Below are 222,767 nucleotides of genomic sequence, written 5' to 3'. Positions count from 1 at the left end.
CTCGGCCGCAGCGCCCAGGAGATCCTGGGGCGGCGCGGCATCGAGGTGTCGCTGGGCGTGTCGATCGAGAAGGCCGGGGCGGAGGAGGTCACCTTCACCGACGGCCGGGTGGTACCGACGCACACGCTGATCTGGACGGCCGGGGTGGTCGCCAGCCCGCTGATGGCCACGCTCGGCGCGGAGACGGTCCGTGGCCGGCTGGCGGTCACGCCGGAGATGTGTCTGCCGGGCCACGACGGGGTGTTCTCGCTCGGCGACTCGGCCGCCGTGCCGGACCTGGCGAAGGGCGACGGCGCGGTCTGCCCGCCCACCGCGCAGCACGCGATGCGCCAGGGCAAGAAGGTCGCCGACAATGTCATCGCGACGCTGCGGGGTCAGCCGATGCAGCCGTACGTGCACCATGACCTGGGCCTCGTTGTCGACCTCGGCGGCAAGGACGCGGTGTCCAAGCCGCTGGGCATCGAACTGCGCGGCGTGCCGGCGCAGGCGGTGGCGCGCGGCTACCACTGGTCGGCGCTGCGCACCAATGTCGCCAAGACCCGGGTGATGACCAACTGGCTGCTGAACGCCGTCGCCGGCGACGATTTCGTCCGCACCGGCTTCCAGGCCCGCAAGGCCGCCCGCCTGAAGGACTTCGAGTTCACCGACGCGTATCTGACGCCGGAACAGGTACGGGCCCGGGTGGAGGGGACGCCTGTCGAGGGCCCGTGATGCCCTGACGTGACCCACGTTCCGGTGGCCGGGGCACCGGCCACCGGAACGCGAGCGGTTTCGGTCCGTCGTGCGATGCTGGACCGGAGATCATGTGCGGGCACGGGAGAGAGCGCGGCGGCGTGGGCACAGCGGGACGGTCGGGGCGGGTACGGATGTGGGACCGGCTCGCGGCGTCCGATCCCGGGCTGCTCAGACTCACCGCCGGGCTGCGCACGGTCGCCGCGATCGCGCTCACCCTCGCCGTCCTGGCCGCCCTGCGGGTGCCGGTGCCGCAGCTGGTCGCGGGTGCCATGGCCGCGATGGTGGCGACCTTCGCCATCCGGGAGAAGCAGCGCGCCCAGCAGGCCCTCACGCTCGCGCTCGGACTGCCGGTGGCGCTGGCCTCGGTGTCACTGGGGACGTTGCTGCACCAACGGGTCGTCGTCGGGGACCTGTTCTTCGTCCTCCTCATCTTCTGCGCGGTCTACGGCCGCCGGTTCGGCGACCGCGGCACCGCGCTGGGCCTCATCGGCTTCCAGGTGTATTTCCTGTCCCTGTTCGTGCGGGCGACCACCGCCGCGCTGCCCGCGCTGTACGGGATCATCTGTGTGGCGTTCGCGTGCAGCGCCGCCGCGCGGTTCGTGCTGCTGCCGCAGACCCCGGCGGGCACCCTGGACCGGCTGCGGCGGGCGTTCCGCGCCCGCCTCGCGCAGCTGATCTCCGTGCAGGCCGAGTTGCTGGACGCCGGCCCCGACGACGTGGACAAGGTCCTGGACGACCTGCGCACGGCCACCGCGCGGCTGCACGAGACGGCGCTGATGATCCAGGGGCGGCTGGAGGACGGCACCTCCGACCCGGCGGTGGCCCGGCTGCTGCAGCGCCGGGTCGCCGACGCCGAGATCGCCGCCGAGCGGCTCGGCCTGCTGCTGCTCACCGCGCGCAGCGCCGAGCGCACCGACACCCTCACCCTGCATCTGCCGGGTGCCGCGCTGCCCTCCGGCGGTGAGCTGCCGGTGCGGGACGAGGCGACGGCGGCGCTGCGCCGGGACCTGCAGGCCCTGCGGCTGCTGATGCTGCGGCCGCTCGGCGAGGCCCGGGGCACCGCGCTCGCCCAGGTGCGCAACCGTCTGCTCGGCTACCGCGACGAGGAGAACCTGCCCAAGGCCGCCCCCGCGGTGCAGGACGTCTTCCGCGGGCTCGGCGAGGCAGCCCGTGCCGCGCTGGGCCTCAGGCTGGCGCTGGACGGGCCGCAGGACGACTCCGACGACAGCCCGGCGACGACGCGCTCGCGCGAGGAGCTGGACGCGGAGGACGCCGCGATCGAGGCGGGCGAGGAGCGGGAGGCGGAGGAGCCGGAGCCGACCGGCCTCGGGCGGCCCACGACGCGGGCCGCGGTCCAGGTGGCCGTCGGCTCCGCGCTGGCCATCGCGGGTGGTGAGCTGCTGTCCAGTCAGCGCTGGTACTGGGCGGTGCTGACCTGCTGGATCGTGTTCATCAACACGGCCTCCACCGGCGAGATCCTGGTGAAGGGCTACCGTCGGCTGCTGGGCACGGTGCTCGGCGTGGTGGCCGGTATCGGCCTGGCCGGGCTGGTCGGCCATCACACGTGGACGGCGTTCGCGCTGGTGCTGGTCCTCATCTTCGCGATGTTCTACACGGCTCCGCTGTCGTACACGCTGATGTCGTTCTTCGTGACGGCGATGCTGGGGCTGCTGTACACGCTGCTGAACACCTACAGCATGGCGGTGCTGGTGCTGCGGGTGGAGGAGACGGCGCTCGGTGCGGCCTGCGGGGTGATCGCGGCGGCGGTGGTGCTGCCGATCCACACCGACCGCCGTACCAACGAGCTTCTCGTCACGGTCCTGAACCGGCTGGCGGAGGTCACGCGGGCCGCCGTCGAGCAGTTGAGCGGCGGGGCCGGCGCCGATCTGGTGGAGCAGGCGCGGGATCTGGACCAGGCGCTGGCCGATCTGCGCGCGGCCACCCAGCCGCTGACCCATCCCATCACCCCGCTGCGCTCACGCCGTGACACCGCCCGCTATGTGGTGGCGCTGCTGGAGACGTGCGCCTACCACGGGCGCTCGCTCGCGGCCACGGCCGAGCTGCTGCCGACGCATCCGTCGATCGCGGCGGATCCGAGGCTGCGCGGGGCGTGCGGGCGGATCGTGCACAACATCGAGGCGATCGCCGCGCATGTGGCCGACCCACGCGCCATGGCGGAGATGGAGACCGGCTCCAGCATCGCCTCGATGCTGGAGCCGGGAACGCTGCGGACCCCGCGCTACGGCCGGGTGACCGACCGGGTGTTGCGCCATCTGCAGCGGCTGGACGAGGCGGTCTCGGGCCTGGCCCGGCCGCTGGGCCTCGCCGCGGGGGCAGTCCGGCCGGTGAGGTGACGCCGCGTCGTCCGCCTGCTCATCCCCGGTCGCTCCCGCCGGCCCGGCGGCCCAGGGCTTCCTCGCGGACGCGGGCGCAGCTGCGGCTGATCAGCCGGGAGACGTGCATCTGGGAGATGCCCAGCCGGTCGGCGATGCGGCTTTGCGTCATGTCCTCGAAGAAGCGCATGTAGAGGATGGCCCGCTCCCGCTCGGGCAGCCGGCGCAGCCCTTCCCTGGCCGCCTCGCGGTCGACCACGACGTCGTACGAGGCGTCGGCCGCGCCGAGGGTGTCGGCGAGGCTGTAGCCGTCCTCACCGGTGGCCAGTTCGGCGTCCAGGGACAGGGTGCTGAAGCTCTCCAGCGCCTCCATCCCCGCGGTGACGTCCTCTTCGCTGAGGCCGGTGTGCGCTGCGATCGCGGCGACGGTCGGTTCGGGGCTGCCGGGGTTCTGGGTGAGTTCCCGGCGGGCCACCCGCACCCGGTTGCGCAGTTCCTGCACCCGGCGGGGCACCCTGAGGGCCCACATCCGGTCCCGGAAGTGCCGCTTGACCTCGCCGGTGATGGTCGGCACCGCGTAGCTCTCGAAGGCCCCGCGGGACGGGTCGAACCGGTCGATGGCCTTCACCAGCCCGAGCGCGGCCACCTGCCGCAGGTCCTCGACGGACTCACCCCGGTCGCGGAAGCGCCCGGCGATCCGGTGGGCCATGGGCAGCCAGGCGGTGACGAGTTCGTCGCGGATGGCGTCCCGCTCGGGGCCGTCGTCCAGTTCCGCCAGCCGGGCGAACAGCTCCGCGGTCTCGGGGGCGTCGTCATGGGGCCGCCGTGCGGGTGCCGCTGCGGCCGCGGTCGTGGTCGGTGCGCCGGGACGGCTTGTCGACATGTCTGTCAGCATGCGGAATCGCTCCTGAACGTGGTTTCAGGGCGCACGGCCGGAACGAGGGTTCGTGGCCTGGCCCGAACGGGGGTTTCAGGGTTCGCCGCGGGTGGTCCGCCCGGTCCGCCAGGAGGGGACCCAGGACGGTCGTACAAGTCCCGCTGGGCGCGCGCCTCCGGTCCGAAGCACGAAATTCCGCCTGCCCGCGGCTCCGGGGAGCAAACACCGCGGGGGCGGAACTTCCCGCACGGGTTCAGTGCAGCGGCACGACGGCAGTGATGCGCTTGCCCCCGCAGGGCAGCTCCGCCACCCGCACCTCCCGGGCCAGCCGGCACACGATGGGCCAGCCGCGACCGCCGGGCCGGGTGTGCCCGCGCTTGTCGACGGGCGCGGTGGCCACCGGCAGCTCGTCGCTGCGGTCGCTCACGGAGACCCGTACGCCGGCGGAGTCGACGTCCACGTCGAAGCCGGTGATGCCGCCGCCGTGCAGGATGGCGTTGGTGGTGAGTTCCGAGGTGACCAGCAGGGCGTCCTCCATGACCTCCGCACCGCAGGACAGCGCGCGGGCCCGGCAGCCCTCGGCCACCACTCGCTGGACCGTTCTGCGGGCGTCGGCGGGTCGGCACGGAAGCCGGTGGCACGGTTCCCGCAACGCCGCGGAGGAGCTGGTCCGGTGCTTGTCGAGCATCCCTTCCTCCCTGAACGGTGCCCGGAATGCAGGTCTCTCTCCCCTTTCGGCTGACCCGCTGCGGCGCTGTCAAACACGATGCGTGCCGGTGCCATCACCGCGCAGCGGGCGGGTACCCGAGCGGCATGACCGATGTCGTGGACGCGGACGAGCTGTTGCGGCGCATCCGGCGCGGCCGGGAGCGGGCGGCCGAGGAGGAGCGGGCCTGGCGGGAACGCGCCCGGAGCCTGACGGCGACGGATCCGGACGGCGCCCGGGAGGCGGCGGTGCGGGCGCGGGCGTTCGAGGCGGTGCTCAGGGTGCTGGAGGAGATCGTCAGCCCGGGCCGGCCGCCGACTGTGACAGAGGGCGTGAAACAGGTCACTTGACCCGCTTCCGGTTTCCGGACCGCCCGCAAGGTGGTTTATCGTTCATACATACGTGATGCCGGAGCGGACCGGAACCGTCCTTCCTCCCTCCTGGCGTCACCGCATACGGCCCTGGCTGGCCTCCCCCGTCCAGCCAGGGCTTTTTCTTGCCCGGAAACCGGCGGCGGGCGGGGAGGGCGGCAAGGAAATCCGCGTCCTTCGAGGTGCTCGCGGCGGCGGCAGCGGCTGAAATGGGCTGAGAGGAAAGCACCCGAACCGCCTCCGGCGAGGAGTCCCGCGCCATGACCAAAGCGATAAAACTGCTGACCGCCCTGCCCCAGGCGCAGCGCGAGCGCCTCATGGAACTGGCCAAGGAGGTCGCGTTCCCGGAGGACACCCGCATCTTCGAGGCGGGCGGCACCGCCGACCGGTTCTGGGTGATCCGCTCGGGCGCGGTCCATCTGGACACCCACGTCACCTCCCGGCAGCGGGTGACGGTGGCCACGCTCGGCGCGGGCGACCTGCTCGGCTGGTCCTGGCTGTTCCCGCCGTACCAGTGGGACTTCGGGGCGGTGGCCTTCAGCAACGTACGGGCCTACGAGTTCGACGGGCCCTCGGTGCTCGCGCTGTCCGTGGAGGATCCGCTGCTCGGGCTGTCCCTGGTGCGGACGGTGGCCGAGATCCTCGCCCACCGCCTGGAGACGACCCGGGGCAAGCTGATGGACCAGTACGCCATCCAGCGCCGCACCGGGCTGCTGTAGCTCAGACCCGGTAACGGCGCAGCGCCGGGACGGCGGCGGTCAGGGCCAGCATCACCACGACGACCAGGGCGCCACCGCCCGCCACGGCGGCGCGCGGGCCGAACGCGGAGCCGGCCGTGCCGTGCAGCACGTCGGCCAGGCGCGGGCCGCCCGCGACGACCACCGTGAACACGCCCTGCATACGGCCGCGCATCTCGTCGGTCGCCGCCGACAGCAGGATCGCGCCGCGGAACACCATCGAGACCATGTCGGCGACACCGGCCGCGGCGAGGAAGGCCAGGGCCACCCACAGGTTGCCGCTCAGCCCGAACCCGGCCACGGCCACCCCCCAGCCGACGACCGCCCCGATGACCATCCAGCCGTGCCGGCGGGCCCGCGAGAACACCCCGGAGAACAGGCCGCCGAGCACCGCGCCGACCGGGATGCCGGCGAACAGCACACCGAGCGCGAGCCCTTCGCCCCAGGAGTGGTACGTCTGCGCGGCGAGCTGCGGGAACAGGGCGCGGGGCATGCCGAACACCATCGCGACGATGTCGGCGAGGAAGGACAGCAGCAGCACCTTGTGCCGGGATATGTACTGGAACCCGGCGGCTATCGCGCGCACTCCGGCCCGGCGGGCGGCGGACTCGCCGAGCGGCGGCAGCGCGGGCAGCCGGAAGACGGCCCACACGGTCACGCACAGCGCCAGCGCGTCGATCAGGTACAGCTCGGGCAGCCCGATGACCGGGATGAGCACACCGGCGAGCAGCGGACCCGCCACCAGGCCGGTCTGCATCACCGTGGAGCCGAGCGCATTGGCGGCCGGCAGCTCCTCGACCGGGACGAGCCGGGCGATGGAGGCGTTGCGGGCCGGGGAATTGAGCCCGAAGAACGCCTGCTGCAGGGCGAGCAGCACCATCAGTACGACGACCGAGCCCAGCCCGGTGACGGCCTGCACCCAGAACAGCAGCGAGGTCACGGCGATGCCGGAGTTGGTGAGCAGCAGCAGTTTGCGGCGGTCCACGGTGTCGGCGACCGCTCCGCCCCACAGCGCGAACGCCACCATGGGCGCGAGGCCGGCCAGGCTTGCGTAGCCGACCCATGCCGAGGAGTGGGTGATGTCGTAGATCTGCTTGGGCACGGCGACGGCGGTGAGCTGGCTGCCGACGGCGGTGACGATGGTCGACGTCCACAGGCGCCGGTAGGCGGGGATGCGCAGGGGGCGGGTGTCCATCGCCCAGCGGCGCCAGCCGCGCCGGGGCGGGGCCGCCGCGTCCTTCGCGTCCGTGTCGGGGGCGGGTTCGGTGGTGCTGCTCTCGCTCGTGTCCACGGGTGTCCTGTTGGGGTGCGCTGGTGCCGACAGAGGTTGCTCGTTACATCTTTTCGGTTCGAGAGCCTAACTATCTCGGCAACCATGTGCACACCGGTTTGTTCAGGACCCGGCGATCAGCGCGGCCCCCAGCGCCAGCATGGTGACGGCGACCAGGCCGTCCAGGACCCGCCAGGCCGTCGGCCGGGCCAGGAAGCGGCCGAGCGCACGGGCGCCGAAGCCGAGCGCTGCGAACCAGCACAGGCTGGCGAGCGCCGCGCCGAGTCCGAAGGTCCAGCGCAGGGCGCCCCGGTCGGCGGCGAGGGAACCGAGCAGGAACACGGTGTCCAGGTAGACATGCGGGTTGAGCCAGGTCATCGCCAGACAGGTGAGCACCGCCCGGCGCCGGGAACCGGCCGCCTCCCCCTCGGTGCTCAGTCCGGCCGCGCCCGGCCTGAGCACCCGGCGGGCGGCAAGGACTCCGTAGCAGAGCAGGAAGGCACCGCCGACGATGCCGACCACCCGGACGGCGCCCGGCCACGCCACCACCACCGCCCCGACCCCGCCCACGCCGAGCGCGATCAGCACCGCGTCGGACAGGGCGCAGATGCCCACCACGGCGAGCACCGCGTCCCGGCGCACCCCCTGCCGCAGGACGAAGGCGTTCTGGGCGCCGATGGCGACGATCAGGGACAGGCCGGTGCCGAATCCGGCGACCGCGGCGGTCAGGGTGTGGTTCATGCCGTCGAACGTAAGAAGCCGTTCGTGGCAAGTCCAGCTAAAGATTCTTAACTATCCTTAGCCCCTGTGATGACAGATCTTCCCCTCGACCAGGTGCGGACGCTGCTGGCCGTGGTGGACGAGGGCACCTTCGACGCCGCCGCGGCGGCCCTGCACGTGACCCCGTCGGCGGTCAGCCAGCGGGTCAAGGCACTGGAACAGCGCACCGGCCGGGTGCTGCTGCAACGCACCAAACCGGTGCGGCCCACGGAGTCGGGCGCGGTGCTGGTGCGGTATGCGCGGCAGCTCGCCCGGCTGGAACAGGACGCCTGGGGCGAGCTGGGGCTCAGCGGTGCCGGAGAGCCGACGCGGGTGTCCGTGGCGGTGAACGCGGACTCGCTGGCGACCTGGTTCCTGCCCGCGCTCACCCGGGTGGCGGGACTCTGCTTCGAACTGCACCGGGAGGACGAGGACCACACGGCGGCCCTGCTGCGCGAGGGCCTGGTGATGGCGGCGGTGACCACCGCGCGCGATCCGGTACCGGGCTGCACCGTGCGTGTGCTCGGGCGGATGCGCTATCTGCCGGTCGCCGCACCGGAGTTGCACCGCACCCGGCTCGGCGGACGGCCCCTCGAAGACGCCCTGCCCGAGGCGCCCGTCGTGGTCTTCGACCGCAAGGACGACTTCCAGGACGCCTTCGTACGGCGGCTCGGCCGCGGGTCCGCGAGCCGGCTGAGGCACCATGTGCCCACCTCCGAGGGCTTCCTGGACGCGGTGGCCGCGGGGCTCGGCTGGGGCATGGTGCCGGAGGTCCAGGCGGAACCGCTGCTGGCCGAGGGGCGGCTGGTGCTGCTCGCACCCGGCACCTGGATGGACGTCACGCTGTACTGGCAGCAGTGGAAGCTCGACTCCCCGGCGTTGGCGGCACTGGCCGAGGCGGTGACGGCGACGGCGGCCGAGGCGCTGCGCCGCTGACCGGAGCAACTCGTTCCAGCCGTTTCGCAGCGCCGCAAGCGCCCCGCGCAGTACGGTGGTCGCGCGGTGGCGCGGCGCACGGCGGTCCCCCCGGGGGTCCTCGCCCCGTCTGCGCCGCCGGTGCCCGGTCGGGCACGGGTGTCCTCGGTGCGGCCGGTGGCCCATCCGCCCCGCTGCCCCGGCCTGTTGAGCGCGTACGGCTCGTCCCGGGCCGTACGCGCGCCCGTGACCGGATCGCGGCCGTCACGCGAACCCCTGCCGGATACGCCGTTTCACACCGTCCCGTCCGGTCACCCGAGTCCGACGTACGCATTCGACAGGCACGGACGACTTCGATCCGATCCGGGAGACTTCGATGGACAACTGGCGCGACCATGCCGCGTGCCGTCACGAGGACCCAGACCTGTTCTTCCCCGTCGGCACCACCGGGCCGGCGCAGGTGCAGACGCAGTACGCCAAGGCGGTCTGCGGGGACTGCTCCGTCCGGGAGCACTGTCTGGACTGGGCGCTGGAGACGGGCCAGGGCATCGGCATCTGGGGCGGGACGACCGAGCTCGAACGCCGGGCACTGCGCCGCCGCGCCCGCTCCCATCCGCGCTCCGGCTGACCGGAACCCCTGAGCCCCGTGGGCTCGGCCGCCCGCACTGCGAGAGGGCCTGCTCTCAGCGGCCACCGCGGCGCAGGGTCCCCCACTCCCGCTCCTGCCGGGTCACCTCGGTCCTCGCCGCGTCGATCACCTCGTCGGCGATCCAGCACAACGGCTCGGCATCGGTCACGAGCGGCTCGTTGTCCGGACCCCGGCCCGTCTCCCTGCCCCGCAGGACCCAGGGACGTACGCCGGGACCCTTGTCGTGCGGCAGGTGCGCGTAGTCGTACAGCCGGCGCGCGACCCACAGTTCCACCGAGCGGTCCTCCCACCAGTCCTCGACGTCGAGCGGACTGGCGGACAGGCCCGGCATGGGCACGCCGGTGAGGTCGTCGGTGCTGGAGGCGTCGGTGAGGTCGGGGCCGGGTCCCCGGGACCAGCGCACGTACAGGCCCTGGTGCGTGTCCACCAGGCGGGCCACCTCGCCCAGCGTGGACAGGACCGGCAGGTCCTCCTCTGCGCTCATGGCACGACCTCCCTCTCACTGCGCCGCGGGACCGGAGTACCCCTGGTGGGCGCCGGGAACCGGAGACGGGCAGGTGGCGTCGGCGGGCGGGCCGGCCGCGGGCAGCCGCAGCGTGAGGACCGCGCCCCCGCCGGGCCGGCTCCCGGCCTCCGCCGTACCGCCGTGGCCGGCGACCAGGTGCCGCACGATCGGCAGACCGAGGCCGCTGCCGCCGGTGCGGCGGCTGCGGGACTTCTCGGCGCGCCAGAACCGGTCGAAGACGTGCGGCAGATCCTCGGGTGCGATGCCCGTGCCGGTGTCGGTGACGGTGAGGACGACATCGGGGCCGTCCCGGCGGGCGGCGAGCGTGACCGTGCCGTCGGCCGGGGTGTGCCGCAGCGCGTTGGAGACCAGGTTGCCGAGGGCCTGCCGCATCCGTACCGGGTCGGCGTCCAGCCAGGCGGTGGCGTCGGCCTCGGTACGCAGGGCGACCCCGGCGGCCTTGGCGGCGACCCGGTGGGCGTCGGCGACCTGGTCCAGCAGATCGCCGGCGCGCAGCCGCTCGCGGTGCAGCCGCAGGGTGCCGGCGTCGGCGGCGGCGAGGTCCTGCAGGTCGTCGATGATCCGCTGCAGGACGAGCGCCTCCTCGTGCAGCGAGTCCAGCAGGGGCGGGTCGGGCTCGACGACCCCGTCCCGGACGACCTCCAGCCAGCCGCGGATGTTGGTGAGCGGGCTCCGCAGCTCGTGCGCGATGTCGCTGACCATCGCCTTGCGCTGGGCCTCCAGGCGTTCCCGGCGCTCGGCCAGGCCGTTGAAGGCCTCGGCGAGGATGCCGGTCTCGTCCCGGGTGGTCACCGGCACCCGTACATGACGTTCGGGTGGCTGCTGCGCGGCCTCGGTCAGTGCGCGCAGCGGCCGTACCAGCCGGATCGCGACGACGGCGGTCACGGCGACGGTGACGGCGAGGACCAGGCCGGCCGCGCCGATCACCTTGGCCTTGTTCGCCGGGGACATGTCGAAGCGTGAGGGATTCCGGTCACCGATGCCGAGGAACAGCTCGGCCACCGGGGCGACATAGGGCTCCAGCTGGGTGCGCCGGGCGCCGAGCACACAGGTCTGGACGGTCCGGCCGGCCGCGGTGCTGCCCAGCTTGGCGTACTGGGCGATCGGATACCCGCCGCCCAGGGGGGTGTTGCCGGTGGGGTCGAAGGTGAGGAACACGGGGGCGCCGCGGTCCAGGCCGGCCCGTCTCAGACAGGGACGGGCCCCCGCGCTCAGCGTGTCCAGGGCCTTCTGCTCGGTCGGTGTGGGGGTGTTCAGCCGTCCGTCCTCGCACTGCGCAGCGACATGGCCGGAGGCCTCCGCGCCGTCCGGGCGGGGAACCACGGGCCGTCCGCTCGGGGCCCGCACGATCGTGGCCTGGAGGCCGAAGCGCGCGTAGCACTGTTTGCGTGTGCGGGCGAGCTTGTCCAGCTCGGCGCGTTCGCGCGCGGTGATCCGGTACGGGCCGACCGCCCGCGGGTCGATGCCGCTGAGCTGAGCGCCGCTCTCGGTGTAGGTGTCGGTGCGCAGCGGATCGACGGTGGCGGCGGACCGGGGCGGCAACGGGGTGCCGCGCGGTGCGGAGTCGGCGACCAGCGTGCGGTCGGCGGTGGTGAGGGCGATGCGCCGGCCGGTCTTCGCGGCCAGCGCGCGGACGGTGTGCCCGACGTCCGACCAGTCGGCGTGAGTGGCGGCGTAGCCGCTGAGCCGGGCGAGGATGCTGTTGTCCGCGGCGAGGTCCTGGCCCTGCTCCTCCTTGAGCGCGCTGGTGGTGGTCGTCACCGCGAGCCAGGCGGTGGCCGCCACCGAGCAGCTGGCGATGAGCACCGAGACGAACAGCAGCCGGACGAGGAGGCGTTTGCGCAGCGGGATCCGGCGTTTCGTGCGGACCGCCGGTGTCCGGCGCCTCACGGCCGCGCGCCGCTCAGCTTGTAGCCGACCCCGAACACGGTCAGCAGCCGTGCCGGGCGGCGCGGGTCGGTCTCGATCTTGCGGCGCAGGTTCATGATGTGCACGTCGACGGCCCGCTCGGTGGAGGCCCGGTCGAAGCCACGGGTGCACTGCAGCAACTGCCGCCGGGTGAACACCCGTTCCGGTTCCCCGGCCATGGCCAGCAGGATCTGGAACTCGGCGGGCGTGCACTCGACCGGGACGCCGTCGCAGCGCACCTCGTGCCGCACGGGATCGACGCTGATCCCGGCGGCCCGTACGACGGGGTCGTCGTCCCGGGTGCCGACGCCGCGCCCGCTGCGTCTGAGGACCGTGCGGATGCGGGCCATCAGCTCGCGCGGGCTGTACGGCTTGGTCATGTAGTCGTCGGCGCCGAGTTCGAGGCCGAGCAGGACGTCGTCCTCGGCGGAGCGGGCGGTGAGCATGACCACGGGGATCTCCGGGTCCTGCGCGCCGCCGCGCAGCGCCCGGCACACGCCGAAACCGTCGACGACCGGCAGCATCAGGTCCAGGACGACGAGGTCGGGCCGGAGCCGGCGGGCGGCAGCGAGCGCGGCGGCGCCGTCATGCACGACCGTGGCGGTGTGTCCTTCGGCCAGCAGGGAGCGGCGGATCAGTTCGGCCTGCTTCTCGTCGTCCTCGGCGACCAGCACGTGTGCGCACACGAGTTCGGATCCTAGGCGGTTCAGCCGGCCAGCCAGTCGGCGTACCCCATGACGACGACCGGATGCCGGTCCGGGCCGAGGGTGCGCAGCAGTTCCTTCACAGGGGCCTTGGCGACGCCGGCACAGCCGGTGAGCAGCAGCGGGGAGGCGAGGAGCGCGACGGCGGTTCTGCGTTGGACCATGGTGTCGACCTTGGCCGGCACTTGTTTGGAACTGGTGAGTACTCAGGTGTTCTTGGGCTTGCCCTGTGTGAACAGCCAGGTGTGGAACAGCCCGTCCAGTCGCTTGCCCGAGATCTGCTCGGCCAGCCGCACGAACTGGTCCGTCGTCCCGTGGCCGCCCCGGTGCTCCGTCGCCCAGGCGCGCAGGATCCGGAAGAAGTCCCGGTCGCCGACGGCCTTGCGCAGTTCGTGCAGCGTCATCGCGCCGCGGGCGTAGACGGGTGTGTCGAAGATGTTCTCGCCGCCGCCCGGGTCGCCGGGCGGGAAGTCCCACAGGTGGTCGCTCGCGGGGTGGGCGTAGAGGGCGTCGAAGGACTCCTGGGCGCTGTCGCCGCCGTGCTGCTCGTCGTACAGCCACTCGGCGTAGGTGGCGAAGCCCTCGTTGAGCCAGATGTCCTTCCAGGCGGTCAGCGAGACGGAGTCGCCGAACCACTGGTGGGCGGTCTCGTGGACGAGGGTGTCGGTGTCGGGCGCGGAGTCGTAGAGCGGCCTGGTCTGGGTCTCCAGGGCGTAGCCCACGTCCGGGGCGTGGTCGACGATCGCCCCGGCGGAGCGGAAGGGGTACGGCCCGAACAGTGTGCTCTCCCACTCCAGGACGGACGGCAGCTTCTTCAGCACCGGCGCGGCCCGGCTCGCCTCACGCGGGTCGACGGCGTTGTACACGTGGATGCCGTCGTGGGTGGTGTACTGCTCGGCCTTGAACGTTCCGACGGTGGCGGTGGCCAGGTAGGCGGCCATGGGCTGGGTTTCGCGCCAGTGGAAGGTCGTGTTCCCGTGCGCGGTGCGCTGTCCGAGCAGGACGCCGTTGGCGACGGCCGTGCGCCCTTGCGGGACGGTGATCGTGATGTCGTACGACGACTTGTCCCTGGGGTGGCTGTTCGCCGGGAACCAGGTCATCGCGCCCTGCGGCTCGCCCGCGACGAAGGCGCCGTCGTCGGTGGGGATCCAGCCGTCTGCGGAGCCGTCGGGGTCGGTGACCGGCTTCGGGGTGCCGTGGTAGGCGACGGTGACCCGGAAGTCACGTCCCGCGCGCAGCGTGTGGCGCGGGGTGACGACGAGTTCCTGCCCGTGGCGCCGGAGGGCCGCGGGCAGGCCGTCGACGGTGACGCCGGTGACCTCCAGTCCGGTGAGGTCGAGGTCGAAGCGGCTGAGGTTCTGGGTGGCGCGGGCGGCGAGCACGGCCTTGCCGTCGAGTTCACGAGCGTCGCTGTGGTAACGGAGCGTCAGGTCGTAGTGCCGGACGTGGTAGCCGCCGTTGCCGCTGAGCGGGAAGTAGGGGTCGCCCGCCCCGGCCGCGCCGGCCGTCCCCGCCGCGGGCCCGGTGGCGCCGAGCAGGGCCGCCACGGCGACGGGAACGGTGGCGAGGACCGCCTCGCGGCGCAGGACGGCGGTACGGCGCCGGGCGGGCTGTCTGCAAGGTGGCGTCACGAGCGCTCCTCGGGAGGTGGCGGGTGATCGGCTGACAGACTAGGGGCGCCGGTGCCCGGAGTCGCTCTTGTCGCGGTCAAGTCTCCTCGCGTCGCCGCCCGGCGGGCGCCGCGCCACCGGGTTACGCTCGCATCACCGTCCGCCGTCCCGGGAGGGAGTGAGACCGTGAGCGTGCGTGTGCGCCGGATCTATGATGCCCCCGAGTCCGACGACGGGCTGCGCGTGCTGGTCGACCGGTTGTGGCCGCGCGGCCTCGCCAAGGACGAGGCGCACGTCGACGAGTGGCCCAAGGGGCTCACGCCCTCCGCCGAACTGCGCAAGTGGTACCACGGCGGCGGTTCGTACGAGGAGTTCCGCCACCGTTACGAGACGGAACTCGGCGGTCCCGAGGCCGCCGAACTCCTCGACGGCCTGCGCAAGGCGGCCCGCACGAAGCGCGTGACCCTGCTGACCGCGTCCAAGAGGCCGGAGCAGAGCCACGCGCAGGTGCTGCTGGAGCTGCTGAAGGGCTGAGCCTCAGCCCGTGTGCCGGGCCGCGTGCCGTCCCGCGGCCCGCCCCGAGAACAGGCAGCCGCCGAGGAACGTGCCCTCCAGCGCGTTGTAGCCGTGCACCCCGCCGCCGCCGAAGCCGGCCACCTCGCCCGCCGCGTACAGCCCCTCGATCGGTGTGCCGTCGGTACCGAGGGCGCGGGAGTCGAGGTCGGTCTGGATGCCGCCGAGGGTCTTGCGGGTCAGCACGTGCAGCCGGACACCGATGAGGGGGCCCGCGGCCGGGTCGAGGATGCGGTGCGGCGCGGCCACCCGGCCGAGCCGGTCACCGATGTAGCGGCGGGCGTTGTGGATGCCCTGGACCTGGGAGTCCTTGCTGTAGGGGTTGGCGATCTGCAGGTCGCGGGCCTCGATCTGGCGGCGCACCTCGGCCGCGTCCAGCAGCGGCTTGCCGGTGAGGGCGTTCATCTTCCCGACCAGTTGCTCCAGATTGCCCGCGGTCACGAAGTCCGCGCCCCTGTCGAGGAAGGCCTGCACCGGTGCCGGCGCGCCCTTGCCGAGCAGCCGGTCGCGCAGCACGGCGCCCCGGTCCCTGGCGGTGATGTCGGGGTTCTGCTCGGAGCCGGAGAGCGCGAACTCCTTCTCGATGATCTTCCGGGTGAGGATGAACCAGGAGTGGTCGTATCCGGCTATGTCCTCGGTGGTGCGCAGGTACCTGAGGGTGTTGAGGGTGTCGTAGCCCGGCAGGCAGGGGTCGGGCAGGCGGCGGCCGAGGGCGTCCAGCCATATGGAGGAGGGGCCGGGCAGGATGCGGATGCCGTGGCCGGGCCAGATCGGGTCCCAGTTCTGCAGGCCCTCGGTGTAGTGCCACATGCGGTCCCGGTTGACCAGCCGGACACCGGCCGCGGCGCTGATGTCGAGCATGCGGCCGTCGACATAGGCGGGGACGCCGGTGACCATCTCGGCCGGCGGGGTGCCGAGCCGGGCGGGCCAGTGGCGGCGCACGATGTCGTGGTCGGCGCCGATACCGCCGGTGGTGACGACGACCGCCTGGGCCGTGAGTTCGAAATCGCCCACACGGTCCCGGTTGGAGGCGACACCGCGCGGCGAGCGGTCCTCGGCCAGCACGCTGCCGCGCACTCCGCGTGCCGTGCCGTTCTCGACGACCAGCTCGTCGACCCGATGGCGGTGGTGGAAGGTCAGCAGTCCCTCCCGGGCGGCCCGGCGGGCGTAGCGGACGAACGGTTCGACCACACCGGTGCCGGTGCCCCAGGCTATGTGGAAGCGGGGTACGGAGTTGCCGTGCCCGCCCGCCCTGAGGTCACCGCGCTCGGCCCAGCCGACGGTCGGCAGCAGATCGATGCCGTGACCGCGCAGCCAGGAGCGCTTCTCGCCGGCCGCGAACTCGACGTAGGCGCGGGCCCAGCGCACCGCCCAGGAGTCCTCGTCGTCGAGCCGGTCGAACCCCGCGCTGCCCTGCCAGTCGTTCCAGGCGAGGTCGAAGGAGTCCTTGATGCCGAGACGGCGCTGCTCCGGGGAGCCCACGAGGAAGAGCCCGCCGAAGGACCAGAACGCCTGTCCGCCGAGGTCGGCGGCGTTCTCCTGGTCGACCAGGGCCACTCGGCGGCCCCGGCTGGTGAGCTCGTGCGCCGCGACCAGGCCGGCGAGGCCCGCTCCGACGACGATGACGTCCGCGTCCATGGCGACTGTGTCCTTCCTCAGATCCTCGACGGGGAGCTGCTGCCGTCGGTGAGAAGTGCGGTGAGCAGCTGTTTCAGCCAGGCCCGGGCCGCTTCGACGTCCTTGTCCAGCAGCAGCTGGGTGGTGACGCCGTCGTACGCGGCGACCACGGCGTGCGCGGCGCCGTTCACGTCACCGAGCACGGCGGGCAGTTCGGTGTGGCCGCGCGCCCGGAACAGCCGGTCGGCGATCGCCTCCCGGAGCCGGCCGCGATGGTCCAGCAGGGCCCGGGCGACCTCCGGGTCACGGGCGGCGTGCACCAGGAAGTCGGTCTTGACCAGCAGCCAGTCCACGTCGAGCAGCAGCACCTCGGTGACCCGGTCCACGGCGGCCGGCACGTCGAGTCCGGGCCCGTCCTGGGCGAGCGCCTCGGCCACCTGGGCAGCGATGAGGTCGGCGCGCTCCTGGTAGAGGGCGAAGAACAGCTCGTCCAGCGTGGCGAAGTTCGAGTAGAAGGCGCCGCGGCTGAAGCCGGCCGTTTCGCAGACCTCCTCGATGGACACACGCCCGAAGCCCTTGGCCGCGAAGACCTGGAACGCGGCGTCGAGCAGCCGGGCGCGGGTCTGTACCCGGCGCCGGGTGACGCGCTTGGGGGTGTCTTCCATGGGCTGGCTGCCGCCTTCCGTTCGATACGCCAATGTATCCGATACACCGATGTATCGAAAGGGCTCCGCATACACATGATCGTGGGAACATATTTTCGATTAAGGAGTACGCTGGGCTCATGTCCACGCACCTCCAGGGCTCCCTCTTCGACCAGACCGACGAGCTGCGGCTCGGCTCCCTCGAAGGGCTGCGCCGGACCGAGCTGGGCGCCGGCGCCTGGATCGACGTGCTGCCGGGCTGGCTGAGCGGCGCCGCCGCCCTGTTCGAGAGCCTGGCGGCGGACGTGCCGTGGCGCGCCGAGCGCCGGAAGATGTACGACAACGTCGTGGCCGTCCCGCGTCTGCTGGCCTTCTACGGCGCGTGCGACCCCCTCCCCCACCCCGTGCTCACCGAGGCACGCGACGCCCTGTCCCGGCACTACGCCGAGGAGCTGGGCGAGCCGTTCACCACCGCCGGGCTGTGCTTCTACCGCGACGGCCGGGACAGCGTGGCCTGGCACGGGGACCGGATCGGGCGGGGTGCCCGCGAGGACACCATGGTGGCGATCCTGTCCGTCGGCACACCCCGGGACCTGCTGCTGCGCCCGGCGGGCGGCGGTGGTACGACACTGCGGCGGCCGCTCGGCCACGGCGACCTGATCGTGATGGGCGGCTCCTGCCAGCGGACCTGGGAGCACTGCGTACCGAAGACGACCAGGGCGGTGGGGCCGCGGATCAGCATCCAGTTCCGGCCACACGGCGTGCACTGACGCAACCCGCCGGTGCGGGGGACCGGCACATCTGGTTGGCTGTCCCCCGACGATCGGCCGCACAGGGCTCGGGGAGATCATGCGGGCAGAGGTACACCAAGTCGCCGACGGCACCTATCTGGTGCACGGCAACAACGTCAACTGGGTCATCCTCAAGGACGGCGACGCCGTCACACTGGTGGACACCGGGTACCCCGGGGACCGGCAGGGGCTGCTGCAGTCCCTTGCGGAGGTGGGCAGTTCACCGGAGGCGGTCACCGCCGTGCTGATCACCCATGCGCACAACGACCATCTGGGCTCGGCCGAATACCTGCGGGCCACCCACGGCACGCCCGTCCTTCTGCACCCGGCCGAGGTACCGCACGCGCGCCGGGACTTCCTCCAGCAGGCCACCATCGGCGACGTGGTGCGCAACGCCTGGCGGCCGGGTGTCCTGCCCTGGGCGGTGCACGTGATCCGCGCGGGCGGCACCGACCACAACCCCGTCACCGCGCCCGAGCCGTTCCCGGGCGAGGGCGCGCTGGACCTGCCCGGCCGCCCCGTGCCCGTGCACACCCCCGGCCACACCGACGGCCACTGCGTCTACCACCTGCCGGAGGCGGGGATCGTCATCTCCGGGGACGCACTGGTCAGCGGGCACGCGACCTCGCGGGTCAAGGGCCCTCAGATCCTGCACGACTTCTTCCACCACGAGCGTCCCGGGGTCGTGGCCTCCCTGGAGCTGATCGGCGCGCTCGACGGCGACACCCTGCTTCCGGGACACGGGCCGGTGCACCGGGGCTCTGTGCGCGCGGCGGCCGAGCTGGCCCGGGACCGGGCCGCCTAGAACGCCCCGGGACTGGCGCGCCCCGGGTCTCCTGGAAGCCCCGGGCGGGGCCTTAGGGTGCGTGCCATGGCCTTGCAGATCAACGCCACGAACCCGGAGCATCCCGCGCTCCTGCTCGCCCTGCCCTGGGACGTGCCCCTGGAGGAGTGGCCCGAGGAGTACCTGGTGCCGCTGCCGCGGGGCATCTCCCGGCACGTGGTGCGGTACGCGCACGCCGGGGACGAGGTGATCGCCGTCAAGGAGCTGGCCGAGCGGCCGGCGCTGCGCGAGTACGGGCTGCTGCGCGACCTCGACCGGCTCGGCATCCCGGCCGTCGATCCGCTCGCGGTGGTCACCGGCCGCACCGACGGCTCGGGCTCTCCGCTGGAGCCGGTCCTGATCACCCGGCATCTGCGCGGCTCGATGCCGTACCGCTCGATGTTCGAGACGACCATGCGCCCTGCGACCATGCACCGCCTGATGGACGCCCTCGCCGTGCTGCTGGTCCGGCTGCATCTGGCCGGGTTCGCGTGGGGGGACTGCTCGCTGTCCAACACCCTCTTCCGGCGGGACGCGGGCGCCTACGCCGCCTATCTGGTCGACGCCGAGACCGGCGACCTGCACCCCCGGCTGAGCCCCGGGCAGCGGGAGTACGACCTGGATCTGGCCCGGGTGAACATCAGCGGCGAACTGCTCGACCTGGAGGCGTCCGGGGCGCTGCACCCGTCCGTGGACCCGGTGGAGTTCGGGCACGAGATCTGCATCCGGTACCAGGGCCTGTGGCAGGAGCTGACCCGCACCTCGGTGTATCCGGCGGGCGAGTACCACTACATCGAACGCCGGATCCGCCGCCTGAACGACCTGGGCTTCGACGTGGCCGAGATGCAGATCGAGCACTCCTCGAACGGCGACACGGTCACCTTTGTGCCGAAGGTCGTCGACGCCGGCCACCACCAGCGTCAGCTGCTGCGGCTGACCGGCCTGGACGCCGAGGAGAACCAGGCGCGGCGGCTGCTGAACGACCTGGAGAGCTGGATGGCCACCCAGGACGACTACGCGCCCGGCGACCCGCTCGCCGCTCGCCCCGAGGTGCTCGCCCACCGCTGGGTGCGGGAGGTGTTCCGGCCCACCGTGCGGGCCGTGCCCCCTCAGCTGCGCGGCTCCATGGACCCGGCCGAGATCTACCACGAACTCCTCGAACACCGCTGGTACCTGTCCGAGCACGCCCAGCACGACATAGGCCTCGGCACCGCCGTCGAGGACTACATCGAGAACGTCCTGCCGAAGGCGCGGGCCGCCCTGGAGTAGCTCAGCCGTGCGGGACGACCGCCACCGGGCAGCCGGCGTGGTGCAGCATCCCGTGCGCGACCGAGCCGATCCGGGCGCCCACGGCCGTACGGTGCGACCGGCGCCCGACGACCATCAGCTGGGCCCGGCCGGCCACCGACAGCAGCACCTGGCCCGCGCTGCCCATCTCGACGTGCTCGGCCACGGGGACGTCCGGGAACCGCTGCCGCCACGGCCGGAGCGCCTCGGCCAGCGCCTCCTTCTCGTAGGGCTCCAGACCGCCCGTGTCGTCGAGAAGTTTGAGTGAGCCGGGGCTGTAGGCGAAGACCGGGGGCAGGGTCCACGCCCGTACGGCTCGTACGGTGGCGCCGCGGGCGGCCGCCGTCTCGAACGCGAATTGCAGCGTGGCCGCGCTGTCCTCGGGGTCGCCGTGCTGGCCGACGACGACGTCCCGCCCGGCGGCCTCGGCCGTCGGCTGGTCCCCGGCGCGCACCAGGACCACCGGACGGGTCGCCTCGGCGATCACCTGCCGGCCCACCGAGCCCAGCAGGAACCCGAGCACAGGCCCGTGCCCGCGCGAGCCCAGCACCAGCATCTCGGCCTCCGCCGCCGCGCCGGCCAGTGCGCGCACGGGCTCGCCCTCGACGACGTCCACGCTCACGTCGAGCTTCGGATGCCGCTCGGAAACCGCGCGCACGGCCTGGGTCACGCCCTCCGAGACCCATCCGTGCTGGGTGTCCCGGTCGGCGGTGGCGAGGCCCTCGGCGTAGCGCCAGGCGTGCACCACGCGCAGGGGCAGCCCGCGGCGCACGGCCTCCCGGCCGGCCCAGTCCAGCGCGGCCAGGCTCTCCTCCGTACCGTCCACCCCTGCCGTGATCGGGCGTGTCATGCGGGGCCTCCTCGTCCTCGACGCTCTGTCGTGGTGCTGCTGCCCACAGTCGGGCACCGTCGTGCACCGGCACGGTGGTCTCTTCGGCGATCTTTCCACGAGCCGCCGTCTGTTCCCCGGAGCCGAGTTGTGCGTGCTCGGGGAGCGGCGCCCGGGGTGATCGCGGTGCCTGCCGTATCCCGGGGCGAAGCGGGGCGAGCACACATACGATGGCTGGGGAACCGGTGCGGTGGTCTCCACGACACCGGCCCGTGGAACCAACGCTCGGGGTGGGAGACGTATGGCACAGGCCGCCGACGCAGCGCGGACCGTCATCCTGACCGTGGACGACGACCCGGGAGTCTCCCGCGCCGTCGCCCGCGATCTGCGGCGGCGCTACGGCGAGTCGTACCGGATCGTGCGCGCGGAGTCCGGGGAGTCCGCGCTCGACGCGCTGCGTGAGCTGAAGCTGCGCGGTGACCTGGTCGCCGTGATCCTGGCCGACTACCGCATGCCGCAGATGAACGGCATCGAGTTCCTGGAGCAGGCGCTCGATGTCTATCCGGGGGCACGGCGGGTGCTGCTGACCGCGTACGCGGACACCGACGCGGCGATCGACGCGATCAACGTGGTCGACCTGGACCACTATCTGCTCAAGCCCTGGGACCCGCCGGAGGAGAAGCTCTACCCGGTCCTGGACGACCTGCTCCAGGCCTGGCGCTCCAGCGCCTACAAGCCGGTGCCCAGCACCAAGGTCGTCGGGCACCGCTGGTCGGCCCGGTCCTCGGACGTGCGCGAGTTCCTGGCCCGCAACCAGGTGCCCTACCGCTGGTACTCGGTGGAGGAGCCGGAGGGGCAGCGGCTGCTGGCCGCCGCCGGGCAGGACGGGCAGCGGCTGCCGCTGGTGATCACCCCGGACGGCACCACGCTGGTCGAGCCGGAGGCGCCCGAGCTGGCGGCGCGGGTCGGCCTGGCGACGACGCCTGCGGGCGACTTCTACGACCTCATCGTCATCGGCGGCGGGCCGGCCGGGCTCGGCGCGGCCGTCTACGGGGCGTCCGAGGGGCTGCGGACCGTGCTGGTGGAGCGCTCGGCGACCGGCGGGCAGGCCGGGCAGAGCTCCCGGATCGAGAACTATCTGGGCTTCCCCGACGGGGTCTCCGGCGCCCAGCTCACCGACCGGGCACGGCGGCAGGCGGCCAAGTTCGGCGCCGAGATCCTGACCGCACGTGAGGTGACGGGACTGGAGGTGAACGGCGCCGCCCGGCTCGTACGGTTCGCGGACGGCTCGGCGATCGCCGCGCACAGCGTGATCCTCGCGACCGGCGTGCAGTACCGGCAGCTGGAGGCCGCCGGCTGCACCGACCTGACCGGCTGCGGGGTGTTCTACGGCTCGGCGCTGACCGAGGCCGCCGCCTGCCAGGGGCAGGACATCTACATCGTCGGCGGCGCCAACTCGGCGGGACAGGCGGCGATGTATCTGTCCCGCGGCGCGAAGTCGGTGACATTGCTGGTGCGCGGCCCCGACCTGTCGGCCTCCATGTCGCACTACCTGATCCAGCAGATCAACGAGGCGCCGAACATCTCGGTGCGCCCCCACACGGTGGTGGACGCGGCGCACGGCTCGGACCACCTGGAGCAGCTGACACTGCGTCATACGGTGACCGGGGAGAGCGAACGGGTCGACGCGCAGTGGATGTTCGTGTTCATCGGTGCCGCGCCGCTGACGGACTGGCTCGGGGATGCGGTGCTGCGTGACGAGCGCGGGTTCATCCTGGCCGGGCCCGATCTGACCGCCGACGGGCGGGCGCCGGCCGGCTGGGAACTGGACCGGGCGCCGTACCACCTGGAGACCAGCGTCCCCGGGGTGTTCGTGGCGGGCGACGCGCGCGCCGAGTCCGCCAAGCGGGTCGCGTCCGCCGTAGGAGAGGGAGCCATGGCCGTGATGCTCGTCCACCGGTATCTGGAGCAGTCATGAACGGGGAGCAGTCATGAGCGGTCGGATCATGCCGTGCAGCCCCCGGGAGATCAGCTCGCTCTTCCTGTTCGAGAAACTGAGCCCCGAGCAGCTGGGGCGGTTGTGCAGCGAAGGACGGGTGGAACTGTTCGAGCCGGGCCCGGTGTACACCGAGGGCGATCCCGCCACCTGCTTCTTCGTGATGATCGAGGGCACGGTGGTGCTGTCCCGCCGGGTCGCCGGCGACGACGTGGAGGTCACCCGCACCTCGCAGCGCGGCGTGTACGCGGGCGCGATGCAGGCCTACCTCGGTGACCGGGTGCGGCAGGTCTACAACAACTCCATGCGGGTGACGGAGCCGACGCGGTTCTTCGTGCTGCCGGCGGACATCTTCGCGGAGGTCATGAGCGAGTGGTTCCCGATGGCCACGCACCTGCTGGAGGGTCTGTTCTTCGGCTCGAAGAACACCCAGGCGGCGATCGGGCAGCGGGAGCGGCTGCTGGCGCTCGGCTCGTTGTCGGCGGGGCTCACACACGAGCTGAACAACCCGGCGGCGGCAGCGGTCCGGGCCACTGCCACCCTGCGCGAGCGGGTCGCGAAGATGCGGCACAAGCTCGGGGTGATCGCCGAAGGGCCCTTCTCCCGTGACGCGCTGGCCGGCCTGATCGAGATCCAGGAGCGCACCGCGGAGCGGGTGGCGAAGGCGCCGGTGCTCAGCCCGCTGGAGGCCAGCGACCGGGAGGACACGCTCACCGACTGGCTGGAGGACCACGGGATCGACTACGGCTGGCAGCTGGCGCCCACCTTCGTGCAGGCCGGGCTCGACATCGACTGGCTGGAGCAGGTCGCGGCGGCGGTGGACGAGGAGATCCTGCCGGGCGCGGTGGGCTGGCTCAACTACACCATCGAGACCGAGCTGCTGATGAACGAGATCGAGGACTCCACCACTCGTATCTCGCATCTCGTCGACGCGGCCAAGCAGTACTCGCAGCTGGACCGTGCCCCCTACCGTGTGGTGGACGTGCACGAGCTCCTCGACAGCACCCTGCTGATGCTGTCGGGCAAGAGGGGACCCGGCATCAAGGTCGTCAAGGAGTACGACCGCACCGTTCCGCCGGTGCCCGCGTATCCGGCGGAGCTGAACCAGGTCTGGACGAACCTGATCGACAACGCGGTGTCCGCCATGAACAGCGTCGGCGGCACGGGCACGTTGACCGTGCGGACCGGGCTCGACCACGAGCGGCTGCTGGTGGAGTTCCGGGACACCGGGCCCGGTGTCCCGCCCGAGATCAAGGACCGCATCTTCGACCCGTTCTTCACCACGAAACCGGTCGGCCAGGGCACCGGGCTCGGCCTGGACATCTCCTGGCGGATCGTCGTCAACAAGCACCACGGCACCCTGCGCGTGGAGTCGGTGCCCGGCGACACCCGCTTCCAGGTGCTGCTGCCGCTGACCGCCGGGACTCCGGCGGAGGAAGTGGAGGAACCGGTATGAGCACTGTCGAAGGAGTCGACCCGGGCGTTCCGCCGAGCGGTCCGGGATGTGTGGAGTGCGAGGAGGCCGGGGGCTGGTGGTTCCATCTGCGGCGGTGCGCGCAGTGCGGGCACGTCGGGTGCTGCGACGACTCCCCCGCGAAGCACGCCACCGCGCACTATCGCGCCACCGGGCATCCGGTGATCCGGAGTTTCGAGCCGGGTGAGGAGTGGTTCTGGAACTACACCACGGACGAGTTGTACGCCGGGGGCCCCGAGCTGGCCCCGCCCGCCAGTCATCCCGCCGATCAGCCCGTGCCCGGCCCGGCGGGACGCGTTCCGGTGAACTGGGCAGAGACACTGCGGGGCTGATCGCGCCGGAGCCGACCGGGTCGCGCCGGCCCGGCCGCAGCTCCGGTCAGCGGGCGCAGCGAAGCCTGGCGAGGTCGACGGTGTCGGCCAGCGCGTGCATGCCCTTGTCGTTGGGGTGGAGGTGGTCGCCGCCGTCGAGGGACGGCAGCAGCCGCGCGGAGTCGTAGGGGCTGCGCAGGGTGCGGTCGAAGTCGGTGACCGCGTCGAAGTCGCCGCCGGTGCGGATGTACCGGTTCACTTCCCGGCGCACGGCCTCGGCGCCGGGGTCCCATTCGGGCCAGCCCTCGAACGGGCCGACCGTGGCGGCGACCACGCACTTCCCCGCCGCGTGCACGCGCCGGGCGATCTGCCGGTACCCGGCGATCAGGTCGTGCGCGGTGACGCCGGTGTGCGCCTTGAGGTCGTTGACCCCCTCGAAGAGGAAGACGGTGCGGACGCCGGGCAGGGACAGCACGTCCCGGTCCAGCCGGTTCAGGGCGCTCGGCCCGGCGCCGTCCGCGAGCACCTTGTTGCCCGAGAAGCCTTCGTCGGCGACGCCCTGGACGGGGGCGTGGGCGGTGTGCAGGCGCCGGGCGAGGTAGTCGGGCCAGCGGTGGTTCTCGTCGGTGGTGGACGCCCAGCCGTCGGTGATGGAGTCGCCGAGCGCGACGACGGCCCCGGTGGCCGCGCGGGACGGCCGTACGGACACGGCGTCGAGGTACCACCAGGAGCCGGTGGTCTGCCTCCAGGTGCGGGCGCTCTCCTCGGCGGTGTGGTCGCCCTGGCCGGTGTACGAGGTCTGCATCGCCATCCAGTGGCCGGTCGCCGGCCCGGCCGCGTCCGGGCTGTGCAGGCTGACGGCCAGGTCGCTGCCGGCCGGCCAGCTGCCGGGCAGCGGATCGCTCCAGACGACGGCGCCCGCGGGCACGGTGACCGTGCGGTCGCCGCCGAAGGTGAGCCGCCGGTTGCTGCCGGGGCGCAGGGCGGCGCCCCTGCCGCGCAGGCCGGCGTAGGCGCTGTCCAGGGTCAGCGGCCGGTCGCCGAAGGCGTTGCTGACGCGGACGCGCAGACCGGTGCCGCCGACGCTGGTGTGCACGATCAGCCGGTAGCCCCGATCGGCGGTGCCCTCGCCCATGCGATCGGCGCTCGCCGCCCAGGTGACGGCCCCGAAGACCCGTGCGGCGGGCGGCGCCGGTGCGGCCGCCCGGGCGGGTCCGGACTGGCAGGAGACGGCCGTGAGCAGCGCGGCGACGACGCGGCAGACGCGTCCGAGCCGCCCGGTCACCGGGCGAAGTCCCGCAGCGTGACGGACCCGCCGGGTGGCATGCGGACCGTCCGGGACGTTCCTGCGTACCCCACGGAGGTCATGGTCCCGCCGAGGCTGCGGGTGCGCACCCCGGTGGGTTTCCCGTCCCGCCCGTGCGGTCCGGCGCCCGGTCGGCGGGAAGAGGTGACGGTGGGTGGTCTCGCCGAGGTCGTCCGGGTGCATCCACTCCTCCAGCCGGCTGGTCTTCGCACTCACCACGGGCAGGTAGAGCCGTTCCCCTACCAGTTCCCCAGCCGCACCTTCCGGAACTCCGAGGCCCGCTTCCGGAACGGGTAGATCTTTTCCACACGGGTGCGCGAGCCGGTGAACGGGTCATGGTCACACAGCGGGTTGCACGGGTGGGAGCGGACATGCGGATGCCCCGCGCGAAGGCGGGGCATCCGGTGGTGCGGCTGTCCGTCAGTGGTGCGACGGCGTGTTGGCGGCGGTGACGTTGACCGCGGCCCACGCCTTGTCCACCGTCTTGTACTCGGTGCTGTTCGCGCCGTACAGGTCCTTGGCCGCCTTCAGCGTCGCGACGCGCGCGTCGTGGAAGTCGGTCGTGGAGACCATGTAGCGGGTGAGCGCCCGGTAGAAGATGGCGGTGGCCTTGGTGCGGCCGATGCCCTTGACCGTGGCGTGGTTGTAGGTCGGCGAGTCGTAGTTGACGCCATTGATCGTCTTCTTGCCGCTGCCCTCGGCGAGGAGGTAGTAGGCGTGCGAGGAGACACCGGAACCGGCGTGCACCTCGGCGTCGTGCACCCGCGGCGCCCAGTAGTCGATCGTGCCCTCGAGCTTGTCCAGCGAGGGGTGGTCGAGGCGGCGCAGGAACTTCTGCGCGAGGCCCAGCTTCTCGCCGATCAGGTAGTCCGGCGTGTCCTTGGCGTTCTTGGCGTAGAACTCGACGTTGGAGCCGAAGATGTCCGCGAGCGACTCGTTCAGCGCGCCGGGCTCACCGAACTGGTTGCCGTCGGGGTCGACGTAGGTCGGCTCCAGCTTGGCGGTGGCGTCCACCACACCGTGGGTCAGCTCGTGACCGGTGACGTCCAGGACGACGAGCGGCTTCTTGAACATCTGGCCGTCGCCGTCACCGTAGAGCATGCAGTTGCAGGTCGGGTCCCAGAAGGCGTTCGCGACCTTCTTGCCCCAGTGGACCATGCCCTGGGCGGCCTTGCTGTTGTTGGCTATGCCCTTGCGCCCGAAGGTGGCCTTGTAGAAGTCCAGCGTCTTGGTGATGCCGTACTGGGCGTCCGCGGCGGCGCTGGCGCGGTTGGCGGTCGTGCCGTTGCCCCACACGTTGGTGGTGCTGGTGAACTTCGCGCCCGAGCCGAACCTCTCGGTGGTCGAGCCCTTGGCGTCGCGCGTCTCGGTGCCGTACCGGCTCGGGTCCTTGAGCTGGTAGTGGCCGCGCGAGGTCTGCGTGGTGGTCAGACCGACGCTGCCCACGAAGAGGGTCTTGCCGGTGCCCTTGGCGGCCGACGGGTAGCTCGTCGTGGCGCCGGAGACGCCGGAGCCGAGCAGGCCGGACTCGCCGGAGGCGGAGCCGATGCCGGTGGCCGGGTCGGCGGTCTCACCGTGCTTGCGCAGGCTTTCGAGCAGCTTGGGCGACAGGAACTCGTCGCTGTCGGGCGTGTTGCTGCGCACCTTGCCGGTGACGGCGTCGACGACGACGGTGTGGGAGCCGTCCTGGCCGGTCACGGTCACCTGGTAGGCGAGGGCGGAGGAACCGTCGCGCGCGTCGACGACGAGCTGGGCGGTGCCCGCGTCGCCCTTCGCGGCCTGGGCGGCCTTGTCGGCGGCCTGGTCCGCGGTCAGCTTGGCCTGCGTGGTGGCCGGCTTGACGGCGTGTCCGGCGGCGCGGGTCACGCCGGTGTAGGACAGCTTGTGGTCGAGGTGGACGATGAGGTCACCGCCGAGCACGGGCATGCCGTCGTGCGTACGGACGAACCGGACGTGCCGGGCGCCCTCGGGGTCGAGCATCACGTCCTGGGCGTGCAGTTCGTCGCCCTGGGACACAGCGGTCGCCGAGGCGTGGGCGAAGGCCGCGGTGCGCGCCGCCTCCACCACTGCCGTGGCGTTCGTGGTGGCGGCGGCCGTGGACCGCTCCGCACCCGTGGAGGAGCCCGCGAAGGCCGTGCCGGCCAGGCCCGTGGCAGCGGTGGTCACCGCGATGGCGACGGCGACGCTGCGTATGTGCGGTCTACGCACTGATCAGGGTTCCTTCGTTCGAAGGCAGCCGGGATCCCCAACCGCCTTGGCGCGTGACGCGGTTGGGCGTCACGGGGGCTGGTCGGGCCCCGAGGCGCAACCCTTGCTGACCAGTCATGTGCACGTAAAGGCGGAATGATCGATTTCTCGACCTTCTAGGGCAATCCTTTACAAATGCGCGCCACAGAGTGATCAGGAGCTGACCAACTGTGTGTCGGCTGTGGAGACGTCGTCCCCATCCCTTAGGTTCCAGGGCCGGAATGTGACCGAAGTCGCATCACGCGCCGTGCGGGTTCGTATCGCTGAAAGAGGGTGCCGGATGGTCTCAGCAACGGTGGGGCGGGGCGTGCTCCTCGGGGCGGTCGCACTGTCGCTCCTGGCGGTCCCGGCGCGGGCCGCGACGACAGAGGCGGACACGCCGGCGGCAGCCACGGCGCTCCCGGCTCCCGACCCCGCGGGCCTCGCCGCGGCCCTGCGCTCCGCGGTGGACCAGGGCGCGCCGGGCGCGATGGCCAGGATCGACGAACCGGGCCGGACGTACACGGCGGCGCGCGGAGTTGCCGACCGGAGCACCCGGCGGGCCCTGACCGCCGACGACCGGTTCCGGGTCGGCAGCGTCACCAAGACCTTCTCGGCCGTCGTCCTGCTGCAGCTCGCCGACGAGGACCGGCTGGTGCTCGACGCACCGGTCAACCGCTACCTGCCGGGGCTGCTGCCGGACGACCGGATCACGGTCCGCGACGTGCTGAGCCACCGCAGTGGCCTGTACGACTACACCAACGACCTGTTCGCCGACAGCGTGTCCGGCTTCGAGGCGGTGCGGAACAAGGTCTTCACCCATCGCCAACTGGTCGACCTCTCCTTGAGGAAGCCGCTCACCAACGAACCCGGCACCGCGTACTCCTACTCCAACACCAACTTCGTCGTGGCGGGCATGCTCATCGAGAAGCTCACCGGGCACTCCGTGGGGACCGAGTACGAGGAGCGCGTCTTCAAGCCGCTGAAGCTGCGGGACACGTTCTACGTCCATCCCTCGACCGTCATTCCGGGGCGGTACGCCCGTGGGTACCTCACCCCGGACCAGGGCGGTGAGCCGTTGGTCGACGCCACCGACCAGACCGTGTCGTGGGCGCAGAGCGCGGGGGCGATCATCTCCAGCGCGCGGGATCTCGGCATCTTCTACCGTGCGCTGCTCGGGGGCGAGCTGCTGTCCGCTGCGCGGCTCGGCGAGATGGAGCGGTTCACGCCGGTCGACGGTACGACGGCGTACGGGCTGGGGTTGCGCCGTCGCGATCTGTCGTGCGGGGTGTCGGTGTACGGGCACACGGGGGTGGTGCAGGGGTACTACACGTATGCCTTCGCCTCGGAGGATGGTTCGCGCAGTTTTACGGCTGTCGCCAACACGTCCAACAACGGGAAGGTGTCGGATGCGCTGGCGGGGGCCTTGGAAGCCGGGTTCTGTGGTCAGGGGGCGGCCAAGGGGTAGGGGCGTCCACCGTTGCCGGTTGCGGGCGCCCGCGGTCCGGTCGCGCAGTTCCTCGCGCCCCCGCACAGCTGGAACCTTCTGTGGAGTGCGGGGCGTTGTCCTGTGCGTGACGAGCGAGCTGGTGCCCGGCGGCAATCTGGCGCTGCCCGGTGGTGCGGTGCGGCTGCGGGTGGCCGGAGACTTCGACGTGTCCGCACTCGTCACCGGGGCGGACGGCAAAGTCGGGTCCGACGCCGACTTCGTGTTCTACAACCAGGCTCAGGCACCCGGAGTCCTGCTCGGCGGTGACGCCCTGGCCGTCGATCCGGGCCGGCTGCGCTCCGGTGCGTGCCGGGTGACGGTGGTGGTGAGCGCGGCCGTACCCGGTACGCCGCTCGGGCGGCTGCCCGCTCCCCGGCTGGAGGTCACGGACGGCGCGGGGCGTACGGTGGCCCGGTTCGCGCCGCCGCCCCCCGGTCCGGAGACCGTGCTGCTGCTCGCCGAGCTGTATGTGCGGCCGGGCACGGGCTGGAAGCTGCGGGCGATCGGGCAGGGCTACGCGGACGGGCTGGCCGGGCTCGCACGGGACTTCGGGGTGCAGGTCACGGACGACGGCGGGCAGACGGCGCCGGCCGTACCCGGGGCGCGCAGCCACCCCGCCCGGCCGGCCATGACCGGCACCCGCGCGTCGCGGCTCGCGGAAGACGCCGCGGACGGCTTCCTCCGCCTGGTCAACTCGGCCCGCACACAGGCCGGTTCCCCGGCCGTCGCCCTCGATCCGCGCCTCGCCTCCGCCGCGCGGTCGCACGCCCGCGCCATGGCGGACGCCGGGCGGCTCGGCGGCGAGGGGCGGGACGGCGTCTCGGTGCACCAGCGCATCACCGCCGCCGGATACGCGTACGTCACGGTTGGCGAGCACCTCGTCTCCGGCCCGCGCACCCCGGCCGGGTTCGTGGACCACTGTCTGCAGTCGGCGCGTTCCCGGCGCACCCTGCTCGACCCGGCCTTCCGGCACGCCGCCCTGGCGCACGCCGACGGCGGCGACCGGTACTGGACCGCACTGTGGGCCGCTCCGCTCACCCCGGAGGCGCTGACCGGCGCGGCCGCCGAGGTCGTCGTGCTCACCAACGCCGCACGCGGCCGGGCCGGCCTGCCCCCACTGGCGGTGGACCCGCTGCTCACGGCCGCCGCCCAGGCGCACTGCGCGGACATGGTGGCCCGCGACTTCTACGACCACACCTGCCCCGACGGCTCCCAGCCCTGGGACCGGGCCCGCGCCGCGGGGTCCCGCAGGCACACGATCGGCGAGAACATCGCCTGCGGTCAGCGCTCCCCCGCCGAGGTCGTGGACGGCTGGATGAACAGCCCCGGTCATCGCGCCAACATCCTCAAGCGGGAGTTCGGCCACATCGGCGTCGGCTTCGCGGGCGGCGGCCGGGCCGGCACCTACTGGGCCCAGCTGTTCGGTGGCTGACCGGACACGTTCCGCGATCTTGGCGGAATGGCATCCTCCGGGACACCATGCCCCGCATGAAGGGTGATCTCTTTTCCAGTGAGCACATGGTGCAGCCGGCCGTGGAGCCGGGCATGTCCGTCCAGAACGCCAAGTGCATCAAGTACGCGGTGAGCGGCGAGATGTACGCCCGCCAGGGCGCGATGGTCGCCTATCGCGGGGACCTGAAGTTCGAGCGGAAGGGGCAGGGCGTCGGCGGCATGCTGAAGCGTGCGGTCACCGGCGAGGGGCTGCCCCTCATGGCGGTGCGCGGGCAGGGCGAGGCCTGGTTCGCGCACGAGGCGCAGAACTGTTTCATCGTCGAGGTGGAGGCCGGCGACCGGTTCACGGTCAACGGCCGCAACGTGCTGTGTTTCGACGCCTCGCTGGCGTACGAGATCAAGACGGTCAAGGGGTCGGGCATCGCCGGCGGCGGTCTGTTCAACAGCGTGTTCAGCGGGCAGGGCCGGCTCGGCCTGGTCTGCGAGGGCAATCCGCTGGTGATCCCGGTCTCCGCGCAGTCCCCGGTGTACGTCGACACGGACGCGGTGGTCGGCTGGACCGCGCATCTGCAGACCTCGCTGCACCGCTCCCAGTCCATCGGCTCCATGCTGCGCGGCGGTTCCGGCGAGGCCGTGCAGCTGATGCTCCAGGGCGAGGGCTTCGTCGTGGTGCGTCCGAGTGAGCTGACCCCGCAGAAGACCCAGCAACACTGAAACTTCACAGGGTGACCCGGTCGCACGGGCAACCCCCTGCGCTGTGCCTGCGTCTTGATCGGCAACAGACCGAACCGCCCCGGTCCTACGGCCGGGGCGCAATTCCGACTCACTATGCACGTGATGTATACACTGCGTGTATAGAAAGGTACGCATGTACGGCAAGGCTTTCGCCCCCGAGTACCAGGGCGCACTGACCACCCTGTCCGTGAACTCCTCGCTGGTCGATGTGCTGGCTGAGGGCACCGAGAAGCTGCGCGAGGCCGAGCGGTCGGGGCGCCCGGCCGAGGCGGCCCGCTGCGGGCTCGCCGTCGCCGAGGCGCACCGGCGACTCGGTCACGTGGAGGACGCGGACCGGGCCTGGAAGGCGAGTTACCGCGCCGCCCGGGAGGCCGACGACACGGCCGCGATGGCGTGGGCGCTGTGGAGCGGCGGCACCCTCGCCCGGCAGCGCGGAGCCTTCCCGCTGGCCTGGCGGCTGCTCGGACTCGCGGCCGAACTCGGGGAGCGGGGCGGCGACATCGTCTGCCGGGGGTACTCGCTGGCCGGTCTCGCCGAGACCGGCCGCATCCAGGGCGACTACGAGGCGGTCGGCCGGCTGCACGAGCAGCTGCTGGCCGAGGCCCGCAGGCGCGGTGAGGCCCGGCACACGGTGTGGGCGCTGGAGGGCATCGCGCAGATGCACCGCAACACCGGCGACTACGACCGGGCGTACGCGCTGTTCGAGGAGGCGGCGGAGATAGCCGAGCGGGCGGAGGACCGGCGCGGGCACGCCTGGGCGCTGCGCGGACTCGCCGACATCCTCTCGGTGCGCGACAAGGACACCGACCGGGCGCTGGAGCTGTTGTCGCAGGCGGAGGCGGGCTGCCGGGCGATGAACCTGTCCAGCGCGCTCGCCTACAACCACAAGATGCGCGGCAACGTCCTGTACCGGGCGGAACGTTACGCCGAGGCGCGGGAGCTGTACGAGCTGGCGCTGGAGGAGTTCCGGGCGATGAGTGAGCCGCGCGGGGCCGCGCTGGCCCGGCTGGGGCTGGCCAAGTCGCTGGCGCAGCTGGGCCGCGACCGCGCCGAGACGGCCGCCGAACTCGCCGATCTGGCCCGGACGTTGGAGCGCAGCGGGCTGAAGCACGCCCGGGAGATGGTGGCCCGGGCCCAGGAGGAGTTCGGTGTCGAGGCGGAGGTCGCCCGGTGAGCGCCGTTCAGGCTCCGCCCTCCGCTGCCGAAGTCCTCGCCCGCTGCCGGAACCTGGTGCAGCCGGCACTGCGGGAGGCGGTGGGGCGGCTGCATCCCTGGGTGGCCGAGATGGCCGCGTACTCCTTCGGCTGGTGCGAGGTCGGCGGGGCGCCCGCCGCCGCGCCGGGCGGCAAGGGGGTGCGGCAGGCGCTGGCGGTGCTCGGCGCCGAGGCGGCGGGCGCCGACGGACGGGCCGGCATCCCGGCCGCGGTCGCGGTGGAGCTGGTGCACGCCTTCTCGCTGCTGCACGACGACATCATGGACGGCGACGCGACCCGGCGCCGCCGCCCCGCCGTGTGGAAGGCGTACGGCACCGGTCCCGCGGTGCTCGCCGGGGACGCCCTGTTCGCACTGGCGGTGGAGACCCTCGCCGCCGCTCCGCAGGGGGCGGGGGCGGTACGGCTGCTCTCCGGAGCACTCGCCGACCTGGTGCGCGGGCAGGCCGACGACCTGCTGTTCGCCGCACGGCCCTGCACCGGCCCGGAGCGGGTGACGCCCGAGGAGTACCGGACCATGGCGGAGGGCAAGACCGGTGCGCTGCTGGGCTGCGCCGCCGCGCTGGGCGCGGCGCTCGGCGGGGCACCCGAGACCACGGTGGCCGCGCTGGAGCGGGCCGGACGGCATCTCGGCGTCGCCTTCCAGCTGGTCGACGACGTGCTCGGCATCTGGGGCGATCCGGCCGTCACGGGCAAGCCCGTGGGCGGCGATCTGCGCGAGCGCAAGAAGACGTATCCGGTGCTGGCCGCGCTCGGCTCCCCCGCGGCCGAGGGACTCCCCGAGCTGCTCGACGCCCCGGGGCGGACCGCGGAGGCCGCCGCGCTGATCGAGGCGGCGGGCGGCCGTACGGCGGCGCTGGCCGGGGCCCGTGCGCACACGGACGCGGCGCGGGCGCTGCTGACGGGCGTGCCACTGGCGGCCGAGGCCGCCGGTGAGCTGTTCCGGCTGCTGGACTTCCTGGTGGACCGCGAGCTGTGAGGCCCCGGTGATCACGGACTGAAACCGTGTTGACCTCGGCGGTCGCCGCGGGTCAGGGTGCGAGGGGCGCGGCCCCGTCCCCGCGCAGGAAGGGTGAAGCACCTTGATCGGCATCACGGAGATCGAAGCCGCGGCGCAGCGGATCGCCGGGCATGTCGTGCGGACACCGACCGTACCGAGCCCGGGCCTGACCGCGCTGCTCGGCGTCCCGGTCACCGCCAAGCTCGAACTGCTCCAGCGCACCGGTTCGTTCAAGGCACGCGGGGCGACGGCGAAGCTGCTCTCGCTGAGCGAGGACGAGCGGGCGGCGGGCGTGGTCGCGGTCAGCGGCGGCAATCACGGAGTCGCCCTCGCGGTGATGGCCGCGGCCCTCGACATGAAGGCGACCGTGGTGATGCCCCGTAGCGCGCCCGCGCGCTCCGTCGGGATCGTGCAGGAGGCGGGGGCCTCGGTGCGGCTGACCGACGGCATGGACAGCGCCTTCGAGCTGGTGACGCGGCTGCGGGACGAGGGGCTGACCCTGGTCCACCCGTTCGACGACCCGGTGGTGATCGCCGGGCAGGGCACGGTCGGGCTGGAGCTGGCCGAAGACGCCGAGGACGCCGGCGGACCGACGGACGTCGTGGTCAGCATCGGCGGCGGCGGACTGATCGCCGGGATCGCGGCCGCGCTCGCCGCCCGACGCCCCGGGGTGCGGGTGTGGGGCGTGGAGACCGAGGGCGCCGAGGCCATGTCCGCCGCGCTGAAGGCGGGCGGACCGGTGCCGGTGCCCCTGTCCTCCCTGGTCACCACGCTCAGCGCGCCCGCCGTCTCGCAGCTGACCTACGACCATGTGTCCGCGCTCGTCCACGAGGTTCTGGTGGTCTCCGACCGGGACGCCGTGCAGGGCTCGCTGGACTTCGCCGACCACGCCAAGGTGTGGGCCGAGCCGGCCGCGGGCTGTCTGCTGCCTGCGGCCTGCGAGGTGGCGGCACGGGTCGGCGACGGCGCCCGGATCGGACTCGTGGTGTGCGGCGGCAACACGACACCGCGCGAACTCACCGACCGGGCGGAGCGGTTCGGACTGCTGTGAGGCCGGGCCGCACCGGACATTTACCGTCGGTTACCCGCAGGTCGAACGGCCACGGCGGACGACCATCGCAAACTCGCAAGCCCTTTCGAAGAGTTGAATAAAAGGCAGGAACGCGGCCTGGTCACGGATTCTTTGAACGCACCCCGGCGCATCCCGCGTACCTCTGTGAGACACACAACAGGGGTTCCAGCGAGGGATGACCATGGTCAAGGCGCACGTCTCCGCACACGAGTTGGTCGCCGGACGCTACCGGCTCCTGGAGGTCTTCACCCGGGAGACGAACCGCCTGTGGTGGTACGCCGAGGACGTGGCGGCGGAGCAGCCCCGGCTGGTGGCCCAGACCGCCCTGCCGGAGGCCTCCGCCGACGACAGCGTGCGCCGGATCACGGCCCGTGTCGTCCGGACGTCCGAGACCATGCGGCTGCTGTGCCCCGGTCAGGTCGCTTCCGTGGTCGACGCCGTGGTGGAGGCCGGCGCGCTGTGGACCGTCACCGAGTGGATCGACGGCACGCCGCTCACCGAACTCCTGGACCACGAGGGCGCGTTCCACACGGTGCGGGCGGCCCGGATCGGTCTGGAGCTGCTCGATGTGCTCCAGGCCGCGCACGACGAGGGGATCACCCACGGCGAGCTGAGCCCCGGCCAGGTCTTCGTACGGGACAGCGGCCCCGTCGTCGTCACCGGGTTCGGGCTGGCGGGCGCCACGCTGGTGCCGCGGCTGACGGCACCGTCGTACGCCTCGCCGGAACAGGCCCGTGACGAGCGCATCGGGCCGGCCGCCGACCTGTGGGCGCTGGGGGCGCTGCTGTACACGATGGTGGAGGGCCGGCCGCCGTTCCGGGACCGCGGCCGGCCCGACGCCACCCTGAAGGCCGTGGACCGGCTGCCGCTGCGCACTCCCCTGCGCGCAGGCCCGCTCACCCAGGCCGTGCAGGGGCTGCTGCGGAAGAACTCGCGGGAGCGGCTGACCCGGCCGGTGGTCCGCGAGGCCCTGGTCCGTACCCTCGACGAGGACACCGACGCCGACCGGCAGCCGGTTCCCCGGCCCCGGCTGCGCGGCGCGTACGCGGGTGTGCGCCTCGCCGGGCGGGAGCACGGCCGACGCGCCCTGGCGGCCGGTACCGCGCTGGCCGCGCTCACCGTCACCGCCGCCGTCCTCGCCGCGGCCCACCAGCTCCCGGGCACCGGTACGACGCAGACCGCGCACCGCCCCTCTGCCGCGGCCACCCCCACCGGCGGGCACACCGGCGGCGGCACCGCGACGCCCTCGGCGAGCCGCACTCCGGGCACCCCGTCCGCCTCCCCGGCCGGTTACCACCCCTACACCGCCCCGGAGGGCTTCTCGGTGGCCCTGCCCGACGGCTGGACACGGCTGGCCACCAAGCGCGCCACCGGCGCCTACCGCATCACCTTCGGCCCGGACGGCGCCTCCCCCACGCTGGCCGTCACCCACAGCGAGCGCGTGGGTCCCGACCCGGTCGCCGTCTGGCGGGACGACGTCGAACCGGATCTGCGGCAGCTGCCCGGCTACCACCGCGTCGGCGCCGTCCGGGCCGTCACCTACCAGGGCCACAAGGCCGCCGACCTGGAGTGGCTGGCCGGTACGGGGGACGCGCGCGTCCACACCTTCGGGCGCGGCATTCTGACGGGCGGCGGCGACGGCTTCTCGCTGCGCTTCACCACCCCGGCCGCGACCTGGGACGACACCACCAACCGGCTGGCGCTGAAGACGTTCCTGCAGACGTTCCGTACGCCGGCGGGCTGACCGACGCCGGTGGTCCGTTTTCGGGCCGCCGACCCGGGGACACACCTCTTATGGTGCAAATCGGATACACGATGATGACCGAGCAGGCCGGCCCACGGGACCTGGTGGACCACGTGGTCCGAGCCGAGGAGACCGGGTTCGACTTCTCGGTGATCTCCGACCACTACTTTCCGTGGCTGCGCTCGCAGGGCCACTCCTCGTACGCGTGGAGCGTGCTGGGCGCCGCCGCCCAGGCCACCTCACGGATTCCGCTGATGACCTATGTGACCTGCCCGATCCTGCGCTACCACCCGGCGATCGTGGCGCAGAAGGCGGCCACGGTGCAGCTGCTGTCCGAGGGCAGGTTCCGGCTCGGGCTGGGCGCGGGCGAGAACCTCAACGAACATGTGGTGGGCGGTGGCTGGCCCCCGGTGGACGTGCGCCACGAGATGCTCGAGGAGGCCGTGGGGATCATCCGCGCGCTGTTCGAGGGCGGCCACGTCACCCACCACGGACCGCACTACGACGTCGAGTCGGCCCGGCTGTGGGATCTGCCGGACCCACCGCCGCCGATCGGCATCGCCGTCTCCGGCGAGCAGTCCTGCAAGCTCGCCGGGCACCTCGCCGACCTGGTCATCGCGACCGAACCGAAGCAGGGGCTGCTGGAGGCCTTCGACCGGCACGGCGGCAGCGGCAAGCCCCGGGTCGGGCAGTTGCCCGTGTGCTACGACCCCGACCGGGACACGGCGGTCAAGCGCGCCCACTCCCAGTTCCGCTGGTTCGGGCTCGGTTGGAAGGTGAACGCCGAACTGCCGCACCCCGACTCCTTCGAGGCAGCGACCCAGTTCGTGGACGAGGACGACGTCGCCTCCTCGATCCCGTGCGGCGACGACCCGGACGCCTTCGTGGAGGCCGTACGGCCCTACGCCGAGGCCGGGTTCGGGGAGATCGCGCTCGTGCAGATCGGCGGCGACACGCAGCCGGAGTTCCTGGACTGGTCGGCGAAGACCCTGCTGCCCGCGCTGCGGGAGGCCTTCGGCTGACCACCGGCCCGACGGGCCCCTACAGGCTCTCCTGTCCGCGCCCGCTCCCGGGTACGGTCCCTTGAGCGTCCTCGCAGGAGAGTCATCCGTGATCCTGGTCGTCGACGCGTCCGAGACGTCCGCCGCGGCCGCGCTGATGGTGGCCCGCAGCGTGCCCCCGGAGCGGGTCAGCTACTACAAGGCCTGGGACCGGGCCGCCGACGACGGGCTGGTCCCGCATTTCGAGGCCCTCCAGCCGGGCCAGGAGGCAGACCTGCCGGACGCGGAAGTGTGGCGGAGCTGCTACGTCTCCCGCACCAGCGCGAACTCCGAGCGCGGCACCGCGATCGCCGAGGCAGCCGAGGACGAGGGCATCCGCCCGACCAGGCGCTGGAGGTCGCCGAGAACCCGACCGCGCTGCGCGCGGCGATACTCGCCGACCCCTCGACCGCCCGTGCGGCCCGCGCCGCCCTGCTGGACCGGCTGCGGGAGGATCCCGAGCTGCAGGCGGAGCCGGCGCGTGACGTCGTACGCACCGACGACCTGAAGAAGGCCGTCGCGACCGGGAGCCGGGCCGCCGACCGGATCGGGTATTTCCGGCCGAGCTGCGCGAGGAGGCCGAGCGGCATCTGTCACTGATCGACGAGCTGGAGGACGGCGAGGACACCGGCGAGTGGGCCACCGAGGCTTACGACACCATGAAGTCGCTGGTCGCCGAGGCCGTCGAGGCCGACCACGAACTGCGCGTCCAGTCCGGCGGGAATCCGCGGAATCAGTCACACGGGTGAGCATCCCGGGCGGCACCGGGGTACTAGAGGGCTCTACGCCGATTGTTGCCGGAGGCCCTCGCATGAACTCGTTCGTGCACACGACGCTGGTGGTGCAGCTGCGCGCGGAAGGCACCAGCCGGTGTCCCGTGCTGGCCCATCTCAGTTACGACACCGACGACCCGTTCGCGGTCACCGCCGTCTTCGGCCACGACGGCCGGGTACTGGCCTGCTGGCGGCTGGACCGGGAGATGCTCTGCGACGGTCTGGTCCGGCCGGTCGGCGCCGGGGACGTGCGGCTGCGGCCGGCCGCGACCGGTGCGTGGCACGAACTGCGCATGGAGTTCCTCGGGGACGTCCGGCCGGACGGCAGTCGGCACCGCGCGGTGGTGTTCGCCTGGGCGCCCGCGGTCGCCGCGTTCCTGCGGGAGACCCACCGGATCGTCCCGCCGGGCCGGGAACGCGTCCCGGTCGACGAGCTGGTGGCCGAGATCCTCTCCGCGGGCTGAGCGGCCGTGGTCAGGCCCGCGGGTCCGGCCGCCGGTGCTATGCCGGGCCCCGGCCGGGCGCGCCGCCGTCCGGCCGCCCGCGCGCGGCGCCGTCGGACGAACGGGCCGTGTGCCGGTGGCGGGCCCACAGCGGCAGGCCGTACCAGCAGACCAGGTACCAGACGACCACGGCCGTCACCAGATACGGCACATAGCCGTCGTGGGTGGCCACGCGCAGGATCAGCAGCAGCGAGGACGCCATCGTCACCAGGAGCATGACCAGGCCGACGAACGTCATCCGGGACGCCAGCCGTACCGCCTGCGGTTTCACGCGGCGGCCGGATACCAGGCGGTGCAGGGACACCGGTCCGATGAGGGCGCCGGTCGCGCAGGCGCCGAGGACGACGGTCACGATGTAGATGACCTGGTCGGCGTGGGGCAGCGTGGCGTACTTCGGCTGGAAGACGACGGTCAGCAGAAAGCCGAACAGGATCTGCACGCCCGTCTGGGCGACCCGGACCTCCTGGATGAGTTCGACCCACATCCGGTCGGCCCGCTCCTCCTCGGTCTCGTTCCGCCCTCTGCGCCGTCCTTCCTGCGTCATGCGGTGCGGGTAACCGCTCGGCCGTTCGTTCAAACGACGCGTGCCCCGACGACTACCAGCGGTGTTCGACCTGGTCCTTGATCCGCCGCTCGTACAGGTCACGGATCGCGGTGAACGTCTCCTCGGGCAGCGGGGGCAGCTTGGCGGCGGCCGCGTTGGCGCGGGCCTGCCCCGGGTTGCGGGCGCCGGGGATCACCGTGGTCACGCCGTCCTGCTCGATGATCCAGCGCAGGGCCAGCTGGGCCGGGGTGTACCCCTCGGGGGCCAGCGCGGCGAACTCGGCGGCGGCGTCGACGCCGGTGTCGTAGTCGACGCCGGAGAAGGTCTCGCCCTGGTCGAACTGCTCGCCGTGCCGGTTGAAGGTGCGGTGGTCGTTGGCCGCGAACACCGTGTCCTTGGTGTACTTGCCGGACAGCAGGCCGGAAGCGAGCGGCACCCGCGCGATGATGCCGACGCCGGCCTCGCGGGCCGCGGGCAGCACCTCGTACAGGGGCTTCATGCGGAAGGGGTTGAGGATGATCTGCACACTGGCCACATGCGGCCGCCTGATGGCGGTGAGCGCCTCGGCGCAGGTCTCCACGCTCACCCCGTAGGCCGCGATGCGCTCCTCTTCGACCAGGGTGTCCAGGGCGTCGAACACCGCGTCGGAGGAGTAGACGGGCGTCGGCGGGCAGTGCAGCTGGACCAGGTCGATGCGGTCGACGCCGAGGTTGCGGCGCGAGCGGTCGTTCCAGGCGCGGAAATTGTCCAGGACGTAGTTCTCGGGGATCTGTTCGACCCGGCGGCCCATCTTGGTGGCCACCAGCACATGCAGGTCGGGCCGGCCGCGCAGGAAGGAGGCGATGGTCTCCTCGCTGCGTCCGTCGCCGTACACGTCGGCCGTGTCGAAGAAGGTGACCCCGGCCTCGGCCGCCGCCTCCAGGACGGACAGGGCCTGCTTGTCGTCCACGTCGCCCCAGTCGGCGCCCAGCTGCCATGTGCCGAGACCGACCACCGATGCCCACTGCCCCGACCTGCGGATTGCGCGTTCGTCCATGGCGCCAGTCTGTCATCCGGCGCGGGAGCAGGCGGAACGGTCCTCTCCGGCGGGCAGGCCGTGTCTCCATCACCCACTTGGGTGAGATGGGCCGGCGTCACGCCGAGAACCCCACAGTGGAACCTAGCGTGGCCGTGTGATCGATCGTTCGATGGACAACCATCCTTACCCCGACGGCGGTTCGGGCCCGCTCAGCCGGCGCGGTCTGCTGCGCAGCGCCGCCGCGCTGGCCGCCGTACCGGTGCTGATCGCGGCCGACCCGGCGGTGGCCGCTGCCGAACTCCCCGGGTTTCCGGCGCCGGTGGCGCTGTACCGCTCGGCGTACCGCAACTGGGTGGGCGAGATCACCGCCGACGGGTTGTGGGCCTGTGCACCGGCCGGGCCGGAGCAGGTGCGGGACGTCGTCAACTGGGCCTGGCGCAGCGGCTGGCGGGTGCGGGCGCGGGGCTGTGCGCACGGCTGGTCCCCACTCACGATCACCGAGGGGACGCCGGCCGGCTCCCGGGTCCTGCTGGTCGACACGGCCCCGCATCTGACCGGACTGGTGCTGGAGCCGGACTCGGCAGTCCGCGCCGGCGCCGGAGTCACCCTGGAGGCCCTGCTCGCCTTCCTGGAGGGGCACGGGCTGGGCCTCACCGCCACACCGGCGCCGGGCGACCTGACGCTGGGCGGTGCCCTGGCGATCGACGCGCACGGCACCGCCGTACCGGCCGACGGCGAAAGCCCGCTGCCGGGGAGCACGTACGGCTCGCTCAGCAACCGGGTGCTGGAGCTGACGGCCGTGGTGTGGGACGCGGACCGCGGGGCGTACGTACTGCGCACGTTCCGCCGGGACGAGGCGGACTGTGCGGCGCTGCTCACGCATCTCGGCCGGGCCCTGGTGACCGAGGTGGTGCTGCGGGTCGGTCCGGACACCCCGCTGCGCTGTGTCAGCCGCACCGACGTCCCGGCCCGCGAACTGTTCGCGGCGCCCGGCTCCGGCGGCCGGACCCTGGAGAGCTTTCTGCGGCGCTCGGGCCGTGTCGAGGCGATCTGGTTCGCCTTCACCGAGTTCCCGTGGCTCAAGGAGTGGAGTGTCGCGCCGGTGCGGCCGGCCGGCTCACGGCACGTCACCGCGCCGTACAACTACCCGTTCTCCGACAGCCTGCCGACGCCCGTGGCCGATCTGGTGGGGCGGCTGGTGGCGGGCGCCGCCTGGTACCTGGCGCCGGAGCTGGGCGCCGCGCAGCTCACCGTGGCCTCCCTGGGGCTTGCGGCCACGGACTCCGCCGACCTGTGGGGCCCGTCGAAGAACACGCTGCTGTACCTCCGGCCGACCACGCTGCGGGTGACCGCGAACGGGTACGCGGTGCTCACCGGCCGGGCCGGAGTCCAGCGCGTGGTGCACGAGTTCACGCGTGTCTACAGGGAGCGACTGGCGGCGTACGCGGCACAGGGGCGTTTCCCGGTCAACGGCTCGGTGGAGATCCGGGTGACCGGTCTCGACGACCCGGCCGACTCCGGCGTGTCCGGCGCGCAGGCCCCGCTGCTGTCCGCGCTGCGCCCGCGCCCGGACCACCCCGAGTGGGACACCGCGGTGTGGCTGGACGTGCTCACCCTGCCGGGCACGCCGTACGCGGAGGCGTTCCTGCGCGAGCTGGAGCGGTTCCTGCTGACGACGTACGACGGCGGGGCCGCGCTCGCCCGCGTGGAGTGGTCCAAGGGCTGGGCGTACACGGCGGACGCCGCCTGGAGCGACGCCGGGGTGCTGGGCACGGCCGTGCCCGGCACCTTCGGGCCACAGGAGTGGGCGGAGGCGGTCGCGAACCTCGACCGCCTGGACCCGCACCGGGTGTTCGGGAACGCCTTCCTGGACCGGCTCCTGCGCTGACCGCGCCTTCTGCACCGCGCCTGCGGGCGGTGTGCGGGACAGCGGGCCGCCCGGGTGTCCGATCGCGTCAGTCTGACGTGGTGAGCCGGGCCACTCGGGCGGACGGCGGACGGCAAGTAACAGCGTGAACGCGGTCGTCGCGGCAAGGAATTCCCCGTTCCGGAGCGGATCCCGACCCGTACACGACAAGATCATCTTTGTTCAACCCTGTACGACATGTGGGTAATTGTCCGAATCGCAGCCAACCGGTTCCGGGCGATTTCTTCCCGTCACCGAGCCCCCGATAGGCATGCGTGGTCACCACCGGAACACTCCAGGAGGACCCGCATGCCCGACCTCACCCGGCGCCGCGCGCTCACCGCGACGGCCGCCCTCGCCGCGACGGCCACCGTCACCGCCCTCGCGGCGCCCACGGCCTCGGCCGCCGGACACGACCACTCCATGCCGATGCCGGACACCTTCAGCGAGGTCTACAAGGGCCGCCGGATACAGGGCCGGCCGATGACGACGGGCTCCGGCGGCCACCACCACGAACACGGCGGCGGCTACGAGGTGTTGATCGACGGCGTGCAACTGCATGTGATGCGCAACGCCGACGGCAGCTGGATCAGCGTCGTCAGCCACTACGACCCGGTGCCCACCCCACGCGCCGCCGCCCGCGCCGCGGTCGACGAGCTGCAGGGCGCCCCGCTGCTGCCGTTCCCCGCCAACTGACCGCCCCCGCCAAGGACTTCCGGAGCACCGCGCACCATGACCGTACGCAAGAACCAGGCCACCCTGACCGCCGACGAGAAGCGCCGGTTCGTAGGCGCCGTCCTCGAACTCAAGCGCAACGGACGCTACGACGAGTTCGTCCGCACGCACAACGCCTTCATCATGTCGGACACCGACACCAGTGAGCGGACCGGCCACCGCTCGCCGTCCTTCCTGCCCTGGCACCGCAGATTCCTGCTCGACTTCGAACAAGCGCTGCAGTCGGTGGACCCCTCGGTCGCGCTGCCCTACTGGGACTGGAGCACCGACCGCACGGTGCGGGCCGCGCTGTGGGCGCCGGACTTCCTCGGCGGCACCGGGCGCAGCAGCGACGGCCGGGTGATGGAGGGCCCGTTCGCCGACTCCGGCAAGTGGCCGCTGAACATACGCGTCGACGGCCGTACGTTCCTGCGCCGCTCGCTCGGCACCGCCGTACGCGAGCTGCCGACGCGCGCGGAGGTGGAGTCGGTGCTGTCCATACCGACGTACGACATGGCGCCGTACAACAGCGCCTCGGACGGGTTCCGCAACCACCTGGAGGGGTGGCGCGGGGTCAATCTGCACAACCGGGTCCACGTCTGGGTCGGCGGCCAGATGGCCACCGGGGTCTCCCCCAACGATCCGGTGTTCTGGCTGCACCACGCCTTCGTCGACAAGCTGTGGGCGGAGTGGCAGCGGCGGCATCCGGGCGCGGCCTACGTGCCGGCCGGCGGCACGCCGGACGTCGTGGACCTGAACGAGACGATGAAGCCGTGGAACGACGTGCGCCCGGCGGATCTGCTGGACCACACGAAGTTCTACACCTTCGACAGCTGACCACGGCCGACGGCGACCGAGACGGCCGAGGCGGGCTGATCAGGCCTCGGCGGTCCGGCACTCCGGGTGGCCCCAGCCCTGCGCGTTCTTGGCGATGGACTCGCCGGCCGCGTAGGAGCGGCCGCACAGGCAGCGGCCGGGGAACTTCGCCTTGATCGTGCGGGAGGACGCCCCGCCGCCGGCGCGGCGGGGCGCCTTCTTGCGCGGGGCGGCCGCCTTCGGGGTGTCGGGCGACGGCGGCGGCTCGGGCGAGCCGAGCGCGCTGCCGGCCGCCTCCTGGACGGTGGCGGCCTGGCTGGCGGCACGGTCGGCGAAGTCGTTCAGCGGGTCGCCGTCGACCTGGTGGGCCGGGACATAACGGAAGTCGACCGACCGGCCGTCGAGCAGCGCGTCGATGCGGACGACGAGATCCTGGTTGGCGACGGGCTTGCCGGCCGCGGTCTTCCAGCCGTTGCGCTTCCAGCCGGGCAGCCAGGTGGTGACCGCCTTCATCGCGTACTGGGAGTCCATCCGGATCTCCAGCGGCACGTCCGGCGCGACGGCCGTGAGCAGCCGCTCCAGGGCGGTGAGTTCGGCGACGTTGTTGGTGGCCCGGCCGAGCGGGCCGGCCTCCCAGCGGGCGGCGGTCCGCTCGTCGTCGGAGATCACCCACGCCCATCCGGCCGGTCCGGGGTTTCCCTTCGAAGCCCCGTCGCACGCGGCCACCACACGTTCACGCATATGCCCGATCATGCCATGGTCACGCGGGTGACCGTGCCGCGTCGTGCCGCGGGCCGCCTGGCCGGGGGCGCAGGTCAGACGTCCGTGACGGTCGGCATCTCCCCTTCCCTGGTCGTGATGTCGATCACGGAGAAGTTCGCACCCTGCGGATCACCGAGGGCCGCGAACCGGCCGAAGGGGCTGCCCATCGGCCCGAAGCGGAGGACACCGCCGAGCTTGGTGGCGCGGGCCACGGCCTCGTCGCAGTCGTCGACGGTGAAGTAGACGTTGATGTACGACGGCACCTCGGGCGGGAAGTCGTCGGTCATCCGCATCCGGCCGAGGACCGTGTTCTCGCCCACGTCGAACATCCGGAAGTCGACGGCGTGGTCGTCGATCTGCTTCATCCGGTACGGGAAGACGCCGGAGAAGAAGGTGTCGGCCTTCTCCGGCTCACGGGTGAAGACCTCGGCCCAGCAGTAGGCGCCCGGGACCGCGGTCGCCTCGAAGCCCTCGTGGGTGCCGCCCTGCCAGACGCCGAACACGGCTCCGCTGGGCTCGCGGGCCAGGCACATCGTGCCGAAGTCGCCGACCTGCATCGGCTCCATCAGCACCTCGCCGCCGTTCTCGCGGATCTTCTCCGCGGTGGCGGCGGCGTCCGGCGAGGCGAAGTACAGGCACCACTGCGACTGACCTTCCTGGCCGGGCATGGGCGGGACGACGGCGGCCACCGCCTTGCCGTCCGCGTAGGCCTGCGTGTAGTTCCCGTACTCCGACGACGACTCGCCGAAGGTCCAGCCGAGGACGTCGGCGTAGAACCGCTTGGCTCCCTCGACGTCGCTGAACATCGCATCGGCCCAACAGGGCGTTCCCTCGGGTTGCACGGCCATGCTCGCGGCCCTCCTGGTCTGTGTCGCGTACGGCTGGTCCCCCGCTGCAGTCGGTGTGTCCCGAAGCTCACGCTAGCCATCCGGTCTTCGGGCCGCGCGCCGGACGAGGGGATCGCCGGGCCGCCGAGGCCGTCCGGTGCCGCTCGTCACGGAGGGTGACCCACCCTGCACCGGGCCGGCGGGAGGTGCGCACCACGGGCGCGGGGGCGAAAGCCCGGCGCGCATCCACCCACGCGCCCCCCTTGCTGCCACCATCGACAGGTTTGCACCACCAGGTGATGAAAGAGCCCCTTTTCGCGCCTTTCCCAGCGATCATGCGGCCTGTTTGGCTGTCCGTGCACACCACCACCTGGCACACCACCGCTCGATCCCGTCACCCCTGTTCATCGCTCTGCTGGAGGCAATGTGACCACACCGGACAGCGCCACCGGTCCCGCCGTCGACGAACCCGCTCCCGATCCCGGGGCCGACGGGCAGCTCACCAGTCTGAGCACCCGGGCTGCCCGTCAGCTCACCACGACCACCAAGTCCGAACCGCAGATGCAGGCCATCACCTCGCGATGGCTGCTGAAGACGCTGCCGTGGGTGGACGTCAAGGGGGGCACCTACCGGGTCAACCGCCGACTGACGCTGCGCACGGGGCGCGGCCGGGTGCACTTCGAGCAGAACGGCGCCGACGACATCCGGGTCATCCCGGAGACGCTGACCGAGCTGCCGATCCTGCGCGGCTACCCCGACATCGACGTGCTGCGGGAGATCGCCGGCCGCTTCCAGCCCCGTGAGGTGCGCGCCGGGCAGGTGCTGTTCGAGGCCGGCCAGCCGGTGACGGAGGCCTACCTGGTCGTGCACGGCCGGTTCACCCGCTACACCGCCGGCAAGTACGGCGACGAGGAGATCACCGGGGTCGTCACCGACGGCGACCAGATGGGCGACGAGGCCGTCGGCCAGTCCGACCCGCTGTGGCTGGCCTCGGTGCGGGCCGAGACCGCGGGCGTGGTGCTCGCGCTGCCCTGGGCCGTCGTGCAGGAGTTCACCGAGCGGGTGCCCTCGCTCGCCGCGCACCTCCAGGCATACGTCGAGCGGCAGAACCGGCCCATGAACCGCAAGGGCGAGGCCGAGGTGCCGGTGCAGGCCGGCCATGTCGGCGAGCCCACGCTGCCCGGTGGCTTCGTGGACTACGAACTCGCCCCGCGCGAGTACGAGTTGTCCCTCACCCAGACCGTGCTGCGGGTGCACACCCGGGTCGCCGATCTCTACAACCACCCCATGGACCAGACCGCGCAGCAGCTGCGGCTGACGGTCGAGGAGATCCGCGAGCGCCAGGAGTGGGAGCTGGTCAACAACCGGGAGTTCGGGCTGCTGCACAACGTCGACTACGGCCAGCGGATCAGCACCTTCACCGGCCCGCCGGTGCCCGACGACCTGGACGAGCTGCTGTCGATGCGGCGCAAGACCAAGGTGTTCCTGGCCCATCCCAAGGCGATCGCGGCGTTCTTCCGGCAGTGCAACCGGCGCGGACTGGTGCCGGGCACCGCAAGCGTCGACGGCCATGAGGTGCCGGCGTGGCGGGGGGTGCCGATCTTCCCGTGCAGCAAGATCCCGATCAGCGACGACCACACCACGAGCATCATCGCGCTGCGCACCGGCGAAGCCGACCAGGGTGTGATCGGGCTGTACCCGACCGGCATCCCGGAGGAGTACCAGCCGGGACTGAACGTCCGGTTCATGGGCATCGACTCGGCCGCGATCGTCAACTACCTCGTGACCGCCTACTACTCCCTGGCGATCCTCGTGCCCGACGCGGCCGGGATCCTGGAGAACGTCCAGATCGGCCGGTTCCCCGAATGACGTCCGAGCACTCCATGAGCACACCCGCCCCCTCCTACACGCTGCCCGGGCCGCCCAACATCGCCCAGAGCCTGCGCAGGCCCCGCCGCACCGGCGCGATCCCCGGACTGCACTACCAGCCGGCCGTCCCCGCCGACCCGGAGAAGGCGGCCGAGATCGACCGCCGGCTGGAGACCTGGGCCCGGGAGCTGGACCTGTTTCCCACGGCCTGGAACTGGGACTTCTCCGGCTTCCAGTTCGGCCGGGCCGTCGTACTCCAGCACCCGGGCGGCCTCGACCTGGACCGGCTCACCGCCGCCGGGAAACTGCTGCTCGCCGAGAACATCGTCGACTCGTGCTACTGCGAGGAGGACGAGGGCAGGGGCGGATCGCGGCGCGGTCTGGCCGGCCCGCTGATCATCGCCCAGTCGGCGCTCGACCCCTTCCACGGTGTCCCGGAGCTGGAGGAGGAGTGGCGCCACGGCATCCAGGCCGACGGCCCGCTGCGCTCGTACCACTTCGCGCTCGCGGACTACGCCACCTTCGCCACGCCCAGCCAGACCGACCGGTTCGTGCACGACGTCGCCCGGCTGCACCTGGGTTATCTGGGCGAGGCCGCCTGGATGGAGACGAAGTACGTGCCGCGGGTCTGGGAGTACCTGGTGATGCGGCAGTTCAACAACTTCCGCCCGTGTCTGTCACTCGTCGACGCCGTGGACGGCTACGAGCTGCCCGAGCAGGTCTACGCCCGCCCCGAGATCCAGCGGATCACCGCCCTGGCCGCCAACGCCACCACGATCGTCAACGACCTGTACTCCTTCACCAAGGAGCTGGCCAGCGACCCCACGCACCTGAACCTGCCGCAGGTCGTCGCCGCCAACGAGCGGCGCGGTCTGAAGGCCGCCTATCTGAAGTCCGTCCAGATCCACAACCGGATCATGGAGGCCTTCGAGGAGGAGGCGGCCCTGCTGTCCGCCACCTCGCCGCTGGTGGAGCGCTACGCCCGGGGGCTCGCCGCCTGGGTGTCGGGCAACCACGAGTGGCACGCCACCAACACCCACCGCTACCACCTGCCCGACTACTGGTAACAGCCACTTGCGAAACACCGTCACATGCGCTCAGAGGAGTCCTCGTTGACCACTGCCCCCGCCACCCGGACCACGCCCGCTCCGGTCCCGGCCCAGTCCATCTACCAGAGCCGGGTCGCGGACTACTGGAACGCCGAGGAGAACCCGGTCAACCTCGAACTCGGCAAGATCGACGACCTGTACCACCACCACTACGGCATCGGAGAGGCCGACCGCTCGGTGCTCGACGAACCCGATCCGGAGCGGCGCCGGGCACGCGTCACCGCGGAACTGCACCGCCTGGAACACGCCCAGGCCGAACTGCTCGCCGCCCACCTCGGGCCGCTGGCCCCAGCCGACCGGGTCTTCGACGCCGGCTGCGGCCGGGGCGGCGGAAGCGTCGTGGCGCACCTGCGCTACGGCTGCCACGCCGACGGCGTCACGATCTCCGCCAAGCAGGCCGAGTTCGCGAACGAGCAGGCCCGCGCCCGGGGCATCGACGACAAGGTGCGCTACCACCACCGCAACATGCTCGACACCGGCTTCGCGTCGGGAGCGTACGCGGCGTCGTGGAACAACGAGTCCACCATGTACGTCGAGCTGGACCTGCTGTTCGCCGAGCACGCCCGGCTGCTGCGCCGCGGCGGACGCTATGTGGTGATCACCGGCTGCTACAACGACACCTACGGACGGGCCTCGCGCGAGGTGTCCCTGATCAACGCGCACTACATCTGCGACATCCACCCGCGCTCGGAGTACTTCAGGGCGATGGCCCGCAACCGGCTGGTACCGGTGCACGTCCAGGACCTGACCGAGGCCACGATGCCCTACTGGGAACTGCGCAAGCAGGCCGACCATCTGGTCACGGGCATCGAGGACACGTTCCTCGACGCCTACCGCAACGGCAGCTTCCAGTACCTGCTGATCGCGGCCGACCGGGTCTGAGCCGAGAAAACCGTGTGGACAGCGAGGGCTTCGAGACGCTGTCATGGGCCGCGATGACTGCCCATGACAGCCGGACTCCACCGAAGATGCACGCGGACGAGGCCGACCTCGACGCCCCGCTGGTCAGGCGGCTGATCGCCCGCCGGTTCCCGCACTGGGCCGCGCTGCCCGTACGGCGGCTGGCGTCCTCCGGGACCGAGAACGCCATGTTCCGCCTCGGCAGCGACCTGCTGGTACGGCTGCCCCGGCGGCCCGGCGCCGTACCGGATCTGACGCACGAGCAGCGCTGGCTGCCCCGGCTCGGGCCGCTGCTGCCGGTCGCCGTGCCCGAACCGGTGGGCGCCGGCGAACCGGACGAGGGCTATCCATGGCCCTGGTCCGTCTACCGCTGGCTCCAGGGATGCAATCCGGTGGCCGGCACCGTCAGCGAGCCGGAGCGGCTCGCCGAGGACCTCGGGGCGTTCGTGCGCGCGCTGCGCCGGATCGCGCCGCAGGACGGGCCGCCCGGATACCGGGGCGGCCCCTTGCGGGACCGGGACGAGCCCACCCGGGCAGCCATCGCCGAGCTGGGCGGGCGGGTCGACGGCGGCGCGGTCACGGCCCTGTGGGAGCAGTCCCTGCAGGTGCCGGCCCACACCGGGCCGCCGGTGTGGGCCCATGGAGATCTCTCCCCCGGGAACGTGCTGGTCGACGAGGGCCGGCTCAGCGCGGTCATCGACTTCGGCTGCGCGGGAACGGGCGACCCGGCCGTGGATCTGATCGTGGCCTGGAACCTCCTGCCCGCCTCCGTCCGGGACACCTTCCGCGAGGCCGTCGGCGCCGACGACGCGGAATGGGCGCGCGGGCGGGGCTGGGCGCTGTCGATCTCGCTGATCCAGCTGCCGTACTACTGGGACACCAACCCCGTCCTGGCGGAGAACTCCCGGCATGTGATCACGGAGATCCTCGCCGAGGCGGGGTGACGGCCGGGGAGCCCCCGGAGGTCCACTACTCCCCCGCGTACGCCTTCTCCAGCGCGGCGACGTCCAGCTTGCCCATGCTCATCATGGCCTTCATGGTGCGGGCCGCCTTCTCCTGGTCGGGGTCGCCGAGCAGGTCGGGCATCCGGTCGTAGACGACCTGCCAGGAAACCCCGTACCTGTCCTTGAGCCAGCCGCAGGGGCCGCCCTCGCCGCCGTTCTCGGTGAGCCTGGTCCAGTAGTAGTCGATCTCGCTCTGGTCGGCGCAGAGGATCTGGAAGGAGATGGCCTCGTTGAAGGTGAACTGGGGGCCGCCGTTGAGCGCGATGAACTTCTGGCCGTTGGCCGTGAACTCGACCACCAGCACGGAGCCTGCCGGGCCGGGACCGGCCTCGGTGTGGCGGCCGATGCGGCCGATGCTCGAGTTCTTGAAGACCGAGACGTAGAACTCGGCGGCCTCCTCGGCCTGGCCGTCGAACCACAGACACGTGACGAATCCGTCGGTGGTCATGAGTACCTCCTGGGCGGGGAACGCGGTCATCGGTGTGGACCGGTCCTCGCGGCGAAACTCATCGGCGGGAGCGCCGATTACTCCGTGCGGGTGAACGGGGTCCCCGCCTAGCATCCCGATCATGCCCTCCACACCTGCCGAACGCATCGAACCCTTCCGGCTGTCCGTCCCACAGAGTGACCTCGACGACCTGTACGACCGACTCGACCGCACCCGCTGGCCGGCCGAACTGCCCGGAGCCGGCTGGGAGTACGGAGTCCCGGCCGGCTATCTGCGGGAGCTGGTCCGGTACTGGCGGCACGAGTACGACTGGCGCGCCGCCGAGGCCGAGCTGAACCGGTGGCCGCAGTTCACCACCACCATCGACGGCGCCACGGTCCACTTCGCGCACGTCCGCTCCCCGGAGCCGGACGCCACACCTCTGCTGCTCACCCATGGCTGGCCGGGCTCGATCGTGGAGTTCCTGGATGTGGTCGGCCCGCTGACCGACCCCGTGGCGCACGGCGGGGACGCGGCCGACGCCTTCCACGTCGTGGTGCCGAGCATCCCCGGCTTCGGGCTGTCCGGGCCCACCACCGAGCAGGGCTGGGAGGCGCGCCGGGTGGCCGACGCCTGGGCGGAGCTGATGCGGCGGCTCGGCTACGAGCGGTTCGGGCTGCAGGGCGGCGACTGGGGCGCGGGTATCTCGCGCGAGCTGGGCCGCGTCCATCCGGACCGGGTGATCGGCGTCCACCTCAATCTGCTGCCGGGCGCGCAGGCGCTCAGCGAGCCGACCGAGGAGGAGCTCGCCGCGCTCGGCCCCGAGGAGCGGGAGCGGACGCTGCTGTCCTGGCGCCGGTGGGACGCATGGTTCCGCGACGGCGCAGGGTACGCCGCCCTGCAGTCCACCCGTCCGCACACCCTCGGCTACGCCCTGACGGACTCACCCGTCGGCCAACTCGCCTGGATCGTCGAGAAGTTCCGGGAGTGGGCGGACTGCGAGGACCTGCCGGAGGATGCGGTGGACCGGGACCGGCTGCTGACCAATGTGATGCTGTACTGGCTGACCGGTACGGCGGGTTCGTCCGCCCGCATCTACTACGAGCGGGCCCACGTCACCGGCGCCCGGGCCGCCCGACCGGCCGCGCCGTCGACCGCGCCGACCGCGCTGGCCGTGTTCCCGGCCGACCCCCAGATTCCACTGCGGCACAAGGCGGAGCGCACCGAGAACCTCGTCCGCTGGACCGAGTTCGACCGCGGCGGCCACTTCGCAGCGATGGAGGAGCCGGACCTCCTGATTCCCGACATCCGGGCCTTCTTCCGCCGGCTCCGCGAGAAGTGACACGCCCGCCGGGTGGCGCGGCCGGGGCATCTCGGGTGGTCGCCGGGCCGCCGGTGATCCGCCCTGGCGGGTCGGGCCAGGTGATCCCAGGGCCGCCGGGTAAGTGCCCCGGCGGGTCGGACCAGGTGATCGGGAGGGCGCGGGGTCGCGGGGCGAGTGGCCGGGCCGAAGGCGGACGGCCCGGGCACGGCCCGTCGCGGGACCCGGCCGGCCAGGGAGGCCGCTCGGCTGCGGTGCACCGCCCCCACGGCCGGGACCGGGTCCGCTGAGACGGTCGCTCCATTGCCGTCACCCGGTTGCCGTACACGGGCGCAGGACCTCCGCAGCGTCGATACGCCCTCGGGCGGCCGGGGAGCCCCTCGCCCCCGCGCGCCGCTCGGGCCACCAGAGACGGAGCCTGCCGTAACGCCGGGGCGGCTCAGGCTGCCAGGCAGAGGGTGTTGCAGGGGCGGGCGGTGGAGGGGCGGGGGTGCGGGGTCGTGCGGCGGGTCAGGTCGGCGTGGGCCAGGGACAGCAGGTCGGCGAGGCCCAGGCCGAGTGCGTGCGCTGCGGCGGCGAGGACCTCCGAGGACGCCTCCTTGCGCCCGCGCTCGATCTCGGAGAGATAGGGCAGCGAAATCCTGGCCGCGTCGGCCACGTCCTTGAGGGTGCGGTCCTGCGCCCGCCGCTCGCGGCGCAGCACCTCACCGACCAGATCGCGCCACAACGGCTCCTTGGTCTCTGTGCTCTGTGTGCTCTCTGCATGACGCGTGGGCGCGGACTCGCCTTCCGCCGGACGGGCGGGCGCCGGTCGCAGGGGGATCACTCGGGCTTCGTTGCTCACCTGGTTGGTCACCCACGTCAGCGTAGGGGCGGTGGGCCATCGGACAAGGGCTCGGCATTGCGCCCTGAGGGAAATCCGAGAGGCCTGTTTCCCGCCACTGAGCAACTCCGTGTGCATGCGAGACGTGACCGGGGGTACCCGCCCCGTGAGCGGCACCACCGGCGCGCATGAAAACAGAGCGCTCCGGGTATCCAGAACAAACGGTAAGAAACGGGCAAAGTAGCCGCCGAGGCAGACGGAGAACCGTGACTTTCGTGGGAGAGGTAATGAACACCGCCGGGATCCGGTCGGAAGCAGAGGTCACCATGAGGACCGAGCAGGACAGGACGGGCGAGGGGTCACTGCCTGGCATCGCGGACCCGGCGTCCGTCGCGCCCCGTGACGCGCGGGAGCTGTCCCGCCAGTTCTTCCGCCGGCTGACCGAGCTGGAGGAAGGCACGCACGAGTACCAGTACGCGCGCAACACGCTCATCGAGATGAACATGTCGCTGGTCCGCTTCGCAGCCGGACGGTTCCGGGGCCGCGGCGACGACATGGAGGACATCGTCCAGACCGGCATGATCGGCCTGATCAAGGCCATCGACCGGTTCGAGCTGGCACGCGAGGTGGAGTTCACGTCCTTCGCCCTGCCGTACATCGTGGGCGAGATCAAGCGTTTCTTCCGGGACACCACCTGGGCCGTGCATGTGCCGCGCCGGCTCCAGGAGGCCCGGGTGGAGCTGGCCAAGGCGCGCGAGGAGCTGTCCAGCCGGCTCGACCGGGATCCGACGGTGAGCGAGCTGGCCACACTGATGAACATCTCCGAGGACGAGGTGGTCGAGGCCCAGCTCGCCTCCAACGGATACAACTCCGCGTCCCTGGACGCCGCGCTCACCGGCGACGGCCCCGAGGACGGCGAGGCGGTGCTCGCGGACTTCATCGGCGTCGAGGAGGAGGGGCTGCGGCTCGTCGAGGACTACCACGCGCTCGCCCCGCTGATGGCGCAACTCAGCGAGCGGGACCGGCAGATCATCCATATGCGGTTCGTCGAGGAGGCCACCCAGGCGGAGATCGGGGAACGACTCGGCTGCTCCCAGATGCACGTGTCCCGGCTGATCAAGCGGATCATCACCCGGCTGCGCGCGGGGATGCTCGGCGAGCTGGGCTGCGCCTGAGCCGGCTGCGAGTGCGGCACGCCCCTGAGGCGGCGGTGCGTCCGCCGCCTCAGCGCTGCAGTTCGAAGCGGGCCCGCACCCGCTTGCCGACCGGAACGCGCTCCGCGGTGACCTCCGAGGCCAGGGCGCACACGATCTCCAGACCGTGGCGCCCCACGCGTTCGGGGTTCTTGGGGTAGCGGCGGGGCAGGGCGGTGCTGCTGTCGTACACGCACACGGTGACGGCGCTGTCCGTGCCCTCCAGTTCCAGGATGAACGGGCCATTGCTGTGCTGGTCGGCGTTGGTGACCAGTTCGCTCACGACCAGCAGCAGCTCGCCGTCGGCGCGCCGGTCAAGGGTGGCGCACCACTCGGTTCGCAACTGCTCCAGGAACTGGGCCGCGAAGACGCGCGCCTCGGCGATGCATCCGGGTTCGCCGGTGTAATGCGCCGCGCGCCGTAGCGGTTCCACGGGTACGTCGAAACCAGTCGGTATCACTGTCCCGCCCAGATGCTTGGTCATGCCGTCTCTCTCGAAAACCCGGTCCGGCCGGTCACTGTTGCACCTGTCCTCGTACCCCGAGCCGGGCTCGGCAGTCCCCCGGGGCGTTCGCCCACCGCGCACAGTGGCGACGGTCACGCGCCCAGCAGACTCCCCCTGCTCACTCCGACGGCGAGCCCTGCGGCTGCGGCTGTGCGGCCTGACCGCCGACTCGCCGGGAGCGGAGTCCCCCGGCGACGGCGCGGATCCTGTCGTCTGCCGCTCCGAGGACGACGTGGACGATCCGCCGCCGACCGCACAGGTGACGTGGCCGGGCGGCGGTCCTGTCGGGCGGCCAGGAGACGGAAACTCGGCGCTCACGTGCCCTTCTTCCCGTCGCGTTCCGGTCGCGATCGCAGCGATCGTTCGTGATACGCCGCTTGATGTGTCGCAGGGTGCCGAGGCTCGCAAGCCGACGCGGACGGCCCACCCGGCGGGCGCCGTGCCGGGCCGCTGCTTAGCGTGGCAAGCGTGAGCGCTCCGACCGTCTCCGCGCGGCCCGCCGCCCACCACGGCTGGGCGCGGGCCGTGGCGACGGTGCTGACCGGGCTGGCCGTCATGGTGCTGGTTTCAGCGCTCGGACTGTGGGCGGCCGGAGCAGCGGGCCTGCCGGACGGCGCGTTCCCGCGGGTGGTGGCCGCGACCCTGGTCACGGCGGTGGGCGGCAGTGTGGAACTCTCCGGCAACGCGGGGGTACTGGCGCAGACCCGGGCCGGGATCACCGTGATCCCCCTTTCGGTGACCCTGGCCGGTGCCCTGGTGATCGGCGCGGGCTTCCTGCGCCCGCTGCGGCACCGGGCGGTGGCCTCGGCGGGTGAACTGGCCGGCTGGGCCGCCCGGATCGCGGTGCTGTGGCTGCTCGTGCTGATCGGCCTGGCCTTCGGCGCCCGGCAGACGTTCGCCGTCGACGTGGGCAGCGGCGCCCTCAGCGACCTGACAGGGCTGTTCGACGTGGCGCCGAAGGTGGGGTTCACCACGGACGTGCCGCTGACGGTGCTGTTCGGGTTGCTGTGGCTGGCCGGAGTGCTGCTGCTGGCGCTGCTGGTCGCGTACGGGGCGCCGCTGCCGGCTCGGCTGCTGCGTTTCCAGGAGTCGGTGCGCCCGGCCGCGCACGCGGTGGTGGTCCTGCTCCTCGCCTACGTCGTGATCGGCCTCGTCGTCGCGCTGATCACGGCGGCCACCCGTGGGCACGTCCCGGAGACCTTCGCGCTGATTCTGCTCGGCCTGCCCAATCTGGCCTGGCTGGCCCTGACCCTCGGCATGGGGGCGTCCTGGAACGGCCGCGTGGACGGGCCGTTCGGCCTGCCGATGCCGCACGTCCTGGACGCGATCCTGCGCACCCCGGACGTCTCCGCGCTGAACATGGGCTCGCTCACCGACCACGACGGCCGGTGGTGGTGGCTGGTGGCCGTGGACGCGATCCTGCTGCTGGTCGTGGCCTTCCGCATGGCGGTCCGCTCACCGGCCCGGATCCGCCTGTGGCAGCACGCCGTTCACCTGGCCGTGGCGCTGGCGCTGGCGGTGCTGATGATCTGTCTGGCGGGCCGCAGTTCGGCGCACTACGGACTCTCCCTGCTCGGCATCGGGGATCTGGGCGGCGGGCTGTCCGGAGAGTTGTTCCTCAAGCCACGGTTGTGGCAGGCGGTGGGCCTGGGCGCAGTGTGGGGACTGGTCGCGGGCTTCCTGGGCGGCCTGCTGGCGCGCCCGCTGCGAAGGCAGGGCGAGGTGAACCGGCCTTGAAGTCCCGGACACCGGCCACCCCATCCGTCCGGGCACGCCGCTCGTCACGGGGGGCGTCCTCGGGAAAGCCCGGTTCGGCGGCACAGGACAGGGGCGTGCGCGGTGAGCCGGGGTGCAGGACGTCGTCCTGCGGCAGGGTCGGCGTCATGGACACGTGTCAGGCGACGGGCACCACGAGCACCGGCAGGGTGCGCTGCATGCGCAGCGCGTCCACGGACTCGGCGAGCAGTTCGTACTCGGTGGTGTCGTCGCTGGCGGCGATCCGCACCAGCCGTCCGCCCGCCAGCTCGTCGGCCACCAGCTCCTGCCGGACGTCATCGGCACACCAGGCACGCAACAGGGCGGGCACGTCGGCGACCGTGTCCGCGACCGGCACCAGCGCGCCCGCCGGGAAGGCCAGGTCCTCCGGGCTCGGGTCGAGGCGCTCGGCGATCCAGGACGCCCGGTCCCGCAGCCACCACAGGGCCAGGGCCAGCGTCGGCGCGCGATAGGTGCCGAGCGGTACGCCGATGCGCCGGCCGTCGCACATGCCGTACGCCGTGACATGGCACAGGAATTCGTCGTGCATGTCTCACTCCCCCGTCGCCTCGCTGGTGTGCCGGCCTGGACCTCGCTCTGCGTGCGGCTCCTGTGCGGTGAAGTGCCCCTGGCGTTCGAGTATCGCCACTCCTGAAACGGTGTCACCATGACTTTCCGGCCAGTCTGTTGGCATATTCACCGGGTGTTCTGGCCGGAATTCACCGGCAGGTGCGCGCCCGGGCATGACCCGGCAGGTAATCGACCCGCCCCTCGGACCTCCGGCATGGTGGTCACACCGGATCGGCGAAGCCCCGGATCCGGCTCCGACCAGCAGCTACGACCTCGATGGAGGCTGATTCACCATGTCCGTGAACACCGACCGCTACGAGACCGCCGCCGCCCGCTACTTCGAGGCCTGGAACGCCACCGAGCCGGAGGCGCTGAAGAAGGCGGTCGCCGCCGCATGGACGGCGGACGGCGGCTACACCGACCCCCTCGCCGAGGTCCGCGGCCACGAGGGCATCGCGGCGGTGATCGCGGCGGTGCACGAGCAGTTCCCGGGGTTCGTCTTCCGTCCGCTCGGCGCGGTGGACGGGCACCACGACACCGCGCGCTTCGGCTGGGAGCTGGTGAACGCGGCCGACGGCTCGGCGCCGGTGGCGGGGTTCGACGTCGTCACACTGGACGAGGAGGGCCGGATCCGGCAGGTCCTGGGCTTTCTGGACCGCGTCCCGGCGGATGTCTGACACCGCCCGGCCGGCGACGGGTTCGACCGCGGGGGAGGGTCTGCCCCGGCGGACGGTTCCCTGACGGAGCCGAGTTCTCCGGCACCCCCGGCCGGTCGAGGTCCGCAGCACGGTCGACGGGGCGGAGGGGGTGCGGGCCTTCTCCGTGCATCCCGGCAGCCTCGTCGACCCCGGCCTCGCCCGGCACCTCGCCCGGAAGACCCGGGGGCCGGGCCACGGGCACCCGCGGCACCCGGACCCGCCCGGTTCATGGCTCCGCCCGCCGGCTGAAGACGATCCCGGAGGTGACGGGGACCGGTTGTCCCGCCGCCCCGTCCGGCGAGACGACGGGCCGCCGGGCGGACGGCGTCCACTGCGGGGCGGCCGCTGTCGGCCCCTGATCCGGGCGGACGACGAGGCATCCCGACCGACCGGCCCCGTCACGCCACCCGGCGTCCACGGCCCCCCAAGGCAGCGCCGGGTGCGTTCGGTTTCCCCAGGCGGCACCCGGATGCCCTCGGCAGCCGCCCTCACCGCCCCGGTGGCCGGTGTCCGTGCACGGAGTGCTCAGTGCTTCACGATCGCGTCGATCCGGGCCAGTTCCCCGGCGTCGAAGTCCAGGTTGCGGATGGTGCCGACGCTGTCCTCGATCTGCCGGGGGCTGCTCGCGCCGACCAGTGCCGAGGTGACCCGGCCACCGCGCAGCACCCAGGCCAGGGCCAGCTGGGCCAGGGTCTGGCCGCGGGACTTGGCGATCTCGTCGAGGGCGCGCAGCCGGGCGACCAGGTCCTCGGTGACCGCGTCCGAGTTCAGGAAGGGGCTGTCGCTCGCCGCGCGGGAGTCCTCCGGGATGCCGTCGAGATAGCGCCCGGTGAGCAGGCCCTGCTCCAGCGGGGAGTAGACGATGGAGCCGACCTGCAGTTCGTCCAGGGCGTCGAGCAGTCCCTCGTCCTCGGGCCGCCGGTCGAGCATCGAGTAGCGCGGCTGGTGGATGAGGAGCGGGGTGCCGAGGTCGGCGAGGATGCGCGCGGCCTCGCGGGTCTGCTCCGCAGAGTAGTTGGAGACGCCGACGTAGAGGGCCTTGCCCTGCTGCACCGCGGTGTGCAGCGCGCCCATCGTCTCCTCCAGCGGAGTGTCCGGGTCGGGGCGGTGCGAGTAGAAGATGTCGACGTAGTCCAGGCCCATCCGGGTCAGGCTCTGGTCGAGCGAGGACAGCAGGTACTTGCGCGAGCCCCATTCGCCGTAGGGGCCGGGCCACATGAGGTAGCCGGCCTTGGTGGAGATCACCAGCTCGTCGCGGTACGGCGCGAAGTCGGCCCTGAGTGCCTCGCCGAGCGCGGACTCGGCGGCGCCGGGGGGCGGGCCGTAGTTGTTGGCGAGGTCGAAGTGGGTGACGCCCAGGTCGAAGGCGCGCCGCAGGATGGCCCGCTGCGTCTCGACGGGCCGGTCCGGGCCGAAGTTGTGCCACAGGCCGAGGGACAGCGCGGGCAGTTTCAGCCCGCTGCGTCCGGTGCGCCGGTGGGGCATGTCGGCGTAACGGTCGGGGTGTGCGGTGTACAACGCGACTCCAGAGGGGTTGGCACACGGTCACGGTCGTCGCGGCTCCCGGGAGCCTGCGCTCCGGGCAACCGCTTCCCACTCTTCCCCGCCCGCCGGGCAGCGGTCCAACAGAAGAATCCGATGGTATTCAGCGATTAGGCTTCTCAATCATGGAACTGCGCCATCTCCAGCACTTCGCCGCCGTCGCCGAGGACCGGCATTTCACCCGGGCCGCCGAACGCCTGATGGTGTCCCAGTCGGGGCTGTCGGCGTCCATCAGGGCGCTGGAACGGGAGCTGCGGGCGCCGCTGTTCGTGCGGACCACCCGCCGGGTGACGCTCACCGAGGCGGGGCGGGCGCTGCTGGTGGAGGCCGAGCGGATCCTGGCGCAGGTGCGCGCGGCGCACGAAGCGGTCGCGGCGGTACAGGGTGTGCTGCGCGGCACCCTGGCCCTGGGCACCGAGCAGTGCATCGCCGGGGTGCAGGTGGCCCGGCTGCTGGCCGCGTTCCGGGGCCGTCATCCGGACGTGGAGATCCGGCTGCGGCAGGCCGGTTCGGGCGCGCTGGCCGAGGAGGTCGGGGCCGGCCGGCTCGACCTCGCCTTCGCCTACCGCACCCAGGCCGACAGCGACCAGCTGCGGTCTGTGTCGCTGACCAGCGAGCCGATGACCGTGCTGTGCCATCCCGGCCACCGGCTGGCTTCGGCGGGCGCGGTGCTGACTCCGGACGACCTGGCGGGCGAGGTCTTCGTGGACTTCCACCCGGACTGGGGGCCGCGCCGCACCACCGACGCCGCGTTCACCGCGGCCGGTGTGCGGCGCACAGTCGCGCTGGAGGTCAACGACGTGCACAGCCTGCTGGACCTGGTGGACGAGAACCTGGGGATCGCGGTCGTACCCCGGCACTTCCGGCACAAGCGGCCGTCTCTCACGGCGCTGCCGCTGAAGGGCACGGGCGAGGCGGAGTACGAGACCGTGGCCCTGCTGCCGCCGGAACGGGCCACCAGCCCGGCGGCCCGCGCGCTGGTCACGCTCCTCGAAACAGGGGACCTGGCGCCCTCCCGGGAAGGCTCCCAGGCCTCCTGATTCCGGCCGTCCTCCGCCATGCCGGCCGTCCTCCGCCATGCCGGCCGTCCTCCGCCATCCGGCCGTTCTCCGCCGCGGACGCAAAACGGCCGGGCGCACAGCGGGTGTCGGACGACCGGCCGCAGGAATTCCCGCGAGTGAACGCGTTGTCCATGTCGCGGCGCCACCGGCGCGCACCCGCTGAGCAGGTGCGCCGCGGCGGGCGGGGGCGGCGTTCGTATCCTCGCGGCGCAGGACTTCACCGGGGAGGCCGGTGGCGCGGGTGCAGCTGCCGGAGCGGGTGCCGCCCGCTTTCCACGGGAGCCGGATTCCGGACGCGTGAGCGCCCGGGGTTTGGGATGGTGGACGGTATGCATGCAAAGGACATCCTCATCGACGGCTACGGCCGCATCCAGGAAGAAGTCCATGCCGCCCTCGACGGCCTCGGACCGGAGGAGCTGCACCACCGCCCCGCCCCCGACGCCAACTCGATCACCTGGCTCGTCTGGCATCTCACCCGGGTCCAGGACGACCACATCGCCGACGCCTTCGACCTCGACCAGGTGTGGCTGTCCCAGGGCTGGGAGAAACGCTTCGGCCTCGGCCTGCCCCGCCACGACACCGGATACGGGCACAGTCCCGCGAAGGTCACGAAGGTGCGGGTCGAGTCGGCCGACCAGCTGACCGGGTACTACGACGCCGTCCACGAGCAGACGCTCGGCGCGCTGCGCTCGCTCGCCGCCAAGGATCTGGAGCGGATCGTGGACGAGCGCTGGGATCCCCCGGTCAGTCTGGGGGTGCGCCTGGTGAGCGTCCTGTCCGACGACCTTCAGCACGTCGGACAGGCCGCCTACCTCAGGGGGCTCGTTCAGAGCGCTGCCGCGTAACCCGGCAGGATCACGTCCTCGATGAGGGCCTTGCGCTCGTCGAACGGGATGAACGCGCTCTTGAGGGCGTTCACCGTGACCGTACGCAGGTCCTCGACGGTCCAGCCGGCCTCCTCGACCAGCAGGGACATCTCGCGGGTCATCGTCGTACCCGACACCAGACGGTTGTCGGTGTTGAGGGTGACCCGGAAGCCCAGGTCCTTCAGGGCCGTGATCGGGTGCTCGGCGATCGAGGTGGCACAGCCCGTCTGCAGGTTCGAGGTGGGGCACATCTCCAGGGCGATACGGCGGTCGCGCACCCAGGAGGCGAGCCGGCCGAGCTTGCCGGCCGCGAGGTCGGGGATGTCCTCGGTGAGGCGCACGCCGTGGCCGATGCGCTGGGCGCCGCACACCTGCAGGGCCTGGTGGATGCTGGGCAGGCCGTGCGCCTCACCGGCGTGGATGGTGAAGGGCACGTTCTCGCGGCGCAGGTGCTCGAAGGCGGCCAGGTGGTCGGCGGGCGGGAAGCCGTCCTCGGCGCCGGCGATGTCGAAGCCGACGACCCCGGCGTCCCGGTAGGCGACGGCCAGGTCGGCGGCCTCGCGGACCCGGTCGAACATCCGCATGCCGCACAGCAGGGTGCCGACCCGGACGGGGGTGCCCGCCGCGGCGGCCTTGGCCATACCGGCGGCCAGGCCCTCCTGCACGGTCTCCACGACCTCGCTCATCGTCAGCCCGCCCCTGGTGTTCAGCTCGGGGGCGTAGCGCACCTCGGCGTAGACGACACCGTCGGCGGCGAGGTCGAGGACGTACTCCTCGGCGGTGCGCAGCAGGCCCTCACGGGTCTGCATCACGGCGAGGGTGTGCTCGAAGGTGGCTATGTAGCGGACCAGGTCGCCCGAGTTCGCGGCCTCGAAGTACCAGGCGGCCAGTTCGTCGGGGTCGGTGGTGGGCAGGGTGTGACCGATCTCCGCCGCGAGTTCGACGACGGTGGCGGGGCGCAGGCCGCCGTCGAGGTGGTCGTGCAGCACGGCCTTGGGGAGCCGGCGGAGGGTCTCGATGTCGATGCGGGGCGCGGTCATGGCAGGGCTTTCCTCAGGAGTGGGTCGCGGGTGGTTCTCAAGGTCAGGGGGCGGGCTGGAGCAGGTCCCAGCGGTTGCCGTAGAGGTCCTGGAAGACGGCGACGATGCCGTACGGCTCGTGGCGGGGCTCCTCCAGGAAGGTCACGCCGGCCGTGGTCATCCGGGCGTGGTCGCGGGCGAAGTCGTCGGTGTGCAGGAAGAACCCGACGCGTCCGCCGGTCTGGTCGCCGATCCGGGCCCGCTGGTCCTCGCCCTTGGCGCGGGCCAGGAGCAGACCCGTTCCGGCTCCGTCGCTTCCCGGCTCCACCACGACCCAGCGGGAGCCGTCGGGGCGCGGGACGTCCTCGGCCAGCCGGAAGCCGAGGGCCTCGGTGTAGAAGCGGATGGCCTCGTCGTAGTCGTCGACGACGAGGGTGACCAGGGCGACGCGTCGCATCGGGACCTTCCGGTGGGGGTGGTTAGCGGGTGAGGTTATACGTAAAACCCGACGGATGCCAGTCCCTGTTCTACGCGCGTTGCGACGGGCGTGTTCCCGCGTCGTCGGCGGCAGGCCGGGCCGACGGTCCGGTGATCGGAAATTTTCCTAGACGCCGTCCGGGACGGACGCCCGGGCCGGGCGGCGGAAGGCGGCCCGGTACGCGCTCGGGCGGTGGCCGGTGTGGCGGGCGAAGAGGGCGGCGAAGGTGCCGGGGTCCTGGTAGCCGACGGCCGCGGCGACGGCGGCGACGGTGCGGTCGGTTGTCTCCAGAAGATGGCGGGCGCGCCGGACCCGGGAGGCCTGCAGATGGGCCAGCGGGCTGCGTCCGGTCTCTTCGGCGAAGCGGCGCAGCAGCGTACGGGGGCTGACCCGGAAGGCGTCCGCGAGCGCGGCGAGGTCGTACCGCTCGGCGAGGTTCTGGTCGAGCCGCCGCATCACCCGCTGGGAGAACTCCCGGCCGGGCTGCGGGAGGAGCCGCGGGTCGACGTACGGGGTCTGGGAGGTCCGCGCGTCGTCGACCAGCGCCAGCCGTGCGGTGGTACGGGCCACGCGGTCGCCGTTGTTGCGGCGGATCAGGTCCAGCGCGAAGTCGTACATGGCGCTGAAGGCGGCCGTGGTCGTCACTCCCGTGTCGGTGACGACGAGGTGCTCGGGCCGCACGTCGGCGTCCGGGCAGCGCCTGGCCAGCTCGCCCGCGTGCAGCCAGGAGGTGGTGACCCTGCGCCGGTCGAGGAGCCCCGCCTCGGCGAGCAGGAACGCGCCGACGCAGAGGGAGACGACGGCGGTGCCGGCCGCGGCCTGCGCGCGGATCGCGGCGATCTCGGGGGCGAGCCGGGCGAGCCGCGCGTCGAGATCCGCGTCCGGGCGCAGTTCGAAGCCGGGGACCACGAGGACGTCGACCTCGCGCAGGGGACGCACGTCCAGGCTCGCGCCGCCCGAGGCGGTGACCCGGCGGCGGGGCGAGACGACCGACACCCGGTAGCCGGGCGCGTCGGCTCCGGCGACATGCCCGGCCATCGTCAACAGGTCGGGGACACCGAACACTTCGGACGCGAAGCAGTCCGGGTACGCCAGGACCCCGACCCGCAGCGCACCCGGTCCGGCGCCCGGACACGCACCGTCCTCCGCCTGCCGCGCCGCTTCAGCCATCGCTCCCCCACCCCCTGGTGTCCCCGTGCGCCGGGCTGCCGACCGCGTGCCGCTCGCATCCCTCGTGTGGCGAGATTACCCCCGGCCTTGGCGATCCCGCCCCTCACCCGGCGCCCGGCCCAGGGGCCAGGCTGGCCCCATGAGCGACGACGATCCGATGACCGACTTCACCCGCCGGAGCGTGACCGTGGAGGGGGTGGAGAAAACGGTGTACGTGGCCGGGGCCGGTCCCGCGGTCGTGGTGCTGCCCGAGATGCCGGGCATCAGTCCCGACGTCCTGCGGCTCGCGCGCTGGGTGCGGGACGCGGGCTTCACCGTGCATGTGCCCTCCCTGTTCGGGACGGACGGCGCCTTTCCCACGGTCGAGGGCGGCCGGGAGGTCGTCCGCCGCGCCTGTGTCAGCGCGGAGTTCCGCGCCTTCGCCGGGGGCGGCACCAGCCCGGTGACGGTCTGGCTGCGCGGCCTGGCGCGCCAGGCCCACACCGCGTGCGGTGGGCCGGGGGTGGGCGCGATCGGCCTGTGCTTCACCGGCAACTTCGCCCTCACCATGGCCCTGGAGCCGGCGGTGATCGCCCCGGTGGTCAACCACCCGTCGCTGCCGCTCGACGACCCCGGCGGACTCGAACTCGACGCGGCGGACGCGCGAGCGGTGCGCGACCGGCTCGACCGCGACGGACTCACCGTCCTCGCCTACCGCTTCGAGGGCGACCGCTGGTGCACGGGGCAGCGCTTCGCCGCCTACCGCGCGCTGCTCGGCGACGCCTTCGACGGGCGTGTCCTCCCGGACAGCGCCGCCAACCCCTCCCCGCCGCCCTTCTTCGCCGACCTGGTCGGCACCCCGCACAGCGTCGTCACCGCCCATCTCGTCGACGAGGGCGGCCACCCCACGGTCCGGGCCCGCGACGAGATCCTGGCCTTCCTCACCGACCGCCTGCACCCGCACGGAAACCGACCGCTGCCCGCCACCTGACCGGGCCCTGGTCCGCCGGACACCGCCACCTCGCCGCCATCGGCCCACGTGGCTCCCCCGTCCGGCCCGGACCGTGACCGACAGGACGCTCCCCGGCGCGGGGGCGGCGGCGTCAGGGCGTCTCGTCCCCCTGGGCGACCTCGACCCGGTGGTGGACGTCGGCCATTCCGGCGGCCGATGCCACACACGAGACGGCGGTGCAGGCGATGAGGAGGCCGGCGATCGTCCGGCCGGCCCGGGGCACGAGCGGAGCGGCGAGCAGGGCCTGGACGCGCTGCGGGACGGGGCCGGTGGTGGCGGCGGCGGCGAAGCCGGGGCGCGGGGAGCGGGCGGCCTCCCCGGCGAGTGCCGCGCGGGCGATGGCCCGGGCGATCAGGCGCCGGTCGCCGACCCGGGCGGCGGCGGCCTCGTCGGCGGCGCGCTCGGCGGCGAGGCGGATGGTCTCGCGGACCGGGCGCAGCGCCGGATGGCAGTGCGCGGCGAGTTCGGCGGCGGCGAGGAAATAGTGGTGGCCGCCGTCGTTGTGGGCCCGCTCGTGTGCGAACAGCGCCTCCCGCTCGGGGCCGTCCAGGCTGCGGAGCATCGCGGTGGTGACGACGATGCGGTGCGGGCGGCCGGGCAGCGCGTAGGCATCCGGGCGGGGCGAGTCCACCACGCACAGGTCGCCGGCCGCGGGTCCGCGCCCGGCCTCCGTCCGGGCCGCGCGGAAGGCACGGCCCTGGTGCAGCACCGAGCGGACGAGGGTCCAGCCGCAGACGGCGAGCGCCCCGACGGACGTCGCGGCGGCCGGCAGCACGACGAGGTCCGAGGCGGTGTGCAGCGGATGGATCAGCTCGCCGAGCGCGGCGAAGAGCGGGATCTTGAGGAGTCCGGTCAGCACGAATGCGCCGAGGGCGGCCAGTGAGCAGCCGGCGAGGAGGACCGCACAGGTGGTGACGGCCCACAGCGCGGCCACCGGGACGAGCCGGTCCAGCGCCCGGCGGGCCAGGGCCGGCAGGGCGAACGGCAGCAGCAGGGGCAGCAGGAGCAGTGCGGTCATCGTTCGCCGGATTCGAGCAGGTCCCGCAGAATGCGTTCGTCGTCGGGGCTGAGCTGGGCGACGAAGCGGGCGAGGACCGTCTCGCGGTCGCTGTCCCGGTCCAGTTCGCTGTGCATCCGGCGGGCGGTGAGGCCGTGGGCGTCCTGGACGTCACGGACGGGGACATAGGCGTAGCCCCGGCCCTGGCGGTGCCGCTCGACGACTCCCTTGTCGTACAGGCGGGTGAGGATCGTGGTCACCGTCGTACGGGCCAGGTCCGTGCCGAGGCTCCGCTGGACCTCGCCGGGCGTCCGGGGGCTGCCCGCGGCCCAGAGCGCGGCCATGACGCTCGCTTCGAGCTCGCCCGCCGGCCGGCGCTCGTCCTTCGCCTCGGTCATGGAACGTTCCTCACCCCGTCCTCGTCTGCGGCCCGTACGACCGTCTACACGATGGTAGTCAATCGGACCTTCGTACGGCCGTGCCCGGGCCCCATTCAAAAACCAGTCAGCCGGCGGCGCTGTCCAGCGCGTCCAGCCGTTTCGGTTCGTCCGCCGTGAGGCGCACGGCGCCCGCGGCGACGTTCTCCACGAGGTGTCCGGGTTGCCGGTGCCGGGGATGGCGAGGACGTGCGGGCCCTGGTGCAGGGTCCAGGCGATGCGGATCCGCGCGGGGCTCACGCCGTGGGCGCGGGCGATGTCGCGTCCGGTGACGTCTTGGGTGTCGGCCTCGCCGGCGACGGGGTCGCGGCGGTCCAGGGCGTACCGGTCCTGCACGGACACCACCGGGGCGATCTCCAGTGTCTCGGCGAGGTGGCGTGGTTCGACCGCGGAGATGCCGAGGTGCCGGATCAGGGCGGCCTCGCGCAGTTCGGCGAGCGCGCCGAAGTGCTCGGCGACGGAGTCCTGGCGCATCCGCCGCAGGTGGACCACGTCGAGGTGGTCGCGGCCCAGCCGGCACAGGTTCTCCTCGACGTGGCCGCGCAGCTGGTCGGGGCGGGCCGAGGTGCCCCACTCGCCGGAGTGGTCGCGGAAGGGGCCGACCTTGGTGGCGATGACCAGGTCGTCGGCGTACGGGGCGAGGGCGGTGTTGATCAGTTCATTTGGCGGAGCGCGTGGCGGAGAAGCAGAAGGCGGCGGTGTCGATGTGGTTCACGCCCGGTTCGACGGCCCGCCGCAGCACGGCCATGGAGCGTGCGCGGCCACTGGGCGTGCCGAGGTGGAACGCGGCGCTGCCCGTCGGCCGCATGGCTCCGAAGCCGATGCGGTGGACGGGCAGGTCGCGCACTGCGAAGGCGCCGGAGGCGTCCGCAGTGATCATTTCAGCGCTCACTCGGCGGAGTGCCGCACAGCTGCCGTGCCACGCACGGCAGTTCAGCTCAGCGGCTTCTCCAGGACCGCCTTGCGGTGGCTGAAGGTCTCGATGGAGTAGCGGCCGTGGTAGCTGCCCATGCCGCTCTCCCCCACGCCGCCGAACGGCAGGTCGGAGACGGTGAGATGGGCGAGGGGCAGGCCGTGGCCCAGTCCGCCGGAGGAGGTCTCGGCGGCGAAGCGCGCACGGGTCTGCTCGGACTCGGTGAAGACGTACAGCGCGAGCGGCTTGTCGCGGTCGTTGATGAAGTCGATCGCCTCGTCCAGGCCGGACACGGTGACGACGGGCAGGATCGGGCCGAAGATCTCCTCCTGCATGACGGGCGACTTGGGGTCGACGTCCACGAGGACGGTCGGCGCGATGTATTTGGCCGTACGGTCGCTGGTGCCGCCGACCGCGATCCGACCGGAGTCGAGCAGGCCGGAGAGCCGGTCGAAGTGCCGCTCGTTGACGATCCGGCCGTACTCGGGCGAGGCCGCCGGGTCCGTGCCGTACAGCGCCTCCACGGCCCGGACGAGTGCCGCCTCCAGGACGGGGGCGGTCTCCGGGTCGGTCAGCACGTAGTCGGGGGCCACACAGGTCTGGCCGGCGTTGAGGAACTTGCCGCGCGCAAGCCGGTCCGCGACCACGTCGAGGTCGGCGTCGCGGTCCACGAACGCCGGGGACTTCCCGCCGAGTTCGAGGGTGACCGGGGTGAGGTGCTCGGCGGCGGCGCGCATGACGATCCGGCCGACGGCGCCGTTGCCGGTGTAGAAGATGTGGTCGAAGCGCTCGGCCAGCAGGGCGGTGGTCTCCGGGACGCCGCCCTCGACGACGGCGACCGCGTCGGTGTCGAGATAGGCCGGGATCAGCTCGGCCAGCGCGGCCGAGGTGGCCGGGGCCAGCTCGCTGGGCTTGGCGACGACCGCGTTGCCGGAGGCCAGGGCGCCGACCATCGGGGCGAGCAGCAGCTGCGCCGGGTAGTTCCAGGGCGCGATGACGAGGACGACGCCGAGCGGGTCGTACTGCGTCCAGGCCCTGGCGTCGGCGCCGAGGTGGGCCGGGACCGGCGCGGGCTCGGGGCGCAGCCAGTCCGCGAGGTGGTCGAGGGTGTGGTCGATCTCACGGACGGTGAAGTCGATCTCGGTGCGGTGGGCCTCGGTGCTGCTCTTGCCGAGGTCGGCGTGGAGGGCGGCGGCGAGGTCGGCGCCGCGCTCGGTGAGCATCGCGCGCAGGCGGCGCAGCTGGCCGGTGCGCCACTCGACGGGCCTGGTGCGGCCGGTGGCGAAGGTGGCGCGCAGCCGGGACACGATGTCGGCGGGCTGCTCGGTGGCGGAGTGGTTCACGGGTGCCTCGCAGGTGTGCTCGGGCTGATTCGGCCCGAGCCTAGGCGGCATGGATGTATTTGCCAACCTTTCACGTTCTCAAGTTCATTCCGGCGCCCCGGGGTGACGCGGGTCACGTCTGAGTGGGGCCGGTCTCGTGTCGGCGTCGCCGCAAGTGAGGCCGCCCGGCCTCGCTTCCGGCCAGTTCGGCGGCGAGGCCGCACTCGGTCGCCGCCTCGGCGGTGCGGCCCAGGCAGCGCAGCAGCTCGGCGCGGACGGCGTGCAGCACGTGATGGCGGCCCGGGTCGAGCGCCGTGGCCGGGCCCTTGGCCTCGGCTCTGGACGCGTCGCTCGATGGGCAGGGTGGTGGCGAGGGCGGCCCTGCGGCCCCACTCCGGGGCCTCGTCCAGGTCGGCGGCCCTGATCAGGTGGAGTCCGCCGAGGTACGCCTCCTTGCCCTCGGCATACGGGCCGTCGGTGATGAGCACGTCGCCGTCCTTCGGGCGGAGCACGGTGGCGGTCTCCGGGCCGTGCAGACCGCCGGCGAACACCCACGTTCCGGCCGCGCGCAACTCGTCGTTGAAGGCCTCGACGTCCCGCTGAGCAGGTAGTGCTTCATGCTGTCCTCCTCGGTGACTTCGGGGTCTCTCGCATGCCTGTCACGTCCTGCCCGAACGACCGGCCCCGGGATCGACAAGGCGCCGGGGAAATGTTCGACAGAATCCTCCGTATGACAGCCACCACGCCGCATCCGCTCCTCGACCGCGCCCACCGGCTCGCCACGGACCTGCTGCTCCCCGAGGCCGAGCGGGTCGACCAGGAGGGCGTTCCGGTGAGCCACATCGAGGCGGTGAAGAGGTCGGGGCTGCTCGGGGTGGGCGCTCCGGTCGCGTCCGGCGGCTCGGGCGCCCCGCCGGACGTGGTCCGCCGGACCGCGGAGATCCTGGCCGGGGCGTGCTGTTCGACATGGTTCGTGCAGACCCAGCACCACACGCCCGTACAGATTCTGGCGCAGAGCGAACTCCCCGTCCGGGAGCGGCTGTTGGGTCCGCTGTCGCGGGGCGAGCTGATGTCCGGGGTGGCGTACGCGCATCTGCGCTCGTATCCGCGTGTCCCGGTGCGCGTGCGCCGGGAGGGCGGCGGTTGGCGGTTCGACGGGACCGTGCCCTGGTACACCGGGTGGGGCCTGAACGACGTGATGCTGCTCGCCGGGATGACCGATGCGGGCGAGGCGGTGCTCGCCTTCGCCGAGGCGCGCGTCCAGCCGGGGCTGCGGGCCTCGGAACCGATGCGCCTCGCCGCACTCACCGCCGCGCGCACGGTCTCGCTGGAACTGACCGGACTGTGGCTGCCGGAGGAGTCGGTCGCCCTGCGGATGCCGTACGAGCGGTTGGCGCCCCTGGACCGGGCCAGGACGCTCAACGCCAACCCGGCGGTCTTCGGCCTCACGGAGGCCGCCCTGTCCCTGCTGGACGCGGAGACGGCCGCCCCGCTCACGGCCCGGCTCGCCGACGTCCGCCGCCGCGCCTACGCCCTGGCCGACCATCCGGCACCGCTGGAGCGGGTCGCGGAGCGGCTGGCGGTGCGCGCGGAGTCGTACGAGGTGCTGCGGACGGCCACCACCGCGGCGGTGGTGGCCGGCGGCGGCCGGTCGATGGCCCTGACCAGCCGCGCCCAGCGCCTGGCCCGGGAAGCGCTGTTCCTGCTGGTCCAGGGACAGACGACCGAGTCCCGGGCGGCACATCTGCGGGCCCTGGGGGCCACCGGGCCGGGAGCCGCCGACAGCACCGACACGGGTGCTGCGGGCTGAGGACCACCGGTGCCAGGGGCCCTGCGCCGCCGCCGGCGCAGCTGAGCCCATGGGGGCGCTGCAGCCGGGGCCGCCCTGACCGGCGACGCGGCTGCGGGCCGGCCGAGCCTTGGCCAGGGGCCTTCCCCGTCACCCTCGGGGCGGCTACCGGCGGCGCTGCCGCCGGAGCCGGGGCGCCCGCCTCACCGCCGGTGCTGGTACGGGCGCCGGGGCGCTGCAGCGGGGGCCGCTGTCAGCAGCAGCGCGGCCGTGGGCGTTCTTGACGGGTGAGTCGGGGCGCCCTGCGTCACCGTCGGCGCAGCAGGCGCTGGGCCAGTGCGTGGGTGCCGACCGCGGCCGTGGCGGCAAAGGCGAGGCCCTCGGCCAGTTGCCGCGGCCGGGTGGGGCGCAGGGCGCCGGAGCGGCGGAGCCGGCCACGGGCCCACACGGTGAAGGGAAGGACCACCAGGGGGGTGGTCGCGGAGCCCGGGGTGTAACCGCGCATCGCGGCCGCCTGGGCCAGGTGGACCAGGCCGTGCAGGCCGAAGGCGTTCAGCGCCGTCTGGTAGACGGCCGAGCGGCCCCCGGTCCGGTGGCCGTCGGCCGCCGCGGCGGCCAGCACCACAGCCATCGCGGCGACAGCGGTGTTGAACTCCCGCGCGTCCACGGCCTCCAGCCGCCGCCACACCGTCTCCGGCACCCGGGGATACTTCTTGCGCAGCTGAGGCACATGGGTGCGCACCCAGCGCGGCACCATCACCACTTCCTCGGTGTCGTGCACGGCCCACGCGGCCAGCAGGCCCCAAGTGACGGCAGGCGAGACGTCGTTCGGTTCTTGTGTCATGAACCCACAGTCTGCCAAGGCCGGTTGGTCAGCTCACGAACGGCACCTGGGCGAAGGCGGCGGACACGGTGTCGTCGGGGTGCGCCCACAGCCCCTGCGCGGCGAGCCGGGGCAGCACACCCTCGCCGAACCAGTACGCCTCCTCCAGGTGGGGGTGGCCGGAGAGCACGAACTCGTCGATGCCGAGGGCGTGGTACTCCTTGATCCGCTCGGCGACCTGCTCATGGCTGCCGACCAGGGCGGTGCCCGCGCCACCACGCACCAGGCCGATCCCGGCCCCCAGGTGGGGGTGGATCTCCAGATTCTCCCGGCTGCCGCCGTGCAGGGCGAGCATGCGCTGCTGTCCCTCCGACTCGCTGCGGGCCAGGCCCGCCTGGACGGCCCGTACGGTCACCGCGTCGAAGCCGTCGAGCAGCCGGTCCGCCTCCGCCCAGGCCTGTTCGGAGGTGTCCCGGGTGATGACGTGCAGCCGGATACCGAAGCGCAGGGTACGGCCGTGCCCGGCGGCGAGCTTCCGGATCCGGGCGATCTTCTCAGCGACCTGCGCGGGCGGCTCACCCCAGGTGAGGTACACGTCCGCGTACCGGGCCGCGACCTCGCCGGCGGCGGGCGAGGAGCCGCCGAAGTACACCTCGGGCACCGGGTCGGGCACCCGGCTGAGCTGCGCCTCCTCGACCCGCAGGTGCTCGCCGTGCAGGTCGACGCTCTTGCCGTCCCACAACTCCCGGCCGGAGGCGGTGGCCTCGTGGCAGCCGCCGGGGAGACGGTCAAGGAAAACCCGACCGGTCTCGTGTCGCGGACCGTTGGAGTTCACGAAGGTGTGACACCGGTACGTGCACCGGCTGCTGTCCATGTCGTCAGCGATCCGCGGGAACGGTCCGGCACGATCACCTGTCGGCCGCTCGCCGACGACACTGCGCCGCCGAGCGGAGTCGGTACCGCGGGCGCCCGGGGCCCGGCTCAGGGCCGGCTGTCGTCCTGCGCGTCGGCGACCTCGGCCACGACGAGGAAGGCGTCGGAGTTCAGGTCCATCACCACGGTCACCCGCTCGCCGGCGGCGCGGCGCGCTGCCGCGTACTCCTCCGCGGGCAACGATCCGCGCGGGGCCCCGGCGGGGAACCGCTCCAGCACCTTCGCATCCATGACGGACGGTCACCTCCCAGGTCGCCAGCCGAACGCATCGTACGTCCCGTACTCCTTCGGCTGCCCTGTGTCGGTACCGGCATGTCACCCGATGTGGGTCTACACATAAAGAATAAATAAGAGCAGACTGGGAACATGCGGATATATCCGCACACCGCACCAGACGCGGTCTGGCCTGCAAAGTCAAAGGAGACGAGTCATGGCCAACCTGCACAGGGGTGATATGACGACCCACCCCGATGTCTCCGAAATGCGGGCACGCTACGCCCGCATGCTCGGCGGTCGTGATGTGGCGCTCGTGGACGGGCCGGTCTTCCTGCTCGGGCTCTACTGCGCGGCATCTCCGTGGATAGTGCACTACACGGCGAGCCAGCCCGCCCTCATGACGCACAACCTGATCATGGGTATCGCGATAGGGCTGCTCGCCCTGGGATTCACCCGGGCCCCCGAGCGGATGTACGGCCTCAGCTGGGCCATGTGCGCCATCGGCATCTGGATGATCATCGCCCCCTGGGTCGTGGGCAGGGGCCCGGACGCGGGCGTGATCATCAACAACGTGATCATCGGCGCACTCGCGCTCGTACTCGGACTCGTCTGTGCCGGTACGGCGGCGAGGAGCACGCCCAGGCCGTAGCCGGAGATGCGAGGAAAGGAAGACACGCAGGATGGGAGGCCGGTCCGCCCGGGCGGACCGGCCTTTCCCGTGCCCGCTCAGCGTCCCGGCACCAGCCACGGCTCCTGCGGCAGCGTGCGGCCGGTCTCCAGCAGCGACTTGAGGTTGGACAGCACGGCCGGCCAGCCGTACGCGACCTCCGAGCGCTCGCCCTCGTCGTTGAGGTCCTCGTGGACGACGGTCAGCCGGACGATGTCCTCGTGGGGGCGGATCTCGAAGGTGACGCGGGAGTGCCGGTCCTCCTGATCCTCCTGATCGGGCGCGGCCCAGGTGGTGACCAGCCGGGTCGGCGGTTCGCTCTCCACCACCCGGCCGACCACGTCGGCGGTTCCGGAACCGTCGGTGCGCACGTGCGCCCAGCGGGAGCCCGGTCGCCAGTCGGACTCGTTGCGGTGGCCCCAGTAGGCGGCCGTCAGGTCGGCGTCGGTGAGCGCCTCCCAGACCTTCTCGGGCGTGCTCGCGATGTAGGTGACGTACACAAAACTCGGCTTGTCGGCCATGGCTTCCTCGGCTCGTCGCTTCAGGGCACCGAGCGCGCTCAGGCGCGGGCGCTCGAACTTGTCGATCCACCGCTCCTGGATCTCGTGGAGCGGTACGGGGTTGAGGTAGTGCAGCTTTTCCCGCCCCCGCCGCACCGTGCTGATCAGGTTGGCGGCCTCCAGGACGGCCAGATGCTGGGTGACGGACTGGCGCGTCATGGCGATCCGCTCGCACAGCTCGCCCAGCGTCTGACCGTTGTTCTCGTGGAGCCGGTCCAGCAGACGCCTGCGCGTGTCGTCGGCCAGCGCCTTGAAGACCTTGTCCATCCCGGTGTCGTCCTCTGATCGCACACTCAACGTTATGCAGGCAATTACTTGCATGTCAAGGAGGGCACGTAGGGGCGATCTTGATGGGCGTCCGTAAGGCCGGTCGAGGACGCGCCGCGGACGGACCCCGGCTCCGCTCAGCCGGTCACGGTGAACGAGATCCACACGTCCGCGCGCAGCTCCGGCCGGTCCGGTACCGGGCGGAGCTCGCGCGTCCAGGCGCGCCCGATGCCGGCGCAGCACGTCCCGTACGAGGTGCGTGCCGGCACCGCGCCGTCGTGCCCCGCGCACCACGAAGAAGCTGTTCAGCACCCGCACCGGCCCGTCCAGGCCGCGCACGAAAGCGAAGCCGGCCGGACGCTCGTCCTTCAGGAACAGGTACGGCGCCCAGCCCGGCCGGGTGAAGGCGTACTCGACGCACTCGCTGCGGAAGGTGCCGTCCGGGCCGGGCAGGGCGCCCTCGAACTCGGACAGGTCGGGGTCGCGAGGCGGACGGTCACGTCCGCCGGGAGTGTCGGGGTCATCAACGCAGCCTCCCCGGCGGACATGGTGTCCGGCCCGGGGAGGCTGGCGAAGACTGCCGTAGCTCTAGCTCATCTCAAGGGCCTTGTACTCCTCGGCGATCTCCCTCTCGCCGAACGGCCACACCTTCTCCCGTCGCGCCCAGACGGCGAAGGCCGCACAGCCGAGGGCCAGCCAGGCCAGCGACCACTCGATGGGGCGGCGGCCCGGGGAGTTCTTGTCGGCGTAGCCGTAGATCACGCACCAGCCGGCGAACGCGATCACGCTCGGCAGGGGGTAGAGCCACATCCGGTACGGGCGGCGCAGGTCCGGCCGCCGCCGGCGCAGCACGGTCAGGGCCACGATCTGGGCGAGCGCCTGGACGATCACCATCACCGTGGTCAGCAGCTGGATGAGCGTGGCCAGGTCGGTATGACGGCCGATCAGGAAACCGACTGCGGTGATCAGGCCCATGGTCGCCAGGCCCAGCGTCGGGAAGCGGTGTCTGGGGTGCAGCTTCTCGTACGGCCGGAAGAAGACGCGGTCGCGGGCGGCGTCGTAGGGCACCCTCGAACCGCCGAGCAGGCCGGTGAAGACCGAGGCGAAGGCCGTGATCAGGATCAGTACCGTGACCGTGTCGGCGGCGCCCTTGCCCCAGGTCTCCTCCAGCACCGCCGAGGCGACCGAGGTGGAGGCGATGTCGTGCGGGTCGGTCATCCGCTGCCAGTCGACGACGCCGAGGGTGCCGATCTGCAGGAGCAGGTAGATCGCCATGATGCCGAGGATCGAGAACAGGATCGAGCGCGGCAGCGTACGGCCGGGGTCCTTGATCTCGGCACCCATGTACGCGGTGGTGTTGTAGCCGAGGTAGTCGTAGATGCCGATGGTCAGGCCCGCGGCGAAGCCCAGCCAGAAGTGGTCGCCGGTCAGGTCGAAGGCGCCCGACGGGTAGCTGAAGGCCAGGTGCGGGCTGAAGTCGGTGGCCGCCGCGGTGATCACCAGCACCACCGAGGCGATCATCACGGTCCACATCACGGTGGTGATCCGGGCGATGTGCTCGATGCCGCGCCAGAGCAGGAGCACGACCAGGGCGATGATGCCGAGGCCGATCAGGTCGCCCGCCGTCCGCCCGAGACCGGGGGCCAGATAGCCCAGGTACTGCACGAAGCCGACCACGCCCGTGGACATGATCAGCGGAATGAAGAGCATCGCCGTCCACACGAACAGGAACGGCATCAGCCGGCCCGTGCGGTACTGGAAGGCCTGGCGCAGATAGACGTAACTGCCGCCGGAGCCGGGCATCGAGGCGCCCAGCTCGGCCCAGACCAGTCCGTCGCACAGCGCGAGGACGGCGCCCGCGACGAAGCCGATGACCGCCTGGGGACCGCCGAAGGCGGTGACCATCAGCGGGATCGTGACGAACGGGCCGATGCCGCACATCTGGCTCATGTTGATGGCCGTGGCCTGGAACAGGCCGACACGGCGGAGGAAACCACCCGCGGGTGGCGGACTACCGGACATGGGGACTCCTGACGCCACGGGCGGCCTCGACGGCACCCGGCGGGCTGACTGGCCGATAAAGTTAAGGAGCCTTACTAGAGGCGTCAAGTATGCGCCGGGAATACCTGAGAATGGTCCGATGACCGCCAGTGACGTCGATGAGCAGCAGGAGCAGCCCTGGAGCCGCCGACGGCTGCGCAGCACCAACGAGCGGCTGCTGCTCGACCGGCTGCGCACCCTCGGCACCGCCTCGCGCGCCCAACTCGCCCGCGAAACCGGCCTGTCGAAGCCCACGGTCTCCAGCGCCCTGGCATCGCTGGAGACGGCCGGCCTGGTGCACGAGGTCGGCACCCACGCCCCGGAGCGCGGACGCACCGCCGTGCTCTACGCCCCCGACCCGGCCGCCGGGTACGCGCTCGGCGTGGACATCGGCCGGGGCTGGCTGCGGGTGGCGGTGGCCGACCTGGACGGCACGGTCGTCGCCCGGTCCGACGTACGCAACCGGGCCCGCACCTCCGCGGCGCTGGCCGACCTGGTCGTGGGCACCGCCCGCCAGGTGACCGCCCATTCGGGCGTGGACCCGGCCGAGGTGGTGCACGCAGTGGTCGGCACGCCCGGCGTCTACGACCCGAAGCAGCGGCGGGTGCGGTACGCGATGCATCTGCCCGGCTGGGGGCGGGCGGGGCTGGTCGACCGGATGCGCGAGGAGCTGGGCGTGCCGCTGGAGGTGCACAACGACGCCAATCTGGCCGCGCTCGGCGAGTACACGTACGGCGTGGGCAGGGGCAGCCGGCTGTTCGCGTACATCCTGATCGGCACCGGACTCGGGATGGGCGTCGTCAGTGAGGGACGGCTGTTCACGGGGGCGCACGGGCTGGCCGGCGAGATCGGCTTCCTGCCCTGGCCGGGCCGGCAGAAGCCGGAGCGGCTGGAGGACGCGGTGTCCGGGGTGGCCGTGGTGGAGGCCGCCCGGGAGTTCGGGATGAGCGGGCAGCTCACGGCGAAGGCGGTCTTCGACGCGGCCCGGCAGGGCCATCCGGCCGCCGCGCGGGCGGTGGAGCTGGAGGGCGAGCGGATCGCGCACACCGTGGCGGCGGCCGCCGCCGTGCTCGACCCGGACCTGGTGGTGCTCGGCGGCGGCGTCGGCCACAGCGTCGACCTGCTGCTGCGCCCGGTCCAGGAGCACGTGCGCACCCTCACCCCGCTGCGCCCGCGGATCGCGCCGAGCCGGCTCGGCGAGGACGCGGTCCTGCTCGGCGCGGTGGCCACGGCGCTGGACACGGCCCGGGACCTGGTGTTCGAGCGCAGGGCGGCCGGAAGCCGACCCTGCAAGGCCCGCCACGGCCACGGTCGTTGACACGGCCCGCGCGGCACCCTAGCTTGAGGCAGGTTAGTAAAGTTTCCTAACTTTACGAGGCCGGTGCTGCTGCCATGTTCCCTCGCCCCGCCCCCGCCCGCCGGTACGCCGTCACCGCGCTGGTGCTCGGCCTGCTCGGCTCCCTGACCAGCGGTGCCTGGGCCGGCGCCCGGCCTTCGGCGGTGCCGCACGGGCCCGTCCCGGCCACCCGCGTCTCCTCGGCGGCCGGCACCGGCACCCCGCTCGGCGGATACGCCATCCAGTCCTCGGCGAAGGTGAGCGACTCACCGGCGGCCGTATCCTCGCCCGGCTATCCGGCCAGGGGCTGGTTTCCGGCGGGCCCCCGGTCGACGGTCCTGGCCGCGCTGCTCGCCGACGGCGTGTACGCCGATCCGTTCTACTCCACCAACCAGCAGAAGATCCCGAAGGCGGACTTCCAGGTCCCCTGGTGGTACCGCTCCGACTTCACGGTCGAGGACACCACCCGGCGAACCTTCCTCGACTTCAGCGGGGTGATCTCGGCGGCCGACGTCCATGTCAACGGCCACCAGGTGGCGAAGGCCGCGGAGGTCACCGGCGTCTACCCGCACCACGAGCTGGACATCACCTCGCTGGTCCGGCCCGGCACCAACGCGGTCGCCTTCCGTGTCCAGCCCAACGAACCGAGCAAGCACCTCACCATGGGCTGGCTGGACTGGCTCCAGCCGCCGGCCGACCGGAACATGGGCATCGTCCGGGACGTCGTGGTGCGCCGGGGCGGCCCGGTGGCGCTGCGCGACGCCCATGTCGTCACCGAACTGGCCGTGCCGTCGCTCTCCTCCGCCGACCTCACCGTGAAGGTGCAGGCCCGCAATGACACCGGCACCGCGGTCACGGCCGAGGTCACCGGACGCATCGGCGCGACGACGTTCACCCGGCAGGTCCCGCTCGCCGCCCACGAGACCAAGACCGTCACCTTCTCCCCCGCCGACACCCCGGGCCTGCGCGTCACCTCGCCGAAGGTGTGGTGGCCGGCCGGGATGGGCGGGCAGCCGCTGTACGACCTCGCCCTCACCGCGTCCGTCGCCGGTACGACGTCCGACACCGCGCACGAGACCTTCGGCATCCGTGACGTCCGGGCCCCCCTGAACGCCGACGGGGCTAGGGAGTACCGGATCAACGGCCGCAGGCTGCTGATCAAGGGCGGCGGCTGGTCGCCGGACGAGTTCCTGCGCTGGGACCGCACCTATGTCGAGGACCGGCTGAAGTACGCCCTCGACCTGGGCCTGAACACGATCCGCCTGGAAGGACACCTGGAGCCGGACGAGTTCTTCGACCTGGCCGACCGTTACGGCGTGCTCACCCTGCCCGGCTGGGAGTGCTGCGACAAGTGGGAGGGCCAGGTCAACGGCAGCGAGACCGGCGACCAGTGGACCGAGGCCGACTACCCGGTGGCGAAGGCGTCCATGGCCGCAGAGGCCGCCCGGCTGCGCGGCCACCCCAGCGTGATCTCCTTCCTGATCGGCAGCGACTTCGCACCCGACGCGAGGATCGAGAAGACCTACCTGGACGCCCTGAAGGCCGCCGACTGGACCGCTCCTGTCGTCCCCGCCGCCTCCGAGAAGTCCTCGCCGCAGCTCGGCGGTTCGGGCATGAAGATGACCGGGCCGTACGACTGGGTGCCGCCCGGCTACTGGTACGCCAAACGCGAGGGCGGGGCCACCGGCTTCAACTCCGAGACCAGCGCGGGGCCGAGCATCCCCACCCTCGACACGCTGCGCCGCATGATGACCCCCGCCGAACTGGACACCCTCTGGAAGGACCCGGACGCCAGGCAGTACCACCGCTCGCCGTCCCCGACCTTCGGCACGCTCAAGATCTACGACGCCGCCCTCACCGGCCGCTACGGCGCCCCCACGAGCCTCGCCGACTATGTCCGCAAGGCCCAGCTGGCCCAGTACGAGAACGTCCGCGCCCAGTTCGAGGCGTACGACCGCAACGCCACGGACTCCTCGGCCCCCTCCACCGGCGTCATCCACTGGATGTTCAACAGCGGCTGGACCTCACTGCACTGGCAGCTGATGGACCGCTACCTGGACCAGGGCGGGGCCTACTTCGGCGCGAAGAAGGCGAACGAACCGCTGCACATCCAGTACTCCTACGACGACCGCTCGGTCGTCGTCGTCAACCACCGGCACGCCTCCGCGACCGGGCTCAGCGCACACGCCACCCTCTACGACCCCGACGGCACACAGAGGTACGACAAGACCGTCACCGGGCTGACGGTGAGCGGCGACGGGGCGCACGGCACCGTCCTCGCCCTGCCGTCCTCGGTGAGCGGACTGTCGTCGACGTATCTGCTCCGGCTGGTCCTGACGGACGCGGACGGCAAGGAGGTGAGCCGGAACGTGTACTGGCTCTCCACCCGGCCCGACACCCTCGACTGGAACGGCACCACCTGGTACTACACGCCGACGACGAGCTACGCCGACCTCAAGGGGCTCGCCTCGATGGCGCGGGTTCCGGTCTCGGCGACGGCGGCCACCGAGTCGTCGGAGGGCACGTCGACCACGACGGTCACCCTGCGGAACACGGGCGGCGGGGCGACCCCGGCGCTGCTGACGGACGTCCACCTCGTGGACGGGCAGGGCAAGCCGGTGCTGCCGGTGCGCTGGTCGGACAACGAGGTGAGCCTGTGGCCGGGCGAGTCGGTGACGCTGACCGCCACCTGCCGGACGGCCGATCTGCACGGTTCGGCGCCGGGCGTGCGGGTCTCCGGCTGGAACACACCCCAGATCACGGTACCGGCGGCCTGACCGGGCGGGGGCGGGCCCGGACGGCCCGCCCCCGCATGGTTCAGCTCACGTTGAGCGCGGTGTCGTCGATCACGAACGACGTCTGGAGGGTGGACCCCTCCGTGCCGGTGAACTTGATCGTGACCGTCTGGCCCGCGTAGCCCGCGAGGTTGAAGCTGCGCTGGGTGTATCCGCTCGCCGCGTTCAGGTTCGAGTAGGTCGCGAGCGTGGACAGCACCGTTCCGCTGCTGTTGACCACCTGCGCCTTGAGCGTGTCGTACGCCGTCGAGGTGGTCGTCTCCGCCGTGTCGACGTGCAGGTAGAACGACAGGGTGGCGCTGGTGCAGCCGGCCGGGACGGTCACCGACTGGGAGAGCGTGTCCGTGTGGGCGGAACCGTAGCCGTTCAGCCAGGCCTTGTAGGACCCGGTGCGGGCGGCCTCACCGGTGTCGCTGTCGATGACACCGCTGGAGGCGCTCCAGGACGTGGCACCGGACTCGAAGCCCGGGTTGGCCAGCAGCTGGCCGGCGGTGCAGCTGCCGGTGCCGCCGCCTCCACCGCCGCTGCTGGTGCCCGAACCGGCGAGCCAGGCGGTGGCGTTGAGGGCGAGGGCCGCGTTGGTGGCGCCGGAGTCGTTCCAGCCGTCGTACAGGGTGTTGCCGGACTGGCCGGTGCCGTCGTCGATCGGGGAGCTGTCGCCCCAGAAGGCGACCCGGCCGCTGCCGAAGGTGCTGGTGAGGAAGAAGGCTCCGGTGTTACCGGAGTAACCGCTGCGGTAGAGCAGGCCCTTGACGGAGGAGTTGTCGGCGGGCTTGAGGGTGGCCGTGGTGCCGTTCGCGATCAGGCTCTTGGTGACGGTGCCGAAGGAGCCGTGCAGGACCGGGTCGGTGCTGTCGCTGATCGCCGCCGGGTAGCCGGACGTGATGTTCAGCGAGTCGATGGAGAAGCCGAACGGGTCGGTGGAGTCGACGCTGTTGTTCGTCATCAGGTCGTTGAGGATCTCGACCGCGTCCTGGCCGTCGTTGTTGCGGTCGGCGCCGGTGTGGTCGGAGATCATGAACAGACCGCCGCCGTTCTTCACGAAGTTCATGATCGCCGTCTTCTCGGCGCTGGTGAACGACGTGTTCGGTTCCGGCAGGACCAGGGTGTCGAAGTTCGACAGGTCCGTCGAGGACGAGCCGCCGTAGCTGAGGCTGGAGCCCGAGGGCAGCGTCTTCAGGCTGTAGTCGCCGGTCTTCTGCAGCGCCACGCCCCAGGAGGACAGGGCGCCGGTCCAGTCCGTCTCGGCCGACGGGGAGGAGTCCTGGCCGAGCGGGTCGGGCTGGCTGGTGGAGATGATCCAGTCGGCGTTGCCGGCCGTCTCGGCGTGGGCGTTGTCGAACAGGATGCGGTGCGTGGTCGCCGCGTGGGCGGCGGTGCCGCTGCCGACCTGGACCGCGGCTCCGGTGAGCAGCAGCCCGAATCCGGCCAGGGCGGTGGTGAGTCTGGGACGGGATCTCCTGGATCCAAGCATCCGGCGAACCTCCATGAGGGGTGGGGAGAGGCGGTGCGGGCGCCAAGTCTGCGCGCGTAGAGCCCGCTTGAGGGTTCTACACGCGTGGAATGGTTGAAAGGTACATGGCATGAAGGTCGGATGAACAGAAAGTCCCGGCAACGAGCCGAGCGGACTGGCTTCGCTCACAGCGGGCAGACGATGAGCGGGAGGCACCACGAAAAGGGGTGGACATGGAGATATCAGGCATCATCAGTGCCCTTGTCATCGGCATCATCATCGGTGTCCTGGGACGCCTGGTCGTCCCCGGACGCCAGCACATCGGCATTCTGTGGACCATCGTGGTCGGCATCGTGGCCGCACTGCTGGGCTCGGCCATCGCCGCCGGGTTCGGGGTCGCGCAGACCAAGGGGCCGGACTGGATCGAGTGGTTCATCCAGATTGCCCTGGCCGCACTCGGTGTCGCCGCGCTGGACCGGGCCCGCGTGCGTCGCTGACGTGCGGCGGTCAGCTGCCGTACACGTACGGCGTCGTGGTGCTCAGCGCCTGGAAGCCGAGGCGCTCGAGGATCGGGCGGCTCATGGATGAGGCGTCGACCTGGAGGTAACGGTAGCCGTGGGCGGCGGCGACGCGGGCGCGGTGGGTGACCAGGGCACGGTAGATGCCCCGGCCCCGGAAGGCCTCGACGGTGCCGCCGCCCCACAGCCCGGCGAACGGGGTGCCGGGCACCAGCTCCATCCGGGCGGCGCTGACGGGCTCGTCCCCGGCGAGGGCGACCACGGCGACGACCGTGCCGGGGTCGGCGGCCAGACGGGCGAGCAGCCGGTGCCGCAGCCGGGTGGCGTCGTCGCCGAACGCCTTCTCGTGGACGCCCACGACGAGGTCGACGCCGGCCGGGTCGGTGACCGGCAGGAGACGGATGCCCGCGGGCGGTTCGGCGTCCAGGGCGAGCCGGTCGGCCTCGCCGATCAGCAGCGTCTCCGCGGGCTCGGCCCGGAACCCGGCGGCGGTGAGCCGGGCACCGAGATCCTCCGGCCGGTCGTGGCTGTAGAGCTTCCACTCGAAGTCGCGGCCGAGGCCGGTGAAATGGACGATCTGGTCCCTGATCACCTGCTCCGCACTCGTCCGGTCCAGGTCGGACCAGAGCACGCCGTTCCAGCCGTACGCGTCCGCGACCTGACGCACGACCGCACCGGACCGCTCGATCCGGGCACCGGGGCCGTCGGGAACCGCGTTCTCGCGCATGTCACGGTCGTAGCGGGCGAGCACTGCCGAGTGATCCATGGGCCCAGCTCACCAGGAACGTCCCGGCCCGGGCAACGGGATTACCGCATGTACCCCTGGAGCGGTTGCCCGGCCCGCCGCCCACGGGTGGAGCCGCAGCGCGAACACAGCCCCGGGCCTGCGTGTCAGCCCAGTTCGAGCGTGGTGACGCCGAACACGCGGTCCTGGGCGTAAGGGCGCACCGGCCCGGTGTACATGCGGGCGGTCTCGAACGACGCCCGGAGTCCGGCTTGTTCGGCGAGCGCGACGCCGGCCGTGTTGGGCTCGGGCACGTCGATGGCGATCTCGCGTCCGGCGGCGTCGGCCGTGAGGGCGGCGAACAGGACACGGGCGTCGTCGGCGGTGTCCGCGAAGAGGGGTCCGATGCGCAGGGTGTCCCGGCCGGGGCGGAGCACGCCGTACCCGGTGAGGCGTGCGCCGTCCTGGCGGACGAAGACCCGGTGGCCGGGGCCGGTGAGCCACTCGGCGAGGAAGCGCGGACGGTCCGCCGGGTAGCAGGCGCTGTCGTAGGCGGTGATCGCCGCGAGGTCGGCGAGGCCGGCCGGACGGACTCCGGCCGGTGTCTCGCTCTGCGGGGCGGTGCCGGTGAACCGGATGGTGCGGTAGGCGAGTTCGAACCCGGACTGGCGGTAGTTGTCCTGCTGGGCGACGACGCCGTCCAGGCCGACGGTACGGTCGCCGGCGTGGGCGAGGGCGGTCTTCCAGGTGGTGAGGCCGTGGCCGTGGCCGCGCAGATCCGGGCGGACGAGGTAGCAGCCCAGGAAGGCGTAGTCCGCGCCGTAGTTGACGACGGAGATGGCCGAGACCGGCTCCCCGTCGATACGGCCGAGGAAGAACCCCTCGGGGTCCTGTGCGAAGAACGCGGGTCCGTCGGACAGTCCGGGATTCCAGCCCTCCGCCGCCGCCCACCCGGCGATCACCGGCCAGTCGGTGAGGGTGGCCTGCGTGACGACGAGGTCGTGGGGGGTCGCAGAGGTCATCAATGCGCTCCATTTTCCGTCGGGACCGGACTGCCGTACCGCATCCTTGCGGATCAACGGGGGCCGCGCCACGGCAGGATCAGCCGTTGGACGCGCCCGGCTCGACTTCGAGAGCACTCGCATCGTGGGCGGCGACCTCGCCACAGCCGGACGGGCTCGGTGGCGTCCCTCTGGAGGACTGCGACATCGCCGAACTCACCCAGGGGGCCACTGCCGTACCGTGCCGCCCGCCGCCTCGCGATCGGCGCGGGCCTGGCTGTCACCTGGCGCGGCATGCGCCGGACTGACCGAACAGGGTGATCGGCAACAGCCCGGCCGGCTGCAGCAGTTGCCCCGGGTCCGTCTTCGGGGCCCCACCGGGCCTGCGTCCGGTGGGGCCCTTTCAGGGGCGGCGGGTCAACTGGTGCGACCGGAGCGGAAGCGGCGGTAGAGGGCCGTACCCGCGAGGAGGAGCGTGGCGCTGCCGGCGATGGCCGGGGCCGTCACGTCCATTCCGGTGTGGGCCAGCGCCGCCGACTGCGCGACGGGATGTGCGCGCGGGCTGGGCCGGTGCTTCGTGGGGGCCGGTGGCCTGGGGGCCGGGGTGCGCGGACGGCGGGGGGTGCCGGGCGCCTCGCCGTTGACGGACTGGTTGCCCTGGGCCGGGTTGCCCACTCCGACCACGTTGACGCTGTTGCCGCTGACGTTGACCGGAAGGTCGACGGGGAGCTGGACGTCGTTGCCGGACAGCACGCCGGGCGAGTCCTGCGCGCCGCCGTGGGCGGACGCCCCGCGGGACGTGGAGGACCCCCCCTTGCCGGCGCCGCGGTTCGCGCAGGCGTTGCCGGCCGCCGGATTGAGCAGCCCCAGCACGTTCACGGTGTTGCCGCACACATTGACCGGCACATGCACCGGGAGCTGGATGCCGTTGCCGGAGATCAGCCCGGGCGAGCCGGCCGCGGAGCCGTCGGCGCCCGCGCCGTCGGCCGCGAAGGCGGCGGACACCGGCATCGCAAGGGCCATCGCCCCGGAGGCGGCGGCGACGGCGATCACACCGTTTCGGGTAGCCCGTCTCATTGGTTCCCTGCCTTCCAGACGTCGTCGCGGGCACTCACCCGCACCACATAGAACGCAGGCGAACCATCCGAGTTATGGCTTATCGGTCTTTCACCCCGTCGAGCGACACTGTTATCGAACTGCATGTAAAGCCGCTCAATGATCGCCAACGGGCATGGAGGGCGCGAAGGGTACGGCACCGGGCGCCGTCCCGCTCGCCCGGAGGCGGGTCCCCCGGGGCCCGCTTATGGTGAGTCCAGGGCGCCGTCCCCCGGTCCGCGACAGGCGTCCCGGGAGGCGATCGATGCTGGCCAAGCTGTCCAGACGGCCCACCGTGCGGCGCTGCGCGGGCGCCGGAGCCCTCGCCCTGGCCCTGCTCGGAGCCGGGCTCCCCCGCGCCGACCGGCCGCAGCCGCAACCCGACCTGTCCCGCTTCTACCGGCAGAAGGTGACGTGGGCGGCCTGCAAGGGCCCGGACATGCCGGAAGACCTCCAGTGCGCGAAGGTCACCGTCCCGCTCGACTACGCCCGGCCCCGCGCGGGCACCCTCGACCTGGCCCTGGCCCGCTATCGGGCGACCGGCACACCGCAGGGCTCGGTGCTGCTGAACTTCGGCGGCCCGGGCGGCGCGGGCATACCCGAACTCGCCTCCGGCAGCAAGGAGTTCATGGACCTGACCAACGGCTACGACGTGGTCACCTTCGACCCGCGCGGCGTCGGCCGGTCCTCCCCCGTCAGCTGCGGCGAGGGCGGCGACGACGCCGCGGTCGCGACGGGCGCCCACGCCGACCTCGCCCATCCACGGGCACTGCTCACGAAGTTGCGGAAGGCCGCCGACGACTGCGCCCGGCATTCCGGCCCGGTGCTGCAGCACATCGGCACCGTGAACGCGTCCCGCGACCTGGACGTCATCCGGCAGGCCCTCGGCGACAAGAAGCTCAACTACCTCGGTTTCTCCTACGGAACGCGGCTCGGCGCGGTGTACGCGGCGCAGTTCCCGGACAAGGTCGGCCGGCTCGTCCTGGACGGCGTGGACACCCTGACCGAGCCGTTGTCCGAGCAGGGGGTGGCCGGTGCCCAGGGCGAGCAGACCGCGCTGGACGATTTCCTGGACTGGTGTACGACGGACGTCGCCTGTCCGTTCGGCCGGGACCGGCGTGCGGCAGGGGACCAGGTCACCGGGCTGGTGCACTCGCTCGACGAGAACCCGCTCCCGATGGACTTCGGTGGCACGTTCTCAGGACAGGACCTGGTGGGGGCCATCGGCCAGGCCCTGTACAGCAGGGACCTGTGGCCCGCCCTGGAGCGCGCCCTGGCCTCGCTGACGGAGGACGGCGACACGCGGGGCGTGCTGAACTTCGCCGACGGCGGCGCCGCTCCGCCCCGCGAGGGGCACCCGAAGAACGGCGGCCTCGTCGATCCGCAGAACGTCCCGTCGGACAACCTGGCCTCCGCGCTGATGGCGGTCAACTGCGCCGACGACCCCGACCGGCCCGACGCGGACCGGATCACCAAGGACCTCCGGAGCCTGCGGTCGGCGTACGAGAAGGCATCGCCGGTCTTCGGCCGGTACCGGCTCACCCAGCTGCTCATGTGCTACGGCTGGCCCAAGGGCACCGACTTCATCCGCGACCGGGTGAAGGACGTCCACTCGGCGAAGATGCTGCTCGTGGGCACGCGCGGCGACCCGGCGACGCCCTACCGGTGGACCGTGGAGACGGCGGCACGGCTCGGCCCGTCGGCCGTGGTGCTCGACAACAAGGGCGACGGCCACACCGCGTACGGCTCCTCCAAGTGCGTCCACCGGAAGGTCGACGACTTCCTCCTCTACGGCACCCTGCCCCCGAGCGGCAGCTCCTGCCCGGCGGACGGAGACGACTGGAGCAGCTCCGCGAACACCGCCGACTGATGACAGCGGCGACGCAACCGGGTATCAGGTGCGAATCCGGCACAACCTTGCGCGCATCACGGCCGTCTCCCTGGGCAGGCGCACTTCGGCCGCCGCATCCCGTACGTGACCACCACAGGGGAGCCCATCATGCGCATCCGCGCCGCCATCGCCGTACCCGCCGCCTCCGCCGCCTCCGCCGCCACGGCGGTGCTGCTGCTGACCGCGCCGCAGAGCCAGGCCGCCACCGACCACGCCCGGCCCGTCCGCTGTGCCGAGAAGGCGCTGACGGTCCGGGCGAAGGCCGTGGCCGGTGACCCGACCGTGGTGCGCATGAGCGTCACCAACCGCGGCACCCGCGCGTGCGTCGTCGACCGTGTGCCCACGGTGACCTTCGGGGACCTGGACGGTGCGGCCCTGCCGACACCGCAGGGCGGCACCGGCGACCACCGGCTCGCGGCGGGCCGTACCGCCTACGCCGACGTACGGACCATCGGTGACCCGGCGGACCCCGAGGCCCGCCGGGTGGAGACCGTGACCGTGGCCGCCTCGGCCGCGCACTGGGGCCGCTCCTTCACCGCCGCGCGGCTCGGCACCGGCAAGCAGGTTCTGGTGTGGGAGCCGGTGACGACGTGGTGGCAGCCCACGGCGGCGGCCGCGGACCGGGCCATCGGCCTCAGCTGAGCGTCACCTCGGGAGTGTAGAGCTCCAGCCACTGTGCGAGGTCCAGGGTGCGTTCCAGGCCTCGCCGGGCCGCCTGGGTGCTGACCGGCTCCTCGCGTTCGGCGGCCCGGCGCAGCCGGTCGCGGTCGACGAGGTCGAACACCCGGTGGGAGGGCCGGGACAGCAGCTCCTTGGCCTGTTCCTGGAGGGCTCGGGCGTACCGCGGGTCCTGCGTGGACGGGTACGGGCTCTTGACCCGCTCGTACACCGAGCGCGGTAGGACGTCCGCGGCCGCTTCCCGGAGCAGGCTCTTCTCCCGGCCGTCGAAGGATTTCAGTGCCCAGGGGGCGTTGTAGACGTACTCGACCAGCCGGTGGTCGCAGAACGGCACCCGGACCTCCAGACCGACGGCCATGCTCATCCGGTCCTTGCGGTCGAGCAGCGCGCGGACGAAGCGGGTGAGGTGCAGATGGCTCATCCGCCGCATCCGGTACTCGAAGTCGCTCTCGCCGTCGAGCCGTTCGACGGCGGCGGCGGCGGTGTGGTAGCCCTCGGCGACATACCCCTCCAGGTCCAGACACTTGCCGAGGTCGGCGCGCAGCACCTCGGCGTCGTCGCCCATGAGCCGGCCCATGCTGGTCAGCCAGGGGAAGGTGTCGGCGTGGCGCGCCTCCTCGTCGAAGAACTGCAGGTAGCCGCCGAAGACCTCGTCGGCGGACTCACCGGACAGGGCCACCGTGGACTTCTCGCGGATGGCGCGGAACAGCAGCAGCAGCGAGGCGTCCATGTCACCGAAGCCGGTCGGCAGATCGCGGGCGCGGATCACCTGCTCGCGCACGGCGGGGTCGGCGAGGGACTGCGCGTCGAGGACGATGTCCTGGTGGTCGGTGCCCGCCAGTTCGGCGACGTCGTGCACGAAGGGCGTGTCGGGGGTACCGCGCAGTTCGTCGGCGACGAAGTTGTCGGTCTGGCCGACGAAGTCGACGGCGAAGCTGCGCACCTTCTCGCCCTGCTCGCCGAGTTGCCGGGCGGCGATCGCGGTCATCGCGGAGGAGTCGAGGCCGCCGGAGAGCAGGGTGCAGCGCGGGACGTCGGCGACCAGCTGGCGGCGCACGATGTCGTCGAGCAGCGAGCGCACGGTGGCGATGGTGGTGTCGCGGTCGTCGGTGTGCGGACGGGTCTCAAGACGCCAGTAGACGCGGGTGGCGAGGCCGGAGCGGCCGACGGTGACGACCGTTCCGGGTTCCACCTCGCGCATGCCGTCCCAGATCGCGTGTCCGGGCGTCTTGATGAGGACGAACAGTTCCCGCAGCCCGTTCAGCGCGACCCTCCGGCGGGCGAGCGGGTTGGCGAGGATCGCCTTGGGCTCGGAGCCGAACAGGACGCCGTCGGGGGTGGGGTGGTAGTAGAACGGCTTGATGCCCATGCGGTCGCGGATCATCACGAGCTTGTCGTGACGGCCGTCCCAGATGGCGAACGCGTACATCCCGTTGAGCCGTTCGGCGACCGCGTCTCCCCATTCGACATAGCCGCGCAGCACGACCTCGGTGTCGGAGTCGGTGGTGAACCGGTGGCCTCGGCCCTCCAGTTCCCGGCGCAGCTCGGTGAAGTTGTACGCCTCTCCGGAATACACCAGGGCCACGGTCCCCTCGGCGGTGTCGAGGGACATCGGCTGCCGGCCGCCGGGGAGGTCGATGATCGCGAGCCGGCGGTGTCCGAGGGCGGCCGGGCCCTGGACCCAGGTGCCGCGGTCGTCCGGGCCGCGGCAGGCCATCGTCTCGGTCATCGCATGCAAGGTGGGGGCCTCGGCGGTGAGGTCACGGTCGAAGGAGACCCATCCGGTGATGCCGCACATGCGCTACCTCCTGCCTCCGGCTCGCGGCCGGTTCCCGCGCCCACCTCGGCTTCCCCAGGTGAACCAGGCACTGGCCGGGCAAACCGGTTGTATCTAGCACCTATATGGCCACCCTCCGTCAGTTGCCCGAGGCAGTCAACGCGGCGGCAACACGGACGGCCTCCCCCGCCCCCGTGGTTTCGGCCGCGCTTTGCTCGCGCGACACCCCGCGCACCCCATGCCACCGGGCCGGTCCCGCCAGGAACCGGCCACGGGCAAAAACTTCCCCAAACGCCGCAAGAGATCAGGCTTTTTCGGTCACGAATCGATCGGACACAAATCGATCGAGCACGGCGGTCAGCTCGGCCGGCTTCTCCAGCGGCAGTTCATGGCCCGCGTCGAGGATCCGCACGACGGCGTCCGGGTAGGCCTTGGCCATCCGGAGCATCTGCCGCACCGGCAGCTGCACGTCGTGGTATCCGTGCACCATCAGGGTGGGCGTACGGATCTCACCGGCCCGGTCCAGGACGTCGAAGGCACGCATCGCGCCGTACAGCGTCATCACGACCTCGCGGGGGGTCGCGGCGGAGGCACGGATGTGCGCGCGGATCTCCTCACGCGGATAGCCGGGCGCGAAGGCACGCTGGATGTTGGCAGCGACGAACAGCTTGTACGGCACGAGGGTGGAGGCGGCCATGAGCAGCCCCCGGCCACGGCTGTACGTCATCCGGCCGATGGAACACACCAGTGCCATCCGCTCCACCCGCTCGGGATGGGCCAGGGCGATGGTCTGCGCGATCATCCCGCCCATCGAGTGGCCGACCAGCACGAACCGTTCGACCTTCAGGTGATCGAGCAGGGCGAGGACGTCCTGGGCCAGCTCGGCGATGGTGCGCACCCCGGCCCCGGTGCTCTCGCCGTGCCCGCGCAGGTCCAGCCGGATCACCCGTCGCCCCGGCGAGAAGTGCGCGATCTGGTGGTCCCAGCGGTGCCGGTCGGCGGTCCAGCCGTGGACGAACACGAGGGGCACCTCCGGTGCGTCACGGGGACCCTCGTCGTCGTACGTCAGGGCCGCTCCGTCGAGTTCGAGCTGCGGCATGTCAGGCCTCCGGGGTGCGGCGCGATCGGGTTACTGGCCGGTACCGTAACGGTCCGAGGGGCGTGGCGTCACCGTGGTGCGGCAAGGAGATCCGCGGGCACCTCAGGTGTGGATTACCCCGAATGCCGGACATGTGAATCCGACCTATCGTGCTGTCATGGAGCACGCACTGAGTCCCGCGACCCTCGCCGAACTCCGGCGCCCGCGTCCGTATCCGGCGGTGTCGGTGCTGACCCCGACGCATCGCCGCGAACCCGAGAACGGCCAGGATCCCGTCCGGCTGCGCAATGTGGTCAGCGAGGCCCGCAGGCGCCTGGAGTCGGACCCCGCGGTCACCCGCGAGCGGCGCAACGAGGTCGTGGCGCAGCTCGACCGGGCGCTGGCGGAAGTGGATCTGGCACACGCCGAGGACGGTCTGGTGATCTTCGCCGCCCCCGGCGAGCACCAGGTGTGGTCCCTGGCCCGCACCGTCCCCGAGCGGGTGGTGCTCTCGGACACCTTCCTCACCCGCAACCTGGTCGCCGCACAGGCCGCCGGACGCCCCTTCTGGGTGCTGTCTCTCTCCGCGGACCGCGTCACCCTGTGGAGCGGCGGCGACGACCGCGTGGTGCAGGTCCGTTCGGGCGGCTTCCCGCTGGAGCGCAGACAGGAGAACTTCGATCCGGAGCGCCAGATGCGCACGGGCGGCCTGCCGAGCGTCTTCAGCGACGAGGGCACCCGGCAGTTCCTGCGTGAGGCGGACACCGCCATGAACACGGTCCTGCGCGACCAGCCCCGGCCCGTGTACGTCACCGGCGATCAGGCGGCGCTGTCCCTGCTGGACGAGGTGGGCAGTGTCGCCAAGGCCGCCGTCCACGTCCCGCACGGCGGCCTCGCGCACGCCGGTCCGGAGGCGGTGTGGCAGGCGCTGCGGCCGGTACTGGAGGCCGAGGCCCGCAAGGACACCACGGACGTGGTCCGGGAGCTCATCTCGGCACGCGGTCATCGGACCTTCGCGGCCGGTCTGGACGAGCTGTGGCAGAGCGCCCGCGAGGGCCGGGTCCGGCTGCTCGCCGTGGAGGAGAACTTCCGGCCGACCGTCCGCGACCTCGGCGAGCATCTGGTGCCGGCCGAGCCCGGCGATCTGGACGCCCGCGACGACATCGTGGACGAGATCGTCGAGCAGTGCCTGGAGACCGGCGCCGACGTCCGCTTCGTGCCCGACGGCACGCTGGCTGACGCGAACGGTATCGCGGGAGTCCTGCGGTACTGAGGCCCCCTGCGGCAACGGGTGCCCCGGCGGGGCACCCCGAGGAAGCGCTCTCTCGTCGGCGTACGCTACCGCCGTGATCGCCGGCGAGAGGGAGCGCACACATGGGTGACCTGCTGGGAGTGGCGGTACTGGGCGCCGGCCACATGGGGGCCGACCATATACGACGTCTCGACCAGGTGGTCAGCGGCGCCAGGGTCGCGGCGGTGGCCGACCCCGATGTCGACCGGGCGAAGGACGTGGTGGCCGGCCTCGTCGGGGTCACCGTGCACCCGGACCCCCTCGCCGCGCTCGACGCGCCCGGTGTCGCCGCCGTGCTGATCGCCTCTCCCGGGCCCGCGCACGAGGAGGCCCTGCTCGCCGCCTTCGCCCGTGGCATGCCGGTGCTGTGCGAGAAGCCCATGGTGCCGGACTCCACCGGAGCCCTGCGGGTCGTGGAGGCCGAGGCACGGCTGGGCCGACGGCTGGCGCAGATCGGGTTCATGCGCCGCTACGACACCGAGTACCGCCGCCTGAAGGCGCTGCTGGACGACGGCGGCCTCGGCCGGCCCCTGATGCTGCACTGCATCCACCGCAACGTCTCCTCCCCCGGTCACTTCACCAGCGCCATGCTGATCAACAGCTCCGTCTCGCACGAGATCGACGCGGCGCGCTGGCTGCTCGGGCAGGAACTGACGGCGGTGACCGTGCTGCGCCCCACGCCGTCCGCCGGCGCCCCCGAGGGCCTGCTCGACCCGCAGTTCGTGCTGTTCGAGACCGAGGGGGGCGCGCTGGTCGACGTCGAGGTCTTCGTGAACTGCGGCTTCGGCTACCAGGTGCGCTGCGAGGCGGTGTGCGAGAAGGGCAGCGCACGCATCGGTGACGAGCACACCATGGTGGTCACCACCGCGGGCGGCGCCCGCGAGGAGGTGGCGCAGGACTACCTCGTCCGGTTCGCCGACGCCTACGACCGTGAGGTGCAGGCCTGGGTCGACGCCACCCGGCGTGGCGAGGTCACCGGTCCGAGTGCCTGGGACGGGTACGCGGCGTCGGTCGTCGCCGAGGCGGGGGTCCGGGCGCTGGAGAGCGGCGGCCGGGTTGCCGTCGGCCTCGCCCCGCGCCCGGACCTGTACGCCGGGGTCAGCCGCTGACGCTCGCGGCACCCGTCTCCAGGTGCCCGGTGAACCGGCGCGACCAGGTCGCGTCGGAGTCGACGGTCACCGTGAAGTCGTACCAGCCGTCCTGATGGGCGACGGCGTTGAAGAAGTCCTCCGTGGAGGCGCCCGCGGCGACGGTGTAGGTCCAGGGGCCGTCGCTGCGGTAGTGGTGCGAGGTGATCGTGAACTTCACCGACGACGTACCGGAGTTGGTCATCCTGAAGTAGACGGCGAGCTTGCCCGTACCCGGCTCGACCGCGTACCGGGTGCTCACCTCCACCGCCTTGCCGGCCTTGGTGGCGTCGCCCTGGAAGCGGCGCAGGAAGCGGTTGGGGCCGACCATGGTCAGGTCGTACTTGCCGCCGCCGTAGCCCGTGCCGATGCTGAAGGAGTCGGAGGCGGTGCCGCCGGCGTCGACCGTGTACTGCCAGGGCGTGGTGTCCCGGTAGGCGTTCGGGTGGATGGAGAAGTGGGCGGCGCGGGTGGCCGGGCCGCCCTGGTTGGTCATGGTGAACCAGGCGAGGATCTTGCCGGCGGCGCCGAACTCCAGGTGATCCAGGTAGCCGTTCGGCTGGTAGGGCAGCGCGCGGGCCGGACGGGTGCCGGGCTCCTGGGCGGGCAGGGCGTTGTCCGTCGGCACCGGGTTGGGCAGCGGACCGCAGGTGCCGATGCCGATGACGCCGGTCGCGGGCAGGGAGACCGGGCCGTGGACCGGGGCTGCGAAGTCGAAGACGCCGGTGAGGTCGCCGCTGACTCTGCGCCGCCAGTCGCTGATGTTGGGGCACTTGGCGGGCTTGCCCAGGGCGGTCGTCCAGGTCTCCAGGAAGCGCAGGACCGAGGTGTGCTCGAAGACCTCGGAGGAGACCCAGCCGCCGCGCGTCCAGGGCGAGATCACGATCATCGGGACGCGGAAGCCGAAGCCGTACGGCACGCCGTTGAGGAACTCCCCGGGTGTTCCGGCGGGGGGCACCGGCGGGGGCACATGGTCGAAGCAGCCGTCGTTCTCGTCGTAGTTGAGGAACAGGACCGTCGAGTCGAAGACGTCCTGGTCGGCGGCGAGGGCCTGGTAGACGAGGCTGACGAAGTGGGCGCCGTCGCCGGGCGGGGCGTAGGGGTGCTCGGAGAAGGCCTGGTTGGGCACGATCCACGAGACCTGCGGGAGGGTGCCCGCGACGACGTCGGCCCTGATGGCCGCGGCGATGTCGTCGGGGGTCGAGCCGGTCGTCTTCGGTACCGAGGACATGCCGCGGTCGTACAGCGGGTCGCCCGCCTTGGCGTTCGTGAAGTTCTTGAAGTAGGCGCAGCCGTTGTCGCCGTAGTTGTCGGCCGCGTTCTGGTAGACCTCCCAGGTCACGCCGGCGGCCTGCAGCGCCTCGGCGTAGTTCTGCCAGGTCAGGCCGGACTCGTCGCCGCCGTCGTAGGAGGAGGGGTCGACCTTGCCGCTCCACAGGTAGGTGCGGTTGGGGCCGGTCGCGCTGAGCGCGGAGCAGAAGTAGGCGTCGCAGACGGTGTAGTTGTCGGCGAGCGCGTAGTGGAAGGGGATGTCGGAGCGGTCCAGGTAACCGAGCGAGCGGACGCTGCCGACGCCCGCGACCCAGTTGTCCATGCGGCCCTTGTTCCAGGCCGAGTGCTGCGAGGACCACGAGTGGGGCAGGTCGCCGTTGCACTGGGCCAGGGTCTCCCCGTCCTTGCCGCCGGCCGGCGGTGTCGCACTGAGCTTCCACGGGTACTGGCGGCCCGTGCCGTTCGGCTGGTTGAAGACCGGGTGGCCGCCGCCCAGGGTGATGCCGCTGCGGTCGTCGAAGCCGCGCACGCCTTTCAGACGGCCGAAGTAGTGGTCGAAGCTGCGGTTCTCCTGCATGAGGATCACCACGTGCCGCACATCCTTGATCGTGCCGGTCGCCGTGGTCGCGGCGGCCGCGGTCATGGCCGTATCTCCCGGAGCGAGCGCATTCGGGCTCCGGGGGAGTGTGCCGGCGCCCAGCGCCGCACCCGCCGCCACGGAGGCACCGAGCCCCACGAAGCCTCTTCGGCTGATCGGTGTCATTGGCCCCGTCCTCGTCAGCGGAGTGCCCCTGCGGCACACCGCGCGCCAGGGTGCCCGCGGTGGCGCTCGGGGTCCATACCGGTGCGATGAGGCGGAGATGAACAGAAGCGGAAATGGCCCGAGTTCCCTCACACCCCGCCGAACAGGGCGCTCAGCCCCCGCTCCACCACCCCGGCCATGTCCTCCTGCCCGGCCGCCACCACCGCGTAGGTGCGCAGCAGGAAGCGGCGCAGCGCCGAGGCGGGGAACTGCAGCAGAGCCAGGCCGTGGGGCGAGTGGAACTCCACGACGGTCCGGGTGCGGCCGTACGGCCATATCTGTACGTCCCCGTGGCCGGCCGGGGCCCGCAGGCCCTGGTCGAGCAGGGAGCGCGCGAAGACCCAGGTGACCTCCTCGCCCTCCAGGGCGGCTTCGGCGGGAAAGTCCACGCGGACGGCCAGGGGGTCGTCCGTGGTGTAGCGCAGCGTGGCCGGTACGGGGATCTCCAGGTCCTCGGCGGTGATGAGCCGGGCCTGGGCGGGCTGTTCGACTGTGATGGCGTCCATGCCCTTATGGAGTCCTCGGGGGCGGCTCGCATGCCGCCAAATCCGGTCAGAGTTCGGCATGTACAAGACGATCGGAGGACACGCGAACACAGGAGCGACGAACAGACGGCTGAGCGCGGTCGAAAAACGTCCGCAATGAGGCAACTCCCGTAGTTCTCCTACGGCTTGAGCGGTCGGGCGCGTACGTCATTCGTGCGCCGGGATCACTCCGGGAAGACTCTGGCATATGCCGGAAGCACCACCGTATCGTGTGTTGCCAAATCCCTTACGGGGCGTCGTGGGCTGTGCCAGAGTCGTAACGGTCCCCCCGTCCTCCCCGGCCGTATCGTCCCCCATCGGAGTGCGTCATGCCGTCCCCAGTCTCCGCGGACCACCCAGCCGCCCAGCCACCCGGACGCGGCTCGGTCGAGGCGTTGATCACGCAGACGCGGCGGCTCAAGGGCGACGTGGACGCCGTACGGCGGGACACCGGGAGCGACGGTGCGGACCCGGAGGAACGCTGGCAGCGCGCCCTGTACGACCTGGCACTGCACCAACTGGACGACCTCGGCGTCCACTTGGCCCAGCTGCGGGACGGCCCCGAGGCCCCGCACTCCGACCCGGCCGAACCCGTCGAGACGCCCGCAGTCCCGGGCGGCTCGCTGCTCAGCCGGGTCGGCAGCGCGGAGTGGAACCTGCTCACGGACGAGGCGACCTGGTCCGGGGAGCTGTACCAGATCCTCGGCCTCGCCCCGACCGCCTCGGCCCTCACCCTGGACGAACTGCCCTCGCTGGTCCTGGAGGAGGACCGGCCGAAGCTCACCGCGATGGTCACGGACTGCCTGGTCGACGGCACGCCGATCGACGGCGAGTTCCGGATCGTCCGGCCCGACGCGTCCGTGCGGACCGTGCACATGATGGGCGAGCCCGTGCTCGGCGCCGACGGCAGCACGACCTCCATGTGGGCCGTGCTGCGGGACGTCAGCGAACTGCGCCGCTGCCGGCGGACGGTGCACGAGACCCGTGACTCGCTGCAGCGCCACCGCAGGCAGGAGCGGACCGAGCACCGGATCGCGGCCGAGCTGCAGGAGGCCGTGCTACCGCCATGGCGCGGCTCCCTGCGGCTCCCGCACCAGGGGCCATGCACCCTCGACCTCGCCGCCCGCCGTCTGACCGCGACGACGACCACGCCGCTCGGCGGCGACTGGTACGACGCGCTGGAGCTGTCCGACGGCGAGACGCTGCTCAGCGTCGGCGATCTCACCGGACACGGGGTGGCCGTCGCCACCGGTATGGCGACGCTGCTCGGCGCCGTACGCGGCATGGCCCTGGCCGGCACACAACCCGGTGAACTGCTCGGCATGCTCAACCAGTTACTGGACGCCACCGTGCAACCCGCCCTGGGCAGCGCCGTCTGCTGCCGCTACCGGCCCGCCACCCGCACCCTGGTCTGGGCACAGGCAGGACACCCCGCCCCGCTGCTGTACCGCGACGGGACGGGGTGCGTGCTGAACGCACCGGACGGCGTCCTGCTCGGCGCCACCTCGGGCGCCGTCTACGGGGAGGCCGAGGCGACCCTGGAACCCGGTGACCTGCTCCTGCTGCACACCGACGGGGTGGTGCCCGGGCACAGCTCGGCCGACGCCGTGGACCGCCTGCTCGGCCTCGCCCCGCGGTTCGCCGCGGCGCGCAGCGCGCAGGACTGCGTACGGACCGTGGTCGAGGAGTTCGGTGGAACGGGACGCGAGGACGACGCCTGTGTGCTCGTCGCCAAGGTCACCGCATGAGCTGAACAGTGAGTCGGGTGAGGTGGTGAGGAGACCGGCGCACAGGCCCTTGGGCCTGTGCGCTCACGCCTGTGCGGTGCTGCCGCCCTTGCCCCTGGGCTTGGGCAGAGCGAGCCGGATCTCCTCCCGCAGTTCGTGGATCGTCGGATAGCCGGCGTACTCCGCGGTCAGCCGGTACATCTGGCGCAGCCGGTCCCAGGTGCGCCGGGAGGAGTTCGAGCCCATCGACATCAGGGCCAGCCGTGCGTAGCGATCGGCCTGTTCGGGGTCGTCGGCGATGAAACAGGCCGAGGCCATGGACAGATGGTCGAAGATCTTCGACCGCTCCCGGCCGTCGACGCGCAGCGCCAGGGCCTTCTCCGCGTAGTGCTGGGCGTGCACGGCCGCGCCCGGGTCGAACTCCGCCAGCGTGCGGTAGGCGAGAGCCTGCATGCCGTACAGGTCCTCGTCCTTGAAGGTCTGCATCCAGTCCGGTGTCTGCGCGTCCTGCCGGTCCGAGACGAAGAGGTCCTCCGCCTGGCCGAGGGTGCGGCGCATCGCCTGGCCCTTGCCCATCGACGCCTGCGCCCAGGCCTCGATGGTGTGGAACATCGCCTTCGTACGCGGCTGCAGACGGTCGCCGGCGCCGGACTGGGCGAGCTTCATCAGGTCCAGTGCGTCGTCGGGCCGGCCGAGGTGCACCATCTGCCGGGCCGCCCGGGACAGGGCCTCACCGGCGCGCGGCCGGTCCCCGCCCTCGCGGGCGGCATGGGCGGCGATGACGAAGTACTTCTGCGCCGTGGGCTCCAGGCCGACGTCGTGCGACATCCAGCCCGCGAGGACGGCCAGGTTGGCGGCGACGCCCCACAGACGCCGCTGGAGATGGGGTGGGTGGTGGTAGGCGAGCATGCCGCCCACCTCATTGAGCTGGCCCACGACCGCCTTGCGCTGAAGCCCGCCGCCACGGGCCGCGTCCCAGGCTCGGAACACCTCGACCGAGCGCTCCAGTTCCTCGACCTCCTGCGACCCGATGGGGGCGGCCTCATAGCGGTCGAACCCAGCGGGGTCGGCGTGCAGGGGATCGTCGAGAACGGGGGCGTCGGCCTTCAGGGCCGGGTCGGTGTGCAGCCAGTCGTACATGGCGCTGCTGAGTGTGGATCCCGCGGCGAGCGCGGCACCCGCGCCCACCAAGCCGCGTCGGTTGAGCATGAGGTCCATTCCCGTGAATTCGGTGAGGACCGCGGCGGTCCGTTCGGGCGCCCACGGCACGCCGTCGGGATGTTCCTCAATCCCGTCGCCCTGCCGTTTCCCCGTACGCCCGTGCCGCACCAGACCGAGGTCCTCAATGGTCACGACACGGCCGAGACGCTCGGTGAACAGAGCCGCCAGCACCCGCGGTACGGGATCGCGCGGGATCTCTCCCATGTCGATCCACCGACGGACCCGGGAGGTGTCGGTCGACAGCTGGGGGTGGCCCATGGCCGCCGCCTGCTTGTTGACCAGCCTCGCGAGTTCGCCCTTGGACCAGCCGGCCAGGCCGAACAGGTCCGCAAGGCGGGTGTTGGGTTGTCCGCTCACGTCAAGCCCCCAGGTTCTCGGCTGAGTTGACAGTAGCCCCGTGGAGGTTGCCGGGCGACTATTCGCCAGGGTTCGCCAGGGTCCGCCAGATGGTGTGCCACTGGGCATCGGGTGTCGAGTAGGAACGCGCCACCCCGACCCGGTCGCAGCTCGGCCTCGTCGGGCTGTCGGATGCATTCCCCAGGGTGCACCCGTGCGGCCGGGCCGGGCAGGCGCACGCTCGCAGTGCATGCGATCGGAGTACGGGCTCCTGGAGCGACCGGCCCCGCGCATGTGCGCCGAGCACGGAACCACAAGGCAGGCACCGCAGGCACACGAAGGGATCTGTATCTCCCATGTACGCAGCATCGTCCTCCGTGTCCGCCCCGCCACGGCCGCTGCGCTCCCGCCCGGCGGGCGGCGGACCCTACCTCGACCCGGTGGCGCGACCGGGCGGACCGGTGCCGGTCGCGGGCCGGCCCCGGCGGGTCCCGGGCCAGCCCGGCACCCAACCGCTGAGTGGGAGACTCGACTTGTCCGGCCCCCAGGGCGCGCAGCTGCGTACCGCGATCGCCTCGGTGCACCGGATCTGTCCGGAGTTCGCTCCGGTACAGGTGCTGCGGCGCAGCGGACGGTCCGTCCTCCTCGTCGGGACGACGGGGCGCAGCACAGCCGTGGCCAAGTGTCTGCTGGACCACTCGCCCGCCTGGGCCGAGCGGTTCCGCCACGAGATAGCCGCATACCGCTCGTTCGTCCGGCACCGGCCACCGGTCCGTGTGCCCCGGCTGATCGCGGCGGACCCGGACAACTGCACACTGGTGATCGAGCGTTCGCCGGGCCGGGTGGCTGCGCTGCAACGGCATCCGGCCGAGGCACCGCCCCGCGCGGACATCCGGGCCGCGCTCGGCGCGATCTGCCGGGTGAACGCCTGGCGGCCCCCCGCGGGCACGTTCGAGATGCCGCTGGACTACGGCGCCCGGATCTCCCGGTACCACGAGCTGGGCCTGCTCACCGACCGGGACCTCGGCGACCTGCAGAAGCTGCTGCACGGCATCGCCCACGAGGTGGGTCGCCACGGCATGCTGCAGTTCTGCCACGGCGACGCCCTGCTGTCGAACATCCTGCTGTCACCGGCCGGTCCAGTGCTGGTGGACTGGGAGCACGCGGGCTGGTATCTGCCGGGGTACGACCTGGCGACGCTGTGGCTGGTCCTCGGGGACGCGCCGGCGGCACGGCGGCAGATCAGCCAGATCGCCCAGGCGGCGGGCCCGGCCTCCCGCGACGCCTTCCTGGTGAACCTGATGCTGCTGCTGACCCGGGAGATCCGTACCTACGAGACGGCCGTGCAGCGTTCGATGCACGACGCGGCCCCGGCGGCACCGGGCCCGGCCCACCCGGGTGCTGCGCAGTCCGGCGAGGAACAGCGGCTGCTGCTGAGGCGGCTGCACGACGACTGCCAGATGGCCCGCAAGGCCGTCCGCGCGGCGGTCGGCACTCGCTGACGGGCACGAAGGTCCGCGGTGCGCCAGAGCGGCGGCGCACCGCGGACCTTCGTATGTCCGGGCCGGCATCGCGGTCTTCGCACATACGGGCCGACGGTGGCCACTGGTGTACGCCAGTGACGCCCCGCAGGCCCGCGCACCGCCGCTGCGAAACTCGCCGGAACCCTCCGTGACAAGGCAAATCGATGTCGTGACGGCATCATTGACGGATCGTCGGCAAGCCGGTACCACTGACCCAGCTCGGCGCCGCACGCCCCGCCACGCCCGCCCGTCACAGGAGGCCGCATTGCGAGGTTCCGCCACCGACCCCACGTCCGCTCCCGGCCACAGACACCTGCGGCGGGCAGCCGTCCCCCTGGCCTCCGCGGCCCTGCTGCTGCCGCTGCTCGGCGCGGCCCCCGCCCCGGGCGCCCAGGACTCCAGCGACCAGCTGCAGCAGGCGTTCGCCGCGGCGGCGGCCGACTACCACGTGCCGCAGAGCGTCCTGCTGGCCGTCTCCTACCTCCAGTCGCGCTGGGACCGGCACGCGGGCGCGCCGAGCGTGACCGGCGGCTACGGCCCCATGCACCTCACGGACGCCCGGGCCGCGCTCGCCATCACGGAGCACCTCGCCGAGGGCATAGGGGACGCCCGCGGCGACACCGCCCGCGCCGCCCTGCATCCCGTCGTCAAGGTGCCGGCCGCCTCGACGCTCCCGCCCCGTCTGAAGACGCTCCCGAAGGCGGCGGAGCTGACCGGTCTCCCGGCCGAGAAGCTGCGCACCGACCCGGCGGCGAACGTGGCCGGCGGTGCCGCCCTGCTCGCCGCCGCGCAGAAGGAGCTGGGCGAGCCGCTGAGCGCCGACCCGGCCGAATGGTACGGCGCGGTGGCCCGTTTCTCGGGCGCCGACGACACGGCGACCGCGGCGGCGTACGCGAACGACGTGTACGACGTCCTGCGCACCGGCGAGGAACGCATCACGGACGACGGCCAGCTGGTCGCGCTCGCCGCCCAGCCGGCGCTGACCGCCGACATCGCCCAGTTGGCGCGGGCCGGCCTGGGCACGCTGCCCACGGACGGCGTCGAGTGCCCGCGGTCGGTGTCCTGCGAGGCGGTCTGGGCGCCGTATGCACAGTTCGGGAACGACGACTACGGCAACCACGACCTCGGCGACCGTCCGGTGTCGCAGCGCATCAAGTACATCGTCGTCCATGACACGGAGGGCGCCTGGGACGGGGTGCTGAACCTGATCCAGGACCCCACCTACGTGTCGTGGAACTACACCGTGCGCTCCACGGACGGTCTGATCGCCCAGCACGTCAGGGCGAAGGACGTGGCCTGGCACGCGGGCAACTGGGACGTCAACGCCCGGTCCGTCGGCATCGAACACGAAGGTTTCCTCGCCAACCCGGACGCCTGGTACACGGAGGCGATGTACCGGTCCTCGGCCCGGCTGGTGAAGTACCTGGCCAGGAAGTACGACATCCCGCTGGACCGGCAGCACATCCTGGGTCACGACAACGTGCCCGGCCCGACCACGTCCACCATCCCCGGCATGCACACGGACCCGGGTCCGTACTGGGACTGGCGGCACTACTTCCAGCTGCTGGGCCACCCGTTCAAGCGCACCGCGGGCAAGTCGGCCGGGCTGGTGACGATCCTGCCGGACTACGCCGCGAACCAGCCGGCGTACACGGGCTGCACCACCGGCGGTGCCGCGTGCCCGGCGCACGGCTCCAGCGAGGTGCGCCTGTACACGGACCATGACGTGAACGCACCGCTGGTGAAGGACATCGGTCTGAAGAAGGACCCGACCACCGACGTGAACGACCTGTCCTCCCGGGTGTCCACGGGCCAGCAGTACGTGGTGGCGGAACGCTGGGGCGACTGGACCGCGATCTGGTACCTGGGCCAGAAGGCCTGGTTCGAGAATCCGCGCAAGGCACCGACGGCGGTGCCCGCCCGGGGTCTGGTGATCACGCCGAAGGACGGCCTGGCGAGTGTCCCGGTGTACGGCCGCGCCTACCCGGAGAAGGAGGCCTACCCGGCGGATGTCCCCGCCCAGTCGGTCGTCCCGCTGCCGTACACCATCCCGGCCGGGCAGAAGTACGTGGTCGGTGACGTGGTACCGGGCGAGTACGACTATTCGGTCACCTTCACCACCGACTCGCACCGGGTCGTGGTGGGCAAGGACCTGTACTACGAGATCCAGTACGGCCACCGGGTCGGGTTCGTCCGCGCCGAGGACGTGATCGTCGAGGGCTCGTCGTACTAGCCGTGCGCCGCCGGCCTCAGCCCTGCTGGAAAAGCTCCGCCGGAAGCGGCTTCAGCAGGGCGTACAGGTCGTCGGTGATCGGGCGGTCCCAGGCAGCGATGGTGACGAGGACGCCGTCGCTGCGGTCGAACTGGACACAGGAGATCCGGGACTCGGACAGCTTCAGCCGCCGCACGATCAGGAGGTTGTCCCCCTGGAGAACCGGGGTGTCCTCGACGCCGACGACGGTGACCTCCTCGTCGTTCTCCAGCGCCAGCAGCAGCTGGCCCACCTCGAAGGGGATCTCGCCCTCGGCGACCTCGCGGGCCGGGGAGCCCTCCGGCAGATTGCCGATGATCATGGCGGGGCCGCGGCCGCCGAACAGGTCGTAGCGCAGGAAGACACCCTGGCAGGTGCCGTCGGGGGCGGGCAGCAGGCCCGCGCCGAGGTTGCCCGGCCAGTCGCCCGGGTCCATGGCCAGCACGTCGAAGTCGGGCCCGGCGGGAGTGGCGCTGCGGCGGCGGAGGAACGACATGCGGCCATGGTACGTGGGCTCCGCCGCAAGTGTGGTGATGGGGCGGCCGATCGTCCGTGGGTTCGTTGTGGCTGGGCGCGCCCGGGGCGGAGCCGCATGTCGGACACAGCCCCGCCCCCTTTCGGGGCGCTCCCCCTCAGGTCAGGGGACAGCTGGTGAGGAGAGCGGCCGGGTCGGCGCCGGCCGGGCGATGGACCGTGTGGTCGGCCGGTGGCAGGCCGGTCCCGGTGATCCAGCGTTCCAGGGCCTCGAAGGCCGCGTGGTGGCAGGGCACCATCGGGCGCAGCCTGTCGGGGAACGCGTCGACGAGGGAGTCGGTGTGGGTGCCGTTCTCGATGCGGTAGTAGCGCAGTAGGGAGCCCCGCCCGGACGCGCGGACCATGCGGGCGTAGACGTCGGAGCCCTCGCTGATCGGCAACAGCACGTCGAGGGTGCCCTGAAGGGTGATCAGTGGCTTGCCGATGCGTCCGGTCAGGGCGATCCGGTCGACCGCGCGGTGAACGGAGGCGGGCCGGGCGGCGTAGTCGTAGTCGGCGTCGCAGGCGGATGTGCCCGAGGCGCAGAAGGGGGTGCCGGCCTCGGTGGCGCCGTCGTAGCCGGGGTCGAGTTCCTCCCGGTAGATGCGCTGGGTGAGGTCCCAGTACATCTGGTCGTGGTACGGCCACAGGAACTCCGAGCCGGCGGGGAAGCCCGCTTTGTGCAGGGCGGCCTCGGCGTCGGCGGCTGCGGGGCCGCCGGCGGCGTACGCCGGGTAGTGGCGCAGCGCGGGCGGCAGGAAGGTGAGCGGGTTGGGTCCGGCCGTGCGCCAGAGGGTGCCTTCCCAGTCGACTCCGCCGTCGTACAGCTCGGGGTGGTGCTCCAGCTGCCAGCGGACGAGGTAGCCGCCGTTGGACAGGCCGGTGGCGAGGGTGCGGGCCGGGGGCCGGTGGTAGCGCTGGGTGATCACGGCGCGGGCCGCACGGGTGAGCTGGGTGAGGCGGGTGTTCCATTCGGCGATGGCGTCGCCGGGCCGCCGGCCGTCGCGGTAGAAGGCGGTGCCGGTGTTGCCCTTGTCGGTGGCGGCGTAGGCGTAGCCGCGTGCGAGCACCCAGTCGGCGATGGCCTTGTCGTTCGCGTACTGCTCACGGTTGCCGGGGGTTCCGGCGACCACGAGGCCGCCGTTCCAGTGGTCGGGCAGGCGGATGACGAATTGGGAGTCGTGGTGCCAGCCGTGGTCATTGTTGGTGGTGGAGGTGTCCGGGAAGTAGCCGTCGATCTGGATGCCGGGAACACCGCTGGGGGTGGGCAGGTCCTTGGGTGTGAGACCGGCGTAGTCGGCGGGGTCGGTGTGGCCGGAGGCCACGGTGCCGGCCGTGGTCAGCTCGTCCAGGCAGTCGGCCTGCCGGCGGGCGGCACCGGGGACGCGGAGGTGGGTGCGGCCGGCGCAGTGGGCATCCGGGGTGCCGTGGGGTGCCGCCGTGGCCGGTGTGACGAGGAGCAGACAGGCCGCGGTGAGCGAGAGTACGGGGAGAAGGGCTCGGCGTGTGGGGCGTCCGGGTGGTGTGGCGGGCATACGGGTTCCTCCGGCTGTGGGGTGGACGCGCTGGAGGCTAGGGCTGGAGTGGGGGTGCCGGACATGTGTGGGGCCGCTATGAAGGCGGCCCCAGCAGCGTCGTCGGCCACCATGACCGACCGAGGCTGACCTTGTGTCAGGGGCAGCCGTTGTCGGCGATGGTGTAGTAACCCGTTGGTGACTCCTTCAGTGTGTGCGTGACGAACGTGTTGTACAGACCCATGTTCTGCTGGGATCCCTTGGCGTAGGTGTATCCGCCGCTGGTGGTGGCTCTTCCGGCCTGCTCCTGGGCGTAGTTGCTCGCCGTGAAGCAGGGGGCACCGCCGCCACCGCCGGTGCCGCCGCCCGGGTCGGAGGTGTCCAGGCCGAAGAACCGGGCGATCCAGTAACTGGAACAGATCGAGTCCGGGAAGTACGGGGCTCCGGTGCTGCCGCACTGATCGGTGCCGGTGCCGGGGTCGACCGGGGTGCCGTGGCCGATGCCGGGGACCCGGTCGACCTCCACGGCGACGGTGCCGTCGGCGGCGAGGTACTGGTCCTGCTGCGTGGCGTCGGGGCCGATGGTCGTGGTGCGGCTCGGGGTCCGGGAGAGGCCGTGCAGGGCCGTCCACTGGTCGCGCAGCTCCGTGGCGTTGCGCGGGACGACGGTGGTGTCCTGGTCGCCGTACCAGATGGCGGTGCGCGGCCACGGCCCGGTGTACGACGGATAGGCGTCCCGCGCTCGCTGGGCCCACTGGTCCGGGCTGAGGTCGACGCCCGGGTTCATGCACGTGTAGGGGCTGTTGTCCTTGGTGCAGTCGTAGGGCAGGCCGGCGACGACCGCGCCGGCGGAGAAGACGTCGGGGTAGGTGGCGAGCAGGACGGCGGTCATGGCACCGCCCGCGGACAGACCGGTGACGTAGACCCGCTGGGGGTCGGCGCCGTAGGCGGTGACGGCCTGGCTCACCATCTGCCGGACGGACAGCGCCTCGCCCTGTCCGCGCCGGTTGTCCGCAGTCCGGAACCAGTTGAAGCACTGGCTCGGGTTGTTGGCCGAGCTGGTCTGTGCGAGCACCAGCAGGAAGCCGTCGCGCTCCGCGAGTCGGGGCAGGCCGGAGTTGTCGGCGTAGACCTGTGCGTTCTGGGTGCAGCCGTGCAGGGCCACGACGACCGGCGGGTGCGCGGGCAGGGCGGCGGGCCGGTACACGTACATGGTCAGGGCGCCCGGGTTGGACCCGAAGCCGCTCACCTCGGTGAGGGACACGGAGGCCCGGGCGGCGGGCACGGGCCCGGCGAGCGCGGTGCCGAGGACGACGGCGCCGACGGCGAGAAGGCGGGACAGGAGACGGACGCGGGGCGGCGCTCCGGGCGCCCTTCGGAACGGTGGCAGCGGCATGGACGGCGGCTCCTTCGCAAGGACGGATGTCCCGGCCGCTCGTGCGCGGGGGCGGCGCACACAGCGCCGGGCGTGGCGGAACCGTACGTACACGTGTGGGCCGCCACCATGGCGCGGGACACCACACCCGGGTGGATACCGGTCGGCGCCGCAGGGATTGCGGGGTGCCATGCGGTCTGCTACGCCGATTCGGCCCTGGGGCCGTGGGGCCGTGGGGCCGTGGGGCCGTGGGGCCGTGGGGCCGTGGGGCTGCTGGCTCCGGCCGCTGGACCACCGGGCCACCAGCCGCCGGGCAGCTGAATCTCGGGGCCGCTGGGCTGCCGGCCGCAGGGCAGCAGGGCTGCCGAGCCTCGGGGCCACGGGCCGCTGAGCCGCAGGGCTGCCGAGCCCCGGGGCCACGGGCCGCGGGGCCACCGGGCCACCGGGCCGCCAGGCCGCCAGGCCGCCAGGCCGCCAGGCCGCCAGGCCGCTGAGTCTCGGGGCCGCGGGGCTGCCCGCCGCAGGGCCGCAGGGCCGCTGGCCACCGGGCCGCAGAGTCTCGGGGCCACGGGCCGCAGGGTTGCCGGCCGCCGGGCTGCCGGGCTGCCGGGCCACGCGCCGCCGGGGCACGGGCCGCCGGGCTGCCGGGCCGCTGAGTCTCGGGTCCGCGGGGCTGCCGACTCCCGGGCCGCTGGGTCACCGGGGCGCCGGGTTCAGCTCTGCGGCGGTCCCGGGGGCACGACCGCGATCGGGCTCGCGGCGTGCAGCAGGACGGCCTGGGTGACCGAGCCCATCATGCGGGCCGGTGCGAGCAGGCGCCGCCGGTGGCGGCCGACGACGACCAGCTCGGCGTCCTTGGAGGCGGCGACGAGGTGGCCGGCCGCGTCGCCGGGCAGCGCCTGGATGTCGGCGCGGACCTCGGGGTGTCGGTTGCGGTGCGGGGCGAGGAAGCCCTCCGCGAGGGCGCGGGTCTCGTTCTCGACGGCGTCCCGGTCGGCCTGGGAGGGCACGAGCTGGCCGGGGGCGGACCAGGTCTGCACCGGCCACGGGTAGGCGGCGATCACCTGGACGCGGGCCGCGCGCAGGGCGGCCTCGGCGAAGGCGAAGGCGAGGGTGGCCTCGTCGGGGCTGTCAGCGTGCAGGCCGACGACCACGCGCGGTCCGGGCCCGGCCGGGCCGTCCCCGTGCACCTGGCGGCCGGGCCGGGGTACGACGACCACCGGGCACTCGGCGTCCCGGGCGGCGGCCAGTCCGTTGGAACCGAGCAGCAGGCTGGCGAAGCCTCCGCGCCCCCGGGAACCGAGGACCAACAGCTGGGCGTCGGCGCCGAGTTCCGGCAGCACGGCGCCCGGTACGCCCTCCAGGGCGACGTACTCCACGGCCGGCTGCGCGCCGCGGCCCGCGAGCCGGGCGTGGACGTCGTCCAGAACGGGATCGCCCTCCGCCTCGGGCGGCCCGGCGACCAGCACGTCGGCCTGGCCCCAGGCGGCGTACTGCCGTACGTGCACCACCCGCAGCGGTGCGGCGCGGCGGCGGGCGGCGTCGAGGGCCCACTCCAGCGCGCGCAGGCTGTCGTCCGATCCGTCGACCGCGGCGATGACCGGCGCAGTGCTCATCGTCCCTCACCTTTCGGAACACGACCTTCCCCGACCTTCCCTGTCCTGGGGCCAGCCTGACGCAGGCGGTGCCCCCGGCGAGGCCCTGTTGGTCGCGTGTCCGGAAATCGGCTCGGAACACCCCCGGTTCAGGTCATGCGGACGCGGATCAGGTGAGGTCGAACTCCCCTTCCCGGGCCCCGGAGACGAAGGCGCCCCATTCCGCCGGTGTGAAGATCAGGGATGGGCTTTCCGGACGGCCGCTGTTGCGCATCGCGATGAAGCCCTCGACAAAGGCGATCTGGACATCGCCCAGACCTCGGCTGCTGGACTGCCACTCGGCCTTGCTGAGGTCCAGCTCGGGTTTGTCCCAGCCCGTGAACGGCTGCTGCTGGATCGTGCTCTCGGCCACGTCCGTGCTCCTCCCGGTTCGTCGTCCGCGGGTCAGCCTAGCGACCGGTCACGATGCCCGACAGGCCACGTGGGGGCGACTTTCAGGACTCCGGTGGCCGCGTTCCGACGAGCCACACGGAGAAGAACTGGGAGCCGCCGCCGTAGGCGTGTCCGAGCACCCGGCGGGCGCCGTCCACCTGGTGTTCCCCGGCCTGGCCGCGCACCTGGAGGGCGGCCTCGGCGAAGCGGATCATGCCGGAGGCGCCGATGGGGTTGGTGGACAGCACCCCGCCCGACATGTTGACGGGCAGGTCTCCGTCGAGTTCGGTCACCCCCGACTCGGTGAGCTTCCAGCCCTCGCCCTCCTCGGCGAAGCCCAGGTTCTCCAGCCACATGGGCTCGTACCAGGAGAACGGCACGTACATCTCGACGGCGTCGATGTCCCGGCGCGGGTCGGCGATTCCGGCCTGCCGGTAGACGTCGGCGGCACAGTCCTTGCCGGCCTGCGGGGAGACGAAGTCCTTGCCCGCGAACAGAGTCGGTTCGCTGCGCATGGCGCCGCCGAGCATCCAGGCGGGCGGCCGGGGCGCGCGGGCGGCGCCGGCGCGGTCGGTGAGGACCATGGCGCAGGCGCCGTCGGAGGACGGACAGGTCTCCGAGTAGCGGATGGGGTCCCACAACATGGGTGCGGCCTGGACCTTCTCCAGGGTGATGTCGTGCTCGTGGAGGTGGGCGTAGGGGTTCTTCAGGGCGTTGCGCCGGTCCTTGTAGGCGACGAGGGAGCCGATGGTGTCGGGGGCGCCGCTGCGTCGCATGTAGGCGCGCACATGGGGGGCGAAGAAGCCGCCGGCGCCGGCGAGGAGGGGCTGCTGGAAGGGGATCGGCAGGGACAGGCCCCACATGGCGTTGGACTCGGACTGTTTTTCGAAGGCGAGGGTGAGAACGGTGCTGTGGACGCGGGCGGCGACCAGGTTCGCGGCCACGAGCGCGGTGGATCCGCCGACGGAGCCGGCGGTGTGCACCCGCAGCATGGGCTTGCCGACGGCGCCCAGCGCGTCCGCCAGGTACAGCTCGGGCATCATCACGCCCTCGAAGAAGTCGGGCGCCTTGCCGATGACGACGGCGTCGATGTCGGCCCAGGCCAGCTCGGCATCGTCCAGGGCCCGCCGGGCCGCCTCACGGACGAGTCCGGCGATCGACACGTCCCGGCGGGCGGCCACGTGCTTGGTCTGGCCGATGCCGACGACGGCGACGGGCTCCTTGCTCATCGTGGATCCCCTTCGAGTACGGCGACCAGGTTCTGCTGCAGGCAGGGGCCGGAGGTGGCGTGGGCGAGGGCGCGGTCGGACGCGCCGCGGTGGATGCGGGCGGCGGCCTCGCCGATGCGGACGAGTCCGGCGGCCATGACCGGGTTGGCGGCCGGCGCCCCGCCGGAGGGGTTGACGCGCACGTCGTCGCCGAGGCCCAGCGCCCGGCGCAGGACCACCTCCTGCGAGGTGAACGGCGCGTGCAGCTCAGCGGTGTCGACGGGCCGTTCGAAGGCGCCGGCCTTCTCGGCGGCGAGCCGGGTGGACGGTGAGTCGGTGAGGTCCCGGACGCCCAGGCCGTGCGCCTCGATGCGGTGGTCGATGCCGCGGATCCAGGCGGGCCGCTCGCACAGTTCCCGGGCCCGCTCCCCCGCCGCGAGGATCACCGCGGCGGCGCCGTCGGAGACGGGTGGGCAGTCGCCGGTGCGCAACGGCCGGACGACGTAGTCGCCGTGCGCCGCCTGCCCCTTGAGCTGGGCATGCGGATTGGCTTCCGCGTCCTGTCGGCTGCGGGCGCCGACGGCCGCGAGCGCCGGTTCGTCGGTGTGCCCGGCATCCATGAGAGCCTGTGCCTGCAGTGCGGCCAGGGCTATGGAGTCGGGCCACAGGGGTGCGACGTAGTACGGGTCCAGCTGGCGGGTGAGCACGTCCCGCACCGAGCCGGGTGAGCACTTGCCGTAGGAGTAGACGAGCGCGGTGTCGGCGTCGCCGGTGAGCAGCTTGGTCCAGGCCTCGTACAGCGCCCAGGCGCCGTCCATCTCGACATGGGACTCGGAGATCGGCGGCCAGGCGCCGACGCCGTCGAGGGCGAGGGTGAAGGAGAAGGCGCGGCCGGCGAGGTAGTCGCTGGAGCCGGAGCAGGTGAAGCCGATGTCGGCGGTTCTCAGGCCGGTCTGCGCGAGGACCTCGTGCAGCACCGGCATGAGCATCTCGACCTCGGAGGACTCCTCGGTGGAGCGCCGGTGGTCGGTCTGGGCGAAGGCGACGACCGCGATCTCCCGGGTCACAGCAGCTCCTTGAAGGTGTCGTAGTCGGTGTCGGGTTCGCCGGTGGGCCGGTAGTGGTCGGGGTAGCGGGCGCCCTCGGTCCACACGGGTTCGACGCGCAGGCCCATGCGCACCTGGTCGTAGGGGATGCCGCCGATCCGGGCGTGCAGGGCGAGGTCGGCGCCGTCGAGCGCGATGTGCGCGTAGACGTAGGGAACGTCGATGTCGAGGTTCTTCGCCTTGATGTTGACGATGCAGAAGGTGGTGACCGTGCCGCGCGGGCCCACCTCGACCCGTTCCGCTGTGGCCACGCCACATGTGGGGCACGCACCCCTCGGCGGGACGTACACCTTGCGGCAGGAGGGGCAGCGTTCGCCGACGGTCCGCCGGTCGGAGAGGGCGCGGATGTAGTCGGACTGGGCGCGGCCGGGTGAGTAGGTGTAGTCGAGGCGGGCGGGGGCGACGATCTGGGTGAGCGGGTCGGCGAATTCGCCGCTGTGGCCCCCCGGTTGCTCCGGTTCGCCGCCGTACGGCTCGAAGCAGGCGATGTCGGTGATGGCGCCGGTGCGTTCCGCGGCCCAGCGGACGCGGACCCGCATGCCGGTGCGTACGGCGTCGGGGCCGGGGGCGTCGAGGGCGTGCAGCAGGGCGGTGTCGGCGCCGTCGAGCCGGACGAGAACCCAGGCGAAGGGGGTGGTGAGGGGCTGGCCGCGGCGGGGCTCGTGGTTCCAGGCCCAGGTGGTGACGGTGCCCGTGGGGGCGACCTCCACCAGGTCGCGGATCTCCTCGGCGGTGACGGGGTCGTACTCGACGGGCGGGACGAGGACGCGTCCGTCGGTGGTCCTCACGCCGAGGACGACGCGTTCACGCAGGCCGGTGAGGAAGGCGCTCTGCACCGGGCCGAGGGAGCGGGTGAAGGGGAATTCGACGACGAGGGGCGCTTTGAGGACTTCGGGCATCCTTGGGGACTCCTTCGGCGGTTCAGGCCCGCTTGTAGACGGGCGGCCGTTTCTCCGCGAAGGCGCGGGCGCCTTCCTTGGCGTCGGCGGTGTCGAAGACCGGCCAGCCGCGCGCGAGTTCGGCCGCGAGTGCGTCGGTCTCCGTCATCTCGGCGGTCTCGTACACCGACGCCTTGACGGCCTCGACGGCGAGCGGGCCGCAGGCGTTGATCTGCCCGGCGATCTCCAGGGCCGCATCGAGCGCGGTGCCGTCGGGGACGACTCGGCCGATCAGCCCGATGCCGGCGGCTTCCTGGGCGGTGTACGGCCGTCCGGTGAGCAGCATCTCCAGGGCGTGGGTGCGCGGGATCTGGCGCTGCAGCCGGACGGTGGAGCCGCCGATCGGGAACAGTCCGCGCCTGACCTCGAACAGCCCGAAGGTCGCGGACTCGCCCGCGACCCGGATGTCGGTGCCCTGGAGGATCTCGGTGCCGCCCGCCACGCAGTACCCCTCGACGGCCGCGATGACCGGTTTGCGCGGGCGGTGGTGGCGCAGCATCGCCTTCCAGTGCAGGTCCGGGTCGGCCTTGAGCCGGTCGCGGTAGTGCTCCCCCACCATGCCGTTGCCGGCGAGCGCCTTGAGGTCCATGCCGGCGCAGAAGGAGCCGCCGGACCCGGTGAGCACGATCGAGCGGATCCCGTCGTCCGCGTCGGCCTCGATCCAGCCGTCGTACAGGCCGACGAGCATCGGGAGCGAGAGCGCGTTCCTTGCGTCGGGCCTGTTGAGCGCGAGCACGAGTGTGGCGCCCTCGCGCCGCACGGTGAGGTGTTCCGTCCCGCCCATGGGCTTTCTCCCCTCGGTGAGAACGAGAACAGGTTGCAGGAGGCGGGGAGGCACTTCAAGGGAGCTTCAAGAGTTTTCTGACAGACAGTCAGATTTGTTGCCGCGGGCCCTTCACAGTTGCCGCGCTCTTTGCTCTGATGACCGGCGATGCGACCGTTGCGCCTTTGTTCGTCAGGACTGCCGGGGTCAGGAGGAGCGGTGGAGTACAACCTTGCCGACCTGTTCGAGTCGGTCGTCGACGTGGTCCCGGACCGCGAGGCGCTCGTGTACGCCGATCACCCCGGCACCGGTGCGGAGCGCCGCCTGACGTACGCGGAGCTGGACGCGGCCGCCAACCGCATCGCCCACCACCTCCTCGACAGCGGGATACGCCCGGGCGAACACCTCGGCCTGCACTTGTACAACGGCGTCGAGTACCTGCAGACCGTGCTGGCCTGCCTCAAGGCACGGATCGTCCCGGTGAACGTCAACTACCGCTATGTCGAGGAGGAGCTGGTCTACCTCTACCGGGACGCCGATCTGGTCGCACTGGTCTTCGACGCGGAGTTCGCGGACCGGGTGGCGGGCGCCCTGCCACGGGTGCCGAAGCTGCGGCATCTGCTGCGGGTCGGTCCGGAGGCGGGCGGGGTGCCGGGCGCGGTGGCGTTCGCCGGCGCGGAGGCAGCCGGCTCGCCCGTACGGGACTTCCCGGTCCGCTCCGGCGACGACCAGTTCATCATCTACACCGGCGGCACGACCGGTATGCCCAAGGGGGTGATGTGGCGCCAGGAGGACCTGTTCTTCGCCGGGCTGGGCGGCGGGGCGCCGACCGGGGAGCCGGTCAAGACGCCTCAGGAGCTGGCCGAGCGGGTCGCCGCCGGCGGCTCCGGGATCACCTTCTTCCCCACTCCCCCGCTGATGCACGGCACCTCCACGCTGACGGCGTTCATCGGTTTCAACTTCGGCCAACGTGTCGTACTGCACCGTAAGTTCGTGCCGGAGGAGGTGCTGCGGACCGTCGAGAAGGAGAAGGTCACCAGCATGTCGCTGGTCGGCGACGCAATGCTCCGGCCGCTGATCGACGCGCTGAGCGGGCCGATGAAGGGCACGGACTGCTCGGCCCTGTTCAGCGTGTCCTCGTCGGGCGCGATCATGTCCGAGACGGTGCGCCGGCAGTTCCGCGAGCTGGTCCCGAACGCCATGCTCCTCAACAACTTCGGCTCCTCCGAGTCCGGTTTCAACGGTACGGCGACGGAGGACTCGGGGCCCGAGCGCGGCTTCCGCATCCGGGTCAACTCCCGTACCCGCGTGGTTGACCCGGCGACGCACGAGACGGTCACCGCGGGCGAGATCGGCCGGGTCGCCCAGTGCGGCCATGTGCCGCTGGGCTACTACAACGACCCGCGGAAGACGGCCGAGACCTTCTTCGAGAAGGACGGACAGCGCTGGGTCCTGCTGGGCGACATGGCGACGGTCGACGAGGACGGCGTGGTCACCGTGCTCGGCCGCGGCTCGCAGTGCATCAACACCGGGGGCGAGAAGGTGTACCCCGAGGAGGTCGAGCAGGCGCTCAAGGCGCATCCGGATGTGTACGACGCCCTGGTCGCCGGGGTGCCGGACGCCACCTGGGGCACTCATGTGGCGGCCGTGGTGCAGCTGCGCGAGGGAGCGGCGCGGCCCTCGCTGGCCGACATCCAGAGCCACTGCCGTACCCGGCTGGCCGGTTACAAGATCCCCCGTCAACTGGTCGTCACGGAGTCCATCCAGCGGTCCCCGAGCGGCAAGGCCGACTACCGGTGGGCCCGGGAGGTGGCCGTCGCGGCCGACGAGCGGTAGCACGCCGCGGTGTCGGGACCGGTTTCCGGCGGCGCTCGGGCCGCAGCCGCGCTGGACCCGGCGGTGCCCGTGATCAGCGGTCGAGGAAATCCCGTACCAGGGCGAGGAATTCCTCCGGGCAGGACTCGTGCACCAGGTGCCCCGCGTCCACGGTCACCAGCGAGGCGTCCGGGATCAGCCGGGCGAGCTGCGCGACCTGGTCCTGCGGGATGAGACTGGTGGTGCCACCCCCGATGACCAGCGTCGGCATGGTGATCCGGTCCATGTGGTCCCACCACACAGGATCAGGGGCGTTGCGTTGCGCGTCGGTGGCCCGCACCATCGCCCAGTCGAACGGCAGCTCTCCCGCGGGCCGTTCGGCGGGCGGGCGGGGCGGGTCGAGCGGAACGGGTGCGCAGACGTCCTCCAGCACCAGGCGTCGTACGACCCCGGGGTGGCGCTGCGCCAGCAGGTAGGCGACGATCCCGCCCAGCGAATGGCCCACGACATCGGCGCTGTCGTGCCCGAGTGCGGACAGCAGGGCACGGACGTCGTCGCTCATCGCCTCGGCCGGGTAGTCCCCCGGCCAGTCGCTGTGTCCGTGGCCGCGCAGGTCGGGGGCGTACACCCGGCGGGGGCGCGGGGGTGTTGCCAGCCGCTCGGCGAGGTGCGTCCAGTCCCCGCCGTCGGAGCCCCGGCAGTGCAGCAGCACGACGGGCGGGGCGTCCGCCGGTCCCCAGGCCCGCCAGGCCAGGGTGATGCCGTTCGCCTCGCCGGTGTGCAGCGTCGCGGTGTCCATGCCGGACACGCTAATCGGGGCCGCCCGTCACCGGCCGCCTACTCTGCCGAGGGCAGAGCGGCGCCCAGCGGCCGGTCCAGGAAGGCGAGGGTGCGCCGGACGAACCACTCCGGGTCGTCCAGCCAGGGATAGTGGCCGGCGCCGGGCTGGACGGCGAGCTCCGCCCGGGCGAAGGCCTCGGCGGCACGGCGGGCGAGGGCCGGGCGTGGACCGCCGTCGAGTTCCCCGGCATGGACGAGGACCGGCGCGGTCAGCGCGGCGAGGGCGGTCCGGGTCGCGTCCGGGGTGAAGGCACCGTCGGCGAAGTAGTGCTCCGCCGCCTCCTCGTTGGTCTGCTCCAGCTCGGCGTCGGAGTGCGCGCGGGCGGCGTCGTCCCAGCGGCCGTGGAAGAACGGCAGGAACGCGTCGTCGAAGTCCGCGTCGCCCGCCAGCCAGGCCCGGAAGGCGGGGTACGCCTGCGCGAACCACGGCTCGTCCGCGCGCAGCCGGGCCGCGGCCAGCCGGTCCTCGGGGGTCGCCCGCAGACCCAGGGCGGACGGGTTGGGTGTGATGAGCAGCAGCCGCCGGATCCGCTGCGGATGGCGGGCCGCGTAGAGCATGGCCAGGGCCGCGCCCGCCGAGTGGGCGAGCAGATCCATGTGCTCCAGACCCATGTGTGCGCGCCACACCTCCACGTCCTCGACCATGCGGTCACAGCGGTACGTCGCCGGGTCCGCCGGCCGCGCCGAGTCACCGGTGCCCCGCAGGTCCAGCAGGGCCAGGCGCCGGTGCGCGGCCAGCCCGCCGAGGTCGCCGAGATAGGCGGAGGCACGCAGGGGCCCGCCGGGCAGGACAGCGAGAGGCTCACCGGCACCCCGCAGGTGGTAGGCGAGCCGGGTCCCGTCGGGCGCGGTGAGGTTCGGCATGGGGATGATCATGTCGGGGCACCCCTGGGCGGCGCAACGGGAAAAGGTCACCGGTTCCTGCGCAGCTCCCTCTGCCCGGTCCGGACGCGGCGGGGACAGAAAATCCTCGCAGCCCTCTTGCCTGGAATCGCATGGCCTGAATTACTGGCCCCGAACGGAACTACCGAATGATCGGTCGTCCGGTATGTGAGTGCGGTGAGGGAGACGACTCGATGGCGGATGCGGCGGACCTGCTCGACGCGGGCGAACGGCTCGGGCCCGAGGAGCTGCGGGAGCTTCAGCTGGAGCGGCTGCGCACCTCGCTGCGGCACGCCTACGACAACGTGCCGTTCTACCGGGAGTCCTTCGACAAGGCCGGCGTCCGCCCCGAGGACTGCCGCTCCCTCGCCGACCTGGCCCGTTTCCCGTTCACGACCAAGGCCGACCTCAGGGAGAACTATCCGTACGGCATGTTCGCCGTGCCGCGAGAGCGGATCCGCCGGCTGCACGCCTCCAGCGGCACCACCGGGCGCCCCACGGTGGTCGGCTACACGGACAACGACCTTTCCATGTGGGCCGACATGGTGGCGCGGTCGATCCGGGCGGCCGGCGGACGGCCCGGTGACCTCGTGCATGTGGCGTACGGCTATGGGCTGTTCACCGGCGGTCTCGGCGCCCACTATGGCGCGGAGCGCCTGGGTTGTACGGTCGTGCCGGCCTCCGGCGGCATGACGGCCCGTCAGGTGCAGCTGATCCAGGACCTGCAGCCGGCCGTCATCATGGTGACCCCCTCCTACATGCTCACGCTGCTGGACGAGTTCGAGCGGCAGGGCGTGGACCCGCGCGCCACCTCGTTGCGCGTGGGCATCTTCGGGGCGGAGCCCTGGACCGAGCAGATGCGGCGCGAGATCGAGGAGCGGTTCGCGATCGACGCCGTCGACATCTACGGCCTGTCCGAGGTGATCGGCCCGGGTGTGGCTCAGGAGTGCGTGGAGACCAAGGACGGGCTGACCGTGTGGGAGGACCACTTCTATCCGGAGGTGGTCGATCCGGTCACGGGTGAGGTACTGCCGGACGGCGAGCGGGGCGAGCTGGTGTTCACCTCACTGACCAAGGAGGCCATGCCGGTCATCCGGTACCGCACCCGCGACCTCACCCGGCTGCTGCCCGGAACGGCGCGGGCGTTCCGGCGGCTGGAGAAGATCACCGGGCGCAGTGACGACATGGTGATCCTGCGCGGGGTCAACCTGTTCCCGACCCAGGTCGAGGAGATCGTGCTGCGCACGCCCGGCGTGGCGCCCCACTTCCAGCTCCGGCTGACCCGGGAGGGCCGGCTGGACCGGTTGACCGTGCGCGCCGAGGCCCGCCCGGACGCGAGCCCGGAGACACGCAACGCGGCGGCCCGGTCCATCGTCGCGGCCGTGAAGGACGGGATCGGGGTGTCCGTCGACGTGGAGATCGTGGAGCCGGAGTCGCTGGAGCGCTCGGTCGGCAAGATCCGGCGGATCGTGGACCTGCGCCCCAAGGACGCCGGGTAGGACCGACGCGAAGCCCTGCCACGTGACCGGGGCGACCCGCAGACGGTCGTACGGAAGCTGCCGTCGGCGGCTCCGGCTAACCGCTGAAGCGAGAGCGCAGTTCGCGCTTGAGGATCTTCCCGCTGGCGTTGCGCGGCAACTCGTCCACGAACAGAACCCGCTTGGGTGCCTTGAAGGGCGCGAGCTTCTCCTTCACGTGCTCGATGAGCTGAGCCTCCGTCACCTCGCCGCGCGGGACGACGACCGCCGTCACAGCCTCGATCCACCGCTCGTCGGGCAGGCCGATCACGGCTGCCTCGGCGACGGCCTCGTGGGTGTAGAGCGCGTCCTCGACCTGGCGCGAGGCCACCAGGACACCACCGGAGTTGATGACGTCCTTCACCCGGTCCACGATCGTGAGGTAGCCGTCGGCGTCACGCACCGCGAGGTCGCCGGAGTGGAACCAGCCGTCCCGGAAGGCCTCGGCGGTCTCCTCGGGCTTGTCCCAGTAGCCCTCGCACAACTGCGGTGAGCGGTAGACGATCTCGCCCGGCGTGCCGTCGGGCACGTCCTCGCCCTTGTCGTCCACGACGCGCGCGTCCACGAACAGCACGGTACGGCCGCAGGAGTCCAGCCGTCCCTCGTGTTCGCCGGGGCCGAGCACCGTGGCCAGCGGGCCGATCTCGCTCTGCCCGAAGCAGTTGTAGAAGGCCAGTCGCGGAAGGCGCTCGCGCAGCCGCTGCAGGACCGGGACGGGCATGACCGACGCGCCGTAGTAGGCCTTGCGCAGGCCGTCGAGGTCGCGGGTGGCGAAGTCGGGCCGGTTCGCCAGGCCGATCCACACCGTGGGCGGCGCGAACAGGCTGTCCACGCGGCCCGCTTCGACGAGGTCGAAGAGCCGGTCCCCGTCCGGCGCGTCCAGGATGATGTTCGTCGCACCGACCGCGAGGTAGGGCAGCAGGAACACGTGCATCTGCGCCGAGTGGTACAGCGGCAGCGCGTGCACCGGCAGGTCACCGGCGCTGAGGTCGAGGGCGGTGATGGCGCTCAGGTACTCGTGCACCAGGGCCCGGTGGGTCATCATCGCGCCCTTGGGCAGGGCGGTCGTACCGGAGGTGTACAGCAGCTGCACCAGGTCCTCGGTGCGGGGTGGGGGCCCGTCGTACGGCGGTGTGCCGCCCAGCCTGGCGAGGAGCGAGTCCGGGGCGTCGCGCAGCGGCAGCACGCGTACCCCGTCGGGGATCCGGCCGGCGAGGTCGGGGTCGGTGAGGACGAGGGTGCTGCCGGACTGGCCGACGAGGTACGCGAGGTCGTCCCCGGTGAGGTTCTGGTTGACCGGCACATGGACCAGGCCCGCGCGGGCGCAGGCGAGGAAGCCGATGAGGTAGGCGTCGGAGTTGTGGCCGTAGGCGCCGACCCGGTCGCCGGGCGTGAGGCCCTGCGCGAGCAGTACCGAGGCGGCACGGGAGACGGCGTCGTCGAGCTCCTCGTACGTCCAGCGGCGTTCGCCGTACTCCACCGCGAGGCGGGCCGGGGTGCGTCGGGCGCTGCGGCGCAGCACTCCGTCGACGGTGCTGCCGTGTCCCTGCGTCATGGCTCATGATCCTCGGTGTGCCGCGGAGGCAGGTCAAGCATCGACGGACATTCACCGAGTGCAACTTTTTGCTTCTGCGTGCCCCTGTGCGCCCCTTTGGAGAAAGGTTTCCGGACACCGCGCACCGTTGAACCTGGGCAAGACAAGTCTCAGGTCTAGTCCGTAGCACGTTCACACATTTCGCGTGTCACGTCGCGCAGGAGGTATCCATGAGCCGTGCTGTGCCTGAACAGAAGCGAGTCTGGAGGACAGGTACTGCTCCCGGCATATTCCCGCTCCTTGGCCACGGTATCGCCTTCTACCGTCGACCGCTGGCGTTTCTGAATTCTTTGCCCGCGCACGGCGATCTGGTCGAGATACGACTGGGCCCCCAGCGTGCCTGGATGGTGTGCCATCCGGAGCTGGTCCACGAAGTGCTCATGGATCCGCACACCTTCGACAAGGGGGGCCCGCTGTACGACAGGCTCGGGAAGCTGATGGGAGACGGTCTCGTCACCTGCCGCCAGGCGACGCACCGGAACAAGCGGGCGCTGCTGCAACCCGGCTTCCGTCCCTCCCACGTCGTCCACTACACGGACCTCGTCACCGAGGAGGCCGAGTCGGTGTGCGAGACGTGGCAGACGGGCCGGACGGTTCCCGTCACCGAGGCGATGACGACCCTCACGACCCGCGTGATCAGCCGGGTCCTGCTCTCCGACTCGCTGGACGACACGACGACCGCCGAGGTGCGGGAGTGTCTCACCGACGTCGTCCGTGGCCTGTTCGTCCGCACGGTGGTACCGGTCGACGCCCTGTTCCGCCTTCCCGCACCCGCCAACCGCCGCTACCGGCGCGCACTTTCCCGTCTGCACGCGATCATCGACGCGGTGATCGCGGAGCGTCGCCGGGGTCCCGACCGCGACGACGTGCTGGGAACCCTGCTGACGGCCGCGCGTGGCGACGGGGAGATGGCGGCGATCACCGACCAGGAGGTCCACGACCACCTGATCACACTGCTGCTCACGGGCGTCGAGACCCAGGCCCTGGCGCTGGCCGGCACCTTCAGCCTGCTGGCCCGCCATCCGGCTGCGGAGCGCCGCCTGCACGCCGAGCTCGACTCCGTCCTCGCCGACGGTCGGCGGCCCGGTCCCGACGATCTGCCGCACCTCGTCTACACCCGGTGCGTCGTCTCGGAGACGCTGCGCCACTCGTCACCCGGCTGGCTCTTCACCCGTGTCACCACCAGGGAGACGGAACTCGCCGGGTGCCGTCTGCCCGAAGGAGCCGCCGTCCTGTACAGCCCCTACCTCCTGCACCACGATCCCTCGTCGTTCCCCGACCCCGAGCGTTTCGACCCCGACCGCTGGCTGCCGGGGCAGCCCACCGCCGGGCAGCGCCGCGCGATGATGCCGTTCTCCGCAGGCAACCGCAAATGCCTCGGCGACGAGTTCGCGATGGTGGAGGCCACCCTGGCGCTCGCGACCATCGCCCGCCGCCGGCGCCTGCGGCACCTGCCGGGGTATGTCGATCAGAAACCGCGCCCCGGGATCACCATGGGGCCCCGTTCACTGGTCATGACCTGCGAACCCCGTTCCCGCATGCACTCCGCCGCCTCGCTCACGCCCCGGGCAGCAGCCGCCCAGCGCACACCGGACAGCCGAACGGCAGGTGACCACATTGTCGACAACACATGAGGAAATCGCGCTCGGCGTACCGGACCGATTGCCGGTCTCCACCCTCCGGGACCTGATCGACACCCACATCCACATGCCTTTCCCGTTCCGGCGGAACCCTAATGAAGCCGCAGCCGCGGCCGGCGTCGACGCATGGCTGAGGGTATGGGGGCTGACCGACGAACCGGATGTGGCGGCGATGATCGCCCGCACCCGGCCCGCCGAACTCGCGTCCCACACCAGCCCCACCGTGGACGCCGGCCTCCTCCAGATCGTGGCGCACCAGATCGCTTACCAGTTCATCTTCGATGACCTTGCGGAGCACGTCGGCCGGCAGTCTCCGGGCAGGCTGCTGCCCATGCTGTGCGAAAGCGTGGAGATTCTGCGCGACGGCCGGCCGCCCAGCACTCCGCTCGGAGCGGCCCTGGCCGATCTCCACCGACAGGTCCGGGAGCGGTGCACACCCGCACAGGCCGCTCGATGGGCCGGGCTGAGCCGTGAATACGTGCACGGCCTGTTGTACGAAGCCGTGGCCCAGACCCACCCCTTCCTCCTGCGCACCGGCGACTGCACCTCCATACGGTCGCTGACCGCGGGCGTCGAGCCGTTCCACCCGCTGTACGAGGCCGCCCAGCCCCTCGCACCGACCGCCGCCGAGGTCCATCATCCCGTGGTGCGGCGGCTGAACCGGCTGTCGGCCGACGCGGCGGTGTGGACGGCCGACCTGTTCTCCGCGGTGAAAGAACAGCGCGCGGGCGAGATGATCAACCTGGCCCTGGCCCGCCGGCGCGAGCACCGATGCTCTCTGCAGACCGCCGTCCTCCTGGCCATCGAGGAGATCAACAGCACGATCGAGGAGTTCCAGAGGCTCTATGACGGGATCAAACCGGAGTTGAGCCCCGCGGGAGTCGGCTATGTGGAGTGCATGACCGGCTGGATCCGCGGGTGCTACGACTGGTCCCGCACCGTGCCGCGCTACGCGGATGTGACGTCGGTGCCCGCCGTGCCGTAGCCCGTCCTGACGTGCACCTGCCACAGCAGCACCGGGAGCCGTCCATCCGTGTCTCATACCCAGCGCAGGGGCATTCTCCCACCTACAGTTCATGATTCACCCGATGGTGCCCAATCCGGCCGGCCCCACCTCGGCGAGGCGTACTCTCGGCTGTCCTGAGCCGAATGACAGAAGGCGGTACGGCACATGGCGACGGAGCCGCGGCACCCGGTCACCGAGCAACGGACGTTGATCGAGCGCCGACGGGAACTTCAGGCGCTAGACGCGGCGTTCGAGGAACTGCGACGCACGACCGACGGCGTGCCGCGGGCGAGGCGCAGGGGGCTGCTCGCCTTCAGCGGACCTGCCGGGCTGGGCAAGACGGCACTCATCACGCAGGCACGTGAGCGGGCCGCGGCATCCGGATTCACCGTGCTGTCGGGCAGGGGCGGGGAGACGGAACAGGGATCGGCATTCCGCGTGGTGCGCCAGTTGGTGCAGCCCTGGCTGGCGAGGATGGAGGGGGCGGAACTCCGCGCCCTCCTCGGGAGTTGGTACGACGTCATGGCCGGCGTGCTCGGTCTCGAGGCGAGGGGCCCTGCCCCGGCACCGGACCCGACCGGGGTCCGCGAAGGTCTCGACTGGGTCATGACGCGCCTCATCATGAAGAAGGCGCCCGTGGTGCTGCTCCTGGACGACCTGCACTGGGCGGACACCGAATCCCTCAGCTGGCTGGGTTCCTTCGCGTCACGCATCGATGACCTTCCCCTGCTGATTGTGATCGCCTACCGGCCCGACGAGCTGCCGTCCGACGCGGGTGAACTCCGCACGCTCGTCGGACGTCACGGGGACCGCCTTCAGGACCTGGCACATCTCACCGCCGACGGCGTGGCGCAGATCATCAGGAACGAGGTCGGTGAGGCGGCCGAGGACGTGTTCTGCAAGGAATGCTGGTCGGCCACCGGCGGGAGCCCCTTCGAAACGGTGGAGCTCGCGATCGGGCTCGCCGAGCGGAAACTGAGCGGCACCGCGGACGACCTGCCCGCGATGCGGGAACTCGCCGCGGCGATCAAGGGCCCCGGACTGATCGAGCGTCTGGAACGGCTCGACACCGCAACCGTCCGCTTCGCGCACACCGCTGCCGTACTGGGTTCGCCCTTCTCACCGCAGCTCGCCGCGACCATCGCGGTGCTCGGCGAGGAGGCCGCCGCCGAGGCGACCCAGAAGCTGCGCGCGGCCCGGATCCTCGCCGACGGCCGTGGTCCGGAGGGCGAGCTCGAATTCGTGCACCCGCTGATCGCCACGACGATCTACCGGTCCATCCGCACCGGCTTCCGGGCCGGTCTGCACAACGCGGCCGCGGAGGCCGTCCTGGCTGCGGGATACGGCCCCACCGCCGCCGCCCGGCATCTGCTGGAGGTGCCCTGCGAGGGCAGCACCGAGACGGTGGCGTGTCTGCGCGAGGCCGCTCGCGAGTACCTTCGCGCCGGGGCCACCGAGGCCGCCCGGCGTCTGCTGGACCGTGCGATGCAGGAGCCACCCCTCCCCGAGGACCGTGCCGCGGTTCTGCACGAACTCGCGTGCGCCACGTTCCTGATCGAGCCCACGGCCACGGTGCGGCATCTTCGCCAGGCGCTGGCGGAGCCGGACGTCGACCCCGATCTGCGCGCCTCCATCGTCTATCGGCTGACGACGGCGCTGGCCCACACCGACCGGATGGCCGAGGCCGTGGCCGTGGCCGCCGAGGAGGCACGGCAGGCCACGAATCCGCGCGTCAAACTGCGGATGCAGGCGGATCAGTTCGTCTGGAGCACGATGCGCGCCGACGATCCCGACTCACCCGCCCGCTCCCGGACGCTGGCGCGCCTGGCCGAGCAGCTGCCCGGTCGCAGGCTGGAGGAGCGTTACATCCTGGGACTGCGGGCCTGGGATGCCGTCCTGCGCGGCGAACCGCGCCGGACCGCCCTCACGTATGCCGAGAAGTCCCTGCGGGGCGGCATGAGCTGGACCGACGAGAACCGGGGCTTCGAGGTACCCCTTTCCGTCGCCTTGGTCTTCATGTACGCCGACCAGCCGCGGCGGGCCGAGGAGCTGTTCGAGAAGGGGATCGCCGAGTGCGCGGGCAGGGGCTGGCACGGCTCGCACCTGGCCTTCGGCCAGACCATCGCCGGCTACGTGCGCTATCACCGCGGTTGCCTGGCGGAGGCCGAGGAGCTGGTCCGCGAAGGCCTGCGCATCGCCGACAAGGTGGAAGGGGTCGTCGCCGCCCAGTGGTACGGCGTCAGCGTCCTGATCCAGACGCTGCTGGCCCGTGGGCGCATCGCCGAGGCCCGCGCACTCGCCGACGACCACCACTTCGGTGAGATGGCGCCGAACGCCGTCATCTATCCGGACCCGCGCACCGTGTACGCGGAACTGCTCCTGGCGGAGGGACGGCACGCGGAAGCGGCCAAGCTGCTGTCCGCGGTCGGGAACTGGCTGGACGAACGGGCCTGGCGCAACCCGGCCTGGTGCCCGTGGCAGCTGCGGCTCGCGACCGCGCTCGCCGCCACCGCCCCGGACGCGGCGATCGCCCACGCCCGGGATGCCGTCCGCCGCGCCCAGCACTTCGGCGCCGCCTCCATCGTCGGCCAGGCCCTGCACACCCTTGCCGAGGTGACCGGCGGGACTGCGGCACTCGATCTGTACGCGCAGGCCGTCGACCACCTGGAGCAGTCGCCCGCCGCCTACGAACTCGCCCGCGCCCAGATCGGTCACGGCGCCGCGCTGTCCCGCAACGGGCGGCTGCAGGAGGCCGCCGACCGGCTCTACCAGGGCCTGGAGGGAGCCGTCCACTGCGGGGCCGAGGGACTCGCCGCCCGGGCCAGGGCAGAGCTCTCGGCAGCCGGACTGCGCCCGCTGCCGCTGCGCTACGTCCAGGTGGACACGCTGACCGCCCAGGAACGCCGTACGGCCGAACTGAGCGTCCAGGGACACCCGGTGGCGGTGATCGCCAAGGAACTGCGCCTGACCGAGCAGGGCGTGCGGCAGCTGCTCTCCAGCGTCTACCGCAAGGCCGGCACCGACGCCGCCGGTCTCGCCGGGTTCCTGAAGGGCGGTCCGCACCACCGCCCTTGAGGCCGTTCCCGCTTCGCGCCGGGACGCGGTCACACCGCCCGCGTACGCCCCTGCCAGTACGGGTCCCGCAACCGCCGCTTGTACAACTTGCCGTTGGGATCGCGGGGCATCTCGGCGATGAAGTCGATGCTCTTGGGCCGCTTGTAGCCGGCGAGCCGTTCGGCGCAGTGGTCGAGCAGGGCGGTGGCGAGGGCCGGGCCCGGTTCATGGCCGGGGGCCGGCTCGACGACCGCCTTGACCTCCTCGCCCCAGTCGTCGTGCGGGATGCCGAAGGCGGCGGCGTCGGCGACGGCCGGGTGGGAGAGCAGCACGGACTCGATCTCGGCCGGGTAGATGTTGACCCCGCCGGAGATGATCATGTCGATCTTGCGGTCGCGCAGGAAGAGGTAGCCGTCCTCGTCCAGGTAGCCGAGGTCGCCGACGGTGAAGAAGTCGCCGATGCGGTTCTTGCGGGTCTTGGTCTCGTCCTTGTGGTACGAGAAGCCGCCGGTGCTCATCTTCATGTAGACGGTGCCCAGTTGTCCCGGTGGGAGCCGGTTGCCGTCGTCATCGAAGATCGCGAGTTCGCTGATGGGCCAGGCCCTGCCGACCGTCCCGGGCTTCTTCAGCCAGTCCTCCGCGGTGGCGAACGCACCGCCGCCCTCGCTGGCCGCGTAGTACTCCTCGACGCAGTGCCCCCACCAGTCGATCATGGCTCGCTTGACGTGGTCGGGGCAGGGGGCCGCGCCATGGATGGCGTGCCGCATGGAGGACACGTCGTAGCGGGCCTTCACCTCGTCGGGGAGGGCCAGCAGGCGGTGGAACTGGGTGGGGACCATATGGGTGTGCGTGCAGCGGTGGGTGTGGATGCTGCGGAGCATCTCCTCGGGGGTCCACTTGTCCATCAGGACCAGGCGGTGGCCGATGTGCAGGGACGCGCCCGCGAACTGCAGGACGGCCGTGTGGTAGAGCGGCGAGCAGACCAGGTGGACGTTGTCGTCGAACGGCTTGATGCCGAAGATCCCGAGGAAGCCGCCCAGGTAGGACTCCTCGGGCGGCCTGCCGGGCAGTGCACGGCGGATGCCGCGCGGGCGTCCCGTCGTACCCGAGGTGTAGTTCATGACCCAGCCGAGTTCGCGGCCGGAGGGGGGCGACTTGGGCTGCCCGTCGAGGAGTTCGGCGTACGGCCGGAAGCCGTCGACCGCACCGATCCCGTAGCGGTGCGTGGCCGGGAGTCCGGCCTCGTCGGCGGCCCGGCGCGCCGCGTCGGCGAACCGCTCGTGGGCCAGGAGCACCTTGGCGCCCGAGTCGGCGACGATCCAGGCGATCTCGGGGCCGACGAGGTGGTGGTTGACCGGGACCAGATAGAGGCCGGCCTGGGTGGCGGCCAGGTAGGCGGTGAGGAACTCGACGCCGTTGGGCAGGACGACGGCGAAGGCGTCACCGCGTTCCAGTCCGGCCGCGCGCAGCCCGTGGACGAGCTTGTTGGCGGCGGAGTGCAGGCGTTCGGCGGTCCACTCCTCGCCGTCGGGGGCGACCAGGACGGTGCGGTCGGGGTGCTGGGCGGCCTGGGCCCAGAAACCGGCAGGGGGTGTGCTCACGACTGGCCGCTCCTTCCGGCGATGCGGTTGATGCGGTCCACGGCCTCCTCGAAGCCGCGGGTGAGGTCGTCGAGGACGGCCTGGACGCTGCGTTCACTGCTCATCCGGCCGACGATCTGGCCGACCGGGGTGCCGAGCAGCGGTTCGACCTCGTACTTCTGGATGCGGGAGACCGCTTCGGCCACCAGCAGGCCCTGCAGCGGCATGGGCAGGGTGCCGGGTCCGGCCGGGTCGTCCCACGCGTCGGTCCACTCGGTACGGAGCTGACGTGCGGGCTTGCCCGTCAGGGCACGGGAGCGGACGGTGTCGCCGGAGCCGGCGGCGAGGAGTTTGCGGGTCAGGGCGGCGGAGTGCAGGTCCGCCTCTGTGGTGGTCAGCCATAGCGAGCCCAGCCATACTCCTTGGGCGCCGAGGGCGAGGGCCGCGGCCACCTGCTGTCCGCTGCCGATGCCTCCCGCGGCCAGCACGGGCAGCGGGTCGACGGCTTCCACGACCTCGGGGGTGAGCACCATGGTGGCGATCTCGCCGGTGTGGCCGCCCGCCTCGTAGCCCTGGGCGACGACGATGTCGATGCCCGCCTCCTGGTGCTTGCGGGCGTGCCGGGCGCTGCCCGCGAGCGCGGCCACCAGGATGTCCCGGTCGTGGGCGCGGGCGACGACATCGGCGGGCGGGGAGCCGAGGGCGTTGGCGAGCAGCCGGATCGGGTGGTCGAAGGCGACGTCGAGCTGGGTACGGGCGACCTGCTCCATCCAGCCCGTGATGCGCCACCCGGACGCCTCGCCCTCGGCCAGCTCCGGGACGCCGTACTTGGCGAGGGTCTCGCGCACGAACTCCCGGTGGCCCTCGGGGATCATGGCCTCGACGTCTGCCTCGGTCAGTGTGTGGTTTTCCGGGGCTTCGACCTTCTTGGCGGGCATGACGACGTCCAGCCCGTAGGGCCGGCCGCCGGTGTGTGCGTCGAGCCAGTCGAGGTCGCGTGCGAGGTCGTCGGGGGCGGTGTAGCGGACCGCGCCGAGCACGCCGAAGCCGCCGGCCCGGCTGATGGCCGCGGCGACGGCGGGGAACGGCGTGAAGCCGAAGACGGCGTGCTCGACTCCCAGTTTCCTGCTCAGCTCCGTCTGCATGGGCGCAGGATGCCGCAGTCGGCTGGACGACGGAAGTGCTTTTCTGACGGAACGTCAGATTCTTTTCGCGCTGTGACGTCACTTCGCCCTGTCGCGTTCTGCGGTGGTCTCCAGCACCGCCATCGCCGCGTTGTGTCCCGGTACGCCGCTCACCCCTCCCCCGCGCACCGCGCCCGCGCCGCACAGCAGCACGTTCGGGTGCCGGGTCTCCACTCCCCAGCGGCCCGTTTCCGGCTGCGCGTAGGGCCAGGACAGGGCGCGGTGGAAGATGTTGCCGCCGGGCAGCCGCAGGTCCCGTTCGAGGTCGAGCGGGGTCTTCGCCTCGATGCAGGGGCGACCGTCGGCGTCCGTGGCCAGGCAGTCGGCTAGGGGTTCGGCGAGGTGGGCGTCGAGCTGGGCGAGGGTGGACTTCAGCAGTTCGTCGCGTACGGCGTCGTTGTCCCGGTCGAAGAGCCGGGCGGGGGTGTGCAGGCCGAACAGGGTGAGCGTCTGGTAGCCGCGCGCGGCGAGGTCGGGGCCGAGGATGGTGGGGTCGGTCAGGGAGTGGCAGTAGATCTCCGAGGGCGGCACGGCGGGGAGTTCACCGGCGGCGGCCTGGGCGTGGGAGGTGGCCAGCTGCCGGTAGCCCTCGGCGATGTGGAAGGTGCCGGCGAAGGCCTCGCGCGGGTCGACGGCCGGGTCGCGCAGCCCGGGCAGCCGGGTGAGCAGCATGTTGACCTTGAGCTGGGCTCCCTCGGCGGGTTCGGGCGCCGCGTCGCCGGTGAGCGTGGCCAGGTCCTGCGGAGAGGCGTTCACCAGGACGTGCCGGGCGGCGGCGACGCCCTCGCCGTCGGCCGTGCGGTAGGTGACCTCGGCGGTTTCGCCGTCGGTGGCGATCCGGACCGCCTCGTGCCCGGTCGCGACGACCGCGCCCGCCGACCGGGCGGCGGCGGCCAGGGCGTCGGTGAGGGCGCCCATGCCGCCGACGGGCACGTCCCAGGCGCCGGTACCGCCGCCGATGACGTGGTAGAGGAAGCAGCGGTTCTGGGCCAGGGAGGGGTCGTGGGCGTCGGCGAAGGTGCCGATGAGGGCGTCGGTGAGGACCACGCCCCGGACGAGGTCGTCCGTGAAGTTCTCCTCGACGGCGACGCCGATCGGTTCCTCGAACAGGGTTCGCCAGGCGGTCTCGTCGTCGATGCGGCGGCGCAGCTCCTCGCGGCTGGGCAGGGGCTCGGTGAGGGTCGGGAAGACACGCTCGGCGACCCGCGTGGTCATGCCGTAGAAGCGCTGCCACGCCCTGTACTCGTCGTCGCCGCCGGTCAGCCGGGCGAAGGCCTCCCTGGTGCGGGACTCGCCGCCGCCGACGAGGAGTCCGGTGGGCCAGCCGTCCCGCTCCGCCGGGGTGTAGGAGGAGATGGTGCGGGAGCGGACGCGGAAGTCCAGGGCGAGGTCGCGCACGATCTTCTGCGGCAGCAGGCTGACCAGGTACGAGTAGCGCGACAGCCGGGCGTCGACACCGGCGAAGGGGCGGGTGGAGACGGCGGCACCGCCGGTGTGGTCGAGCCGTTCCAGCACCAGCACCGAACGGCCGGCGCGGGCCAGGTAGGCGGCGGCGACCAGGCCGTTGTGGCCGCCGCCGACGATGACGGCGTCGTACGCGCGGGTTCCCTCGTTGGCAGACATGGTTCTTGGTAACACGGGATGATCCCCGTCGGCGAGAGCACGTACCGGTGGTCCTCGTCGCTGCCCGGTGGCCGGCCGGACGCTCCGCTGTCACCGCCCGCCGGAAGGCCGCTGCCGACTCAGTACGGCGACCCGCCGGTACAGCTCCACCGCCTCGGCGCTGCGGCCCAGGCGTTCGAGACAGTGCGCCTCGTCGTTGCGGCCGGCGAGGGTGTCGGGGTGGTCCGGGCCGAGGATCTGCTCGCGGGTCGCGGTGATCCGCCGGTACTCGGTGAGGGCCTCCTCCCAGCGGCCCAGCCAGCCCAGGGCGACCGCGACCTCACGGCGGCTGACGAGCGTGTCGGGGTGCGCGGGCCCCAGGGTCTGCTCGCGGAGCAGGCACACCTCCCGGGCCTCGGTCAGGGCGTCCTCCCAGCACCCGAGCCGGCCGAGATTGACCCCGAGGCCGTGCCGGGCGCGCAGGGTCTCGGGATGGGTGGGGCCCTGGACGCGGGTACGGTCCCCGACCAGCTCGCGGTACACGCGCAGGGCGTCCGCGCTGCGACCGAGGCGGCCGAGGCTGAGGGCGGTCTCGTAGCGGGCGGCGAGCGTGTCGGGGTGGTCGGCGCCGAGGACGCGCGCTCTGGCCCCGGCGACCTCGCGGTAGATGCGCAGCGCCTCTTGCCAGTGGCCCGACTGGCCCTCGGCGTAGGCGAGCTCGCAGCGCGAGACCAGGGTGTCGGGATGGTCGGGACCGAGCACCCGGGCCCGGGCGGCGGCCACCTCCAGGGCCGTACGGCAGGCGTCGTCCAGGCGGCCGAGCCGGCCGAGGGTGCAGGCGAGGTTGTGGCGGCAGCGCAGGGTGTCGGGATGGTCGGGGCCCATGACGCGCACCCGGGCGGCCAGCACCTCCGCGTACACCTGGTGGGCCTCGAAGTGGCGGCCCAGCCGTCCCAGCACATAGGCCGTCTCCTGGCGGGCGGCGAGGGTGTCGGGATGGTCGCCGCCGAGCACACGTGCTCTGGTCTCCGCGAGATGCGTGTAGGCGGCCAGCGCCTCGGCGGCCCGGCCGGCGCGCAGGAGGGCGGAGGCAGCGGTGCCCTCCTCGGGAAGTGCCGTGCGCGCCTCGGGAAGTACCGGTTGGGGTCGTCGGGCGTCTGCGGGACCCCCGTGACCGGGCACGCCCGCGTGACGGTGGTCGCCTGTCGGATACGGCCCCGCGTCCCGTCCGGGCGCTGCGACCCAGCGGACTGACAGAGCCGCGCCCGAGTCGGGCGGCAGTGCGTGGAAGTCGGCGCTGAGAGCCTTGTGGCCGGTGGTCATGTCCCGGGTCCAGGACGGCAGACGGGTTCCGTCTCTCACGTCCGGGATGCGAACGGCAGGAACGGCGGTGGCCGTTGTGCGGCCGCCCAGGAGACGGCGGACCAGCTCCCCGGCATCCTGCGGCCGTTCCTCCGGCCGTTTGGCCAGCAAGGTGAGAATGACGTCCTCCAGGTGGACCGGCAGTTCCGGGCGCTGTTCGCGTGGGGGGCGGGGTGGGGTGTCGCGGTGGCCGATGAGGACCGCCCAGGCGTCCTCCAGGTCGAACGGCGGGGCCCCGGTGGCGATTTCGTACAGCACGCAGCCCAGCGAATACAGGTCGCTGCGCTGGTCGACCGCATCGCCGCCGATCTGCTCCGGAGACATGTAGTGCGGGGTGCCCAGGGCGACGCCGGTGCCGGTGAGCCGGGCGGTGAAGCCGATGTCGTGGCCGAGGCGGGCGATGCCGAAGTCGCAGATCTTCACGGTGCCGTCGGCCAGCCGCACGATGTTGGCCGGCTTCAAGTCCCGGTGGACAACGCCGTGTTCATGGGTGTAGGCGAGGGCGGCGGCGACCTGGGCGGCGATGTCCGCCACGTCGTCCACGGGCAGCGGATGCCCCTTGTTGTCCTCCAGCAGCCGGCTCAGGTCCCGGCCCTCCAGCAGCTCCATCACCAGGTACGGCACCCCGTCGGACTCGCCGAAGTCATGGACGACGGTCACCCCGCGGTGCGAGAGGGCGGCCGCCACCCGTGCCTCGCGGCGGAAGCGCTCCCGCAGGGCGCGGGTGAGGGACGGATCGTGGTGGGGGCCGAGCGGCTTGAGGCACTTCACGGCGACCTGCCGGCCGAGGGACTCGTCCCGGGCCCGCCACACCTCGCCCATCCCGCCCCGCCCGATCAGGTCGAGCAGCCGGTACCGGTCCTGAACCAGCCTGTTCTCCCCCATAGCGATCCGCCGCCCCCGTCGCCGTCCGCCCCGCCGCCCAGGAGGCCGGCTCGGAACCGCGCCCCACCGCGCCGTCCCGATCCGCGCCACACCCCCCTGCCCGTCCAGTATGGCGGTCTATCGTCCGACTTTGTACGGTGCCGGACGTGCCTGCGGGCCGAGCCTCGCCATGGCCCTCAGGATGTGTTTGGGCGGCAGCTGCCAGCGCACACGTGCCGGAACGCGGCGCAGCAGCGCGCCCGTGGCCCGCAACCGGCGGGTCACGACGGCAGGTGCGGGGGCCGGTCTGCCGTACAGCTCGTGGGCGTACGGCGGCAGAGCGGCGTACGCCAACTGCGCCACGCGCCGCCACAGCGCCTCGCGCGCCGGGACGAGGAGGGGATGCGTCGGCGGGCGGAGCAGGAAGTCGTCCACCTCGCGTGCCTCGCGCCCCGCCGCCAGCTGCGGCCGTACCCTGTCGAAGTACGCGGCGAGTTCGGCCCGGCTCGCCGGTACGGTCTCCGGATCCAGGCCCACCAGGCGCGCGCTGACCCGGTGTTCGGCTATGTACCGGTCGGCCTGGGCGTCGGTGAGCGGGAAGCCCGAGCGGCGCAGCACGTGCAGATAGGAGTCGATCTCCGCGCAGTGCACCCACAGCAGCAGTTCGGGCTCGTCGACGCCGTAGCGCTCGCCGGTGTCCGGGTCGGTGGCCGTCAGCATGCTGTGGATCTTCCGTACGCGCGCGCCGGCCCGCTCGGCGGCCTGCGTGGTGCCGTAGGTCGTCGTGCCGACGAAGTTCGCGGTGCGCATCAGCCGGCCCCAGGCGTCGCGCCGGAAGTCGGAGTTCTGCATGACCCCGCGGACCGCGCGCGGGTGCAGGGCCTGAAGGTAGAGCGCGCGGACGCCGGCGACCCACATCATGGGATCGCCGTGCATCTGCCAGGTCACCGAGTTCGGCGTGAACAGCCCGGGATCGCCCATGCCCGCAGGCTAGCGCCGTACCCTCGGCATCCCCAGGCCGATCCAGGAGATGATCTCGCGCTGGATCTCGTTGTTGCCGCCGCCGAAGGTGAAGATGACCGCCGAGCGATAGCCGCGCTCCAGTTCGCCGTGCAGGACGGCACCCGCCGAGCCCTCCTTCAGCGGTCCCGCGGCGCCGGCGATCTCCATGAGCCAGGCGTAGGCGTCGCGGCGGGCCTCGGAGCCGTAGACCTTGACGGCGGAGGCGTCCTGCGGGGTGAGTGTGCCGTCCTGGACGGCCGTGACCATCTGCCAGTTCAGGAGCTTCAGCGCGTCGAGCCGGGTGTGGGTGCGGGCGAGGAGCCGGCGTACCCAGCCCAGATCCACCACGCGGCGGCCGTCGGCGAGTTTCGTCTCCGTCGCCCACCGCTGGACGTCGTGCAGGGCGCGGACGGCCATGGTGCCGTGCGCGGCGAGGGTGACGCGTTCGTGGTTGAGCTGGTTGGTGATCAGCCGCCAGCCCTGGTTCTCCTCGCCGACGCGGCGGGAGAGGGGGACGCGGATGTTCTCGTAGTAGCTCGCGGTGGTGTCGTGGGAGGCGAGCGTGGTGATGAGCGTGCAGGAGTATCCCGGGTCGGAGGTCGGCACCAGCAGCATGGTGATGCCCTTGTGCGGCGGGGCGTCCGGGTCGGTGCGCACGGCGAGCCACACCCAGTCCGCGGTGTCCCCGTTCGTCGTCCAGATCTTCTGCCCGTTGACGACGTACTCGTCGCCCTCGCGTACGGCCCTGGTCCTGAGGGAGGCGAGGTCGGTGCCGGCGTCCGGTTCGCTGTAGCCGATGGCGAAGTCGATCTCGCCGGAGAGGATGCGCGGGAGGAAGTACGCCTTCTGCTCGTCGGTGCCGAACCGCATGAGCGTCGGGCCGACCGTGTTCAGTGCCATCAGCGGCAGTGGTACGCCGGCCTGCGCGGCCTCGTCGAAGAAGATGAACTGCTCCATCGCCGTCATGCCGCGCCCGCCGTACTCCTTCGGCCAGCCGACGCCGAGCCAGCCGTCGGTGCCGAGCCGGCGGATGGTGTCCCGGTAGAACCGCTTCTGGGCGGCCGGGTCGGCGTACCGGGCGTAGGCGTTGTCCGGAACCAGTTCCGCGAAGTAGGCGCGCAGCTCGGCGCGCAGTCGCTGCTGCTCGGGCGTGTGGTCGAGGTGCACGGCGCCTCCAGGCTCCCCAAGGGCGGTCCTGACGGCGCACACCGTAGAACGTGTTTCAGAAATAGGGAATGACGTGTCCCGGGGAATTCCGGGCTTGCCGCGGGAAAGTCACACGAGGCTGTGCAGGAACTCCGAGCAGGCGTCGGCGCACGCCCGGCAGGTGGCTGCGGCCGACTCGGCGCCGGGCTGGTCGTCGAAGGCGCGGGCGCACTCCAGGCAGGCCGAGCGGCACCAGTCGAGCCGGACCCGGATCTCGTCCTCGTCCTGCCGATTCTCCTCGCCCAGGATGCGGCACGTGGAGTCGCACACCTCGGCGCACATGATGCCCAGTCTGCGCACCCGCTCCTGGCGCTCGGTGCCGTCCGGGTCGACCAGGCTCGCGCGCACCGCGCAGGCCCTGGCGCACTCGGTGCACGCCTGTGCACAGGCGAAGCGGTCCTCCAGGAACCGGTAGAGCTGCTGCGAGGTGGGCGATGTCACATTGTGCGGGTAGCCGGGGCACAGCACGGCAAACCACCATCCGGGCCGCAGAGGGCGCCGGTGTCGACGCGCACGGCGGCGGGGGGCGCCGCGCCGCCGCGCACCATGGATGCCGGGACCGCGCGGTACGTCCACCGCCGTCACGCATTGTGTCCGGTTCGTCCGGTTCTGGGCGGGGTATGCCTAGTTGTATGAGTACCGCATCGATGCAGCTGGCCGCAGCGAGCGGCCTGATGAGCCTGGTTCTGTTCATCGTGGCCATGGGTGTCCTGGCGCTGCTCGCCGGCGGCTTCTGGATGAACTCCCGCGTCAAGTACCGCGAGTCTCCTCGGCCGCGGCCCGAGGAACAGCCCAAGCTGCCGCCCGACGGCCCGGTGCGCGAACTGCGGGAGAACAGAGAATCCCAGGAGGTTCCCCAGGTCCCCAAGGGCAGCCGTCCGCTCACCCCGTACGAGCTGAGCAACATGGACTCCAAGCCGAGCGCGTCGAAGGATCGTCCGCGCTGGAGCCGGGGTTCCAGCGGTTCGTTCGGCGGCGGCGGACTGGGCGCCCACTGAATCCCGGCCCGCGCCGGACCGCCCTACGCCCCTAGGAATCCTTGCGGGCGGCGTCCAGGCGGCCGACGCGGGCCACGTTCTGCCGGTCCTCGGGGTCCTGGCTGGGTTCCGCCGCGAACCAGGCGTCGAGGATCTCCTTCAGCAGCGGTTCGGAGGTCAGGCGCAGGCTCAGCGCGAGGACGTTGGCATCGTTCCAGCGGCGCGCACCGTCCGAGGTCACGGCATCCGTGCACAGCGCCGCGCGCACGCCGGGCACCTTGTTGGCCGCGATGGACGCACCCGTGCCGGTCCAGCAGCACACCACCGCCTGATCGGCCGCGCCCTCGGCCACGTCCCGGGCGGCCGCCGCCGAGCAGACCGCCCACTGCGCGTCGGCGCCCGGCTGCAGCGCGCCGTACGCCCGGACCTCGTGGCCACGGCGCTGCAACTCGGCGATCAGCAGACGGGCCACGGGCTCGTCCATGTCGGAGGAGACGGAGATCCGCATACCGGGAGCCTAGCGCCTGGGATGCGACGCCGGACGGGGCGCGGCACGCCTCCTGGAGGCGGCGGCCGGTGTGCGCCCGGGTACGGGCACGACCCAGGGCTGCCCGCCCGGCACGCGCTCGTCCCGCGTCGGAAGACACGGGCAGGGGCGGGGACGCCCATCGGCAGCCGCTCGGTCTCGCCCCCATGACCGCAGCACGGGCACCCCGCGCAAGCACCCGACCGCCTGTTCACCAGGCGTACCGCCACCGCCTTACAGGCCCGCGGACCGCTCCCCGCCGGCCGTCGGCACGCTCGTCCCCGCCCCGCGAGCACCATCGCCACCCGGCGTGGCTGCCGGGTGGCGGGGACGGTGGGCGGGTGGTGGCTTGCCGGAGGTCCGGGGCTCCTGGCTGAGGCCCCGGTGGGCGCTCGGGCGCCGACCAGGACCCGCCGACAGGAGCCGGGGGGCGGTCAGGGGTGGTCGGGGCGCTGGGACGGAGGTACGCCGCCGCCCTCGCCGCCGCCCTTCTCGCCCTTGTCCGAGCCGTGCGGGCGGCCCGCCTTCCGGTCGGCCGTCTGGCGGGCCTTCAGCTCGCCGCTGTCCTGCGGGGTGGCGCCTCCCTTGTCACTGCGCCGCTGTTCGGGCTGCTGCGGATTGGACATGCGCCGGACTCCCTCCGAATGGTGCGGGGTGCGTGCACGCTCCGGGTTCCCAGAGCCGTGCGGGTCACCCGCGCCGGATGCGGCGGGCAAGGGGGCGGAACCGCTCGCCGCCCGGTGGAGGTGTTCGAGGGCGTCGAGGAGTACCGAGCGGTGGTACCAGCTCAGCCAGGCCGCCGTGTCGGCGGCCAGCAGGCCGAGCGCCTCGGCCTGGGCGGCGGTCGGCCGGTGCCCGGCGTCGGGCCAGTGCAGGGTGATCACGCCGGTGCAGGAGCCGGCCGAGGACAGCACGGGCACGCTCTGCAGGGCACCGGTGCCCGTGGTCAGCAGGACGCGCCGGAACTCCTCGGAGAGCAGCGCGTCGGCGGCCACGTCGGGCATGCTCACCCGGCATCCGCGCACTCGCGCCACCGCGTCGGCCGTGCCCTCGTCCCGGCCGCGCACGAGGTGGTCGACGAACGTGTCCACGCAGCCGTAGTGGGTCTCCAGCATCAGCGTGTTCGCGGCCGGGTCGACGAAGCGCACGTACCCCGCCGGGGCCCGCCCGATGGCCAGCGCCTCGTGCAGGACGGCGTCGATCATCTGCCGGCGGTAGCGGGGGTCACGGCCGTCGCGGGCCAGGATCCGCAGCTGCGGCACGGGCAGGCAGCGCCGGCCCGGGAACCACACCTCGCCGTCCGGGGGCCGGGCCACCACCACCGCGGAGACGAGGACGCGCAGCGGCACGTTGAACCGCTGCGAGGCCTCGCGCAGCACCCGGAAGGCGCTGCCGGAGTCGGGCAGGCCGTAGCGGACCATGAGCACGCCCTGCGCCATGCCGATGACCGGCGCGGTGCGTACCCGGGCGCGCAGCGCGCGCACCTCCTTGCGCAGGTCCTCGTAACTGGGCCGCAGCGGATCCGCCATCTGCGACCGCCAGGCGGGCAGGTCCTCCACGCGGGAGGCGGCGCGGGCGAGCTCGTGCAGCGCCTCGTCGAGGGTGGCGTAGAGCCGGACGCCGTTCAGGCGGGCCAGGTGCACCGCCTCGCGCACTCCGGGCCGGGCACGGACGATGATCAGGTCCGGGCGTCCGGTGCGCGACCGGGTCGTCTCACTGAGCGTGTGCAGCACGGCGGCACCGCCGAGTTGCACATGGCCCATGTCGAGGACGGGCCGCAGGCCCGCGCGGTCCGCCTCCTCCAGGTGCCCGCGCAGCTCCGCCGACCAGGCCTCGGCTCCCGCGGCGTCGAGGCTGCCCGACATGCGCAGCAGCAGCGCTCCCTCGGCGGGCAGTCCCTCCACGACGGACGACTCGATGACGAGCGGGGCCGGGGCGGCGGGCGGTTCGGAAGAGGGTTTCATGGCATCACCGGGATCAGGACGTCGCAGAAGACTCAAAAGGCCTCTTCCTGACCACTGTGCACGGTAGGTGTCCGACCCGCGATCGCGCCATCCACCGCGCCGGACGGATGCCCGCCGGTGTGCTCACCAGGCGGTGCCGCCGGGCCGCGGCCCCGCGCGTCGTGCGGCCTCCAGCGGTTTCTGCAGGGAACCCAGGGCGGACGCCATCGTGGCATGGGCCCGCACACCCGGCAGTCCCGCGGCGCGCAGCGCCTCCCGCACGTGCGGCCGGGGCTGTACGACGGGCAGGGCGCGACCGGCGAAGGCGAGGATCCCGGTCGCCCGGTCGACGGCGCGCACCGCCGCGGCGCAGGCGAGATACAGCTCGGTCATGTCCAGCACGGGGTGTTCGCCGGCTCTGTCGGCCTCGGCGATGTGCTCGGCGAGCGCCTCGGAGAACTCCCCGGCGTTGGAGGCGTCGACCGTGCCCCGGGCCTTCAGGACGCTGAGCGCGCCGAGCTCGGGGCGGTGCTCGTGCACGGTCTGCAGGAGCAGCGGGGCCGGGCCGCCGGGGCGGACCCGGGCACGGGGGCGCTGACCGTCATCCATGGGGATCGCGCTTCCTGGGCGGGGAAGGATCAGAGCAGCCAGCCGCGTCTTGACCGGGGAGTTCACTGTGCCTGCGCGCCGCGCCCGGCGCAACGACTGCGGCCGGGCGTGTCGCGCCGGGTGCGATTCAGCCGACATACCGCCGTGCGGGTGAACTCCGGCGGGCCCGTTCCAGTGCCGCGAGCCGGCGTTCCAGGTCCGGCGGTACGGGGTCGCGCTGGCGCAGCACCCAGGGCAGTCCGGCGGTGGCGTGGGCGAAGGCGCGCGCGGACGCGGCGTCCCGGGGCACGGTCCGCATCAGGTGCCCGGTGCGGCGCAGCGCCGGCAGCAGCGGGCGGCGCAGCCAGGTGAACCACAGCGTGTTGCGCAGGCCGAGGACGCGCCGGGCCGTGCTGTCGCGCAGCCGGGAGGCGCGGTGGTGCACGGTGAGCTCCTCGGCGTAGGCGAGCCACCAGCCCTGCCGCAGCAGGTCGCAGGCGAGCAGTTCCTCCTCGCCGCCGAGCCACAGCCCGGGGTGGAAGCCGCCGCCCGCCCGGAAGGCCTCGGTCCGCAGCACGGTGGCGGCGGCGAGGAACGAGCCGAGGGCGGGGCCGGGAAGCCAGTCGGGTCCGGGCAGCGGGGACTCGCGCAGTTCCCGTACGACGGGGTCCTCGGTGCCTTCGGGTTCCACGACGATCCGTGCGGTGACGGCCGCGAGCCGGGGCCGGGCGTCGAGCAGGTCGGCGGCCCGGCGCAGGCTGCCGGGCTCCCACCAGGTGTCGTCGTCGCAGAAGGCGACGTAGGGCGTGCGGACCTGCCGGACGGCGAGGTTGCGGCCGATGGCCCCCAGGTTGCGGCCCGGGCGCAGCAGTGTCACCTGGGGGAAGTCGCGGGCGACCGCTTCGGCGGTGCCGTCGGTCGAGGCGTTGTCGGTGACGATCACGCGGGGGCGTTCGGGCAGCCGGTGCAGCAGGGCGAGGGTGTGCAGCAGTTCCTCGCGGCGGTTGTGGGTGATCACGACGACGGTCGTACGGTCGTCGGGGGCGGTCCGGGTCATCGCGCGGGATCTTCCTGCGGGCGTACCGCCGCCTGCCGGTCGAGCAGGCGGGCGGCGTGTTCGACGTGCGGGGGCAGGGTGCGGCGGCGAGCCAGGGCGGCCGGGAAGCGCACGAGGGTCTCCTTCAGGGCGCGGCGCGCGCCCGGGCGGCCGGCCGCGGCGGCCACGGCGAGGCCGGCACCGGCCCGCAGCGCCACGGGCCAGGGGCGGCGCAGACAGGTGGTCAGCACGTGGTTGCGGCGGACCAGGAAGGGGCGGCCGGTGCGGCCGTGGTCCTCGGGGTGGTGGCGGGCGCACAGTGTGGGTTCGTAGGCGACGCCCCAGCCCTCGGCGGCCAGGTCGTAGGCGAGCAGGGTCTCCTCTCCGCCGAAGAAGAGCAGCGGGTGGAAGCCGCCGACGGCGAGGAAGGCCTCCCGGCGCACCACACAGGCGCAACCGAGGAAGCCGAGCACCGGGCGGCCGGGCAGGTCGGGTTCCGCGGGCAGGGGCGAGGCGTCGAGGACGGCGTTGAGGGGATCCTCGGCGGCCTGGTCGCCGACCAGGGTGCGGGCGGCGAGCAGACCGAGCCGGGGGTGGTGGTCGAGGAGGTCGGCGGCGCGGCGCAGGCTGCCCGGCTCCCACCAGGAGTCGTCGTCGCTGAAGGCGACGTAGGGGGTGCGGGCGTGCCGGACGGCCAGGTTGCGGCCGAGAGCGCCGGTGTTGACCGCGGGTCGCAGCAGGCGGGTGAGGGCCGGGTGACCGCGCACGGCCCTGCGGGTGCTGTCGTCACGGGAGTTGTCGACGACGATGACCGGCGGCCGCTCGGGCAGCTCGGCCAGCGCGTCGAGCGTACGCAGCAGGCTGGCGGCCCGGTCGCGGGTGATGACGGCGACGGTGATGCGCGGGTCCGGCGCAGCGGTGGCCCTGCGGATGCGGCCGGGGGCGGACTCAGTGGACATGCGCCACCTCCGGTCCGGCCTGCCGGGAGCCGCCGCCGGCCGGGCCGAGCAGCGTCAGGCAGGCCGCGGCGACCTCGCCGGAGCGGATGCGCAGCAGGCGGGCGTCGGGGCTGCGGCCGTGCGGGTCGCCGGGCGGGCCGGGCTTCCACAGGGCCAGGTGAGCCGGGCTGCGGGGCGGGCCCCACAGGCGCGGGGACACGGGTCCGAAGAGGGTGACGGAGCGGGTGCCGTGGGCGACCGCGAGATGCGCCAGGCCGGTGTCGCCGCTGAGCACCAGGGACGCCTCGGCCACCAGCGCGGACAGCTCGGCGTACGGCAGGCCGCCCGCGAGTACGTCATGGGCTCGGTGTCCGCTGCGCTCGGCCACCGAACGCACGAGGCCCTCCTCGCCGGGCCCGCCGGTGAGCACGACGTGGTGTCCGGCCGCGCGCAGGCACCGTACGACGGCGGCGTACCGCTCCCCCGGCCAGCGGCGGGAGCCGGAGGCCGCGCCGGGGTGCACGACCACCGCACCCGGCGCCGGGGACGGCGTGCCCGGCCGGGGCAGCCGCAGGTCCAAGGGGTCGGCCGGGATGCCGTAGGCGTGCAGGAAGGCGCACCAGCGGTCCCGTTCGTGCAGGTCGGCCTGCCAGGGCGGGCCGTTCTGGGCGGCATGGGCGAGCAGCCTGCGCGGGTGTACGGCCGCGAGGGCGTCGCGGCTCTCCGGGCCGTTGCCGTGCAGGTCGATCGCCACGTCGGGCGGCGCGCCGGTCCAGTGCGTGAGGGACGGCACCGCCCGCCCCGGGGCCTCGGCCGGGAAGACGGCGTCGACCGCCCCGGTGGCGCGCGCCGGTTCGGCGAGGGCCGGCGGCAGGGCGAGGACGGTGCGATGGCCGGGAAAGGCCCGCCGGATGCCGCGCAGCGCGGGCACGCCGGCCAGCAGGTCACCGAGCCCGAGCGCGCGCAGCACCAGGACGACCGGGCGGTGGGACGAGTGCGTGCGGGTCACCGGGTGACTCCTCCGAGGGGTGCGGCTGCCGTGGCGCAAGGGCGGGCGAGTACCGCGTCGCGGGCGGGGGACGCGTACCGGATGGCGGAGCGGGCCGGGCCGGGACCCGAACCGTCGGACCGGTGCCCGGCGGCGCGCGGATCCTGGCCGCCAGTGCCCTGCGGCGGCCAGGCCGCCCCCCGACGCGGGACGGCCAAGCACCAAGTGCAGGCCCCGGCCGGCCACTGCCCTGCCGACCGCACCAGGGACCGAACCCGGACGGCCGCACACCGAGCAGAAGCCTGCCACCGCCGGGCGGTCCGCGTCGGCGCCGGTCCGGGACGGCCGGGTGCCGCCGGGGCGCACGGCGGGGTGTGGGGTGGTCGCCGGGTGTCGTATCGGGTCCGCCGCGCGGTGTCCGGGGCGGTGCGGCGTGCCGGGGGTCCGGGGGTCACCTGGGAGTTCCTCCCGTGGGAGCCGGGGACCGGGCTGCGCGGTGGGCCAGGGCGGTGGTGGAGCGGCCGTCCAGGTAGGGCAGCAGCAGGACCTGACCGCCCCAGCTCTCCACCAGGGGCTGTTCGGGCAGCTCGGTGCGGGCGTAGTCGCCGCCCTTGGCCCAGATGTGCGGCCGGAGTTCGCCGAGGATGCGTTCGGGCGTGTCCTCGTCGAACACGGCGACCGCGTCGACGCACTCCAGGGCCCGCAGCACCCGGACCCGGTCGGGCGCCGGGACCAGGGGGCGTCCGCTGCCCTTGCGGCGGCGTACCGAGTCGTCGGAGTTGACGCAGACGATCAGGCAGTCGCCGGCCCGGCGGGCCGCCTGGAGGAGGGCGACGTGCCCGGCGTGCAGCAGGTCGAAGCAGCCGCCCGCGGCCACGACGGTGCCGCCCGCGGCCCGGACCCGGGTGGCCGTGCGCACGGCGTCCGCCATGGTGTCTCCGCAGGGCGAGGCCGCCTCGGGGGCGTCCGCCCGGTCCGCGGTGGCGACCGCGCGGGCGCCGCCCTCGGCGACGTAGCGGGTCGCGGCGTGGACGGCGGCCTGCACGGCGGCCTCGGTGAGCGCGCCGTCGGCGAGCAGTCCGGCGGCCGCCGCGGCGAACCGGTCGCCGGCGCCGCACGGGTCGCCCGCCGCGGCGGCCGGGGTCGGTACCAGCAGCGGTGTCTCGCCGTGGGAGAGCAGCGCGCCGCGCTCGCCCAGGGTCACGGCGACGGCCCGGGCCTGCCAGGCCCGGACCAGGGTGCGGGCGTCCCGTGCGGCGGTGCGCAGCCCGGCCTCGTCGCCCGTGTCGTCGGCGTGGTCCAGCCGGCGGGCGAAGGTGCGGGCCTCCTGGGCGGAGGGCGTGGCCAGGCGGACGCCGGGGACCGGGGGCCGGCCGCGTACATGGGGATCCCACACCACGGGTGCCCGGCCGGCGGCGGTGGTCAGGGCCGCGCGGAGGACGTCGGCGGTCCCCCGGCCGTAGTCGGCGACCAGGACACCGTCGGCTCCGGTCACGGCGGTCTCGGCGGCCGCCGTCGCCGTGCGGGCGCGTCCCTCGCCGTCGTCCAGGCGGAGCAGCGGCCGGTCTCCGGCCATGACCCGGGTCTTGCTGCTCAGGGTGCCGTCCAGCGGCACGTCCACCAGGTCGACACGGCCGGCCAGCAGCTCGCGCAGCGTGTCACTGGCGGGGTCGTCGCCGAGCGCGGTGACGAGGGTGACCGGGCGGCCGTCGGCGGCGGCGAGGCAGGCGGCGAGGGCCGCGCCGCCCGGGCGGGAGCTGCGCCGGGTGCCGTGCACCACCGGCACGGGGGCGTCCGGTGCCAGCCGCTCGGCCCGGCCGCACAGGTCGTGGTCGAGCAGCGCGTCGCCCACGACGACCAGGCGGGTGCGTGAGCTGTTCGAGCTGTTCATGCGTGTCCCTTCCTCGGGGCCACGGGCGTGCCGTCCGCGGACCGGCCGACCGTGCGGGCCCGGCCGACGAGCCGGCCGACGACACCCGGCCTGCCGTCCACGCCGCCGGACTCGGTGCGGTCCGCCTCCCCGCGCTCCACCGCGCTGTCGAAGGCCTCGCAGAGCATGTGCACGGCGACCAGGTGGAGTTCCTGCACGGTGGCGGCCACCGGTGCGTCCACGCACAGCGCGGCGTCCGCGCCGAGCTGAAGGGGGTTGGGGGCCCGGCCGGTCAGCGCCCACACCGTCATGCCGAGGCGGTGGGCGCGGTCGGCGGCGGCCAGCAGGTTGGCGCTCGCGCCACTGGTGGACAGCAGCAGGAGTACGTCTCCGGGGCGGCCGTGGGCGGCGGTCTGCCGGGCGAAGATCTCCTGGACGCCGTAGTCGTTGGCGATCGCGGTCGTGGACGAGGTGTCGGCGTGCAGGGCGAGGGCGGAGAACGGCGGCCGGTCGTCGCGGTAGCGGCCGACGAGTTCGGCGGTCAGGTGCTGGGCCTGTGCCGCGCTGCCGCCGTTGCCGGCGACGAGCAGCCGGGCCCCGGAGCCGAGGCGGCGGGCGAGTTCGGTGCCCCACTGTTCGATGAGGGATCCGTGCTCGCGGAACGTGTCCAGGGCCTTGGCGAGGTCGTCGCAGTGCGTGGTGTCGTGGACGGTCTTCATCGGACGACTCCCGAGAGCGAGGGGATCGAGGACACGGCGCCGTACACCGCCGCCACGCCGTCGGCCACGCGGTCCCAGGTGTAGTGGCTCAGCACCCGCTGCCGGCCGGCGGCGCCGTACCGGGCGAGCCGGCCGGGGTCGGCGAGGAGCGCACGGACGACGGCGCCGAGGTCGTAGTCGTCGTCGGCCGGGACCAGCACGCCCGTGGTGCCGTCCACGACCGTGTCGAGCTGGCCGCCGACCGCGGTCGCGACGACCGGCGTCGCGCAGGCCATGGCCTCCAGCGGGACGATCCCGAAGGGCTCGTAGCGGGGCAGGGACAGCACGAGGTCCGCACCGGCCATCAGCCGGGGCATCCGGGCCCGGCTGATGCCGCCGAGCAGGGTGACGCGGTCGCTGACGCCGTACTCGCCGGCGATGGCGTACAGGCGTTGCGCCTCGGGTTCGGCGCCGAGCAGGTCGGCCTCGGGGCCGCCCGCGATGAGCAGTTCGGCGTCGGGGATGCCGGCCAGGGCGCGGATGGCGCGGTCGAAGCCCTTGCGGGGCACCAGCCGGCCGACGGCGAGCAGCCGCCTGCGGGCACCCGCCGGGCGGCTGCGGGCGGCGGGCGCGAACTGGTCGGGGTCGACGCCGCAGGGTACGACGCTGATCCGGTCCTCCGGCAGTCCCATGGCCTTCAGTTCGGCGACCTCGTCGCTGCAGGTGGCGATGATCCGGGCGCACTCGTGGCCGACGGCCTCCTCGATGGCGAGGCGCTGCGGCGGGCTGGTGTCGGCGGCGCCCTGATAGCGCTTCTTGACCGTGCCCAGCGCGTGATAGGTCTGCACGACCGGTATGCGGAGGTCCCGGGCCCCGACGAGGGCGGCGAGGCCCGACATCCAGAAGTGGGAGTGCACCACGTCCGGTGTGCTCTGCGACCACTGCCGGGCCAGAAAGGCTCCGAACTCCTCCATGTGCGGCAGGAGTTCGTCCTTGGGGACCGGGGTGGGCGGTCCGGCGGGCACGTGCACCACCTGCACCCCGTCGATGAGGGTCACCCGGTCCGGCAGGCCCGCCGAGTCCCGCCGGGTGTACACCGTGACCCGGTATCCCTTTCTGGCGAGCTGCCGCGCTACCTGCGCCACGTACACGTTCTGGCCGCCGGCGTCCGGTCCGCCGAGCGCGGCCAGCGGGCTGGCGTGCTCGGAGACCATGGCGACGCGCCCGGCCGTGTGCGGAATGCGGCTCATCGGGTGACCTCCTTGATCAGGCGCTCCCAGTCGTCCAGGAAGCGCCGCTCTCCGTAGCGGGCCAGGGCCGCGGCCCTGGCCGCCGCGCCGGTGCGGCGGGCGAGCTCGGGTTCGGCGAGGAAGGCCCGTACGGCGTCCTCCAGTACGTCGAGACGGTTCGAGACCACCCCGGCGCCGGCGGGTACCGCCTCCCGTACCTCGGTGGTGTCGAGGGCGACCACCGGCATGCCCAGGAACATCGCCTCCAGCAGCGACAGCCCGAGCGACGTCCAGCGCACGGGGTGCAGATAGAGCCGGCAGCGGGCCATCTCCCGGTGCAGTTCGTGCTGGGGCAGGTCGCGGCTGCGGCAGCGGTCGGAGAGCAGACCGAGGTGCTCGGCGAGCCCTTCGGTGCGCATGCCGAAGACGTCCAGGGGAGCGCAGCGGGCGAAGCGGGGCAGCAGGTCGGTGCCGGTCGTGCGGCCCCTGCGCACGGGCTCGTTGACGACGACGGCCGCGCGGCGCTCGGTGCCGGTCCAGCGGTGGCCGGGGTCGATGATGCCGTGCTCCACGACGTCGGTCGGGGCCCGGCCGTTGTCCCACATGAGCCGGTTGAAGTGGGTGACGTGCACGATCGGGATCGCCGACTGCCCCGCCAGCGGGTGGAGCTGCCGCTCGGGGGACGCGTCGGGGCTGTTGTGCTCGACGTACACGGCGGGCACGTCCACGCCGGGGCGGCGGCCGGTCCAGCGCGGGGCCAGGTCGAGTTCGTGCGGCCGCTGCAGCACCATCAGGTCGATGTCGCGGTCCCACAGCTCCTTCGGCGTGCACTCCTCGACGGTCTCGGGCCAGTCCCAGGTCACGGCCCGGCCGAGCCCGTCGGGGCCACGGTCGTCGGTGACCGGGACCAGATAGGTGTGCGGGCCCTGCACGAAGGCGGTGAGCCACGATCCGTGCACGTGCCAGACGAGGATGTTCATGAGTGCCGCTCCTGGATGAGCTTGTGCACCGCGCGCACCACGTCCTGGCCGGTGACCTCGTCCAGGCAGGGGTGTCCGGGCACTGGGCAGGTCAGCGCCCGGGTGTTGGCGCACGGCGCCGACTGGTCGCCGAGGAGGATGGTGGGGACGCCGTACGGGGCCCAGCGCTCGGCCGGGACGACCGGCGCGAACAGCGACACGACCGGGGTGCCGACGGCGGCGGCGAGGTGAGCGGGGCCGGTGTTGGCGCTGATCACGACGTCGGCCAGGCGCAGCACGCCCGCGAGGGTGCGCGGGGAGGTCCGCCCGCCGAGGTCGACGCCCACGTCCCCGCTCACGCACCGGGTCAGCACACGCTCGTGCGGGCCGCCGGTGACGACCACGCGGTGCCCGGCGTCGGTGAGCAGGGCGACGGCGTCCGCGCACCGGTGGGGACTCCAGGCGCGGGCGGGCGCGCTGGCGCCGGGGTGCAGGACGACGTACGGGCCGTTGCCGGTGAGGCCGCTGGTGTCCGGCGGCGGGAGCACGCGCAACCGCCCCTCGTCTCCCGGAGGCAGCCGGAAGCCCATGGCGGCGGCGGTGTCGAGCGCCGCCTCGACCTCGTGGCGGCCGGGCAGCCGCCGGTGCCGTACGTCGAGCAGCCGCCCGGGGTGGTCGACGCTGTCGGCGCCGATCCGGCCGACGCCCGCCAGCCGCAGCAGCAGCGCGGTGGGCAGCGGGCTCTGGTGGAAGGAGGTGAGGACGAGCGCGGCGCCGAAGTCCCCGGCGCGCAGCCGGCCGACCAGGTCCTCGACGTCCCCCGGGTTCACCTCGGGCGGGTCGAAGCCCTCCCAGGGCGCCTCCCACACCAGCACCTCGTCGACCCCGGGCAGCAGCCGGGCCGCATCCGCGCCGCGCGGACCGCACAGCATGGTGACGTGCGTGCTGTGAGCGGCGACGGCACGCACGGCCGGCCCGGCGAGCAGCACATCACCGAAGCTGTCGAGCCGCACGACGAGAACCTTCACGGCGACCGCCTCCCTTGCCGGCCCAGTGCGTCCAGCCGCGGCGGCCGCACTCGGCCCGGCCCCGCCGCGTCCGACGAACAAGACCACGTCCCATCCGGGACCGCGGCGTGCCGCGAAGAGGACGACGTCCCGTCAGGGACCGCCGCGTCCCGCTCGGACAGTCGGCCTCCGCCCGGGACCGCCGCCTCCGGCCGGGACAGCCACGGTCCGGCCGCGTCCGCCCCTTCCCGCCGAGAGGACTCCGTCTCAGTCGGCCTCGCCACCCCCGCCAGGGCCATGTGGACCGCGGTGAGTACGTCGGGGGCGGTCAGGGCGGCGAAACGGGTCACCTCCGCCGGGGCCGTGGCGGCGTTCGGGACGAGGAGCCCGCGGGCGCCCGCCGCGTGTGCCGCCAGGACGTCGGCGGCGATGTCGCCGACCACCAGGCACTCGGCGGGTGCCACGCCCAGCCGGGCCGCGGCCGCGAACACCAAGCCCGGTCGCGGCTTGCGGCAGGGGCAGCCGGCGGCCGGGGTGTGCGGGCAGAACTCCCAGGTGTCCAGGCCGCCCAGCAGGGCGTCGGCACGCTCGTTGACGCGGCGCACGTCGTCCGCGGTGAGCAGGCCGCGGCCGATGCCGGACTGGTTGCTGACGACACCGGTGGCGAGGCCGTGGGAGCGTGCGAGAGCGACGGCCGCCGCAGCGCCCGGCAGGAGCCGGACGCGATCGGGGTCGGCGTTGTAGGGCACGTCCGCCACGAGGGTGCCGTCGCGGTCGAACAGGACGGCGGAGACAGAGTTCACCCGGTACCTCCCAGCGGTCGTGCGTGCCGGTGGCGGACGACTCCGCGCAGCCAGTGCCGTACGGCGAGCGGCGGGATGAGCACGCTCGTGCCGAGCATCCCGGCGATCTCGCGGGCCGTACGGGGGCCGGGCAGGATGCGGGCCAGGGCGAACTCGGCCGTGCCGAGCGTCCACACGGCCGCGCAGACGGTGGCGGCCCTGCGGCGGCCGGCCAGTGCGCAGGTGGCCGTGGCGAGCGCGGCACCGGTCACGGCCAGGTGGCGGGGCAGCCGGCCGCGGGGCGCCTGGGCACGGTCCCACCAGTCGCGGCCGTGCAGCCGGTTCATCAGCGCGTCGTCGGCGTTGCCGCGCTGCGCGGGCAGCGAGGCCCACCAGTGCGCCGGGCGGACCGGGTGCCGGGTGGTCCGCCTGCCCCTGATCAGCGACCAGCCGGCCCGCTGGACGCGCAGGGCGAGGTCGGCGTCCTCACGGAAGGCACGCGGGAAGCGTTCGTCGAAGCCGCCGACCCGGGTGAGCGCGGCGGTGCGGTAGGCCATGTCGGCGGTGGCCCAGGCGGCGTTCTCCAGGCCCTTGGTGTTGCGTTCCCAGTCCGTGGGCCGGCGGTCCGGGGGCAGGGGGACACGCAGCTGTCCCTGGATGCCGCCGACCTCCTGGTCGGCCTGGCGCAGGTCCTCGGCGAGCAGCCGGGACCAGTCGGGCAGCACCTGGACGTCGTCGTCGAGGAAGACCGTCCAGGGGGTCTCGACGGTGCGCCAGCCGGCGTTTCGGGCCGCGGCCGGGCCCTTCCCGCCGGTGCGCAGGATCCGCACCCGGTCGAGCAGCGGCCCGGCCGCCCGCAGCGGCAGCTCGCCGTCGGGCGCGGGCCGGTCGTCCACCACGATCACCTCGTGCGGCGGCTGCCCCGCTGCCTCGGCGAGCGCGCGCAGGCACTCGGCGAGGCAGGGACGGCCGATCGTCGGGACGACGACGGTGTAGGCGGGCGCACCGGTCATGCGAACGCCTTCCCTCGGCGGATCGCGAACGGTCCGAGCACCAGCAGGTCCACGGGTGCGGAGCCGAAGCACTCCAGCGCGTCACGCGGGTCGTCGACCATGGGCCGTCCGGCGGTGTTCAGGCTGGTGTTGACGACCACCGGCAGCCCGGTGCGCCGCTCGAAGCCGTCGATCATCCGGGCGACGAGGGGTTCCAGGTCGCGGTCGACGGTCTGGATGCGGGCCGTGCCGTCGACGTGGACGACGGCCGGGATGCGGTCCTTCCAGTCGGCGGCCACGTCGTGCACGAACAGCATGTGCGGGCTGGGCAGCGGCCCGTCGAAGATCTCGGCCGCCCGTTCCGCGAGGACCATGGGGGCGACCGGCCGGAACTCCTCGCGTCCCTTGACCGCGTTGAGCCGCTCCAGGTTGTCCGCCCTGCCGGGGTGGGCGAGCAGCGAGCGGTGGCCTAGGGCGCGCGGCCCGTACTCGCTGCGCCCCTGGAACCAGGCCACGATCCCGTCGGCGGCCAGCGCCTCGGCGGCGGTCTCGGCGATGTCGGCGGGCTCTTCGTACGGTACGGCCGCCCGCTCCAGCCACGCCCGTAGCTCGGCGTCGGTCCAGCCCCGGCCGAGTGCGGCGGTCGGCATCGGCTCCAGGGTGTCCTTCTGGCCGGCGACATGTGCGGCCGCGCCCAGGGCGGTACCGGCGTCTCCGGCGGCGGGCTGGACCCACACGTGCGCAAAGCCGCTCTCGCGCCACAGCCGGGTGTTGGCGACGCAGTTGAGGGCGACACCGCCGGCCAGGGTGAGCGCGTCCTCACCGGTGCGCTCGCGCAGCCAGCGGGCGAGGGCGAGCATGGCCTCCTCCAGGCACAGCTGGGCGCTGGCGGCGAGGTCGGCGTGGTCCTGGCTCCAGGTTCCGCCGGCCGGGCGGGGCGGGACGAGGTCGGCCCAGGGGACGGGACGGGCGCGGAAACCGCCCTGCGTGTCGGCCTGGACGTATGCGCGCAGCCGGTCCGCGAATCGCGGGGTGCCGTAGGAGGCGAGGGCCATCACCTTGAATTCGTCGCTGCTGCGCAGGAAGCCGAGGTGCTGGGTGAGGTCCTCGTAGAACAGGCCGAGGGAGTCGGGCAGTTGCTGGGTGCCGAGGACCGTCAGTTCCCGGTTGGTGCAGCGGCCGGCCAGATGGGAGCCGCATTCGCCGCGGCCGTCCAGGACCAGGACGGCGCAGTCGGGGTACGGCGAGACGGGTCCGGCGGAGGCGGCGTGGGCCACGTGGTGCGGGACGAACTTCACCTTCGCCGGGTCGAGTCCGGGCAGGGCCTCGGCGAGGAAGCCGGGGGCCTGGCGGGCGTACTCCTGGCGCAGATGGTCCCAGGGGTCGTCGAGGCCCATCCGGTCGGCCGGGCGGGCGAGCGCGGGATCGTAGGAGTAGGCGACGGCGTCCAGGTCGGACGGGGTGAGGCCGGCCTGCTCCAGGCACCAGCGGGCCGACTGCTCGGGCAGCTCCCAGGCGGAGAAGGGGACGGGCCGTTTGCCGTGTTTGCGGCGCGAGAACCGCTCCTCCTCCGCCGCCGCCACGATCTTGCCGTCGGTGATCAGGGCGGCGGCGGGGTCGTGGAAGAGTGCGTTGATACCGAGGACGTGCATGCGCTGCTCCAGTGCGGCGGGCGGTCGGGGGTCAGGACTGCGGTGCCGGGTCCTCCTCCCCCGGGACCGGTTCGGGGGGCCGGGCGGCGAAGTAGGCGATGGTCTGCTTCAGGCCCTCCTCCCAGGGGACCTGCGGCGACCAGCCGAGCAGCTCGCGCGCGAGGGTGGTGTCGGGGCGGCGGCGGCCGGGGTCGTCGACGGGCCGGTCGATGAACGCGATCGGTGAGCGGGAGCCGGTGAGGGCGACCACCCGGCGGGCCAGGTCGGCCACGGTGATCTCGTCGCTGCCGCCGATGTTCACGGGCCGCACGGCCCTGCTCGCGGCGACGCGGAGGATGCCGTCGACGGTGTCGTCCACGTAGCACAGCGAGCGGGTCTGGCTGCCGTCGCCGGTCACGGTGACCGGCTCCCCGGCCAGGGCCTGGCAGATGAACGTGGGCACCGCGCGGCCGTCGTGGGCCCGCATGCGCGGCCCGTAGGTGTTGAACAGCCGCACGATGCCGGCGTCGGTGTCCTTGCTGGCGGCGTGCGCGGTGACCAGGGCCTCGGCGAACCGTTTGGACTCGTCGTACACGCTGCGCGGCCCGATGGGGTTCACGTTGCCCCAGTAGCCCTCGTGCTGCGGGTGCACCTGCGGATCGCCGTAGACCTCGGAGGTGGAGGCGAGCAGGAAACGCGCGCCGTCACGTTCGGCGATCGCGAGCGCGTTGCGGGTGCCGAGGCTGCCCACGTCCAGGGTCTCCAGCGGCAGGCGCAGGTAGTCGGCGGGCGAGGCCGGGCAGGCGAAGTGCAGCACCAGGTCGTACGGCCCCGTCAGGGACTCCACGCAGTCGGGGTGGGAGACGTCGCAGTGCACGTACCGGAAACCGGGCCGGTCCTCGAGCTGGGCGACGTTCTCGCGCCGCCCGCAGGCGAGGTTGTCGGCGCAGTCGACTTCGACGCCCGAATCCAGCAGGCTCTCGCACAGGTGTGAGCCGAGGAAGCCGGCGCCGCCGGTCACGAGGGCGCGCCGCCAGGGAAACGGTGTGTCACCAGTCATGGGGGCCATTCCTTCGTCCACGTCGTCGCGCCCGTGGAACGCTCCTGGCTGGGCTGTCGCAGCGCTCCTGCCTGGGCGTTCGGCGCGTACCGCGTCGCCGGGCCGGGTTCGTCGGCCCGCTGAGGGAAGCACGGAGGGAAAAGGGGGGAGATCTGGGCAGGGCACGGGTCCCGCTCGTCTGGAGGACCGCCCTGGTCGGCCGCCGCTGGCTGGACGGCGCTGGCAGCGAGTGCCCCTGCCAGTTGGTTTCACACGTTGGATTCTTATTGTCCGGAAGCACGGGTACTCGCGCGACTCCGAGGCGGTCGGCGGGCGGGAGGCCGGAGAACCGTAAAAGCCGGAGTGAGGCAGGAGAGGGACATGGACGACGACCTCACGGCCGCTTTGCTGCGCATGCTGCGCGGGTCCGGCCGGCCTCCCGGGCGGGTTCTGCTGACGGGCTGGTTCAGTTTCCTGGACGGGGAGGCGACGGCCGGTGACACGCTCGCGCAGCGGCAGGCGTCCGCCGCGCTGACCCGGGCGGGCATCCCGCACGACACGGCGTGGAGCCCCGGCTTCCGTCCCGGCGCGCTGTCCTTGGAGGCGGCGCGGCCGGAGGCGTACGGCACCGTGCTCTTCGTGTGCGGTCCGGTGCACGGCCCGCAAGTCGCCCGGCTGCATGCCAGGTTCAGGACCTGTCGGCGACTCGCGGCCGGCGTCTCGGTCGTCGATCCGGCGGATCCCGGGACCACCGGTTTCCACGAGATCGTCGCCCGCGACGGCACCGCGGCCCCGGCCCGGCACGATCTTGCGGCGGCGGCCCCTGCGGGCCCGCTGCCGCCCGTGGCCGGGGTGCTGCTCTCCCAGGGGCAGGGCGAGTACGGCGCGCGCCGCCGGCACGAGGAGGTCAACACACGGCTCACCCGCTGGCTGGCCGGGAAGGACTGCGCACGCGTACCCGCCGACACCCGGCTGGCCACGGACGACTGGCGGCTGTGCGCCTCGGCCGAGCAGTTCCTCGCCCTGGTCTCCCGCTTCGACGTCGTCGTCACCACCCGGCTGCACGGCCTGGTGCTGGCCCTGCGCACCGGCACCCCGGTGATCGCCGTGGACCCGGTCGCGGGCGGCGCCAAGGTCAGCGCCCAGGCGCGGGCGGTGGGCTGGCCCGCGCTGATGGACACGGGGAGTCTGGCCGAGGAATTGCTGGACCGCTGGTGGCAGTGGACGCTGTCGGAGCCGGGCCGCACGGCCGCGGCACGCCACTCGTTGCGCTGACTCCGACGGGCCGATAACACCGATGCCACAGCCGACCGAGCCGGAACGGACGGCCAGAACCCGTCGCGGCCGGCTCGCGCCGTGCCGCCGCCCCGGCGCCTGCCCCAGCCGGCCGGAGGGCCTCGCCCCATTGACCCGACGCGCAGACCCGGCAATGCCGGGGCCCGGCTGAACGGCCACGGCCCCGCGCCCGACGCCACCGACCGGCAACCACCCCAATCAACCGGACGCCCGCGTCACATCCGCCCGACACACAGACCCGGCGACTACCGACGCCCGGCTGAACGGCTACCACCCCCGCGCCCGACGCCGCCGACCCGGCGACCACCCGAGTCGGCCGGACGGACGCAGTCAGCCACCCGATGCACTGACCCGGCGCGGGCTGGCCGTGTAGCGCGCCGTGCTCGGGGCACTCGGCGCGGCGACGGCAGGCCGTCATGGGCCGCCGCGATGTCTCGCAGGAGGTAACGACATGGGTCACGGCGGAAACGTCATCCAGGAGCTGACGACCGACCACCGCGAGGTCGAGGAGATCTTCGGCCGTATCGAGGCGCTGCCGCCCGGCTCCAAGGACCGCAAGAACCTCGCCGACCAGGCCACGATCGAGCTGGTGCGCCACTCGGTCGCGGAGGAGGCCTATCTGTACCCGGCGGTGCGCGAGCACATCTCCGGCGGGGACGCCCTGGCCGACAAGGAACTCGAGGATCACGCCAAGGCCGAACAGATCATGAAAGACCTGGAGGGCATGCAGGCGGACGATCCGCAGTTCGACACGCTGATGGGGCAGCTGATGAGCGAGATCCGCTCGCATGTGACGGACGAGGAGCAGAACCTCTTCCCGCGGCTGGAGTCCGCCTGCCCCGCCGATGCGCTGATGGACCTGGGCGACAAGGTGCGCCGGGCGAAGAAGATGGCCCCCACGCGACCGCACCCGTCCGCACCGGACACTCCCCCGGCCAACAAACTCCTGGCCCCGGGCACCGGCCTGGTGGACCGCATGCGCGATGCGCTGACGGGTCGGGGCAAGGAGAGCTGACAGCAGCGACTGGCGCGCTGGGGCAGGCCGGGTCCAGGGGAGAGGGATCCAGCTTGCCGGGCGCGCTCGGGGCTGGTTTCCGGATCGGGGCTGGTTTCCGGATCTGCGGGATCGGGGGCCTGGCTTGGCTCGACTGGGCCTGCCAGGCCCCCAGGGCTGAGGTCGGTCACCGGCCTCCCGCCGTCGTCAGAGCCACTCCCTCATCCGCTCCCCCGTGTGGGACCGCAGGCGGGTCGTGCGGCAGAGGAGGCGGAAGGCCTGCAGGAGGGTCAGGGGCCACAGGAGAGCGAAGCAGCACAGCAGCGCGGGGTCCGAGGTGCGGATGCCCATGACGGCCACGAACGCCGAGGCGGTGCCCAGCAGCAGTACGGCCGCGGGCAGCCAGCCCCTGCGGTGGCCGTCCCCCATGCGGCGCGCGAACCGGTGGTCCTGCCGGAGGTCCGTCTCGATCTGCAGCAGCACCAGCCGTTCGCGCGGCGACAGCCGTACCTCGTCATGCATGTCCCACATCTCCCAGTCGTCCACGGCAACGGCACCTCCTCCGCCGATCGGCGGCTTCCGTCCCCGGACGCCCGAGTTCCCCGGGACGGGCCGGCCGATGCGGTGGACACTGCCGCCGGCCCGCACGGCTCCGCGAGGCGCACCAGGCAGGGATTCACCCAGCGGGCCGGAACAGCACGGACCGGAAGTGCAACGTGTCGGGGGAACCGGGGGCATCCGGTGCGAGCGTGGTCCTGGGGCCCTCGCAGTCCCTCTCCTCGTACACATCGGCATAGGCATTGGTGACGTTGTGCGGGGCGTCTGCATACGTGCGCGAGTCCGCGGAAGACCCCAGCTCAGGAATGTTGATGCACTCGTTGAGGTCCGGATCTTCCAGCGTTCCGGCGTGACGGCCGCCCGCCTCGACGAGGCCGTATTCGAGTGCGCCGTCGGCCCCCGCACGGGCGGAGGCGGAGACGGAGAGGACAAGGGTGACAGCACTCGCGAGGGAGAGCAGCGCGGTGCGCAGGCGCATGGGGGTCCCTTCGGTGGGGGCGGGTCCGGACGGTCCGGGCGGCCTTCCCATGGTGCTGGCGCCCGGACCGGAAACCCGTCGAAAGCGCTGTTCATGCGTATAGTCCACCCTCGGGGGTGACGGCACCGGACGGTACGCGGCCAGCGGCTGACAGACCGAAGGCCGTCCACCCCTGGGGTATTCATTCCCTGCTCCCCGCCCGTGTGAAGGATTGCCCCCTCTTCACGGGGCAACCGCCGTGAGCTTCCGCTCGGTTCCTGCCGACAAGCGACCCGAGCGCGCCAGCAGCCCCACGCAACCGGCACAGATGCCGCCCGTCGTCGCGAGCGCCCACCAGGTCAGCTCGGGGAGTCCCAGGCGGTCGGCAGCGTCCCAGACGGCGCCGGTGGCCAGGTTGCCCAGTGTGATGCCCAGGCCGGCGACGGTGTTGTACAGGCCGTAGTGGGTGGCGACCAGGCGTCCGCCCGCGAGGGAGACGACGGTGTCCATCTCGAAGGGGTAGACCAGCGCGGTGCCCAGTCCCAGCACGGTGACCGCCGCGAGGAGTGGGGTCAGCGCCGCAGCCCAGGTCAGTGGGCTCGAATCCCGGGCGACCGGGGTGGTCCCGAGAAGCAGGGGCAGAAAGGCCGCACCCATGAGTGCGATGCCGTACACGAGGGCGCGCTGGGACGACCAGTGCGCCTCGGCCCAGGCGGTGATCTTCAGTTGGCCGGCCACGGAGACCGCGGCCGAGACCGCGAACAGCGCCGTGGTCACCGCGTCGCCGCCGTCCGGGGCGGCGCGATGCGCCTGCAGCGGCAGCGCCAGGTACACCTGGAAGGACAGGACGTAGGAGCCGATCATGGCGAGCGAGAAGAGCAGGAACGGGCGGTTGGCGACGACCGTGCGCCAGTTGGCCGGCACGCCGTCCGGCTCGGCCTGCGACGGACCCTGACGGGCCGGCAGCAGGCGCACCTGGACCAGCGTCAGCGCCAGGAACAGCATGGCGGCCACCGAGCAGATGAACCGGAAGTCGGCAGCCAGCAGGGCGAGTCCCACCAGGGGGCCGAGGAACATCCCGGCCTGGTAGAAGACGTTGAAGGCGGCGAACGCCTCCACCCGACGCTCCCCCGCCTCCTCGGCCAGACAGGCGCGCACGGCAGGGTTGAACAGCGCGCCGGCGAAGCCGGTCGCCGCCGACGCCACCACGAGCGCGGGGAGCGAGCCGACGCAGCCCAGCAGGCCGAAGCCGACCGTCCGCAGCACGCACCCGGTCATGATCACGGGCTTGTGGCCGAGCCGGTCGGCGAGCGTGCCGCCGAGGAGGAACATGCCCTGCTGGGTGAAGTTGCGCACCCCGAGCACCAGCCCGACCGACCAGGCGGCCAGGCCCAGGCCGTCCGCGAGATGCACGGCCAGATAGGGCATCAGCATGTAGAAGGCCGTGTTGATGGTGAACTGCTGGACCATCAGGAACCGGAGACAACCGTTGAACGAACGGAACTGAGCGGCGAGGGACTTCATCGCGCCGCCCCCTCGGGCACGACGACAGTCGTACAGCGGGTCCAGCGCTCCACCACGCCCTCGGCCGGGTGGGCGATCTCGTCCGGTTCGGCTGCCGGGGAGCGGTGCAGGAGGTCGTGCCGGCGGCAGAAGTCGTCGCTGTAGACCGTGTCCCAATAGCGGTGCACGCCGTCGGGGAAGACGGCAGCGATCCTGGTCCGCTCCGGCTCGGTACGGGCCAGCCAGTTGGCCACCAGTGCCACGGCGCCCACGCTCCAGCCGCCGCCGGCACAGTGGCCGCGGGCCAGCCGGCGGGAGGCCCACACCGCCTCCTGCGGGGCCACCCAGTGCACCTCGTCGAAGGCGGCGTGGTCGACGTTCCCGGGGTGGATGCTGCTGCCCAGGCCGCGCATCAGCCGGGGGCCCGCGGGCTGGCCGAAGACCGTGGAGTGCACCGAGTCGACGCCGACGAGCTTGAGCTGCGGGTTGAAGGCGCGCAGAGTGCGCGCGACGCCGGCCGAGTGGCCGCCGGTACCGACGGCCGCGACCAGGACGTCGACCCGTCCGAGCTGGACGACGAGTTCCAGCGCCAGTGAGGCGTAGGCGGCGACGTTGTCGGGGTTGTTGTACTGGTCGGGGCACCAGGCCGACGGTGTGCGGGCGAGCAGCTCGCTCACGCGCCGGCGGCGTGCCTCCTGCCAGCCGCCCGGGCAGGCGGGCTCGGTGACCACGTGCACGTGCGCTCCCAGCGCCCGCAACTGGTGCACCATCAAGGGCTCCAGGCCGGGATCCGAGACGAGGGTGACCGGATGGCCGTAGGTGATGCCGGCCAGTGCCAGGCCGAGACCGAGGGTGCCGCTGGTGGACTCGATGATCGGGGCGCCCGGCGGGAGGTCGCCCCGCTGTCGTGCGGCGTCGACCATGTGGAGGGCCGCGCGGTCCTTGATCCCTCCGGGGTTGGCGCCCTCCAGCTTGGCCCAGAAGCCGCGGCCCGCCGGGTTGAAGGGCTCGCCGACCCACAGGACAGGGGTGTTGCCGACCATGCCGGCCGGTGACCGGCGGGGTGCTCCGGGCGGTTCGGGGAGGTCGTGTGCCGCGATCAAGGACGTGACGTCGTGCGAGGTGACGCTGCGCAGCGCAGTGCTCATGGTGGGGGGTCCTCTCGTGGCTCCGCTGCCGCGGGAGCCACGTGTCTGCCGTACGGATGGAAGTGCCGGAAGGCCCGGCGTTCGGCCGGGCGGCACCGTCACGTACGGCTGACACAAACGAGGTGGAGCAGGTGGGAGCCGCAGGGGCTGCCCACAGGCCCTGGACCCGCTCTCCCTGGCGGGGCACCCGGCGGCGCCGGGTCCACGGGGCGCTGACGCACGAAGAGCAGAGCGAGCAGCGCGAACGCGAGGAGGACGGCCCCGGCCGTGGCTCGTGGCCCGGCGGGCAGGTCCGCAGGATCGCAGCACACGCTGCCGCGTCCGGGATGTTCGTCGGCTCCGTGCCCCGGGCCGAGGTCCTCCGCCGCTTCCCGGACGGACCGCAGTACGGCCGCTCCGGCCTCCTCGGGTGCCGCCGGCGCGGCCACCGGTACCCCCTGCGCGTGGAGGTCGTGCGCGTGGCCGTCGGCAAGGTGCCCGGCACACGCGACGGCGTGGGCCAGGAGCAGCAGCACCAGTCCCAGGAGGAGGACGAGGGCCGGCTTGCGCACCCCCGCGCAGCCGGCAGATTCCTGCGGCATGCGACAGATGGTAGGCGGACGGTCACCCTCCGGCAGGTTCCCTCCCCGTACGAGTGAAGGACGAGTGTCGGGGGAGCCTCCCGTTCACGTCCGCGGAGTGCTCGGCCGGCTGGTCAGGAGTGTCCCACCAGTGGTGGGCATGCGTGCCGACAGAGCCGCGCGGCATGCCGGCCGGCGGTGCGCCTGGGCCTCGTCGGCCCGGTGCCGAGCAGAGTCGTATGCCGGCCGCTGCTCGGTGCGGGGAATATGGTGGCCGGCCGGATGCTCCAGACATCACCGCGCCGCGTGAGGCAGACGTCGTGCAGGGGCGATATCCGCAGTTGCCAGAAGGCTCGTGCGGGTGCGGCCAGGGCGTGGACGAGGAGGGCTCGCCACACGGCCGGTTCGACGACGGCCAGGGCGTGGCCGGTGTCGGGAGGCAGGCCGGTGAGCCAGAGCGCGGTCCGGTGGCAGAGCCGGCGGATGGATTCGCCACCGTGCGGTGCCGCATCCGGGTCGGTGAGCCAGGCACTGTATCCGTAGGGGTCCGCGGCGACGATGTCGGCCGCGGTACGGCCGCGCCATGCGCCGTAATCCAGGTCGCGCAGTGCGGGCTCCGCCGCGGCCCTCAGCGCGAGGGCCGCGGCGATGCGCGCGCAGCGGCTCGTGGGCGACCGCACGGCCGACGTGTCCGGGCCGAGCGTCGTCAGAACGGTGCTCGCCCCGTCGATGTCGCAGTCACGGGGCAGAGCGTGGCCCCAGGTCGCGTCTGCGGGGTGCGCGCACACAAGTGTCAGGCTGATCGTCATGCGGCTGCCCTCCTCATGGGGCCCGGCGTGACGCCGCCGGGTACGACACCGCCAGGTCGATGCCGCTGGACCGTCGTGCCGGCCTGCGGGCGGCGGCAGCGAGCGGTCTCGACCGCCGCCGGCACCACCTCGGTCGGCTCGTTGCGTTCCACGTTCTCCAGGGTTGGCGAACCCGGTTGCCGTAACCATCCGGCAGCAGGCCGGAGCATCCCCGCCGACCGGCCGGTCCCGGCCCCGCCACCTGGCCGGTCGTCCGTCTCGGGGAGCGCGGCGCTGCTCGGCGTGGTACGACGGACGGTGATCCGACGGCGAGTGGGAGCGTGCGTGATCCGGGTACTGGTGGTCGACGACGAGGCCCTGATCCGTACGGGGTTCCGGTGCATCCTGGATGCCGCGGACGATCTCCAGGTCGTGGCGGCGGTCCCCGGCGGGGAGGCGGTACGGGCGGCGCGGGAGACGCGCCCGGACGTCGTACTGCTGGACATCCGCATGCCGGACGTGGACGGACTGTCCGTCCTGGCCGATCTGCGCCGGCTGCCGCAGCCTCCGGTGGTGGCCATGCTCACGACGTTCGACATGGACGAGTACGTGGCCACGGCCCTGCGCTGCGGGGCGGCGGGCTTCCTGCTGAAGGACACCGACCCGGAGCAGTTGCCGTTCCTCGTGCGCGCCCTGGCCGGTGGCGGAACCGTCCTGTCGTCCAAGGTCACGCGGACCGTCGTGGACGGATATCTGGAGGCCGGCGGCCAGGGAACCGCCACCCGCAGCCTGGACCGGCTGACCGAGCGCGAACGCGCCGTGCTCGTGCTGATCGCGGAGGGGCTGTCCAATGCGGACATCGCCGCCCGGATGCACCTGGGCACCGGCACCGTGAAGGACCACGTGAGCGCCATCCTCACCAAGCTGGAGGTCGGCAGCCGCGTCCAGGCGGCCCTGGTCGCCGAACGCGCCGGACTCCTCAGACCGTCCCGAGACCTGGAGCCGGGATGATGCCCCGCCGTCTGGCCGGCGCACTGCGTGATGCCGGCTTCGTCGGTGCCGCACTGCTGGACGTCTGGGTGCATGTCGGCGTGGACGAGCCGGTGCGCATGGGCCTGGCCCTCGCCGCCGCCTGCCTGCTTCTGCTGCGCCGGCGCCGGCCGCTGACGACCTTCCTGCTCACCTTGCCCGCCGTCCTGCTGTCGGACGCGACCTTCGCCGCCCTGGCGGCGCTGTACACCCTGGCGACGCGCACCCGGAGCCGGGTGCTGCTGGCTGCGTGCGCCATGGCCTACACGCTCTGCGACATGACCTCCTGGTCGCCGCCGCCGCATCTGGATCTGTGGACCGCCTCGTCGTTGATCACTCTGGGATACACCGCGGCGACGGCTGCGGCGCCCGTCTTCCTCGGCCAGCTGGTTCAGGCTCGGTGTGATCTGTCGCTGCGGCTGGCCGAGATCTCACGGGCCCGCGACCATGAACGGCGGCTGAGCGCGCAGGCCCTCCTGGCCGAGGAGCGCGCGCAGCTGGCACGCGAGATGCATGACGTGGTCGCCCACCAGGTGAGCCTGATCGCGGTGCGGGCGGGTGCGCTCCAGGTCGGCACGCGGGACACCGGAGCGAGGGAAGCCGCAGCCACGATCCGGCGGCTGAGCGTGCAGACGCTCGACGAACTGCGGCACATGGTCAACGTCCTGCGTGGCTCCCACACCCGCCCCACGGAACTGACTCCGCAGCCCTCCCTGGCCGACCTGCGGCGACTGATCGACGCCAGCGGTATCGACACCGACCTGACGACGGATCTGCCCGCCGACCTTCCGCCGGCTCTGCAGCGCGCCGTCTACCGCACCGTCCAGGAAGCGCTGACCAACGTGCGCAAACATGCACCCGGCGCCACCGCCACCGTACGCGCCTGCCGCAAGGGCGACGCCGTTGCTGTCACGGTCGGCAACACCGCGCCGACCCGGCCCGCCCTGCCCCTGCCCAGTGCGCACTACGGCCTGGTTGCCCTGCGGCAGCGCGCCGCCCTCCTGGGCGGCACCGTCACGTTCGGACCCACCGCCGACGGCGGCTGGGAGGTTCTCCTGGAACTGCCGATCGCGCCGGCATCGTGAAAGCACCCTCCTTGCTGCATATGATTCGCATCTGAACCATCAGCGCAGTAAGGCATGGCCATCGACATCGTCCCGAGAGAGCTGCCCATGAGCACCACCGCCACATCCGTCCGGCCGAACCGACGGTTCGACCGGGGCGAGATACGCCGCCTGGTGGCGATGTACGGCTTCGTGGCCGCACTGCACATGGCGGGCTTCGGCCTCTTCGTCTACTACAACGCCCGGTACCACGACCTCGCCGACAGCCGGGGCACGCTCCTGTACGCCGGGGCGGCCGGACTCGCGTACACCCTCGGCATGCGCCACGCGTTCGACGCCGACCACATCTCGGCGATCGACGACACCACTCGCTACCTGCTGCAGAAGGGCAAGCGTCCGCTCGGACTGGGGCTGGCGTTCTCGCTCGGCCACTCGTCGGTCGTGTTCGGCCTGTCCCTGGGCATCGCCTTCGCAGCGCAGGCGGCGAACCGCTTCCAGGCCGGCTTCGCCGAGATCGGCGGGGTGATCGGCACGCTGGTCTCCGGTGTGTTCCTCTACGCCATCGCCGCCATGAACCTGGCCGTGCTGCGCGGCATCTTCCGCACCTGGCGGGAGGCGAAGCAGGGCCGTCACCGGCCCGCGGAACTGGAGCAGCTGCTGTCCGACCGCGGCCTGATGAACCGGGTCTTCAAGGGCCGCTACAACAAGTTCATCGAGCACGGCTGGCAGCTCTACTTCGTGGGCCTCCTCTTCGGCCTGGGTTTCGACACCGCCACCCAGGTCGGCGCGCTCGGCCTCGCGGCGGGCTCGGCCGCGGACGGCACGCTGCCACCCCTTGCCATCATCGCGCTGCCGCTGATCTTCGCCGCCGGCATGAGCCTGATGGACACCACCGACGGCGTCTTCATGGCGAAGGCGTACGAGTGGTCGTTCTCGAACCCGGTGCGCAAGATCTACTACAACCTCACCATGACCGGCCTGTCGGTCTTCGTGGCGTTCGTCGTCGGCACGGTCGAGCTGGTCTCCTTGCTGGCGGAGCGGCTCGGCGCGGCCGACCGCGCGCCCTGGTCGTGGCTGGCGGCCGTCGACCTCAACACGATCGGCATCGTCATCGTGGTCACCTTCCTGGTGACCTGGATCGGCGCCGTGGCGCTGTGGAAGCTGCGCCGCTACGACGAGCGGTATCCCACGCGCTCGGGCCTCCCGCTCACCTCCGCACCGCAGTCCGCCCCCTCGACCTCCGCCGACCACGGCTGACCGGCGCCGACCGGGGCCAGGCCCTGGCACGGCGACCGGCCCGGACGGAGAATGAAGTGTGGGGATGCCTCCTGGGGAGGTGAGCTGCGGTGATGTACTGGGACGGCGGCTGGGTCTGGATGGCGTTCATGCCGCTGCTGTGGATCGTACTGATCGGGCTGGCGGTCTGGGCCGTGGTCCGCCTGACACGACACCCGGCCGGTCGCGGTGACGGCCCGGATCATGGGTGGACGCACAGGGAGACACCGGAGGAGATCCTCGACCGACGCTTCGCCTCCGGCGAGATCGACGCGGACGCCTACAACGAGGCACGCAAACACCTCGCCGCCCACCGGCCGGGGCCCAGGTGAACCGACTGCGTGACCTCCGGCCCCGGCCCTTGGGAACGGCGCATCCAGCTTTTCGGAGTCAGACAGCGGTGGAGAGCGCGACGTGCCGCCATTCATCGAGTTCACGTCGCACCAGATCCAGCTTCGCCTCGAGGCGCTCGACCGCGTCCGCGCCCAACTGCAGGCGCAGCGGGGGCTTTGCGACCTCGGTGACGTCGACGATGGCTTTGGCTGCCTTCACCGGATCCCCGGGCTGACGGCCGTCGTTCTTGGCCAGTGCCTCGCGCCGTACAGGCCCACGGCCGGCGCGGTGGCGAACGACCACGATGTCGATCCGGCCGAACTGCTTCAGCCCGGCCTCCACCGCAGCAGTCAACTGCCCCGGTTCGGTCACGTCCGCGCTCACCGCCAGCAATCCGTCCGGCTTTTGCGGGTACGCCTGAAGCACCGCCGACACGTCCCTCGCCGTGGCGATCACGCCATGCCCCCGGTCCAGCGCCTCACGGGTGATCTCCGCGCCGAGCCCACGTGATGCACCGGTGACAAACCAAACGCTCATTCTTCTCCCCTGTTCCGATCGCCCGTTGGCCAACAGCTCGACGTTAGAAGCTGGAGTCGGCTCTAGGGCCCGTCTTCAAACAGTGGTGTGGTTCACCTGCTGAGGCTCGCCTGGCGCAGGACGCGAGGTGTGGACACGTGGCCATCTCGAAGAACCGAGGCTTCCACAAGCACGGCGACATCGGCGGTAAGGGAACGGCTGGCGCCGTTCTCGGCCAGCCAGCGGGCTGCGGCCACGGTGCCATAGGTTGACCAGCCGCCGATGAGCACGACGCGCTTGCTCGGGTTGAGAGGGTTCGCAGCTCGGACGATATAGCCGCAATCACGTACAACTTCCCCGTCTGCGGCGTCTCCTGTGTAGGCCGTCCCCTCCCAGGTGATCGCTCCTCCGCCCAGCCGGAACGGCAACGCCTCCGTCATGGCCTCCAGGATTTGGCGGGCTGCCTCGTTGTTCTTCGGTCCGCCCAAGATGAGCAGGTCGCGCTCCATCTGGCTGCCCGGCAAGTGTGCCGACAGGCGGACCTTCTCCAAGTCGAGGTCCCGGTACGCGTGGGTGAGAGAGGGAACGAGCACGGACAGCGCCCGGACCTGTCCCAGACCAGCTACGGGTCGCTGGTAGCGTCCGGTGTCGATGTAGGAGGTGTCCAGAACGATGGAGAGCTCGCTTGCGTTCAGATAGCGCCACGTGCGACGTGCGGGCAGCCGCTGGACCACGAACCAGCGGACCAGGGTGCCGATCCCGGTAAGCACGGCGGCCACCCCTGCACTGAGAATCTGCGAGCCCACAGCCCCCGCAATAACATCCATGGCGATCTCCCCCTCCGCGCGCCCAGACCTAGCGTTCGCGGGTTGCCTGGGTCGCCCCCATTGGATCATGGGCCGTGCATCGGCATGAACTCACCGACCAGGAGTGGGAATTACTCACTCCGCTGATACCCCGGGCCGGAACCGGCCGCCCCCGAGTAGACGACCGGCAGATCCTCAACGGCATGGCGTTCAAGATCCGTACCGGGATTACCTGGCGGGATCTGCCCGAACGCTTCGGTCCGTGGAAGACGGTCTACACACGCTTCCCCTGCGAGGCGTGTTCGCCCGCGTCCTACAACAACTCCAGGCCCGGGCGGACAAGGCCGGGAACATCGACTGGCTGGTACAGATCGATTCCACCATTGTCCGCGCTCACCAGCACGCCGCTGCCACGGGCCGAACTGCCGCTCACCCACGGCAGGAAGAACAGGACGACCACGCCCTCGGTCGGTCCCGCGGAGGACTGACCACCAGGATCCATCTGGCCTGCGACGGCCGTGGTCGCCCCCTGGCCGTGCTGCTCAGCCCCGGTCAGCGCAACGACAGCCCGTGCGCTCGTCCTTTGCTGGAACGCATCCGCGTACCTCGAATCGGACATGGCCGCCCACGCTGCCGCCCCGATCACCTGATCGCGGACAGGGCCTACAGCTCCCGCGACTTCCGCGCCTACCTGCGCCGGCGCGGGATCGCCCACACCATCCCCGAGCGCTCCGATCAGAAAGGCCACCGTCGGCGCCGTGGCAGTGTCGGCGGTCGCCCGCCGGGCTTCGACCAAGAGATTTATCGGCGCCGCAATACCGTCGAGCGGTGCTTCAACCTGCTCAAAGGCTTCCGTGGCATTGCTACCCGGTACGACTGTGAGGATGGCGGTGCCGTCTCGGCGGTGGCCTGACCCGCGATACGACTGACTAACTTGTCTTGCGTCTCGATCTGCCGGCCACTGTCCGGGACGTAAGACCGCCACCAGCTATGAAGCAGCGGTCTGCCTGGCCTCATCCCTGCTCTGGGCAAGATCCCTTTGAAGACGGACCCTAGATCAATAGCTGTGTGACGGAGGTCGCTCATGGACCGTCCAACGGCAGCCCTGTCGTCACGACGCACACCGCGCTCTCCCCGTCTCGACCGTGTCCTCCCGCCCCATTGTGTTGCACCTTGCGCCCCCTTACTGTTCGACTTTGCCTGAGTCTGTTGGATGTTGATTGCTCAGGCGGTATGGAGGCCGCAGTGCGGAGTAATCGGATCGGTTCAGAAACTGCGAGACCCGGTCGCCGTGGACGGTGGAGGGCGGTCCTCGCGACGGCCGCGACCATCGCCCTGGCCGCCGGCATGACCGCGCCCGCCGCGGCGCAGGACGGCGGCGCACAGGCACCCGCCGCCGTGTCCGCCGCCAGTCCGGGGGCGCACACGGTGAGTTTCGACGGCTACTCGTTCCTCGTCGACGGGAGGCGCACCTACCTGTGGTCCGGCGAGTTCCACTACTTCCGGCTCCCGAGTCCGGATCTGTGGCGCGACATCTTCCAGAAGATGAAGGCCGCCGGATTCAACGCCACGTCGTTGTACTTCGACTGGGGATACCACTCGCCGAAGCCGGGTGTGTACGACTTCAGCGGGGCGCGTGACGTCGACAGACTGCTCGACATGGCGCAGGAAGCCGGGCTCTACGTGATCGCGCGCCCGGCGCCGTACATCAACGCGGAGGTCGACAGCGGCGGCCTGCCCGGCTGGTCGACCACCAAGGCCGGGCACAACCGCAGTGACGATCCGCAGTTCCTGAAGTACGCGGACGAATGGCTGACCCGGATCGACCAGGTCATCGCCCGCCACCAACTGACCAACGGCACCGGGTCGGTCATCGCCTACCAGGTCGAGAACGAGTACTACAACGGCTCGGCCGCCGGCCGCTCCTACATGAAGCACCTGGAGGACAAGGCCCGCGCCGACGGCATCACGATACCGCTGACCGGCAACAACAACGGCACCTTCAACTCCGGTACCGGCGCCCTGGACATCGACGGACCGGACTCCTATCCGCAGGGCTTCAACTGCTCGAACCCGTCCAAGTGGAACGGCGTACCCGACATCGGCTACGACCACCCGGACGGCAGGCCGCTGTACACACCGGAGTTCCAGGGCGGCGCCTTCGACCCCTGGGGCGGGCCGGGCTACGACAAGTGCGCCCAGCTGATCAACGACCGGTTCGTCGACGTGTTCTACAAACAGAACATAGCCGTCGGCGCCACCGCGCAGAGCTTCTACATGACCTACGGCGGCACCAACTGGGGCTGGCTGGGCATGCCGGAGAACTACACGTCCTACGACTACGGGGCCGCGATCCGCGAGAACCGCCAGCTGGATCCGAAGTACTACGAGGACAAGCTCATCGGGTACTTCACGCAGTCGGTCGCCCCGCTGACCAAGACCGAGGCGATCAGGGCCACACCGCCGGACGACTCCGCGGTGGTCGACACCGCCCGGATGAACCCCGACACGAAAACGCAGTTCCACGTCCTGCGGCACGGCAACTCCACGTCCACGGCGGTCGACAGGACCCACATCTCGCTGGACTTCAACGCCCAGCCGTCCGCGGACACCACCTACACCTGGGACGACCCCGATTCCGCGCTGCAGTACGCCGGTTCGTGGTCCCACGTGGCCGACCAGAGCTACACGAGCGGCGACTACAAGCACACCGAGTCGTTCTCGAACAAGGCCGGTGACTCGGTCACCGTGCCCTTCGACGGCACCGCGATCCGCTGGATCGGCTCGAAGACCGACAACCACGGCTACGCCGACGTCTATCTGGACGGCACCAAGGTGGCGACGGTCGACGACTCGGGCGGCGAGAACCAGGCGGTGATCTTCCAGAAGACCGGGCTGACGGCCGGCGCGCACACCTTGAAGATCGTCGTAGCCGGGAAGCACAGCTCGGGGTCGTCCGACAACTACGTGTCCGTCGACGCCATCGACGTGCCGACGGCCGCCACCGCGACGCCGACCTACCCGGTCGTGCCGCAGCAGCCGGGGACCGCGATCACCCTCGACGGACGCGACTCGCACGTGATCGTGGCGAACTACCGGCTCGGGGACGCGCAGCTGCAGTACTCGACGTCGGAGATCATGACCCACGCGGACATCGGCAACCGGGACGTCGCCGTGCTCTACGGCGACCCGGGCAGCGACGGCGAGACCGTGCTGCGCTACGCCTCCGAGCCGACCGTGACCACCAGCGGCGGGCCGGCCACGACCACGTGGGACGCGGCCACCGGTGACCTGCGCCTGAACTACACGCACAAGGGCTTGATCCGCATCGACATCAGCGGTGGCGGGAAGCGCCCGCTGCAGCTGCTCGTCGGCGACAGGGCGACGGCCGGGACCTTCTGGCGCCAGGACACGGCGACCGGCCCGGTGCTCGTGCGCGGCACCCACCTGCTGCGCACGGCGACCAGCTCGGACGGCGGCCACACTGTGGCTCTGACCGGCGACAACGCCGATGACAAGAACATCGAGGTGTTCACCTCCGCCGACCACGTCACCTGGAACGGCAGGGCATTGGACACCCGGACCGCCGACGCAGGAAGCCTCACCGGGACGATCCCGGTGGCTGCCCCGGTCCACCTGCCGACGCTGACCGGCTGGAAGCACGCCGAGGAGTCACCCGAAGCGGCCCCCGGTTTCGACGACTCCAGCTGGCAGGTGGCGGACAGGACGTCCACCAACAGCATCTCCGGCGTCGACTCGCTGCCGGTGCTCTACGCGGACGACTACGGGTTCCACACCGGCACCACGTGGTACCGCGGCCGCTTCCGGGCCACCGGCAAGGAGACCGGCATCCACCTGGTCTCGGACTCCGGCGGGAACGCGCAGGCGTTCTCCGCCTGGCTGGGCGGCACCTTCCTGGGCAGTTCCACCACGGGCAGCGCCGACTTCACCTTCCCGGCCGGTTCGGTGAAGGCGAAGGGTGACAACGTCATCTCCGTGCTCACCGTGAACATGGGGCACGAGGAGGACTACAACTCGACCAACGGCAACAAGACCGCGCGTGGCCTGACCAGCGCCTCCCTCGTCGGGGCACCGCTGACGGCCGTCACCTGGCGGCTGCAGGGCGTACGGGGCGGCGAGGACCTCCAGGACCCGGTGCGCGGTCCGCTCTCGACGGGCGGTCTGTACGGCGAGCGGGCCGGCTGGTCCCTGCCGGGCTACCCGGACGGCGGCTGGAGCCGGGTGTCCCTGCCGACGACCGACACCCGTCCCGGGGTCTCCTGGTACCGCACGGACGTCAACCTGGACCTGCCGCACGGCCAGGACACCTCGCTCGGGCTGACGTTCACCGACGACCCGTCACGCAAGTACCGTGCCACGATCTTCGTGAACGGCTGGCAGGTCGGCAACTACGTCAACTACCTCGGCCCGCAGCACACCTTCCCGGTCCCCGACGGCATCCTGAATCCGAACGGCCACAACAGCATCGCCATCGCCGTGTGGAACCTGGACGGCAGCACCGGCGGGCTGGGCAAGGTCGCGCTCACCGACTACGGCAGCTACGCCTCGTCCCTGCGCGTCGCGCAGAACGACAGCCCCCGCTACGACCACAGGAAGTACGCGATGCCGAAGCGTCCGGGAACGGATGTCACCCTGGACGTGCCCGACACCGCTCAGTCGGCACAGGCCTTCACCGCCGAGGCGACGGTGCGGGTGCCGAAGGACCAACCGTCCGCCTCCCGGCTGACGGCCTCGCTCTCCGCGCCCGACGGCTGGAACGTGACGGCCACGAGCCCCACGTCGGTCAAGCGCCTGCAACCCGGCGCATCGGCCACCTTCACCTGGAAGGTCCAGCCGCCGGCCGGGATGCTGCCCTCCGCCTCGGCACTCACCACCACCGTGCACTACCTGCAGAACGGGCGGCAGGCTGCCGGCGGTGACGAGCGCATCGTCGGCGGGATCCCGCCGGCCCCGCCGGCCGGGAGGAGCGCGGTGAGCGACCTGCCGTTCCTGTCGTCCACCAACGGGTGGGGGCCGGTGGAGCGCGACACCAGCGTCGGCGAGCAGGCGGCCGGGGACGGCCGTCCCATCCGTATCGCCGGTGTCGGTCACGCCAAGGGCCTGGGCACCAACTCGGTCAGCGACGTCGAGCTGTACCTCGCCGGAAAGTGCTCTCGGTTGGCGGCGGACGTCGGTGTGGACGACGAGACAGCCGGTGCGGGAACGGTGACCTTCTCCGTGATCGCCGACGGCAGGACCTTGGTGACCACGCCGACGATCCGCGGTAAGCAGGCCGCGGTGCCGATCGACGTCGACGTCAGCGGCGTCCAGGTGGTCGACCTCAAGGTCGGCGATGCCGGTGACGGCAACGGCAACGACCACGGCGACTGGGCGACGCCGACGCTGACGTGCGGCTGACGTGCGGCTACCCATGCACCTGACAGACGCCTGGGACAGCAGCGGATCCGGGGAGCACGGTGTCACCGGACGCTACAGACCGTACAGTCGCGCGGTCGCAGGTGACCTTCGCTGATGCAAGGTCGATACTTCCAGTAGACGGGACGGGCGGCCGCCTCCACCGGGCGGCCGTCAGCACCTGACGTCCCGTCACCGACGTCAGCACTGAGTCGGCAGAAGCCCTGCCGCGAACCGCCTCCGACCGCAACGGACCGCCAAGATCAAGAACCGCCCCTCCGTGCCGGTGACCTGCTAAGACGCAGATCCCGGAGCGCCGGCGCTACGCGAACGAGGAGATACAGATGAGGATGCTGATCAACGTGCCGGAGACCGTCGTGGCGGACGCGCTGCGCGGGATGGCGGCCGCGTATCCGGACCTGACCGTGGACGTGGAGAACCGGGTGATCGTCCGCCGGGACGCCCCGGTGGCCGGGCAGGTCGCACTGGTGTCCGGCGGCGGGTCGGGGCACGAGCCCCTGCACGGCGGGTTCGTCGGACCGGGCATGCTCTCCGCGGCCTGTCCCGGAGAGGTGTTCACCTCGCCGGTGCCGGACCAGATGGCGCGCGCCGCGGCCGCCGTGGACAGTGGCGCCGGGGTGCTGTTCATCGTGAAGAACTACACCGGTGACGTGCTGAACTTCGACATGGCGGCCGAACTCGCCGAGGACGAGGGCATCCAGGTCGCCAAGGTGCTCGTCAACGACGACGTGGCCGTCACCGACAGCCTGTACACCGCCGGCCGGCGCGGCACCGGTGCGACCCTGTTCGTGGAGAAGATCGCGGGCGCCGCCGCGGCCGAGGGTCAGCCGCTGGAACGCGTCGAGGCCGTCGGCCGCCAGGTGAACGAGAACGCTCGCAGTTTCGGCGTGGCCCTCAGCGCCTGCACCACCCCGGCGAAGGGCAGCCCCACCTTCGAACTACCCGATGGTGAACTGGAGTTGGGCATCGGCATCCACGGTGAGCCGGGCCGGGAGCGGCGGCCGATGATGACCTCCGGGGAGATCGCCGACTTCGCGGTGAACGCGATCCTGGAGGACATGCCCCCGCGCAACCCCGTGCTGGTGCTGGTCAACGGCATGGGCGCCACCCCGCTGCTGGAACTGTTCGGTTTCAACGCCGAGGTGCAGCGGGTGCTGCGCGAGCGCGGCGTCGCCGTCGCCCGCACGCTCGTCGGCAACTACGTCACGTCCCTGGACATGGCGGGTGCCTCGGTGACGCTCTGTCAGGCCGACGAGGAGCTGCTACGGCTGTGGGACGCGCCGGTGAAGACCCCGGCGCTGCGCTGGGGGATGTGATACGGCGGACGAGGCGACCCTCACCCGTGGCACGCCGGTCATCATCCCTACCACGCAAGGAGATCCAGTGCTCGACGCCGACTTCTTCCGCCGTTGGATGGCGGCGACCGCCGCGTCCGTCGACCGTGAGGCGGGGCGGCTCACCGCCCTCGACTCGGCCATCGGGGACGCCGATCACGGCAGCAATCTGCAGCGCGGCTTCACGGCCGTGCGGACCGCCCTGGAGAAGGAGGCGCCGGACACCCCCGGTGGCGTACTGACCCTCGCCGGGCGGCAGCTCATCTCGACGGTCGGCGGTGCGTCCGGACCGCTGTACGGCACTCTGCTGCGCCGCACCGGCAAGGCGCTCGGCGATGCCGCCGAGGTCAGCACGGACCAGCTGGCCGAGGCACTGCGCGCGGGTGTGGACGGGGTGATGGCGCTCGGCGGGGCGGCCCCCGGCGACAAGACCATGATCGACGCCCTGGCGCCGGCCGTGGACGCACTCGGAGCCGGCTTCGCCGCCGCTCGGGCCGCCGCCGAGGAGGGCGCGGTGGCCACCACGCCGCTGCAGGCCCGCAAGGGCCGGGCGAGTTATCTCGGCGAGCGCAGCATCGGCCACCAGGATCCGGGCGCGACCTCGTCGGCGCTGCTGATCGCCGCGCTGGAAGAAGCGGCGGAGGGCTGACGGTGAGTGACGAGAGGCTGGTCGGGATCGTGCTGGTCTCGCACAGCGCGGAGGTGGCCGCCTCGGTCGCCGAGCTGGCGAAGGGGCTGGCGGGCGGGGCCACGGCGGTGCCCGTGGCCACGGCGGGCGGCACCGAGGGCGGCGGGCTCGGCACCAGCGCCGAGCTGATCTCCGCGGCGGCGGCCTCGGTCGACCGGGGCGCCGGGGTCGCGCTGCTCACCGATCTCGGCAGTGCCGTGCTCACGGTGAAGGCGCTGATCGCCGAGGGCGACGAACTGCCGGACGGCTCACGGCTGGTGGACGCACCCTTCGTCGAGGGCGCGGTGGCCGCCGTGGTCACCGCCGCCGCCGGTGCCGACCTGGACGCGGTCGAGGCCGCGGCGAAGGAGGCGTACGGCTACCGCAAGGTGTGACCGTGCCAGGGGCGCGCGCTGGTCACCTGTCCGCGACGAACAGTCTGGCCAGCCGCGCTCCCGCGGCCGCCGCCGCCGTGTCGTCCTCCATGCGGTCCACGCGCGAGTTCTTGAAGATGATGTAGGTGACACCGGAGGGCGCCCCGCCACCGCGCGGGTCGGCCCGGATGCCGAGGCGCCGGGCGGTGGCGTAGGAGGCCTCGCCGATGAGGTCGCGCGGACCGGTGTCGCCGACCACGGCGTACTGCACCCGGTCCCGGTAGACGACGGCGGCGATGGCGCCGCCCCGTACGCCGTCCTTGCGGGGGTTCCAGATACGGCTGGGGGCCGGCACGACGATGTAGGGCAGGGTCTCGGCGTTCAGATGGCGGCCGTCGGACTGCTCGTAGGCGGTCGCGTCGGCGAACTGCGGGTCGGTCCGGCTGTTGCAGCGGGCGGTGGACTGTCCATCGCAGTCGATGTCCAGGTCGGCCTTCCAGTAGACGGCGTCCCGGGTGCCGCAGACGGGGACGCTCGCGGGGCTGTCGGTGTCGGTGCGGTACCGGCCCCGGGAGATCTGGTGGCACTCCCCGAGCCGGGCCAGCAGGTCGGTGGCGGCGACGGCGCCCCCGCCGCGGGCCACGGACCGTTCCCCGGGTGGCAGGGCGACCGCCGGAACGGGCAGCGCGGCCGGGGCGAGCAGGGTGGCGCCGGCGACGGCCAGCGTCAAGGACGGGACACGCACGATCAGGGACCCTCTCGACAGGGACGGGCGGACATCCAGCACACTGTGGTGCGCGTACACGGCCCCGGCTGTCCAGGCCACTCCGAATCGGCCGGATGGAGCACGCTTATGACACCCCGTGAGGGACAACTCCACCAAAAGGGCTAATGCACAGCGACAACAGGGGCCGGGGATCGCGACCGGAGCCGGTCCTGATCCCCCGGCCACCCGCGCCGGCACGGGTTCGGCGACGACAGCGTGCCCGCGCCGCAGGCGTGAACTTCCCTGCCCTCGCGGTCAGTTCAGCCGTAGAGAGGCTCAGCATACGAAACGCCCACGGCGGCCACCACTGCGGCCCTCTTGCCACCCCGCACCCATCGCGCCATATTGGTCCGGACCTTTACGTGATGCCGGCGCCGCCCCGGGGAGGCAGAGACGTGCGACGCGTTCCCTGGCCGCTCGTCCCGGTCTGCGGGGTCCTGCTGCTGGTGGCGGCCTGTGGCTGGACCCGGACCGCCGACGACGAGGGCCGGGCGCCGGGTCCTCCGACCGGGGTCACCGCGCAGGCGGGCAGCGCCACGAGCGTGCACGTCATGTGGAACGCGGTGGCAGGCGGGCCCGGCATCCGTTCCTACGAGGTATGTCGCGGCGCCACAAAGGTGGCCGAAGTGCCGGGTTCGCAGCACATGGTGGACGTCACCAGGCTCAGGCCGTCCACCGTGTATGCCTTCACCGTGCGGGCCCGGGACACCGCGGGCCGGCTGGGCCCGCCGAGCCGTGCGGCACGGGCCCGCACACCGGCCAGGGCGGCGGCGGACCGCTCGGCACCGACCCGGCCGTCGGGACCCGCCGGGCGCATCGTCTCCAGCCGCGCGGTCCAGCTGTCCTGGGGCGCCTCCCGGGACGACCGGGGCGTGGTGTCGTACGACGTGTACCAGGGCGGGACGAAGATCCACAGCGTCGGCGGGAACCAGACCGCGGCCGTGGTGACCGGACTGCGCCCCGGCACCCGCTATGTGTTCACGGTGCGGGCCCGCGACGCCGCCGACAACCTCTCCCCCACCGGCGCGCCGGTCCGCCTCACCACCCCGGGCACCGACGACGGCCGGAACACCGCGCCCACCGGCTTCACCATGACGACCCACCGGGCCGGTGGCGCGTACTACCTCGACCTGACCTGGGACCCGCCGCGCATGGACGGGGTGATCACCGAGTACCAGATCCGGCTCGACGGCGCCTCGGCCACCTCGCTGGTGTGGGGCGGCACGCCGCCGCGCGGAAGGGCGAGCTACAGCTTCTACGTCGGCCGCAGCGCGGGCGAGGAGCACCGGGTGCGGCTGCGGGCGCGGCTGCCCGACGGCACCTGGGGCGGCTGGTCGGCGCAGCGGAGGGTGACCACGGGCGGCTGACGGACGCCTCTTCGCGGCGTGTCGCCTTGCGCCGGACGGAGGAAACCGTCACCTGGCCGGGTGTCTCCCGGGTGCGGGCGGACCCGAGGCCGCGTTGGCTGCTGCCCAGGCAGCACGGACGTTTCCCGACCCCAGGCGGCGCATGGGACGTACCGCCAACCGTGCCGCCGGAGGCCAGCCCATGCACACCTCGCGACTCCTCGTCCGCTCCGGTCTGTTCCTGGCGGCCGCCGCGGCGCTCCCGACCGCTCTGGCCGGCCCGTCCGCCGCGGTCTCGGGCATCTCCGTCAGCACCACCGGGTCCACCGTCTCGGTGGTCACCAGCGCCTGTACCCAGATCAACGGCAGCTGGGGCACCGCGGCCCTGCTCGACAGCCGGCAGGCGAACTTCGCCCAGGGCCGGCAGGTGGCGCTGTCGGGCACGACCATCAGCCAGTCCGCGGCCTGGTCGGGGGTGAGCCCGGGGACGTACACCGTGGTCGTGGTCTGCTCCAGCGGCACCACGGCGGGCACCCAGTCGGTGATCGTCTCGGCGCCCTCGGCGCCGACCATCTCGTCGACGCGCACGCCGGCGCCCTCGCGGGGTGTGATGGGCGGCGCGGGCGGCGCCACCCGGGACTACGGCCCGCTGACGCTGGGCGTCGGCGCGGCCCTGGTCGGCTCCGGAGTGATCGCCGCGGGCTGGTATCTGCGCCGGCGTTCGCGGCCGTACCGGCTCTGAGCGGTACTCAGTCGCCGGGCAGTTCGGCGAACTCGGCCAGGGCGTGGGTGAGCCACTGGGTCCAGAAGGTCTCCAGGTCGATGCCGGCCCGCAGCACGAGGTGGCGCAGCCGGTCCTCGGGGGCGTCGCGGTCCGGCGGGAAGTCGCGCTCCTCGATCGCCCGGTATTCGGCCAACTGCCGCCGGTGCAGCTCCAGATGGCGGCGCAGGTCCGCCTCCAGACCGGCCGTGCCGACCACCGCCGCGGCCCGCAGCCGCAGCAGGAGCACGTCCCGCTGGGGCTTGGGGTCCTGGGCGGCGGCGGTCCAGCGGGCCAGTTCGGCGCGGCCCGCGGGCAGGACCTCGTAGCTCTTCTTCTGCCCGCGGGCCGGCTGCTCGGCCGGCAGGGTACGGATGAATCCCTCGGCCTCCAGCTTTCCCAGCTCGCGATAGATCTGCTGGTGCGTCGCGGACCAGAAGTAGCCGATCGACTTGTCGAACCGGCGGGTCAGTTCCAGTCCCGACGACGGCTTTTCCAGCAGGGCGGTCAGGATCGCGTGCGGGAGTGACATGGGATCATCCTAGGGACGTGCGTGGGGCGCCCTACAGGGCCGCCGCCAGCTCCGTGCCCTGCTTGATGGCCCGCTTGGCGTCCAGCTCGGCCGCGAGGTCCGCGCCGCCGATCAGATGGACGCTGCACCCGGCGGCGGCCAGCTCCTCGTACAGGTCGCGACGCGGCTCCTGGCCGGTGCAGAGCACCACCGTGTCGACGTCCAGGACCGTGCTCTCGTCCCCGACGGTGATGTGCAGGCCGGCGTCGTCGATCCGGTCGTAGCGCACGCCCGGCACCATGGTCACGCCGCGGTGCTTCAGCTCGGTGCGGTGGATCCAGCCGGTGGTCTTGCCGAGGCCGGCGCCGACCTTGGTGGTCTTGCGCTGGAGCAGGTGGACCTGGCGCGGCGGCGCCGCCCGCCGGGGGGCCGCGAGGCCGCCCGGCGCCTGGTACTCCATGTCGACGCCCCAGTTCCGGAAGTAGGTCTCCGGGTCCTCGCTCGCCTTGTCGCCGCCGTCGGTGAGGTACTCGGCGACGTCGAAGCCGATGCCGCCCGCCCCGAGGATCGCGACGCGGTCGCCGACGGGCGCGCCGCCCTGGAGCACGTCGAGGTAGCCGACGACGCGGGGGTGGTCGACGCCGGGGATGTCAGGGGTGCGCGGGGTGACGCCGGTGGCGACGACGACCTCGTCGTAGCCGGCCACGGTCTCGGCGGTGACCCAGGTGTCGAGGCGTACGTCGACCCCGTGGGCGTCCAGCTGGTGGCGGAAGTAGCGCAGCGTCTCGTCGAACTCCTGCTTGCCGGGGACCTTGCGGGCGACGTTGAGCTGGCCGCCGATCTCGCTCGCGGCGTCGAAGAGCGTGACGTCGTGGCCGCGTTCGGCGGCGCTCACCGCACAGGCGAGCCCGGCCGGTCCCGCGCCGACGACGGCGACGCGCTTCTTCAGCCGGGTCGGGGCCAGCACCAGCTCGGTCTCGTGGCAGGCGCGCGGGTTGACCAGGCAGGAGGTGATCCTGCCGCTGAAGGTGTGGTCGAGACAGGCCTGGTTGCAGCCGATGCAGGTGTTGATGGCCTCCGGTGTCCCGGCGGCGGCCTTGGCGACGAAGTCGGGGTCGGCGAGCATCGGACGGGCCATGGACACCATGTCCGCGTAGCCGTCGGCCAGCAGCTCCTCGGCGACCTCGGGGGTGTTGATGCGGTTGGTGGTCACCAGGGGCACGGACACCTCGCCCATGAGCTTCTTGGTGACCCAGGTGTAGGCGCCGCGCGGCACGGAGGTGGCGATGGTCGGGATGCGGGCCTCGTGCCAGCCGATGCCCGTGTTGATGATCGTCGCCCCGGCGGCCTCGACCGCCTTGCCGAGGGTGATCACCTCGTCCAGGGAGGAGCCGCCGGGCACCAGGTCCAGCATGGAGAGGCGGTAGATGACGATGAAGTCCTCGCCGACGGCCTCGCGCACCCGCTTCACGATCTCGACCGGGAAGCGCATCCGGTTCTCGTAGGAGCCGCCCCAGCGGTCGGTGCGCTGGTTGGTCTGCGCGGCGATGAACTCGTTGATGAGGTAGCCCTCGGAGCCCATGATCTCCACGCCGTCGTAGCCGGCCTGCCGGGCGAGGCGGGCGGCGCGGGCGTAGTCGTCGATGGTGCGCTCGACGTCGGCATCGGTCATCTCGCGCGGCACGAACGGGCTGATCGGCGCCTGCAGCGGGCTCGGCGCGACGAGCTCCTGGTGATAGGCGTACCGGCCGAAGTGCAGGATCTGCAGCGCGATCCGGCCGCCCTCGCGGTGCACGGCCTCGGTGACCACCTTGTGCTGCTCGGCCTCCGCCTCGGTGGTGAGTTTGGCGCCGCCGTCGTACGGCCGGCCCTCCTCGTTGGGTGCGATGCCGCCGGTGACGATGAGGCCGACGCCGCCGCGTGCGCGGGCCGCGTAGAACGCCGCCATCCGCTCGAAACCGCGCTCGGCCTCCTCCAGGCCGACGTGCATGGAGCCCATGAGCACGCGGTTGGGCAGTGTGGTGAACCCCAGGTCGAGCGGGGTCATCAGGTGCGGGTAACGGCTCATTGGGCCCTCCGTGCGCGGTGTCGTCGCCTCTTGTTGTAGAGGACACCGGAGCGGTTATGCAACTAGTTGCACAACCGGGCCTGCGTGACGCCGCCCACTCTGTACCTACTAGTATGTACACGACCTGAGGAAGAAACGCGCGCCCGCTTCGAAAGGACACTCCGCCATGCCCCTCGTCCGGATAGACGCACTCGGCACCGACCCGGCCCGGCTCGACGCGCTCGGCCGGGCCGTCCACGACGCCCTGGTGGAGACGCTCGGCGTCCCGCCCGAGGACCGCTTCCAGGTGCTCACCGGCCACGACGGCGTCAGCAGCACGCTGCGGTACGACGACCACCTGGGCCTGCGCAAGGACGGCTCGGTGGTGTTCGTGGCGATCACCATGCGCTCGGGGCGGCCGCCGGAGCTGAAGCGCGCGCTGTACCGCAGGATCGCCGAGCTGGTGCACGAGCGCACCGGTACCGAGCCGCGCAACGTCGTCGTCACCGTCACCGAGAACACGTCCGTCGACTGGTCCTTCGGCGACGGCGAGGCGCAGTACGCCCCGGCCGGCGCGGGGCCGGACGGGGCGTCGCGGTAGCGAGAAGCAGGGTCAGCGGCTCTGCAGCCGCAGATGCAGATCCCGCTCCTGGTCGCCGGAGGCCGTGCAGGTCTCCTCCACGGTGAACATCGAGTCCAGGGTGTGCCGGAACCGGTCCACGGCCCAGTAGCCGCCCTGGACGTCCGCCTGGACGGCCGCGCCGAGGTGGACCGGCGGGCAGCCCGGGCCACGGGCGTCCGCGACGTCGTACGTGCCGAGCCACACCATCGGCCGGACCTCGTGCAACTGCTGAGGGATCTCGTCCGCGCCCCGGTCGGACGCGAAGCAGGAGCTCAGCGCGTCGAAGACGAGGCGGGCGTCCTCCTTGTCACCGCTGATCTCCACCGTGACGGTTTCCGGATGCGACCGCTCCGTGGGTGCCATTGATCGCTCCTTTCGTGGCCGCGCTGCGGTGGAACGGGGTACCCCGCCGAACCGCGTCCATCCTCAGGAAAGCACCACCGGCCGGTCCGCACACCCCAGGCGGGCTCAGCCGCGGGAGAACTTGTACGTCTTGCTGTCGGTCAGGACGCAGAAGCCGGGCGACATGACGATCACGCGCAGGATGCCGGTGCGGCGGTCGTAGTCGATGCCCTCCGCCTCGAAGGCGCCCGAGCAGGAGCTGCGCAGCGGCAGCTGACGCAGGGCGGTGACATGGCCGGTGACGTCCGCGGAACCGCTGGGCGGGGCCGACAGGTCGATCTCCAGCAGCGGCTTGGTGAGGCCGAAGAGACTGCCGTCCGGGTCGTCGGAGGAGCACAGCAGGGTGGTGGGGCCGGAGAAGTCGCAGCCCTGGACGTCACGGACGGAGTGGTCCAGGTGGACCGCCGAGGCCTGCGGGAGGTTCGCGGAGGGCGAGGTGGCCGCGTTGACGCCGGGGGTCGGGAAGACCAGCAGGCGGTTCATCGTGCCCCACTCGCCCGAGAGCATCCACTGGCCGTCGGGCGAGACCGCGTCCCAGGAGTTGTTCAGGGCCTCGCCGGGGCTCAGCGTGTGGACGTACTCCGACCAGGTGCCGTCGGGCGCCTGCACGCGGTACATCTTCGAGTTGCCGGAGTCCTGCTGATAGGGCTCGATGTAGTAGCCGTTGTACGAGGCGTCGGGGTCGCCGACGTGGTTCCAGCCCCGGCTGGAGACGCCGATCGGGATCGTGCCGATGCCCGTGTAGCGGTTGGGGCTGTTCGCCGGGATCTCGACGGAGGTCAGCCCCTGGCTCTCGTCCAGCGGGCGGGCGCGGTCGGAGCCGGTTTCGGTCCAGGTGCCGGCCGCGGCGGCGGGCCCGGGTGCGGCGAGCGACACGACGGCGGCGGTGGCGAGGGTGACGAGTCCGGCGAGAACTGCGTGACAGCGTTGCCGGGCGGGCACGGGCATGGCCGACTCCTCGGACGGAGGGAACACAGGGCGGGAGACACTCGGTCGGCGGACAGTCTGGCGTGGCGCGATGGTCATGTACAGGCCAATGGAGCAACATGAGCGTGAACTCTCCCGGACCGCCGCACCGGCGTGCACGATGTCCGGGAGAGGCGTCCCGCCCCCGTGGCGGCTTCGGCGACGTGCACCGCTGGGGTGAGAGATGGTGGAGGTAACCGGCCGAGGCGTCGGAGAGTCGAGTGTGAGTGCGGTGGAACCAGGGGAGTCGGCACGGGGGACGACGTGCCGTGCCAACGGGCGAAGGCGGTGCATGGCATGAGTGCAGCCGAGGCTCCGGTGACGGAGGGCGGCGAGCCGGTGCGCGGGCCGGTGCCGCCCGGCGGTCTGCTCGACGTACTGGGCGTGGCCTCGGTGGTGCTGGACACCACCGGTCGGATCGTGCTGTGGAGTCCGCAGGCGGAGGAGCTGTTCGGATACAGCGCCGGCGAGGCCCTCGGCCAGTACGCCGCCCGGCTCATGGTCCACGAACGGCACTTCGAGCTGGTCGGCAAGCTCTTCGCCGATGTGATGCGCACCGGGCAGAGCTGGGCCGGCGGCTTCCCGATCCGGCACAAGGACGGCAGCACCCGCCTGGTGGAGTTCCGCAACATGCGGCTGCTGGACGACCGCGGTGACGTGTACGCACTCGGACTCGCCGCCGACCAGTCGACCGTACGGCGGCTGGAGCAGGACGTGGCGCTGTCCGAGCGGATGGTGAAGCAGTCACCGATCGGCTACGCCGTCCTGGACACCCAGCTGCGGTTCGTCTCGGTCAACCCGGCCCTGGAGAGGATCAACGGCGTGCCGGCCGCCGAGCACGTGGGCCGCACGCTGCGCGAAGTGCTCCCCATGCTGAACTCCGAGCCCGTGGAGACCGACGCCCGGCGGGTGCTGGACACCGGCGTGCCCGTGATCGACAACACGCTGGTCGGCCGTACCCCCGCCGATCCGGACCAGGACCACACCTGGGCACACTCGCTGTACCGGCTGGAGGACGCCACGGGCAACGTGCTCGGTGTCGCGGTCTCGGTGGTCGACATCACCGAGCAGCACCGGGCCTCGCTGGAGGCGGAGGCCGCCCGGCGCCGGCTCGCCGTCGTCGCCGACGCCTCGGCCCGGATCGGTACGACGCTGGAGCTGGACCGCACCGCCTGTGAGCTGGCCGAAGTCGCCGTGCCGGAGCTGGCCGACGTGGCCGCCGTGGACCTGCTGGACGCGGTGGTGGAGGGCCGGCGCAGCACGCTCGGCCCGTCGCAGGCCGCGGTGATCCGCGCCCTCGCGGTGCGCCCGCATGACGACTCGGACGCCGTACGGGCCGCCGACCCGCCCGGCCGGATCGCCCGGTACGCGCCCGACCGCCTGGTCACCGAGTGCGTGCGCTCGGGCGAGGCGGTACTGGTGCCGCACGTGAAGGACGACGACCTGCCGCGCATCGCCCGCTCCGCCGAGGCGGCCGAACTGCTCGGCCGGGCGGGACTGCACTCGTATCTCGCGGTGCCGCTGATCGCGCGCGGCGAGGTGCTCGGCGCCCTGGACCTCAAACGCACCAGCAATCCGGCGCCGTTCGACGACGACGACGTGCTGCTCGCCCGGGAGCTGGCCGCCCGCGCGGCCGTGCAGATCGACAACGCGCGCTGGTACCAGAGCGCCCGCAACACCGCCCTCACCCTGCAGCAGAGCCTGCTGCCCGGCCATCCGCCGGTCATGACCGGCCTGGAGGTGGCCTCCCGCTACCAGCCCGCCGGGGCCACCAGCGAGGTCGGCGGCGACTGGTTCGACGTCATCCCGCTGGAGGGCGACAAGACCGCGCTCGTGGTGGGTGACGTGATGGGCAGCGGGATCAGCGCGGCCGCCACCATGGGCCGGCTGCGCACGGCGACCACCACGCTGGCCGCCCTCGACCTCGACCCGGCGCTGCTGCTGGAGCACCTGGACAAGACGACTTCGGCCCTGGACCACTCCATCGCGACCTGCGTGTACGCCGTGCACGATCCGCATCTGCGGCAGTGCCGGATCGCCAACGCCGGCCATCTGCCGCCGGCCCGGGTCCGCCCGGGCCGGCCGCCGGAACTGCTGGAGCTGCCGACGGGAGTGCCGCTGGGGGTGGGCGGGGTCGAATTCTCCACCGTCACGGTCGACTTCGAGCCCGGCGACGAGCTGGTGTTCTACACCGACGGGCTGGTGGAGACCCGCCGCCACTCCCTGGACGAACGCCTGGACTTCCTGCTGTCCCTGCTCGATGACCCCGCCCGCCCGCTGGAGGAGACCTGCGACCTGCTCCTGCGGACCCTGCACCACCCGGACAACCACGACGATGTCGCCCTGCTGATCGCCCGGGCGCAGGAACTGCGCTGACGGCTACGGCAGTACGCCGATCACCACGTGCGCGGACAGCTCCTCCGACACCGCCAGACGGGTCGTCAGACCCGCGTCGGCCAAGGCCTGCACGGCTGCCGGTGCCTGGCGTTCGCTGGTCTCGGTCAGCAGACAGCCGCCCGGCGCGAGCCACTCGGGCGCCCCGGCGGCCACCCGGCGCAGCACGTCCAGGCCGTCCGCACCGCCGTCCAGGGCGACGCGCGGCTCGTGGTCGCGGGCCTCCGCCGGCAGCAGGGACAGTTCGGCGGTGGGGACATAGGGCACGTTGGCGGCGAGGATGCCGACGCGGCCGCGCAGTGCGGCGGGCAGGGCGCCGTAGAGGTCGCCGGTGTGGGCCCGGCCACCGAAGGCGGCGAGGTTGCGGCGGGCGCACCGTACGGCGGCGGGATCGATGTCGGCGGCATGCACCTCGGCACCGTCCAGGGCGGCGGCGAGTGCCGCGCCGAGCGCGCCCGAACCGCAGCACAGGTCCACGACCACGCTCGCGTACGGCGCCTGGGCCAGCGCCTGGCCGACCAGGAACTCGGTACGGCGGCGGGGGACGAACACCCCCGGTTCCAGGGTGATGCGCAGGCCGCGGAACTCGGCCCAGCCGAGGACCTGTTCCAGCGGGAATCCGGCGACGCGCCGGTCCACCATCGAGGACAGTTCGTCCGCGGTGCCGGCGGTGGCGAGGAGCAACTCCGCCTCCTCCTCGGCGAAGACGCACCCGGCGGCACGCAGCGCGGAGACGACGGCGGGGAGAGAGCGGGAAGATGACAAAGACGAAGAAAAGGACGAAGTAAAAGACGAAGAAGATGACGAAGCCGACATGGGGGCGACGAGCCTTTCGCGAGCGCGAGATCTTCAGAGCGCTCCCGCGGTCACCGCTGCCGGTGCACCGCGTCGTCCTGAGGAGAGAGCACCCTGGCTGACACAGCGGTGATGGGTCCCACCTCCTCGCGATCGGGGCCGCGGGCGTCCGCGACCGGACGGACACCATACCCCAACGGGGCGCTCCGGTCCGGGCGGAAAAACGCCTGGCGCGGTGGCGGGCCGGGCGGCTACGCTCGCCGCGATGAAGACTCACGCCTCTCAGAGATTGGGGGTCCCGTCCGCGCAAGGTGAGCGCTGATGCTCCCTTCCACCGCGTACGGGGGTTCCCGGCTTTTGTTGTGGCTGCGCGTACGCCGGTACGCCGTGCCACCGTCCATGATCGAACGTGCCACCGGCCGCCGTGCCGCAGGGGACTGGGCAGGTGCCTGCGCCGCCGCCCGCATCGACCTGGACCTCGATCTGCGTTCCCTCGCCCGGGCCCACGGCCGGGAGTTGGCGGCCCGGCTGCGCGCCGACCTCCGCCATCTCGCACCCGACCTGCTGCGCTGGCACATGCCGAGGATCGCGCCCGACGGATTGCTGCGTCCGGCCCTGACCCTCACCCTGGCCCGTTACGAGCGGCCCGGCCGGGCCGGCCCGCTGCATCTCGTGGCCCGTACACCGCCGTCCTGGGCGGACGCCGGCCAGCGGATCAGCCTCGCGGTGTGGGACCCGGCGCGCGCGGAGACGGGCGGCCATCCGCATCCGCACCCGAACCGGCGCTACCGGCTCGACCTGCACCGCCATCTGTGGGACGCCCGCAGGGCCGCCGAGCTGCGCGACCGTGCGGGGGCCGTGCCGCGCAAGCCCGATCCGCTCGGGCTCGTACCGCCGGTCCCCGGCTGTGCCGTCGGCCGGTGGGCGGCCGAGGCGGCCCTCCTGCTGGCCGCCGAGGGCCGCTCCACCGGCGCCCTTGCGGTACGGCTCGGCGGCCGGCGCCGGCTGGCGCTGGAGCTGGTGACGGATGCGGGCGGTGCCTCGGGGCCGGCCGCTCGCTCAACTCCGGCCGGCGAACACGGGTCTTGCCGAGACCCGGGCACCGACGGTGCCGCACGCGCGCTGCGCGTGGTGACACAGCCTCCGCCGGGCGGGTTCTCCACGCTGCCCGTGCTGCCCGACGCGGCGACCTGGGTGCTGCCCGACCTGGAACTGCTCCACGCCGGGCTGCTCGATCCGGGGCAGCTGCACCCGCTGGTCGCCGCCGCGCTGGCCCCCGGGCGGGAGCCGGCCGGCCCGGCGTACGACGTCGATCCGGCCGCGGGAGCCCGACGCGTGGAGTGCCGGGGAGCCACGCACCGCATCGGGCTGGTCGACGGCGTGCTGGCACCGCTCGATCACGACCCGGCCGAGCTCCGGCGGGAGGAGCTGCTGGCCGCGCTGGGCGGCCCGCCGCTGCCCTGTCTGCGGGCCGTCGACGAGGCGCACCGGCGTCCGGACTGCCTGGCCGGGGTCCGGGAGCGGCTGGACCACGGTGACACCGCCGGCGCCCTGGCCGTGGTCGAGGGCCTGCTGGGCCCCGGCGCGGTGCTGCGCGACGGTCCGCTGCGCGACGAACTGGCGGCGGCGGCCGAGCGGCGCATCAGCTACGGGCTGTACCGGGCCGGTCTGATGGGCTCCGGCCGCACCTCCGTCACGCGGCGCGACCGTACCGGCCGAGGCCGGCGCCCCACCCCGCGCCAGGACCGCGTCGTCACCTTCTTCTGAGCCCTTTTCTCTCCCGTTTCTTCAGAACCTCCTCTCGCTTCCGCCGACTTCACACAACAGGTGATTCCTTCATGCTCTCTTCAGTTCCCGCAGACCGCACCAATTCTCCCCAACTGGCCGTCGCCGAAGACCTGTTGACCCTGCTCCGGGACACCACCACCGAGCCCCGCGCCGACCTCCAGCTGGAGGCGCTGACGCTGGCCGTGACCGCCGACCTCCCGGTGCTGCTGTGGGGAGAACCCGGCATCGGCAAGACGGCCGCGCTGACCCAGCTCGCCACCGCGCTGGACCTGCCGTTGACCACCGTGATCGCGAGCGTCCACGAGCCGTCCGACTTCTCGGGCCTGCCCGTCGTAGGGGACGATCCCGCGGTTCAGGGGGTCCCGATGGCCCCGCCGGACTGGGCGGTACGGCTCGTGCGGGCCGGGCGGGGTCTGCTCTTCCTGGACGAACTGTCCACCGCTCCCCCCGCGGTGCAGGCGGCCCTGCTGCGGCTCGTGCTGGAGCGGCGGATCGGTGCGCTGCGGCTGCCGCCGGACGTGCGGATCGTGGCCGCGGCCAACCCGCGCTCCTCGGCGGCCGACGGCTGGGAGTTGAGCCCGCCGCTGGCCAACCGGTTCGTGCATCTGCAGTGGGCGCACGACCACGACGTCGTCGTACGGGGTCTGGGCGGGACCTGGCCGCGGGCGACCCTGCCCAGGCTCGCTCCCGAGCGGCTGCCCGAAGCCGTGGCCTTCGCACGGCGCGCGGTGTGCGCGTTCCTCGTCGCACGACCGGGGCTCGTGCACCGGCTTCCCGGCGGGGAGAGCCGCCGGGGCGGCGCGTGGCCGTCGCCCCGGAGCTGGGAGGCGACCCTGCGGCTGATCGCCTTCGCGACCGCCGCCGGTTCCTCGCGGGACGTGCTGTCGCTGCTGGTCCGGGGCACCGTCGGGGACGGTCCCGGCCTGGAGCTGCTGGCGAGTCTGGACCGGCTGGACCTGCCCGACCCGGAGACGCTGCTCGCCGACCCGGCGGGCGCCGAACTGCCCGAGCGCGGGGATCTGCGGCAGGCCGTGCTGGACGGGGTGGTGGACGCGATCCGCAAGCGTCCGGAGCGGGCCCGCTGGGACGCCGCCTGGGCGCTGCTGGTGCGGGCGATGGAGACCGGGGCACCGGACGTGGTGGTCGTCCCGGCGACCACACTGGCCTCCCTGCGCCGGGAGGACTGGGACGTGCCGGCTGCGGTCGAGCGGCTCGCCGGGGCGGTGTCGCTGTCGCGGCGGGCGGACGAGGCCGCCCGCCACACCGCGCGGACGGCCGGGGCCCGCCGATGACGGCGGACGCGCCCGGCCCGCTGGATTTCGGCAAGCTCTTCGCCGCGCGGCTGCACGCGGCCCGCGTCCGGCCGTACCTCGCGACGGCACTGTTCGCGCTGCGGCCGGTGGAGTCGCGGGAGGTGCCGACGATGGGGGTCGACCGGTACTGGCGGTGCTATGTCTCCGCGGCGTTCGTGGACCGCACGCCGGTGACGGAACTGGCCGCGGTGTGGGTGCACGAGGTGGCGCACCTGCTGCGCGACCATCACGGCCGCAGCGACCGCTTCGCCCGCGAGCACCAGCTGACCGGTCCCGCGGAACGACTGCGGATGAACATCGCCGCGGACTGCGAGATCAACGACGACGTGTTCGGCGACGGGCTGGTAACGCCCGAGGACGCCGTGACACCCCGGCGAGTGGGGCTGCCTTCGGGCTGGTTGATGGAGGACTACCTGCCCGGGTTCCGGCTCGGTCCACAGCTGGAGCGGCTGGCCTGGCTGGACTGCGGCAGCGGTGCCGACGGGCTGGACCGGGCCTGGGAACTGGGGCCGGACGGCGCGCACGGACTGAGCGAGCAGGAGCGGGACGCGGTCCGGTTCCGGGTGGCGCAGGGCATCAAGGGCAACCCGGGCAGCGCCCCGCAGGGCTGGCGGCGGTGGGCGGAGGAGGCGTTCCATCCGCCGCAGCCGTGGCGCCAGTTGCTGGGTTCGGCGCTGCGCTCGGCGGTCTCCGCACCGGGCGCGGGCGAGGACTACAGCTACGGCCGCCCGGCGCGGCGCTCGGCGGGGCTGCCCGGAGTCGTCCTGCCGAGTCTGCGGCGCAGGCCGCCCCGGGTGTGCGTGGTCGTCGACACCTCGGGCTCGGTCAGCGACGCGGAACTGGGCAGCGCGCTGCTGGAGGTGGCCGCGATCTGCCGGGCCGTCGGCGGTCGGCGGGACCTGGTCTCCGTGCTGTCCTGTGATGCGGCGGCCCGGACCGTGCAGCCGCTGTGCCGGGCGGAGGGCATCGAGCTGGCGGGCGGCGGAGGGACGGATCTGCGCACGGGGTTCGCCCGGGCGCTGCGCACGCGGCCCGACGTGGTGGTGGTCCTGACCGACGGTCAGACACCGTGGCCCGAGGCGCGGCCGTCCTGCCGGACGGTGGTGGGGCTGTTCCCCCGGACCGGCGGGTCGTACGACGAGAACGACCCCGACTACTGGCCGGACGCACCGCCGGCGTGGGCGCGGGTGGTGACGATCGGTTCGGCAAGGAGATGAAGGGCCGACGGCGTCGAAGCAGCCGGCATCCCCTGAGGGCGGACCGCGAACCGGCGGACAGCCCCGGACGGAAACCCCGACGGCGAGCGGAATGCCTGACGGCGAGCGAGCCGAACGACCGACGGCGATACCGAAACACCGGGCCGAACGACCGACAGCTGGGCCAACGGCCGGTGGCGGGCAAACGGCCGGTGGTGGGCCCAACGGCCGGTGACGGGCCGAACACCCGGTGACGGGCTCACGGCCGGTGATGGCAAAACAGTCGGCAGCCCATGAAGGCCGACCGCGGACCCGAAGACCGGCCACGGACCGAAAAGAACCGGCGGCGGGCGCATGGCCGGCGGCGGTCTGGAGGCCGGCGGCCGAGCGCAGGGGCCGACGTCGGTGTGGAGACCGACGGCCGGGCGGAGGGGCCGGCGGTGGTCGGGAGACCGGCGGCCGATTGGAGGGGCGGGAAGGCGGGGCGCTCCGGGAAGCCGTCAGGGAGCCCCGCCTGTCGCCGGGCGGTGTGCTCCCTGTCCTGGCCGGCCGGGGTCAGACGCCGACCGCCTCCTCGGCCTCTTCCTCGGCGGCCGCCTGCTCGGTGGCCCGCTCCGCCTCGCGCTCGGTGGGCGCCAGGGCCGGTGTGTCCGGCGCCTGCGTTGCGGTGCCGGCGTGGCCGGCCGCGTGCCGGGCCGTGCGGGGCCGCTCGTACAGGGCCGCGATCCCGGTCACGGCCAGGCCCGCCACCAGCCAGAGCGCGAGGGTCCAGACGTTGCGCGCGAGACCGTCGTTGCCGAAGTACAGCAGGCTGCGGGCGCCCTCGACGAAGCCGGCGCCGTTCCAGAAGGCGTGCAGGGTGCCGAAGAAGCCGTTCTGCAGCTCGGGGCGGAACAACCCGCCGGAGCTGGTGAAGTTGAGCATCACGAACAGCACCATCATGGTGAGCGTGGTCCACCGCTTCAGGAAGGTGTGCAGACCGACGCCGATGAAGAGGATGCCGGCCGAGTACAGCCAGGCCATGCCCCACACACCGGCGAGGTCGTGGTGCGCCAGGTGGAACACCGGTCCGGCGAGCAGCGCGCCGATGCCGCTGACCACGGCGGAGACACCGAGCGCGAGCAGTGCCCGCACCCGCATCGGCAGGCCCGCGCCTGCCGCACCGAGGGCCGCGACCGAGGCGTAGGAGCCGATACTGAGGGCGATCAGCAGGAAGAACAGGCCCTGGCCCGTGGGGTCGTCGGCGACCGGTTCGGCCACGTCGGTGACCTTCAGCGGCACCCTCTCCTTCGCGGCGACCGGGGTGAAGACCTTCTCCACGGCCGTCGCGCCCATGTCGGAGGCGGCGCTCGCCACCAGCAGCTCGGGAGCCTCGACGCTCGGCACATAGGCGCCGGTCACCTCGCGGGACTTCAGCAGGCCGACGGCGTCGGCACGGGTGGCGACCGTGCGGACGTCGAGCTTGTCCCCGGCGGTGTCCTTGACCGTCTGGGCGAAGACCTTGGCCTGCGGGGCGGTGCCGACGACGGCGACAGGCAGGTGGTGCGGCTCGGGGGTGACGAAGGCCCCCATGTACGCGAGCCCCATGCCTATGCACATCAGCAGCGGGGTGATCAGGTGCGTCAGCACATGGCGCAGTGCCGGTGACCTCATCGCGGGCGACCTCCAAAGGTTGGCTTATACAACTTCCCGTTCAAGTTGTACTATACAACTAGAACGCCGGAGGAGGTATTCCCGTGAACGCAGCGGAGTCGGCCGTCGAGGCGATCCAGCGCGAGATGACCATCTTCGCCCGCCGGGCGCGCGCCTCGGCGGGCCGTATGCACCCCGAGCTGTCGCTGGTGTCCTACACCCTGCTCAGCCATCTCGAGGAGCAGGCGGGCTGCCGTGCGACCGACCTGGCGACGCACTACGCGCTGGACAAGTCCACGGTCAGCCGCCAGGTGGCCGCGCTGGAGCGGGCCGGGCTGATCGAACGCCGCCCGGACCCGGAGGACGCCCGGGTCCAGGTGCTGCATCTGACGCATGCCGGCCGGGAGATCCTCGCCCAGGTCACCTGCAGGCGCCGCGCCGCGTTCCGTGAGCGGCTCGCCAACTGGCCGGAGGAGGACCTGGTGCGCTTCGCGGCCTACCTGGAGCGGTACAACGCGGGTCCCGGCGAGACCGGCTCCGCCTGAGCCCCCTGCTGTCCGCGTCCCCTCACGCCACCGGTACGGCGGCCCGGTCGTCCGCCGGCCGCTGCGGGGCGCGGGCCGCCAGGAACGCCGTACGACGCCGCAGCCGGAAGCCCAGGGACTCGTACAGCCGGATTGCGTCCGTGTTCTCGGCGCTCGTGTGCAGGAACGGCGTCTCGCCGCGCTGCCGTATGCCGTGGGCGACCGCGAGGATCAGCCGGGTGGCGAGGCCCTCGCCCCGGAAGGCGGGGTCGGTGCAGACCGCGCTGATCTCGGTCCAGCCCGGCGGGTGCAGCCGCTCCCCCGCCATGGCGATCAGTGCCCCGTCGCGGCGGATGCCGAGGTAGGTGCCGAGTTCGACGGTGCGCGGCAGGAACGGTCCGGGCCGGGTACGCGCCACGAGGTCGAGCATCTCCGGCACGTCCGCGGCGCCCAGGCGGACCGCCTCCGCGTCCGGCGCGGCGGCCAGGCCGTCGTCCACGAACTGCACGCCGTCCACCCGGAAGGTGGTCTCCCAGCCGTCCGGCAGTGCGCCGCGGTAGCCCGGCAGCGGGATCTCCGCGCCGGGACCGGCCAGCGCGGCCAGGTCCGCCCAGTCGCGCGCGTCCGGCTCCTCGGGCAGCGCCAGCCACGGGGAGACGTCGGCCGGGTAGCGCAGCACCCGGCCGCGCCGCTCGGCGAAGTGGGCGTGCGGGCCGGTCAGCGAGGCGAGGGCCGGGTTGTCGAGGACGTGCGGGGTGTCCGCGGCGCTCCGGTCGCCGACGCCCGCGCCGGCGGTGACGCTCACGCGGCCCCCTCGGTCACGGTCTCGCCGAGGGTGTGCCGGCCGGACAGCTTCTCGTTCTCCGGTCCGCCGTGCCGCGGGTGGACATACGCCTGGGGCATGCTCTTCCTCGCTTCTCTCGCGCTGTCACCGGTGTACCGGTGCCGGCATCGAGCGCAGGTGCCGGCATCGAGCGCTAAGGAGAAGCGTGGCGGCGCTATTCCCTGGCCCGGAAGAAGTTCATACGGGCGCAATGATCCAGGGGGTGACCAGGGACGGAGCACCCGGAGCGACAGCGTACGGTTGACGAATGAACGTCACGCGAGGCTTCACTGGCCGCCCGCGCGTCCACAACCCGGGGCTGCCGCCCGGGCAGTACGACGCGGGCGAGGACTGGCCCGTCCTGTCCGCCGAGGTCACCCCCGACCTCGCGCCGGCCGACTGGTCCTTCCGCATCGACGGACTGGTCGAGCGGCCGCACACCTGGGACTGGGACGCCGCGCACGCGCTGCCGGCCTCGGCGTACCACGGCGACATCCACTGTGTGACCGGCTGGTCGAAGTTCGGCGTGCGGTTCGGCGGTGTCTCCCTGGACGCGTTCCTCGATGTGGTGCAGCCCCATGGGTCCGCCACCCATGTGCTCGCGCGCTCCCACACGGGGTACACCACCAACCTGCCGCTCGCCGACGTCACCGGCGGGCGGGCCTGGATCGTCTGGGAGTACGGCGGCGAGCCGCTGCCGTCCGAGCACGGCGGCCCGGCGCGGCTGCTGGTGCCGCACCTCTACTTCTGGAAGAGCGCCAAGTGGATCGCGGGCCTCACGCTCCTCGACCACGACGAGCCCGGCTTCTGGGAGCGCAACGGCTACCACGCGCGCGGCAACCCCTGGGAGGAGCAGAGGTACTCCGGTGACTGACACGGCGACGACAAACCCGAGCACCCCGCTCGCTTCTCCGAACCCGGCAGCACCCACCGCCGCCCCGGACTCGGCCGCCTCCTTCCCGGCGACCGGCGCAGGCGTTCCCGAGAAGCGGTTCGCGGTGCCCGGGCGTATCGCTGTCAGCGAGCAGGTGGCGGCGGTGTGGCAGACGGCCACGCTGACGGAGATCCGGCGGGAGACGCCGCACGCGGCCACCTTCCGGCTGGCGGTGCCGGGCTGGGCGGGGCATCTGCCCGGGCAGCACCTGATGCTGCGGCTGACCGCGCCGGACGGCTATGTGGCGCAGCGTCACTACTCGATCGCGTCGGCACCGGATGACTCCGGGCACATCGAGCTGACCCTGGACCATGTGCCGGACGGCGAGGTCTCCGGCTGGTTCCACACCGTCGCCCGTCCCGGGGACACGGTCGAGGTCCGCGGGCCGCTGAGCGGGTTCTTCGCCTGGCCGGGCGACCGGCCCGCGCTGCTGATCGGCGCCGGTTCCGGGATCGTGCCGCTGATGTCGATGGTGCGGCACCACCGGCGGCGCGGCCTCACCGTGCCGCTGCGCATGCTGGTGTCCGCGCGCAGCCCCGAGGAGCTGATCTACGCCTCGGAACTGGACGCGGAGACGACGCCCGTGTTCACCCGCAGCGCTCCCGAGGGTGTGCCCGTGGGACGTATGGCGGCCGCACATGTGGCCCCGCTCCTGGCCGAGCAGCCTCCCGGTGGGTGGGAGGCCTATGTGTGCGGGTCCAACGCGTTCGCCGAGCACGCGTCCCGGCTGCTGGTCGCGGCGGGCCAGCCGGTGGACCGGATCCGCATCGAGCGCTTCGGCTGATCCCGGGGCGCGCACCGCGGCCGCTCGCGCGATCGTGGGGCGCATGGCGCGTTCCGTGCTCCAGACGGACTTGAACTCGCGGTTCGCAGCGTGAGCGAGGTGCTCCGTACGGGGTACGAGACGGGTGTGGACGCTCGTGTGCGTGAGCGGCGGGGGTGACGGGCCGCGGGAGCGGCTCGACGGCTCTCCGGCTCCGACCGTGCGAGGAGGTGGACATGCGTACCCGGGTGCGTGGCTGGCGCTGGCGGCGCAATCCGCTGCGGCGCCGCTCGGATCTCGTGGAGGCGTGGACGGTGTTGATCGTCGCCGTCCTGCTGTTCGTCGTCGCGCCCCTGGCCGGCGTGGCCGCGGGCCTGCGTGCGCATGACGAGGCCCGGACGCTCGCCGCCGAACAGCGGGCCCAGCGACACCAGGTGCGCGCGCAGGTGATCGGCGATCCGCCCGAGCGGGTGTCCGCCGTGCAGGGCGACCGCGAACACCCGTACCGCGCCGAGGTCCGCTGGACCGAGCCGGGCAAGGGTGCCCGGACGGCGTGGGCCCGGGTGCCGGCGGGGACCCGGACCGGCGACACGGTCTGGGTGTGGTTCGACGCCCGGGGCCGCGATGTCTCACCGCCGGCCGGCGATGCGGCGGTGTGGCAGCACGCCGTGACCGTGGGAGTGTGCGCGGCGGGCGGTGCGGCGGCCGTCGTCCTCCTCGGACACGCCGTCGAGCGCCGGATCGCGTTGCGCCACCGGCTGGCCGAGTGGGAACGGGAGTGGGCGCGCACGGGACCGAAGTGGACCCAGCCACGGACGTGACGGTGATTCCGGCCGCCGAGCGGGAGCAAACGTTTACTGGTCAGCCTCCGACCGTCCACTTACGGTGAGCTGACGCTGTTTCCTCCACAAAGGCGGTTGGTGATGGCCCTGTTCGACCTTCCCCTCGATGAACTGCGCACGCATCGCAGCGGGTCCATCGAGCCCGAGGACTTCGACGCCTTCTGGGAGAAGACCCTGGAGGAGGCACGCGAACACGAGCTGGACGCCCGCTTCGAGCCGGTGGACACCGGGCTGTCGACGGTCCGGGTGTACGACGTGACGTTCGCCGGTTTCGGCGGGCACCCGGTCAAGGGCTGGCTGCGGCTGCCGGCCGGAGCGAGTGAACCCCTGCCGCTGGTCGTGGAGTTCATCGGCTACGGCGGCGGGCGCGGGCTGCCGCACGAGAACCTGCTGTGGGCGTCGACGGGCCGGGCGCACTTCGTGATGGACACCCGCGGCCAGGGCAGCGCCTGGGGCGCCGGGGGAGGCACGGCGGACCCGGTGGGTGCGGCACCGGCGTACCCCGGGTTCATGACGCGGGGCATCGACGCGCCCGAGAACTACTACTACCGCCGGGTGTACACGGACGCCGTGCGCGCCGTCGAGGCGGCCCGCTCGCACCCGCTGACCGACGCGGCGCGCACCGTGGTGCTCGGCGCCAGTCAGGGCGGCGGCATCTCCCTGGCCGTCGGCGGCCTGGTCCCCGACCTGGTCGCGGTGGCGCCGGACGTGCCGTTCCTGTGCGACTTCCCGCGCGCGACGGTGCTGACGGACCGTCACCCGTATCGTGAGATCGGCCTTTTCCTCAAGACGCACCGTGGCCGCTCGGCTCAGGTGCAGCGCACGCTGTCCTACTTCGACGCGGTGCACTTCGCGGCGCGGGGCCGGGCTCCTGCGCTGTTCTCGGCGGCGCTGGAGGACCAGACCTGCCCGCCGTCGACCGTGTTCGCCGCGTTCAACGCCTGGGCGCACGAGGACAAGGCGATCGAGGTCTACGACTTCAACGACCATGAGGGCGGCGGCCCCTTCCACGAGGTGGAGAAGATGCGCTGGCTGAGGTCTTACGCCTGAGGCCGCGGGCGGCAGCGGGGCACTTCCCTCCAGTCCGACCAGTCGGTACGTTCGGGGGCACCCGGGTCGCGGTGTCGCGACCCGGGTTCCCGGCGACGACGGAGGTCCCATGTCCGCACACGAGACCCAGGTCCACGGCCACTGCGACCCACGCTTCGCGGCGGTGCGGGAGGCGTTCGAGGAGAACTTCCGTGAGCGCGGCGAGTTGGGCGCCGCCGTGGCGGTGACCGTGGACGGCACCACGGTGGTGGATCTGTGGGGCGGCTGGGCGGATGCCGCCGGCACCCGCCCGTGGGAGCGGGACACCCTGGTCAACGTGTGGTCGACCACCAAGGGCCCGGTGGCGCTGTGTGCACACCTGCTCGCCGACCGGGGGCTGCTCGACCTCGACGCGCCCGTGGCCAGGTACTGGCCCGAGTTCGCGGCGGCCGGCAAGGAGAAGGTGCTCGTACGGCATCTGCTGTCGCACCGCGCCGGCCTGTCCGGGCTGCGCGAGCCGCATTCCCTGGCTCAGTTGTACGACTGGGAGCTGACGACCGCTCGGCTGGCGGCGACCGAGCCGTGGTGGGAGCCGGGCACCCGCTCCGGCTACCACGCACTGACGTACGGGTTCCTGGTCGGCGAGGTGATCCGGCGGGTCAGCGGGATGCGGCCGGGGGCCTTCCTGGAGCGGGAGGTGACCGGGCCGCTCGGGATCGACTTCACGATCGGGCTGCCCGCGAAGGAGGCGGGCCGGCTGGCCGAGCTGGCCCACTCGCCGGCCGCGGGTGACAGTGAACAGGTGGCTGTCTTCAGCCAGTTGCCGCCCGCCGCGCTCGCGGCACTGACGAATCCCGTGGTCGGCGCGGCGCAGGCGAACACACCCGAGTGGCGGGCGGCGGAGATCCCCGCGGCGAACGGCCACAGCACCGCACGCGCGGTCGCGGCCCTGTACGGCGTCTTCGCCGGGCGCGGCTCCCACGGTGGGCGGCGTCTGCTGTCGCACCAGGCGGCGGAGCGGGTGCGTGAGGGGCAGGGCAGCTGCCGCGATCTGGTGCTGGGCGCGGGCTTCGCGGGCGAGACCGAGGTGGGGCTCGGTCTGTGGCTGAGTGGTCCGCAGGGTTCGTACGGCCCGAACCCGCGGGCTTTCGGTCATGACGGGTTCGGCGGTTCGTGCGGGCTCGCCGACCCGGAGGCGGGTGTGGCGCTGGGGTATGTGATGAACCGGATGGGGCCGCGTATCGCCAACGACCCGCGGAAGACGGCGTTGATCGACGCACTGTACAGCGCGCTGTGACCACGGCATCGCGCGGGTGGGTTTCGGCCGAACCGGCAGGCCGCTCTTCCCTTGTGGTTTAGACCAATGCTAATTGTGGTCGCGCAACGAGCCCGCACGACTACGTCTTGTCACAACAGGAGGGCGCGGCATGGCCCGCACCACCCCGCACGAACCCGCCCAGAGCGACGACCGGCCCCTGTACGGGCGCATCGCTGCGCTGCTGCTCGACGAACTGCGCGACGGCACCATTGCGCCGGGCGAACGGCTGCCGGGCGAACGGCACTTGGCCGCGTACTTCCAGGTCAGCCGGGAGACCGTCCGGCAGGCGCTGGAGGTGCTGCGGCGCAGCGGTCTGGTCGCCACCGACCGGCGGGGCAGCCATGCCGCGCTGCCCGCCCGGCCCGTCCAGGAACAGGGGACGCCGGCCTTCCCGCTGGGATCCCGCTCGGCGGACCCGTGCGCGGTCGACCGGGCCACGGTGACCTGGCAGACTCCGCCGCCGGAGCACGCGCGGGCGCTGGGCCTGGCCCCGCACCGGCCCACGCTGGTGCACCGCTACCGGTCGGCCACGCCGGACGGCCGTTCGCTGCGGACGGCGGTGACCTCCTTCTCGGCGGTGGCGCTGGCAGAGGTCGAGGAGCTGGCCCGCTACCGGGACCGGGCCGACGGCGCCACGCCCGCGCATCTGCGGCGGGCCTACGACTGGATGCGCAAGGCCGGTCTGTCGCTGCACCACCGCGACTCCATCACCCAGGTGGACGGCGCCTCCTCGGTACGGGTGACCCGGCGGGTGCACGACCAGTACGCCCGGCCGCTGGAGATCACCGATCTGGTGGTGAACGCCGAACGGGACGCCCTGGTCTACGAGTTCACGCTGCCCGCGGCGGGCTGAGCCCGCCGGGCCTCGACCAGCCGGGCCCGTGGGCTGCCGTCGCAGCGCCGCCCGAACTCGGGCAGAGCGTGCAGCTCGACGGTGAATCCGGCGCGCTCCAGCTCGCCGAGCACGTCGCCGAGGCGGACGGCCCGGTAGTACATGACGAACGGCGGCCGCCACAGTGCGTTGCGCACCCGCATCACCGCGTCGAAGCCGAGCAGCACCCAGAAGCCGGGCTGCTTCGGGCGGGGCGGGGCGAGCACGGGGAAGGCGAACCGGCCCCCGGGCCGCAGCACGGAGTGGACCTGGGCGAACAGTCCGGGCAGCTCGCGCGGCAGGAAGTGACCGAACGCCCCGAAGGAGACCACGAGATCGAAAGCGGCCCGCAGCGGCAGGGCACGGGCATCGCCGCGCACCCAGGCGACCTCGGGTCCGCCGGCGGGCCGCACCCGGTGCCGGGCGACATCGAGCATGCCCGCGCTGAAGTCGACCCCGGTGACGCTCCGACGGCACAGCCCGGTCAGCACCTCCACGCCGGCGCCCGTGCCGCAGCACAGGTCGAGCCCGTCCTCGAACGGCCCGAGCGGGGCCAGCGCCTTCGCCACGGACTCCAGCACCCGGTCGGAGGTCCGGAAGGGGGTGTGGTCGAACTTCGGCGCGAGCAGGTCGTAGCCGTGCTCGACGGACGACAGCGCCTGGACGGCCAGTTCACGCAGACTGGGGCCTTCGGGACCGAACATCTCCTCAGCCTAGGGCCACCCGCTCGGCGATGACCGCGAGGGCCCGCTCGCACCAGCGCAGATTCTCCTCCTCGAAGGCGATCCCGGCCATCAGGGTGAGGTAGGGGCCGACGCGGTGGGCCTCGCGGAGGTACGCCTCCTCGGTGCGGCCGTCGAGGAGGCGGGCCTGCACCCGCCGGTAGCGGTCGAGCTTCCCGCGTGCCCAGCCCCTGCGCTCCTCGATCAGCGCGCGGGTGACCTCGGGGTCACCGCCGTCCATCGCCTGGATCTTGATGAGGAGTTCGTCACGGATGGCGGTGGGCCGCTTCGGCGGCTCGGCGGCGAACGCGCCCAGCTCCGCCCGGCCGGCCTCGGTGAGCGTGAACATCCGCTTGTTCGGCCGCCGTTCCTGCTGCACCGTCCGGGCCTGGACCAGCCCGTCCCGGGCCAGGCGCTCCAGCTCCCGGTAGAGCTGCTGCGGGGTGGCGGGCCAGAAGTTCGCGAGCGAGACGTCGAACGCCTTCGACAGCTCGTAGCCCGAGGCCTCACCCTCCAGCAGGGCGGCCAGGACGGCGTACTTGAGCGACATATGGACAGGCTAGCAGCAGTTGAATAATGTCTTCCGCACCTATTCAACAAATTTACTATGCGAGGTGGTTCGATGCGTGCGTTCCGCGAGGCAGTGGAGGCCGGGGACATGGACGCCGTCGAGGCGCTGCTGGCCGAGGACGTCGTCTTCACCAGCCCCGTCGTCTTCAAGCCGTACCCGGGCAAGGCGATCACCGCGGCGATCCTGCGCGCGGTCTCCCAGGTGTTCGAGGACTTCCGGTACGTCCGCGAGATCGGCGACCCGGCCGGCTCCGACCACGGGCTGGTCTTCACGGCCCGCGTCGGCGACCGGGAGCTGACCGGCTGCGACTTCCTGCACGTGAACGAGGAAGGCCTGATCGACGACTTCATGGTGATGGTCCGCCCGCTGTCCGGCGCCCAGGCCCTCGCCGAGGCCATGGGCGCGCGGTTCGACGAGATCGCCAAGGAGGCGGAGACACGGTCGGCATAGCCCGGCCCGGCGACACGAGGGGCCGGCCGGCGGCCGGCCCTTCGACCGGCCCTGGCCGACGAGTAGGCGTCGGCACACGGGGAGCCGGTCCGGCACCGGCTGCGCGGCGACTGCCCGCAGCGGTGGCATCACACAGCTGACGGAACTTCAGTTCCCGGGAATGTCCGTGGACGCCGTCATGTTGACTCCACCGAACGCACCGGTATAGTGCGATCAGCGCGTGTGCGTGTCCTCTCGTACGGACACCGGCGCCGCTTTCTCTCCACCAGCCCCTCGGCCGAGGCTTCCGACCGGCCCGGGCTTCTTCTCTGCACCACCTCGTGACCAGGGCGTCCGCGCCGAACCCGAGGTGCCGTTCCCGCCGCCCGGAGGCAGCTGTCAGCGCCTCCCGCTCGCGGCCTCTCCCCCTTCCCACCGCCTTCTTCCGTCCGCAGGAGGACGCACTCTCTTCCGTCCGCGAAAGGACCTCCTCCCATGACCACCACACTCGAACACCCTCCCGCGGTCCAGCAGACCCCGGCCCCCCGGCTCATCACCGGTGTCCTCGACATCGACGCGCACGGGAAGGGGCATCTGCGGCCCGCACACCTGCTCGCCTCCCCCGCCGACCCCCAGGTCCTGCCGGCCCTGATCCGGCGCCACGGGCTGCGCAAGGGCGACCTCGTCGAAGGCGCCCGGGGCGACCGGCGCGCCCTGACCGAGGTCACCCGCGTGAACGGACGCGACCCGGCGGACCTGCGCGGCCGGCGCCACTTCCGCGACCTCACCCCGCTCCATCCCCACGACCGCATCCGCCTCGAACACCCCGCGTCCGGGCCGGCCGGTCGGGTCGCGGATCTCTTCGCCCCCGTCGGCAAGGGCCAGCGCGGACTCATCGTGGCACCGCCGAAGAGCGGCAAGACGGTCCTGCTCCAGCAGCTCGCCGCCGCCGTGGCCGGCAACCATCCCGAGTGCCGTCTGATCGTCCTGCTGCTCGACGAGCGTCCCGAAGAGGTCACCGAAATGCGCCGCTCGGTGCGTGGCGAGGTGTACGCCTCCACCTTCGACCGGACCCCCAAGGAGCACATCGCTCTCGCCGAACTCGTCGTCGAGCGGGCCAAGCGCCTGGTGGAGGCCGGCGAGGACGTCGTCGTCCTGCTGGACTCGCTGACCCGGCTGTGCCGGGCCCACAACAACGCCTCCGCCGCCGGCGGCCGTACGCTGAGCGGCGGTGTCGACGCGGGCGCGCTGCTCGGTCCCAAGCGGCTCTTCGGCGCCGCGCGCCAGGCCGAGGAGGGCGGCTCGCTGACCGTCCTCGCCACCGTCCTGGTGGACACCGGCTCCCGCGCCGACGGCTACTACTTCGAGGAGCTGAAGAGCACCGGCAACATGGAGCTGCGGCTCGACCGGGAAGCCGCCGCCCGTCGCCTCTTCCCCGCCGTGGACCTCGACGCCACCGGCACCCGGCGCGAGGAACTCCTGCTCACTCCGGCCGAGTTGACGGCCGTACACGGCCTGCGCCGCGCCCTGCGTTCCCGCGAGAGCGGCCCGTCCGGCCTGGAAACCCTCCTGGAGCGGCTGCGCTCCACCCCCGACAACGCCGCGTTCCTGCGGCAGATCCTGCCCACCCTGCCCACCGGCTGAACCCCGCCCGCGGGCGTGCCGGGGTGCGGCATCCGGGTTGCTCCGATGGGCCGAACGGCCCCGACAGCGCGAGCGACGGCGACCCCGTTCGTACGTTGATCATATGTTCACAGCCCTTTCTCATCGGGCGGCCGTGTCGGCCTGTTCCCTGTGCGTGGCGGGCGTGCTGGCACTCGCGCCGGCCGCCGCCGCTGCCGGGCCCCGTGCCGGCGAGCCCGCACCGCCCGGACCCCGGGCGGCGATGCCCGGGCCGTCCCTGCTCTACCGCTCCGGCCCCCAGGTCCGGCCGCGCCGGGGCGCGCCCGAGGTGCCGGAGGTGTCGGCGCTGTCCTGGGTGGTCGCCGACGCGGGCAGCGGGGAGGTGCTGGCCGCGAACGACGCGCACCGCAGGCTGCCGCCCGCGAGCACCCTGAAGACGCTGTTCGCCCTCACCGTGCTGCCGACGCTGCCCGCCGGGATGCAGCACACCGTGCGGTACGAGGAGCTGGCGGACATCGGTCCGGGCAGCAGCCTGGTCGGCGTCGAGGAGGGGCACTCCTACCAGGTGGCCGACCTGTGGCGCGGGGTCTTCCTCAGCTCCGGCAACGACGCGGTGCACGTGCTCGCCTCGCTGGACGGCGGATGGGCGGCCACGGCCGCGCGGATGCAGGGCAAGGCACGCTCGCTCGGCGCCCTGGACACGCATGTCGTGTCCCCCGACGGCTACGACGCCCCCGGCCAGGTGTCCTCCGCCTACGACCTGGCGGTCTTCGGCCGGGCCGGACTGCGCAATCCCGACTTCGCCCGCTACTGCTCCACCGCCGAGGCACAGTTCCCCGGCGAGGGTTCGTCGTACGGCATCGAGAACACCAACCGGCTGCTGACCGGTGAGGACGGAGTGGCCCCGTATCCGGGGCTGATCGGCATCAAGAACGGCTACACCACCGATGCGGGCAACACCCTCGTGGCCGCGGCCCGCCGGGGCGGGCGCACGCTGGTGGTGACCGTGATGAACCCTCAGGAGGGCGGCGGGCTGACCGTGTACGAGGAGGCACGCCGGCTGCTCGACTGGGGCTTCGCGGCGGCCGGGCGGGTGGATCCGGTCGGCTCGCTGGACGGGCTGCGCCCCAAGTCGTCCCCGGCGTCCGCCGCCGCACCGGTGGCCGCGGCCACCGCACAGGACGACGACTCGGACTGGTCGGGCACCGCCGTCGTCGTGGGGCTGTCGGGGCTCGGCGCGGGAGCTGTGGCACTTGCGCTGCGGGCCAGGGGCAGCCGGGCCGGGCGCGGCTGACCCGTCGGCAGCCCGAACAGCAGGCCCAGCGTGATCCACGTGTAGGTGTTGCTGCCGAGGAAGCCGCCGATGCCGGAGGCGTCGTCGAACCACAGCCAGACCACGCTCGTGCACAGCACCGCGTACAGGACGGCCGCGATCCGCCGGCGACCGGCGCGGACCAGTACGGCGAAGGACGGCAGCAGCCACACCAGGTGGTGCACCCAGGTGATGGGGCTGACCAGGCAGGCCGCCGCCGCGGTGAGCGCGAACGCCGCCGTCCAGTCGCCGGCCGACATCGCCCTGCGGGCCCGCCACGCCCAGACGCACAGGGTCAGCAGGACCACCGTCGCCCACAGCGGGCGGCCCGGCTCACCCAGACGGGCCAGCACGCCCTGGAGCGACTGGTTCGACACATAGTCGAGCCGGCCCACCCGGCCGGTGTCCCACAGCGCCTCGGTCCAGTAGAAACGGGACGCCCCGGGGTCCGCCCAGACGGCCAGCCCGGTCGCCGCGGCGGCGACGGCCGTGGCGAGGCCGGCCGACCGGCGCCGCCCGGCGAGCAGCAGCAGGCCGATGAACAGGGCGGGCGTGAGCTTCACGGCGGCGGCGAGCCCGATCCCGGCACCCGCCCAGCGCTCCCGGCCGGTCGACAGCAGCAGGCAGTCGCCGAGGACGAGGGCGAGCAGCACCACGTTGACCTGGCCGAAGCTGAAGGTGTCCCGCAGCGGCTCGAACAGAGCGAGCAGGCACAGGCACAGCGACCACCGGTACCAGCCGTGCCGCCGCCAGTCCGGCCCGGCCAGGCTCCGCAGGACCACCGCCAGCGCGGCCAGGTTGACCAGCAGGGACGCCACGATCGCCGAGGTACGGCCCAGCAGGGCCAGCGGCAGCATGGCGAGGGCCGCGAACGGCGGATAGGTGAAGCCGTACGAGGTGCCCGGCACCTGGTAGTCGTAGAGCCGGCCGCCGTGGTGGACCCAGGTGTGCACGGTGCCGTAGTAGACACGCAGGTCGAAGAAGCCGCGCAGCAGCGGCACGGTGGCGGTGAAGACCGTGACGGCCGCGACGAGGGCGAGAACGAGCAGCGCGCGTGCGCGGTCCGTACGGGGGCGCAGCGGGCCGCTCACGCCGTGCGTCCCGGCGCCGGGGCCTGAGCCGCCTGGTGGGCCTGCCACAGCACGACCACACCGAGCACCCCGCCGGAGACGGCGAGCACCAGCTGGCCGGGGTCGGCCGGGCCGCCGCTCGGCAGGACGGCGAGGGCGAGGACGCCGGCCAGGGCCGCGACCCGGTGCCGCACCGAGGTGTCGGGCGCACCGGCGGCGATGAGGAACAGGCCCCACAGCACGTACCAGGGGCGGATCGCCGGGCCGAACACGGCGACCGTCAGCAGGCTGAGTCCGAGCGCGTACTCCGGTCTCAGGCGCAGACGGAGCCATATCAGTGCCACGGCGACGGCGGTGGCCGCGAGCCCGAGCAGGTGCCACGCCGGGACGGCCAGCGGGGCCAGGCTGCTGCCGAGGTGTTCCAGCAGCGCTCCGGTGGCGCGGCCGGCCAGGCTGGTCAGGGCCCAGTTCTGCGGGGAGACCGGGGTGGCCAGGGCGCCGATCCAGCCGTAGCCGGTGCCGGCGACTGCGGTGGCGGCGACCGTGGTCAGGGCGGAGGCGCCCGCCGTGGTCAGGGTGGCCGGCAGCGGGCGGCGGCCGGAGCGGATCTGGAGTGCCAGGACGGCGAGGAGGCCGAGGGCCGCGGGTGCCTTGACCAGCGCGGCGAGGGTGACGAGGACGACGCCGAGGGCGGGCCGGCGACCGCGCGCGGCGACCAGTCCGAGACCGAGCAGGCCGAGCATGAGGGCGTCGTTGTGGGCACCGGCCACCAGGTGCAGCAGGACCAGCGGGTTGAGGGCGCCGAGCCACAGGGCGGCGGCCGGGTCGGCACCGCTGTGCCGGGCAAGGCGGGGCAGCGCCGCCGCCATCAGGGCCACCCCGAGCAGGGCGAGCAGGCGCATGCCCAGCAGCCCGGCCGGGAGCCGGCCGCGGGTCAGGCCCGCGAGGGCGGAGGCCACGGCCAGGAAGGCGGGGCCGTAGGGGGCGCCGGTGTGCCGCCACATGGGGGCGACCTCGTCGGCGAGCGGACCGCCGAGCACGGCGGGCCCGTGGGCGTAGACATCCATGTGGGCGTCGGCCATGGCGCCCTGCGCGAGGTAGCTGTAGACGTCCCGGCTGAACAGCGGCGGGGCGAGCAGGAGCGGGGCCGCCCACACGGCGAGCACCAGCAGCAGGGCGCGCGGGGTGGGCGGCTGGGGGACGCGCACCAGGCGGCCGAGGAGCACCCAGGCCGCGATGAGCAGCACGACACCGAAGTACACCCCGACCAGGCCGAGCGCGACCCGCGCGGAGGCGGGTGCCAGGAGGTCCTGTACGGGCAGGGCACCGGCTGTCTCACCGCCCAGCGCGAGGACGGCGGTGCCGGCCAGCCCGAGCAGCCGGCAGCGGCGGAGATCGACGGGAAATGCCATGGCCAACACTGGTTCAGCGTGTCGACGCCGGGTGGCCGGAAGGCGACACTCCGCTCACCTGCGGGCGACCCGCGTGTGACGGGCGTGTGTGCGCCGCCGTGCCCGCGGCGTGCGCGAGCATGACCGTATGCCGATGTGGATCCGTGTGTACGACGATGACCAAGATCTTTGGCGGTACTTCGAGGGCGACGAGGAAGGGCGCGTGACGCGGCAGGTGGATCTGCGGGGTGAGGACGGCACTCCGGTGACCGCCGCCTCCCTGGAGGAGGTGCTGCGGTTCCAGGAGCGGTCGGACTTCGCCACGATGGGCCGTTACCTGCGACGGTACGGTCAACTCGCCGAGGGCAGGCTCGCGTCCTGGCACGGAGCGTGGCCCACCGACGAGATCCCGGCGGAGGAGTTCGAGCGGGTGTGGCTGGACGCCCGGCGCGTCCTCGGCTCCACCGCTCCTCACCCGGACGGGTACTGACCGGGACAACCGCTCCCTCAGAACACCGAGAGCCCGGTCAGCGTGGTGAACCGGTCGAGGGCCGCCACTCCGGCCACCGAGTTGCCCCGCTCGTCCAGGCCCGGACTCCACACGCACAGGGTGCACCGGCCGGGGACGACCGCGATGATCCCGCCGCCGACGCCGCTCTTGCCCGGCAGGCCCACGCGGTAGGCGAAGTCCCCGGCCGCGTCGTACGTCCCGCAGGTCAGCATCACCGCGTTGACCTGCTTGGCCTGGCTGCGGGTGAGCAGGCGGCTGCCGTCGGCGCGTATGCCGTGCCGGGCGAGGAAGCCGGTGGCGAGGGCCAGGTCGGCGCAGGAGGCGGTGAGCGAACACTGCCGGAAGTACTGGTCGAGAAGGGTCGGCACGTCGTTGTCGATGTTGCCGTAGGACGCCATGAAATGGGCGAGGGCGGCGTTGCGGTCGCCGTGGGCGGTCTCGGAGGCGGCGACCTCCTGGTCGAAGTCCAGGGAGGCGTTGCCGCTCTCGGCGCGCAGAAAGGCCAGCAGTTCCCCGGCCGCGTCTCCGGTACGGGTCTGGAGGCGGTCGGTGACGACGAGGGCGCCCGCGTTGATGAAAGGATTCCGCGGGATGCCGTTCTCGTACTCCAGCTGGACCAGTGAGTTGAAGGGGTTGCCGGAGGGCTCGCGGCCCACGTGCTCCCAGAGTTCGTCGCCCTCGCGGGCCAGGTCCAGGGCGAGTGTGAAGACCTTGGTGATGGACTGCGTGGAGAACGGCTCGCGCCACTCCCCCACCCCGTACACCGTGCCGTCCAGCTCGGCGACGGCCATGCCGAACCGGCGGGGATCGAGGGCGGCGAGGGCCGGGATGTAGTCGGCGGCCCGGCCGCGGCCGGGCGTGCGTTCCATCTCCTCGGCGATGCGCTCCAGGACCGGCAGGAAGGTGAGGGACGACGTCGTTGTCATGATCACCATTGTGCCTCCCGCTCGGTCCCGGAGCGCAATCGGCCTTGCGTCGCCGCAGGTCAGGCAGCCGGTGCCCCACTGCCGGCGACAACCTCGGGGCGCAGCAGCTCGGCGAGCCGCTCGGCCGGGAGCAGGCCCTTCTCCAGCACCAGTTCGGCCACGCCCCGGCCGGTGACGAGCGCCTCCTTGGCGATGTCGGTCGCGGCCGTGTAGCCGATGTGCGGGTTGAGCGCGGTGACCAGCCCGATGGAGTTCTCGACGGTCGCGCGCAGCCGCTCGGTGTTGGCGGTGATGCCGTTCACGCACCGCTCGGCCAGCGTCAGACAGGCGCTCCGCAGATGCGTGATCGACTCCGACAGCGAGTGCAGGATGATCGGCTCGAAGGCGTTGAGCTGGAGCTGTCCGGCCTCGGCGGCCATGGTGATGGCGACGTCGTTGCCGATCACCTCGAAGGCGACCTGGTTGACCACCTCGGGGATCACCGGGTTGACCTTGCCCGGCATGATGGACGAACCGGCCTGCACCGGCGGCAGGTTGATCTCGCCGAGGCCGGCGCGCGGACCGGAGGACAGCAGCCGCAGGTCGTTGCAGCTCTTGGAGAGCTTGACCGCGATCCGCTTGAGCACGCCGGACATCTGGACGAAGGCACCGCAGTCCTGGGTGGCCTCGACCAGGTTGGCGGCGGTGACCAGCGGCAGGCCGGTGATCGCGGACAGGTGCCGGCGGGCGGCCTCGGCGTAGCCGGCGGGCGCGTTGAGCCCCGTACCGATCGCCGTGGCACCCAGGTTGATCTCATGGATCAACTCGACGGCCTCGGCAAGACGGCTGCGGTCCTCCTCGATCATGACGGCGAACGCAGAGAACTCCTGACCGAGCGTCATCGGCACCGCGTCCTGCAACTGTGTACGGCCCATCTTGAGCACGTCACGGAACTCGACCGCCTTGCGGGCGAACGCGTCCTGGAGCACGGCCATCGCCCTGAGCAGTCCACGCACCGCGAAAACCGTCGCCACCTTGACGGCGGTCGGGTAGACGTCATTGGTCGACTGGCCGAGGTTGACGTGCTCGTTGGGGTGCAGGTACTCGTACTGGCCCTTCTCGTGCCCGAGCAGTTCCAGCGCACGGTTCGCCACGACCTCGTTGGCGTTCATGTTCGTGGAGGTGCCGGCGCCGCCCTGGATGACGTCGACGACGAACTGGTCGTGCAGCTTGCCCTCGCGGATCTCGCGGCAGGCCTCCACGACGGCGGCGGCCTTCTTCGGCTCCAGCAGGCCGAGTTCTTCATTGGCGAGGGCGGCGGCCTCCTTGACGGCGGCCAGGGCGTCGATCAGATGCGGGTAGGCGGAGATCGGGGTGCCGGTGATGGGGAAGTTCTCCGTCGCACGCAGGGTGTGCACACCCCAGTACGCGTCGACGGGTACGTCACGGTCGCCGAGCAGATCGTGTTCGCTGCGGGTGGCGGCGGTCATGAGAGATGGGTCCTCTTTCTGAGGTACGGAGGTGAAAGCGGCCCGTAAGGGGCGCGGGGAACTGCGCGGTCAGCCACGACGGACCCGCAGCTCCAAGACGGCCTGCCCAGCGGAGCGCTACGCGCAGGTGGTGAAGGGAACCGGGTCCAGTGCGCGCACCGCACGCACACGGCCCACCGGCTCCCCGCCCCCGAGCAGCGGCTCACCCGCGAACTCGGTCAGCAGCCCGGGATCCACGCCCGCGCGAGCGAGAGCAGCCGCGGCCACCGGAATCCGCGCCCGGTTCGCCCCGTCGGCGATCTTCACCGCGACGGCCCGGCCGTCGGGCAACGCGGCGGCCTGCACGCCCTCGAAGCCGTCCTTCGCCAGCAGCCCCGGCACGGCCCGCATCAGCGCAGCCACGTCACGCCCCGAGCCGGAGGCCATCTCCGCATGCAGGCGCATCGCGTCGGCGACCCGTGCCTCGGGCGTGCCGGGGGCGGCCGAGGTGATGCGCGACAGGGCGCGGGCGAGTCCGTGCAGCGAGATGGAGAACAGCGGAGCCCCGCAGCCGTCGACGGTGACCCGGGCGACCCGCTGGCCGGTCAGGTCCTCGACGATCTCCTCGATCGCCTGCTGCAGCGGGTGCTTCGGGTCGAGGTAGTCCTCCAGGGACCAGTCGTTGAGCTTGGCGGTCCACAGCATGGCCGCGTGCTTGCCGGAGCAGTTCTGGGCGAGCCGGGAAGGCATACGGCCCTCGCGCACCCAGGCGTCCCGGACGACCGGGTCGAATGGCATGTCGGGGACGTTGCGCAGGTCGTCCTCGGTCAGTCCGGCGAGTTCGAGGATGCGCCGGGTGCCGGCGAGGTGGCGTTCCTCGCCGGAGTGGCTGGCTGCGGCCAGGGACAGCAGTTCGCCGTCGAGCGGCAGTCCGGCCCGCAGCATGGCCACGGCCTGGAGGGGCTTGACGGCCGAGCGCGGGTAGAAGGCGGCCTCGATGTCGCCGAGTTGGAACTCCACCCGGCCGTCGGCGCCGAGGACGACGACGGAGCCGTAGTGGATGCCCTCGACGACTCCGCCGCGGACGAGGTGGGCGACGGGCGCGTGCAGGGGTTCGCGGACGACGGGTGCGTCGGCGGGGGAACTGCTGTACATCACTGCCTGTATCGATGAGTCGGGGCGAGCCGGGTCGCGGATCACGCGTCGGCGCCGGTGGAGGTGCGCGCTGTGCGGCCGCGGATGGCGTACCAGCCCGCGACCAGCGCTGCGACGATCAGCGGCAGACAGAGCACGGTGGTGCGTCCGGCGCCGCCGTCGGCGTACATGAGGACCAGGACGGAGGCGAGGAACGCCAGCGTCACGAGTTCGGTCCAGGGGGAGCCCGGCAGCCGGTACGACGGCCGGGTCAGTTCGCCGTCCTGGGTCTTCCGCCAGAAGAGCAGGTGGCAGACCATGATCATGCCCCAGGTGGCGAGGATGCCGATCGCCGCGAAGTTGAGGACGATCTCGAACGCGTCGGCGGGGACGACGTAGTTGAGGCCCACACCGAGGACGCAGATACCGCTGGTGAGCAGGATTCCGCCGTAGGGGACCTGGCTGCGGCTCATCCTCGCGGTGAACTTGGGGGCAGAGCCGCTCATGGCCATGGAGCGCAGGATGCGACCGGTGGAGTACAGGCCGGAGTTCAGCGAGGACATGGCTGCGGTGAGCACGACCAGGTTCATCACGCCGCCGGCCGCCGGGACGCCGATGTTCGACAGAACGGTCACGAAGGGGCTCTCACCGGCGCTGTACTTGTTCCAGGGCAGCAGCATCGAGAGCAGGACGACGGAGCCCACGTAGAACAGGCCCACACGCCACATGATCGAGTTGATCGCCTTCGGCATGATCTTCTCGGGGCTCTCGGTCTCACCGGCGGCGACGCCGACCAGCTCGACGGAGGCGTAGGCGAAGACGACGCCCTGGATGATCAGCAGCATGGGCAGCAGGCCGTTGGGGAAGACGCCGCCGTTGTCGGTGATCAGGGACGGGCCGGGGTGGTGACCGTCGACAGGGTGCTGGGTGACCAGCAGGAAGATGCCGATGCACATGAAGACGACCAGCGCCGACACCTTGACGATCGCGAACCAGAACTCCAGTTCGCCGAAGATCTTGACCGAGATCAGATTGACGGTCAACACGACGGCCAGGGCGATCAATGCGATCAACCATTGAGGGATGTCCGAGAACATGCCCCAGTAGTGCGTGTACGTGGCGACCGCCGTGATGTCGGCGATGCCGGTGGTCGCCCAGTTGAGGAAGTACATCCAGCCCGCGGTGTAGGCACCCTTCTCGCCCAGGAACTCCCGGGCGTACGACACGAAGGCGCCGGACGACGGGCGGTACAGGACGAGTTCGCCGAGGGCCCGGACGACCAGGAAGGCGAAGACGCCGCAGACGGCGTACGCGATGAAGAGGGAGGGCCCGGCGTCGGCGAGCCGGCCGCCCGCGCCGAGGAAGAGGCCGGTGCCTATGGCGCCGCCGATGGCGATCATGTTGACGTGCCGGTGCTTGAGGCCTTTGCTGTAGCCGGCGTCTCCGGCGTCGACATGGCCGGACGAGGGGCGCGTCTCGTCTTTGAGGTGCTGCTCGCTCACGCCTCGGGTCCGCCTTCCGTGGGGAGGTCCGTGCGCCCGGGGCGCACGATGTCGGTGAGGGTCGTCTCGACACGGTCGAGGTGGTGGCTCATGGCCTCCACCGCGTCGTGCTCGGAACCGTCGATCAGCGCCTCGACGATCGCCCGGTGCTCGCGGTTGGACTGTTCGCGACGGCCGCCGAGCTCGTTGAGGAAGGCCGACTGACGCGCCAGTGCGTCGCGGATCTCCTCGATGACCCGGCGGAAGACCGGGTTCTGGGCGGCCTCGGCCACGGCGAGGTGGAAGAGCGTGTCCATCGCGACCCACGCGGTGGTGTCCGTCTCCCGCTCCATGCGGTCGAGCAGGTGGGCCAGATGGTCCAGGTTCTCCGGGGTGCGGCGCACGGCCGCGTACCCGGCGACCGGGATCTCGATGTGCCGGCGCACCTCCAGCAGGTCGCTGGCCGCGTAGTCGCCGAACGTGGGGTCCTCGACGGCGTTCGCGACGACGAAGGTGCCCTTGCCGGTCCGGGAGACCGTCAGGCCCATCGTCTGCAGGGCGCGCAGCGCCTCGCGGAGCACGGGCCGGGACACCTCGAGCGTGCGGCACAGCTCGGCCTCGGAGGGGAGCTTGTCGCCCATGGCGTACTCGCCGCGCTCGATGGCACCGCGGAGGTGGGCGAGGACCGCTTCCATGGCGCTCACGCGCCGAGGTCCCCGACCACCTGTCTGGCTGTCTGACAGGTTCACGGGAGCGATCCTGCGGGTTGCGCGCCGGAGCTGTCAAGAGGCGGCGTAAGGAAACATTCACGGGGTGCGGCGCCTGAATGAAGGCATCCGCACCCCGTGGGTGATCAGCAGGGTTTGTCAGGCATTGAGCGTGCCCGTGGCGAGCAGGCCGAGCAGGCCCACGCCGATCACGATGCGGTAGATCACAAAGGCGTTGAAGGAGTGCTTGGCGACGAACTTCAGCAGCCAGGCGATGGAGGCGTAGGCGACGACGAAGGACACGATGGTGCCGACGGCCAGCGGGGCGGCGCCCACGCCCGCGCCGAGGGCGTCCTTGAGCTCGTAGATGCCGGCACCGGTCAGAGCCGGGATGCCGAGGAAGAACGACAGACGGGTGGCGGCGACGCGGTCCAGGTCCAGGATGAGCGCGGTCGACATGGTGGCGCCGGAGCGGGAGAAGCCGGGGAAGAGCAGGGCGAGGATCTGCGAGCAGCCGACCCACATCGCGTCCTTGAAGGAGGTGTCGTCCTCACCGCGCTTGTGCCGGCCCATCTGGTCCGCGCACCACATCACCGCGGAGCCGACGATCAGCGACCCGGCCACCACCCACAAGGAGGCGAGCGGGCCGTCGATCAGCGGCTTTGCGGCAAGGCCCACCACGACGATCGGAATGGTCGCGGCGATGACCCACCAGGCGAACTTGTAGTCGTGGTGGTAGCGCTCCTCGCGGTTGGTCAGACCGCGGAACCAGGCGGAGACGATCCGCTTGATGTCCTTGAAGAAGTACACGAGCACGGCGGCGATGGCGCCGACCTGGATGACGGCGGAGAAACCGACGACGGACTTGTCGTCGACGGGGATGTCCATGAGCCCCTCAGCAATCTTGAGGTGACCGGTCGAGGACACCGGGAGGAACTCGGTCACCCCCTCGACTACTCCGAGGACGACGGCCTGACCGACGGAGATGGCGCTCATGGGATCCAGTTCTGAGGAGAGTTGGTCGACAATGCTGTAGACAGTACTTGCTGTGTCCGGCGGTGCCGCAAGCGCCTAGGCCCACAGGGCGCCGGCGAGCGAGACCCCGGCGAAGGCCGCGGCGAGCCCCGCCGTCACGCTTGCGACGGCGTTCACGGCAGCGTAGAGGCCGGAGCCGGCCTCGGTAAGGCGCAGGGTCTCGTAGGAGAAGGTCGAGTAGGTCGTCAGCGCGCCGCACAGCCCCGTGCCGATGAGAAGCTGCAGGTGGGGGCCGGCGGCCCCGGCGGCCACGGCGCCGGTGAGCAGCCCGAGGACCAGCGAGCCGGTGACGTTCACCACGAAGGTGCCCCAGGGGAAGACCGAGTCGTGGCGGGCCTGCACGGCGCGGTCGGTGAGATAGCGCAGCGGTGCGCCGACCATGGCCCCCGCGATGACCAGCAGCCAGTTCACAACGACTTCTTACCCTTCGGATCCGTGTCCTCCGGGCCGGCGGAGCGCCCCACGTACCGGACGACCTCGCACTCCTCCAGGGTCACCAGACCCTCGTCGACGAGTTCGTCGAGCTGCGGCAGGAACGCCCGGACGCGCTCCTCGCCGTCCACCACGACGACCGCCACCGGCAGGTCCTCGCTCAGCGACAGCAGGCGGGAGGTGTGGATGCGGGAGGAGGCGCCGAAGCCCTCGATGCCCCGGAAGACGCTCGCCCCGGCGAGTCCGGCCGCGTGGGCGCGGTGCACGATCTCGGAGTAGAGGGGCTTGTGGTGCCAGGTGTCGTCCTCGCCGATGTAGACGGTCAGCCTGAGGGCGCGGCCGGTGAGTGATGTCATCGCTGCCTCCTGATCAGCACCCGGCGGGCGGCGACCGAGGCGAGCCACACCGCGGCGAGGGCCGCGCACAGTGTCGCGGCGAGATAGGCGAGCCCGAGTCCCGGGCGGCCGGCGTCGACCAGTTTGCGGGTGTCGACGGCGTAGGTGGAGAACGTGGTGAAGCCGCCGAGGACACCGGTGCCGAAGAAGGGGCGTACGAGGCGGTGGGCTGCCCACACATCGGTGATCAGCACCATGAAGACACCGATCACCGCACAGCCGACGACATTGGTCCAGAAGGTCGCCCAGGGGAAGCCGCCCGGCGGTGTGGGCCAGGCGAGGGTGACCCCGTAACGGGCGCATGCGCCGAGGGCGCCGCCGACCGCGACCACCGCGACGACGGGTATCTGGTGATGCCACAGGGACCGCCGCCGTGCCGTGGGGCGGACACGGAGGCTCTCGGCTTCCGGGGCTGTCATGCGCTTGCGTCTCCTGTTCGGCCTGCCCCGACGGGTGATCACGGCCGGGCACCAGCCTACCGCCGCGTCAGCGGGCTGCGGGCCGCGCGCAGACCGCGACGCCGGGCTCCCGGAGGCTGCCGAGGACCAGGTGGTCCCCGGTCGCACAGACGCTGGTGACCATGCGGAAGCCGGAGCGGCGGCGGGTGAGGTGGTGCACGGTCCGTCCGGCGTCGTCGAGGGCCATGACCCCGATCGTGCCGCTCGGGCGGTAGGGCGCATGGACGGCGGTCCGGGCGGCGGCGCCGCGCACGGCGGGCGGGGTGCGGTGCAGGACGTCCAGCGGCGGGACCCGCGGACTGGCGAGCGCGACCCACAGCGGGCCCCCGGGGCCCTCGCGCCAGAGGTTGTCCGGCATACCGGGAAGCGCGGCGAAGAGGTCGGTGCGGCCGGCGCGCGGGCCGGTGAGGTGGTAGCGGGTCAGCCGGCAGGCACCGGTCTCGGCGATCACCAGGAAGGCGCCGTCGCCTCCGGCTGCCAGGCCGTTGGCGAACTGCAGCCCCTCCAGCAGGACGTCCGGCTCGCCGCCCTCGGGCGCAAGGCGCAGCAGGCGTCCGGTGCCGGTGTGTTCGACGATGTCACCGATCCACCGGTCCAGCGGGTATCGGCGGCTGGAGACGGTGAAGTACACGGTGCCGTCCGGCAGGGCGACGACGTTGCTGCAGAAACGGAGCCGCTCCCCCGCCACCGAGTCCGCGAGCACGCGCACGGCGCCGGCGGCGCCTTCCACGGGATCGACGCGCAGCAGGCCGCGTTCCGCGTCGCACACCAACAGACCGCCGTCCGGGAGCGGTTCGAGCCCGAGCGGACGGCCGCCGGTCTCGGCCAGCACCTCCACACGGGCCGTGCGCGGGTCGCCGAGATGGTGGACGCGCAGGATCCGCCCGTCCTCCGCCCCGGTCAGCACGCGTCCGTGCGCGTCGGCGACCACGTCCTCGGGGCCCCGGGCGCCCAGCGAGACGTAGTGGAGCGGGACGAGTGCCGTCGGTCGGTCCATGCGCGGTGCCCTTTCGCCGTCGGTCGCCCCCGCCTGCCCGGCCACTCTGTCCTGCCCGGCCTGCGCTCACCACCCCTTCTCGAACATCCGGGCCACCTCGGCGATACGGATCTCGTCGCGCCGGTAGTAGGTGCGGCAGCGGATGCGGCGGGCGCGCAGCACACCGAGGCGGGTGAGGAAGTCCAGGTGGGCCACGGCGGTCCGGCGGGGTACGCCCAGCTTGACGGCCACGGCCCGCGCGGTGACGCCCCTCGCGACGGGGTCGCGGCGGCAGTGCGCCGGGAAGTTGTCCGCCGGGTCCTTGAGCCATTCCAGGATCGTCTGCCGCATCCGGCCCGAGGGAGTTCCCATCATTGCGTCCGCCTCCGTCCCCGGCCTCCTCATACGCAGTGTTCCCACTGTCGCCCCGGCGACTCCGTCACGTCCGGGAGTCGTCGGTCGTTGTCCGGTACCGAACGGCCGTACCGCGTGAGCAATTCGGGGGGCCGGCGCAAACCGCCGACGATCCACGACGTGGCGCGCGAGGCAGGCGTCTCGCGCGGCACCGTCTCACGTGTGCCGAGGACCCCAACTTCCATGTCCTGCTGCGCGGTTGCACCTGGGCGCCGGCCGCGCACGACATCCCGCTGCTGCGGATGATCGCGGGCACGGAGGGCGAACGGCGCCGGATGACGCGGCACATCACCGCCGGGCATGTCGACGGGGTGCTGCTGGTGTCCAGTCACTCCGGCGATCCCGTCGCCGAGGAACCGCGGGGGACGGGCGTGCCGCTCGTCGCCTGAGGCAAGCCGATCGACCGCGGCTCCAAGGTGAGTCATGCGGCCGCCGACGACCGGGACGGCGCCCGGGACATGGTCCGGCATCTGCTGTCGCCGGGCCGGCGGTGAGGCGGGCGCGCAGCGGCTGCCGGCGCAGGCTCCGCGTGTGGATGCGGTGTTCGTCGTCTCCGACCTGATGGCGCAGGGTGTGCCGGCGGCGCTGCACCGGGCCGGGAAGCGGGTGCCCGACATCGCCGTCGGCGGCTTCGACGACTCCCCGGCGGCTACGGCCGCGGCACCGGCGCACCACCATCCGTCAGCCGTGGGACCGGATCAGCAACGAGATGGTGCGGGTGCCGCTCGCGCAGATCGCCGGCGAGGACACGGCCACGGTGTTGGGGCGCTACCGCGCAGCGGGGCGGACCAGCCCTGTCTCATAGGCGAGGACCACCGCCTGAGCGCGGTCGCGCAGGCCCAGCTTGGCGAAGATACGGGCCACGTGGGACTTGACCGTGGCCTCGCTCAAGGTCAGCTCGGCGGCCAGTTCCGTGTTGGACAGGCCGCGGCCCATCAGGGTCAGCACCTCCCGCTCGCGGGGTGTGAGCGCGGCCAGGTCGGCGGGCACGGGCTTGGCCGTCCGCTCGGCCTCGGCCGCGTACCGCTCCACCAGGCGCCGGGTGATCTGCGGGGCGAGCAGGGCGTCGCCGGTGCTGACGAGCCGTACGGCCGCCGCCAGGTGCTCCGGTGTGACGTCCTTGAGCAGGAAGCCGCTGGCGCCGAGGGCGAGGGCCTCGTACACATACCGGTCCAGGTCGAACGTGGTCAGCATGAGCACTCTGCAGTCCGGGGTCCGCTGCAGGATGCGGCGGGTGGCCTCCAGGCCGTCCATGGCCGGCATGCGGATGTCCATGAGGACGACGTCCGGGCGCAGTTCGCCCGCCGCGGACACCGCCTCGGCGCCGTCGGCGGCCTCGCCGACCACCTCGATGCCCCGGGCGGTGAGGATCAGCCGGAAGCCGGTCCGGATCAGCGTCTGGTCGTCGGCGATCAGGACCCGGGGCGCCCGCTCGGGCGCAACCCCCGTCATGGCCGGTCCAGGGGGATGCGTGCGCGGACGCGATAGCCGCCGCCGAGTCTGCGGCGGGCGTCGAGGTCACCGCCGTACACCGCGACCCGCTCGCGCAGACCGAGCAGGCCGCGCCCGGTGCCGCCGGCCGCCGGTCTCGGGATGACCTGGGCGGTGCCGGTCAGCACGCTGGGGCCGGTGTTGAGCACCTCGACCCGCAGGGCGTGGTCGGCATAGCGCACGGTCACCTCCGCCTTGCCGCCGTCGCCGTGCCGGAGTGCGTTGGTCAGGGCCTCCTGGATGATCCGGTAGGCGGTCACGTCGATGCCCTGGGGCAGCGGGCGCGGCTCGCCGGAGACACGGACCTCGACCGGGAGCCCGGCGAACGATATGCGGTCCACGAGCGGGCCGAGCCGGTCGAGGCCGGGCTGCGGGGCGAGCGGCGTGCTCACCGCGTCCGCGTCCGCACCCGCGCCCTCTTGCGCGCCCGTTCCCGGGTCGGTGTCCGTGCCGTCCTGTGCGGGCGCCAGCAGTCCCAGCAGATGTCTGAGGTCGGTCATCGCGCCCCGCCCCGCGTCCTCGACGGCCCTGAGAGCCGTCGCCGCCTCGTCCGGCATCGTCCCCAGCACCTCGCGTGCGGCGCTCGCCTGCACGACCATGAGGCTCACATTGTGGCTGACGATGTCGTGCAACTCCCGGGCGATCCGGTCGCGTTCGGCCGTGATCGCGGCCTCGGCCGCGCTCTCCCGCTCGCGCTCCAGCAGCCAGCCCCGCTCCCCGACCGCCGTCTGCCAGCGGCGCCGGGTGCGCACCAGCGCCACGCCCATCCCGGCAACGGCCGCGCACGCCACCGCGAGCGCCGCCGTCAGCACCTCGTAGTCCCCCATGCCGTTCATGGTCGCAGACGGCACTGACAGCCGCATCGACCTGGGGGTTCATCGTTCTGCATCCCCAGGATGAGCCCTGCGGCGCAATGCCGTCCGGGGAGGGATGCCGACCCCGTCGTCCCACGTCTAGCGTCCTGTCCATGGTCACCGAGGTGAGAACGGGAGACACCGTCGTACGGCTCGACGGTGTGCGCAAGGAGTACGGCGAGACGGTCGCGCTCGACGGGGTGTCGCTGGACATCCGGGCCGGGGAGGCGGTCGCGGTGATGGGCCCCTCGGGGTGCGGCAAGTCCACGCTGCTCAACATGATCGCCGGCCTGGACCGGCCGACGGCCGGCAGTGTCGTCGTACACGGCGAGAACGTCGGGGAGCTGAGCGAGAAGGGGCTCGCGCTGTTCCGGCGGCGCCGGATCGGCATGATCTTCCAGTTCTTCAACCTCATCGACGACCTGTCGGCCCTGGACAACGTGGCGCTGGCCGCCCAGTTGACCGGCACACCGGCCCGGCAGGCCCGGCGGCGGGCGCTGGAGCTGTTCGAGGAGCTGGGCATCGCGGACCGCCGCAACGCCTACCCGTCGGTGCTCAGCGGGGGTGAGCGCCAGCGGGTGGCGGTGGCACGGGCATTGATGAACCGGCCCGCGCTGCTGCTGGCCGACGAGCCGACCGGCGCGCTGGACAGCCGGGCCGGGGAGCAGGTGATGGATCTGTTGCTGGACCTGAACCAGATCGGCCAGACGCTGGTCATCGTCACACACGACCGGCCGCTGGCGCAGCGCTGCGCGAGCCGTCTGGTGGAGCTGTCCGACGGCCGGGTGACCGACGAGCACACCCTGGAGCCGTCGGTATGAGAGCGGTGTGGAAGGCGGCGCGTGCGGCGGCGCGCAGGCGCAGACTGCAGACGGTGGTGATCTGGCTGGTCGCACTGGTGTCGACAGGGTCGATCGTGGTGGCGCTGGGGCTGGTGGACGCGGCGTCGGCGCCGTTCGACCACGTCTTCGCCGGCCAGCGCGGGCCGCATGTCACCGCCGTGTACGACCGGGAAGCGGTGTCGGACGCCCAACTGACGCGCGCGGCACGGCAGCCGGGCGTGGAGGCGGTGGCGGGCCCGTTCCCGCAGGCGACGTTGGAGATCCCGCGCGGCCCCGGTGACTTCGGCATCGGCGGCGAGGCGACCGTGGTCGGCCGCCCCGGCCCCGGCGGCCCGGTGGACCGGGTGGACCTGTGGGCGGGCCGGTGGCCCACCCGGCCGGGCGAGATGGTCCTGAACCGGCCGTCCGACTGGAGCGCCGACGACCTGGGCAAGAAGTGGCACCTGCGGTCGGGTCCGACGCTCACCGTCGTCGGGTTCGCCTTCGATCTGAGTCATACGGCGGACGTGTGGGTCGCCCCGGACCAGATCGCCGCCCTGCAACCGAACGCCTCCCAGATGCTGTACCGGTTCCGGGACGCGTCGTCGCAGAGCGGGCTGCGCGCCGGGCTGGGCGAGGTGACCGCGGGTCTGCCCGAGGGCGCACTCACCGGTTCGCAGACGTACCTGGCGCTCAAGCACCGGATCGGCAGCAACGCGCGCGGGTACGCGCCGTACCTGATGGCGTTCGGCGTGCTCGGCATCCTGGTCGCCGTCCTGATCGTCGCCAACGTGGTGGCCGGAGCGGTGGTCTCCGGGTTCCGGCACATCGGCATCCTCAAGGCCCTCGGGTTCACTCCGGGACAGGTCCTGGGCGTCTACCTCTCGATGATCTCCCTGCCGGCGGTGCTGGGCTGTGCGCTGGGCACACTGGCCGGCAATCTGCTCGCCAAGCCGTTCCTGCAGTTCGTGTTCACCGGGCCCATGTCGGGGATGCTGCATGACCAGTTGGGCATCGCGCCCTGGGTGAATCTGCTCGCGCTGCTCGGTGTGCCGCTCGTCTGTGTGCTGGCCGCGCTGGGCCCTTCGGTGCGGGCGCAGCGGCTGCCGGCCGTGCGGGCGATCAGCGCGGGCAGCGCGCCACGCGCCGGTCGGGCACTCGGCATCCAACGGCGGCTGGCCGGCCTGCGGTTGCCGCGATCGGTGAGCCTCGGTGTCGGGCTGCCGTTCGCCCGGCCCGCGCGCAGCGCGCTCACCCTGGCCGCCGTGGTGCTGGGCGTGACGACGGTGACGTTCGCGACCGGCCTGGCCGCGACGTTGACCGGCTACGGGAACGCCGGTCACCGCGCCTACGACGTCACCGTCTACGTGGGCGGCCAACGGCACGGCAAGGAGGTGCACCCCACGCACAGCGACCGGCAACTCCAGTCGATGCTGGGCGGATTGCCCGGTGCGAGCGGGGTCACCGCGCGGGCGGACGACGAGGCGCTCCTCGTCGGCACCACGCAGGTGGTGATGTTCGAGGGCCGGCGCGGACCCGATCCGCACCTGGACAGCGTACTGACGCGGGGGCGCTGGACGCACCGTACGGGAGAGGTGCTGGCCTCCTCGGCCTTCCTGCGCAGGAACGAGGTGGGCGTCGGCGACCGTCTGCGGCTGCGGAAGGGAGCCCGTGAGGAGGTGGTGACGGTCGTCGGCGAGACGATGGACAACGACGACCGGCTGATCATCGGCACCTGGCCGACGATGACCGCCCTGATCCCCGGCGAGAAGCCCATCGCCTACCACGTGAAGCTGCGCGAGGACACGGACATGAAGGCGTACGCCCGTGCCGTCGCGGCCGCCGACCTGGGGCTGTCCGTCCAGCTGACCGAGCCCAACAGCGTCACCGGCGCCATCGTCGGTTCCGCGACCGCCCTCACCGTGATGCTGTCCCTGGTCGCCTCCCTCGGTGTCTTCAACACGGCCGTGCTCAACACCCATGACCGGCGCCGCGACCTCGGCATGCTGAAGTCGATCGGCATGACACCCGGCCAGGTCACGGTGATGACGGTGACGTCGATGGCGGTGCTCGGCACGCTGGGGTCGGTGCTGGGCGTCCCACTGGGCATCGCGGCCTACGAGGCGGTGATCCCGCGCATGGCGGCGGGGATCGACATCACTCTGCCGTCGTACATGACGGATGTCTGGCATGCGCCGATCCTGGCGCTGCCGGCCCTCGCGGGCGTCCTGATCGCGGTCATCGGCGCGCTGGTCCCCGCCCGGCGCGCGGCCCGGCTCACCGTCGCGGAGGTGCTGCACAACGAGTGACGCCCGGGGAGCCCGCAAGCGGTCAGGATCGAAGAAGCCGCGGCGGGCTCCCCGGCCCTAGCGTGAAGTGCACCGGCGGAAAGACGCCGCCGGGCCACGCACCTCAGAAGGAGAGTCCCATGACCGCCGGCCTGCAGACGATCATCTACCCCGTCAAGGACCGCGACCGTGCCAAGGCCCTGTTCACGGTTCTGCTGGGTGTCGAGCCGTACGTGGACGAGCCGTACTACGTCGGTTTCAAGGCCGAGGGACAGGACGTCGGCCTCGACCCGAACGGACATGCCCAGGGACTGACGGGGCCGGTGCCGTTCTGGCACGTCACCGACCTCCGGGAGCGGCTCGCGGCGTTGGTGCAGGCGGGCGCCGAAGTGGTCCAGGACGTGCGGGACGTCGGCAACGGCAGGCTCGTCGTCTCGGTGAAGGACCCGGACGGCAACCTGGTCGGCCTCCTCCAGGACCCGGTCGTCTGAGCGGCGGCGCCGACATTCTTGCGTCCGCACTATTTGCATACTCAATGACTGGCCGGATCGGTGCTACGGTGCGGGTATGGCAGTCAAGACGGCCGACGCCCGGCTCGAGGAACGATGGCGGGACATCCTCGCCGTGCACGCACGCACGATGTGCGAGATCGACCGGGCCCTGCACCCGCACGGGCTGGGCGCCAGCGACTTCGAGGTGCTGGACATCCTGGCCTCCGAGTCGCCCGCGGAAGGCGACCAGTGCCGGGTGCAGAACCTGGTCGGACGGGTCCATCTCAGCCAGAGCGCGCTGTCCCGGCTGATCGGCCGGCTGGAGAAGGACGGGCTCGTGAAGCGCTCGGTGTGCGCGGAGGACCGGCGCGGGGTGTGGGTGGCGCTCACCCGCAAGGGCCGCGCGCTGCACGCCGAGGTGCTGCCACTGCAGCGCGCCGTGCTGGAGCGCATGCTGAGCGAGCAGCAGGGTGGGAGCAGCTGAGCGAGCGGCAGGGTGGGAGCAGCTGAGCGAGCGGCAGGGTCAGAGCAGCAGCTCGGCCCCGTCGAGCAGGACCTCGACGCCCTCCTCGGCGGCACGCGCGCGTGCCGGTGACGCCGGATCGAGAAGCGGGTTCGTGTGGTCGAGGCGCGTGTGGATCCGGCGTGCGCCGGGACGGCGTGCCGGAGCCGCCACAGAGCCGTCGGGACCGGTGACCGGGAGCTGTCCCATGGCGGCCTGCCCGGAGCCGGACCGCACCGCCGTGCCCATCGCGTCGGCCGCGAAGAAGGTGCCGTCCAGCAGGACGCAGTCGGCCTGGGCGCACAGGTCCTCCAGCGCCGGGCTCCAGGCAGCGACACACGGCGCGTAGACCAGCACTCCCCCACTGGCCAGGTCCTCGACGCGATACGCCGTCATCCACGGGCCGGCCGGTTGCGGCGCCTGCGCCGGTACATACGCCGGGATCTTCACGCCCACCGGGTGGGCCGTGACCACCAGCCCGCCGGCCAGCACGAATCCGCCCTCTGCCAGGCTGTCCGGCCACTCCCAGGGGGCATAGCGGTCCAGGGCGGCTCGGGCGGGAGCCAGGACGTCCCGCACCGGCGGGGCGGCGTACACCTTCAGGCCCGCCGCTCCGCGCAGCTCGGCCAGGCCGGTGACGTGGTCGGGCTCGGCGTCGGTGAGCAGCACACCGCGCAGCGGGGTGTCCCGGGGACCGCGGCCGGGCCGGAGCGCCGGCGTGGCGGTGAGCTGGGCGCGCAGGTCCGGCGAGGCGTTCAGCAGCCACCAGTCGCGGCCGTTGCCGGTGACGGCCGCGCATTCCCGAGTACGGGAGGGCAGCCGGCCGTCCCGGGTGGCCGTGCACAGCGCGCAGGCGCAGTTCCAGGGCGGGAAGCCGCCGCCGGCAGCGGTGCCCAGCAGGACGACCCTCACGACATCGGCTCCTTCGCGCGCCGCTTCCGTCTTCCGCTGAGGGTCTTCCCTGCGGGCGGCGGGTGATCCCCGGGTGCAGGGTCCAGTTCCGGCCGTCGTGCAAGGCCCGCTTCGGGGCGCTGGTCAGCGCGCCAACAAGGTGCGTACCCCCTGTGACGTGAGGGTCAGGGCGTGGGTGGAGTTGCCGTCGATGGCCAGGGAGAGGTCCTCGTCGGGCCATTGGGAGGCCAGGGCGCCCAGCGGTATGAGGCGGTAGCGCGAGACGAACGGCAGCAGTCCGGTCATCTCGCCCTCCGTGGTGAAGACGGGGACGACCGGGTCGCCTCCGGGCTGTTCGAGGACGGGCAGCGCCACGCTCGTGGCATCGGCGCCCTCCCCGTCGATCGCGTCGTCCGGCACGGGGACGAGCACGTCACTGTGGGCGAGGACGTCCAGCGCGGACTGGTCCTCGGCGTTCACGGCCAGCGCGTCCAGCGCCTGCTGGGCCGGCGTCGGCAGGTCGTCGTGTGCGGGTGTCTCCATGGCAGATCCCCAGGTAGCGGCGGTCGTACGGGCCACCCGGGGCGGTTGCACCCGGGCGTGCTCCCGCCTCGCGTACCCGGTGGGCGGCGGCGCATGCGTGAGGATCGGCGGAGGTCCGGTGGGGGCCTGGAAACGTGCGTCCGTAGACGGTGAGACTCAGGACAGCCGTCAGGCGGCGGGTGGGCCGAAAGTCAGGGTCAGTCGGAAGTGGCCGGGATCGAGGAGCGTGACGACGTGCTCGACGAAGGCGCCGTCGGCTGCCCGGCCGGTCCGCCGCGTCTGCAGGAACCAGTCCCCCCGGCGTGCGCCGCAGCATCTGCGCCTCCCGGGCGTCGACCGGCTGCCCGCTGATCCGCTGCTCCCCGTGGTCCGCGCGCAGCCCGGCCCGCAGGAGCAGTTCGGTGAGCGGCTCCTGGGCGAGGCCGCGGGCGGGCAGCTCGCGGATCACGGGCACCGGTGGCAGGAAGCTGCGCTCGTACGACACCACGGTGCCGTCCGAGGCCGGCTCACGGGTGCGCTCCACGCATACGTCCTTCTCCAGGCCGAGCTCTGCGGCGAGTGCGGCGTCGCGTGTCTCGCGTACGGCGAGGGTCCGCACCGTGGTGTCCACGCCCGGCACGGTCACGGCGCGGGCCCAGCCGAGCCGGTCGTCCAGCGGGCGGCCGTCGAAGAGGACGTAGGAGCCCTTGCCGGTGCGGGTGGTGATCAGGCTCTCCTCGGACAGTTCGGCAAGGGCCGCGCGGATGGTCGTACGGCTGACGCCGAACCGCTGCGCCAGGGCGTGTTCGCCGGGGAGCCGCCGGCCGGCCGGGCGGCTGCCGCCGCGGATCTCGCGCGCGAGGATCCGGCTGATCCGCTGGTGCTTGAGACGCCGGTCACGGTCGGCTCTCCGCGAGCAGGTCGTCGACGGTGGTGATCCGGACGAGCGGCTGGTACAGCCCCATGATCTGCAGGGCCTTCAGGTGCGAGTCGTCGTCCACTCCGGCGCAGGCGTCCGCGACCACCAGAACCTCGACGCCGGCGTCGGCGGCGGCCAGGGCGGTGGACAGCACACAGCATTCGGTGCTGACACCGGCCAGCACCAGGCGGTCGTCCGGACCGACGCGGGCGGCGAGCTGCGGGGTCCACTTGCCGAAGGTGGTGGCGTCCACGACATGGGCGGCGTGCTCCGCGAACTCCTCGGACAACTGCCACAGCTCGGAGTCCGGGGGCTGGAGGGCGAAGGGCCATCGGTCGTAGTAGGCGCGCCAGGCCCCGGTGGGTGTGCCGGGGGCCAGGAAGCGGGTGAAGGTGACGCGGTCGTCGAAGGACGGCAGCAGGCTGCGGACGCCCGCCACCGCGTCGGCGTACCGGGGAGTGGCCCAGGGGCTCGCCGGGGCGGCGAAGACGTGCTGCATGTCGATGACGGCGAGGTGCCCGGCGGTCATGCGTTCAGCACCCCCTCGTCGGTGACCGGGCTCGGTGCCTGCGCCTCCTGGGCGCGCACCCGGCCCCGGCCGAGCAGCAGGGTGCCGGTGAAGGCGAGGGCCAGTGCGACCAGGACACCGAGGTTGGCGTACGCCCAGGCACCGGTCTTGCCGCCGAGGCCGAGCGGGGAGAGGAGGTAGCCCTGCCAGGTGAGCCAGCTCGCGGCGGTGTTGGTGACCAGGCCCCAGCCGACGGCCGTGGCGGCGAGGGTGAGCAGCAGGGGCGGCAGCGGGATGTCGCCGTAGCGGCCGTGCGGGCGGTAGAGGTCGCCGTCGTCGTAGTCGCGGCGGCGCAGGGCGAGGTCGGCGAGCATGATGCCGCACCAGGCGGCGATGGGCACGCCGAGGGTGGTGAGGAAGCCCATGAACTGGCCGAGGAAGTCGCCCGCGAAGAAGACGATGTAGACCGAGCCGGCGATCATCAGGAGGCCGTCGAACAACGCGGCCAGGTAGCGGGGCACGCGCAGGCCGGCGGAGAGCAGGGCGAGGCCCGAGGAGTAGATGTCGAGGACGGCTCCGCCGACCAGTCCGAGCACGGCGACCACTGCGAAGGGCACCAGGAACCAGGTGGGCAGGATCGTCGTCAGCGCACCGATCGGGTCGGCCGCGACGGCCTTGCTCAGGCTCTGGGAGGAACCGGCCAGCAGCAGGCCGAAGACCAGCAGGAGCAGCGGGGCCACGCAGGCGCCGAAGGTGGTCCAGCCGATCACTCCCCGGCTGGAGGAACTCCTGGGCAGATAGCGGGAGTAGTCGGCGGCGGCGTTGACCCAGCCGAGGCCGAAGCCGGTCATCATGAACACCAGCGCGCCGACGAACTCCTGCGCGGAACCGGCCGGGAGCGCACTGACCGTGCTCCAGTGGACGTGGTCGGCGACGAGGGCGATGTAGACGAGCGTGAGGACGCCCGTGATCACGGTGATGAATGTCTGCAGCCGCATGATCAGGTCGAAGCCCATGACCCCGCCGACGACGGTCAGCGCGGCCACCACCATGAGGGCGACCACCTTGGTCTCGGTGCCGCCGCCCCAGCCGAGGCGGCTGAAGACGGTCGCGGTGGCCAGCGTGGCGAGCGCGGTGAGGACGGTCTCCCAGCCGACGGTGAGCACCCAGGAGATCACGGACGGCAGGCGGTTGCCGCGGACTCCGTAGGCCGCCCGGCTGAGCACCATGGTGGGCGCCGAGCCGCGCTTCCCGGCGACCGCGATGAAACCGCACAGCAGGAACGAGACGACGATGCCGAGCACACCGGCGATCAGCGCCTGCCAGAAGGAGATGCCGAAACCGAACGCGAAGGCGCCGTAGCTCAGTCCGAGAACGGAGACGTTGGCCCCGAACCAGGGCCAGAACAGCGTGCGCGGGGTGCCCTTGCGGTCCGCGTCGCCGATCACGTCGAGCCCGTGGGTCTCCACCTGGATCGGCCGGGCGGGGGATCTGCCGTCGGTGCTTGCGAGCGGGTCCTGCGGGTGCGTCATCGCCGAGCCACCTGTCCTACCTGTCCAGACGTGTCTGATCAGGCACGCTAGTGCACGGGGGGCCAGGGGGCCACGAGCCGCAGGAACGCCTGGGCGGCGCCGGGGGACGCCGGCGCCGGCTCAGCGGTCGAACTCCTCCTGGATCGGTGTCTTCGGTTCCTCCCGCAGATGCTGGGAGAGGCCGGGCTTGCCTCCCTCTCGTGCCTGTTCCGCGCGCTGTGCCGCGGTGTGGCCGAGGTCCGAATCCGGGTCCACCCGCACCGACCTCGCCACGTCCTCACGGCCCGTGTACTGCTCGGCGGGGATGCCGCGCAGGGCCTTGACGACCTCTTCGGACGCGCCCGCCTCCCGCGCGGCCGAGACCAGGTGCTCCTTGTCGGTCGGGTACGACACGTCCTTCAGCGCCGCCAGCACCTCGGGGACGCTGGTGTGTGCCGTGCTCATGACGCCTCCTTCACTCGTCGTCCTGGTCGCTGTTGCCGTTCTCGTCTGCGGTGTCCGATCCTTCCGTCTGGGACGGCGTCGTGCGCGGCGGCTGCTCCGCCTGCGCGTCTCCGGGCTCCCGGTCGCCCTCCGCCTGGGAGGGCGTGGACTCGCTCATGGGGGCCTCCCTCACGTGTCCTTGCCTGTTCCGAAGCCACCGAGTACCCGTCCGCCCGGTGACCCATGACCGGGAGGAATTCGTGAATCCGCCGCCGGGCCGTGGGTACCTGGGCAGTCCCGGCGCAGCATGCGGCGCCGGCGTACCGACCGAGCACGATCTCACCGCCTGGAGGAACCATGGCGGGTATCAACCCCCCTGATCTGCAGAAGGCACTGTCCGGCGCGGAGTACCCGGCCAACTCGGAACAGCTCCGGAAGGTCGCCGAGAAGAATCACGCGTCCAAGGAAGTCACCGAGCGCATCGCACACCTCGGCAAGAAGGAATTCCAGAACCCCGCCGAGGTGAGCAAGGCGGTCTTCCAGAACGAGTGACGAACCACGGCGTGGGGGGGGGGGGGGGGGGGGGGGGGGGGGGAGGGGGGGTGGGGGGGGGGGGGTGGGGTGGCATCTCCTCTCGAGGGGAGGGG

General features: G+C 72.4%; 204 protein-coding genes and 7 pseudogenes (1 of these 211 cut by a window edge). 92 read left to right on the top strand and 119 right to left on the bottom strand.

Annotated features, from left to right (window positions below):
* Nucleotides 1–711, top strand: the 3' portion of a protein-coding gene (locus ACZ41I_RS07425; RefSeq protein ID WP_468513417.1) for an NAD(P)/FAD-dependent oxidoreductase. 663 nt of this gene lie to the left of the window's left edge; 711 of the gene's 1,374 nt are visible here — the last part of the coding sequence; its start codon lies beyond the left edge, outside the window; it ends in the stop codon at nucleotides 709–711.
* Between the two features lie 155 nt (nucleotides 712–866).
* Nucleotides 867–3,089: an FUSC family protein gene (locus tag ACZ41I_RS07420; protein ID WP_468513442.1), complete on the top strand. Its 2,223-nt coding sequence runs from the start codon at nucleotides 867–869 to the stop codon at nucleotides 3,087–3,089.
* 19 nt (nucleotides 3,090–3,108) lie between these two features.
* On the opposite strand, the gene ACZ41I_RS07415 is transcribed toward ACZ41I_RS07420, so the two are convergent.
* A complete protein-coding gene (locus ACZ41I_RS07415; protein WP_399762476.1) occupies nucleotides 3,109–3,963 on the bottom strand; it encodes a SigB/SigF/SigG family RNA polymerase sigma factor in 855 nt (284 codons plus the stop codon).
* A gap of 235 nt (nucleotides 3,964–4,198) precedes the next feature.
* Complete coding sequence (locus ACZ41I_RS07410) at nucleotides 4,199–4,633, bottom strand: ATP-binding protein (RefSeq protein ID WP_468318310.1); 435 nt, start codon at nucleotides 4,631–4,633, stop codon at nucleotides 4,199–4,201.
* A gap of 125 nt (nucleotides 4,634–4,758) precedes the next feature.
* Here ACZ41I_RS07410 and ACZ41I_RS07405 point away from each other — a divergent pair, with 125 nt between their 5' ends.
* Together ACZ41I_RS07405 and ACZ41I_RS07400 are read left to right on the top strand one after the other, a co-directional pair.
* The gene (locus tag ACZ41I_RS07405) at nucleotides 4,759–5,001 is read left to right on the top strand and encodes a hypothetical protein (protein WP_399762478.1); all 243 of its coding nucleotides are present in this window, start codon (nucleotides 4,759–4,761) and stop codon (nucleotides 4,999–5,001) included.
* A 281-nt stretch (nucleotides 5,002–5,282) separates the two neighbouring features.
* Nucleotides 5,283–5,741, top strand: a complete 459-nt coding sequence (locus ACZ41I_RS07400; RefSeq protein ID WP_363218671.1) for a cyclic nucleotide-binding domain-containing protein — start codon at nucleotides 5,283–5,285, stop codon at nucleotides 5,739–5,741.
* A gap of 1 nt (nucleotide 5,742) precedes the next feature.
* Here ACZ41I_RS07400 and ACZ41I_RS07395 read toward each other — a convergent pair whose 3' ends face one another.
* Together ACZ41I_RS07395 and ACZ41I_RS07390 are read right to left on the bottom strand one after the other, a co-directional pair.
* Nucleotides 5,743–7,050 (bottom strand): MFS transporter, encoded by a 1,308-nt coding sequence (locus ACZ41I_RS07395; protein WP_468513416.1) that lies wholly within the window; start codon nucleotides 7,048–7,050, stop codon nucleotides 5,743–5,745.
* Nucleotides 7,051–7,152: 102 nt separating this feature from the next.
* Nucleotides 7,153–7,770, bottom strand: a complete 618-nt coding sequence (locus tag ACZ41I_RS07390) for a LysE/ArgO family amino acid transporter (protein WP_468513415.1) — start codon at nucleotides 7,768–7,770, stop codon at nucleotides 7,153–7,155.
* Nucleotides 7,771–7,836: 66 nt separating this feature from the next.
* Here ACZ41I_RS07390 and ACZ41I_RS07385 point away from each other — a divergent pair, with 66 nt between their 5' ends.
* Entirely contained in the window at nucleotides 7,837–8,724 is an 888-nt protein-coding gene (locus ACZ41I_RS07385) for a LysR family transcriptional regulator ArgP (RefSeq protein WP_468318302.1), read from the top strand.
* 355 nt (nucleotides 8,725–9,079) lie between these two features.
* Nucleotides 9,080–9,331: a WhiB family transcriptional regulator gene (locus tag ACZ41I_RS07380; RefSeq protein ID WP_468513414.1), complete on the top strand. Its 252-nt coding sequence runs from the start codon at nucleotides 9,080–9,082 to the stop codon at nucleotides 9,329–9,331.
* A 55-nt stretch (nucleotides 9,332–9,386) separates the two neighbouring features.
* On the opposite strand, the gene ACZ41I_RS07375 is transcribed toward ACZ41I_RS07380, so the two are convergent.
* From ACZ41I_RS07375 to ACZ41I_RS07355, 5 genes are read right to left on the bottom strand one after another with little or no spacing between them, the layout of a single operon-like run.
* Nucleotides 9,387–9,836 (bottom strand): DUF6098 family protein, encoded by a 450-nt coding sequence (locus tag ACZ41I_RS07375; protein ID WP_468513413.1) that lies wholly within the window; start codon nucleotides 9,834–9,836, stop codon nucleotides 9,387–9,389.
* A 15-nt stretch (nucleotides 9,837–9,851) separates the two neighbouring features.
* The gene (locus ACZ41I_RS07370; RefSeq protein WP_468513412.1) at nucleotides 9,852–11,768 is read right to left on the bottom strand and encodes a HAMP domain-containing sensor histidine kinase; all 1,917 of its coding nucleotides are present in this window, start codon (nucleotides 11,766–11,768) and stop codon (nucleotides 9,852–9,854) included.
* Nucleotides 11,765–12,472 (bottom strand): response regulator transcription factor, encoded by a 708-nt coding sequence (locus tag ACZ41I_RS07365; protein WP_363220783.1) that lies wholly within the window; start codon nucleotides 12,470–12,472, stop codon nucleotides 11,765–11,767. The genes ACZ41I_RS07370 and ACZ41I_RS07365 overlap by 4 nt, the downstream gene beginning before the upstream one ends.
* 20 nt (nucleotides 12,473–12,492) lie before the next feature.
* Nucleotides 12,493–12,654 (bottom strand): hypothetical protein, encoded by a 162-nt coding sequence (locus ACZ41I_RS07360; protein ID WP_399762484.1) that lies wholly within the window; start codon nucleotides 12,652–12,654, stop codon nucleotides 12,493–12,495.
* A gap of 42 nt (nucleotides 12,655–12,696) precedes the next feature.
* Nucleotides 12,697–14,121: a M1 family metallopeptidase gene (locus ACZ41I_RS07355; RefSeq protein ID WP_468513411.1), complete on the bottom strand. Its 1,425-nt coding sequence runs from the start codon at nucleotides 14,119–14,121 to the stop codon at nucleotides 12,697–12,699.
* Between the two features lie 165 nt (nucleotides 14,122–14,286).
* Between ACZ41I_RS07355 and ACZ41I_RS07350 the strand changes: the two genes are divergently transcribed.
* Entirely contained in the window at nucleotides 14,287–14,634 is a 348-nt protein-coding gene (locus tag ACZ41I_RS07350; protein ID WP_363220566.1) for a DUF488 domain-containing protein, read from the top strand.
* A gap of 3 nt (nucleotides 14,635–14,637) precedes the next feature.
* Here the strand turns inward: ACZ41I_RS07350 and ACZ41I_RS07345 are convergent, their stop codons facing one another.
* On the bottom strand, nucleotides 14,638–16,311 hold the full coding sequence (locus ACZ41I_RS07345) for an FAD-binding dehydrogenase (protein WP_468513410.1): 1,674 nt from the start codon (nucleotides 16,309–16,311) through the stop codon (nucleotides 14,638–14,640).
* Nucleotides 16,312–16,328: 17 nt separating this feature from the next.
* Nucleotides 16,329–16,955: a TetR/AcrR family transcriptional regulator gene (locus ACZ41I_RS07340; protein ID WP_399762487.1), complete on the bottom strand. Its 627-nt coding sequence runs from the start codon at nucleotides 16,953–16,955 to the stop codon at nucleotides 16,329–16,331.
* Between the two features lie 119 nt (nucleotides 16,956–17,074).
* Between ACZ41I_RS07340 and ACZ41I_RS07335 the strand changes: the two genes are divergently transcribed.
* The 3 genes from ACZ41I_RS07335 (at nucleotide 17,075) to ACZ41I_RS07325 (ending at nucleotide 19,817) form a co-directional block, all read left to right on the top strand.
* Nucleotides 17,075–17,704: an alpha-ketoglutarate-dependent dioxygenase AlkB gene (locus ACZ41I_RS07335; RefSeq protein WP_363220569.1), complete on the top strand. Its 630-nt coding sequence runs from the start codon at nucleotides 17,075–17,077 to the stop codon at nucleotides 17,702–17,704.
* Between the two features lie 79 nt (nucleotides 17,705–17,783).
* Nucleotides 17,784–18,530, top strand: a complete 747-nt coding sequence (locus ACZ41I_RS07330) for an MBL fold metallo-hydrolase (RefSeq protein ID WP_363220570.1) — start codon at nucleotides 17,784–17,786, stop codon at nucleotides 18,528–18,530.
* A 66-nt stretch (nucleotides 18,531–18,596) separates the two neighbouring features.
* Nucleotides 18,597–19,817, top strand: a complete 1,221-nt coding sequence (locus ACZ41I_RS07325; protein ID WP_468513409.1) for a DUF4032 domain-containing protein — start codon at nucleotides 18,597–18,599, stop codon at nucleotides 19,815–19,817.
* Between the two features lies 1 nt (nucleotide 19,818).
* Here the strand turns inward: ACZ41I_RS07325 and ACZ41I_RS07320 are convergent, their stop codons facing one another.
* Entirely contained in the window at nucleotides 19,819–20,685 is an 867-nt protein-coding gene (locus ACZ41I_RS07320; protein WP_468513408.1) for a universal stress protein, read from the bottom strand.
* Between the two features lie 280 nt (nucleotides 20,686–20,965).
* Between ACZ41I_RS07320 and ACZ41I_RS07315 the strand changes: the two genes are divergently transcribed.
* From ACZ41I_RS07315 to ACZ41I_RS07305, 3 genes are read left to right on the top strand one after another with little or no spacing between them, the layout of a single operon-like run.
* On the top strand, nucleotides 20,966–22,642 hold the full coding sequence (locus tag ACZ41I_RS07315; RefSeq protein WP_468513407.1) for an NAD(P)/FAD-dependent oxidoreductase: 1,677 nt from the start codon (nucleotides 20,966–20,968) through the stop codon (nucleotides 22,640–22,642).
* A 13-nt stretch (nucleotides 22,643–22,655) separates the two neighbouring features.
* Nucleotides 22,656–24,116 carry an ATP-binding protein gene (locus tag ACZ41I_RS07310; protein WP_363219016.1) on the top strand — a complete coding sequence of 487 codons (1,461 nt, stop codon included), beginning with the start codon at nucleotides 22,656–22,658 and terminating at the stop codon, nucleotides 24,114–24,116.
* Nucleotides 24,113–24,466, top strand: a complete 354-nt coding sequence (locus ACZ41I_RS07305) for a UBP-type zinc finger domain-containing protein (protein ID WP_363219017.1) — start codon at nucleotides 24,113–24,115, stop codon at nucleotides 24,464–24,466. Before ACZ41I_RS07310 ends, ACZ41I_RS07305 begins: the two co-directional genes overlap by 4 nt.
* Nucleotides 24,467–24,512: 46 nt before the next feature.
* Here the strand turns inward: ACZ41I_RS07305 and ACZ41I_RS07300 are convergent, their stop codons facing one another.
* Both ACZ41I_RS07300 and ACZ41I_RS07295 read right to left on the bottom strand, forming a co-directional pair.
* Complete coding sequence (locus tag ACZ41I_RS07300) at nucleotides 24,513–25,730, bottom strand: SGNH/GDSL hydrolase family protein (protein ID WP_468513441.1); 1,218 nt, start codon at nucleotides 25,728–25,730, stop codon at nucleotides 24,513–24,515.
* 441 nt (nucleotides 25,731–26,171) lie between these two features.
* Nucleotides 26,172–27,959 carry a M4 family metallopeptidase gene (locus ACZ41I_RS07295; RefSeq protein ID WP_399762495.1) on the bottom strand — a complete coding sequence of 596 codons (1,788 nt, stop codon included), beginning with the start codon at nucleotides 27,957–27,959 and terminating at the stop codon, nucleotides 26,172–26,174.
* Between the two features lie 319 nt (nucleotides 27,960–28,278).
* On the opposite strand from ACZ41I_RS07295, the gene ACZ41I_RS07290 reads away from it, so the two are divergent.
* From ACZ41I_RS07290 to ACZ41I_RS07245, 10 genes and pseudogenes are all read left to right on the top strand, one after another.
* Nucleotides 28,279–29,445 carry a serine hydrolase domain-containing protein gene (locus tag ACZ41I_RS07290; protein ID WP_468513406.1) on the top strand — a complete coding sequence of 389 codons (1,167 nt, stop codon included), beginning with the start codon at nucleotides 28,279–28,281 and terminating at the stop codon, nucleotides 29,443–29,445.
* Nucleotides 29,446–29,530: 85 nt separating this feature from the next.
* Nucleotides 29,531–30,898 (top strand): CAP domain-containing protein, encoded by a 1,368-nt coding sequence (locus tag ACZ41I_RS07285; protein WP_468513405.1) that lies wholly within the window; start codon nucleotides 29,531–29,533, stop codon nucleotides 30,896–30,898.
* A 56-nt stretch (nucleotides 30,899–30,954) separates the two neighbouring features.
* Nucleotides 30,955–31,632, top strand: coding sequence for an AIM24 family protein (locus ACZ41I_RS07280; RefSeq protein ID WP_468513404.1), 678 nt, complete (start codon nucleotides 30,955–30,957; stop codon nucleotides 31,630–31,632).
* Nucleotides 31,633–31,786: 154 nt separating this feature from the next.
* Nucleotides 31,787–32,827: a tetratricopeptide repeat protein gene (locus tag ACZ41I_RS07275; RefSeq protein WP_363219023.1), complete on the top strand. Its 1,041-nt coding sequence runs from the start codon at nucleotides 31,787–31,789 to the stop codon at nucleotides 32,825–32,827.
* Nucleotides 32,824–33,843, top strand: a complete 1,020-nt coding sequence (locus tag ACZ41I_RS07270; protein ID WP_468513403.1) for a polyprenyl synthetase family protein — start codon at nucleotides 32,824–32,826, stop codon at nucleotides 33,841–33,843. The genes ACZ41I_RS07275 and ACZ41I_RS07270 overlap by 4 nt, the downstream gene beginning before the upstream one ends.
* Nucleotides 33,844–33,946: 103 nt before the next feature.
* Nucleotides 33,947–34,915, top strand: coding sequence for a pyridoxal-phosphate dependent enzyme (locus tag ACZ41I_RS07265; RefSeq protein WP_468513402.1), 969 nt, complete (start codon nucleotides 33,947–33,949; stop codon nucleotides 34,913–34,915).
* A gap of 196 nt (nucleotides 34,916–35,111) precedes the next feature.
* Nucleotides 35,112–36,680, top strand: coding sequence for a protein kinase domain-containing protein (locus ACZ41I_RS07260; RefSeq protein ID WP_468513401.1), 1,569 nt, complete (start codon nucleotides 35,112–35,114; stop codon nucleotides 36,678–36,680).
* Nucleotides 36,681–36,730: 50 nt separating this feature from the next.
* Nucleotides 36,731–37,702, top strand: a complete 972-nt coding sequence (locus ACZ41I_RS07255) for an LLM class F420-dependent oxidoreductase (protein WP_363219027.1) — start codon at nucleotides 36,731–36,733, stop codon at nucleotides 37,700–37,702.
* A 61-nt stretch (nucleotides 37,703–37,763) separates the two neighbouring features.
* A pseudogene (locus tag ACZ41I_RS07250) lies at nucleotides 37,764–38,433 on the top strand (hypothetical protein); the annotation flags it as partial.
* Between the two features lie 98 nt (nucleotides 38,434–38,531).
* Entirely contained in the window at nucleotides 38,532–38,957 is a 426-nt protein-coding gene (locus ACZ41I_RS07245) for an SsgA family sporulation/cell division regulator (protein ID WP_363219028.1), read from the top strand.
* A 37-nt stretch (nucleotides 38,958–38,994) separates the two neighbouring features.
* On the opposite strand, the gene ACZ41I_RS07240 is transcribed toward ACZ41I_RS07245, so the two are convergent.
* The gene (locus tag ACZ41I_RS07240; RefSeq protein WP_399762510.1) at nucleotides 38,995–39,540 is read right to left on the bottom strand and encodes a DUF6328 family protein; all 546 of its coding nucleotides are present in this window, start codon (nucleotides 39,538–39,540) and stop codon (nucleotides 38,995–38,997) included.
* Nucleotides 39,541–39,592: 52 nt separating this feature from the next.
* Complete coding sequence (locus tag ACZ41I_RS07235; protein WP_399762512.1) at nucleotides 39,593–40,576, bottom strand: aldo/keto reductase; 984 nt, start codon at nucleotides 40,574–40,576, stop codon at nucleotides 39,593–39,595.
* Between the two features lie 151 nt (nucleotides 40,577–40,727).
* Between ACZ41I_RS07235 and ACZ41I_RS07230 the strand changes: the two genes are divergently transcribed.
* The 3 genes from ACZ41I_RS07230 (at nucleotide 40,728) to melC2 (ending at nucleotide 44,015) form a co-directional block, all read left to right on the top strand.
* Entirely contained in the window at nucleotides 40,728–42,446 is a 1,719-nt protein-coding gene (locus ACZ41I_RS07230) for a cholesterol oxidase substrate-binding domain-containing protein (RefSeq protein ID WP_468513440.1), read from the top strand.
* 327 nt (nucleotides 42,447–42,773) lie between these two features.
* Nucleotides 42,774–43,160 (top strand): apotyrosinase chaperone MelC1, encoded by a 387-nt coding sequence (melC1, locus tag ACZ41I_RS07225; RefSeq protein WP_363218449.1) that lies wholly within the window; start codon nucleotides 42,774–42,776, stop codon nucleotides 43,158–43,160.
* Nucleotides 43,161–43,196: 36 nt separating this feature from the next.
* Nucleotides 43,197–44,015 carry a tyrosinase MelC2 gene (melC2, locus tag ACZ41I_RS07220; RefSeq protein WP_468513400.1) on the top strand — a complete coding sequence of 273 codons (819 nt, stop codon included), beginning with the start codon at nucleotides 43,197–43,199 and terminating at the stop codon, nucleotides 44,013–44,015.
* Between the two features lie 39 nt (nucleotides 44,016–44,054).
* Here melC2 and ACZ41I_RS07215 read toward each other — a convergent pair whose 3' ends face one another.
* Together ACZ41I_RS07215 and ACZ41I_RS07210 are read right to left on the bottom strand one after the other, a co-directional pair.
* Nucleotides 44,055–44,747, bottom strand: coding sequence for a ribonuclease H family protein (locus ACZ41I_RS07215; RefSeq protein ID WP_468513399.1), 693 nt, complete (start codon nucleotides 44,745–44,747; stop codon nucleotides 44,055–44,057).
* Between the two features lie 62 nt (nucleotides 44,748–44,809).
* Nucleotides 44,810–45,604, bottom strand: a complete 795-nt coding sequence (locus ACZ41I_RS07210; RefSeq protein ID WP_363218452.1) for a VOC family protein — start codon at nucleotides 45,602–45,604, stop codon at nucleotides 44,810–44,812.
* Between the two features lie 405 nt (nucleotides 45,605–46,009).
* Between ACZ41I_RS07210 and ACZ41I_RS07205 the strand changes: the two genes are divergently transcribed.
* From ACZ41I_RS07205 to ACZ41I_RS07190, 4 genes are read left to right on the top strand one after another with little or no spacing between them, the layout of a single operon-like run.
* Nucleotides 46,010–47,452: a family 2B encapsulin nanocompartment shell protein gene (locus ACZ41I_RS07205; protein ID WP_399762519.1), complete on the top strand. Its 1,443-nt coding sequence runs from the start codon at nucleotides 46,010–46,012 to the stop codon at nucleotides 47,450–47,452.
* A gap of 14 nt (nucleotides 47,453–47,466) precedes the next feature.
* On the top strand, nucleotides 47,467–48,519 hold the full coding sequence (locus tag ACZ41I_RS07200) for a family 2 encapsulin nanocompartment cargo protein terpene cyclase (protein ID WP_468513398.1): 1,053 nt from the start codon (nucleotides 47,467–47,469) through the stop codon (nucleotides 48,517–48,519).
* A 45-nt stretch (nucleotides 48,520–48,564) separates the two neighbouring features.
* Nucleotides 48,565–49,443 (top strand): geranyl diphosphate 2-C-methyltransferase, encoded by an 879-nt coding sequence (locus ACZ41I_RS07195; RefSeq protein WP_468513397.1) that lies wholly within the window; start codon nucleotides 48,565–48,567, stop codon nucleotides 49,441–49,443.
* Nucleotides 49,444–49,496: 53 nt separating this feature from the next.
* The gene (locus ACZ41I_RS07190; RefSeq protein WP_468513396.1) at nucleotides 49,497–50,405 is read left to right on the top strand and encodes an aminoglycoside phosphotransferase family protein; all 909 of its coding nucleotides are present in this window, start codon (nucleotides 49,497–49,499) and stop codon (nucleotides 50,403–50,405) included.
* Nucleotides 50,406–50,430: 25 nt separating this feature from the next.
* Here ACZ41I_RS07190 and ACZ41I_RS07185 read toward each other — a convergent pair whose 3' ends face one another.
* Nucleotides 50,431–50,913, bottom strand: coding sequence for a VOC family protein (locus tag ACZ41I_RS07185; protein ID WP_468513395.1), 483 nt, complete (start codon nucleotides 50,911–50,913; stop codon nucleotides 50,431–50,433).
* A gap of 121 nt (nucleotides 50,914–51,034) precedes the next feature.
* On the opposite strand from ACZ41I_RS07185, the gene ACZ41I_RS07180 reads away from it, so the two are divergent.
* Nucleotides 51,035–52,234 (top strand): epoxide hydrolase family protein, encoded by a 1,200-nt coding sequence (locus ACZ41I_RS07180; RefSeq protein ID WP_468318254.1) that lies wholly within the window; start codon nucleotides 51,035–51,037, stop codon nucleotides 52,232–52,234.
* Nucleotides 52,235–52,652: 418 nt separating this feature from the next.
* Here the strand turns inward: ACZ41I_RS07180 and ACZ41I_RS07175 are convergent, their stop codons facing one another.
* On the bottom strand, nucleotides 52,653–53,069 hold the full coding sequence (locus tag ACZ41I_RS07175; RefSeq protein WP_468513394.1) for a helix-turn-helix domain-containing protein: 417 nt from the start codon (nucleotides 53,067–53,069) through the stop codon (nucleotides 52,653–52,655).
* Nucleotides 53,070–53,323: 254 nt separating this feature from the next.
* Between ACZ41I_RS07175 and ACZ41I_RS07170 the strand changes: the two genes are divergently transcribed.
* Nucleotides 53,324–54,211, top strand: coding sequence for an RNA polymerase sigma factor SigF (locus tag ACZ41I_RS07170; RefSeq protein WP_363218474.1), 888 nt, complete (start codon nucleotides 53,324–53,326; stop codon nucleotides 54,209–54,211).
* A 49-nt stretch (nucleotides 54,212–54,260) separates the two neighbouring features.
* Here the strand turns inward: ACZ41I_RS07170 and ACZ41I_RS07165 are convergent, their stop codons facing one another.
* Nucleotides 54,261–54,713, bottom strand: a complete 453-nt coding sequence (locus ACZ41I_RS07165; RefSeq protein WP_399762530.1) for an ATP-binding protein — start codon at nucleotides 54,711–54,713, stop codon at nucleotides 54,261–54,263.
* Between the two features lie 489 nt (nucleotides 54,714–55,202).
* On the opposite strand from ACZ41I_RS07165, the gene ACZ41I_RS07160 reads away from it, so the two are divergent.
* Nucleotides 55,203–56,471, top strand: coding sequence for a streptophobe family protein (locus ACZ41I_RS07160; RefSeq protein ID WP_468513393.1), 1,269 nt, complete (start codon nucleotides 55,203–55,205; stop codon nucleotides 56,469–56,471).
* 157 nt (nucleotides 56,472–56,628) lie between these two features.
* Here the strand turns inward: ACZ41I_RS07160 and ACZ41I_RS07155 are convergent, their stop codons facing one another.
* Nucleotides 56,629–57,039 carry a hypothetical protein gene (locus ACZ41I_RS07155; RefSeq protein ID WP_363218461.1) on the bottom strand — a complete coding sequence of 137 codons (411 nt, stop codon included), beginning with the start codon at nucleotides 57,037–57,039 and terminating at the stop codon, nucleotides 56,629–56,631.
* A gap of 313 nt (nucleotides 57,040–57,352) precedes the next feature.
* Between ACZ41I_RS07155 and ACZ41I_RS07150 the strand changes: the two genes are divergently transcribed.
* Nucleotides 57,353–57,736 (top strand): nuclear transport factor 2 family protein, encoded by a 384-nt coding sequence (locus tag ACZ41I_RS07150; protein ID WP_468513392.1) that lies wholly within the window; start codon nucleotides 57,353–57,355, stop codon nucleotides 57,734–57,736.
* 546 nt (nucleotides 57,737–58,282) lie between these two features.
* On the opposite strand, the gene mgrA is transcribed toward ACZ41I_RS07150, so the two are convergent.
* Nucleotides 58,283–59,275 carry an L-glyceraldehyde 3-phosphate reductase gene (mgrA, locus tag ACZ41I_RS07145; protein ID WP_468513391.1) on the bottom strand — a complete coding sequence of 331 codons (993 nt, stop codon included), beginning with the start codon at nucleotides 59,273–59,275 and terminating at the stop codon, nucleotides 58,283–58,285.
* 149 nt (nucleotides 59,276–59,424) lie between these two features.
* Between mgrA and ACZ41I_RS07140 the strand changes: the two genes are divergently transcribed.
* Together ACZ41I_RS07140 and ACZ41I_RS07135 are read left to right on the top strand one after the other, a co-directional pair.
* Nucleotides 59,425–60,339: a LysR family transcriptional regulator gene (locus tag ACZ41I_RS07140; protein ID WP_363218464.1), complete on the top strand. Its 915-nt coding sequence runs from the start codon at nucleotides 59,425–59,427 to the stop codon at nucleotides 60,337–60,339.
* A 350-nt stretch (nucleotides 60,340–60,689) separates the two neighbouring features.
* Nucleotides 60,690–61,205 (top strand): mycothiol transferase, encoded by a 516-nt coding sequence (locus tag ACZ41I_RS07135; protein ID WP_468513390.1) that lies wholly within the window; start codon nucleotides 60,690–60,692, stop codon nucleotides 61,203–61,205.
* Here ACZ41I_RS07135 and ACZ41I_RS07130 read toward each other — a convergent pair.
* The 3 genes from ACZ41I_RS07130 to ACZ41I_RS07120 form a co-directional block, all read right to left on the bottom strand.
* A complete protein-coding gene (locus tag ACZ41I_RS07130; protein WP_468513389.1) occupies nucleotides 61,187–62,266 on the bottom strand; it encodes an adenosine deaminase in 1,080 nt (359 codons plus the stop codon). The genes ACZ41I_RS07135 and ACZ41I_RS07130 overlap by 19 nt on opposite strands.
* Nucleotides 62,267–62,309: 43 nt before the next feature.
* Nucleotides 62,310–62,702 (bottom strand): VOC family protein, encoded by a 393-nt coding sequence (locus ACZ41I_RS07125; protein WP_363218467.1) that lies wholly within the window; start codon nucleotides 62,700–62,702, stop codon nucleotides 62,310–62,312.
* A gap of 147 nt (nucleotides 62,703–62,849) precedes the next feature.
* Nucleotides 62,850–63,893, bottom strand: a complete 1,044-nt coding sequence (locus tag ACZ41I_RS07120; RefSeq protein WP_468513388.1) for a GlxA family transcriptional regulator — start codon at nucleotides 63,891–63,893, stop codon at nucleotides 62,850–62,852.
* Nucleotides 63,894–64,032: 139 nt separating this feature from the next.
* Here ACZ41I_RS07120 and ACZ41I_RS07115 point away from each other — a divergent pair, with 139 nt between their 5' ends.
* Entirely contained in the window at nucleotides 64,033–64,863 is an 831-nt protein-coding gene (locus ACZ41I_RS07115) for a dienelactone hydrolase family protein (protein ID WP_363218469.1), read from the top strand.
* Between the two features lie 112 nt (nucleotides 64,864–64,975).
* Here ACZ41I_RS07115 and ACZ41I_RS07110 read toward each other — a convergent pair whose 3' ends face one another.
* From ACZ41I_RS07110 to ACZ41I_RS07090, 5 genes and pseudogenes are all read right to left on the bottom strand, one after another.
* Nucleotides 64,976–65,902: a M48 family metalloprotease gene (locus tag ACZ41I_RS07110; protein ID WP_468513387.1), complete on the bottom strand. Its 927-nt coding sequence runs from the start codon at nucleotides 65,900–65,902 to the stop codon at nucleotides 64,976–64,978.
* Entirely contained in the window at nucleotides 65,899–66,279 is a 381-nt protein-coding gene (locus ACZ41I_RS07105; RefSeq protein WP_363218471.1) for a BlaI/MecI/CopY family transcriptional regulator, read from the bottom strand. Before ACZ41I_RS07105 ends, ACZ41I_RS07110 begins: the two co-directional genes overlap by 4 nt.
* A gap of 106 nt (nucleotides 66,280–66,385) precedes the next feature.
* Nucleotides 66,386–67,210: pseudogene (locus ACZ41I_RS07100) on the bottom strand (aldo/keto reductase).
* A 41-nt stretch (nucleotides 67,211–67,251) separates the two neighbouring features.
* The gene (locus tag ACZ41I_RS07095) at nucleotides 67,252–68,574 is read right to left on the bottom strand and encodes an aldehyde dehydrogenase family protein (RefSeq protein WP_468318236.1); all 1,323 of its coding nucleotides are present in this window, start codon (nucleotides 68,572–68,574) and stop codon (nucleotides 67,252–67,254) included.
* Nucleotides 68,575–68,897: 323 nt separating this feature from the next.
* Nucleotides 68,898–69,161 (bottom strand): annotated as a pseudogene (locus ACZ41I_RS07090) (YciI family protein); the annotation flags it as partial.
* Nucleotides 69,162–69,283: 122 nt separating this feature from the next.
* On the opposite strand from ACZ41I_RS07090, the gene ACZ41I_RS07085 reads away from it, so the two are divergent.
* On the top strand, nucleotides 69,284–70,363 hold the full coding sequence (locus tag ACZ41I_RS07085; protein WP_399762546.1) for an acyl-CoA dehydrogenase family protein: 1,080 nt from the start codon (nucleotides 69,284–69,286) through the stop codon (nucleotides 70,361–70,363).
* 286 nt (nucleotides 70,364–70,649) lie between these two features.
* On the opposite strand, the gene ACZ41I_RS07080 is transcribed toward ACZ41I_RS07085, so the two are convergent.
* Entirely contained in the window at nucleotides 70,650–71,186 is a 537-nt protein-coding gene (locus tag ACZ41I_RS07080; protein ID WP_399762548.1) for an HXXEE domain-containing protein, read from the bottom strand.
* Between the two features lie 28 nt (nucleotides 71,187–71,214).
* Nucleotides 71,215–72,342: an LLM class flavin-dependent oxidoreductase gene (locus tag ACZ41I_RS07075; RefSeq protein ID WP_468513386.1), complete on the bottom strand. Its 1,128-nt coding sequence runs from the start codon at nucleotides 72,340–72,342 to the stop codon at nucleotides 71,215–71,217.
* A 186-nt stretch (nucleotides 72,343–72,528) separates the two neighbouring features.
* On the opposite strand from ACZ41I_RS07075, the gene ACZ41I_RS07070 reads away from it, so the two are divergent.
* A complete protein-coding gene (locus ACZ41I_RS07070) occupies nucleotides 72,529–72,963 on the top strand; it encodes an SPW repeat protein (RefSeq protein ID WP_399762551.1) in 435 nt (144 codons plus the stop codon).
* 77 nt (nucleotides 72,964–73,040) lie between these two features.
* Here ACZ41I_RS07070 and ACZ41I_RS07065 read toward each other — a convergent pair whose 3' ends face one another.
* From ACZ41I_RS07065 to ACZ41I_RS07050, 4 genes and pseudogenes are all read right to left on the bottom strand, one after another.
* Nucleotides 73,041–73,808 (bottom strand): ArsR/SmtB family transcription factor, encoded by a 768-nt coding sequence (locus ACZ41I_RS07065; protein ID WP_468318388.1) that lies wholly within the window; start codon nucleotides 73,806–73,808, stop codon nucleotides 73,041–73,043.
* Nucleotides 73,809–73,945: 137 nt separating this feature from the next.
* A complete protein-coding gene (locus ACZ41I_RS07060; RefSeq protein ID WP_468513444.1) occupies nucleotides 73,946–74,077 on the bottom strand; it encodes a hypothetical protein in 132 nt (43 codons plus the stop codon).
* A 10-nt stretch (nucleotides 74,078–74,087) separates the two neighbouring features.
* Nucleotides 74,088–74,147, bottom strand: a pseudogene (locus ACZ41I_RS07055) (GNAT family N-acetyltransferase); the annotation flags it as partial.
* A gap of 249 nt (nucleotides 74,148–74,396) precedes the next feature.
* Nucleotides 74,397–75,830, bottom strand: coding sequence for an APC family permease (locus ACZ41I_RS07050; RefSeq protein ID WP_468513385.1), 1,434 nt, complete (start codon nucleotides 75,828–75,830; stop codon nucleotides 74,397–74,399).
* Between the two features lie 118 nt (nucleotides 75,831–75,948).
* Here ACZ41I_RS07050 and ACZ41I_RS07045 point away from each other — a divergent pair, with 118 nt between their 5' ends.
* Entirely contained in the window at nucleotides 75,949–77,166 is a 1,218-nt protein-coding gene (locus ACZ41I_RS07045; protein WP_468513384.1) for an ROK family transcriptional regulator, read from the top strand.
* 74 nt (nucleotides 77,167–77,240) lie between these two features.
* Complete coding sequence (locus tag ACZ41I_RS07040) at nucleotides 77,241–79,961, top strand: glycoside hydrolase family 2 protein (protein ID WP_468513383.1); 2,721 nt, start codon at nucleotides 77,241–77,243, stop codon at nucleotides 79,959–79,961.
* A gap of 40 nt (nucleotides 79,962–80,001) precedes the next feature.
* On the opposite strand, the gene ACZ41I_RS07035 is transcribed toward ACZ41I_RS07040, so the two are convergent.
* A complete protein-coding gene (locus ACZ41I_RS07035) occupies nucleotides 80,002–81,453 on the bottom strand; it encodes a hydrolase (RefSeq protein ID WP_399762560.1) in 1,452 nt (483 codons plus the stop codon).
* Nucleotides 81,454–81,665: 212 nt separating this feature from the next.
* On the opposite strand from ACZ41I_RS07035, the gene ACZ41I_RS07030 reads away from it, so the two are divergent.
* Nucleotides 81,666–81,929, top strand: a complete 264-nt coding sequence (locus tag ACZ41I_RS07030) for a GlsB/YeaQ/YmgE family stress response membrane protein (protein WP_399762562.1) — start codon at nucleotides 81,666–81,668, stop codon at nucleotides 81,927–81,929.
* Nucleotides 81,930–81,939: 10 nt separating this feature from the next.
* Here ACZ41I_RS07030 and ACZ41I_RS07025 read toward each other — a convergent pair whose 3' ends face one another.
* From ACZ41I_RS07025 to ACZ41I_RS07015, 3 genes are all read right to left on the bottom strand, one after another.
* The gene (locus ACZ41I_RS07025) at nucleotides 81,940–82,716 is read right to left on the bottom strand and encodes a GNAT family N-acetyltransferase (RefSeq protein WP_468513382.1); all 777 of its coding nucleotides are present in this window, start codon (nucleotides 82,714–82,716) and stop codon (nucleotides 81,940–81,942) included.
* Nucleotides 82,717–82,841: 125 nt separating this feature from the next.
* On the bottom strand, nucleotides 82,842–83,696 hold the full coding sequence (locus ACZ41I_RS07020; RefSeq protein ID WP_468513381.1) for a GNAT family N-acetyltransferase: 855 nt from the start codon (nucleotides 83,694–83,696) through the stop codon (nucleotides 82,842–82,844).
* 396 nt (nucleotides 83,697–84,092) lie between these two features.
* Nucleotides 84,093–84,728, bottom strand: coding sequence for a chaplin (locus ACZ41I_RS07015; protein ID WP_468513380.1), 636 nt, complete (start codon nucleotides 84,726–84,728; stop codon nucleotides 84,093–84,095).
* Between the two features lie 307 nt (nucleotides 84,729–85,035).
* On the opposite strand from ACZ41I_RS07015, the gene ACZ41I_RS07010 reads away from it, so the two are divergent.
* On the top strand, nucleotides 85,036–86,640 hold the full coding sequence (locus ACZ41I_RS07010) for an alpha/beta hydrolase (RefSeq protein WP_468513379.1): 1,605 nt from the start codon (nucleotides 85,036–85,038) through the stop codon (nucleotides 86,638–86,640).
* A gap of 129 nt (nucleotides 86,641–86,769) precedes the next feature.
* On the top strand, nucleotides 86,770–87,303 hold the full coding sequence (locus tag ACZ41I_RS07005) for a DUF4232 domain-containing protein (protein ID WP_468513378.1): 534 nt from the start codon (nucleotides 86,770–86,772) through the stop codon (nucleotides 87,301–87,303).
* Here ACZ41I_RS07005 and asnB read toward each other — a convergent pair.
* Both asnB and ACZ41I_RS06995 read right to left on the bottom strand, forming a co-directional pair.
* Nucleotides 87,296–89,137 (bottom strand): asparagine synthase (glutamine-hydrolyzing), encoded by a 1,842-nt coding sequence (gene asnB, locus ACZ41I_RS07000; protein WP_468513377.1) that lies wholly within the window; start codon nucleotides 89,135–89,137, stop codon nucleotides 87,296–87,298. The two genes, ACZ41I_RS07005 and asnB, sit on opposite strands and share 8 nt — an antisense overlap.
* A 283-nt stretch (nucleotides 89,138–89,420) precedes the next feature.
* Nucleotides 89,421–90,215, bottom strand: coding sequence for an alpha/beta fold hydrolase (locus ACZ41I_RS06995; RefSeq protein ID WP_399762574.1), 795 nt, complete (start codon nucleotides 90,213–90,215; stop codon nucleotides 89,421–89,423).
* 157 nt (nucleotides 90,216–90,372) lie between these two features.
* Here ACZ41I_RS06995 and ACZ41I_RS06990 point away from each other — a divergent pair, with 157 nt between their 5' ends.
* Together ACZ41I_RS06990 and ACZ41I_RS06985 are read left to right on the top strand one after the other, a co-directional pair.
* On the top strand, nucleotides 90,373–91,467 hold the full coding sequence (locus ACZ41I_RS06990) for a baeRF3 domain-containing protein (protein ID WP_363219272.1): 1,095 nt from the start codon (nucleotides 90,373–90,375) through the stop codon (nucleotides 91,465–91,467).
* A gap of 101 nt (nucleotides 91,468–91,568) precedes the next feature.
* Nucleotides 91,569–92,594 carry a Gfo/Idh/MocA family protein gene (locus ACZ41I_RS06985; protein ID WP_468513376.1) on the top strand — a complete coding sequence of 342 codons (1,026 nt, stop codon included), beginning with the start codon at nucleotides 91,569–91,571 and terminating at the stop codon, nucleotides 92,592–92,594.
* Here the strand turns inward: ACZ41I_RS06985 and ACZ41I_RS06980 are convergent.
* Together ACZ41I_RS06980 and ACZ41I_RS06975 are read right to left on the bottom strand one after the other, a co-directional pair.
* On the bottom strand, nucleotides 92,584–94,647 hold the full coding sequence (locus ACZ41I_RS06980; RefSeq protein ID WP_468513375.1) for a phosphocholine-specific phospholipase C: 2,064 nt from the start codon (nucleotides 94,645–94,647) through the stop codon (nucleotides 92,584–92,586). The genes ACZ41I_RS06985 and ACZ41I_RS06980 overlap by 11 nt on opposite strands.
* A gap of 128 nt (nucleotides 94,648–94,775) precedes the next feature.
* A complete protein-coding gene (locus ACZ41I_RS06975) occupies nucleotides 94,776–95,192 on the bottom strand; it encodes an SsgA family sporulation/cell division regulator (RefSeq protein WP_363219268.1) in 417 nt (138 codons plus the stop codon).
* 347 nt (nucleotides 95,193–95,539) lie between these two features.
* On the opposite strand from ACZ41I_RS06975, the gene ACZ41I_RS06970 reads away from it, so the two are divergent.
* A complete protein-coding gene (locus ACZ41I_RS06970; protein ID WP_468513374.1) occupies nucleotides 95,540–96,958 on the top strand; it encodes a PP2C family protein-serine/threonine phosphatase in 1,419 nt (472 codons plus the stop codon).
* Between the two features lie 63 nt (nucleotides 96,959–97,021).
* Here ACZ41I_RS06970 and ACZ41I_RS06965 read toward each other — a convergent pair whose 3' ends face one another.
* On the bottom strand, nucleotides 97,022–98,515 hold the full coding sequence (locus ACZ41I_RS06965) for a DNA-binding protein NsdB (protein WP_468513373.1): 1,494 nt from the start codon (nucleotides 98,513–98,515) through the stop codon (nucleotides 97,022–97,024).
* 335 nt (nucleotides 98,516–98,850) lie between these two features.
* Between ACZ41I_RS06965 and ACZ41I_RS06960 the strand changes: the two genes are divergently transcribed.
* The gene (locus ACZ41I_RS06960; RefSeq protein WP_399762586.1) at nucleotides 98,851–99,996 is read left to right on the top strand and encodes an aminoglycoside phosphotransferase family protein; all 1,146 of its coding nucleotides are present in this window, start codon (nucleotides 98,851–98,853) and stop codon (nucleotides 99,994–99,996) included.
* Between the two features lie 286 nt (nucleotides 99,997–100,282).
* On the top strand, nucleotides 100,283–102,250 hold the full coding sequence (locus tag ACZ41I_RS06955; protein WP_468513372.1) for an N-acetylmuramoyl-L-alanine amidase: 1,968 nt from the start codon (nucleotides 100,283–100,285) through the stop codon (nucleotides 102,248–102,250).
* Between the two features lie 16 nt (nucleotides 102,251–102,266).
* Here ACZ41I_RS06955 and ACZ41I_RS06950 read toward each other — a convergent pair whose 3' ends face one another.
* From ACZ41I_RS06950 to ACZ41I_RS06910, 9 genes are all read right to left on the bottom strand, one after another.
* The gene (locus tag ACZ41I_RS06950) at nucleotides 102,267–102,764 is read right to left on the bottom strand and encodes a glycosyltransferase family protein (RefSeq protein WP_030339601.1); all 498 of its coding nucleotides are present in this window, start codon (nucleotides 102,762–102,764) and stop codon (nucleotides 102,267–102,269) included.
* Between the two features lie 136 nt (nucleotides 102,765–102,900).
* Complete coding sequence (locus ACZ41I_RS06945) at nucleotides 102,901–104,316, bottom strand: 3-hydroxybutyrate oligomer hydrolase family protein (RefSeq protein ID WP_468513371.1); 1,416 nt, start codon at nucleotides 104,314–104,316, stop codon at nucleotides 102,901–102,903.
* Nucleotides 104,317–104,452: 136 nt separating this feature from the next.
* On the bottom strand, nucleotides 104,453–105,691 hold the full coding sequence (locus ACZ41I_RS06940; RefSeq protein WP_468513370.1) for an extracellular catalytic domain type 1 short-chain-length polyhydroxyalkanoate depolymerase: 1,239 nt from the start codon (nucleotides 105,689–105,691) through the stop codon (nucleotides 104,453–104,455).
* A 692-nt stretch (nucleotides 105,692–106,383) separates the two neighbouring features.
* Nucleotides 106,384–107,286 (bottom strand): universal stress protein, encoded by a 903-nt coding sequence (locus tag ACZ41I_RS06935; protein ID WP_468513369.1) that lies wholly within the window; start codon nucleotides 107,284–107,286, stop codon nucleotides 106,384–106,386.
* A gap of 148 nt (nucleotides 107,287–107,434) precedes the next feature.
* A complete protein-coding gene (locus ACZ41I_RS06930) occupies nucleotides 107,435–107,677 on the bottom strand; it encodes a DUF397 domain-containing protein (protein WP_363218366.1) in 243 nt (80 codons plus the stop codon).
* 82 nt (nucleotides 107,678–107,759) lie between these two features.
* On the bottom strand, nucleotides 107,760–108,926 hold the full coding sequence (locus ACZ41I_RS06925; protein ID WP_363218365.1) for a thiolase domain-containing protein: 1,167 nt from the start codon (nucleotides 108,924–108,926) through the stop codon (nucleotides 107,760–107,762).
* Nucleotides 108,923–109,972, bottom strand: a complete 1,050-nt coding sequence (locus ACZ41I_RS06920; protein WP_399762598.1) for a thiolase domain-containing protein — start codon at nucleotides 109,970–109,972, stop codon at nucleotides 108,923–108,925. Before ACZ41I_RS06920 ends, ACZ41I_RS06925 begins: the two co-directional genes overlap by 4 nt.
* Entirely contained in the window at nucleotides 109,969–110,910 is a 942-nt protein-coding gene (locus ACZ41I_RS06915; protein WP_468513368.1) for a Zn-ribbon domain-containing OB-fold protein, read from the bottom strand. The genes ACZ41I_RS06920 and ACZ41I_RS06915 overlap by 4 nt, the downstream gene beginning before the upstream one ends.
* Before the next feature lie 22 nt (nucleotides 110,911–110,932).
* On the bottom strand, nucleotides 110,933–111,733 hold the full coding sequence (locus tag ACZ41I_RS06910) for a crotonase/enoyl-CoA hydratase family protein (protein WP_363218362.1): 801 nt from the start codon (nucleotides 111,731–111,733) through the stop codon (nucleotides 110,933–110,935).
* Between the two features lie 198 nt (nucleotides 111,734–111,931).
* Here ACZ41I_RS06910 and ACZ41I_RS06905 point away from each other — a divergent pair, with 198 nt between their 5' ends.
* Entirely contained in the window at nucleotides 111,932–113,548 is a 1,617-nt protein-coding gene (locus ACZ41I_RS06905) for an acyl-CoA synthetase (RefSeq protein WP_468513367.1), read from the top strand.
* 73 nt (nucleotides 113,549–113,621) lie between these two features.
* Here the strand turns inward: ACZ41I_RS06905 and ACZ41I_RS06900 are convergent, their stop codons facing one another.
* Both ACZ41I_RS06900 and ACZ41I_RS06895 read right to left on the bottom strand, forming a co-directional pair.
* Nucleotides 113,622–114,326: an alpha/beta fold hydrolase gene (locus ACZ41I_RS06900; protein ID WP_399762606.1), complete on the bottom strand. Its 705-nt coding sequence runs from the start codon at nucleotides 114,324–114,326 to the stop codon at nucleotides 113,622–113,624.
* Between the two features lie 38 nt (nucleotides 114,327–114,364).
* The gene (locus tag ACZ41I_RS06895) at nucleotides 114,365–115,231 is read right to left on the bottom strand and encodes an alpha/beta fold hydrolase (protein WP_468513439.1); all 867 of its coding nucleotides are present in this window, start codon (nucleotides 115,229–115,231) and stop codon (nucleotides 114,365–114,367) included.
* 212 nt (nucleotides 115,232–115,443) lie between these two features.
* On the opposite strand from ACZ41I_RS06895, the gene paaK reads away from it, so the two are divergent.
* Entirely contained in the window at nucleotides 115,444–116,748 is a 1,305-nt protein-coding gene (gene paaK / locus ACZ41I_RS06890) for a phenylacetate--CoA ligase PaaK (protein ID WP_399762608.1), read from the top strand.
* Nucleotides 116,749–116,824: 76 nt separating this feature from the next.
* Here paaK and ACZ41I_RS06885 read toward each other — a convergent pair whose 3' ends face one another.
* Complete coding sequence (locus ACZ41I_RS06885) at nucleotides 116,825–118,321, bottom strand: acyl-CoA synthetase (protein WP_468513366.1); 1,497 nt, start codon at nucleotides 118,319–118,321, stop codon at nucleotides 116,825–116,827.
* Between the two features lie 329 nt (nucleotides 118,322–118,650).
* Here ACZ41I_RS06885 and ACZ41I_RS06880 point away from each other — a divergent pair, with 329 nt between their 5' ends.
* From ACZ41I_RS06880 to ACZ41I_RS06870, 3 genes are all read left to right on the top strand, one after another.
* Nucleotides 118,651–119,994: a cytochrome P450 gene (locus ACZ41I_RS06880; RefSeq protein ID WP_468513365.1), complete on the top strand. Its 1,344-nt coding sequence runs from the start codon at nucleotides 118,651–118,653 to the stop codon at nucleotides 119,992–119,994.
* Complete coding sequence (locus tag ACZ41I_RS06875; protein WP_468513364.1) at nucleotides 119,969–120,985, top strand: (-)-alpha-amorphene synthase; 1,017 nt, start codon at nucleotides 119,969–119,971, stop codon at nucleotides 120,983–120,985. The genes ACZ41I_RS06880 and ACZ41I_RS06875 overlap by 26 nt, the downstream gene beginning before the upstream one ends.
* A gap of 186 nt (nucleotides 120,986–121,171) precedes the next feature.
* Nucleotides 121,172–124,081: an ATP-binding protein gene (locus tag ACZ41I_RS06870; protein ID WP_468513363.1), complete on the top strand. Its 2,910-nt coding sequence runs from the start codon at nucleotides 121,172–121,174 to the stop codon at nucleotides 124,079–124,081.
* 29 nt (nucleotides 124,082–124,110) lie between these two features.
* Here the strand turns inward: ACZ41I_RS06870 and ACZ41I_RS06865 are convergent, their stop codons facing one another.
* The 7 genes from ACZ41I_RS06865 to ACZ41I_RS06835 form a co-directional block, all read right to left on the bottom strand.
* Nucleotides 124,111–125,661 carry an acyl-CoA synthetase gene (locus tag ACZ41I_RS06865; protein ID WP_468513362.1) on the bottom strand — a complete coding sequence of 517 codons (1,551 nt, stop codon included), beginning with the start codon at nucleotides 125,659–125,661 and terminating at the stop codon, nucleotides 124,111–124,113.
* On the bottom strand, nucleotides 125,658–126,785 hold the full coding sequence (locus tag ACZ41I_RS06860; RefSeq protein WP_468318174.1) for a nitronate monooxygenase: 1,128 nt from the start codon (nucleotides 126,783–126,785) through the stop codon (nucleotides 125,658–125,660). The genes ACZ41I_RS06865 and ACZ41I_RS06860 overlap by 4 nt, the downstream gene beginning before the upstream one ends.
* A gap of 78 nt (nucleotides 126,786–126,863) precedes the next feature.
* Nucleotides 126,864–128,447 carry a phytoene desaturase family protein gene (locus tag ACZ41I_RS06855; RefSeq protein ID WP_468513361.1) on the bottom strand — a complete coding sequence of 528 codons (1,584 nt, stop codon included), beginning with the start codon at nucleotides 128,445–128,447 and terminating at the stop codon, nucleotides 126,864–126,866.
* Nucleotides 128,448–128,537: 90 nt separating this feature from the next.
* Nucleotides 128,538–130,673: a serine/threonine-protein kinase gene (locus ACZ41I_RS06850; RefSeq protein WP_468513360.1), complete on the bottom strand. Its 2,136-nt coding sequence runs from the start codon at nucleotides 130,671–130,673 to the stop codon at nucleotides 128,538–128,540.
* A 117-nt stretch (nucleotides 130,674–130,790) separates the two neighbouring features.
* The gene (locus tag ACZ41I_RS06845; protein WP_399762623.1) at nucleotides 130,791–131,633 is read right to left on the bottom strand and encodes an oxygenase MpaB family protein; all 843 of its coding nucleotides are present in this window, start codon (nucleotides 131,631–131,633) and stop codon (nucleotides 130,791–130,793) included.
* Nucleotides 131,634–131,642: 9 nt separating this feature from the next.
* A complete protein-coding gene (locus ACZ41I_RS06840) occupies nucleotides 131,643–132,821 on the bottom strand; it encodes an acyl-CoA dehydrogenase family protein (protein WP_468513359.1) in 1,179 nt (392 codons plus the stop codon).
* Nucleotides 132,822–132,929: 108 nt separating this feature from the next.
* Entirely contained in the window at nucleotides 132,930–133,301 is a 372-nt protein-coding gene (locus ACZ41I_RS06835; protein ID WP_399762626.1) for a four-helix bundle copper-binding protein, read from the bottom strand.
* Nucleotides 133,302–133,492: 191 nt separating this feature from the next.
* Here ACZ41I_RS06835 and ACZ41I_RS06830 point away from each other — a divergent pair, with 191 nt between their 5' ends.
* The gene (locus tag ACZ41I_RS06830) at nucleotides 133,493–133,858 is read left to right on the top strand and encodes a DUF6479 family protein (protein ID WP_363218346.1); all 366 of its coding nucleotides are present in this window, start codon (nucleotides 133,493–133,495) and stop codon (nucleotides 133,856–133,858) included.
* Between the two features lie 31 nt (nucleotides 133,859–133,889).
* On the opposite strand, the gene ACZ41I_RS06825 is transcribed toward ACZ41I_RS06830, so the two are convergent.
* The 15 genes from ACZ41I_RS06825 to ACZ41I_RS06755 all read right to left on the bottom strand — a co-directional run bounded on the left by ACZ41I_RS06825 (nucleotide 133,890) and on the right by ACZ41I_RS06755 (nucleotide 150,084).
* Nucleotides 133,890–134,345 (bottom strand): RpiB/LacA/LacB family sugar-phosphate isomerase, encoded by a 456-nt coding sequence (locus ACZ41I_RS06825; RefSeq protein ID WP_399762630.1) that lies wholly within the window; start codon nucleotides 134,343–134,345, stop codon nucleotides 133,890–133,892.
* Between the two features lie 452 nt (nucleotides 134,346–134,797).
* Nucleotides 134,798–136,327, bottom strand: a complete 1,530-nt coding sequence (locus tag ACZ41I_RS06820) for an ANTAR domain-containing protein (RefSeq protein ID WP_468513358.1) — start codon at nucleotides 136,325–136,327, stop codon at nucleotides 134,798–134,800.
* 123 nt (nucleotides 136,328–136,450) lie between these two features.
* Nucleotides 136,451–136,915: an STAS domain-containing protein gene (locus ACZ41I_RS06815; RefSeq protein ID WP_468318008.1), complete on the bottom strand. Its 465-nt coding sequence runs from the start codon at nucleotides 136,913–136,915 to the stop codon at nucleotides 136,451–136,453.
* A gap of 127 nt (nucleotides 136,916–137,042) precedes the next feature.
* Nucleotides 137,043–137,951 (bottom strand): glycosyltransferase family 2 protein, encoded by a 909-nt coding sequence (locus ACZ41I_RS06810; RefSeq protein WP_468513357.1) that lies wholly within the window; start codon nucleotides 137,949–137,951, stop codon nucleotides 137,043–137,045.
* Nucleotides 137,948–138,889: a glycosyltransferase family 2 protein gene (locus ACZ41I_RS06805; protein WP_468513356.1), complete on the bottom strand. Its 942-nt coding sequence runs from the start codon at nucleotides 138,887–138,889 to the stop codon at nucleotides 137,948–137,950. Before ACZ41I_RS06805 ends, ACZ41I_RS06810 begins: the two co-directional genes overlap by 4 nt.
* A complete protein-coding gene (locus tag ACZ41I_RS06800; RefSeq protein ID WP_468513355.1) occupies nucleotides 138,879–139,877 on the bottom strand; it encodes a glycosyltransferase family 9 protein in 999 nt (332 codons plus the stop codon). The genes ACZ41I_RS06805 and ACZ41I_RS06800 overlap by 11 nt, the downstream gene beginning before the upstream one ends.
* 430 nt (nucleotides 139,878–140,307) lie before the next feature.
* Nucleotides 140,308–141,747, bottom strand: coding sequence for a PfkB family carbohydrate kinase (locus tag ACZ41I_RS06795; protein ID WP_468513354.1), 1,440 nt, complete (start codon nucleotides 141,745–141,747; stop codon nucleotides 140,308–140,310).
* Nucleotides 141,744–142,445, bottom strand: a complete 702-nt coding sequence (locus ACZ41I_RS06790; RefSeq protein ID WP_363217978.1) for a D-sedoheptulose-7-phosphate isomerase — start codon at nucleotides 142,443–142,445, stop codon at nucleotides 141,744–141,746. Before ACZ41I_RS06790 ends, ACZ41I_RS06795 begins: the two co-directional genes overlap by 4 nt.
* The gene (locus tag ACZ41I_RS06785) at nucleotides 142,442–143,674 is read right to left on the bottom strand and encodes a glycosyltransferase (RefSeq protein WP_468513353.1); all 1,233 of its coding nucleotides are present in this window, start codon (nucleotides 143,672–143,674) and stop codon (nucleotides 142,442–142,444) included. Before ACZ41I_RS06785 ends, ACZ41I_RS06790 begins: the two co-directional genes overlap by 4 nt.
* Entirely contained in the window at nucleotides 143,671–144,633 is a 963-nt protein-coding gene (locus ACZ41I_RS06780) for a glycosyltransferase (RefSeq protein ID WP_468513352.1), read from the bottom strand. Before ACZ41I_RS06780 ends, ACZ41I_RS06785 begins: the two co-directional genes overlap by 4 nt.
* Nucleotides 144,630–145,640, bottom strand: a complete 1,011-nt coding sequence (locus ACZ41I_RS06775; RefSeq protein WP_363217975.1) for a glycosyltransferase family 9 protein — start codon at nucleotides 145,638–145,640, stop codon at nucleotides 144,630–144,632. Before ACZ41I_RS06775 ends, ACZ41I_RS06780 begins: the two co-directional genes overlap by 4 nt.
* A complete protein-coding gene (locus tag ACZ41I_RS06770; protein WP_468513351.1) occupies nucleotides 145,637–146,422 on the bottom strand; it encodes a D-glycero-alpha-D-manno-heptose-1,7-bisphosphate 7-phosphatase in 786 nt (261 codons plus the stop codon). The genes ACZ41I_RS06775 and ACZ41I_RS06770 overlap by 4 nt, the downstream gene beginning before the upstream one ends.
* Nucleotides 146,419–147,414: a glycosyltransferase family 2 protein gene (locus ACZ41I_RS06765; protein ID WP_399762646.1), complete on the bottom strand. Its 996-nt coding sequence runs from the start codon at nucleotides 147,412–147,414 to the stop codon at nucleotides 146,419–146,421. Before ACZ41I_RS06765 ends, ACZ41I_RS06770 begins: the two co-directional genes overlap by 4 nt.
* On the bottom strand, nucleotides 147,411–149,045 hold the full coding sequence (locus ACZ41I_RS06760) for a carbamoyltransferase (RefSeq protein WP_399762648.1): 1,635 nt from the start codon (nucleotides 149,043–149,045) through the stop codon (nucleotides 147,411–147,413). Before ACZ41I_RS06760 ends, ACZ41I_RS06765 begins: the two co-directional genes overlap by 4 nt.
* A 31-nt stretch (nucleotides 149,046–149,076) precedes the next feature.
* On the bottom strand, nucleotides 149,077–150,084 hold the full coding sequence (locus tag ACZ41I_RS06755; RefSeq protein WP_399762649.1) for an NAD-dependent epimerase/dehydratase family protein: 1,008 nt from the start codon (nucleotides 150,082–150,084) through the stop codon (nucleotides 149,077–149,079).
* A 360-nt stretch (nucleotides 150,085–150,444) separates the two neighbouring features.
* Here ACZ41I_RS06755 and ACZ41I_RS06750 point away from each other — a divergent pair, with 360 nt between their 5' ends.
* Together ACZ41I_RS06750 and ACZ41I_RS06745 are read left to right on the top strand one after the other, a co-directional pair.
* Nucleotides 150,445–151,338 carry a polysaccharide pyruvyl transferase family protein gene (locus tag ACZ41I_RS06750; protein ID WP_468513350.1) on the top strand — a complete coding sequence of 298 codons (894 nt, stop codon included), beginning with the start codon at nucleotides 150,445–150,447 and terminating at the stop codon, nucleotides 151,336–151,338.
* Between the two features lie 472 nt (nucleotides 151,339–151,810).
* Complete coding sequence (locus ACZ41I_RS06745) at nucleotides 151,811–152,374, top strand: hemerythrin domain-containing protein (protein ID WP_363217969.1); 564 nt, start codon at nucleotides 151,811–151,813, stop codon at nucleotides 152,372–152,374.
* A gap of 186 nt (nucleotides 152,375–152,560) precedes the next feature.
* Here ACZ41I_RS06745 and ACZ41I_RS06740 read toward each other — a convergent pair whose 3' ends face one another.
* The 4 genes from ACZ41I_RS06740 to ACZ41I_RS06725 all read right to left on the bottom strand — a co-directional run bounded on the left by ACZ41I_RS06740 (nucleotide 152,561) and on the right by ACZ41I_RS06725 (nucleotide 156,019).
* On the bottom strand, nucleotides 152,561–152,899 hold the full coding sequence (locus ACZ41I_RS06740; protein ID WP_363217968.1) for a DUF3040 domain-containing protein: 339 nt from the start codon (nucleotides 152,897–152,899) through the stop codon (nucleotides 152,561–152,563).
* 130 nt (nucleotides 152,900–153,029) lie between these two features.
* A complete protein-coding gene (locus ACZ41I_RS06735; protein ID WP_468513349.1) occupies nucleotides 153,030–153,389 on the bottom strand; it encodes a hypothetical protein in 360 nt (119 codons plus the stop codon).
* Nucleotides 153,390–153,611: 222 nt separating this feature from the next.
* Nucleotides 153,612–154,892, bottom strand: a complete 1,281-nt coding sequence (locus ACZ41I_RS06730; protein WP_468513348.1) for an MDR family MFS transporter — start codon at nucleotides 154,890–154,892, stop codon at nucleotides 153,612–153,614.
* Nucleotides 154,889–156,019, bottom strand: a complete 1,131-nt coding sequence (locus tag ACZ41I_RS06725) for a PLP-dependent cysteine synthase family protein (protein WP_468513347.1) — start codon at nucleotides 156,017–156,019, stop codon at nucleotides 154,889–154,891. The genes ACZ41I_RS06730 and ACZ41I_RS06725 overlap by 4 nt, the downstream gene beginning before the upstream one ends.
* A 131-nt stretch (nucleotides 156,020–156,150) precedes the next feature.
* On the opposite strand from ACZ41I_RS06725, the gene ACZ41I_RS06720 reads away from it, so the two are divergent.
* Nucleotides 156,151–156,657: a hypothetical protein gene (locus tag ACZ41I_RS06720; RefSeq protein WP_468513346.1), complete on the top strand. Its 507-nt coding sequence runs from the start codon at nucleotides 156,151–156,153 to the stop codon at nucleotides 156,655–156,657.
* Between the two features lie 56 nt (nucleotides 156,658–156,713).
* Here the strand turns inward: ACZ41I_RS06720 and ACZ41I_RS06715 are convergent, their stop codons facing one another.
* Entirely contained in the window at nucleotides 156,714–157,388 is a 675-nt protein-coding gene (locus ACZ41I_RS06715; protein ID WP_399762657.1) for a histidine phosphatase family protein, read from the bottom strand.
* 324 nt (nucleotides 157,389–157,712) lie between these two features.
* Between ACZ41I_RS06715 and ACZ41I_RS06710 the strand changes: the two genes are divergently transcribed.
* From ACZ41I_RS06710 to ACZ41I_RS06695, 4 genes are all read left to right on the top strand, one after another.
* Nucleotides 157,713–158,378: a response regulator gene (locus ACZ41I_RS06710; protein ID WP_468513345.1), complete on the top strand. Its 666-nt coding sequence runs from the start codon at nucleotides 157,713–157,715 to the stop codon at nucleotides 158,376–158,378.
* Nucleotides 158,375–159,481, top strand: a complete 1,107-nt coding sequence (locus tag ACZ41I_RS06705) for a sensor histidine kinase (protein WP_399762659.1) — start codon at nucleotides 158,375–158,377, stop codon at nucleotides 159,479–159,481. The genes ACZ41I_RS06710 and ACZ41I_RS06705 overlap by 4 nt, the downstream gene beginning before the upstream one ends.
* An 87-nt stretch (nucleotides 159,482–159,568) precedes the next feature.
* A complete protein-coding gene (locus tag ACZ41I_RS06700; protein ID WP_468513344.1) occupies nucleotides 159,569–160,717 on the top strand; it encodes a HoxN/HupN/NixA family nickel/cobalt transporter in 1,149 nt (382 codons plus the stop codon).
* Between the two features lie 89 nt (nucleotides 160,718–160,806).
* On the top strand, nucleotides 160,807–161,067 hold the full coding sequence (locus ACZ41I_RS06695; protein WP_468513343.1) for an SHOCT domain-containing protein: 261 nt from the start codon (nucleotides 160,807–160,809) through the stop codon (nucleotides 161,065–161,067).
* A gap of 58 nt (nucleotides 161,068–161,125) precedes the next feature.
* Here ACZ41I_RS06695 and ACZ41I_RS06690 read toward each other — a convergent pair whose 3' ends face one another.
* Together ACZ41I_RS06690 and ACZ41I_RS06685 are read right to left on the bottom strand one after the other, a co-directional pair.
* Nucleotides 161,126–161,605 carry an SDR family NAD(P)-dependent oxidoreductase gene (locus tag ACZ41I_RS06690; RefSeq protein WP_468513342.1) on the bottom strand — a complete coding sequence of 160 codons (480 nt, stop codon included), beginning with the start codon at nucleotides 161,603–161,605 and terminating at the stop codon, nucleotides 161,126–161,128.
* A gap of 92 nt (nucleotides 161,606–161,697) precedes the next feature.
* Nucleotides 161,698–162,411 carry a hypothetical protein gene (locus tag ACZ41I_RS06685; protein WP_399776019.1) on the bottom strand — a complete coding sequence of 238 codons (714 nt, stop codon included), beginning with the start codon at nucleotides 162,409–162,411 and terminating at the stop codon, nucleotides 161,698–161,700.
* A gap of 74 nt (nucleotides 162,412–162,485) precedes the next feature.
* Between ACZ41I_RS06685 and ACZ41I_RS06680 the strand changes: the two are divergent.
* From ACZ41I_RS06680 to ACZ41I_RS06655, 6 genes and pseudogenes are all read left to right on the top strand, one after another.
* Nucleotides 162,486–162,617, top strand: a pseudogene (locus tag ACZ41I_RS06680) (transposase); the annotation flags it as partial.
* A gap of 71 nt (nucleotides 162,618–162,688) precedes the next feature.
* The gene (locus ACZ41I_RS06675) at nucleotides 162,689–163,303 is read left to right on the top strand and encodes an IS5 family transposase (RefSeq protein ID WP_468513341.1); all 615 of its coding nucleotides are present in this window, start codon (nucleotides 162,689–162,691) and stop codon (nucleotides 163,301–163,303) included.
* A 332-nt stretch (nucleotides 163,304–163,635) separates the two neighbouring features.
* Nucleotides 163,636–167,808: a beta-galactosidase gene (locus ACZ41I_RS06670; RefSeq protein ID WP_468513340.1), complete on the top strand. Its 4,173-nt coding sequence runs from the start codon at nucleotides 163,636–163,638 to the stop codon at nucleotides 167,806–167,808.
* 341 nt (nucleotides 167,809–168,149) lie between these two features.
* Nucleotides 168,150–169,142 carry a dihydroxyacetone kinase subunit DhaK gene (gene dhaK, locus ACZ41I_RS06665; RefSeq protein ID WP_468317965.1) on the top strand — a complete coding sequence of 331 codons (993 nt, stop codon included), beginning with the start codon at nucleotides 168,150–168,152 and terminating at the stop codon, nucleotides 169,140–169,142.
* Nucleotides 169,143–169,209: 67 nt separating this feature from the next.
* A complete protein-coding gene (gene dhaL, locus ACZ41I_RS06660) occupies nucleotides 169,210–169,809 on the top strand; it encodes a dihydroxyacetone kinase subunit DhaL (RefSeq protein WP_363217955.1) in 600 nt (199 codons plus the stop codon).
* Nucleotides 169,810–169,811: 2 nt separating this feature from the next.
* Nucleotides 169,812–170,222 (top strand): PTS-dependent dihydroxyacetone kinase phosphotransferase subunit DhaM, encoded by a 411-nt coding sequence (locus ACZ41I_RS06655; protein ID WP_363217954.1) that lies wholly within the window; start codon nucleotides 169,812–169,814, stop codon nucleotides 170,220–170,222.
* Between the two features lie 22 nt (nucleotides 170,223–170,244).
* Here ACZ41I_RS06655 and ACZ41I_RS06650 read toward each other — a convergent pair whose 3' ends face one another.
* Nucleotides 170,245–170,946, bottom strand: a complete 702-nt coding sequence (locus tag ACZ41I_RS06650) for a glycoside hydrolase family 75 protein (RefSeq protein ID WP_468513339.1) — start codon at nucleotides 170,944–170,946, stop codon at nucleotides 170,245–170,247.
* Nucleotides 170,947–171,362: 416 nt separating this feature from the next.
* Between ACZ41I_RS06650 and ACZ41I_RS06645 the strand changes: the two genes are divergently transcribed.
* Both ACZ41I_RS06645 and ACZ41I_RS06640 read left to right on the top strand, forming a co-directional pair.
* Nucleotides 171,363–172,334 carry a fibronectin type III domain-containing protein gene (locus tag ACZ41I_RS06645; RefSeq protein ID WP_468317961.1) on the top strand — a complete coding sequence of 324 codons (972 nt, stop codon included), beginning with the start codon at nucleotides 171,363–171,365 and terminating at the stop codon, nucleotides 172,332–172,334.
* Between the two features lie 181 nt (nucleotides 172,335–172,515).
* Nucleotides 172,516–173,055, top strand: coding sequence for a hypothetical protein (locus ACZ41I_RS06640; protein WP_363217951.1), 540 nt, complete (start codon nucleotides 172,516–172,518; stop codon nucleotides 173,053–173,055).
* Between the two features lie 7 nt (nucleotides 173,056–173,062).
* Here the strand turns inward: ACZ41I_RS06640 and ACZ41I_RS06635 are convergent, their stop codons facing one another.
* Nucleotides 173,063–173,605, bottom strand: a complete 543-nt coding sequence (locus tag ACZ41I_RS06635; protein ID WP_399762671.1) for a PadR family transcriptional regulator — start codon at nucleotides 173,603–173,605, stop codon at nucleotides 173,063–173,065.
* A gap of 31 nt (nucleotides 173,606–173,636) precedes the next feature.
* The gene (locus ACZ41I_RS06630; protein WP_468513338.1) at nucleotides 173,637–175,652 is read right to left on the bottom strand and encodes an NADPH-dependent 2,4-dienoyl-CoA reductase; all 2,016 of its coding nucleotides are present in this window, start codon (nucleotides 175,650–175,652) and stop codon (nucleotides 173,637–173,639) included.
* A 166-nt stretch (nucleotides 175,653–175,818) separates the two neighbouring features.
* On the opposite strand from ACZ41I_RS06630, the gene ACZ41I_RS06625 reads away from it, so the two are divergent.
* Nucleotides 175,819–176,232: a tautomerase family protein gene (locus ACZ41I_RS06625; RefSeq protein WP_363220771.1), complete on the top strand. Its 414-nt coding sequence runs from the start codon at nucleotides 175,819–175,821 to the stop codon at nucleotides 176,230–176,232.
* Between the two features lie 12 nt (nucleotides 176,233–176,244).
* Here the strand turns inward: ACZ41I_RS06625 and ACZ41I_RS06620 are convergent, their stop codons facing one another.
* Together ACZ41I_RS06620 and ACZ41I_RS06615 are read right to left on the bottom strand one after the other, a co-directional pair.
* Nucleotides 176,245–176,616, bottom strand: coding sequence for a hypothetical protein (locus ACZ41I_RS06620; protein ID WP_363220772.1), 372 nt, complete (start codon nucleotides 176,614–176,616; stop codon nucleotides 176,245–176,247).
* 105 nt (nucleotides 176,617–176,721) lie between these two features.
* Entirely contained in the window at nucleotides 176,722–177,603 is an 882-nt protein-coding gene (locus ACZ41I_RS06615) for a hypothetical protein (protein WP_468317954.1), read from the bottom strand.
* Nucleotides 177,604–177,918: 315 nt separating this feature from the next.
* On the opposite strand from ACZ41I_RS06615, the gene ACZ41I_RS06610 reads away from it, so the two are divergent.
* Nucleotides 177,919–179,997 (top strand): SpoIIE family protein phosphatase, encoded by a 2,079-nt coding sequence (locus ACZ41I_RS06610; RefSeq protein WP_468513337.1) that lies wholly within the window; start codon nucleotides 177,919–177,921, stop codon nucleotides 179,995–179,997.
* Nucleotides 179,998–180,000: 3 nt separating this feature from the next.
* Here ACZ41I_RS06610 and ACZ41I_RS06605 read toward each other — a convergent pair whose 3' ends face one another.
* On the bottom strand, nucleotides 180,001–180,831 hold the full coding sequence (locus ACZ41I_RS06605; protein WP_468513336.1) for a putative protein N(5)-glutamine methyltransferase: 831 nt from the start codon (nucleotides 180,829–180,831) through the stop codon (nucleotides 180,001–180,003).
* A 300-nt stretch (nucleotides 180,832–181,131) separates the two neighbouring features.
* Between ACZ41I_RS06605 and ACZ41I_RS06600 the strand changes: the two genes are divergently transcribed.
* The 3 genes from ACZ41I_RS06600 to ACZ41I_RS06590 all read left to right on the top strand — a co-directional run bounded on the left by ACZ41I_RS06600 (nucleotide 181,132) and on the right by ACZ41I_RS06590 (nucleotide 185,128).
* Nucleotides 181,132–182,577, top strand: coding sequence for a hypothetical protein (locus ACZ41I_RS06600; protein ID WP_468513335.1), 1,446 nt, complete (start codon nucleotides 181,132–181,134; stop codon nucleotides 182,575–182,577).
* 71 nt (nucleotides 182,578–182,648) lie between these two features.
* Nucleotides 182,649–183,890 (top strand): AAA family ATPase, encoded by a 1,242-nt coding sequence (locus ACZ41I_RS06595; protein ID WP_468513334.1) that lies wholly within the window; start codon nucleotides 182,649–182,651, stop codon nucleotides 183,888–183,890.
* Nucleotides 183,887–185,128, top strand: coding sequence for a vWA domain-containing protein (locus ACZ41I_RS06590; RefSeq protein WP_468513333.1), 1,242 nt, complete (start codon nucleotides 183,887–183,889; stop codon nucleotides 185,126–185,128). The genes ACZ41I_RS06595 and ACZ41I_RS06590 overlap by 4 nt, the downstream gene beginning before the upstream one ends.
* A 534-nt stretch (nucleotides 185,129–185,662) precedes the next feature.
* Here the strand turns inward: ACZ41I_RS06590 and ACZ41I_RS06585 are convergent.
* Complete coding sequence (locus ACZ41I_RS06585) at nucleotides 185,663–186,760, bottom strand: ABC-2 transporter permease (protein WP_468513332.1); 1,098 nt, start codon at nucleotides 186,758–186,760, stop codon at nucleotides 185,663–185,665.
* Between the two features lie 125 nt (nucleotides 186,761–186,885).
* Here ACZ41I_RS06585 and ACZ41I_RS06580 point away from each other — a divergent pair, with 125 nt between their 5' ends.
* Nucleotides 186,886–187,284: a MarR family winged helix-turn-helix transcriptional regulator gene (locus ACZ41I_RS06580; RefSeq protein WP_468513438.1), complete on the top strand. Its 399-nt coding sequence runs from the start codon at nucleotides 186,886–186,888 to the stop codon at nucleotides 187,282–187,284.
* 22 nt (nucleotides 187,285–187,306) lie between these two features.
* Here ACZ41I_RS06580 and ACZ41I_RS06575 read toward each other — a convergent pair whose 3' ends face one another.
* Nucleotides 187,307–188,068 carry a GNAT family N-acetyltransferase gene (locus ACZ41I_RS06575; protein WP_468513331.1) on the bottom strand — a complete coding sequence of 254 codons (762 nt, stop codon included), beginning with the start codon at nucleotides 188,066–188,068 and terminating at the stop codon, nucleotides 187,307–187,309.
* 286 nt (nucleotides 188,069–188,354) lie between these two features.
* On the opposite strand from ACZ41I_RS06575, the gene ACZ41I_RS06570 reads away from it, so the two are divergent.
* The 6 genes from ACZ41I_RS06570 (at nucleotide 188,355) to ACZ41I_RS06545 (ending at nucleotide 193,825) form a co-directional block, all read left to right on the top strand.
* Entirely contained in the window at nucleotides 188,355–188,960 is a 606-nt protein-coding gene (locus ACZ41I_RS06570) for a sulfite oxidase-like oxidoreductase (protein WP_468513330.1), read from the top strand.
* A gap of 124 nt (nucleotides 188,961–189,084) precedes the next feature.
* The gene (locus tag ACZ41I_RS06565) at nucleotides 189,085–189,804 is read left to right on the top strand and encodes a ferredoxin reductase (protein WP_399763507.1); all 720 of its coding nucleotides are present in this window, start codon (nucleotides 189,085–189,087) and stop codon (nucleotides 189,802–189,804) included.
* A gap of 215 nt (nucleotides 189,805–190,019) precedes the next feature.
* Entirely contained in the window at nucleotides 190,020–190,604 is a 585-nt protein-coding gene (locus ACZ41I_RS06560; RefSeq protein ID WP_399762692.1) for an Rv1733c family protein, read from the top strand.
* 102 nt (nucleotides 190,605–190,706) lie between these two features.
* Complete coding sequence (locus ACZ41I_RS06555; protein ID WP_468513329.1) at nucleotides 190,707–191,675, top strand: acetylxylan esterase; 969 nt, start codon at nucleotides 190,707–190,709, stop codon at nucleotides 191,673–191,675.
* A gap of 109 nt (nucleotides 191,676–191,784) precedes the next feature.
* Nucleotides 191,785–192,951 carry a serine hydrolase domain-containing protein gene (locus ACZ41I_RS06550; RefSeq protein ID WP_468513328.1) on the top strand — a complete coding sequence of 389 codons (1,167 nt, stop codon included), beginning with the start codon at nucleotides 191,785–191,787 and terminating at the stop codon, nucleotides 192,949–192,951.
* A 130-nt stretch (nucleotides 192,952–193,081) separates the two neighbouring features.
* Entirely contained in the window at nucleotides 193,082–193,825 is a 744-nt protein-coding gene (locus ACZ41I_RS06545; RefSeq protein ID WP_468513327.1) for a GntR family transcriptional regulator, read from the top strand.
* On the opposite strand, the gene ACZ41I_RS06540 is transcribed toward ACZ41I_RS06545, so the two are convergent.
* Nucleotides 193,795–194,547: a class I SAM-dependent methyltransferase gene (locus tag ACZ41I_RS06540; protein WP_468513326.1), complete on the bottom strand. Its 753-nt coding sequence runs from the start codon at nucleotides 194,545–194,547 to the stop codon at nucleotides 193,795–193,797. The two genes, ACZ41I_RS06545 and ACZ41I_RS06540, sit on opposite strands and share 31 nt — an antisense overlap.
* Nucleotides 194,548–194,551: 4 nt before the next feature.
* Nucleotides 194,552–195,115 (bottom strand): PadR family transcriptional regulator, encoded by a 564-nt coding sequence (locus ACZ41I_RS06535; RefSeq protein WP_363220085.1) that lies wholly within the window; start codon nucleotides 195,113–195,115, stop codon nucleotides 194,552–194,554.
* Between the two features lie 72 nt (nucleotides 195,116–195,187).
* Here ACZ41I_RS06535 and ACZ41I_RS06530 point away from each other — a divergent pair, with 72 nt between their 5' ends.
* The 3 genes and pseudogenes from ACZ41I_RS06530 to ACZ41I_RS06520 form a co-directional block, all read left to right on the top strand.
* Nucleotides 195,188–195,586 carry a nuclear transport factor 2 family protein gene (locus ACZ41I_RS06530; RefSeq protein ID WP_363220084.1) on the top strand — a complete coding sequence of 133 codons (399 nt, stop codon included), beginning with the start codon at nucleotides 195,188–195,190 and terminating at the stop codon, nucleotides 195,584–195,586.
* A gap of 474 nt (nucleotides 195,587–196,060) precedes the next feature.
* A complete protein-coding gene (rho, locus tag ACZ41I_RS06525; protein ID WP_468513325.1) occupies nucleotides 196,061–197,209 on the top strand; it encodes a transcription termination factor Rho in 1,149 nt (382 codons plus the stop codon).
* Between the two features lie 103 nt (nucleotides 197,210–197,312).
* A pseudogene (locus ACZ41I_RS06520) lies at nucleotides 197,313–198,146 on the top strand (D-alanyl-D-alanine carboxypeptidase family protein); the annotation flags it as partial.
* 59 nt (nucleotides 198,147–198,205) lie between these two features.
* On the opposite strand, the gene ACZ41I_RS06515 reads toward ACZ41I_RS06520, so the two are convergent.
* Together ACZ41I_RS06515 and mptB are read right to left on the bottom strand one after the other, a co-directional pair.
* Nucleotides 198,206–199,591, bottom strand: coding sequence for a glycosyltransferase family 87 protein (locus tag ACZ41I_RS06515; protein ID WP_468513324.1), 1,386 nt, complete (start codon nucleotides 199,589–199,591; stop codon nucleotides 198,206–198,208).
* Nucleotides 199,588–200,982 (bottom strand): polyprenol phosphomannose-dependent alpha 1,6 mannosyltransferase MptB, encoded by a 1,395-nt coding sequence (gene mptB / locus ACZ41I_RS06510; RefSeq protein WP_468513323.1) that lies wholly within the window; start codon nucleotides 200,980–200,982, stop codon nucleotides 199,588–199,590. Before mptB ends, ACZ41I_RS06515 begins: the two co-directional genes overlap by 4 nt.
* Before the next feature lie 202 nt (nucleotides 200,983–201,184).
* On the opposite strand from mptB, the gene ACZ41I_RS06505 reads away from it, so the two are divergent.
* Nucleotides 201,185–201,451 (top strand): hypothetical protein, encoded by a 267-nt coding sequence (locus tag ACZ41I_RS06505; RefSeq protein ID WP_399762710.1) that lies wholly within the window; start codon nucleotides 201,185–201,187, stop codon nucleotides 201,449–201,451.
* Between the two features lie 17 nt (nucleotides 201,452–201,468).
* Here ACZ41I_RS06505 and ACZ41I_RS06500 read toward each other — a convergent pair whose 3' ends face one another.
* From ACZ41I_RS06500 to ACZ41I_RS06450, 11 genes are all read right to left on the bottom strand, one after another.
* Nucleotides 201,469–202,407, bottom strand: a complete 939-nt coding sequence (locus ACZ41I_RS06500) for a glutaminase (RefSeq protein WP_363220562.1) — start codon at nucleotides 202,405–202,407, stop codon at nucleotides 201,469–201,471.
* Between the two features lie 50 nt (nucleotides 202,408–202,457).
* Nucleotides 202,458–203,867 carry an aspartate ammonia-lyase gene (gene aspA / locus ACZ41I_RS06495; RefSeq protein ID WP_399762711.1) on the bottom strand — a complete coding sequence of 470 codons (1,410 nt, stop codon included), beginning with the start codon at nucleotides 203,865–203,867 and terminating at the stop codon, nucleotides 202,458–202,460.
* A gap of 117 nt (nucleotides 203,868–203,984) precedes the next feature.
* On the bottom strand, nucleotides 203,985–205,001 hold the full coding sequence (locus ACZ41I_RS06490; RefSeq protein ID WP_468317930.1) for an asparaginase: 1,017 nt from the start codon (nucleotides 204,999–205,001) through the stop codon (nucleotides 203,985–203,987).
* A 41-nt stretch (nucleotides 205,002–205,042) separates the two neighbouring features.
* A complete protein-coding gene (locus ACZ41I_RS06485) occupies nucleotides 205,043–206,482 on the bottom strand; it encodes an amino acid permease (protein ID WP_468513322.1) in 1,440 nt (479 codons plus the stop codon).
* Complete coding sequence (locus ACZ41I_RS06480; protein WP_363219087.1) at nucleotides 206,479–207,156, bottom strand: FadR/GntR family transcriptional regulator; 678 nt, start codon at nucleotides 207,154–207,156, stop codon at nucleotides 206,479–206,481. Before ACZ41I_RS06480 ends, ACZ41I_RS06485 begins: the two co-directional genes overlap by 4 nt.
* 171 nt (nucleotides 207,157–207,327) lie before the next feature.
* On the bottom strand, nucleotides 207,328–208,164 hold the full coding sequence (locus tag ACZ41I_RS06475) for an undecaprenyl-diphosphate phosphatase (RefSeq protein WP_363219084.1): 837 nt from the start codon (nucleotides 208,162–208,164) through the stop codon (nucleotides 207,328–207,330).
* A 75-nt stretch (nucleotides 208,165–208,239) separates the two neighbouring features.
* Complete coding sequence (crcB, locus tag ACZ41I_RS06470; RefSeq protein WP_399762717.1) at nucleotides 208,240–208,614, bottom strand: fluoride efflux transporter CrcB; 375 nt, start codon at nucleotides 208,612–208,614, stop codon at nucleotides 208,240–208,242.
* Nucleotides 208,611–208,991, bottom strand: a complete 381-nt coding sequence (locus tag ACZ41I_RS06465) for a DUF190 domain-containing protein (RefSeq protein WP_399762719.1) — start codon at nucleotides 208,989–208,991, stop codon at nucleotides 208,611–208,613. Before ACZ41I_RS06465 ends, crcB (ACZ41I_RS06470) begins: the two co-directional genes overlap by 4 nt.
* Nucleotides 208,988–209,449: a fluoride efflux transporter CrcB gene (gene crcB / locus ACZ41I_RS06460; protein ID WP_468317927.1), complete on the bottom strand. Its 462-nt coding sequence runs from the start codon at nucleotides 209,447–209,449 to the stop codon at nucleotides 208,988–208,990. The genes ACZ41I_RS06465 and crcB (ACZ41I_RS06460) overlap by 4 nt, the downstream gene beginning before the upstream one ends.
* A 67-nt stretch (nucleotides 209,450–209,516) precedes the next feature.
* A complete protein-coding gene (locus ACZ41I_RS06455; protein WP_399762723.1) occupies nucleotides 209,517–210,485 on the bottom strand; it encodes an SMP-30/gluconolactonase/LRE family protein in 969 nt (322 codons plus the stop codon).
* A gap of 66 nt (nucleotides 210,486–210,551) precedes the next feature.
* Nucleotides 210,552–210,839 (bottom strand): ArsR family transcriptional regulator, encoded by a 288-nt coding sequence (locus tag ACZ41I_RS06450; RefSeq protein WP_399762725.1) that lies wholly within the window; start codon nucleotides 210,837–210,839, stop codon nucleotides 210,552–210,554.
* An 87-nt stretch (nucleotides 210,840–210,926) separates the two neighbouring features.
* Here ACZ41I_RS06450 and ACZ41I_RS06445 point away from each other — a divergent pair.
* Nucleotides 210,927–211,683: pseudogene (locus ACZ41I_RS06445) on the top strand (substrate-binding domain-containing protein).
* Here the strand turns inward: ACZ41I_RS06445 and ACZ41I_RS06440 are convergent.
* Nucleotides 211,647–212,330, bottom strand: coding sequence for a response regulator (locus ACZ41I_RS06440; protein ID WP_399762727.1), 684 nt, complete (start codon nucleotides 212,328–212,330; stop codon nucleotides 211,647–211,649). The pseudogene ACZ41I_RS06445 and the gene ACZ41I_RS06440 sit on opposite strands and share 37 nt — an antisense overlap.
* A complete protein-coding gene (locus ACZ41I_RS06435) occupies nucleotides 212,327–213,196 on the bottom strand; it encodes a sensor histidine kinase (RefSeq protein WP_399762729.1) in 870 nt (289 codons plus the stop codon). Before ACZ41I_RS06435 ends, ACZ41I_RS06440 begins: the two co-directional genes overlap by 4 nt.
* A gap of 140 nt (nucleotides 213,197–213,336) precedes the next feature.
* On the opposite strand from ACZ41I_RS06435, the gene ACZ41I_RS06430 reads away from it, so the two are divergent.
* The 4 genes from ACZ41I_RS06430 (at nucleotide 213,337) to ACZ41I_RS06415 (ending at nucleotide 217,307) form a co-directional block, all read left to right on the top strand.
* A complete protein-coding gene (locus ACZ41I_RS06430) occupies nucleotides 213,337–214,044 on the top strand; it encodes an ABC transporter ATP-binding protein (protein WP_468513321.1) in 708 nt (235 codons plus the stop codon).
* Nucleotides 214,041–216,353 carry an ABC transporter permease gene (locus ACZ41I_RS06425; protein ID WP_468513320.1) on the top strand — a complete coding sequence of 771 codons (2,313 nt, stop codon included), beginning with the start codon at nucleotides 214,041–214,043 and terminating at the stop codon, nucleotides 216,351–216,353. Before ACZ41I_RS06430 ends, ACZ41I_RS06425 begins: the two co-directional genes overlap by 4 nt.
* 119 nt (nucleotides 216,354–216,472) lie before the next feature.
* On the top strand, nucleotides 216,473–216,823 hold the full coding sequence (locus ACZ41I_RS06420) for a VOC family protein (protein ID WP_399762734.1): 351 nt from the start codon (nucleotides 216,473–216,475) through the stop codon (nucleotides 216,821–216,823).
* Nucleotides 216,824–216,899: 76 nt separating this feature from the next.
* Complete coding sequence (locus ACZ41I_RS06415) at nucleotides 216,900–217,307, top strand: MarR family winged helix-turn-helix transcriptional regulator (protein WP_399762736.1); 408 nt, start codon at nucleotides 216,900–216,902, stop codon at nucleotides 217,305–217,307.
* Between the two features lie 39 nt (nucleotides 217,308–217,346).
* Here ACZ41I_RS06415 and pqqB read toward each other — a convergent pair whose 3' ends face one another.
* The 7 genes from pqqB to ACZ41I_RS06380 all read right to left on the bottom strand — a co-directional run bounded on the left by pqqB (nucleotide 217,347) and on the right by ACZ41I_RS06380 (nucleotide 222,298).
* Nucleotides 217,347–218,237, bottom strand: coding sequence for a pyrroloquinoline quinone biosynthesis protein PqqB (gene pqqB / locus ACZ41I_RS06410; RefSeq protein WP_399762737.1), 891 nt, complete (start codon nucleotides 218,235–218,237; stop codon nucleotides 217,347–217,349).
* Nucleotides 218,238–218,360: 123 nt separating this feature from the next.
* Nucleotides 218,361–218,759 (bottom strand): SseB family protein, encoded by a 399-nt coding sequence (locus tag ACZ41I_RS06405; protein ID WP_363219071.1) that lies wholly within the window; start codon nucleotides 218,757–218,759, stop codon nucleotides 218,361–218,363.
* Nucleotides 218,650–219,588 carry a GntR family transcriptional regulator gene (locus ACZ41I_RS06400; RefSeq protein ID WP_468513437.1) on the bottom strand — a complete coding sequence of 313 codons (939 nt, stop codon included), beginning with the start codon at nucleotides 219,586–219,588 and terminating at the stop codon, nucleotides 218,650–218,652. Before ACZ41I_RS06400 ends, ACZ41I_RS06405 begins: the two co-directional genes overlap by 110 nt.
* 46 nt (nucleotides 219,589–219,634) lie before the next feature.
* Nucleotides 219,635–220,186, bottom strand: a complete 552-nt coding sequence (locus ACZ41I_RS06395; RefSeq protein WP_399762741.1) for a cysteine hydrolase family protein — start codon at nucleotides 220,184–220,186, stop codon at nucleotides 219,635–219,637.
* Nucleotides 220,183–221,697, bottom strand: coding sequence for a purine-cytosine permease family protein (locus ACZ41I_RS06390; protein ID WP_399762743.1), 1,515 nt, complete (start codon nucleotides 221,695–221,697; stop codon nucleotides 220,183–220,185). The genes ACZ41I_RS06395 and ACZ41I_RS06390 overlap by 4 nt, the downstream gene beginning before the upstream one ends.
* Before the next feature lie 120 nt (nucleotides 221,698–221,817).
* A complete protein-coding gene (locus tag ACZ41I_RS06385) occupies nucleotides 221,818–222,141 on the bottom strand; it encodes a DUF2795 domain-containing protein (protein WP_363219067.1) in 324 nt (107 codons plus the stop codon).
* Nucleotides 222,142–222,151: 10 nt separating this feature from the next.
* Entirely contained in the window at nucleotides 222,152–222,298 is a 147-nt protein-coding gene (locus ACZ41I_RS06380) for a hypothetical protein (protein ID WP_363219065.1), read from the bottom strand.
* Between the two features lie 179 nt (nucleotides 222,299–222,477).
* Between ACZ41I_RS06380 and ACZ41I_RS06375 the strand changes: the two genes are divergently transcribed.
* Nucleotides 222,478–222,672 (top strand): DUF2795 domain-containing protein, encoded by a 195-nt coding sequence (locus ACZ41I_RS06375; protein WP_363219064.1) that lies wholly within the window; start codon nucleotides 222,478–222,480, stop codon nucleotides 222,670–222,672.
* Nucleotides 222,673–222,767 lie beyond the last annotated feature (95 nt).

The sequence above is a fragment of the Streptomyces sp. NPDC030799 genome (genome assembly GCF_055572255.1).
The sequence above is the reverse complement of the archived record's forward strand: the minus strand, read 5'-3'. Positions and strand labels throughout refer to the sequence as shown.

Bases quoted from the DNA above. Each gene is read 5' to 3' on its own strand.
- ACZ41I_RS06855 (WP_468513361.1), bottom strand. From the start codon at position 128,447: ATGTCTGCCAACGAGGGAACCCGCGCGTACGACGCCGTCATCGTCGGC.
- ACZ41I_RS06945 (WP_468513371.1), bottom strand. From the start codon at position 104,316: ATGCCCGCCACACCACCCGGACGCCCCACACGCCGAGCCCTTCTCCCC.
- ACZ41I_RS07290 (WP_468513406.1), top strand. From the start codon at position 28,279: ATGGTCTCAGCAACGGTGGGGCGGGGCGTGCTCCTCGGGGCGGTCGCA.
- ACZ41I_RS07255 (WP_363219027.1), top strand. From the start codon at position 36,731: ATGGTGCAAATCGGATACACGATGATGACCGAGCAGGCCGGCCCACGG.
- ACZ41I_RS06465 (WP_399762719.1), bottom strand. From the start codon at position 208,991: ATGACATCACTCACCGGCCGCGCCCTCAGGCTGACCGTCTACATCGGC.
- ACZ41I_RS06995 (WP_399762574.1), bottom strand. From the start codon at position 90,215: ATGCCGCAGCTCGAACTCGACGGAGCGGCCCTGACGTACGACGACGAG.
- ACZ41I_RS07330 (WP_363220570.1), top strand. From the start codon at position 17,784: ATGCGGGCAGAGGTACACCAAGTCGCCGACGGCACCTATCTGGTGCAC.
- ACZ41I_RS06555 (WP_468513329.1), top strand. From the start codon at position 190,707: ATGGCCCTGTTCGACCTTCCCCTCGATGAACTGCGCACGCATCGCAGC.
- ACZ41I_RS06570 (WP_468513330.1), top strand. From the start codon at position 188,355: ATGAACGTCACGCGAGGCTTCACTGGCCGCCCGCGCGTCCACAACCCG.
- ACZ41I_RS07135 (WP_468513390.1), top strand. From the start codon at position 60,690: ATGCATGCAAAGGACATCCTCATCGACGGCTACGGCCGCATCCAGGAA.
- ACZ41I_RS06885 (WP_468513366.1), bottom strand. From the start codon at position 118,321: ATGACGCAGGGACACGGCAGCACCGTCGACGGAGTGCTGCGCCGCAGC.
- ACZ41I_RS06810 (WP_468513357.1), bottom strand. From the start codon at position 137,951: ATGACCCGGACCGCCCCCGACGACCGTACGACCGTCGTCGTGATCACC.
- ACZ41I_RS07045 (WP_468513384.1), top strand. From the start codon at position 75,949: ATGACCGCCAGTGACGTCGATGAGCAGCAGGAGCAGCCCTGGAGCCGC.
- ACZ41I_RS06830 (WP_363218346.1), top strand. From the start codon at position 133,493: ATGAGTACCGCATCGATGCAGCTGGCCGCAGCGAGCGGCCTGATGAGC.
- ACZ41I_RS07085 (WP_399762546.1), top strand. From the start codon at position 69,284: ATGACAGCCACCACGCCGCATCCGCTCCTCGACCGCGCCCACCGGCTC.
- ACZ41I_RS07140 (WP_363218464.1), top strand. From the start codon at position 59,425: ATGGAACTGCGCCATCTCCAGCACTTCGCCGCCGTCGCCGAGGACCGG.
- ACZ41I_RS07245 (WP_363219028.1), top strand. From the start codon at position 38,532: ATGAACTCGTTCGTGCACACGACGCTGGTGGTGCAGCTGCGCGCGGAA.
- ACZ41I_RS06985 (WP_468513376.1), top strand. From the start codon at position 91,569: ATGGGTGACCTGCTGGGAGTGGCGGTACTGGGCGCCGGCCACATGGGG.
- ACZ41I_RS06580 (WP_468513438.1), top strand. From the start codon at position 186,886: ATGACCATCTTCGCCCGCCGGGCGCGCGCCTCGGCGGGCCGTATGCAC.
- ACZ41I_RS07105 (WP_363218471.1), bottom strand. From the start codon at position 66,279: ATGACCGAGGCGAAGGACGAGCGCCGGCCGGCGGGCGAGCTCGAAGCG.
- ACZ41I_RS07035 (WP_399762560.1), bottom strand. From the start codon at position 81,453: ATGCTTGGATCCAGGAGATCCCGTCCCAGACTCACCACCGCCCTGGCC.
- ACZ41I_RS06640 (WP_363217951.1), top strand. From the start codon at position 172,516: ATGCACACCTCGCGACTCCTCGTCCGCTCCGGTCTGTTCCTGGCGGCC.
- ACZ41I_RS07010 (WP_468513379.1), top strand. From the start codon at position 85,036: ATGCTGGCCAAGCTGTCCAGACGGCCCACCGTGCGGCGCTGCGCGGGC.
- ACZ41I_RS07210 (WP_363218452.1), bottom strand. From the start codon at position 45,604: ATGGCCGTGCAACCCGAGGGAACGCCCTGTTGGGCCGATGCGATGTTC.
- ACZ41I_RS07020 (WP_468513381.1), bottom strand. From the start codon at position 83,696: ATGACCTCTGCGACCCCCCACGACCTCGTCGTCACGCAGGCCACCCTC.
- ACZ41I_RS06610 (WP_468513337.1), top strand. From the start codon at position 177,919: ATGAGTGCAGCCGAGGCTCCGGTGACGGAGGGCGGCGAGCCGGTGCGC.
- ACZ41I_RS07065 (WP_468318388.1), bottom strand. From the start codon at position 73,808: ATGGACAAGGTCTTCAAGGCGCTGGCCGACGACACGCGCAGGCGTCTG.
- ACZ41I_RS06430 (WP_468513321.1), top strand. From the start codon at position 213,337: ATGGTCACCGAGGTGAGAACGGGAGACACCGTCGTACGGCTCGACGGT.
- ACZ41I_RS06935 (WP_468513369.1), bottom strand. From the start codon at position 107,286: ATGAGCACTGCGCCGGTCATCGCCGCGGTCGACGGATCGGACGACAGC.
- ACZ41I_RS07400 (WP_363218671.1), top strand. From the start codon at position 5,283: ATGACCAAAGCGATAAAACTGCTGACCGCCCTGCCCCAGGCGCAGCGC.
- ACZ41I_RS07310 (WP_363219016.1), top strand. From the start codon at position 22,656: ATGAGCGGTCGGATCATGCCGTGCAGCCCCCGGGAGATCAGCTCGCTC.
- ACZ41I_RS06420 (WP_399762734.1), top strand. From the start codon at position 216,473: ATGACCGCCGGCCTGCAGACGATCATCTACCCCGTCAAGGACCGCGAC.
- ACZ41I_RS07005 (WP_468513378.1), top strand. From the start codon at position 86,770: ATGCGCATCCGCGCCGCCATCGCCGTACCCGCCGCCTCCGCCGCCTCC.
- ACZ41I_RS06375 (WP_363219064.1), top strand. From the start codon at position 222,478: ATGGCGGGTATCAACCCCCCTGATCTGCAGAAGGCACTGTCCGGCGCG.
- ACZ41I_RS07410 (WP_468318310.1), bottom strand. From the start codon at position 4,633: ATGCTCGACAAGCACCGGACCAGCTCCTCCGCGGCGTTGCGGGAACCG.
- ACZ41I_RS07240 (WP_399762510.1), bottom strand. From the start codon at position 39,540: ATGACGCAGGAAGGACGGCGCAGAGGGCGGAACGAGACCGAGGAGGAG.
- ACZ41I_RS06390 (WP_399762743.1), bottom strand. From the start codon at position 221,697: ATGACGCACCCGCAGGACCCGCTCGCAAGCACCGACGGCAGATCCCCC.
- ACZ41I_RS07190 (WP_468513396.1), top strand. From the start codon at position 49,497: ATGACTGCCCATGACAGCCGGACTCCACCGAAGATGCACGCGGACGAG.
- ACZ41I_RS07390 (WP_468513415.1), bottom strand. From the start codon at position 7,770: ATGAACCACACCCTGACCGCCGCGGTCGCCGGATTCGGCACCGGCCTG.
- ACZ41I_RS06750 (WP_468513350.1), top strand. From the start codon at position 150,445: ATGGACGACGACCTCACGGCCGCTTTGCTGCGCATGCTGCGCGGGTCC.
- ACZ41I_RS07375 (WP_468513413.1), bottom strand. From the start codon at position 9,836: ATGAGCGCAGAGGAGGACCTGCCGGTCCTGTCCACGCTGGGCGAGGTG.
- ACZ41I_RS07320 (WP_468513408.1), bottom strand. From the start codon at position 20,685: ATGACACGCCCGATCACGGCAGGGGTGGACGGTACGGAGGAGAGCCTG.
- ACZ41I_RS06395 (WP_399762741.1), bottom strand. From the start codon at position 220,186: ATGACCGCCGGGCACCTCGCCGTCATCGACATGCAGCACGTCTTCGCC.
- ACZ41I_RS07405 (WP_399762478.1), top strand. From the start codon at position 4,759: ATGACCGATGTCGTGGACGCGGACGAGCTGTTGCGGCGCATCCGGCGC.
- ACZ41I_RS06795 (WP_468513354.1), bottom strand. From the start codon at position 141,747: ATGAACAGCTCGAACAGCTCACGCACCCGCCTGGTCGTCGTGGGCGAC.
- ACZ41I_RS06780 (WP_468513352.1), bottom strand. From the start codon at position 144,633: ATGAACATCCTCGTCTGGCACGTGCACGGATCGTGGCTCACCGCCTTC.
- ACZ41I_RS06850 (WP_468513360.1), bottom strand. From the start codon at position 130,673: ATGGGGGAGAACAGGCTGGTTCAGGACCGGTACCGGCTGCTCGACCTG.
- ACZ41I_RS06600 (WP_468513335.1), top strand. From the start codon at position 181,132: ATGCTCCCTTCCACCGCGTACGGGGGTTCCCGGCTTTTGTTGTGGCTG.
- ACZ41I_RS06790 (WP_363217978.1), bottom strand. From the start codon at position 142,445: ATGAAGACCGTCCACGACACCACGCACTGCGACGACCTCGCCAAGGCC.
- ACZ41I_RS06690 (WP_468513342.1), bottom strand. From the start codon at position 161,605: ATGAGCGTTTGGTTTGTCACCGGTGCATCACGTGGGCTCGGCGCGGAG.
- ACZ41I_RS06700 (WP_468513344.1), top strand. From the start codon at position 159,569: ATGAGCACCACCGCCACATCCGTCCGGCCGAACCGACGGTTCGACCGG.
- ACZ41I_RS06765 (WP_399762646.1), bottom strand. From the start codon at position 147,414: ATGACCGGTGCGCCCGCCTACACCGTCGTCGTCCCGACGATCGGCCGT.
- ACZ41I_RS06825 (WP_399762630.1), bottom strand. From the start codon at position 134,345: ATGCGGATCTCCGTCTCCTCCGACATGGACGAGCCCGTGGCCCGTCTG.
- ACZ41I_RS07130 (WP_468513389.1), bottom strand. From the start codon at position 62,266: ATGACCGCGCCCCGCATCGACATCGAGACCCTCCGCCGGCTCCCCAAG.
- ACZ41I_RS07070 (WP_399762551.1), top strand. From the start codon at position 72,529: ATGGCCAACCTGCACAGGGGTGATATGACGACCCACCCCGATGTCTCC.
- ACZ41I_RS07260 (WP_468513401.1), top strand. From the start codon at position 35,112: ATGACCATGGTCAAGGCGCACGTCTCCGCACACGAGTTGGTCGCCGGA.
- ACZ41I_RS07315 (WP_468513407.1), top strand. From the start codon at position 20,966: ATGGCACAGGCCGCCGACGCAGCGCGGACCGTCATCCTGACCGTGGAC.
- ACZ41I_RS07345 (WP_468513410.1), bottom strand. From the start codon at position 16,311: ATGGACGCGGACGTCATCGTCGTCGGAGCGGGCCTCGCCGGCCTGGTC.
- ACZ41I_RS07155 (WP_363218461.1), bottom strand. From the start codon at position 57,039: ATGCACGACGAATTCCTGTGCCATGTCACGGCGTACGGCATGTGCGAC.
- ACZ41I_RS07280 (WP_468513404.1), top strand. From the start codon at position 30,955: ATGAAGGGTGATCTCTTTTCCAGTGAGCACATGGTGCAGCCGGCCGTG.
- ACZ41I_RS06870 (WP_468513363.1), top strand. From the start codon at position 121,172: ATGGCGACGGAGCCGCGGCACCCGGTCACCGAGCAACGGACGTTGATC.
- ACZ41I_RS06435 (WP_399762729.1), bottom strand. From the start codon at position 213,196: ATGGGGGACTACGAGGTGCTGACGGCGGCGCTCGCGGTGGCGTGCGCG.
- ACZ41I_RS07415 (WP_399762476.1), bottom strand. From the start codon at position 3,963: ATGCTGACAGACATGTCGACAAGCCGTCCCGGCGCACCGACCACGACC.
- ACZ41I_RS07110 (WP_468513387.1), bottom strand. From the start codon at position 65,902: ATGACCGCACTGCTCCTGCTGCCCCTGCTGCTGCCGTTCGCCCTGCCG.
- ACZ41I_RS06725 (WP_468513347.1), bottom strand. From the start codon at position 156,019: ATGAGCACTGCGCTGCGCAGCGTCACCTCGCACGACGTCACGTCCTTG.
- ACZ41I_RS06605 (WP_468513336.1), bottom strand. From the start codon at position 180,831: ATGTCGGCTTCGTCATCTTCTTCGTCTTTTACTTCGTCCTTTTCTTCG.
- ACZ41I_RS06845 (WP_399762623.1), bottom strand. From the start codon at position 131,633: ATGGGCGATCCCGGGCTGTTCACGCCGAACTCGGTGACCTGGCAGATG.
- ACZ41I_RS07040 (WP_468513383.1), top strand. From the start codon at position 77,241: ATGTTCCCTCGCCCCGCCCCCGCCCGCCGGTACGCCGTCACCGCGCTG.
- ACZ41I_RS07170 (WP_363218474.1), top strand. From the start codon at position 53,324: ATGAACACCGCCGGGATCCGGTCGGAAGCAGAGGTCACCATGAGGACC.
- ACZ41I_RS07125 (WP_363218467.1), bottom strand. From the start codon at position 62,702: ATGCGACGCGTCGCCCTGGTCACCCTCGTCGTCGACGACTACGACGAG.
- ACZ41I_RS06635 (WP_399762671.1), bottom strand. From the start codon at position 173,605: ATGTCACTCCCGCACGCGATCCTGACCGCCCTGCTGGAAAAGCCGTCG.
- ACZ41I_RS06715 (WP_399762657.1), bottom strand. From the start codon at position 157,388: ATGACGATCAGCCTGACACTTGTGTGCGCGCACCCCGCAGACGCGACC.
- ACZ41I_RS07165 (WP_399762530.1), bottom strand. From the start codon at position 54,713: ATGACCAAGCATCTGGGCGGGACAGTGATACCGACTGGTTTCGACGTA.
- ACZ41I_RS07380 (WP_468513414.1), top strand. From the start codon at position 9,080: ATGGACAACTGGCGCGACCATGCCGCGTGCCGTCACGAGGACCCAGAC.
- ACZ41I_RS06910 (WP_363218362.1), bottom strand. From the start codon at position 111,733: ATGGGCGGGACGGAACACCTCACCGTGCGGCGCGAGGGCGCCACACTC.
- ACZ41I_RS06530 (WP_363220084.1), top strand. From the start codon at position 195,188: ATGCGTGCGTTCCGCGAGGCAGTGGAGGCCGGGGACATGGACGCCGTC.
- ACZ41I_RS06455 (WP_399762723.1), bottom strand. From the start codon at position 210,485: ATGGACCGACCGACGGCACTCGTCCCGCTCCACTACGTCTCGCTGGGC.
- ACZ41I_RS06685 (WP_399776019.1), bottom strand. From the start codon at position 162,411: ATGGATGTTATTGCGGGGGCTGTGGGCTCGCAGATTCTCAGTGCAGGG.
- crcB (WP_468317927.1), bottom strand. From the start codon at position 209,449: ATGACAGCCCCGGAAGCCGAGAGCCTCCGTGTCCGCCCCACGGCACGG.
- ACZ41I_RS06380 (WP_363219065.1), bottom strand. From the start codon at position 222,298: ATGAGCGAGTCCACGCCCTCCCAGGCGGAGGGCGACCGGGAGCCCGGA.
- ACZ41I_RS06475 (WP_363219084.1), bottom strand. From the start codon at position 208,164: ATGAGCGCCATCTCCGTCGGTCAGGCCGTCGTCCTCGGAGTAGTCGAG.
- ACZ41I_RS07230 (WP_468513440.1), top strand. From the start codon at position 40,728: ATGGACAACCATCCTTACCCCGACGGCGGTTCGGGCCCGCTCAGCCGG.
- ACZ41I_RS07340 (WP_399762487.1), bottom strand. From the start codon at position 16,955: ATGGAAGACACCCCCAAGCGCGTCACCCGGCGCCGGGTACAGACCCGC.
- ACZ41I_RS06615 (WP_468317954.1), bottom strand. From the start codon at position 177,603: ATGCCCGTGCCCGCCCGGCAACGCTGTCACGCAGTTCTCGCCGGACTC.
- ACZ41I_RS06585 (WP_468513332.1), bottom strand. From the start codon at position 186,760: ATGAGGTCACCGGCACTGCGCCATGTGCTGACGCACCTGATCACCCCG.
- ACZ41I_RS06630 (WP_468513338.1), bottom strand. From the start codon at position 175,652: ATGAGCCGTTACCCGCACCTGATGACCCCGCTCGACCTGGGGTTCACC.
- ACZ41I_RS07115 (WP_363218469.1), top strand. From the start codon at position 64,033: ATGAGCGACGACGATCCGATGACCGACTTCACCCGCCGGAGCGTGACC.
- ACZ41I_RS06805 (WP_468513356.1), bottom strand. From the start codon at position 138,889: ATGTCCACTGAGTCCGCCCCCGGCCGCATCCGCAGGGCCACCGCTGCG.
- ACZ41I_RS06535 (WP_363220085.1), bottom strand. From the start codon at position 195,115: ATGTCGCTCAAGTACGCCGTCCTGGCCGCCCTGCTGGAGGGTGAGGCC.
- rho (WP_468513325.1), top strand. From the start codon at position 196,061: ATGACCACCACACTCGAACACCCTCCCGCGGTCCAGCAGACCCCGGCC.
- ACZ41I_RS06550 (WP_468513328.1), top strand. From the start codon at position 191,785: ATGTCCGCACACGAGACCCAGGTCCACGGCCACTGCGACCCACGCTTC.
- aspA (WP_399762711.1), bottom strand. From the start codon at position 203,867: ATGACCGCCGCCACCCGCAGCGAACACGATCTGCTCGGCGACCGTGAC.
- ACZ41I_RS06705 (WP_399762659.1), top strand. From the start codon at position 158,375: ATGATGCCCCGCCGTCTGGCCGGCGCACTGCGTGATGCCGGCTTCGTC.
- ACZ41I_RS07025 (WP_468513382.1), bottom strand. From the start codon at position 82,716: ATGGATCACTCGGCAGTGCTCGCCCGCTACGACCGTGACATGCGCGAG.
- ACZ41I_RS06975 (WP_363219268.1), bottom strand. From the start codon at position 95,192: ATGGACGCCATCACAGTCGAACAGCCCGCCCAGGCCCGGCTCATCACC.
- ACZ41I_RS07080 (WP_399762548.1), bottom strand. From the start codon at position 71,186: ATGACACAAGAACCGAACGACGTCTCGCCTGCCGTCACTTGGGGCCTG.
- ACZ41I_RS06820 (WP_468513358.1), bottom strand. From the start codon at position 136,327: ATGAAACCCTCTTCCGAACCGCCCGCCGCCCCGGCCCCGCTCGTCATC.
- ACZ41I_RS06425 (WP_468513320.1), top strand. From the start codon at position 214,041: ATGAGAGCGGTGTGGAAGGCGGCGCGTGCGGCGGCGCGCAGGCGCAGA.
- ACZ41I_RS06590 (WP_468513333.1), top strand. From the start codon at position 183,887: ATGACGGCGGACGCGCCCGGCCCGCTGGATTTCGGCAAGCTCTTCGCC.
- paaK (WP_399762608.1), top strand. From the start codon at position 115,444: ATGGCGGATGCGGCGGACCTGCTCGACGCGGGCGAACGGCTCGGGCCC.
- ACZ41I_RS07180 (WP_468318254.1), top strand. From the start codon at position 51,035: ATGCCCTCCACACCTGCCGAACGCATCGAACCCTTCCGGCTGTCCGTC.
- ACZ41I_RS07305 (WP_363219017.1), top strand. From the start codon at position 24,113: ATGAGCACTGTCGAAGGAGTCGACCCGGGCGTTCCGCCGAGCGGTCCG.
- ACZ41I_RS07420 (WP_468513442.1), top strand. From the start codon at position 867: ATGTGGGACCGGCTCGCGGCGTCCGATCCCGGGCTGCTCAGACTCACC.
- ACZ41I_RS07120 (WP_468513388.1), bottom strand. From the start codon at position 63,893: ATGGCTGAAGCGGCGCGGCAGGCGGAGGACGGTGCGTGTCCGGGCGCC.
- ACZ41I_RS07030 (WP_399762562.1), top strand. From the start codon at position 81,666: ATGGAGATATCAGGCATCATCAGTGCCCTTGTCATCGGCATCATCATC.
- ACZ41I_RS06785 (WP_468513353.1), bottom strand. From the start codon at position 143,674: ATGAGCCGCATTCCGCACACGGCCGGGCGCGTCGCCATGGTCTCCGAG.
- ACZ41I_RS06385 (WP_363219067.1), bottom strand. From the start codon at position 222,141: ATGAGCACGGCACACACCAGCGTCCCCGAGGTGCTGGCGGCGCTGAAG.
- ACZ41I_RS06625 (WP_363220771.1), top strand. From the start codon at position 175,819: ATGCCCCTCGTCCGGATAGACGCACTCGGCACCGACCCGGCCCGGCTC.
- ACZ41I_RS06895 (WP_468513439.1), bottom strand. From the start codon at position 115,231: ATGCCGAACCTCACCGCGCCCGACGGGACCCGGCTCGCCTACCACCTG.
- ACZ41I_RS06980 (WP_468513375.1), bottom strand. From the start codon at position 94,647: ATGACACCGATCAGCCGAAGAGGCTTCGTGGGGCTCGGTGCCTCCGTG.
- ACZ41I_RS06490 (WP_468317930.1), bottom strand. From the start codon at position 205,001: ATGTACAGCAGTTCCCCCGCCGACGCACCCGTCGTCCGCGAACCCCTG.
- ACZ41I_RS07360 (WP_399762484.1), bottom strand. From the start codon at position 12,654: ATGGTCCAACGCAGAACCGCCGTCGCGCTCCTCGCCTCCCCGCTGCTG.
- ACZ41I_RS06735 (WP_468513349.1), bottom strand. From the start codon at position 153,389: ATGCGCCTGCGCACCGCGCTGCTCTCCCTCGCGAGTGCTGTCACCCTT.
- ACZ41I_RS07200 (WP_468513398.1), top strand. From the start codon at position 47,467: ATGAGCACACCCGCCCCCTCCTACACGCTGCCCGGGCCGCCCAACATC.
- ACZ41I_RS06960 (WP_399762586.1), top strand. From the start codon at position 98,851: ATGTACGCAGCATCGTCCTCCGTGTCCGCCCCGCCACGGCCGCTGCGC.
- ACZ41I_RS06970 (WP_468513374.1), top strand. From the start codon at position 95,540: ATGCCGTCCCCAGTCTCCGCGGACCACCCAGCCGCCCAGCCACCCGGA.
- asnB (WP_468513377.1), bottom strand. From the start codon at position 89,137: ATGTGCGGCATCACCGGATGGGTCTCCTTCGACCGTGACCTCACCGCC.
- ACZ41I_RS06925 (WP_363218365.1), bottom strand. From the start codon at position 108,926: ATGAGCAAGGAGCCCGTCGCCGTCGTCGGCATCGGCCAGACCAAGCAC.
- ACZ41I_RS07235 (WP_399762512.1), bottom strand. From the start codon at position 40,576: ATGGACGAACGCGCAATCCGCAGGTCGGGGCAGTGGGCATCGGTGGTC.
- ACZ41I_RS07215 (WP_468513399.1), bottom strand. From the start codon at position 44,747: ATGATCGGGCATATGCGTGAACGTGTGGTGGCCGCGTGCGACGGGGCT.
- melC1 (WP_363218449.1), top strand. From the start codon at position 42,774: ATGCCCGACCTCACCCGGCGCCGCGCGCTCACCGCGACGGCCGCCCTC.
- ACZ41I_RS06730 (WP_468513348.1), bottom strand. From the start codon at position 154,892: ATGAAGTCCCTCGCCGCTCAGTTCCGTTCGTTCAACGGTTGTCTCCGG.
- ACZ41I_RS06500 (WP_363220562.1), bottom strand. From the start codon at position 202,407: ATGGTGATCATGACAACGACGTCGTCCCTCACCTTCCTGCCGGTCCTG.
- ACZ41I_RS07275 (WP_363219023.1), top strand. From the start codon at position 31,787: ATGTACGGCAAGGCTTTCGCCCCCGAGTACCAGGGCGCACTGACCACC.
- ACZ41I_RS06545 (WP_468513327.1), top strand. From the start codon at position 193,082: ATGGCCCGCACCACCCCGCACGAACCCGCCCAGAGCGACGACCGGCCC.
- ACZ41I_RS06815 (WP_468318008.1), bottom strand. From the start codon at position 136,915: ATGGATGACGGTCAGCGCCCCCGTGCCCGGGTCCGCCCCGGCGGCCCG.
- ACZ41I_RS06595 (WP_468513334.1), top strand. From the start codon at position 182,649: ATGCTCTCTTCAGTTCCCGCAGACCGCACCAATTCTCCCCAACTGGCC.
- ACZ41I_RS06405 (WP_363219071.1), bottom strand. From the start codon at position 218,759: ATGGAGACACCCGCACACGACGACCTGCCGACGCCGGCCCAGCAGGCG.
- ACZ41I_RS06415 (WP_399762736.1), top strand. From the start codon at position 216,900: ATGGCAGTCAAGACGGCCGACGCCCGGCTCGAGGAACGATGGCGGGAC.
- ACZ41I_RS06950 (WP_030339601.1), bottom strand. From the start codon at position 102,764: ATGTCGTTCCTCCGCCGCCGCAGCGCCACTCCCGCCGGGCCCGACTTC.
- ACZ41I_RS06440 (WP_399762727.1), bottom strand. From the start codon at position 212,330: ATGACGGGGGTTGCGCCCGAGCGGGCGCCCCGGGTCCTGATCGCCGAC.
- ACZ41I_RS07150 (WP_468513392.1), top strand. From the start codon at position 57,353: ATGTCCGTGAACACCGACCGCTACGAGACCGCCGCCGCCCGCTACTTC.
- ACZ41I_RS06760 (WP_399762648.1), bottom strand. From the start codon at position 149,045: ATGCACGTCCTCGGTATCAACGCACTCTTCCACGACCCCGCCGCCGCC.
- ACZ41I_RS06480 (WP_363219087.1), bottom strand. From the start codon at position 207,156: ATGGAAGCGGTCCTCGCCCACCTCCGCGGTGCCATCGAGCGCGGCGAG.
- ACZ41I_RS06540 (WP_468513326.1), bottom strand. From the start codon at position 194,547: ATGTTCGGTCCCGAAGGCCCCAGTCTGCGTGAACTGGCCGTCCAGGCG.
- ACZ41I_RS06860 (WP_468318174.1), bottom strand. From the start codon at position 126,785: ATGCAGACGGAGCTGAGCAGGAAACTGGGAGTCGAGCACGCCGTCTTC.
- ACZ41I_RS07050 (WP_468513385.1), bottom strand. From the start codon at position 75,830: ATGTCCGGTAGTCCGCCACCCGCGGGTGGTTTCCTCCGCCGTGTCGGC.
- melC2 (WP_468513400.1), top strand. From the start codon at position 43,197: ATGACCGTACGCAAGAACCAGGCCACCCTGACCGCCGACGAGAAGCGC.
- ACZ41I_RS06745 (WP_363217969.1), top strand. From the start codon at position 151,811: ATGGGTCACGGCGGAAACGTCATCCAGGAGCTGACGACCGACCACCGC.
- dhaK (WP_468317965.1), top strand. From the start codon at position 168,150: ATGAGGATGCTGATCAACGTGCCGGAGACCGTCGTGGCGGACGCGCTG.
- ACZ41I_RS07325 (WP_468513409.1), top strand. From the start codon at position 18,597: ATGGCCTTGCAGATCAACGCCACGAACCCGGAGCATCCCGCGCTCCTG.
- ACZ41I_RS06990 (WP_363219272.1), top strand. From the start codon at position 90,373: ATGGAGCACGCACTGAGTCCCGCGACCCTCGCCGAACTCCGGCGCCCG.
- ACZ41I_RS06560 (WP_399762692.1), top strand. From the start codon at position 190,020: ATGCGTACCCGGGTGCGTGGCTGGCGCTGGCGGCGCAATCCGCTGCGG.
- ACZ41I_RS06900 (WP_399762606.1), bottom strand. From the start codon at position 114,326: ATGGACACCGCGACGCTGCACACCGGCGAGGCGAACGGCATCACCCTG.
- ACZ41I_RS06755 (WP_399762649.1), bottom strand. From the start codon at position 150,084: ATGACTGGTGACACACCGTTTCCCTGGCGGCGCGCCCTCGTGACCGGC.
- ACZ41I_RS06940 (WP_468513370.1), bottom strand. From the start codon at position 105,691: ATGCCGCTGCCACCGTTCCGAAGGGCGCCCGGAGCGCCGCCCCGCGTC.
- ACZ41I_RS07335 (WP_363220569.1), top strand. From the start codon at position 17,075: ATGTCCACGCACCTCCAGGGCTCCCTCTTCGACCAGACCGACGAGCTG.
- ACZ41I_RS06620 (WP_363220772.1), bottom strand. From the start codon at position 176,616: ATGGCACCCACGGAGCGGTCGCATCCGGAAACCGTCACGGTGGAGATC.
- ACZ41I_RS06915 (WP_468513368.1), bottom strand. From the start codon at position 110,910: ATGCCCGAAGTCCTCAAAGCGCCCCTCGTCGTCGAATTCCCCTTCACC.
- ACZ41I_RS07185 (WP_468513395.1), bottom strand. From the start codon at position 50,913: ATGACCACCGACGGATTCGTCACGTGTCTGTGGTTCGACGGCCAGGCC.
- ACZ41I_RS06450 (WP_399762725.1), bottom strand. From the start codon at position 210,839: ATGATGGGAACTCCCTCGGGCCGGATGCGGCAGACGATCCTGGAATGG.
- mptB (WP_468513323.1), bottom strand. From the start codon at position 200,982: ATGGCATTTCCCGTCGATCTCCGCCGCTGCCGGCTGCTCGGGCTGGCC.